This window comes from Ruegeria sp. HKCCA5491 (assembly GCF_013034565.1).
In the GTDB taxonomy this organism is placed as follows: Bacteria; Pseudomonadota; Alphaproteobacteria; order Rhodobacterales; family Rhodobacteraceae; genus Ruegeria.
Window position 1 is genome coordinate 1 of sequence record NZ_WQGG01000003.1, and the last position, 224833, is coordinate 224833.

The following is a 224833-nucleotide window of genomic DNA, read 5'->3' on the forward strand; positions in this document are numbered from 1 at the left end:
AAACCCTCTCTTATCAAATCGACCTAAAATGTCCCATTGGCGCTGACGTCAGACAGTCTCCAGACACACTGCCGACCGGACGCCTATGGATCCCAACTCTATAGCGATCCTCGCACCACCCGAGCTGAAACAAACCTTAAAACCCCTATCAACCCAAATTTCTTAAACAAACGACGCTTTATTGATCTGTTTGACTTACGCTGAATTAGAAAAAGAGAGTTAGTGTAGGCGGAATAGTCACCAGCCTGAATGGATTGAAAAATATATAACCGTTTGGCGCTGTTATTTCTGCATGATTCAAAAGAAGCGCCTTGAAAGGCGGCACGCTGGCAAACCTCATGAAATGCTGAAAATAATCCCTTTTTTTCTTCCTCGGACAGTTGAGCCTCAATAATTTGCGAATGTCGAACTAACCAAGATTGAAAATAGCCAAGAGCCTTCTTGTCGTTTTTCTTTTTCAATTCCTCAACAATGGCAAGCGAGTGCGGAAGAAAAGAAGTGTATCTATTTCCCGATTCTGCTGTCGTCTGCCCATATCGATTAACGCGGTGAAGGTACCCGGTTTGTGGCACCAAAACGGCTGATTTTGCATTGGTACACACATTCCAATGGAACGGATAATCTTCATTGAAGTGATCTACCTCGGGGAATTTCAAACCTTTTTTTCTTAGAAAATCTGATTTGTAGATTTTCCGCCAAGGTTCTGGAGACAAAGCTAGCGCTTTTCTCGGGTCAATTGTTCGTTCCCGCCCTTTGTACGCAGACCAAACGTCGAAATCGTAGGCAGGGTTCTTCTCAAGCGTTTCCGCATCTATACTCTCATATGAGGAGATTGAAAAATCGGCGTCCGATTGCTTCAATGCAGAAAGCTGTTTTGAAAAGTACCCACGCTGGACCCAATCATCACTGTCCAGAAAGGCCACAAAATCCTTCTTCGCTCTTTGCAAACCAATATTCGAAGGAATTCCAGCGCCACCAGGAGTATTAACCGAAAGTTTTATCAAAGTGATTTTGTCATTTTGCTGCGATAACTTTTCGACTACTGCCGCGGTGCTGTCAGTAGAAGCATCGTCCACCACAATGATTTCATAATCTTCGACACCTTCGTTGACAACACTACGGATCGCAAGCTCGATCCATTTTTCGGTATTAAATGACGGAATAATTACGGACAGAGACATCTTACCGAACCAAAATCTCTTCTGCGAGCAGCGCGCTTGTCATTGCATTTCCATGAGAAAGGCCCAAGTGATCTACAAATGTCTTTTCGAGTTCGCACGTTTGAGAAAGTTTCAATATATTGAATTTTGATTTGTAGAACGACAGACAGGACCTAAAACGGTTCCTGAGATACGTTTTCTCAAAAACCGCCCCTCCCCTGTCGTTTTGGACGATAACCTGCACTGCGAAAACCAGAAAATTTAAGATATCACTGTAACGAACCTCTTCCTGGCGAAATGCAACATCATGGAATGAGGAAACGATGTCAAAGTCCACATCCAATCCCAGGATGCTTGAAATGTTTAGCTTAATTTCCTTATCCACTTTTATCTGACCTGCCCGCTTATCGTTGTGACTGACACCGGCCTCATTGTAGTTATAAGTAAGCAGGTCCTGATCTACTCCAATAGCTGGTCTATTGCTTTCGATTACGAGCTTTGAGAAAAAATCATAGTCTGCACACGGCACCATACTAGGCGCAAATTCAATCTTCGTCTGGGCAAGGCAGCTTGTTCTGACTACAGCCGTGGGGGTCGGAATCGGGTTGTGGAACAAGCAGTCAACTTTTACTTTGCTCGGCTCCTCTGACACCCGCCAACGACCTCCTGTTAACGCAACTCTGCAAGACGCACCGCAAATGTCCAGGGACGGATCTCTGTCCAGGATATCAATTTGGGTGCTAAGCCTGTCTTTGCGACAAACATCATCAGCGTCCATAAAAGCGATGTAGTCGTACCCTTGCTCGATTGCATTCCTGTTCATCCGGTTTCTGGTTTCAGCAGGGCCCTTGTTTCTATCGTTTTTGAAGGGGCGAACTCTTGGGTCTTCAAAAGAAGATGCAATCTCGAAACTTTCGTCCGTAGATCCGTCGTCACAAAGGAATAGATCAAAGTCCTCGTAAGTTTGCGCGAGAATGGATTGGACACTGTTTTTGAGCCACGGCTCGGCATTAAAGACAGGCATGCACACAGCCACCCGACGCTTCCGCTCACTTGCCATATCTTTAGCTCCTGCCACTCATATAAGGCCTTATTTTTCTAACACAAATGATCGGGATTGCTGTCAATCAGCAATCAGACTATTTCGCTGACAATCTGCATTCGGCCCTCCTTCAATATTGTTTAACTGGTTGGTGCGCAATGGCCTGTCAGCCAACTCGAAGCTGCAAAGCGAGAAGAAAAAGTTGCTAGAAACACCTGCCGTTAGTTTTGAACAGGACAGCCGGGACTATATTGGGTTGAGTTACGGCACAGGTATCATCGTGCAATCACTCACACTTATCGTAATACACCTTGCGTTCAACTTGCGAAGGGCCCAAGCTGGCAAGCTGCGAGGGGCACCGCTGACAAACAAAGTAAGATAATTTACCGCTCTGTAGCGTCAAGAGCCTTACCTAAAACAGGGACTTCCCTCCGTCAGTGATACCCTAAGCTTGCCCGGCTTTTCAAACATTGACAATGTGTCACGAGCGTTGGATTAAAAGTACGTCCTAACGGACGTTGAAAAGAAACATACACACTGAGCATCAGGACCTCCAAATACACGCTTCAACAGGCAAGCTAAACAGAAAAATTCAGCCACTGGCGTGGGAGAGCAGAGAAACAAATATGGATATTGTCGAATACTTCCGAGGGAAGCGCATAGTCATTACAGGAGGCGTTGGGTCCGTAGGGCGAGAAATCTTTGCCTGCCTAATTGAACTTGAACCCGAGCTGATCCGCGTAATCGACAACAACGAAAGCGCGTTGTTTGAAATGGAAATCGAATACCGAGGCAATAAGGGTGTCGAGTTCTACCATTGCGACATCACCGACGAACGAGAAATGAGTCGCACGTTCTCTGACATGGACCTGTGCTTTCATTGCGCCGCCCTCAAGCATGTTCCGTCCTGCGAACGAAGCCCGTTCTCGGCGATCAACGTGAATATCCAGGGTTCGGAAGTTGTGGGTCGGGTCGCCATTGCCCAGGGATTGGAGAAAGTGATTTTCACGTCCTCGGATAAAGCCGTAAATCCGACCAACGTGATGGGTACATCCAAGCTGATGGGAGAGCGCCTGTTCACTGCCATGAACTTCCTTCGTTCCAAAAAGACGAAAACGGTCTTTGCCTGCACAAGGTTTGGCAATGTTTTGGGTTCACGTGGTTCGGTTGTTCCGCTGTTTGCTCAACAAATTGAAAATGGTAGGCCTGTTACAATCACTGATGAGCGAATGACTCGTTTCGTGATGACAATGAGAGAAGCCGCAGATCTGGTGATCGAAAGCATGATGTTGGCGCGAGGCGGAGAGATCTTCATTACGAAAATGCCCGTGTTGAAGATTGTTGATCTGGCGCGGGTAATGATCGCTCGGCTCGCCCCTCTCGCCAACGTGTCGCCATCTAGTGTGGAAACTAAAATAACAGGGTCTCGACCTGGAGAGAAACTTTGGGAAGAACTTTCTACAGATGAGGAAAGCAATCGGCTCCTTGAGAGTGAGAAATTTCTTATCGTGCTTCCATCCGGACATACTTCTGAGCAGCGCCAAGAGTACAAGTATGATTGGATCACAACACAGCCAAGTACTATCATCTATCATTCGGATCGGTCTGAACTAATGTCGGATTCTGAAATTGATGACATGTTGCTGCGCGAAGGTGTTCTTCCGAACAGGTTGAGAAACCGAGCGCTCGAAAACCTCTAACACATTTCAACTCAACTATTTCGGGAGGATCCTTCCATGCGTGTTCTTGTTCTTGGCGGTGACGGCTACATTGGTTGGCCAACAGCGATGAAGCTATCGGCGGCAGGTCACGAGGTGATGGCCGTAGACAATTACCTGCGTCGTCGCCTCATGATGGAAATTAACACTCCGGCCTTGTTTGATGTGCCAAATCTGCAAGAGCGGGCAAGGCTGTGGAGCGAGAAATCTGGCAAGAACGTTTCAGTCCGCATCGGCGATCTGGACAACTGGGATTTTATCTCATCAGTTTTCGAAGAGTTTCGCCCGGATTCTATTATCCATTACGCAGAACAGCCTTCTGCTCCGTACTCGATGCTGGATCGCGCTGCGGCGCGCCTAACGCTTGATAACAATCTTGGCGCGACCTTCAACGTAATTCACGCAATGAACGAGTATACTCCGAATGCCCACTTGGTAAAGCTGGGGACCATGGGCGAATACGGCACGCCGAACATAGACATCGAGGAAGGGTGGATCGAAATCGAGCATAAAGGGCGCAAGGGAACCTTCCTGTTCCCGCGTGCTGCTGGCTCTTTTTACCACACGACCAAGGTGCTCGATACAGACATGCTATGGTTCTACGTGCGGGTATGGGACCTAAGGGTAACTGACCTCATGCAAGGCCCTGTCTACGGTGTTGCTACCGAAGAAAATGATAATGATGATGCTCTTTATTCCTTCCTGAACTATGATGAGGTCTTTGGCACTGTTCTGAACCGCTTCATGGTTCAAGCGGTGGCTGGGTATCCTTTGACAGTTTATGGGGCCGGAGGCCAAACGCGCGGCTATTTGCACCTCAAAGATGCACTTCAATGTGTACAGCTGGCTGTGGAAAATCCGGCTGATAAAGGCGAGTTGCGGGTCTTTAACCAGTTCGTGGAAACTTTTTCAGTTAACGATCTTGCATCACGCGTACGGGCGTCTGGGAAACGCTTGGGGTTGGATGTGGAAATTCGCAACCTGGAAAACCCTCGCAAGGAAATGGAGGATCATTATTACAATCCTGCGCATACAGGGCTGCTTGATCTGGGCCTCAAGCCCAACATCCTGACAGACGACGTCATGGACGAGATGATGCAACTTACTGCGCGTTACAAAGATCGGATTGTAGAGGAGCAAATCTTTCGGGGCGTTAAATGGAAGAAGTAGATTGGCTGGATGGCGATCGTGTGTAGCTGATCAGCTTTGTTGGAGCCAAGTAGCAAAAGCCGGACCGCGTGATTGCGAACTATCTCACCACAATAATAGAATTGGATAGCGACGAAGGTTGGGAGTGCCGCGCTCCCAAACCCCTACAAAACCGGCTAAGTCACGTCGATGACGGACGCTACTTGGAAGTTTTGGCTAAGTGACGTTCTTAGAATTGTTACGTCGCGCTTCTCTTTTTAAAGCAAAGAAAACTATTAACGGAATGCTTATCGGCGCTGTCAGAATAACGTAGGGAATTGCAAGAATGACAGAAACTTTCTTATACTTTGAGATCTTTTTCAGTTTTTGATCGTTCTGCTGGCGAAGGATTTTAATGTCTTCTTTAAGTTTGTTTTGACCTTTTTCTTTCCTCAAACGATGCTTAGCTTCACGGTCTTCCAAGTCTTGTATCTTGATATAAAAGCGTCGTTCTATTTTTTCCTCAAGCGAATCCCGTTCCAGGGTAAGATTGTCTATCGCCTTTGCGAGTGAATCTCGTTCCAAAGTAAGCTCGTCCATTGCCTTTGCGAGTGAATCTCGTTTCAAAGTAAGTTCGTCAATTGCCTCTTGGTTTACAAGTTGTTGCGTGCTTACTTCCCGAACACGGTGTTCAAGAATTTCTAGGTTTTCATTCATTTCCGGTGTTTCCTTTTCAGAAGTTTTTGCCATGCAAGTAAGCAAGCCCAGACGCATTTCCTGCTCAACGTCTAGGGAATTCATAGGAACGTCAGGGTTTAGTCGGAAAATTTCGTCTGCTAGGCAAGTCATCACTCTGAAAAACTCTGGCGAATTCCGATCCACAAGGTCGGCCAATCTGCATCTTTTCTTAAGGGTAAGTGCATCCACCGCCTCTTCCACCTCTGACAACGCGGTCAAGTCAGCAGACCGGCTATGATCTAGGGAAGGGGTGAAAGCGTCCTCGGCTTCGCTTCGGCAAGAAGTTTTGTTCTGACCAATAAGATCCGCGAGAAGGTCGATCTGCCCTTTGGCGTCAACTGCCCACGCCTCGTAGGGGATTAGAATAGTGTGATCTGGTGCATCACGCAAAATATAGTAAACGCGTTGAAGATAGCTTTTCCGAGCCTGATGCTTTGAGAAATTGTAGCTTCGCATGAGTGATTCCAGCGTTTTGGCCGCACCTCTGGTCGCCCACACATAGTGTGACGTGACCCGTGCTTCGGTCGCCGCCAGATCACACATTGGCAGATACTCCGACATGACTGGAATTTTGGCCAAAAATCCCATGCACTCGGAGGTTGCAGACCTTTGCAGCAGATAGTCTCTGAGTTCACATCGAGCGTGCTGCGTAGCGGGGTGCTGTTCCCAATTTTTTGGGCGAAAGCCTTTCTTGTGACCAAGGGCGGTCTTTAAGTCATTTATTTGATCGCGTAACTGGATTGATTCACCAGTCCCGCGCAAGTTGTTCGCGCTAGCTGGTACTGGATCTTCCGGCATTTTTACCCCCAGCTCCGAGAGGGCCTGGGTTGTTAGAGAAGTACCGCTCCGACCGGTGCCAATAACAAAAACCACTTGTGATGACATACTCGCCTCCCAGGGCGCTACAATTCAAAGACGCGCCACCGCAAATGGACGACCAATCTAGCAACATATTCTGTGAACGTAACCGTTTGAAAGACCGAAAAGGGGTTAGAAACCATGTTATCAAGCCTTTTCTTCAAGACGGTCGAACAAGTTGCCGCCGCAGAGAACTTCAACTTGCAGGTCTTTCGCCATCCAAGTGTGCTTTTTAACGTCGGCGTCCCGATAGACGACCATTGAAGTGGAGTCTCCTGAAAATACCCGAACGCCGGCTTTAATCAGCCCACCGATCCATTCTGAGTCGTTGGAGTTTCTGTATTTCATAGAAAAACGGGAAGAGACCCGTGCCTTGTCTGCTGAAAGTGTTGCTCCAGACACGTGTCCGCGCATCGACTGCAGGCGAAAGCAACGGTCAAAAACGATACTACGGGCAAACGTTTGACCTTCTCCGTCGAAGTAGAAATACGCTGATTGTCGTCCAACGACTTCGGACTGAGTCGAGCGAAAATAGGCTACCGTCTCTTCAATGTAGGTTGCACTGTAGAAATCGTCATCGTCCATTTTTACCCAATAGCGACCGGAAGAATATTCTATTCCCCGGTTGAGGCACTCTCCGATATTTGCAGCTTCGGGCATGGCAAAGAGTTGCTCATTTTCATTCATCTCGGGCAAGTCTTCTGGGATACTCGTCGAGTTAAAAATCAGAATAAGCTCTTTGTTCGGCCAAGTTTGTTTCCGAAATGTTTCCAAACACTGTTTCAGAAGATGTGGTCGTTTGGTCACCAGAATAGAACTGACGAGCGGAGTGTCGAAACCTTCCGGGAACGGATCCTGGCCGAGCAGCGCCCCGCGTTCCTCGCTGTTCCATACGTGATTTCGTACTATGTCCCGCATCAACCCTCGCCAACGCCGCTCACGTTCCCACTCGCAACTGTAACGCCCCAGCAGTTCCATGAAATCGAGCGGTCCAAAGATCTTGTCGAGGCTGGTCAGTAGCGCGGAGTCAGACCTCGGTTCGCCGAACAGAACCGGAATCGCACCAGATGCGATCGCGTCGATGGCAAGAGATTCAAGCATCGAGTCTGCCCGTACACTTTCGGCTGGCAGGAGTACGACACCGGACGCTTGGAGCATCTGGCGCTGCATTGCCCGATTGTGCTCTCCAACAACCTTCAGGTAGCGCCCCCCAAGTCGCGTGTCCAGCGCGCCGCGGGTAAAGCCATAGTGGAACTCAGCGAGAGCTGTCTCGCCGGGCAGAGGTGCTGCGATCAGGTCGGCGAAGTCCGATTTTTGAAATGCATCCGAAGCAGCCGGGCAGAGAATACGTCCGGGATCACGCCGGTACAAACTCGCCAACGTACACGCAGCTGGTTCGGTGGCGCGGCGAACCCTAACGAAAGGCGCGCCCAGAGCCTCCCAGTCTTCATTTGATCCAGATTCCACAACTACTTTGTCGACGGCAGATGCGCATTCGGTCCAAACGCCCGCCGCTTCAGGATAGGTTGTAACCCAAAGGTGTACAGGAACATCAGCTGCTTTTGCCGCCGCCAGAAACGCCGCGCCTCGTTCAGGCAAAGCGCCGTCCAAACTTGAAAACGCTAAGGCCCAATCAGTTTCATCGTTGCCCGGTTCGCTACTTGATGAGGTTTCCACAATAATTAAATCTAGGTTAAGGTACGTCAGTTGTTCGACGTAGCTCGCTTCTCGCAGCCAGAAGACCTTAGACACTCCAAAAAGACGCTCATAGCCTCTTCCTGATCCAATGAACCCAATTCTACTAAGATTTGTAACCTCACTGCGAAGGTGTTTCATCCGTAGTTCAAAATCACTCTGTTCGCTGGTCTCACTAAATCGCAGGAAAAAATCCTTCCAAGCTTCATTGGGCATATACTTTGACTTTAGGGCACTGATCTGGGCCTGAGGTGAATTTACGATCAGGGCAGCCGTATCTCTTTCCAAGAGAAAATTAGTCTTCAATTGCCCGAGCCTCTCCGGGAATCTCTCTTGTGCGAATTCGAGCGCGCGGTCGGCATCATTTGATGACCAAAGCACCCCTGAGGCAGATAAATGGGAGCGTCTCAGTACAATCTCTTTAGCCAGCGGATGTAATTCCATACGCACGGCGTCAGAGGGTGCCAAAATGATACGTGTCGCAAGTGCGGCCGTGTAGACATCGTCACCAAAGTCGCCTGCGGGCAGCGTTTCAATTTGAAGTGGATCACCACCCAACTGGCCAGATTGTTTGCAAGTTGCGTCGTGACCAACTCGACAACCAAACCGGTCAAAAAACCTAAGTTCAACAGCCGATGTAGTAAGCTTGCCTTCGTTTTCGCCATCCGTTCTTTGCACAGCTAGTTTGATTTCGTAAATCTGCCCTGGAACGACATCAAAAACAGCAACGTATTCGAGCGGTGCTTGGTCTATGTTCATCGGAATTCTTTCGTTAATTTCCGCGAGGGACGCGGCAAGGCCTCACTAAGTCGGTACATCCTATTTGTTTTGCCCTGGAGATTAAAGCGGACTGTCTTTGCCCTCACTGGTTGGTCGGAGTTACTCTTCACGTGCTGGTAAGCTCAGCTGCTCCTACGTAAATCAAGTGACTCGTGGTACCGAGCACACAGGTGTTTCTCGTTGACGACTTGGTTGTGAGTCAGGTGGCCACCAATGGAAGCTGTAGATGCCGTGTCGGAAAAGCCAGAGTTTCGCGTGCGTCCGCGTTCTGCGTCACACCGCTCTTGTCTAGCCCCTATGTTCTGAGCCATTTCGGACTAGTGTTTCGGGGACTGGTGGGCGCATGTTGAGGGCCTGATGGGGTCGGGTGTGGTTGTATTGCCTGAGCCAGCAATTGATCACGATCTTCGCCTGCTTGGTCGTTGTGAACCATTCGGAATTGAGAACCTCACGGCGGAGTGTTCCATTGAACCCCTCGTTGTATCCGTTCTCCCAGGGAGAGCCCGGGTAGATCAGGATCAGGTTCACACCGACCTTCTCGAGCCAAATTTGGGTTGCCAGTGAACAGAACTCTGGGCCGTTATCGCTTCGAACGAAATGCAGAATTTAGTCTGACACTATCTAGATTAGTCTGCAAACTCAGAAGTAACGACTTTTGGCTCGGGGTGATTAAAACAGAAGCTTTTTAACGCTTCTTGCTTCTCAGGATGGCGTAGGAGCTTTTGCAGAGTGGTAACCATTTCCGCTCTGTTGTGAGCGGCGTAATCAAGATAGCTTTCATCCAGCCATGGCTTATCGTTGCCAAAATGATAGGTCAAGTTGACGTTTTGTAACATGAGCATTCTTTTTGATGTTGTCACCATGTTGTAAAGGAGAGGGCGCGCAACGCCACCTATTCCCAGACACGAATTGCTTTTTTGGTAGGATTGATAGTGAGACTTTCGAAAAATAAAACAGTCAAAACCTCCGTGGAGCTTACCAATTTCTGCGGCAACGAGCGCTTGCGGGGCAGAAGTTTGATTATCGCATAGCGTCATTCGGTTTACTGTAACGGCGTCAAAACCGGCGAGGATTAGCTGTCGTATGGCACCATAAAAGTGCTCTTTTAAACAGATGTCAGCGTTTGTGTAGATAACATAGTCATTTGCACCAGCGTATTCTGAGCCTCGGTCCAAGATGTCAAACAATAAAGGAAAGGTTCGTTCGATTTCAAACTTTCCGAAGTCTCTAATGTCTCTTTCCAGAAATGCGCTCTGAACAAAGCCATTCGGTAATATATCTACATCTTCGGGAGAACCAACTTGCACCAATTTGGTCTCTCCAAAACCTGATTTACTACTTTCGGCGGCTACGAGCATACTTTTTGCCGTCGCTTCCTGCGTGAAGTCCAAATTACCGTTGACGGAAAAAAAGTTAACAACATGAACCAATCTAACGGGCTTGTTGGGCACTTCCGGCTCGCCAAAAAATTCGTACAGTTCGCCCAATTGTTGGTTGCGACGTTGGCATAATACGTTTTTTGACAACCATTGAGGGGCGGCGGGTTTTTGGTGTGGCGAGGGTTTGGTAGGTGTGGCGGTCAAATCAAATCCCTTTTGTCAAACTTGAAGAATGGGAACCTTGCGTAACACTATGTATTCTGACCGAACATTCCAGAAATTTTCCCGCCCAGAAAAGTGTTTGAACATACCCGTTTTAAGGACCATTGGAAGATTTCCTGTTGGCGAAGAAAGGTTTTTTTGGCGCATTCATGCAGCCGAAGACATTGCAAGACCTAGAGCGACGTCCGTTGATGCCCAAGCTAATACTCAAAAGTTTAATTTAACTTAGAAGTTTAACGTTTCTTTGGGGGGACAAACGAAAACACTGCCCTAGGGTTCCAGTTAATTTCGGACCAATATTTTTTGTGTACATAGATAACGTCGTTCCGCAGGTGTTTTGCCTGACGATACCCAAATTCATCAAGAAGAATACAAAGCTCTGGTGTTGGACGTTCAATCGCAAGACACCGAATTCGGTACTTTTCTAAGTCCAGCCCCTGTATAGCCATCAGTTCGGCGCCTTCAATATCAAGCGAGAGAAAATCGATCTCCGTAGGAGCATTGTAGGCATCTAACTCGTCACTCAAAGTCGTTGTTTCTACGTGAATAATCTCGGCGTTTTCAAGCTCTTTGCCGCGAACAGATGGATTATTGTCAGTCTCCTTTGAGACAATCCCTCCAAGCATACCGTTGTCGATCCGAAATTGCACAAGTTCGCCGGATCGTCGTGATACAGCCTTTTTTACAATCGGAGATCGTCGCTCTTTCTCAATTGTCGGCCAGTAGTTTGGATTGGGTTCAAATAACAACCCCTTCCATCCTAGCCACAATTCCAGAAAATACGTGTTGTTTATGTGGACACCATCTGCACAAGCAAGATCTACAAAATACCGATTTCTAGGGAGCCCGTTGTTTTCGTAGTCAAAAACATAATTCACGAGAAAATCCACTTGCGCCTTCTGATCGCCGAAAGTCAACCTGCGATTAACTTCCAAGACTTCCCCTAACTTCTCCATTCTGGACTTGGTGGGCTGTTTTTGGACCATACTATTAACGGGTGATTTCCGATTTTTGGCGTGATCCGGAGATGCTGCAGGGGTAGTCATTGCCTCCCGAACCTGGCAGCTCTTAGCCTGCACAGTCTTTTCAAATAGAAGTTCCTTAATTTTTTTTCGTATTCCCATCTTAACTTCTTTTCTATGTAGTCAAATTTTTGACTTACCGAGGCAAAACTTTGATGCGTGACCAAGAGAACTACGAAATGAGAGCGGGTATACTTGCATCTTTTAGTGTTCAGACGCGGTTTCGAAACCATAATCAAAACGTCTTCAGTCAACCTGGTATAGCTCCTCCACCAATTCTCGTTCTTTTGTGCCATAGTATTTTGAATAGTGTTCAGTTACTGATGCGTTTGCATTGAGGTGCAGTGCTTGTGACCGTTTTTCTATCAAACCAAATTCTAGTGCGACACTTTGAACTTTTGCGAAGTCGCTGGAAAAATTCTCTAGCCGTCCGAGAAAGTCCAACCTCTTGGGTACATAAAGAGATTGGGGTTGCCAATGGTGGTTTTTATGCTGGCCGCAGAACTTTAGGAACGAAAAAAAGTCGGCCGTTTCGTCGCCGCCCATGGATCGCAGTTGCCTTTTGCGGCCCGGTACATTGGTGAACATTTTCCAGTTGGATAGAGCCCTCGCAAACGGATTTCGAACGAAAGAGAACCTGAATGTGCGAGTCAAAGCTAAGACAGGGGGTTTTCTCAGGCTCATGCTTTCATCAGGGCCAAAAAACGCGCGTCTAATGGAACTTGACGCACACTTAGGCACATCGAAATAAACTAGCGGTGGGTTAACGTACCTAAAGGTATAGTTCCCTTTACCGCCTGCGCTTGGGCAGCCGCAAGTTGGGCATTCGCAGTTGATCTTCCAAGAAGTTATGAGGTTATGAAGCACCCTATTTGCTTTCTGACATGTAGCGAATATTTCAACCATATTGATGATCGGCGGTTAGAGCGCAAACTGCCATAATATTTTTGACATTTTTCAGTGCTCTCTTCTTTGAGTTCCGATACTAATGCGTCGATTATTCCCATTGCACCTGCAATCATAATTGCGGCTCCATCGGACTCCTATGAGGGTTTGACATCCTCGCCCGTACCCGGTCCGTATATTCGCCCCCGCGATATTGTGCCTCCATACGTTACGATTTCGATACGTGGTTGGCCCGATTTGACTGGTCCCGTTTGATTGTTAGTGCCTGAGTGCTCTCTGGTCTATCGGGAGAATGGTTTTTGGCGGGAGAAGAACTCTTATTATTGACCGAGCACTTTCAAAATGACGAATGACGACGGCGCTCGAGTTTCGGATGTTTTTCCCATTATAACCTTGCGGTTTCCTGATTCTCCAGAAATCGACGAAATTTTGTTCGTTTCTACTTTTAAAAAGGTTTTTGCACCGACTTAAGGTTACTTAGAAATGGCAAACAGGCTGCGCCGTACTCACCTTTGTAAGTGCGCCGACCTTTGGCTGACGTGCCTAAACTTGCCCCGTTGCTTCCACAGTGCTTCCAGTTGTGCGGTGGTCCTATACGCAGAAGGCGCCTCTTGTGGCGCTAAGTGCTTGATATCCGGCTAAGAGTTTTGGTTGCGGGGAGAGGCTTTTCACCTTTGGCCCGGCGCGTTGCGCGTTCGTCGGGTGATCGATCTGCTGGATGGATCACTCTTCCTCCTCACCCTTTAGGTTATGAGGCTGGCCCGGTTTGATTGTTACGCAAACAGTCCGGTGGACTGTTTGTAGATCGAACGGTCTGGTTTGGAATATTGGTTGCGGGAGCAGGATTTGAACCTGCGACCTTCAGGTTATGAGCCTGACGAGCTACCGGGCTGCTCCATCCCGCGACACTTTGGTTTGGTCTACCGCCTATTGGGCTATTTGAGACCGGGTAGTGTTCTGGTGATCGTTTAGAGAGAATTGGGCTTTTACTAGGTTTGGCGGTGACCTACTCTCCCGGGGCTTAAGCCCAAGTACCATTGGCGCGGCAGTGCTTAACTTCCGGGTTCGGGATGGGACCGGGTGTTTCACTTGCGCTATGACCACCAAACCGAGGAAAAGCCCATGTCGACTTTCTTGCTGTGCAAGAAAGCGACAGGTGGCAGGCAGCGTCTTTTGCTTGCAAAAGGCGCGTTGCCACTCGGTTGTGTTTTCAATCAACACCGTCGCTCTTTTTGCTTTTGCAAAAAAGCGACGAAGTTATCCATGTTCAAGGTGTGTATGCTTTGGTCTTGTCTTTCCATTACTGGATCAAATCAAGCCTATCGGGCGATTAGTACCGGTCAACTGAACGCATTACTGCGCTTACATCTCCGGCCTATTGACGTGGTGGTCTTCCACGGCCCTCAGGGAGACCTTGTTTTGAGGGGGGCTTCCCGCTTAGATGCCTTCAGCGGTTATCCTGTCCGATCATAGCTACCCAGCACTGCCGTTGGCACGACAACTGGTCCACCAGTGGATCGTTCACCCCGGTCCTCTCGTACTAGGGGCAACTCCTCTCAAGTCTCCTACACCCACGGCAGATAGGGACCGAACTGTCTCACGACGTTCTAAACCCAGCTCACGTACCTCTTTAAACGGCGAACAGCCGTACCCTTGGGACCTGCTCCAGCCCCAGGATGAGATGAGCCGACATCGAGGTGCCAAACACTGCCGTCGATATGGACTCTTGGGCAGTATCAGCCTGTTATCCCCGGCGTACCTTTTATCCGTTGAGCGATGGCCCTTCCACTCGGGACCACCGGATCACTATGGCCGTCTTTCGACTCTGCTCGACTTGTCAGTCTCGCAGTCAGGCTGGCTTCTGCCATTGCACTCAACGAGCGATTTCCGACCGCTCTGAGCCAACCTTCGCGCGCCTCCGTTACGCTTTAGGAGGCGACCGCCCCAGTCAAACTACCCGCCACGCAGGGTCCCGGATCCGGATAACGGACCGCGGTTAGACATCAAGAGTGCGAAGGGTGGTATCTCAAGGGAGGCTCCACAAGAACTTGCGTTCCTGCTTCAAAGCCTACCACCTATCCTGCACATCACAATCCTGATGCCAGTGCGAAGCTGTAGTAAAGGTGCACGGGGTCTTTCCGTCTAACCGCGGGAAGCCTGCATCTTGACAGGCAATTCAATTTCGCTGAGTCGATGTTGGAGACAGCGGGGAAGTCGTTACGCCATTCGTGCAGGTCGGAACTTACCCGACAAGGAATTTCGCTACCTTAGGACCGTTATAGTTACGGCCGCCGTTTACCTGGGCTTCAATTCAAGGCTCTCACCTCTCCTTTTAACCTTCAGGCACCGGGCAGGCGTCAGACCCTATACGTCGTCTTGCGACTTCGCAGAGCCCTGTGTTTTTAATAAACAGTCGCCACCCCCTGGTTTGTGCCCCCAGCCCCTAGTTGCCTAGGAACCGGGCCTCCTTCTCGCGAACTTACGGAGGTATTTTGCCGAGTTCCTTCAACATCGTTCTCTCAAGCGCCTTGGTATGCTCTACCAGTCCACCTGTGTCGGTTTAGGGTACGGTCTGATGGAGGGCTATTTCCAGGAACTGCTCAGCAGCCCAACCAATCCGATAAGGCTGAACTACATCCGCAATCCGTCACATCCTCCTGGCCTAGGAATATTAACCTAGTTCCCATCGCCTACGCCTTTCGGCCTCGGCTTAGGGGCCGGCTTACCCTGCTCAGATTAGCTTTAAGCAGGAACCCTTGGACTTTCGGCGAGAGTGTCTCTCACACTCTTTGTCGCTACTCATGTCATCATTCTCACTAGTGATCTCTCCACCGGATCCCTCACAGGCCGGCTTCATCGAAAGATCCTCGCCTCCAATATCCCCGAAGGGATCAAGGAGGCATGGATCTATGTCACACTACGCTCTGCTACCGATGCTTACGCATCCCTAGACTTCGGCTCATGGCTTGAGCCCCGTTACATCTTCGCCGCAGGACAACTTATTTAGACCAGTGAGCTGTTACGCTATCTTTAAAGGATGGCTGCTTCTAAGCCAACCTCCTGGTTGTTTTGGTCGTCCCACCTGCTTTCCCACTTAGCCATGAATTGGGGGCCTTAGTCGTAGGTCAGGGTTGTTTCCCTCTCCACTACGGACGTTAGCATCCGCAGTGTGTCTGCCATCTAGTACTCCCGGGTATTCGGAGTTTGGTTAGGATCAGTAAGCCTGTGGGGCCCCATTACCCATCCAGTGCTCTACCCCCCGGGGTATTCGGATGACGCTCTACCTAAATAGATTTCGCAGAGAACCAGCTATCTCCGAGTTTGATTGGCCTTTCACCCCTAGGCACAGCTCATCCCGATCCTTTTCAACGGATGTGGGTTCGGTCCTCCAGTAAGTGTTACCTTACCTTCAACCTGGCCATGCCTAGATCACTCGGTTTCGGGTCTGATCCCACGAACTCATGCGCCCTATTAAGACTCGCTTTCGCTACGCCTACACCTAACGGCTTAAGCTTGCTCGTGAGACCAAGTCGATGACCCATTATACAAAAGGTACGCCGTCAGCTCGCAAGGAGCCTCCGACTGATTGTAGGCGTTCGGTTTCAGGTACTGTTTCACTCCCCTCGTCGGGGTGCTTTTCACCTTTCCCTCACGGTACTGGTTCGCTATCGGTCAGCAAGGAGTACTTAGCCTTCGAAGGTGGTCCTCCGATCTTCAGACAGAATTTCACGTGTTCCGCCCTACTTAATACGTCCATCAAAGCTTCCTATACGGGGCTGTCACCCGCTATGGCCACGCTTCCCAACGTGTTCTAGTCACTCATCTGGCTCGGCTGGTCCCCGTTCGCTCGCCGCTACTAGGGGAGTATCAATTGATTTCCTTTCCTCCGGGTACTTAGATGTTTCAGTTCCCCGGGTTTGCTCTTAAAACCCTATGTATTCAGGTCTTAAGTACTTGGTTAAGCAACATATTGATTAGCAAAACTAACAATATGAAGCTTTCAAGTGGGTTGCCCCATTCAGAAATCCATGGATCAAAGCTTATTCTCAGCTCCCCATGGCTTATCGCAGAGTATCACGTCTTTCATCGCCTCTTGCTGCCAAGGCATTCACCAAACGCCCTTCTCGCGCTTGATTTGATCCAGAAAGAGAAAGACACGACCTTATTTGTCCTACCGCCTATTCGGCTACTTGAGGACATGAACTCTTCCGGCCTTCGGCCTTCACAGTTCGGGGGGTCGGATCGATCACGATCATCCAGCTGGTAACTAAAGATGATCTTTCTTCTGAACCAAAAGCATACTTTCCCGCCTTCCATCCTGGAACCCGCGCTGCCGATGTCGGTCGGCCCCACGCAGAGGATAGAAGACAATGCATGATCGTCAGATCATGCGGGTTAGTGTACTTGACTTGGACAACTCTGTTCGTTTCAGCCGCGATAGTCGTGGACAGGCGAGGAAACACCCGTGTCACAACCCACCCCTCCGAAGAGGAGAACGACTGAGATCTACGCCACACTCGGCGCGATCAAACAGTGTTGATTGATTTCTCTCTATACGATGTCAATGCTTCCGAAGAAGCGACGTCCGATTGGACGGCTAAACACTCAAAACAGTGCTTAACGGTCAAATCGAAGGAAAGTGGTGGGTCGAGGAGGACTTGAACCTCCGACCTCACGCTTATCAGGCGTGCGCTCTAACCACCTGAGCTACCGACCCACTTTATACGGGGCCGACTGCAGAAGTGGTGGAGCCTAGGAGGATCGAACTCCTGACCTCCTGAATGCAAATCAGGCGCTCTCCCAGCTGAGCTAAGGCCCCTTGCCGGACCTCACGCCTATTCGCAAGATCCTGATTTTCTGAAGAGATATGAGGACGGCTCGGTCCATGAGTTTGATCAACTTTGTTTGTTGATCTTCTGCTAAGTGTTCCACGTTGAAGGCAAGCCTATCAAATCTAGGAACATCCTTAGAAAGGAGGTGATCCAGCCGCAGGTTCCCCTACGGCTACCTTGTTACGACTTCACCCCAGTCGCTGATCCTACCGTGGTCCGCTGCCCCCAAAAAGGTTAGCGCACGGCCGTCGGGTAGAACCAACTCCCATGGTGTGACGGGCGGTGTGTACAAGGCCCGGGAACGTATTCACCGCGTCATGCTGTTACGCGATTACTAGCGATTCCGACTTCATGGGGTCGAGTTGCAGACCCCAATCCGAACTGAGACAGTTTTTTGGGATTAACCCATTGTCACTGCCATTGTAGCACGTGTGTAGCCCAACCCGTAAGGGCCATGAGGACTTGACGTCATCCACACCTTCCTCCCGCTTATCACGGGCAGTTTCCCTAGAGTGCCCAGCCGAACTGCTGGCAACTAAGGATGTGGGTTGCGCTCGTTGCCGGACTTAACCGAACATCTCACGACACGAGCTGACGACAGCCATGCAGCACCTGTCACCGAGTCACCGAAGTGAAAGATCCATCTCTGGACCGGTCCCGGGATGTCAAGGGTTGGTAAGGTTCTGCGCGTTGCTTCGAATTAAACCACATGCTCCACCGCTTGTGCGGGCCCCCGTCAATTCCTTTGAGTTTTAATCTTGCGACCGTACTCCCCAGGCGGAATGCTTAATCCGTTAGGTGTGTCACCGAATAGCATGCTACCCGACGACTGGCATTCATCGTTTACGGTGTGGACTACCAGGGTATCTAATCCTGTTTGCTCCCCACACTTTCGCACCTCAGCGTCAGTATCGAGCCAGTGAGCCGCCTTCGCCACTGGTGTTCCTCCGAATATCTACGAATTTCACCTCTACACTCGGAATTCCACTCACCTCTCTCGAACTCTAGACCGATAGTTTTGGAGGCAGTTCCGGGGTTGAGCCCCGGGATTTCACCCCCAACTTTCCGATCCGCCTACGTGCGCTTTACGCCCAGTAATTCCGAACAACGCTAACCCCCTCCGTATTACCGCGGCTGCTGGCACGGAGTTAGCCGGGGTTTCTTTACCTGCTACCGTCATTATCTTCACAGGCGAAAGAGCTTTACGACCCTAAGGCCTTCATCACTCACGCGGCATGGCTGGATCAGGGTTGCCCCCATTGTCCAAGATTCCCCACTGCTGCCTCCCGTAGGAGTCTGGGCCGTGTCTCAGTCCCAGTGTTGCTGATCATCCTCTAAAACCAGCTATAGATCGTAGGCTTGGTAGGCCATTACCCCACCAACTACCTAATCTAACGCGGGCTAATCCAAATCCGATAAATCTTTCCCCCGAAGGGCGTATAAGGTATTACTCACCGTTTCCAGTGGCTATTCCTTAGATCTGGGCATATTCCCACGCGTTACTAACCCGTCCGCCGCTCGCCCGAAGGCGCGCTCGACTTGCATGTGTTAGGCCTGCCGCCAGCGTTCGTTCTGAGCCAGGATCAAACTCTCAAGTTGAAAGCACATTGCTGCGCTATCCTTGACGTTCGAACCTCTGCACATCTTTGATTGCGATACCGCCTATTCGGCTACTTGAGCGCGATTAGGCAATCCCCCTACCCGGCTAGGCAGGGTGCAACCAAAAGTCATCTGTTTGTGTGCTTCTGGTTTCATCAGAAACCGAAAGCCGTACAAACAGTGAAGCTGACACTGGTCATCGGGATCATTAAGTGTGCTACCGCCTATTCGGCTACTTGAGCACTAACCCCTACCAGCGCGATATACAGACATTCAATCCGTCGAAAACGAACCAAACCGCCCACATATCTCTTCAGTTATCCATCAATGTCAAAGAACATAACACCAAGAGCCAAAAACCAGACCGTTGCGCCAATCCCTCAGCGCGCCCGCCTAACTCAATCCCTCAAGATGCCCACCGTCTCTCCGATGCGTCTCAACTGTCTCTCCAGCCCGTCCGACCGTCTCTCCGATCCGTCAGCACCGCCTCAGCAGCGCCGGTGAAGGGGGTTCTAAGGTTTACCCCACAAAGCCGCAAGTGGAAAATTGCATATAGCGCGTTTTTTTTGCAATTCAGTTTTTTATATTTCAATAACAATAACTTACATTACATCCATCTAGATGACTTCACACCTATTTACGATTATTGAATGAAGTACCAAGCAATCGCCACACCGCAGCACCCAAGTTCACCCTATATATAGTGAGATTTACTACTCCACCCACAACGCTGAAACGAGTCGGCCTTCCTGTTTTGAATCACGCCAGACCCAGAATCAGAGGTTCGACACTCAGCTTTGAGTAAAATGCCCGGCAACAATGGCCAGAGGCTTGCGCAATCCAACTGAATGCGGTCAGGTCGACCGAAAAGGAACGCCTTAGATTTTCACGTCATGATATCGTCAGACTCATACCCCTTTCCAAGAATTCAACCCGTCGGCTTTGACGGTCTGCTTGTTTCATTTGCGGATACCATGGCGGAGTCATCAAACCGTGCGGCGCTGGCCTTTAGAAATGCTTTGGACCTGGCCCAATGGCACGGCGTTATTGAAACGTCCGCTTCGCTAGCCTCGGCCTATGTCCGCTTTGATCCCGACCAACTCCCTCACGCGGAAATCCGATCCCGTGTTTCCGAGTTACTTGGGCAGCAAAACTGGTTTGACGCCCCGATGCCCTCGGGCCGCAAATATTGGCGCGTCCCCACTGTCTATGGAGGGGACCTCGCGCCGCAACTGAACGAAGCGGCTGCCGCAACCGGGCTGACGCCGGATGAAGCAGTTCGACGGCTCAGCGACTCGCGCGTGCGTGTTTTGACGATCGGATTTGCGCCCGGGCAACCTTACCTTGGGCCTCTGGGGCCCGAGTTCAATATACCACGTCTGCAAGAGCTGACCCCTATGGTGCCCGAAGGGGCGTTAGTTCTGGCCATCTCACAGTTTGTGCTGTTCTCGGGGCCGACGCCAACCGGCTGGCGGCATGTTGGGCAAACCGCGTTTCGCTGCTTTCGGCCCGAGACCCCAAACAGTTTTGCCCTGACGCCCGGTGATGAGATGCAGTTCTATTCTGTTACTCAGGAGGACCTGGAAAATATTCGCGCGAACGACTTTGATGGTTCAGGCGGTGCGACGTATCAGGAAATCGGGTCGTGAGCCTTTCCGTTCTGCGCATAGGGCCTGCTTGTACAGTGCAGGATCTGGGGCGTACCGGTTACTTGGATCAGGGTCTGTCCCGCTCGGGGGCTGCAGACATACTGGCCTTGCACGAAGGGGCCGCCTTGCTGGGCCAAGCGCCTGCATTGGCGGCTTTGGAAATGGCAGGCTTGGGCGGTGAATTCGAAGCGACCGAACGCACACGCATTGCGCTGACCGGCGCGCCGATGCAGGCGAGCGTCGACGGAAACCCAGTCATTTGGAATGCGTCGCATGAATTAGATGCGGGACAGCGATTGACCATCGGCGCGGCAATATGTGGGACCTATGGGTACTTGCATATCGGCGGCGGAATTGACGGCGACATGTTCCTTGGCTCTCGGTCTGCCCACCTAACGGCCAAGATCGGGCGGACTGTACAAGCTGGTGACCGCTTGTCTGCCGGGGCCGGTTCAGGCGCTGTCGGGTTGAAACTGCAGCCAGACGACCGATTTTCAGGCGGGGTACTGCGGGTCGTCGCCAGCTTTCAAACCCCTTTGTTTGACCAAGATACTCTGGACCGGTTTGCCAATACGCAGTTCCAACGCGGTGGCCGGGCCAACCGAATGGGAATGCAGCTTGAAAGCGCCGGAGAAGGATTTACCGCCAAGGGGCAGCTCAACATCCTGTCCGAGGTCATAACACCCGGCGACATCCAGATGACTGGCACCGGAAATCCGTTCATCCTGCTGCCGGAGTGCCAGACCACCGGAGGGTATCCGCGCATTGCAACCGTCCTTCCGTGCGATCTGCCGCGCGCGGCGCAAACGCCCGCTGGCGGACAGCTGAGGTTCCAGTTCGTCACCATGGATGAAGCCGTCGCCCTGCACGCGGCTTTCCAAGGCGATCTGTCGCGCCTGCCCACTCAGGTTGAACCTCTGATCCGCGACCCACATGACATCCCTGACCTGTTGTCTTACCAATTGGTCGGCGGAATGATCTCTGCCACAGACTAAGGAGTTTTGCCGATGCCCAGCGTTGATCTGAATGCAGATATGGGAGAGAGCTTTGGCCCATGGAACATGGGTGATGATGCAAGCCTGCTCAAAATCATCACCTCGGCCAACATCGCTTGCGGCTTTCACGCCGGTGATCCGGACGTAATGGCGCAGACGATGATACAGGCGGCAGAAAACAATGTTGGTATTGGCGCGCATCCGGGGTTTCCCGACCTTCAGGGATTTGGTCGCCGCAACATGAAAATCCCACATGACAGCCTGCGCAATCTGGTCCGGTATCAGCTGGGCGCAGCCATAGGGGTTGCCAAGGCCGTTGGCACTAAGGTCCGGCACCTCAAGCTGCACGGTGCACTGGCCAATATGTGTTCGGTTGACATCGACATGGCGCGGGCTTGCTATCAGGGTGCCCTGGATGTGGACCCGGACGTTATCATCATGGTTTTGGCCGTGACCAAACAGGAAGACGCCGTGCGCGAACTGAATTGCAAATGGGTCGGAGAGATTTTTGCAGACCGCGCCTATAACGACGACGGAACTCTGGTCGACCGCGGCAAACCCGGCGCGGTCATCCATGACCCCGAACTGGCCGGTCCGCGCATAGTGAATATGGTTCAGGAAGGGGCCATCATTACCGAATCCGGCAAACGACTGCAAACGTCGATCGACACCATCTGTCTGCACGGTGACGGGCCAACTGCTGTGCAGATTGCCCGCTCGGTTCGGGAAAACCTGATTGCGGGCGGCGTTGACGTGACAAAATTTATCCGTTGATCAGGTTGGCGCAACTCGGCCACCCCATGTCGTGACTGTTGCCCGGTACGGCCCCAGGCCCTAGCATGTGCGTAACTGTATGATCTGAGTACCACAAATTCCGGGAACGATCCGCGCCGATCGAGCGGCGCAACGGCAAGGAGCGCGCTTAATGTCTTTTGATTTGATGTCTTACGAACCCCGCGGCGACAAGAAGAACTCGGACTTCTTCAACGAATATCTGCCTATGATTTACGAGCGCCGCTCAAGCTCGGGTATCGCAGATCAGGTCGGGTCGATGCGGGCCATTGTACTTCAGGTGGAACCGGATGCGCTGTTCGACACGCTGGTCGAACTCTACGTGATGACCCCCTATCGCCACACGGCCAGTTATCTTGGGCGAACGCACAAGTTTTCGGTTCTGCATTCTCATGCAGATTACCCCGCGCTAGTCGTCATGGCTCCTCTCAGCCCGACATTCGAGGACTTCATTCCCCGTATCAACCGCATGTACCCGTTGGCCCGCAGCACGCCCCAGACCCGGTATGTCGGAGAGGTATTCGCGGCCTCCGACCTGAAGACGCTGACCAAAACGCTGGAAGATCAAAACATAAGATTTGAATATAGTGGCGATACCGAGAACCCGTTTTACACGCTGGACGGTTTCCGTTTCACGACGCCATCGGATTTCACCTGCAATCGGGTCGGCTATTCCACGCTGGATTTCAACGACACGGACAGCCTTGGCCTGGGGGACCGTGTCTTGCTCAGCGACGCGGAACAAACCCGCCTGGATCAGGCAGCCGGTTTTGGGTCAGACAGCAAGATTGCACCTCTGATGTTGGGGATCGACCACCTTGCCACGCGGGTATTGGCCGGAGAGCGTGAGGATGCGATCCTCGAGTTTCTCACGATGGTGCCCTACTATTTCTGGGGTGCGTACAACATCTTTGACATGAATTCGTCCACCAATGTGAACCGCAATCCGAATGTCGACGATGACAAGAAATCGCCTGCCAAGGTATTCACGGCGAACAACACGCCCTCATTCGTGAATTCCTTTGCCAAGTTACCGATGCCCACCGAAGACTTCGTGCGCAACTTTGGCCGCCGCCTGCACCATATGGCCGTCGAGATACAGGATGGAGACCACGGCGCTGGTGAAAAGAACGTCGATTTCGTCGTGAACACCCTCAAAGACAAGGGTGTGCCTTTCCTGGCGCATGTAGTTGGCGAATGCAAAGACGACCCAAACCTGAAACAGATTTTCTCAAAACACTCCAAGCACACTCTGCTGATCACCGAGTATATTGAGCGCTGCCATCACTATGACGGCTTCTTCACCAAGGATAACGTCGCCGCGCTGACTGCCGCCGCCGGTCAGGATGAACAATATCAGCACGGCCACGTCTTCGACTAAGAAAAAGGGCTGCGAGTGTTTTCGCAGCCCATGTTCAGTCTGAAGATTGCATGTCGGGTCTTATGACGGCCCAATCATGAAACACGTCACGTTCCGTGCCTGAAGCCTGCGACAGGCCAAATCAGCCTGTTCGCGGGTCATGCCCTGAAACGTCGCATCAAAGCCGCGCGCGCTTTGGTTCACTTTGCGCAGCGTTCCTTCCAGAGTGGTCATTTCCGAAAGGGCTGTTTTCAACAGCACCTTTTCGGCCTCATATCGTGTTGTGTAGCGCCCGACATTCACACCCCAGAGGTGCCCACCCGAGGTGGACAAGCGCGTGACGATCTCCTGCTCGGGCTCGGGCTGTTCGATCGGGCCTGTGGAAGCAAGGACAAGATCTTCGGGACGGGCCGCCGGGCGGGTCGTATCCTCGGACGGGGTTTGTATATCTGCGGCGGCAATGGCTGCCGCAATCCCGTTCTGAATGCGCGTGCCGTTCTTCGCCGCGGTCGCCGCGACCGTACCGGCCACCTGAACGGCGGCCCCCGGTCCGGGGCGCAGTACCGGTCGTAAACTGGTGGTCGGCGCGCCGACCAACCGCGCCACTTGTACATTCAGACCCGCATTTCCTGCATATACAGGACGCGACGGTTTGCGAATGGGTGCGCGCGACGGTGCGCGGCGGAAACCCATGTCCAGCAGTTCTGCCACTTTGGCATTTCGCGACGCGCCGGATTTACCGCCGAATACCGTGGCAATGATCCGTTCGTCTTTGCGTTTGGCCGAGGCGACAAGGTTAAAGCCTGCTGCCCGCGTGTATCCGGTCTTGATCCCATCTGCTCCCCGATAAGCGGCCAGTAACCGACGGTTCGTGTTCGGCACCGTCTTGATCCCGGCATGGGTTGATTGACGCGAAAACAGGTTATAATACTGCGGGTAATCATACAGCAGATGCCGGCCCAGCGTGGTCATGTCCCGCGCGGTCGACAGGTGACCCGATTCCGTCAATCCATGAGCGTTCTTGAATGTCGTGCGGCTCATGCCCATGGCTTTGGCAGTCCGGGTCATGCGGCGGGCAAATGCTGCCTCGGACCCGCTGATGGCGATGCCGATTGCCGTGGCCGCGTCATTGGCCGATTTAACGGCAGCGGCGCGGATCAGATACCGGAACGCGATCGTCTGACCCGTGCGAAGACCCAGTTTCGAGGGGGGTTCGGACGACGCTTTCTTGGTGATGCGAACTGGGGTGTCCAGCTCGATCTCACCGTTTCGCACGGCCTCAAACGCGATATAGAGCGTCATCATCTTGGTCAGCGATGCGGGGTGAAGCCGGGTGTCGGCGTTGCGCGAATGAAGCACCTCACCGGTGCGCGCGTCGATCACCATGGCCGCATAGGGCGCCGCCAATGACTGGAGTGGTGCAAAAGCAAGCAACCACACGAATGCTATAAGAATAAAGCCCATCCGGGCCGGAACTGTCCGCCGAACCTGCACGATCTTTGCCTCTGTCTACCTCGCGCTGCCGGGTTTTCCCGGTCAGCAAATCAATTATTTTATTATTCTTCAGGCTAACACAGAGACCCCATGAAATAAACCGTAAGCTGACAAATTCGTCGCTTTGTCGGCCACGATAGAAACACCATATGTTGCCCCACCTGGGCCCCAAACCACTAAATCCGGGACACCCAAGAATACAGCCCTTGTAATCGCTCTGTTTTTCCCGAACTGAGACCTATCGGCAACATCATCCAAGTGCCTGAACAAACCCTGTCAGCTCTCCCAGGTGTTGCAACTCTTTGAAGCGCGGATTGCCCAATGGTGTTTCTGCCTTTTCGATCTCCCAGACCAGTCCATGCGGAACATATACACCCCAACACCCTGCCTGAATCGGGGCGACCACGTCGGATCGCATCGAGTTCCCTACCATCATCGCCCGCTTGGGCCCCTCGCAATATCTGTGGAAAATCTCTCGGTAGGTCTCCGGGGTTTTCTCCGAGACAATCTCGACTTCATCGAACAGCTCACCCAAGCCTGACTGGGCAAGCTTGCGTTCCTGATCGATCAGATCACCCTTGGTGATCAACACGACCTTATGTGTCGCGGCCACGCCCTCGATCGCTTCGCGTGCATGGGGAAGCAACTCAATCGGATGGGCCATCATGTCCTGCCCTGCTTCGATCAACTGCCGAATGACTGACGCGGGAACGCGGTCTTCGGTTACTTCGATGGCGGTTTCGATCATCGACAGGGTGAAGCCCTTGATTCCGTATCCATAGTGTCGAATGTTGCGCTTTTCAGCTTCCAGCAAACGCTCCAGCAGGTGGTCGCGCTCGGCATGATCGGCAAGCAATTCCGCAAAATGGCTCTGCGTCAGTTGGAAGAACCGCTCATTGTGCCACAATGTATCATCCGCATCGAACCCGATTGTGGTCAGCTTATTTTCCATTGCAAATGCGTCCTGCTGGCTCTTTTCTCTGACCCCTTAGACGTTATATAACCGCACAGATAAACCGAAGCCTGAGTCGGACAGCCGTGTGATGCTTATTGACCAATGGATGATGTCTGACAATTCCGACGACGATTCTGACTCGTCGGTTCTGGTCCAGACACGCCCCAAGACCAAGCGCCCGCCGCTGTATAAAGTCCTGCTTCTGAACGATGACTACACCCCGATGGAGTTCGTCGTTCATGTGCTTGAACGGTTCTTTGGAATGACACACGCCGAAGCGTTCGAAATCATGCTGACCGTCCACAAAAAGGGCGTTGCCGTGGTAGGTGTATTCAGTCACGAGATTGCGGAAACCAAGGTCGGGCAGGTTATGGATTTTGCCCGTCGGCACCAGCATCCTCTGCAATGCACCATGGAACGCGAAGAGTAACGCCAGCGGCGGCTCTAATCGGATTTGCCCATGTCCCCTCGCCTTGATCTTGCCCTGCAAAGCGGCCTTGTTCTGTCTCAACCGCTGACAGTCATCGGGCCGACACCGGCAAATGATCTGTCATCTTTGTCGCGCGACACGCAGGTCGTTCAGCCCTTCAAACCGTTCCACGACCATTTTGCAGACCAGGGGTTTGCCGTAACGCCGCAGTCTCAGGACCCGTGTCAGGATGCGATCGTGATCCTGCCTCGCGCCAAGGCATTGGCCCGCAGCCATGTGCAGCAAGCCTCCGCACGCGCAAGCGGGGTGATCGTTGTGGACGGCGCCAAAACCGATGGCGTGGACAGTCTGCTGAAAGAGATCCGCAAGCGCACAGATGTTGAGGGGCCAATTTCCAAGGCGCATGGTAAAATCTTCTGGTTCCGCGCTGCGCCTGATGCGTTTGACGACTGGGCCGCGCCACAAACCCAAATGGCGGACGGATATCAAACCGCTCCCGGCGTTTTTTCGGCAGATGGAGTCGATCCGGCGTCAACGCTGCTTGTGAATACGCTGCCGGACAAGATCGGAGCGCGGGTTGCTGATCTGGGGGCGGGTTGGGGATTTCTCTCAGCGTCGCTGATCCAAAAGGCGGGTTTGCGCCATCTGCACCTGGTCGAAGCCGACAATATCGCCCTGACCTGTGCGCAGGCGAATATCACCGATGAACGCGCGCTTTTCCACTGGGCCGATGCTGTAAAGTGGAAGGCGCCCGACGCGCTGGACACCGTCGTCATGAATCCGCCCTTCCACACGTCACGCAGCGCCGAGCCGGAATTGGGCCAAGGATTCATCAAGTCCGCCGCCCGCAATCTGCCCAAACATGGGGACCTGTGGATGGTCGCCAACCGCCACCTGCCATACGAAGCAACTTTGACTGAAAGTTTTGCGCGCGTTGAAGAAGTGTCCGGCGACGCACGTTTCAAAGTGTTCCATGCCTCTCGCCCTCGAAGGTGATCCCGGTTAACCTCCGCCTCAACTCAGGAGATTTGCATGTCCTTTTCCATCGCTGGCAAAACAGCAATCGTGACCGGCAGCGCCAACGGTGTCGGTTTGGCCATCGGTCGTCACTTTGCGGATGCGGGTGCCAATGTCATGTTTGCCGATATGGACGAAAAGCGTCTGGCCGATGAACTGGGCGAACAGGCCGATGACAGCAACATTCGCTTCTTTGCGGGTGATCTGCGGGAAAAGCTAACGATCGCCAATCTGCTTTCGGCCACCATAGACGCGTTTGATCAGGTGGATATTCTAATCAACGGGGCACGGCAGGTGATTCCTTCCGACCCTCTGGATACTGACGATGACTCGGTGCGGACTCTTCTGAACCAGAATCTGATGCCCGCTTTGCGGCTTAGTCAGGTTGTCGCCAAACGGATGATTAAACAGGCGGGTGACAACGGAAACCCCGCAGGGTCGATCATCAACCTGTCGTCGATTGCCGCCCGACGCACGCATCCGGATTTGATGGCCTATTCGGTTTCAACCGCCGCGCTGGATCAGATGACCCGGTCCCTGGCCGTGGCGCTGGCCCCGAGCCGCATCCGTGTCAACTCGATCGCACTGGGATCGGTGATGAGTGCTTCGCTGCAATCTACCCTGAAAGAGAACCGGGATTTCCGGGATGACATCGAAAAACACACACCTCTGTCCCGTATCGCAGCCCCGACCGAACTGACGGAGACTGCTCAGTTCCTTGCCTCGGACGCCGCCGGTTTCATCACCGGCCAAATTCTGACCATTGACGGTGGCCGCACCCTGCTGGACCCCGTCGCAGCCCCGGCGCACTAATCCAATGTTCGAAAAAGAAAAATCAACGGCCTCAGCCTGGTTCCGACACCTGCGTGATGACATCGTCGCGGCGTTTGAAGCGCTGGAAGATAGCCACGACACCGGCCCGCTCTCGGACGCCGAACCGGGTAGGTTTGAGGTCAAGGAAACGAAACGCCAGGCTGACGACGGTACGGATGCAGGTGGCGGCTTGATGTCCGCCATGCGCGGAGGCCGTGTGTTTGAAAAGGTCGGCGTCAACATCTCGACCGTTTACGGCACACTGGGTGAACGCGCGCAACAGGCCATGGCCGCTCGCAAAGGCATTCCCGGCATGACGGAAGACCCGCGTTTCTGGGCTTCGGGCATCTCATTGGTCGCGCATATGCAGAACCCGCATGTACCGGCTGTCCACATGAACACGCGTATGTTCTGGACACCGCATGCTTGGTGGTTCGGCGGTGGGTCCGACCTGAACCCCTGCATCGAGTATGATGAAGACACGGCCCATTTTCACGCCACCCAAAAGGCCCATCTGGACCCGCATGGGCCAGGGCACTATCCACGGCTTAAAGACTGGGCAGATGAGTATTTCTATATCCCGCACCGCAAACGCGCCCGTGGCGTCGGAGGCATATTCATGGATGACTACTGCACCGGCGACTGGTCAGCGGATTTTTCGCTGACGCAAGACATCGGCAAGGCGTTCCTCCCTGCCTTTGCGCCACTGGTCGAAAAGCGCCGGGTCCAGGATTTTGGTGCGGCAGATAAGGACGCCCAGCTTGTGCACCGTGGCCTCTATGCAGAATATAACCTTGTATATGACCGTGGCACCAAGTTCGGGCTGGAAACCGGCCATGACCCCGATGCCGTTCTCATGAGCTTGCCGCCGCTGGCGAAATGGGTCTGATCAGCGATCAGAACCCGAAATCCATGAAGTTGTCATAGCAATACCCCTGCGCGGATCCGGCGGACATGTTTTCACCGACGCGCTTGACCGTGACCGAGTAACCCGGAGTGGTATCGACCCCGTCGGGCGGGGTCAGCGAGAATTGCACGGTCCTCGTCTGTTTCTCGTAGGCCCGGGTGATGTAGATGCGCTGGGAGGCCTTGGTTCTGAGGGTGCGAATGGCAAAGTCGCCAATACCACACCAATACGCAACCGGCGCCGAAGAACCGGTAGTGGAAACTTGGTAAATACCGTTCTTCAGGGGTGTAACCGTGGTTCTGAACGCCGGATACGCGCCGATCCCGAAACCGACTGCCTGCGCGAGTCCCGGCAGGGCAATCAACAAAGCCAAAAATGGCAGCTTCCAATTTCGCATAACAAAAATCCCGTGAAAAACCTGACCAGAACCATAGCAAACAAAGAGACCGAGTAAAGAATCCCGATCACAACGCAAGAAGGGCCGGTGGCCTAATAATTGCCCAGACGCCCGCCTACATCCTGCGGGGCCAGCGCGACGGTTTTGATCACCGCATAACAAACCCGACCGGGCTCCAGCCCCAAGGATGCGACCGAGCGGCGGGTAATCCTTGCCAGAACCGACCCAGCCTTGGTTTTTATGGAAACAATTGCGCCCGGCCCGTCACCTGCCCGGATCGTCTCAACCGTACCCTCAAGCATGTTCAAAGCAGAAAGCCCCTCGGGGCGTTTGCTGGACAGGATGACCTCTTGGGCCGGAATGCGGATACGCAGACTGGCTCCGATCTGATGAGGGATAAGCGGTAGAAACAGACTGGTGCCACCTGCATCCAGTTCGGTCAGCCCGTCTTCATGGTGCTTGGCCACGCGGACCTGCAGCACCGCACCGACGGATCTGACACCTGCTGGCGCAACCGACGGGTCGGCCAACACCTCGGACGCGGGACCATGGCGTACGGCTTTGCCGTCTTGCAAAGCCACCACCGAAGTGGCAAGGCGCGCGACCTCGGCCGCCGAATGTGTGACATAAAGGATCGGTACGGACACTTCATCGCGAAGCCGCTCGAAATACGGAAGAATTTCAGACTTGCGCGCATCGTCCAGCGCGGCCAAAGGCTCATCTGCCAGGATCAGACGCGGGCTGGCCAGCAATGCGCGGCCAATCGCAACACGTTGCTTTTCACCGCCCGAAAGACCCGCTGGTCTGCGATCCAGAAGATGCCCGACCCCCAGCATTTCGATTACCTTCTCCGGGCTTTCCTTACGGGTCCTTCTGGGCGCAAACCATCGCCCGAAGAATAGGTTCTGACGAACTGTGAGATGCGGAAACAGGCGCCCTTCCTGAAAGATATAGCCAAGCCGTCGTTTATGCGGCGGCAGCCACAGGCCACGCTCGGTGTCGAACAACTCCCAATCATCGATCGCGACGCGACCTGCCGACGGGCGCAACAAACCCGCGACCGCATTTACCACCGTGGTTTTACCCGCCCCGGATCGCCCGAATAACACCGTCACCCCGGGCGGGGCCTCAAAGCTAATGTCCAGACTGATGTCCGGCAGGTCGTGTTGCAGGCGTACAGAAAGACTCATGATCCGGCCACCCGTGCAGCGACCCGACGCCCTATGAATTCTGACAACAGCAAAGCGCCCATCGCGATCACGATCGAGATCACGACCAACCTTGTCGCGGCAGCTTCACCCCCCGGCACTTGCAGGAATGCGTAAACGGCCGAGGGCAGGGTCTGGGTCTGACCCGGAATGTTCGAGACGAACGTGATGGTCGCCCCGAATTCCCCCATCGCTTTGGCAAAGGCCAGTATCGCCCCGGCGATCACGCCCGGCAGGATCATCGGCAACGTTACCGTAGCAAAAACCAGCGGGCGCGACGCACCCAGTGTAGCCCCTGCCTGTTCAAGTTTGGGGTCCACAGCCTCGATAGACAGCCGGATCGCCCGAACCATTAACGGAAACGCCATGATCCCAGCGGCCAGCGCTGCTCCGGTCCAGCGAAAGGCCACAACGATACCGAATTCCGCCAACAGCCTGCCCAAAGGCCCCTGAATGCCAAAAGTAATGAGCAACAGATACCCTGTGACGACTGGCGGCAGGATCAATGGCAGATGCACCAGCCCGTTCAGAACCTGCCGACCTGGAAACCGCCAGCGGGCCAAGGCATAGGCAACAAAGATGCCAAAAGGCAGGGTGACCAGCGTGGCCCAGAAGGACACACGCAAGGATAGCTTCAGCGCCTCAAGCTCTTCCGGCCCTAGCCATCCCATGCGTTATCCACCCGGCAGGGCAAACCCCTGCTCTGCAAACACAAGGCGCGCCGCTTCCGAGTTGAGATGGGCAAGAAAAGCTTTGGCCCCGGCGGATGGTGGCAAGATCGCTGCCGCAGGGTAAATGATCGGCGGATGCAGGTCCGGTGAAAAGGTCGCAACGACTTGGACACGATCTTCAACCTTGGCGTCGGACCGGTAGACAATTCCCAAAGGCGCCGCCCCGGTTGCAACCAGCGCAAGCGCGGCTCGGACATTGTCGGTTTGCGCGACCTGATTTTGAACGCGGCTCCATTGACCCAGGCTTTGCAGCGCCGCTTTGCCATAGATCCCAGCGGGCACAGCATCCACCAGCGCCATAGCCAGATGCCCCCCATCCAGTGCGGCCTGCAGATCGACTTCCGGCCTCATTTCGCCGATTGTGATTGCGTCACCACCAGCAATCAGGACAAGCCCGTTCCCCAAGAGATCGACACGAGAGGCCTCATCTATCAATCCCTGTTCCTGCAGGACATCCATCCAGTCCGCGTTGGCGGAAATGAATAAATCCGCGGGGGCACCAAGCTGTATCTGCCGGGCCAAAACGGACGATGCTGCGTACGAGATGGTAACCTCCTGTCCGGATTGCTGTTCAAACGCGGGCGCGATCTCATCCAGCGCGGTTTTGAGGCTGGCGGCGGCAAATACCAATACGCCTTCCGCTTCCGCCCGCAGCGGACCCTGCAGCGACCCCACCAGAACGAGGGCCGCAATCAATACGCGGCGGGCACGTGACAGGAGCATATCCTTTTCGTTGGCATCGTTTCAGTCCCTTCGGGGATATCTGAGGCAACCGGGGGCACGCAAGCGCCTTTGCGGAACGCAGCCGCATATCAGGCAGATATTGAAAGAAAAATGCACAGCATCGCCATTTCCGTCAGTTGGTTTGCGACCAATGTCGCAAACGATATTGATCCAGACCCTTCACAGATGGATGCTGCAATCAACTCAGGAACAGGACGTCCACCATGCTGCACACTTCACCCGGTCTGATCGACGCCATTCGTTCACGCTTTGCCCATGTCGATGCCTGTCCCTTTCAAGGCCCCCGCATTTTTTTCGAGAACGCAGGCGGGGCTCTTACGCTGAACTCGGTCGTTGAAACCTCGGCCAAATTCGCCGCAATCCCTGACAATCAGGGACGAGACAACATAGCCAGCCATGCGCTTGTGGGCATCATCAACACCGCCAAGGCCGATTTGTCAGTATTCATGAACGCCTCGACAGGGCAATTCTTTGTCGGTGAAAGCGGAACTGAGTTGTTGTTCCGAATGATCCGAACGGCCTGTGTCAACGCACCCAAGGGCAGCAAAGTGATCGGCAGCTCGATCGAACACCCCGCAAGCCGTAGCGCCGCACGACGCTGGGCCGCGATTGCGGGGTTGGACTACGTCAACGTGCAGCATGATGACGAAACGGGTTTGGTCACAGCCGAAGATTACCGCGCAGCCCTGACGCCGGATGTGCGCGTCGCAACGATCGTTCACGCGTCGCCCGTTACCGGCATGGGCATGGACGTCGCGGCCATCGCGCGGGCTATACGTGACATCTCACCCGACTGTTTTATCATCGTCGATGGCATTCAACACGCGGCGCATGGGCAGTTGGACATCAACAGCTACCGCGTCGATGGCTATGCGATTTCGCCTTACAAAGTGTTTTCTCGCCACGGCTACGGAATTGCATGGATTTCAGACCGTTTGACCGCCCTGCCCCATGATCAATTGATCGACGCCCCATCAGAGGGGTGGGAGTTCGGCACCCGCGACACCGGGTCTTACGCAACGATGTCCGATGTTGTGGCCTATTTTGACTGGCTGGGGGCTCAGGTCTCGGAAGAATCAGATCGACGCGCCCGGATTGAGGCTGCGGGTCGCGCCATTCACGCCTATGAAACCCACCTGACCGACGCGATGATCAACGGCACCGGCAACCTGCCCGGCCTGCGAGATATGGATCACATCACGATTCTGGCCGGTGCGGATAATCCTGCGCGGGAAGGGCTGGTCTCAATCGTAGTGCGCGACACACCCTCCGCCCAAGTCGTGACGCGACTGAATCAGGAAGGTATCCGTACCCACATCAGAAAGGCCGACCACTATAGCGGCAATGTACTGACACCACTGGGCTTAAGCGACTGTATCCGCATCTCGCTCTGCCACTACAATACCGAACAGGAAGTGGCGCAGTTGCTGACCGTTTTGAACGAGATGGCGGACTGATCCGAAATCTGAGAAAGAAATTATGCAAGACCCTCTTGCACCCGCGCGCTGGCTTGGCTACATGCACCGTCACGGGTGATTAGCTCAGTTGGTAGAGCGCTTCGTTTACACCGAAGATGTCGGGAGTTCGAGTCTCTCATCACCCACCATCACATTTTCCCCTTATTTACTGACACTTGCGGGCCAATTTCCCCCCTTTCAGGTATGGTCCGCACATACTGTGCGGGTTTTTGTACTAAAACTGTGGGTCAAACATCCAAGGCCATCCGTGCCTGAGCAACCACATCAACCGTTTCAAGTTGAGCGTATTTAATTGTTTGAGAAATGTTCGAATGCCCTAGAAGGATCGAAACTTGTTGGATCGAAAGCCCACGCTGAACCATCCGGCTTGCGTATGTATCCCGAAGGCTATGCACTGTCGCCCTACCCCGTGTCGCCACAACCCGTTCTGACTTGTTACAATGGGTTCGGATCACTTCACGCAACACCTTGATAGCCCATTCCATGTTCTGGAAAGGCTGATCCTGACTAAGCAAACTCTGAAACAAGTCATGGACCCGTTGCGAGATTGGAACCAATGAGACCGTATCCGTTTTTGTTCGGTAAACTTCTATTTCCCTTCTTGTCAGGTCAACGCACTCCCATTCCAAATTGACCGCTTCCATCAACCGAAGACCAGTATCAAGAAGCACCATACAAAGGGCTTCCGCCTTCCGACCAGTGATTGTCTCATTCTTAGCGAGAACGTCAAAGATGATCGGTTCTTCACGCTCGGAAAGATGCCGTGTCTTAGTGAAGCCTTTGATGCTGGGTTACTTCAGCTTGGGACAGTTGTACCGATGCTCAAGCTTGTTGAAGGCACGGCGGATCGCCCGAATGTCGCCCTTCAGAGTGTTCTCCTTTCGACCCTGTTGCCGGCGAAAATCCAGAAAGTCTTCAAGCATGTCCTGCGTGAAGTCAGATGCGTTCATGCCCGGTGAAGGAACGTATTCGTATAGGATGTTGTAGGACGCCCTGTAGATGCGTCTGGACTGCTCTTTGTACAGGCCAACCAAAGCCTGTTCAAAACAATTCTCAAGGCTAATCTCAGGCAGATCGCCAAACTGAAGTCGATCAAGAGCTTCTTGGTAGGCTTTCTGCATCACTGCCTTTGCCCCCTTTTTGTCATTGGACAACCGCTTTGTTGAACCTCGGAATTGCTTCCCATCAACGGTGAACGAATACCACCAGAATGAAGAACCATTGCGTTTATACAGTTTCATGAGTTGGTCTTTCTTGCGCTGGGCGTACAAAAAAAGCCGCTCGGAATATCCAAAGCGGCTCGTACGACGATTGCTTTTTTAAGTGATCTGATTGAGGTGGTGAGGTGTCAGGACAGCGAGGTCACGACTCGATAGACTGACCTTTCGGAGATGTTCAGGTGTTTGGCTATCGCCCGTTTGCTAAGCCCTTTTGAAAGCAATTGTTCAATGTCCGGAGCTTTTGCTCTCGCAGTGGGTTTCCTGCCCTTATACCTGCCCTCTGCCTTCGCCTTAGCGATGCCTTCCCGTTGACGTTCCAGCATCATTTCCCTTTCAAATTGGGCAACTGACCCAAGAACATTGAGCATCAGCTTCCCCGTGGCATTGGAGGTGTCCAAGCCTAGGTTCAACACCCGAAGGCCGACATTCCTTGCGTCTAGGTCGTCCACAATTTCCCCGAGATGCTTCACAGACCGGGCCAGACGATCCAATTTGGTCACAACCAGAATGTCGTCCTCCCGGCAGAACTCCAGAGCGGCGTTGAGGGTCTCTCTGGGAGCCACAGAACTTATCTGTTCCTCGTACACCTTCTCGCATCCAACGCCCCTCAGTGACTCTCTCTGAGCCTCTAGGGATGCTTTCTGTTCCAGTGTCGAGGTACGTGCATATCCGATCATCATGCGATGGTCTCCTTGTCTGCCAATGATGTTTAGGAATTTGCGGCAGGGTTTCTGCCAAAAGCCGAAACCGACTCCATAGACAGACATTTGCGCCACGCTCTGAGGCTGACACATGGGCATGGTTTATCGGCAGAGGCCAGCAAGCCTTATTGCGCTGGGCCGTTGGCCAGACAGAATTCATTTCAGAATGAAGAGGGGCGGAGGGTTCGGAAAGCGACTTCAAAAATCGGGGGTTATAAGCGTTGTTATTGTTGTTATTTTGTAACCGAACACCTCAAAACATATCGGCTGGAATACTAACAACAATGTTCGAATGTCCCCATTGAGCCCAAACCACCGGGTGCTGGGAACCACATGTATGCCTGAAAACTATCCAAACGACGAAGTTCTTGTTACCGATTGGCCAAAAGCCTCATCAAAGAACACGCCCTCTGAACTGGAAAAATTGACATGCAAACTGAAAATGAAACCAGCAAGGGAAGTGTATTCGAAGCCACCACCTTCGAGGGGAAAGTTTCCTACGGGAACTTTGAAGAACCAGTATCCTTCGTTGCGCATGCCGGTGAGGATTGTCGGCTAGTAGTTGATCCACTCACAGTGTCAGCAAAAACATATGTCGCCTTGAGTAAAGCAATGGGGGAACCCGGTAGTACCGCTGAACCCGTCACGCTTTCAGGCGAGAGCAGCGATGGCATCAGTTTTGTTTCTCCGCACATGGAAATTCGTGGAGCTGGCCCAGGTACAGACGGCCATCAGATACGGCTTGGAACAGGCGAGGCGTCGATATCAATTCCGCGCAAAAATGATTCAAAGCGTCCTGATTTTGGCGTGAAATTGCTGCTCCGAGGTTTCAAGAGTTTCCGGACTAGTCCGGTGGAGGCAAAGCTTGGAACGGTTTACGTACAGAGCGCAAATAAGGTCGCTTCGGCTGACGAGGTGAGTGGAGCAATCATCGTAACGTCCAATGACGATCAACCCAATGAAAGTTGGTATCAGGATGCCGAGGCTCTTGCGGAATTCGTTTGGAGGGGTCTTCAGTTTGGGCATGGCGGACGGCTACACGTACCGTTGATCCAAATTTTTCGCGCACAGGAGGAAATCGCCACATTCTACAACGGGTCTGGCCGACACGCCCATTTGCCCGCTATTCACTTCTTGGACCAGTCAGACTTTATTGCCGCACTGGTCGCACGCTTTGAAAGCGATGATCCGTTTCCAGACGAAGTGTGGCAGACGGTTGGTTGGCTAAACAACGACTCGTCTGTTGACGAAGTGCGCTATCAGACGCTTATGACCGCGGTCGAAACGATCCTTCATAGTCTGGTTCCGGATGCCTCATCCACATTGATACCGAAAACAAAATTCAAACCTATCCGAGAATCTTTCATCCAAGCTTTAGCCGAATTCGGCCTCGGCCAAGAAGAAACAGACGTTCTTGTGAATAATATCAAGGGAATTAACCGTGCTCCAATGTCTCGGAAGCTCAACGCTGTGATTAAAAAGTACAACTTGCCGGCGAATGTTTTTGACGAAGGCCTGATTCGACGGCTGAACAAGCAGCGAAATTCCATAACCCATCAAGGGAAAGCATTGGATGGTGAAAGCCTTTGGGATTGCATCCTCTACGCCCGAGAATTGATTGCACTGATTGTCTTTGCAGAACTTCGCTACAAGGGCCGCTACCAAAGCTATGCCGAAGGCTACAAACAAAGAACAGTGGAATAGAGTGCATCATAGATTTTGAAATCGAACCTTCTGGCGAAGTTCTCAGCGACAGCCTTGCCGCTGCGCCTGCCACGTGAGCCCGCTTCAACGAGGGTTCCCCAGCGTCACAGATGGAAGTCTCCAACTCGAACCCTATTCAAAAGAGTCAATTATCTTTCCACTCCAGTTTTCTGAAGAAAAACTGCCTGTGTTTTTCATTTCATCAAGGAGTGGCCTAAAGTTTTGACCCGCCCAATTCTTCGGGTTGGTAACGTCAATCTTACTGCCCTTCATTCCGGCAGCGAGGATTACGCTTGGTCCTGTATACCCGAACGCTACATCGGAGCCGGTCTTTGCAAGGTCTTGAATTAGATGCCCATCGTCTGTTTTTATTCCCGCGTATTCAGATGTACCAATTATCTCATTGTACGCTGCAGCAACGTCATCCATTCTGCCTTCAAACCAATACAATTCAGCAGCCTTAAATTTAGCTGATGCTCTAGCCTCGGCGGGCAAGCCACTTACACTACCAACAAAGCGCCAATTGTCAGCAGAAGGATTGTTTTTGGCGAAGTGGTAAACCTCCCAAGGGTCATCAAACGAGCCCTTCAATGTTTCTTTGAATGCACTTGAGTTTGTCATGTATCCGGAAACCATCACTTGCTGATCCAGCACTTTACCGAACAGACTTGATAGATTGGCAGTATACTCATCGACTTCAAACAACCCGTCTGCTGAGACCATTTCTATCAGTAAGGGATAGTCAGGCTGGATTGGCGACGGATTGCCTTCTTCCATAGCCATATCCAAGCGAGTAATTTCGTCTGACAAGCTGCCGGGTTTAGGTATGACACTCGGGTTTGGCGTATGATTCCAAGCAAAATCAAAGTGGGACAACGAGTTTACAATCTCGCGGAGAGCACTAGACGTTAGCACACCCAAATGATCAGCATTCGAGCTTCTAGTCCTTCCCACTACACGATCAAAGTTTTTGTCTAAGTTTGACGAAAATGTTGCGACCTGAAATGGAACAGTTCGGTCCCCATCTTGGTTGATGGTATAAAGATACAACAGGTAACCGGATACAGGGTCGCGAAACTTTAATCTTTCGCGTAGGTTTTCGTCTTCGGCGTTAGTGACCCAAATCTCTGAAATAGTCGACTCCATACCAACTGAGCGCTCATCAGAAATTCTGCCAGCCAAGTATACGACGCGGTCATTCAAATCTTCTGGAATTGTAAAGTTTGCCAATTTGCAGGCGATAGCTTCCGCAGCCATTAGTTTTTCAGACAGATAGACCCTAGGATCGCCAATTTCTTCAGGAAATTCTTCCACTAATTCCCGAATTCTGTCCAGCACACCAAACGACTCTAAGAACGCGACACTATAGGGGTCGAAGGCGTCAGCTTGTGTAGCAAATTCTTTCAAATAGAAGAGACGTATGCGGGCAGGTCCAACTTTCATCTGCTGTTCGGTATAACAAGGTCCATCAAGCCCTTGAGCGGTTCCAAAAGGTAACAGCTCATAGATACTGTCAAACGACTAACCATACTTGTTTACGGCACTAAGCACCATTGCATCGATTGCCTCAATTCCGAACAAATCAGTACCATCGATTAGAGACAGTAGAGACTTAGGAGAACCGGTATGAGGGGTAGCTGCAAAAATAACGGCACCGATTTTCACTTTCTCTCCATTGTCACAGGGTTCTTTGTATCGATCCATCAGCCAGTGCTTTACAACAAGACCACCCATGCTGTGTGCAATCAAAATAATTGACTGCTTTGAGTCTTTGGACACTTCGCAAAGGAAGTCTCCAAGTTTTCTTGCACTTAGTACGTTCGAGGCTCGCCAATCGTAGCTAAAGGGGTGGAAGTACTCTCTGGAACCGGGATCACTCGCCTGCTCAGAAAAAAATCGCCCATAGGCTATCTCTTTCACTCTTCTGTCAAAAGCGCTGAGAGATGTGAGGACATTGGTTTCAACGTGTTGATTTTCATTATAAAAAACTCTTCTGCAAAAAAATTGGTGCTTCCCCAGATATTTTTTCCATCTACTGTTAAGCTTGACCCCATTATCCCTGGGACAAACACTACTTTGTTTTTACTTCCAGGTAAGCTGAAGCCGTTTCCCCGAACGGCGTCAATTGCCTGCGCAGATGCAGTTTCGCTGAATGAGCTAAAAGACAAAATTATAGCGATTAACCCAAGCAATTTTCTATACATGACAACCTCAAACAAAGATCAGTCCGCAACAATGAAATCATTTTGACACTGTGATCAAAGGTTGTCGAGGCTTTAGCCGACTACCGAACTGGTAGAGTCAAAATGCTCAGTTTTGGTATAGGTGCAACGATGTGGAACGACATATCAGGCTTCCACCAGAACTTCATTTTGAGTCGAACTACTCGGAACCTTTAGAATAATTTTTGCCCAAGCGTGTTTCTAATCAAGGATTTCCGTAAGCGCCTTTTACTGCTCGGGATTCGCCGTTTCGTACCACCAACTGATCTCTTGTGCTTGCGCCGGCAGCACCACCGCCAATCCCAGCACTGCCGCGGCGGCAAGCATCGTTGTGTTCTGCATGGTTGTTCCTCCCTCTTCAGTCGCGATCAATGCGCGACTGTGCAGCTACGGTTTTATGTCGAGGCACGCTCGACAATGGTAAATTCGACTTCCTTTGAGACCCCCGGGCCACTGCGCTCGCTATTGATGCGCGACATTAGACACTCGGCCGCGCGCCGACCAAGCTCAGCCTGCGGCTGCGCAACTGTTGTCAATGATGGATAGGCAAGGGCCGCGACAGGGATGTCGTCGAAACCCATGACGGCGACGTCACCCGGCACCGAAAAACCTGCGGTATGCAGCGCGTGCAGGGCGCCAATGGCCATGTAGTCGTTGACTGCAAAGATCACGCGCGGACGCTCTGCGCCAGCAATAAGGGCCTGCGTTGCGGCGAACCCACCCTCTTCGTTAAGCGAGTGCGCTTCTATAGTCTTAACGTCACATCCACGATTGCCAGCTTCGCAAAGAAAACCGGCGACACGTGTTGCGCTCGGCTCTCCCGGGCCAGAAATGATTGCCAGCGGGCCATAGCCCTTTTCAATCAAGAATTTGGCCGCAGCGGCAGACGCCGCTTTGTTATCAACAAAAACATTGTCAACTGGAAGCGCGCCGCCGGATTTCTCAGAAATCTCAATTCGCGAAATTGCGATGCCTGAATCCAGAAGTGGCTCAAGGTCTGGCACACGAAGATTAAAAAACGCACCGACGACACCGTCTACACGACCCGATTGCGCCCAATCAATAAATCTTCGCTCTCGGTCCGGTGCGCCTTCGCTGTCATAAATGATGATATCGTGATTGCTCTCTTCAACCACCTTGCGAACCCCGCGTACCAACGCCGGGTAGAAAGGGTTGGTCAGGTCGGGAACGACGCAGCCAATAGTATGCGTACGCCCGCTCTTTAGTGCCTGGGCGAAACGGTTTGCACGGTAACCAAGCACTCTTGCCGCCTCTTCGACGGCCTGAATTGTATCCACTGAAAGCGTCGCCCGCCCCTGTGGACTAAGCGCCAAAGAGACCGTTGCTTGCGAAACCTTCGCCAATTCCGCCACTTGTTTCTGTGTTGCTGCCACGCTTTCGAATCTCTATTTATACATATCAGTAAATATTTATACGTATTAGTCAAGAATTGATACGAATAACTCGCGCGAAGCCCCGCCATGCGGTTGGGCTGCCAGTTGGGAAAGTCTTACGCGATTGGCACTTATTTCTGCGTTGCGCGAAAACGGAAAAGATACCTTCAACACAGGAGGCACGGGCCGGTCCCTTACCCTCTGAGGCAATAAGGGTCGCAGCTTAATTCCCACCGCAAATTGCCAGCCCACGGGATTTATTTGGCGATCTGTGATAGAGTGTCGTCCAGTTTATGGGTACCAGGATGTTACAATGTTTGAATACGGAATAGCGACGGACACTTTTACGGGCTCGGGTTCACGAAGTGGCGGCAGTAGCACAAACCTGTCTTATTGGGTCGGATATTTCGAACAAAACCCCGAAATATTAATTGCCTCGATTGTCGGAATTTTGCTGATCGCAAGGTACATTTTGGCCCGATAATATATGCTCGGCACAACAGACGGACATACGCAGGCTGACCGTTTTCAGTGGCTTTTCAGAGGGTGCTAAAAATGGCGATCCCGGAAGGACTCGAACCCTCAACCTGCTGATTAGAAGTCAGCTGCTCTATCCAGTTGAGCTACGGGACCGCTGCGCCCTTCTTGCGGTTTTTATGACCGGGGTTCAAGAGCCAAGCGCATGAAGGCGCTGTTCGGATCCTCTTTGTAGCCAAAGATTGGCCCGCAATAGGAATAACCTAACGACTCATAGAGTTTTCGCGCCGCGTCATATTCAGGAAGAATGTCTGCTCCGGTCTCCAGAACTAACGCAGTCACGCCCTCGGCCCGAGCGATTTCTGCCAAACGGGTCATCATAATGCGCGCCAGTCCCCGCCCCCGTGCCTCTGCCAGGACATGAACAGATTTGACTTCGGCCGTCCCATCCGGAAGCTCCTTTAACGCACCGCAGCCTACGGCCTGACCCCCGTCATACATCGCCCAAAACCGAGTACCCGGCCCTGCCAGCCCTTCGGCATCCATCGTGTGATTGCTTTCAGCAGGACCTGCTGTTTTGCTGTGGGCAAAATGAGCCTGAACCACCGGACGCAGCGCCGTTGAAGTCGGGTCGGCCAGCCGAATGTCGATCACTCAGTGTGTCCAGGGAGTGCGCCGGTCGGTGGCAAAATTCTCACCATAGCCGCGCGATCGCAGGTTTGCTTTACGCTTGTGCGGCTCGCTGACCTGCGCGTCGATGCCGTTATCCTTGGCATAGTCCAACGCCTCTTCTTTGGTGTCGAACTTCAAACGCACCTGTGTCTGCGTGTCACTGGATGACGTCCAACCCATCAGCGGATCAACCTCACGCGCGGATGCCGGAGCGTACTCCAGTACCCACTTGCGGGTCTTGGCCATTCCCGAAGTCATTGCATTCCTTGCAGGCTGGTAAATCCGTGCGCGCATGTCGCCTCTCCGTACTCGCTTGGCTGAGGACGTTTATGCGTCAGAGCGCGCTCCGGGACAAGGTGGCAATTGTCGCGCCCATTCCCCTGCCTCTGATGACAACTATTGTCATCAGATTGGGCTAGAAAGAGCTGAGGTGCAGACGGAAAAAACGCAACGCTTTGCCCAGAGCGCAACCGGGACATCACCGCCGAAACACTCAGCCCGGCCTCAAGCCGCGTAATGAGACTAGAATCTGGATCAGGTCTTGCAGTTGGACAAAATAAGAACAAATGTAAGGACCTGATCCGGAGCCCGCCCATGCCTTATGCCCATTCCGACAAGACCCAACTGACCGCCGAAGACGTCCGCGCGCGCCTGAAACTGGAAGGCGGCAAACAGTTCGTTATGCACACTGAATTCAATGCGGCAGGGGACCAACCCACAGCCATCAAAGAGCTGGCGGGCGGCGTTATGGACGGCGAGCGCGATCAGGTTCTGCTGGGCGCGACCGGAACGGGCAAGACCTTCACCATGGCCAAGGTGATCGAGGAAACCCAGCGCCCCGCCATCATCCTGGCGCCCAACAAGACGCTGGCCGCTCAGCTATATGGGGAATTCAAGGGATTCTTCCCGGAAAACTCGGTCGAGTATTTCGTCAGTTACTATGATTACTACCAGCCCGAGGCCTACGTGCCGCGCAGCGACACCTATATCGAGAAAGAATCGCAGATCAACGAACAGATCGACCGGATGCGCCACTCGGCCACCCGCGCGCTGCTGGAACGCGATGACGTTATCATCGTGGCCTCGGTTTCTTGTATCTACGGCATCGGTTCAGTCGAGACCTATGGGGCAATGACGCAGGATCTGAAAGTCGGCCACGAGTATGACCAGCGTCAGGTGATGGCTGACTTGGTCGCCCAGCAATACCGCCGCAATGACCAGGCGTTTCAGCGTGGGTCCTTTCGGGTACGAGGCGACTCGCTAGAGATTTGGCCTGCTCATCTTGAGGACCGTGCGTGGAAACTGTCGTTCTTCGGCGAGGAATTGGAACAGATCACCGAGTTTGATCCCCTGACCGGCGAACGCGCTGCAACGATGGAACAGGTGCGGGTCTATGCAAACTCGCACTACGTGACGCCGAAACCAACGATGCAACAGGCGATCATCGGCATCAAAAAGGAACTCCGCATCCGGCTGGACCAACTGGTGGGCGAAGGCAAATTGCTCGAAGCTCAACGTCTGGAACAGCGCACCAATTTCGACCTGGAAATGCTCGAAGCCACCGGCGTCTGCAACGGGATCGAGAACTATTCGCGCTACCTGACCGGTCGCGCGCCGGGCGAGCCGCCCCCGACCCTATTCGAATTCATCCCCGACAACGCCATCGTCTTCGCCGACGAATCCCACGTCTCGGTCCCGCAGATCGGTGGCATGTACCGGGGCGACTATCGCCGCAAATTCACGCTGGCCGAACACGGGTTCCGCCTGCCGTCCTGCATGGATAACCGCCCCCTCAAGTTCGAGGAATGGGACGCCATGCGCCCGCAATCCGTCTTTGTCTCGGCCACCCCGGCTAAGTGGGAGATCGAACAGACCGGCGGTGTCTTCACCGAACAGGTGATCCGCCCCACCGGCCTCTTGGACCCCGAGGTCGAAATCCGCCCCGTCTCCATGCAGGTGGACGACCTGCTGGACGAGGTCCGCAAAGTCGCCGCCAACGGCTTTCGCACACTGGTCACCACGCTGACCAAACGCATGGCCGAGGACCTGACCGAATACCTGCACGAACAGGGCATCAAGGTGCGCTACATGCACTCGGACATCGACACGCTGGAACGCATCGAAATCCTGCGCGACCTGCGGCTGGGGGCGTTCGACGTGCTTGTCGGCATCAACCTGCTGCGCGAGGGGCTAGACATCCCCGAATGCGGGCTGGTCGCCATTCTGGACGCCGACAAAGAGGGCTTCCTGCGCTCGGAAACCTCGCTGATCCAGACCATAGGCCGTGCCGCGCGCAACGCCGACGGACGGGTGATCATGTATGCCGACAAGATCACCGGCTCCATGGAGCGCGCCTTGGGCGAAACCAACCGCCGCCGCGCCAAACAGCTCGCCTATAATCAGGAACACGGTATCACCCCCGAGACGGTGAAGAAAAACGTCGAGGATGTTTTGGCCGGGCTTTATGACGGCGACGTGGACATGAACCGCGTCACCGCCACCATCGACAAACCGATTCACGGCGCCAACCTCGAGGCCCATCTGGACGGGTTGCGTGAGCAAATGCGCAAAGCCGCCGAGAACCTGGAATTCGAAGAGGCCGCCAATATCCGGGACGAGATCAAACGTCTGGAAGCCGTCGATCTCGCCGTCGCCGACGACCCCATGGCACGTCAGTGGGCGGTCGAGAAGGCGTCCGAAGACGCAGTGAAATCGCGGGGGAGGTCAACGGCTGGTCGACCGGGGCAACGAGGTGGGAATGTGAAGCGACGGAAGCGTTAAACTGTTAACAACGCAACTCAAAGTCGCAGCACTTGGCGTTGTTTGTTTCAACCGCCTTGCCTAACCGCAGTCTGTGGCTAGGTTCAAGGTATGCGAGCCATTCTGATATCACTGATCCTTAGCACGCCTGCCTATGCGTGGGATGCAACAGTTGGTCCAATTTGCACGCTTTCGCACGAGACCGGCGCGGCGAAAATATTTCTCACATACGATCCATCGAAACCACTTTATTCAATCACCGTGACCCAAACGAACTCTGTTTGGAAACAGGCCCCTTGGTTTGCAATGCGTTTTGAAGGCTCGTCCCCGATCGAGATTGCTACATCGCGCCATGTTCTATCCGACGGCGCAACTTCTTTGACCGTCACGAATACGGGTTTCGGAAACGTGCTTGATGGGTTGGAGTACAACCGCATAGCCTACGCATTCACGCAGGATCATGTGGCCACATTCTCGCTGGACGGCGCTGCTGACCCCGTGCGGGTTTTTCGTGAATGTGCTGGAGCGCACCTATCTTAAAGCGTCCGGAACGCAACCATTCCTGACATAGTTCTCATTGCGTTTTCACAGCAATATGAATTAAGAGAGTAAGCCTCGAACGGTCTGAACCCGAGCGAGTGTTCCTCGCTCAGGTCAGTGTTCAGCCCTTATCCCAGTGGGCAACCACATCATACCCAACAGGCGTTGGCGGGCCTTCCATAAATTCGGCGAATTGGCCCCACAGCTCTGCCACTTTCGGGGCATTCGCGTTCGAGGTCGCCTCGCTCTCGACCACGGAGATCACATAGCCCGAGCCGTCTTCATTCATCACATTCGTAAAGCTATGCATGCCGGGCATGCCCATGATTTCTGACTTCAACGCGTTCATTTTCGCCGTCGCGGCCTCGCGTGTGCCTGGCTTCATTTTGAATTGAGTAATACGTGCAAACATGACTTTCCTCCCTCGTCTGGCGAAATTGCCGTAGGGCGCGACCAAAACGATCCCGCCGCGCGTAAGGTAGCATGGCGGCGTCAAATCCCGTATTGATACTTGTGGATTCAGAGTGTTTTCAACCGCGCGCCGTACCCGAGTATGCAGCCTAACACTCCAAGGTTGCAGCCCAGCGCGTAGAGCCGAAATGTTGCAGGACTGCCGCGCAGCTTAAACCCCCAACTCCGCCCGCGCCTTCTTAGTCAGTTTCGTCACCACAAGATCATAAGAGGTCACGATATGCTCGCACAGGGAGGCATCGCTCATCCCGCGTGCCTCGTAGACCTGAAGCCACTTCATCCCGCGCGAGGCCAGATAGGGCGCGGGGCGGATGCCGGGTTGATCACTTAGCACCTCAAAGGCCAGATCGGTGGCTTTGAAAGTAAAGGCGTCGCGCCCCTCGTTCCAGCCACAGATCGCAAACACCTTGCCGCCCACTTTCCACACATCCGCATTGCCCCATTGCACAACATGGGTGGTCGCCGTGAGGCCCGCGCAAAAAGCGTTGAAGTCGTCTCGTGTCATGTCAGAACCTTAGGGCCGAAGGAATTTTGCATTTCCAACCGCGCGACCAGCGGGGTCCGGTTGTGCTGTCTGCGGGTCCTGGGGCGGTGCCGCCTGCAATTGCGGGTCACATGCAATTCCGTCGCCATCGGGGTCATTGCGCCGGTGATAGCCCGGCAACCCTTCAAAGAACGGTCCGGGTATGATGGCTTCGGCCGCTGGGCAACCAGCCATAGCGATGAGGTGAAACAGGGCTTCCTCCCGGCCGAATTCAGAGGTCCGCGTATAAACGGTTACCGCGATTGCCGCAGTCGTCACCGGCAGCATCAAAATCATGATCGCAATGCGCACGGGCGACAACGCGCGTCGTCGCACGGTATCGGCGCGCATGCGACGGGCCGGTGTATTCGGGTCTGTAAACAACTGTCGCGGGTGGGGGTCACGGGGCGGCATAGCTTATGATACATCGAATTTGCGGCGAATCCGAGGCCCCCTCGCCGATACTTCAAATTAGGTGGATTCGTTCTGTGGCACGTCATACCAAGTTCCCGCGGCCATAGATGTCGCAAAACCTGACGCACCCTGCCAAAGGCGCAAGAATTGACATGTCGAACACCGATCCATTCCGCCCTGTTGACGAAACGGCCCGTCAGTTGGCCCGCGATCTTATTGCCAGAGCAACCTATGGCGCTCTGGCGGTTTTGCGGCCAGATATGCCGGCTCCGTCAGTGTCGCGTATCGCTATTGCCGCAGACGAAGACGGAACGCCGTTTACCCTGATCTCGACACTGGCGGATCATACCCGTGCGTTGCAGGCCAACCCCGTTTGCGCAGTTTTACTGGGTGCACCGGGACCAACCGGAGACCCTTTGACCCATCCGCGGCTTACGCTGCACGCCAATGCGGTATTTGTTGCGCGTGGTACGGATGAACATGATCGCCTGCGCGCGCATTACCTAAAGCTGCGGCCCAAGTCGAAGCTCTATGTTGATTTTACCGATTTCGGCTTTGTGCGGTTTCGCATTTCAGACGGTCTGCTGAACGGCGGGTTCGGCAAGGCTTGGCGCCTTGCCCCATCGGACATATGGCCCGATCACCGCACCACGTGAACCGCGCAGGCTGCGTGGCGTACAACGTGATTCGCCGTTGAACCAAGTAGCAAGTCCTGCATTCCTGGTCGGTGGGAGGCCATGATTATCAGATCGGGCTTATGCTCTTCGGCCCAGTCAAGAATGGTCCGCCCTGAATGCCCTTCGACCAATACACCATTGGCATTTGGCAGCTTCGCGGCCAGATCGTCCAATTCCGACTGCAGGGCCTTTCGTGCCTCGGCCAAATATTCGGGCGGCATGTATGAGATCGCATAACTGGGAATATGCTCGACCACATGCAGCAGGGTCACCTGCGCATCCGGCGTCGCCAGCACCTCGGCCAGTTTCAGGGGGCCGGATATATCCCGTTCTGCATCAAACGAAATCGGGACAAGAATATTGTGATACATGGTGCGCACCTCCGTTCAATTTACGATAAAGATGCGTCGCAACAGAACGTGCTGCTTTGATTTAAGTCACGATCCGCCAAATGTTTCGGCGACATCATACATAACCGGCTCAAAGCTTCTGCACAATTCGTTGATCTTCCGGTTGCGCTCCCGCATTTCCGGGGTGCGCAGCATGGCCAGAAAATCCTCGCGACGCGCCCATTGCGAGTAATTGGCGATTCTGGTCTGCGCGTCATTCACATGCAAACCCGCAGCAACAAAACCAGGTTGTTTCGAGATGAAGTCCGCATAGGCGTCGGTCAAAGCCTCCAGCAGATCGTGACAGGTACCCGGGGTCATTTCAAAAGTGGTAATGACAGTCTGGACGCTTGCGTTCTTTGCAATCTTCGGCATCTGGATTCTCCCTTTTCCAATTGAACTTAACATAGGTTTCGGAAAGATCGCGGGTTTCCTTTGGCTTTTGCCCAAAGCTGCAATCATTGAAAATCAATACATCCTAACGATCCGTTAACCATGCTAACGGATGCTGCGCGAATGTGGCGGTTTGTTTCCCTTCTTCTGCTTATGTTGTCGGCTTCCCCCGCGTTGCCCGGCCCGTGGCTTCGCGAGAAGGACAGCGCCTTTACCGCCGCATCTGTCACGGCTTTCAAAGATGGGGACTATGGTTATGACTATAAGTCCGCGCTGTACGCTGAGTGGGGGTACAAAGATAACCTCACCCTTGGATTCGACTTTGAGGAAAACCGAGACCTTTACGGCCACGCAACCGTATTTGCGCGCCTGCCCTTGGCCAGCTTGGGCGAAAAGGGAAGGTTCGCGGCGGAATTTGGCGTGGGCGTGCACCACCGCCATAAGGGGGCGTGGGCATTGTACAAGGCAACTTTGTCCTACGGCAAAGGCTTTCAGACCGGCTGGGGCAATGGGTGGGTCGCGGTCGATACCACGTTGGAATACCGAACCCACAATGCCCTGATCCGAAAACTAGATCTGACTGCAGGCCTTAAATCGCGACGCTGGGTTGACCCTTTGCTGCAGGTCGAAACCGCATATCGTTCCGGCGACGACCTATATTGGCGGGTGCGTCCGTCGGTCATGGTCAGCAATCCTGACAGTCCCACAACGTGGGTGCTGGGATTTGAACGCAATGATGCCCGTGATAACACAGGCATCAAAGTTGCGATCTGGGGAGAGTTCTGAGTGCACCGCGAACCACATCTCGCTTGATTCGCGGTCCAGATCAGGGTCCGGGCGCCTCAATTGAATCAGAACACAAAGACCGCTTCTTCGCGATAGCAGACGTTTTAACAAAACTAAGTCAACGACTGAGTTGCGGACAAAGCTGCCTTTCGTGTCGATGTTGTCAATCACAGCAAACAGACCCATTCCGGACGTTGACCGCCACCCGGGGTGCTGGAATGAAGCCAGAAAGGGCATCAAAATGCGCTTGAATTGCGACTTTTTACTCCCTCGGCTTTGGATGTTTGCTAGCAACCAACTGACAATTCTCTCTTACGCTGCGCGTCTCTGATCAAAGCTGCAAGTCGATAGAAGCCATGAGCCATCTTGGTGTATGGTATAAGCAGGAAGAACGTCAGAACCGATCCAAGGTGGATGGCAAGCAGCGCGGGCATCAGAGCAGTTGAACCGAGGACGTAAAGGATCAGCCCGCTCAGCCCGACAAATCCGAGCAACAGGACAAACCCGATTTCGCCGCCCCATGCGGACGGGTCACCAAGCTCGCGATCAGATTTTTGCTTGAGAAAAACCATAGCTCCGCAACCCACTGTCAGCAGAATACCGCCTGAAACCCCAAAGAGTTTTGGCAGGGACCAGAACCCGTAGGGCGCGTGTAACCCGAACCCATAGTGCATAATCGTCGCCACCGAGGTCGAGGCAAAGCACAGCAGGAAGCCGTACATGATGGCGTGGTGAATGTGGCGTCGGCCCTGACTGAACCGGTCTTCGTCCTCGAAGTTGCAACCCTCGCCGTGGCCTGCGGCCAAGTCCTGCATCTTGCCGGCGCGTTTGAACGCAGCAGTCAGATCAGACAATTGGATGGGTTTGCCACCGACCTCCGCCCAATAGCGCCTCAGGCTGATAGCCAAGCTAAAGAGTGGCAACAAGAATGCGGGCGCAAATATTGCAACCATCGCATTGTGGGACAGGACGGCATAGAACCCATCGCCTCCGCTGGATCCAATAGCGCGAATTGCCCAGAACAGCAGAGCAAAACCGATGATGAGGGCCAGCGCGATCGCGCCACCGTGCGTATGGAACCGCCGCGCCAGAGGTTGCGGCCAGGCGAAGCTTTCCCAACTGTCCCGCCGCACTTCGGCCAGAGCTTTCGGCAGGTTCAGATCGAACTCGTGCGGCGCCGTGTACTGACACGCATAGTAGCAACCTCGACAGTTGTGGCACAAATTAGCCAGTTGCGTGATGTCTCCATCCGAGAACGCGCGTTCCGCGTGCAGCGACGGGAAGACTGAGCAGTAGCCCTCGCAGTAACGGCAGGCGTTGCATATCTCAGCCTGACGGCGAGCTTCTTGAATAAGATCAGTTTGCATAGGTTGCAGCCTCACGTCCTGCGATGCGTCCAAAAACGGTCCCGATGGTCATGCCGAAACCGGCCAGATACCCCTGCCCAAGGATCGAACCCGCCATCGTCTCGCCCGCGGCCCACAGGTTTTTTATCTTGCAGTTTGGCGTCGAACACTGTGCCGTATCGTCGACCTTTAGCCCCAGATAGGTGAAGGTCACGCCAGTACGCAGCGAGTAGCCATAGAAGGGCGGATCGGTGATCGGACGAGCCCAGTTGGTTTTGGGTGGCGTCAGACCCGAGGTTGTGACCCCGTCCAACTCGGTTGGATGAAATCCGCTGGTGTCGCCGCAAGCTTCGTTGAATTCACTAACGGTTTCCTTCAACTTGTCGGCGGGTAGGTCCATCATGCCAGCCAGTTCTTCCAAGGTGTCCGCCTTTAGCGGAGGGAACACCGAGGGCATGAACAGGTTCAGCGACTTCGCATCGATGATCACATAGCCCACCTGATCCGGCTGCGCGGCGACCAGACGCCCCCAAATCGCATAGCGTTTGGGCCAGACGTCTTCGCCCTCGTCATAAAACCGTTCGGCATTTTTGTTCACGACGATCGAAAACGGCACGCAATCCAAACGAGTGACGATACCGCCGTCAAACTTCGGCGCGCGCCCGTCGATGGCAACGGCGTGACACTGGGTCGGGTCTCCAACGCTTTCGACGCTTTGATCCAGCAGATCAGCCAGCACAACCCCCCGGTTGTAGGGCGTCCCCCGGATCAGGAAGTTCTTTGCTGGCTCGCCCCATGCACGGGTGAGCCAATCCGTGTCAGCCTGAAACCCGCCCGAGGCAACGATGACGGCCTTGGGCGTGATGCGATGAGACTGGCCTTCATAGATGTAGTCGACCCATTCAATCTGGTCGCCGTTCAGCTCCAGATGCGTCACGGCAGCTTCGTAAAGAACATCCACCCCCAAAGCTGCCGCTGTGCGGTAGTAGGCGTTCACCAGAGACTTCCCGCCCCCCATAAAAAACGCGTTGGTCCGCGCCAGTGACAGTGTTCCGGACAGAGAGGGTTGGAACCGCACGCCGTGTTCTTCCATCCAGGGCAGACACTCTTCCGAGGTGCGGATCGCGAGGCGGGCAAGATGTTCGTCGGTTTTGCCGCCAGTGACCTTGAGCAGATCTTCAAGATACTCATCTTCACTGTATTCTTCGATCAGCGGACCCAAAGGTGCACCATGCATACAACGAAAATTGCGTGTATGGCGGGAGTTTCCACCACGATAGGGTTTGGGTGCCGTCTCGAGGATCAGAACACGGGCGCCTGCCTCGGCAGCAGTCATCGCGGCGCACAGAGCAGCATTCCCGCCGCCGATCACCGCGATATCATAAGCTTCCTTTTGGGTTGCCATTTCCTGTCTACCTACTGATTTTCGTCGGTTGTCCGGTCGCGTTCTTGCAACGCCCGAATACGCATCCGTTGTGCGGCCTGAATATGCGCGCGCATTTCTGTTTCAGCCACCGCGCCATCGCGGTTCTTTAAGGCGGCCATGACGCGCTTATGCTCTTCCACTGCAGTCTCTGCTCGGTCACCGTCCAACAATTGCGATGGCCCAAGGATCAACAGCGCTTTTTGCAAAGACAACATAGACTTGGCAAGAAACCGATTCTTTGCCGCATCCAAAAGTGTGGCGTGAAAAATCCGGTTGATCCGAGCCGCTTCCGAGCCGGTACCAGCCTCGGCCAAGCGATCATTCAAAACGCCCAACTCATCCAATTCGACATCCGACGCCGCACGCGCGGCTAAACGGGCCGCAGTTCCCTCGAGTACCGCGCGCATCTCATAAAGCTCCATTACTTCGGCGTAATCGAGACTGCGTACGGTTGCGCCCTGCCGTGGCACATGAGTTACTAGCCCGTCGGTCTCCAACTGCCGGATAGCTTCGCGCACAGGGGTGCGACTGACGCCTAATCGTTCTGACAACTCAATCTCGCGTAGGCGTTCACCAGGCTTAAGTGTGCCATCCCGAATCTCATCCAGCAGGTGTTGATACGCTGAATTGCCTTGTGGGCCTGGCTGTAAGGGGTCGTCTTGAATGGTCATCGAGCGCTCACTTGTCTTCTTGCGTCCAGTTGTATACATTTGGATACGTTGTGAGTCAATGTTATCGAAAGCCGCGCCTTGCCCACCCAAAACAAAACACCCTCTTTCCTGACAAAGCGGGCCGTAACACTGGTCCTTGCGCTACTGGGCACCGGAGTATTTTGGGCGTTGAACCTGCCGCTGCCCTTTCTATTCGGCCCAATGAGCGCGTGTCTGATCGCCGCCCTAGCGCATGCCCCTATGGAAGGTTTTGGTCAGATATCGGTTGCAGCGCGCACCATACTCGGCGTTGCAGTTGGGGCTTCGATTACCCCTGCCCTTTTTGTCGAATTGCCGAAGATGGCCGCGTCTATAGCACTGGTCCCGTTCTTCATCCTGCTGATCGCGCTGGTAGGCGTGCCATTCTTTCGCAAGATTTGGGGTTTTGACTCTACGACCGCGTTTTACGCTGCCATGCCAGGCGGATTGCAGGACATGATCATCTTTGGCGGCGAAGCAGGCGCCAACCCGCGTACACTTTCCCTGATCCACGGTACGCGCGTGCTGATCATCGTAACGCTGGCCCCCCTGTTTCTGACAGTTTTCTACGATGCCCAGCTCACCAACCCAATCGGAGAGCCAGCGCGTGACCTCCCAATGCATGAACTGGCGTTGATGGTGCTGGCCGCCCTCATAGGCTGGAAAGGCGGAGAGCGGATCGGCCTGTTCGGGGCATCTATCCTTGGCCCAATGATACTGACAGCGGCTCTGTCACTGGGGGACTTCATTCATACTCGTCCACCGCGCGAGGCCATCCTTGCAGCGCAATTCTTTATTGGTTGCGGGATCGGCGTGAAGTTCGTGGGCGTCACATGGGTCGAACTCCGCCGAGTGGTTGCAGCGGGCTTCGCCTATGTCATCGTCCTTGCGATCCTCGCAGCCGCTTTCACCGCCGTTGTCACTACGTTGGGCTTCGGCCAGCCGGTCGAGGCTTTTCTAGCCTTTGCTCCTGGCGGACAGGCCGAGATGACAGTGCTGGCCATCGTTTCGGGCGCGGATCTGGGCTTTGTGATCACCCACCATCTGACAAGGATCGTGATGGTTATCATCGGCGCGCCCATAGCGGCCAATCTTATCCTGCGCTGGTCCAAACCTCGGGGTTGATCATGTGAATAGGGGCACCTTCAGCATAGGCATTCACCTGATCGAAAATATCTGCGAATTGCAGGTCGAATTCGTCCTCAGTCACAAAACCTATATGTGGTGTCGCAATCAGGTTTGGGTGCGATAGCAAGGGGTCATTCGGGTCGGTGAGCGGCTCGGTATCGAAGACATCAATTGCGGCCTTCCCCGGGAGACCGGCGTTCAGCGCGTCCAACAAAGCACTCGGAGCGATCAGCCCGGCGCGGGAGGTGTTCACAAACATCGCGCCCGGTTGCATCTGCGAAAAATCTGACGCTGTGATGATACCGTTCGTGTTGGGCTTCAGGCGGACGTGGACTGAGACAACATCGCTGTTGGCAAAGAACGCTTCGCGGCTTGTGGCAATCTGCACGCCGTCGGCCTGCGCGCGTGCCCGGCCTTCATCCGAAGACCACCAAACCACATTCATCCCGAATGCCTCGGCGTAGCCAGCAACGGCGCGGGCGATACGGCCATATCCATACAGTCCCAACTGCCGCCCTCTCAGGGTCTTGCCAACTCCGGCCTGCCAACGCCCCGTTTTGACCGAAGCCATCTGCGCAGGCAAGTCGCGCATCCCGGCCATGATCAGTGCCCATGTCAGTTCGGCTGCGGCATATGAGGGTGTCCCACCATGCATGTTCGAACACAGCAGCACTCCGTTATCCGAGCATGCCTGCACATCGACATGCGGATACACGCTGCGCTGACTGATCAATTTCAGGTTTGGAAGTTTTTCAATCAAATCCCGGGTGATCTTGGTGCGCTCGCGAAACAAAACCAGCGCCTCAGCCTCCTGCAAGCGTTCGGCCAATTCGCCGGTATCCTCGACATGATCTGTCCAGACCTTCACTTGATGGTCGGACAGTTTTCCGAAACAGGGAAGGCCCTGCAGTGTATCAAACCAATCGTCTAGAATGTGAACTTTCATCGACTTTCTACACCCTGCCTTTTGTTCAGTTTTCTTGGCGTCGGCACAAAATGAAGTTTGTCGAGTGCTTCAAGCGCATTGCGAACCCGTTCGCGTTGATCCAACAGATGGTTGAATTGCTCATCGCAACCGGCAATCGGTGTTGGGTATTCCGCGATATCCTTCCGCAGAGCCGACTGCGCCAGCCTGAGTTCCTGACGCGCGATATCAAGGCATTCCGAATAGTCGTCCATCGTGATATCCTCATTATGTATACCATTGTATACCAAATGAGAGTTCCCACTTCAACTACCGTTCCACGCGGATTCCGGCACATAAACATGCCCATCCGCCAATTTACGCGCAGTCCTCACCAAACCGGCAGAAATTACGTTGAACTCCCCATCATTCGAGAAGTCCACCAGAACGTCGATCTTGCCTGAGGCATGCTCCAACACAACTTCAGCCGGGCTTGAATCCGGGCGATCAAGCAACCCGTCTGCGACGGTTCCGGGCGTCAACGCGCAAGATGCCATGCATTGCGCGCCCGTAACGGCCATTGTCGGGTGAGTTTTCCATGGCATGAAATACCGAACCGCAAGGGTTCCACCTTCTCTGGCGGGTGCTATCAGGCCGAATTTGGGAGTTACCGATTTCGAGACGTCGCCCATACCCATCAGTTCTCCGGCTTCGATCCGCACGGCCTCCATCCGATCAAAAAAAGCACGGTTAGCATCCAGCTCTTCGGCGCTTTCATATCCTGTCAGTCCGAAATCCGCTGCCCGGGCTATGACCATCGGCATGGCGACATCCATGCAAGTCAGCTCGATCCCCTGTACTGTATCGCGCAAATTTCCGGCGGGTAGAAATGCACCAGTTGCCGAACCCACAACGCCCATGAAACTCAGTTGCACCGGTGCAGAATGGCCAGGGACTCCGGCGATTTCCACATCGCCCTGGTACACCAACTCACCGCCCGGGGTCTGAACTTTGGCTATGACACGAGCGCCTGTATTGACAGCGCGAATACGGATTTCGGTTTCATCGCCGTTGGGCTGGAACAATCCCATTTCGATCGCAGCTGGACCAACTCCTGAGAGGATATTTCCACAGGTGGGTTTGAAATCGACCAGCTTCTCATCAACAGAAACCTGCGCGAAGAAATAGTCGATATCGGCCCATTCGTCCTCGCTGACTGAAAGCATCGCCACTTTGGTCGTCACTGCGTTACCACCACCGATCCCGTCGATATTGAGCGCTTGTCCAGCCCCGATGGCAGCGACCAGAACATCGGCCAAAGTGTCCAGGTCTTCGGGCAGATCAGAGCGCCGAAAATAAGGCCCTCGGGAAGTGCCGCCGCGCATAAAAACATATGGGATTGCTGTCTGGCTCATTGCGAACCCTCCTTTACAAACCGTTGAAATTTCGGATTTCAGCGCTGCCCGACCCACCAGATTGGCGGGCCGGGAAACCGTGGAGCGCCTACTTGAGCGGCCATGGCAGGTTCACCATGTCTTGCAGCAGGCCTGGCGGGAAATCCCGGTTCAGGGCACCAGCCATGAAGCACATGAAACCGATGCCGCAGGCCGTCAGGAGCAACGTCATCTGCCAACTGGACCCGGCGCGAATGCGGAAGAATGCGATTAGGAACCCGATCAGGGCTAGGATGAACCCCACAACCCAAGTGGCCGCGATCAAACCTGCAAACCAAGCGAGCGTTGACCAAAGTCCATGCGGCGCGCTTGCATCCTCACCGGCAAGTTCTTTGTCTGCAAAGATCGCATCGCCCTCGGGTCGCCGCATCATCTGGATCAACAGAATGACACAGCAGAACAGCGACACGCTGCCGATCACCAGCGGGATGATCTTATCGGTCATGTTGTAGTCAGGGATCATGTTGGCATTGACCAGCGCCACAATCAGATAGGCCATGATCACCAACAAAAATATCAGCGGCGCGCGCTTGCTGCCGGATTTGACCTCACCTTCTGCCATGATCATCTTAGCTTGGCGAATGCCCAGAATGACCGAAACCACGGTAACCACGATCAGCACGATAACGATCGGACTGAAGACATATTCCATCCCCTCACCAAAGCTTTTGCGGAAGCGGAAAGAGGCAATCTGGAACGCCTGGTTGGTGAACTTCTCAACCGGGTTCGACAGCACGAACCCAATCAGAAAGGCCGGGCGCGACCAGTCGAAACGGCGCAGGAAAATTCCGATCAGGCCGATGACGAACAGGGCCAGCAGGTCTTCGAAGTTCTGACCGGACTGGAATGCCGCGAAGCTGATCAGCATGAACAGAAACGGCGCCAGATAGGTGAAACGGATTGTCGTCAGCTTGGCTATCCCACCCGAGGCCGCGATGCATAAGACTGTGCCCACCACGTTGGCGAGAGCCAGCAACCAGACAATCGAATAGGTGATGTCGAGATTATCCTTGAGCATGCTAGGACCGACCTCGATATCGCCGGATCCCAACAGTGCGACGGCGCCGATAAAGATCGCCATTGAACCCGAGCCGGGGATGCCAAACAGGAGCGTTGGGACGAGCCCCCCGCCCTCCTTGGCATTGTTCGAGCTTTCCGGCCCGATGACGCCTCGCACTTCGCCCTTTCCGAAGTTGCTTTTGTCTTTGGTCGATTGAACCGAATGGCCATAAGCGATCCAGTCAACAACCGAGCCACCAAGGCCGGGGATGACACCGACAACCACGCCAATGATTGAACAGCGGACTGACAACCAAATGTTTGCAGCCCAGTCTTTGACGCCATCAAGCCAGCCCGCGCCCAGTGAGGCGCCCTTAGCAATGGATCGGTCTTGACGCAGCAGCGAGACGATTTCCGGCACCGCAAAAATACCCAAGCCAACGATGACCAACTTCAAACCATCGGTCAGGTAGGGAATGTCATAAGTCGCCATACGCAGCGAACCGCCTGCGTCCGCCTCGCCAATCGTACCGACCATCAAACCCAGCCCTGCGGCCGCAACACCCTTCAGTGGGATACGTCCGGCTAAGATAGCGACCATCGACAAGCCAAGAATGGTGATCATCAGCATCTCGGGCAGACCAAATGCCAGAACGATGGGCCGCGCGACCAGGATGAACATGGTCAAAAAAGTTGCGCCGACCAAACCGCCGAAAAGCGATGAAGCAAAGGCCGCTGACAATGCCCGCGCGGCTTCGCCTTTCTTCGCCATCGGGAAACCATCCAACACCGTAGCCTGAGAGGCAGAGCTACCGGGGATACCCATAAGAACTGATGCGAAGGTGTCAGAGGTCGGCACAACGGCGACCATCCCGATCATCAACGCCAATCCAAGGATCGGGTCCATGCCAAACATGAAAGGCAGCAATAGGGACAGACCAGCAATACCGCCAAGCCCCGGGAAAACCCCTACGGCCAGTCCCATAACGACACCGAGAACAAGGTACCCCAGAACAATAGGTTGCAGGATCAGACCCCACGCGTCACTGAGCGCAGGAAGAGCGGTGGCGAAAACCTCCATAGCGGCCGCCTTTCATAAATTGTCTTGTGTTTAGAAAAGCGCGCGCCCGACATTGGGGCGCGCGCAGTGGTGTTAGAGTTTAGTTTAGCTCGACACCATAGGCTTCTTTGAGCCAGTTCAGAACGTAGGCTTTGGCGTTGCCGTCGACGTTTGTCGCGGTTTGCAATGCCGCTTTAGAGCCGTCACCTACGAAAACCGGGTATTTGCCCACGCGCTTCGAGGAGATGTCGGCAAAGTCGCCCCGCTCAGTCACAGCTTGGAACGCTGCTGTGTATGCGTCGACCACTTCCTGAGGTGTATCACCCGGCAGGAACGCCAGTTTCTGAACCGGGAAACCGGCTACAAAGAATGCTTTCCACGCATCCCATGCCTCACCGCTGGTTTCACAACCATCGGTGGCCTCACATACTTCCTTAAATGTCGGGATATCTGGGAATGTCGGGTCACGGACGATATTACCATCCGCATCCAGCGCCCCCCAGGTCATCATCGGCACGGCCTGACCGGATTCAACCAACGGGGCCGATCCACCCAGATAGCCGGACGAGGTCTGATAATCGATGTTGGCTTCACCGCGCTCGAACATCAGACGACCATCGCCACGGCCTTTGATGCCAAAAACAGGCTCAACACTCATGCCCAGCATTTGCCATGCCAGCAGCGGCACAAGGTCAAGGCGTGTCGCGCCCTGCGAGCCGTAAATGAAGTTTGTGTCTTTCAGCGCGTTCGCGGAACCATCAAACTTTGCTCCGTCTTCGGCGTTAAGATAGGCAACACCACCTGTTCCCGACGCCATAACCGGGATCCAGTCGTTGTATTCATAGCGCACGCGGGGATCGCTCAGCAGATATGGGAATTGAGTTGAACCGGAGGTGCCAAAAAGCAGCGTGCCGTCATCATGGCTCTGCTCTTGGAACCAGTTTGCGCCTTTGGTTGAACCAGCGCCCGGCATAAATTTCACAACAACAGTGGGTTGCCCCGGCAGGGCTTCGGACAGAAGTGGCGCAAAGAAGTTGGCCCATTTGGCGGAGCCACCCGTTTCCGAGAACGGGATGACCCATTCAATGGTCTTGCCCGAGAAATCGACCTCGGCAGCGGCAGGCGCGGCGATACCGGCGGCGGCGATCAGCCCCACGACGGCGCGACGGGTGAAGTTGGAAATGGTCATTGGTTCCTCCCTGTTGACCAGACAACCACGCTAGCGCCCTCTGCGCCACCGTGATCGCAAATAGAACTGTGGGGTTGATTCCCCCTCCCATCTGGCAATCATGGAGCGCCAACCTTGCGCGAAACTTGCAGGAGCCCGAATGCGGATCGTCATAATCGAGGATAACGCGACCCTCGCCAACGCTATTGCGTATCGTCTGCGTGACCGCGGTCATGCGGCAGAAGTGCTTGCAGACGGCAACGAGGCTGACTTGTATCTTGCGCAAGAGGGGGCCGACTTGGTTGTTCTGGATATCAATTTGCCCGGACAATCAGGGCTGGAGATCCTGAAATCTCTTCGCAATCGTGGCGATGGCGTACCGGTGATCTTGCTTACGGCACGTGCCGAAACAAGCGACCGGGTTTCCGGGTTGGATATGGGTGCAGATGATTATCTGGTTAAGCCGTTCGAAATGGACGAGTTGGAAGCACGCATCCGGGCGCTTTCTCGACGCAAAGAACTCGAATTCGGAGCAAAAGAGAGCATCGGCGGTTTGGAATTCGACCGCGCCGCACGTCAGGTTAGCGTGCATGGCGAAGTTATGGATATACCTCGGCGGGAAATCGCGGTGCTTGAATGCCTGTTGGAGCGCAGGGGCAGAATCGTTCCCAAAAGCCAGCTTACAGATTACGTCTATGGCGTGGGTGCCGATGTCGAGGCCTCGGCAGTTGAGCCTCATGTATCTCGGCTGAGAAAACGTCTTCAAGATCTCGGTATCGGAATTAAAACAGCCCGTGGTCTCGGGTATCTGCTTGAGGTGCAGAAGTGATCAATCACGGCTCACTCAGGTTAAGACTGTTCATTCTTATCCTAACCCCCTTGATACTAATCGCCGCTCTGCTTGGTCTTTGGCGCTTTATAATTGCGCAGAAAACGGCTCAGGAATTGTTCGACGACAGCCTGTTATCTGCTGGTCTCGCAATATCGCGAGATGTTGCGATTTCAGGCGGTGACGCGCTGTCACCAACTACACGCAGCATGATCCGTGATGCGTCAGGCGGAGAGATTTTTTACCACGTAACGGGACCCGGCGGCATCTATGTGACAGGCTATGCCTACCCTCCGGCAGCCACCCACTCGTCTGCTGAAGAGGCGTACAAGCCGCAGTTTTTCGAAGCACTTTACCGCAAAAAACCGGTCCGCGTTCTTAAGATGACGGAACGAGTGACGATAGAAAATCTAGTCGGAGATGCGACAGTTACAGTCTGGCAGCGTATGTCGGATCGCAACGCTTTCGCGAATGAACTGTCAATCCGCGCAGGAATTCTCATGGGAATTCTGCTAGCCACCCTCGCCATTGTGGTATGGTTCGGCGTCGCTCGTGGACTGAGGCCTTTGCTGGATTTGCAGGACGCAATTGACCTGCGTTCACCAGATGACCTCAGTGAGATTAAGCGCCCTGTCCCGATCGAAGTTCAGGGTGTTGTTAGAACCCTGAACCGGCTTTTTGGTCAGGTGGAAAAAAGCATCAACGCCCATCAAGTTTTTATTTCCGAAGCAGCACATCAGCTGCGAAACCCGGCCGCGGCTGTTCAGTCGATGGCCGAAGCTCTGCAGGACGCGAAAACGGATGACGACCGAGAAAAACGTATCTCAGAGCTTGTGGCGGCTGCGAAAAACTCAGCGACGGTGGCGGAACAGCTGTTATCACTTGAAAGGCTCAGGCAGCCTACGCACCAAGACCAAATGGATAAAATTGACTTCCGCTCGGTCGTGGAAGAGGCCTGCGCGGAGATGGGAGTTCAAATACTAGCAAAGGGTATCGAGTTCGATGTCACGATTCCGGAGACGGCGGTCCCGGTAATCGGTGACCGGGTCTTTCTGATTGAGGCTCTAAAGAACCTGTTGGACAACGCAGTCAAACACGGTGGCATAATGTTGAGCCAAATTTCAGTGGTGCTGCGGTGTGACGGCAAATACGTCAACCTAACTGTGACCGATGATGGTTCTGGCCTTTCGCCAAACCAAAGCGAAGCGGCATTCAATCGGTTTTCTCAATTGCAGCATTCCGGGGGCAGCGGATTGGGGTTGTCCATCGTCTCTGCGGTTGCGGAGCGTCACGGAGGAATGATCGAAATCAACCAAGTCGAAAGAGGAGCGAGCATTACGCTTGAGCTTCCCATAGTCCTGTAAGCTCTTTCAAATTTCACTCGGAACCCAAAACCAGTCTAAGTCAAAGCGAGTTTCTGCGATTGCTGCTAAAGCCAGGTTTACGCCCTGAGCGACGAACGCAGCTCTCAAAATCTGTACTCGGGGTCCGGCCTAATATTCACAGGCCATCCTCGGCACTCCGGGGGTTTTCAGAACCACCTCTCGCCCCACACGTTCCCCACACACGAAGTATCCGCAGGTGCTGCAAACCCCGTAGAGATGGGGTTTCGAGCGATATGCCCGAACCCCCTGTTAATCGAAAAGGAATTAATCGCCCGTCACGCCTCCGTAACGGAGGCGTTGCATCAGGCGGACGGGTCGGAATTTCCAAGCAATTGGACGCCGTTGATCTTCCACCCGCTTTCAAGCTGGATCATTTGATAATCAAGGATATGGGCACGCCCATCCCCATCGACGATCATCACCTTCTGCCACAAAGCTCCGGCCACTTCGCGCAGCTCCAGAAACCTTACTTCGGACGGTCGCCAGACCATCGGATAGCCATTTCGCACCATCGCCCCGAAATTCTCGGGCGTGCGAAATATGTTCTGAATATTCGGGCTGGCAAAGGTAAAGGCGGTGACGAAATCATCCACTTTGAACGCTTGTATCTGGGCCGCGATATTGGCCTCGATCTCGGCATCCTGAGCGGCACCGCCCGACGCCAGCCCGACGCTGAAGGCTATAGCAAGAATAATACGGCGCATGGGGCCACCTCCTGATCCAAGAGTAGCCCCATGCGGTATTAGGTCAAATCAGACCAGTTCTCCGGCCAGCGCCTTGTCGATCAAGGCAATCGTTTCCGGCACGCCATACAGCGCGATAAATCCACCAAAACGCGGCCCTTGAGAGGCCCCCAAGAGGACTTCGTACAGGGCGGTAAACCATCCCCGCAGAGGGTCGAACCGATCCCGCCCGATGGCATAGACCACGGATTGCAACGCCTCATCTTCGATCGGACCGTCATAGTCTGCAAGCGCGGCTTTAAGCGCTTCCAACGCCTCGCGCTCTTGATCTGTAGGTGCACGATGTTGGCGGGTTGGCTTGACGAAATCGTTGAAGTAGCGAACCGCAAAACCTGCCGCCTGATCAAGGTCAGGATGCGTTTCGGCCGTGGCTTCAGGCGCGTAGCGATGGATAAAGCCCCACAACGCCTCTTTGTCCTCGGCGCCGGACACAGACGCAAGATTCAACAACATCGCAAACGACACCATCAGCGTTGATTCAGGAACGTCGCCGCCGTGGATATGCCAAACGGGGTTGTTCAACTGCGCCTTCGATTCTTGCCCCGGATAGGCCCGCAACTGCTGGTGATACTCATCCACCGCTTTGGGAATAACATCAAAATACAGACGCTTGGCCGTCTTGGGCTTTTGGTACATGAAATACGAAAGGCTTTCGGGCGCGGCGTAGGTCAGCCACTCCTCCATCGACAAGCCGTTGCCTTTCGATTTCGAGATCTTCTGCCCCTGCTCATCATTGAACAACTCATAGTTCAGCGACTCGGGCGGCTGTTTGCCCAGCGCCCGGCAGATTTTCGACGACTGCGTGACCGAGTCGATCAGGTCCTTGCCCGACATCTCATAGTCCACGCCCAGCGCGGCCCAACGCATCGCCCAATCCGGCTTCCACTGCATCTTGACGTTGCCACCAGTGACCGGGATTTCGACCTTTTCACCGTCGGGCTCCTGATAGACGATCGTCCCCTTGGCCACGTTACGCTCTAGCGTGGGAACCTGCAGAACGTGACCGGTTTTCGGGCTGATCGGCAGGAAGCAGGAATAGGTCTCGCGCCGCTCGGCCCCAAGGGTCGGCAGCATAATTTCCTGAATCTTCTCGAACCGGTCCAAGGCCGTCAGAAGCATCTCATCAAACTTGCCGCTGGTATAGTAATCGGTGGCCGAAGCGAATTCATACTGGAACCCGAAGCTATCCAGAAAGTCACACAGCATCGCGTTGTTGTGTTGCGCGAACCCTTCATGCGTCCCAAACGGATCGCGCACTTTGGTCAGCGGCAAGTGCAGGTCTTCTTTCAACTCTTCCTGCATTGGTACGTTGGTCGGCACTTTGCGGAAACCATCCATATCGTCCGAGAAACAAATCAGCTTGGTGGGAATATCGCTGATCTGCTCAAACGCGTGACGCACCATCGAAGTCCGGGCAACCTCGCCAAATGTTCCGATATGCGGCAGGCCCGACGGTCCATACCCTGTCTGGAACAGTACATACCCCTTTTCCGGAGCGCCCTTCTGATAGCGTTTGAGCACCCGGCGCGCCTCTTCGAAAGGCCAGGCCTTGGACGACATCGCGGTTTCACGCAGTTCAGACATTATTCGACAAGCTCCATCGGGAAAAACAGTGCCGGTCACCGCACGCAACCGACCGGCCCCTCCTATTGTGCCGGTGCAGCATGAGTCAATAAAGGCTGGGGTTTTTCCTGACGGGAAAGCCTGGAAACGCGGGATCACTCGGTCAGTTGATCCAGTTTAGCCGCCCAAATGAAATCATTCTCGCTGAGCCCGCCAATTTCGTGCGTCGTCAATTTGACATCTACATACCCCCAGCCAAACGCGATATCCGGATGGTGGCCCTGTTGATCCGCAAGCCACGCACAAAGATTGGCCAAATACGTTGCCTTGGCAAACCCCTTGAACGCATAGTGGCGGCTCAGCGTTTTTGCGTCTGCGCCCAGTTTCCAGTCAGCGGCAAGCTCAGCCATATGCGTATTGGCCTCATCAGCCGTCAAAGGTGGGATTCCTCCAGAACAGGGCACACAGGTCCGGTCTGATAGGCTGCACGTCTCTCCAGATAGGGTCATTTTCATTCACTCCGCTGCAGTTACTTTTTCCGGAAATTTGTTCGGCAGCAGCCCAAGGGTCTGCGCTTGCCGTACATCAGCCAACAGGTCTCGGTCGGCGGCCTCAAACAGGTTTTCGGGCGAGTTTAGCACGAAATAGCCCATTTGATGCATGTCGATCCGATAAGGGGTACGCAGGATCGTAAGAACGTCGAACGGATCCCGGTCAGGTATGTCGCTTTCCACGGCATAGACCAACTCTGTCGGCGACGAGGCAAGACCCGATCCAAGCGCCTTGATCTGGCCGTTTTGACGGCGCAAACCAAATTCGATCGAGAACCAGTAAAGGCGGATCAGCCACGAATAGTCCTTTGCACCGGCCTGAACACCGGCCTTGCCAATCGCATGGCTAAAGGCGGCGAAGCGCGGATCACTCAGCAAGGGAGTATGGCCAAAGATCTCATGAAAAATATCGGGCTCTTCGATGTAATCAAAATCCACGCGCGAGCGGATAAAGGATGCGGCTGGGAAAACGCGGTCGGCCAACATACCAAAAAAGGTTTTGAACCCAATCAGGGCAGGCACCGGCTGCACCCGCCAACCGGTAAGGTCCAAAAGCCGCTCTGAGATTGCGGCGCAAGAAGGTACGGACGTTTTCGGCATATCCAGACGAGCCAACCCGTCCAGGTAATCCTGAGCCATATAACGTTTAACATTTGCCTCTTGAGCTGCGTAGAGATCGGCCCAAACGGCGTCCTCTTCCGGCGAATAGGCAATATGTCCGCGCGCATCGGCGACTTTGGCGACGTATTTGGTCGACTTCGGCATCACGTTTCCTCCTCAAGAGAATTTTAGCTACGTCGAACGGGAGATTTGGTTTGGATTCATCCGGAAATTTCGATATTTTGGCAGATACATGTCGAAAAAATGAAAAATATGACACGAAATCTTCAAACCGCCGATATCGCCATTCTGCAAGAGCTTCAGGCCGATGGTCGTTTGTCCATGCAGGAGCTTTCTGACCGAACAGGATTATCCGCGTCACAATGCTGGCGGCGCGTGCGCGATCTAGAGGCCGTCGGTATTATCGCGGGCTATACGGCTCAGATACGCGCCAAGTCCGTTGGGCTGAACGCAATCGCCTATGTCCATGTAGCCCTGCGCGAACATCAGGAAGACAGCATCAACGCCTTCCTGCGCCTGATCGAAACCGAACCGCAAATTGTCGAGTGCGCCTCAATTACCGGGGATCACGACTTTATCCTCAAGGTCTATGCCAAAACCCCCGAAGAGCTTGAGCATTTCATCATGCAACGCCTTTTAAAATCCGGTTTGGTTCGCGACACGCGCAGCAATTTTGTGCTGCGCCAGACAAAAACACGCGGGCCTTTGCCCATTCTCTAACAGCGGCAAAGCAAAATCCGTTGAACCTGCCCGCCAGCCCTCCTATCGTGCGGATGCAGAAAGCCTAATCAGGACGACACCATGACCGATCAAGTACCTCATCCTATGTCCCCCCAAGATTGCCTTGTCGCGATCATGGTTGCGATCTCTGCCTCTGACGAAACCATACGCACTGCTGAACTGGTCAAAATCGAAGGCGCGGTGAACATGCTGCCGGTCTTTGCCAAATACGACATCGACCGGACACGGCGTGTTTCGCAAATCGTATTTGACCTGTTCGAACAAGAAGACGGGCTGGATGCGCTTTTCGGTCTGATCCGGGACAACTTGCCCGAACGTCTGCACGAAACGGCCTATGCTCTGGCTTGCGATGTTGCCGCGGCTGATGGATCTCTTGCGGAAACCGAGCTGCGCCTGTTGGAAGAAATCCGGTACGAATTGAACATCGACAGGCTGCACGCCGCCGCAATCGAACGGGGCGCACGGGCGCGTCACACTACCTGATTTCAACCGCCGTTCAGGGTTCCCCAACGCTCGATCAAGGCGCGCTGTAATCTGCGAGAACGACTGTTCCAACTGCGCGCGCCCTGCGGACGCTCGCGCTGGGCCCGTGGGATCGTGGCCCGATGATCAACATCAGCCGTGAAGATGGCGAACGCCAGCTCGGACCCATCCGGCGTCGTGATGAACCCGCCCAACCCGGACACAAAATTCAACGTCCCGGTTTTGGCGTCTACCTTGATTGGGTGGTCCTTGACTGGGCGCCCCTGGCTGTCTGCCAAAGTGAACTTTTTCAACAAGGGCCGAAGGGCACCGGTTTTTTGTGCTTCGATCAGCGCCTTGACCAAATCTTCGGGGGCGACACGGGACGCATCACCAAGGCCCGAGTGATCAACCATGGCGATCCCGTTTACGCCATATGTCTCGGCAGCCCAGCGATTCATCTCTGCGGCTGAGTCCGGTAAGGTCTGAAGGTCTGCGCCCCGTGCTTTCGACGCTGTCATTCCAACCAATTCAGCGGTCAAGTTGGTCGAATACTTCAGCATCCCACGAAGAATACCGTCAAGCGGATCACTTAAATGAACAACCAGGTCCGTACCCTGAGGCATCTCGCGCGTGACCTGAACGCGGTCCAGTACGATCCCATTAGACCGGGCCAGTGTTCGGAATACATCACCCGCGTAAAGGGCGGGCTTGCGAACAGGTAACCAACGCGCCCCCCCATTGCCCAGTGCGGCCTTAGCGACAGTCCAGCGATCCTGCCGCGCGCTTGGCTCATAGGTATAGATCGGAGTCTTGCGCCCCTCGACCCGCATAGTCGCCATATCGACCGCTGGATTATACCGCGCGCTTCGTGCGTCCATCGCAATGTCGTAGTCCGTCCCCTCGCGCTTCCATTCAAAATTTACCCGGTTGAAGTTAAGAGATATTCCACTGACGGCCGGGCTATAACCCAAGTGATCCGGCTGACCGGGGTCAATGCTGAACACGTAGGGCAAGGCTCCGTCATACACCTTGAACGCGCCGCGCACTTCGATTACACCCGCCTCACGCAGATTAGCCGCCATCGTCGCCAGCGCATCAGTGTCCAACAGCGGATCACCACCGCCAACAAGAACCAAATCGCCTTTCAGGACACCATTTTCAACCGGCCCGTCCGCAACCAGTTTTGTTTCGAACCGATAGTCAGGACCCAACACATCCAATGCATAAAGGGCCGTCAAAGCTTTGCCCACGCTGGCCGGGGGCAAACCCAGATTACCGCCAACCGCTTCCAACTCGGCCCCGGTTTCCACATCGGCAACGGCAAAGGCAACTTCACCTTTCAGACCGGCTGCTTTGATCAGGCGCTCGGCCCCGTTGGGCTGCGCTCCGCGAAGCTGCGGTCTCAGCGATACTTTGGGCGGACTACCGAAGGCCGCAACGGGGACAAAGGCGGCGCCAAGCCCTCCTAAAAACTTACGACGTGAAAAACGATCAGCCATGGGTCAATTAAAATCCCAGAGATCACAGGCGCACAACCGGTCACAGATCATTATGCGCCCTCTGGGGCTATTCGGGCAACACCTCATTCGCCCAAGCGCCCCGAGACCGCAGATCGGTTGAACTGACATGGACCATCGGCACGTTCACGAAACACCACGCCGGGGCCTCAGCCCGCCCAAGCAAATGCCGAGCCTGCCCGTCGATCCGATACTTGGAATAAATCCGCGCCGCAGGCGACATTCGGGCAGATATCCGGTCACCCGGGCGCGCGACAACGCCAACGGGCACACTGTCCATGATCAACCGCCAATCTTTCCACCGATGGAACTGAGCCAGATTATCAGCCCCCATCAACCATACGAACCGGACCCCAGGATAAAGCTTCTGCAATTTCATCAGGGTATCTGATGTCGCCCGCGTACCAGTAAGGGTCTCGATACCCGTAACCGCAACGCGAGGGTGCTGCATAACTTCACCCGCAGCCGCAAGCCGGCGCTCCAACGGTGCGGGCCCTTGATCTTTCAACGGGTTTCCCGGCGTCACCAGCCACCAGACCTGATCCAAACCAAAGGCTTTCATCGCTTCAAGCGTCACATGCACGTGTCCCTGATGTGGTGGATCAAATGACCCGCCAAACAGCCCAACGACCCGCCCGGGTCGCGCAAATGGAATATCGTGTCGAAACATCCCTTGCTGTTGTTCAGAACTGTGGCAGCTTGTCAATCAACAGGTTTCACTGCATCCCCCAGCTTGACCCGCCCGGGCCGGACCACTTCTGCACACCAACCGCCGTGTCCACGCACGGCAGAGTATCCGCCCTTGCCCAGCGCCTCTTCCATCCGGCTGCACGGCGCACAGATCACGGTAAAGCGCAAGATGGCCTCGCCCACCTGCACCTCACGCCCCTTGAGCGCGGCCAGATTGATCCCCGAAACCACCAGATTGCGCCGCAGGATTTTCGGCGTAACCGGCCCGCGCCCCAAATACGAGCCAATCGCGGCCAGATGTTCCTGCAGAATTAGCGTGACCGCCCGCTTGCCCGCGCGACTGCGATCACCTGAAAGCCCTTCGTCAGAAATAAAGACTTCATTTTTCTGAATCATTTCTGAACGGCGATCAGGGCGCAATCCGATCCATTCGATCCGGCCGGGAATTGCCCAACCCGCAATTAATTCCGCCAATCCGCTCAATACACAGCCCTCGGTCGCTCCTGTTCATTTACCCCGCGACATTTCCAAATGAAATTCACAAAGTCACCAGCTTGCCCCGCCCGCCTTGCTTGGATATCTAGCGGTCTAACCTGATTTCCCCGACCCAGAGGACGCGACATGGCCGCCTATCAATATGTCTACCACATGCAGGGTGTCTCCAAGACCTATCCCGGTGGCAAGAAGTGCTTTGAAAACATCCACCTCAGTTTTCTGCCCGGCGTAAAAATCGGTGTCGTCGGCGTCAACGGCGCGGGTAAATCGACGCTGATGAAAATCATGGCCGGCCTCGATACGGACTTTACTGGCGAGGCTTGGGCCGCCGAGGGTGCAAAGGTCGGTTACCTGCCGCAGGAGCCACAGCTCGATGAATCGCTGTCCGTGCGTGAAAACGTCATGCTGGGTGTAGCCGCGAAAAAGGCCAAGGTTGACCGGTTTAACGAGATCGCCATGGAGATCGCCGAGAATTACTCGGACGAGCTGATGGAGGAAATGACCACCCTGCAGGACGCGATCGACGCGGAAAACCTCTGGGACCTCGACAGCCAGATCGACGTCTCGATGGAGGCGCTGCGCTGCCCGCCGGACGATGCCAATATTGCCAACCTCTCGGGCGGTGAGAAGCGCCGCGTGGCGCTCTGCAAACTGCTGCTGGAAGCACCCGACATGCTGCTGCTGGACGAACCGACCAACCACCTGGACGCCGAGACCATCGCCTGGCTGCAACAGCACCTGATCGACTACAAGGGCACCATCCTGATCGTCACCCACGACCGCTATTTCCTGGATGACATCACCGGCTGGATCCTCGAACTCGACCGCGGCCGCGGCATTCCCTACGAAGGCAACTACTCTGCATGGCTGGAACAAAAAGCCAAACGGCTGGAGCAGGAAGCCCGCGAGGACAAGTCCAAGCAGAAGACGCTCCAACGGGAACTGGAATGGATGCGTCAGGGCCAAAAGGCCCGTCAAGCCAAGTCCAAGGCCCGGATCAACGCCTATAACGAGCTCGCCGAGCAGTCCGAACGCGAAAAGCTGACCCGCGCCCAGATCGTCATCCCCAACGGCCAGCGCCTTGGCGGCAAGGTGATTGAGGTCGAAGGTCTGTCGAAACACATGGGCGACAAGCAACTGATCGAAGGGCTGGACTTCGCCCTGCCTCCCGGCGGCATTGTCGGCGTCATCGGCCCCAACGGTGCCGGTAAATCGACCCTTTTCAAGATGCTGACCGGTCAGGAACAGCCCGACAGCGGCACCATCACGCTGGGCGACACGGTCGAGCTGTCCTATGTCGACCAATCCCGCGACGACCTTGCCGACAACGATACGGTGTGGGAGGCGATCACCGGCGGGGCCGAGATCATCCAACTGGGCGACGCGCAGGTCAATTCCCGCGCCTATTGCTCGTCCTTCAACTTCAAGGGCGGCGACCAGCAAAAAAAGGTTTCTCTTCTATCCGGCGGTGAGCGCAACCGCGTCCACATGGCCCGCCTGCTGAAAGAGGGCGGCAACGTCCTGCTGCTCGACGAACCGACCAACGATCTGGACGTCGAAACCCTGCGCGCACTGGAAGATGCCTTGGTCGATTTCGCCGGTTGCGCCGTGGTCATCAGCCACGACCGCTTTTTCCTCGACCGGATTTGCACGCATATTCTGGCGTTTGAAGGCGACGCGCATGTTGAGTGGTTCGAGGGCAACTTCGAGGACTACGAAGAGGACAAAAAGCGCCGTCTGGGACCGGACGCGCTGGAACCCAAGCGGTTGAAGCATAAGAAGTTTGCTAGATAATCGGGCGCTCCATTAAAACCCAACCACAAATAAGGGTCGACCAATCTTGGTCGACCCTTTTTTAGTCAAATGAGAATGTAGTTATGATTTTCGCGGGTTGAGTGGATTTATCAAAGCGATCTGCGGGCAGTAACTTACGGTCGATTAATCCGGGTAAAGCCTTGTCAATTTGGCCAAGATGTTTTGGCTTTATACGATTTTTCTTACAGGCGCCTTTTTCATTCCAGAGGCGGTAGGAAATGCCACTGGAAATCGCCGCAGCGATGACTCTTGGTGCTATAGGATTGGCGGTGACCGTTCCTTTGTCCTCCAGGCCTTTTATTGCTTCAACCGCAATCCGCACACTTTCTTTGAATGTCACGCTCTCCATCTTTTGCTCTTCTGCGGTCGCGTCATTGTCATTCAAGCATTTACGAGCGACAAAAAGCCAATCATGGAGCATATAAGCCGGCGCGTAACCCCACGGTGAAAACCCTTTCAGCGCTTGGGCGGCTTTGGGAATTGATCCGCCATCGGTGTACATGATTTGCGGCCGAATCTCGGGAACCGTAGCACGGGGATCATGGCGCTCCATACGCAAAGGGTCTTTGTTCGGCACGAAAACGAAGGTACCGTCGCCTGATCCTCTTTGGGTTTCATCGACCCACAGAAGAGTTAGGGAACCTTTAATTTCACCTGCCGCGATGTCATCGTAGTTCACATGCGTGCAAGCTGACGTAACAAATAGAATTGTCGACAAATACCTAAACAACCTGCTCTCCAATCACGTTTTGATTTCCACCTAGCAAACAGTGAGGCCGCTAATTTTTGTCAGGAAAAATACTGTGGAATGTTAATACCAGAGCTCCAACCATCATTAAGCTTTTTCTGAACAAACCAAACTCGACGAGTTTTTCGACGTACTCAGAAATCATACACCCTTGCCACACGCCCACCCCAATGCCATATCCAAAGGGCTTACGTTTTTCTATTTCGACCTACTGTCTCCTTCTACGGCGCTCAGTCACTCGATCCAGACCGACGACGCCAGGCTGCCGCATCCACGTGGGCAGCACTAAACAGGAGACACGGATATGCCTGCAGGCACCGTTAAATGGTTCAACACCACCAAAGGCTACGGCTTTATCGCACCCGAAGATGGCGGCAAAGACATCTTTGTGCACATCTCGGCCGTCGAACGCTCGGGCCTCACCGGTCTGGCCGACAACCAAAAAGTCACGTACGAACTGCGCTCGGGTCGTGACGGCCGCGAAAGCGCTGACAATATCGAACTGGCGTAAGCCGTTCCAAGGGCAGGGATAATCCCCTGCCCTTTTTCTTTTTCGACTTGTTTTTTCGACCGGCGGCACCACGACGATACTGTGTCCGCAGGAATACATCACTTTTCGGTTACTCTGTCCCGGTGATTGACCGGATCGGATATCATTCAACATTATTGTTATGATTTCCGTGTTAATTTGAAGAGAACCACCATGTTCACACGTCGCACATTCGTTACCACAGCCGCAGCCACCTGCTTGATCCCCGGAATGGCCACGGCAAAGCAAAAAGCCGTCGAATACGATCCCACGCCGCAATATGTGCGGATCAAGAAAGAATTTCTGCCGGGCCAGTTGTTGGTGGTTCCGCGCTCTTTCTACCTCTACTACGTCACCGAACCGCGCAAGGCCATTCGCTATGGCTGCGGTGTCGGCAAGGCCGGGCTGGAATTCACCGGAACCGCTACGATCGACGTCAAGAAAGAATGGCCCACCTGGCGGCCGACCGAAGAGATGATTGAACGGGAACCAAGGACATATGCCCGCTTCAAGGACAACGACTATGTCCAACCGGGTGGGGGCGACAATCCATTGGGTGCCCGCGCTCTTTATCTGTTCCAGAACGGAGTCGACACCTATTTCCGAATTCACGGAACGACGCAGCCGCAGACGATCGGAACAGCGGCCTCGAACGGGTGCATCAGAATGCTGAACGCGCACGTCATCGACCTGTACGAGCGTGTTCCGGTCGGAACCGTTGTGACGGTGGTCTGATCAGTCGTTGATCTGGTTCACCAAGTCCAGAACACTTGGGCCGATCGCCTCGACAATCAGAGAAACACCCTTGGCGTTCGGGTGGATGCCGTCGGGCTGGAGGTAAGCGCGGATGGCATTCGGATCGCCCTCTGCCACCAATCCCGCGAAAAAATCCGGAGCGTATCCGGTCTGAAACTGTGCGGCCAGATCGGGGTAAATTGCGTCAAATTCTGACTTATATGCCGCGCCGTAATTTCCCGGCGCTTGCATGCCGACCAGCAGGACCTCGACCATTGCGGCGTCCGTGGCCTGCAAGATCGCTTCGAGGTTAGAGCGTGACACGGCCGGGTCGATCCCCCGCAACAGGTCATTCCCACCCAATGCGACGATCATTCCGTCCACCTCGGGCGTCAGGGTCCAACCGACACGCGACGCCCCACCCGCAGTGGTATCGCCGGACACTCCGGCGTTAATCAGCCGCACGTCGGCCCCTTTGTCCCGAAGCCAGCTTGAAAGCTGCGGAACAAATCCCTCCTGTTCGGGTAACCCATAGCCTTGGGTCAACGAGTCGCCCAAAGCCGCGATCACAACGGTTTCGGCTGTGACCGCAAAGCCGCAGCACGCAAACGCGCCCGACATCAAAGCCTTGCGCAAAATCCCAACCGCTCCATATCCCAATTGACCGCCTCCGATTGGATTGACCTATGACATCACCAGTACTCTCGCTTCAAAATGCTGCTTTGTCGCTGGATGGCAATGCCGGTCGGGTGGATATTCTGCACGACATCAATTTATCGGTAAACAAGGGGGAAACGCTGGGTCTGGTTGGCCCGTCCGGGTCGGGCAAGTCGTCATTGCTGATGCTGATGGGCGGGTTGGAGCAGGCAACAGGCGGCAGGATTACCGTGCTGGATCACGATCTGACCGACATGGACGAAGACGCACTGGCCCGTTTCAGGCGCAGCGCGATGGGTGTTGTTTTCCAGAACTTCCACCTCATCCCCTCTATGACGGCCTTAGAGAACGTCGCCACGCCGTTGGAACTGGCCGGACATCGCGATGCCTTCTCGCGGGCAGAAACGGAACTAGAGGCCGTCGGGCTGGCGCATCGTCGGGATCACTACCCCGCGCAACTATCGGGCGGTGAGCAACAGCGCGTCGCCCTTGCACGCGCCGTCGCGCCGCGCCCTCAGATATTGCTGGCCGACGAACCCACCGGAAATCTGGATGAAGCAAACGGTACTGCGATTGTTGACTTGCTGCTCGACCTACGGGATCGACATGGCGCCACCCTCATACTGGTCACACACAGCCACAGTTTGGCCCATAAATGTGACCGGGTGATCCGGTTGCGCGACGGGCGCATAACCGAAGACACGCAGCAAGAGGCCGCAGAATGAGCCTGCGCCTTGCCGCGCGTTTGGCGCGTCGCGAACTGCGCGGTGGGCTGCGGGGGTTTCAAGTATTCCTCGCTTGTCTGGCGTTAGGGGTCGCGGCAATCGCCGCAGTCGGATCCGTTCGCCACGCCATCCAGACTGGACTGTCCAAAGAAGGCGCGTCCCTTTTGGGTGGCGATGCCCAGTTGGAGTTCACCTACCGCTTTGCCAATGACGACGAACGCGCCTGGATGCAGAATACGGCAGAAGCTCTGTCCGAAGTCGTAGATTTCCGCTCAATGGCCGTTGTCCGGTTGAACGGCAAAACGCAACGCGCCCTGACACAGGTGAAATCTATTGATGACGCCTATCCGCTTTTGGGGTCGCCCGTGTTGGAACCCGAGATGCCGCTCTCTGTCGCGATGGATGGGCAAGGGGCGCTGCCCGGTGCCGTCATGGATCGAATTCTGATCGACAGGTTAGATTTGTCGACAGGCGACCAGGTTACGCTTGGAACTCAGGACTTTGTATTGATGGCAGCCCTGCTGCATGAGCCGGACGGGGCCGCAGATGGGTTTGGGTTGGGGCCGCGAACGATGGTCCGCACAAAGGATCTTCAGTCGTCTGGACTGCTGGCACCGGGAACGCTGTTTTCAACAAAATACCGGTTGGAGCTGCCGCAAGACGCTGATCTCGGAACGCTATCGGCAAGTGCACAGACGTTCTTTGACGGAACTGGCATGCGCTGGACCGACGCACGAAACGGAGCACCGGGAATTTCCGAATTCGTCGCCCGACTAAGCGCCTTTCTGGTTTTGGTCGGGTTGTCCGGTCTGGCAGTCGGCGGCATCGGTGTTTCCGCCGCAGTGCGCGCTTATCTCGCCCAGAAAACCGAAACAATCGCAACCCTACGGACATTGGGCGCAGATAAAGCAACCATCTTTCAAACCTATATGATCCAGATCGGTATCCTGTCCGGCATTGGCATCGTGATGGGCCTGATATTGGGCGGAGTTGCGCCTCTGGTCTTGGCGCCTTTGATCGAAGCCCGCCTGCCTGTACCCGCTGTTTTTTCACTTTACCCGCAGCCCTTGGCAGAGGCCGCGCTCTACGGGCTTTTGACTGCCTTTTTATTCACACTTTGGCCACTGGCCCGAACAGAAGAAGTCCGCGCCGCAACCTTGTTTCGCGATGCCCTGACCTCGGCAAGGGTTCTGCCCCGCCCAGTGTATGTGATTGCGACTGGCATTGGTCTGGTGCTGCTGATTTCAGCCGCAGCGTGGTTCAGCGGGTCCGCGCGCCTGACGCTGTGGACCAGCGGAGGGTTGATTGCCGCGCTACTTCTTTTGTCGCTTTCTGCACTGGGTATCCGTAGGCTTTCACGCCTCGCGGCGAAACCGGCCCGTGGTCGCCCCGCCCTACGCTGGGCGCTGGCCGCGATTTCCAACCCCCGCGAAGGCGCAGCTTCGGTCGTGTTGTCCTTGGGATTGGGTCTTTCTGTATTGGCGGCAGTCGGACAAATCGACGGGACATTGCGCAATGCAATCTCAGGAAACCTGCCGGACGTGGCACCATCCTACTTTTTCGTCGACATTCAGAAAGACCAGATGCCCGGCTTTTCTGACCGATTGTCAAAAGATTCAGCCGTCACCCGCGTAGAGAGCGCACCGATGCTGCGGGGCATCATCACCCAGATCAACGGACGCCCGGCGCGGGACACAGCTGGTGATCATTGGGTTCTGGATGGCGATCGCGGCGTGACGTATTCGGCGCTGCCCCCAAAAAACACACGGATTACCGCAGGCCAATGGTGGCCAGAAGATTACTCGGGCGGCCCCCAAGTCAGCTTTGCAGCCGAAGAAGCCGAGGAAATGGGCCTAAAGCTCGGTGATGAACTGACGGTCAACATTCTGGGGCGTGATATTACGGCCAAATTAACCTCACTGCGTGAAGTAGATTTCTCGACCGCAGGAATAGGTTTCATCATGTCCATGAACCCGTCAGCCCTTGCCGGTGCACCGCATAGTTTCATCGCCACCGTCTATGCCGAAGAACAGGCCGAAGCCGCCATTCTGCGCGATCTGGCCGGGCAGTTTCCAAATATCACCGCGATCCGCGTGCGCGATGCGATCGACCGAGTGTCGGGCCTCTTGGCAGGTCTGGCGGCGGCAACGTCTTACGGGGCAGGTGTTTCGCTACTGACAGGCTTTTTGGTGTTGATCGGCGCAGCCGCCGCAGGCGAACTCGCCCGCAGGTATGAGGCCGCAATCCTTAAGACACTGGGCGCCGACAGACGCCGCATTTTGCTGAGCTTTGCCCTGCGCGCAGTACTTCTGGGGGCTGCGGCAGGCTCCGTCGCATTGCTGGCCGGTGTTCTGGGGGGATGGGCCGTGGCGACATTCATCTTTGACGCGGATTTTACCGTTATTTGGCCTTCGGCCATCGGCATCGTACTGGCCGGTATCTTCGTGACCCTGGGCGCGGGCCTTGTCTTTGCCCTGCGCCCCCTTGCGGTGCGCCCGGCCCGCATACTGCGAGCCAGCGATTAAACTTACCTTGCACAGGCCACCGGTTGCAGAATTTTCAACAACTGGTCGTTGTCACACACCAGCGCGTCCAAAGTGATCTCATCCAGCGAGGCATAGAATACTTCGGCCGCATCCTGCAGCGCCATTCGCAACCGGCAGGCATCTGTCAACGGACAGGTATTATCAGCATCCGCAAAACACTCTGCCAGCGGCAGGTTGCCCTCCACATGGCGGAAAACCGACCCGATACGGACCTGATCGGCCGGACGCGCAAGCGCCAGACCACCGTTCCGCCCGCGTTGCGTGCTGAGATAATTCAGTTGACTAAGTTGATTGATCACCTGCGCCAGATGGTTTTCCGAGATATTGCAGGCTTCGGCGATCTCGGACTTGGTCACCAACCTGTCTTGATGCGCCGCACAATACATCAACAGGCGCACTGCTATGTTCGTCCTTTTGGTGATGCGCATGATGGCCTCCCAAATTTCAAGATGGGATCTTATTGCATGTCTGGCAAAAAGGCGGTTTGACATACATCAATTGCCCCAGCAGAATACAGGAAAACATGGCAGATCCCTATTTCTTTGGCTACGGCAGCCTCGTGAACCTCGCCACCCACGACTTTCCCGATCCCCGCCCCGCCCGGCTAAAGGGGTGGCGACGCGCATGGAAGCATACGGACCTGCGACCAGTCGCTTTTCTGACTGCGGTTCCGGACGCAGACTCTGAAATCGATGGCATGATCGCCCATGTTCCCAAAAACGATTGGGCCGCACTGGATGAACGGGAATGGGCCTACGACCGCGTACCCGCGACGCATTCCATCTCGCATCCCCTGACCCACGATGTTGAGATCGCCGTATATGCCGTTCCGCATGAACGGCACGGCGAGCCGACGGACCAACACCCGCTATTGCTCAGCTATATTGACGTCGTCGTTCAGGGGTATCTGCGCGCCTTTGGCGAAGAAGGGGCCGAACGTTTCTTTACCACCACTGACGGGTGGGACGCGCCGATCCTGAACGATCGGGTCGAACCACGTTACCCGCGCCACCAACAGCTCAAACCCGACGAAACGCGCTTTGTCGACGACCGCCTACAGCATCTCTCTGCAACCATCGTTAACGCCCAATAAAAAAGCCGAGGTCAAACCCCGGCCCTTCTTCTGTTCAAAAATACTTCCGTCGGAGACACGCGCCACAAGGCGCGTTCATCACCCCCGCGCGCGGATCACTTGCAGCAATGGCAACAAGGCGGCCATCTCGGGACCCCGTTCCATACCCGTCAGCGCCTTGCGCAAGGGCATGAACAGACCTTTGCCTTTGCGGCCTGTGGCCTCCTTCACGGCGCTCGTCCATTGGCCCCAGGTTTCCCCATCGAACGGACCTTCGGGCAGCAGCACAACAGCCTCGGCGATGAACTCACGGTCTTCGTCAGCGATCAATGGCTCGGCCCCATCGCGGCACAGCTCCCACCAGCCTTTCAGGTCGGCCAGCGTGGTGATGTTCTCGCGTGCCATGGCCCAGAAGGGTTCAGCCAGTTCCGTCGGAACACCAGCGTCCGCCACGGCGTCGGCAACATCCGCCAGCGGCAAAGACTGTAGGTGCTTTGCAGTCAGAGGGAACAGGTCCTGCACGTCGAACTTGGTCGGGGCCGCACCGAAACGGCCAATATCAAACCCGTCAATCAGTTCGGCCATGTCCGAGCGCAATTCGACCGGATCGGACGAGCCCAGACGCGCCATCAGGCTCAACAGAGCCATCGGCTGCACACCCTGTTCGCGCAGATCGCGCAGCGCCAGCGTGCCCAGACGTTTCGACAGCGCCTCACCCTGAGGGCCGGTCAACAGCGAATGGTGCGCAAAGCGCGGGCATGTGCCGCCCAGCGCCTCAATGATCTGAATCTGCGTCGCGGTGTTGGTCACGTGATCCGAGCCACGCACCACGTCCGTCACACCCATCTCAGTGTCATCAACAACCGACGCAATTGTGTAAAGAACCTGCCCGTCGCCGCGGATCAGCACTGGGTCAGAAACCGATGCCGCATCAATCGAGATGTCGCCCAGAATGCCGTCATTCCACTCGATCCGCTGGTGATCAAGCTTGAAGCGCCAGACGCCGTTGCCACGCTCGGCGCGCAGGGCCTCTTTTTCAGCATCGCTAAGGTTCAACGCCGCGCGGTCATAGACCGGAGGCTTGCCCATATTCAGTTGTTTCTTGCGCTTCAGATCCAGCTCGGTCGGGGTCTCGAACGCCTCATAGAACCGGCCCATCTCACGCAGCTTGTCGGCGGCCTCGGCATAGCGGTCCAGCCTGTCAGACTGACGCTCAGCCCGGTCCCAATGCAGGCCCAGCCACTCCAGATCCTGTTTGATCGCGTCGACATATTCTTCCTTCGAACGCTCGGGGTCGGTGTCGTCGATGCGCAAGATGAACGTGCCGCCAGCCTTGCGGGCGATCAGATAGTTCATCAGTGCGGTGCGCAGGTTGCCCACATGGATGTAACCGGTGGGCGACGGGGCGAAACGGGTGGTTGTCATAGGTGTCTCCTGTTGGCGCGGCTCTTGTCACAGGATGGGCGTTTTGTCCAGCCACGGCCCCGTTCACGGTAACTTCAAGTGGCAAGTTGATATCGACGACCTATCTTTCACCTGCTGGGATACACAGGGAGATCAAAAATGACCGTTAAACTTACCCGCCGGGCCGCTCTGGGCGCTGCGGCTGCTTTGCCGTTTGCATCAGCGGCAACCCCGCTTCTGGCTGCGGGAACTGAAACCAAGGCCAACTCGACCATCGCCAAATCCTTTCAACTAGGTGATTTTACCGTCACAACCCTGCTGGATGGCAGTCTGCCCCGCGATGGCGCCAAGGAAATCTTTGGCGGAGGCGCCTCGGATGAGGATTTCGCCAAGGTCTCGGCCGATAATTTCATCTCACCCGACGTAGCACAGTTCTTCTTCACCCCGACGCTTGTCAATACAGGGTCCGAGCTGGTTCTGTTCGACACAGGGCTGGGCCAAGGCGGCATTCAGGCCGCGCTGGCGGATGCGGGGGTGTCTACAGATCAGATCGACGTCGTTGTGATCACCCATATGCACCCCGACCATATCGGCGGCATGACCACAAACGATGCGCCCACCTTTGCAAATGCGCGCTTCGTGACCGCATCGCCGGAATATGATTTCTGGGCCGCGCAAGACGCCGGGAACCGCGTTGGCGATCTGGTGGCCGCCAAAGTCACCCCGCAGGCCGAGAAAATGTCGTTCCTCGAGGACGGTGGCGAGGTCACCTCGGGCATTACCGCCGTGGCTGCATATGGACATACACCGGGCCACACGGTCTATCATCTGGAAAGCAACGGCCAGCGTCTGGTGCTGACCGCTGATCTGGCCAACCATTATGTCTGGTCTTTCGCGCATCCGGAATGGGAGGTCCGTTTTGACATGGACAAAGCCGCAGCGACGCAGTCACGGCGCAACGTGCTGGGAATGCTGGCCGCAGACAAAGTACCGATGATCGGGTATCACATGCCCTTCCCGTCAGCAGGGTTTGTCGAAACCCGCGGCGACGGATTCCGCTTTGTCCCGGTCAGCTATCAGATGATGGGCTAACCCCTAATATCCAGGATCCGGCCGCACCTTCGAGCCGTCTGTAAACCGAGACAGACGAAACGCGGCCGGGTCCACGCATGGGGCGGCTCCGGTCACAAGATCGGCCATAAACCGCCCTGCCCCGGGCCCGATACCGAACCCGTGGCCCGAAAATCCCGTGGCGATGAACATTCCGGGCATCTCGTCGACGCTCGACATGACCGGAATTGCATCTGGGGTCACATCAATCATGCCCGCCCAGCTTTGAACAATCTCTGCCTGCTTCAATGCAGGTACGCTTTTGCTGGCCCGTGACCAAACCTGTCTCAGAACTTTGCGTGACGGTTCCGGGTCCAGAACGCGGCAATGTTCAAACGGCGTGACATCCGTGGGCAGCCACCTCCGGCCCTGTTGTGCCTCAGCCGCCCATCGTTTGGAAAAGCGGAACCGCAGCGACCGCCACTCTTGCCTGTAGGCCGGCAGAAATCGCCGCGCCAACCTAAAACTGTCAGGAACGATATCGACCGTGTTTTCGTGCCCCGAGGCAATGGAATAGCCCCCGTCCGCGCGTTTTCTTATGGCAAAGTCATCAGACCACAATGCCGTTTCAGGTCCGTCAGCGGGCGAAGTGCGCAGCACCGTGTTCAACACCTTGAGTTGCGGCAAGTCGATCCCCGCATTTCCAGCAAAAAGACGCGACCAGGCACCGCCGGCCAGCACGACCTGTGTGCAGGCCACACGCCCCCTTTCGGTGAAGACACCTGCGACGCGACCGCCTTGCACATCCACGCTGCGTACCGCGCAGTTGGTCATCACCGAGGCACCTCGGTCGCGCGCAGCTTCGGCCATGGCAGGCGCGGCCCATTGCGGCTCGGCACGGCCGTCCTGCGGCATATGCAAGGCCCACTCCAACTCTGTGGAACACCCCGGCAAAAGCTCTTTCAGGTCTGCCCCGGACACCATTCTTGCACCTGTCTGCAGCCCGTCTACATGGGTCAGCCAGCGCTCTAGGTTGTTGCGGTCGCGGGGGCCCGATGCACCAAACAAAATTCCCGAGCGGACAAAACCTGTTCTTCGACCGGTCCTACGGTCCAGGTCATCCCACAGACGCTGAGATTCGATCATCAGCGGAATTTCCCGGGGATCCCGCAGCCCTAATCGAACCCACCCCCAATTACGAGAGCTCTGTTCGCCAGCGATATGACCCTTTTCGCAAAGCAACACCGACAAGCCGCGTTCTGACAGCTCCAAAGCGGTAGCACAGCCGATGATCCCGCCCCCGATGACAACGACGTCCACGGCTTTGGGTAAGCTCAGATCAGGTTCGACAGGAATAGGTTTCGGGCCGGGCATTTACCGCTCATTATTCATTGCTCCGACAGCAATGAATGCCCTTCAATCGTGCCGAAGCAATACGACCGAAGTCGAGTTTGACACTATTTTGATGATATGTGGCCGCTGCGCACGCTTCGCTTCTAGTCGCGACCGAAACGTTCAGGCAGCGCCGACCAATTCAGCCCATTTCTGGCGCAGGGCAGACGTGAAACCGATGACCGTTTCCGAGGGATCGTCAACCTTTTCGTCTTCGGCGTCCAACTCTGCGGTTTCAGTGGGCCGCGCGAATTCGGGTTGGACCGCCCGAAAAGAGGTCTCCTCGCTCAGGAGGTCGGCTATGACAGTGTCAATCTTCGCCTCGTCCAGCGTTTGCCCTTCGGATTCCATCGACTTCCACGGCAAAGGCGAGTGGAGAGGTTTATCGTATTCCTCACGCATAATCGTACCAGACCATTACAACCAAAACCCATATCAGTGTTCCGCATTTGGCCAGATAGCTGTCAAAGGCTCGTGGCCCAGTGCAATGCGTCACACCCGCCCCACATGAGGCGATAATTCAACAAAACTATGGCGAAAAGATGTCAGATCATCAAGCAGCCACCCCTGCTCCCAAGGGAAGCGGCCACAAACCCATGGGATTTGGAAACAGTTCGATGAATGGGGGTAGTTTGTATCCGAAAATAGACGTTTTGCGGCCCGCGATACCTTTAGGATCGGTCGCGCCAGCGGTTCACAATTGGGTATCTGCGATCCAACCAAAAGGCACGGCTGGTCAAACGTGTCCCCGGCGCGGACTGAAAGCGTTTGTATTCGCTGACATAGATCAGATGCTCGACCCGGCGCGCCACGTCGCCATCGAAACCAGCCGCGACGCAATCCGCAATAGACCCCTCCTGATCCACCAGAATATCCAAAATCGCGTCCAAAACAGGATAATCCGGCAAACTATCGCTATCTTTCTGATCCTCGCGCAGTTCCGCACTTGGGGGTTTGTCAATCACGGAAGGCCGGATCACCTCGCCCGATGGACCGGACATCCAGTCACGGTGATTGGCGTTGCGCCAGCGGCACGTCTCGAACACACGCGTTTTGTACAGGTCCTTGATGGGGTTATAGCCCCCATTCATGTCGCCGTAGATCGTGGCATACCCAACGGCAACTTCGGACTTGTTGCCAGTGGTCAGCAGCATCTCGCCAAATTTGTTCGAGATCGCCATCAACAGCAACCCGCGCAACCGGGATTGGATGTTCTCTTCCGTCAGGTCCGCATCTCGACCAGCAAATAGCGGCGTCAGCGTTTCTGTCACCGCAGCCCGGCTGTCCGAGATAGGGACAAAGTCATAGTGAACACCCAGCGCCTTGGCGACGGCCTCGGCATCATCCAATGACTCCTGGCTGGTATATTCCGACGGCAACATCACACAGCGGACATTCTCGGCTCCAATCGCGTCCACGGCGATTGCCGCAACAAGGGCCGAGTCGACGCCCCCCGACAATCCCAACAGCGCTTTCGGGAAGCCTGTTTTTCTCATATAGTCACGCAACGATTGAACCATCGCGCGATAGTCCTGCTCCCATTCATCCGGCTGCGGCGCAACGTCAGCGGGCGCGATCCGCCACCCCTCATCACCACGCTCAAGATCAACATGGCGCAGGGCTTCGTCAAAGACCGGCATTCTGAAGGCAAGTGTGCCGTCAGGGTTCAGGCCAAATGTGCCACCGTCAAAAACCTGATCATCCTGTCCACCGACCATATTGAGATAGATCAGCGGCAAGCCCGTTTCGACAACCCGCGCAACCATATGATTCAGGCGCACATCGTACTTGTTGCGAAAATATGGGGAACCATTCGGAACAAGCAGAAATTCGGCACCTGTTTCCTCGAGCGTTTCGGCAACATCCGGGTGCCAACTGTCTTCACAGATAGGGCTGCCTATTCGCGTATTGCCGACAGAATAAGGGCCGCCTAGCGGGCCTGAGTCATACAACCGGACTTCGTCAAATACTGTCTCGTTGGGCAGGTGGTGCTTCAGCACCTTGCTGCCAATCTTGCCATTCTTGAGGATCAGGTAGGCGTTATGAAGGTTTTCATCCTCGACCCAAGGCCCACCGATGGCCATTGCCGGTCCGTCAGCGCATTTGGCAGCCAGTTCTTCGATTGCAGCCATGGCAGCCCGATGAAACGCAGGCTTCATCACCAGATCCTGCGTATTGTAACCGGTAATGAACATCTCAGGCAGCGCAACCATGTCGGCCCCGGCCTCGCGCGCGTCTTCCCATGCGGCGATAGCCTTGGCGGCGTTGCCGTTAATATCCCCCACAATAGGGTTGAGTTGCGCCAGAGTGATGCGGAATCGGTCGGCCATGCTGCCCTCTTGCCCTCGTCTGTTCTAATGCCATTTAACAGATCGCACCGCGAGGAAAAGACAAATGCGGCAAAAGCCGTTGCCCTGCCCCCATCGGTATCTTAGTTTTGCGCAAAAGGACGATAACCGGGCAGGCTGAACAACCATGAACGCATTCCGCACTTCGATTGCCGCAACTGCGATGGCCTTGATGACACTGTCCGCCTCCGCGCAGGATGGTCAGGTGATTGTCGCGGATGACGAAGTTGGCGGTGTTTACGAAGGCACTTTCCTGAATGGTTTGCGCCACGGCACCGGAACCTATCGCCTGCCAAATGGATTCGAATATTCCGGCGAATGGGCCGAGGGCGAGATTCAGGGCAAAGGTGTTGCGCGATATGTGAATGGCTCGGTCTATGAAGGCATGTTTGCGAAAGGCCAGCCGGAAGGTCAGGGAAAGATTATCTATCTCGACGGCGGCAGCTATGTGGGCGCGTGGGCTAACGGATCAATCAACGGCGACGGCATTGCGACTTATGCAAATGGTGTGATCTACGAGGGCGCATTCAAAGACGCGCGTTATCACGGCAAGGGTGTTCTGACTGACCCAAGCGGTTACGTATATGACGGCGATTGGGTGGACGGAACCAAACAGGGCAAGGCAAAGATCACGTCGGCACAGGGCAGCGTGTATGAGGGGGACGTCCAGAACGGCCAACGCCACGGTCAGGGCACGCTGACCATTCCCGATGGCATGACATATACAGGCGCATGGACCGAAGATCGCATGACCGGTAAGGGGCGTTTGCTTCAGGCGAACGGCGACCTCTACGAGGGTGATCTTGTGGATGGCCAGCGTCAGGGCAAGGGCAAGGCAACCTATGCCAATGGCGCGACGTACGACGGCGATTACCTTGACGACCGGCGCCACGGAAAAGGGCGTTTTCTGGGAACAGACGGGTTCGAATACAACGGTGACTGGGCGGACGGGCAGATCCAAGGGTTTGGCGAACTGACCTACCCCGACGGCTCGACCTACGTGGGTGACTTCAGCGCGGACCTGCCGCATGGCAAAGGGATGCATACGTATTCCGATGGAATCATCTACGAAGGCGACTGGATTGCCGGTGTGTTTGAAGGAACCGGCAAGGCAACCTATCCAAATGGCGCTGTCTATTCCGGACAGTTCAAAAATGGTCTCAGTCACGGGACGGGTGTTCTGACATTTGCCAACGGATACCGGTACGAGGGCGACTGGGCAGAAGGCGCGCGGCAGGGAAAAGGAAAAGCCAGCTTTCCTGACGGAACCGTGTATGACGGCGAGTTTTCTGACGGAAAACGCCACGGACAGGGCACCATCACAACACCGCGCGGCTTCACCTATACCGGTGGATGGGTCGATGGCAAAATAAGCGGCACCGGGGTCGCAACCTATGCCACGGGGGATGTGTACGAAGGTGGATTTCTGGACAACAAGCGCCACGGTGACGGCACCATACGCTACGCCAATGGTCAGGAAGAATCCGGTGTCTGGGAAAACGGAGTGCTTCCAGAAGAAAACGTGGCAGAGCCTGCAGTAACACCTTCGACAGAGACCCCCGAAGAGGACACCCCCACGGCTGACTGAGCATCGCTCACCACGGCACGGTCTCACCTTTCCAATCAAAAAATCCGCCTGTCTGGGCCGGAGTAAGACGGTCTATAACGCCCAGCAAATTCTTGGCGGCCTCTTCTGGCGCGACAGTTGGATGGCGTCCGGAATATTTTTGGGTAAAGCTGGTGCGAACTGTCCCTGGATGCAAGGCGACGCAAATGGATTGCGGATGCGTGCGCGCCAATTCTATCGCCGCTGTGCGCACGATCTGGTTCAAGGCAGCCTTGGCTGCGCGATAGCTGATCCACCCACCCAAACGGTTATCGCCGATCGACCCGACGCGGGCAGACAGGATCGCGACGACGCATTGCCTGTCGCGCGGCAACAACTTATGTGCGTGCCCAAGTACCAGCGCCGGCCCGACCGCGTTGAGTGCGAATTGATCCATCATGACAGGTGCCGAGATTGACTTGATCGTCTTTTCTGGCTCGGCCCCGTTCACCTCCAGCGCGCCAGTGGCGATCAAGATCATGTCAAACGGGCCATTCTGCTTATCCAACCCCCGATCCACGCTTTCAGGGTCTGTCACGTCAAAACCATCAGACGACCGGGACAAGCCCGTCGCCAATACACCGCGCTGTCGCAATCCTTGGCACAAAGCGCTACCAATTCCGCCTGATGCACCGATGACAAGAGCTGACTTCATCATCAGTGACCTAGCTGCCAGGTCGCATGGATCAACCGGGTCGAAAATGAAAACCTTCTGACGGCTATACGCAAATTCCTTCTTTTCATTCCCGGCATGGGTTGTATAACCTCAATCCTATGATCAACCGCGCAGATATCCTTGTTGCCGACACCGCCACCCGCGGTGCGTCACTGCGTGGCCTACTGATCCTAATCCGCCTCTGAGCGTGCCATCCGGCGCGCCCGCTCAGAGGAGGACGCCCGCGCGCCATAGGCTTTAGGACAGAAGAAGAAAGAGATTCCCATGACCAACGTGACCGACCAAGACCGCGTCTTGATCTTTGACACCACTTTGCGCGACGGCGAACAAAGCCCCGGCGCGACCATGACCCACAACGAAAAGCTGGAGATTGCCGAGCTGTTGGACGAAATGGGTGTCGACATCATCGAGGCCGGTTTTCCGATCGCCTCCGAAGGTGACTTCAAAGCTGTCAGCGAGATCGCCGAGCGGTCGAAAAACAGCCGCATCTGTGGTCTGGCCCGCGCCAATTTCGCAGACATTGACCGCTGCTGGGAGGCGGTGAAACACGCCGAGAAGAACCGGATTCACACCTTCATCGGCACCTCGCCCCTGCATCGCGCCATACCGAACCTGACCATGGACGAGATGGCCGACAAGATCCACGAAACGGTTAGCCATGCCCGCAACCTGTGCGAAAATGTGCAATGGTCGCCGATGGACGCGACGCGGACGGAATGGGATTACCTCTGCCGCGTGATTGAAATTGCGATCAAGGCCGGGGCCACCACGATCAACATCCCCGATACCGTGGGCTATACTGCTCCGGTCGAAAGCGCGGATCTGATCAAGCGCCTGATTGATACGGTTCCGGGCGCGGACGAGGTAGTTTTTGCCACCCACTGCCACAATGACCTTGGTATGGCGACCGCGAACTCGCTGGCTGCTGTCGCAGGCGGGGCGCGTCAGATCGAATGTACCATCAACGGTTTGGGTGAACGCGCGGGCAACACCGCGCTTGAAGAGGTCGTGATGGCCCTGCGGACCCGCAATGACATCATGCCTTGGACCACGGGCATCGACACCACAAAGATCATGCATATCTCGCGCCGCGTGGCGACCGTGTCGGGCTTCAACGTGCAGTTCAATAAAGCCATCGTCGGCAAGAACGCCTTCGCGCATGAAAGCGGCATCCATCAGGATGGCATGCTGAAAAACCGCGAAAACTTCGAGATCATGCGCCCCGAGGATATCGGCCTCTCCGGCACCTCTCTGCCTTTGGGCAAACACTCGGGCCGCGCCGCGCTGCGCGACAAGCTCGAGACGTTGGGATTTGATGTCGGTGACAACCAGCTCAAGGACATCTTCGTGCGGTTCAAGGATCTGGCCGACCGTAAGAAAGAGGTGTTCGACGACGACCTCATCGCGCTGATGACCATGGATGAGCATGACGACTACCTCCAACTGGTGTCCATGAAAGTCACATGTGGCACCGGGGGTCAGGCGGAATCGACGGTCGAGCTGGAAATGGACGGCAAGGACATCATCGCGACGGAACATGGCGACGGACCGGTGGACGCGACCTTCAAGGCGATCCGGTCGATCTATCCCAACAAGGCGCATTTGCAACTGTACCAGGTTCACGCGGTAACCGAAGGCACCGACGCGCAGGCCACTGTGTCCGTGCGGCTGGAAGAAGACGGCATGATCGCAACGGGGCAATCGGCGAATACCGACACAGTCGTTGCATCCGCCAAGGCGTATATCCACGCACTGAACCGGTTGATCATGCGACGTGAAAAGGCAGGCCCCGGCGCGGACGCCCGCGAGATCAGCTACAAGGATCTGACATAAACCGGACGGCCCGCACAAGCGGGCCGTTTTTCGTTTGGCGCGTCAGGCCAAACCGGCTTTTTCCAAGCCACGAACGAAATGGTGCAGATCGTCTTCCTTGGAATAGTGCAGGGTTGCGACGATATCCTCGATGCTGATGTCTGGTTGCGCGGCCTCGACTGCCTCGGCATGTTCGCGCGCTTCGGCATCATTTCCAAGCCAGGCATGACAAGCCGCAACATAGGCGTTTTGGACCATGTCCAAAGACGGCAAACGTCCGAAATCATCTAGCGCCTGATGATAGTTTTTGGCGCAGAACCGCGCCTTTCCCAGATGGCTCCAGAACCGGGCGGGGTGATGCGGGTTCAGGCGCATGGCTTTCTGTATCCATTCCGCCCCCTCGTCGGGTCGGCCTGACCAGGTCAACAACTCTCCCATCTGGACAACGACAAGATCGTAATTGGGATTCAGAGACAACGCTCTTTCCTGATGGTACCGCGCACGCCCAAGATTGTTTCGCAAGATCTCTACCGCCGCCATCAGGCGATGCACGTCAGCGTCGTTGTCATCCAGCGATGCTGCCTTAAGTATGGCCTCTTCGCATTCGGCCAGCATCGCTTCGCGGTCGTCACACCAGCCGTACCCCCAGGCCTGTCCACGGATACAACCGCTCCAGGCATGGGCATGCGCATAATCCGGATCCAGTTTGATTGCCCGGTCGATCATTTCGGTCGCTTCGACATTCGCTTGGCGCGTGCTGCGATGGTGCAGCACCTTGGCCGCCAAGACGCATTCATACGCTGCGAAACTGGAGGGTGTCTTGCGCGTCAGACCCTCTTGCTGCGATGCTTCGATCCGCCCCGGCAAGGTGGCGACCACAGCGGAAATCACTTCGTCCTGAATCGCAAATATGTCGTCCAGATCGCGGTCGTATTTCTCGGCCCAGACGTGCCCGTCATTATCGCTGTCGATAAGCTGAACGGTGACCCGCACCCGGTTTCCGGCCTTTCGCACACTGCCCTCGACAATGTACTGCGCCCCCAGTTTTTCACCGACCTCCCGCACATTCACGGCCTGTCCCTTATAGACAAAACTGGAATTTCGAGAGATTACGAACAACTCGTGCCTTCGGCTAAGTTCGGTCAGCAGGTCCTCGGTCAGACCATCTGCAAAGAACTCCTGCTCGGTGTCGCCGCTCATGTTGGCGAAAGGCAAAACCGCGATCGAAGGCTTTACGACCTTGGTGTCTGCTTCTTCTATCGGCTCGACGTCGTCAGAAGGTCTATCCAACTCGACACGATAAGCATGGACGGGTTGAGACAGGTTCTTTAGTTCGAGATTGCCCAAGTCCTGATATTGAAATTCAAGTCGACCAGACACCTGATCATGCACTGTGCCCGAAATCACCACACCTCCGGCATGGGCTGACTGCTCCAACCGGGCGGCAATGTTTACGCCGCTGCCAAAGATATCGCCGTCTTCGAAAATGATCTCATCAAGATTGATGCCAATCCGGAACTGTATGCGTTGATCCCTTGGGACATCTGCATTCCGCCGCAGCATCCGGTTCTGAACCTCGACCGCGCAGGTAACCGCATCGCTGGCGCTGGAAAACTCGACCAGCATCCCGTCGCCGGTGGTCTTGATGATCGTGCCCCTGTTCTTGTCGATGGCCGGATCAATCAGTTCTATTCGGTGCGTGCGCAACCGCGCCAGCGTGCCTTGTTCATCGTTCTCCATCAAACGGCTGTACCCGACCATGTCGGCAGCCAGAACCGTAGCAAGTCGGCGATCCATGGCACCCCTCCTCGCCCGAATTCTAGGGCCGAAAACCCCATTGTCATAAGGAATTTTCAAAAAACACCCTGTGCGTGTATAGGGTGGAGGTCAATGCGACCGACGCATGTATTCAGGCGTCTTAAAGCCCGGCAAAGAGTGAATCCAGCCGACGGGTTTCCTCATTGAACCCAAACGGGGCGTTCACAACGAACATTCCGGAACCGATCATGCGGTGCCCTTCGCGCGCGGCCGGAAACCGGACTTCATGACATTCGGCTTTCGGCAGGTTCTGTTTTACCAGCGCCTCAACCATCGCTTTGTGCCGCCCGTCGGACAGGATCGGATACCACAACGCAATCACCCCAACGTTCCACTTGCGGTGCAGCTTGGAAATGATCCCAGGCAAGCGATCGTACTCCGATTTCACCTCATAGCTTGGGTCGATCAACAGCAGCCCTCGGCGTGGTGTCGGTGGCAGCAACGACTGCGCCAGTTCGTAGCCATCCTGCTGGTAGATCTTTGCCCCGTAGGCAGACATCGTCATCGACAGTGCCGCGTATTCCTGCGGGTGCAACTCGGCAAAGTGCAAACTGTCCTGTTCGCGCAGCAGGCTGGCAGCGATCAGGGGCGAACCGGCATAGCTGTTCTCACCATGACGCGCCCGAACAATACTTAGCGCCATTGACAAGGGATGATCCGCGCTGAACCACCCTTCGCGCCGCGCCCGTTCGATTCCAGCGGCGGCCTCGCCCGTCCGCACGGCCTCGGCTGCATCCAACTGATACAAGCCACGGCCCGAATGCGTCTCGAGATAGGTCAGAGGCTTGTCCTTGCGGGTCAGATATTTCAGCATCCATGCCAACAAAGCGTGCTTTTGCACATCAGCCAGATTTCCAGCGTGGTAAATATGTTGATATGAGAGCATGTTGCCTTCTAAAGTCCCTCTCAATAAGGCGGAAAGGTGCTGATTGACGCGGAATCAGCCCTTTTACCGGGCGAGATGGCACCCTATAAGACATCCGTCCCGGAACCGTCGAGTCGCGGGCAGTAGAAATTCTGACGAACGGGATCAGTGAACACATGGGAATCTTTGGCAATCTGGGCGGCTTGTTCACAGCGGACATGGCCATTGACCTTGGGACAGCGAACACGCTGGTTTATGTCAAAGGGCGCGGTGTGATCCTGTCGGAACCCTCAGTGGTTGCCTATCACGTCAAGGACGGTGTCAAAAAGGTTCTGGCCGTGGGTGAGGACGCCAAGCTGATGCTGGGCCGGACACCGGGGTCCATCGAAGCGATCCGCCCGATGCGCGAAGGTGTCATCGCGGATTTCGACACCGCCGAAGAGATGATCAAGCACTTCATCCGCAAAGTGCACAAACGCTCGACCTTCTCTAAGCCCAAGATCATTGTCTGCGTGCCCCATGGTGCGACACCCGTTGAAAAACGCGCGATCCGACAGTCGGTTCTGTCCGCAGGCGCGCGCCGCGCAGGCCTGATTGCCGAACCGATTGCAGCCGCCATTGGTGCCGGGATGCCGATCACTGATCCAACCGGCAACATGGTCGTCGACATCGGCGGCGGTACTACAGAGGTTGCGGTCCTGTCGCTGGGCGACATCGTCTACGCGCGATCGGTCCGCGTGGGTGGCGACCGCATGGATGAGGCGATCATCTCGTACCTGCGCCGCCAGCAGAACCTGTTGGTCGGTGAATCCACCGCTGAGCGGATCAAGACCACCATCGGCACCGCCCGCATGCCCGACGATGGCCGCGGCCAGTCGATGCATATCCGGGGCCGCGACTTGTTGAACGGCGTGCCGAAAGAAATCGAGATCAGTCAGGCGCAGGTTGCCGAAGCGCTGTCAGAACCCGTCCAGCAGATTTGCGAGGCGGTGATGACCGCGCTGGAAACCACGCCGCCCGATCTGGCCGCGGATATCGTGGACCGGGGTGTCATGCTGACCGGCGGCGGCGCGCTACTGGGCGATCTGGACCTTGCGCTGCGCGAACAGACCGGTTTGGCCGTGTCGATTGCCGATGAAAGCCTGAACTGTGTGGCTTTGGGCACCGGCAAGGCGCTGGAATATGAAAAACAACTGCGCCACGCGATTGACTACGAAAGCTAAGGCGCGCACCCTTTTGGGGTGAAAACTCGGGCAAGAGCAGCACGGGAAGGTAACCTGTGGCAAAGGACCGATCACAGCGCGACGAATACACACCCCCCTTACGCCGCCTGCTGCTGGGGATCGTGGTTCTGTGTCTGCTGGGCATCTTTCTGGTCTGGCGCATTGACAGTCCGCGGGTGGAGCGGTTCCGCGCACAGGTCGTAGACACCGTCGTACCCTCGATGGATTGGGCCATGGTTCCGGTCACGGCCGTCGTAAACCTTGTACGTGATTTTCAAAGCTATCAGCGCCTGAGCGAGCAAAATCAGGAATTGCGCAGCGAACTGCGCCTGATGCGCGCGTGGAAAGAAGCGGCCCTTCAGCTTGAACAGGAAAACGCCCGCCTTCTTGACCTCAACAATGTGCGGCTTGATCCGCGCCTGACCTATATCACGGGCGTCGTAATGGCGGATAGCGGCTCGCCCTTCCGTCAGTCGGTCTTGCTGAATGTGGGCGAGCGTGACGGGATTATGGACGGCTGGGCCACGATGGATGGGATCGGCGTGGTGGGGCGCATCTCGGGCGTTGGCCCGGACACGGCGCGGGTGATCCTGATGACCGATGCCTCCAGCGCGATACCCGCAACGATTCAACCTTCTGGCCAGACCGCACTGATCGCGGGGGATAACACGCCTTCTCCGGCGGTCGAGTTTCTTGAAAACCGCGAACTGGTACGTCCCGGTGACCGGGTTGTCACATCGGGCGATGGCGGCGTTTTCCCGGGTGGTTTGTTGATAGGCCAGATCACGGCTGACCCCGGTGGGCGCCTGCGGGTCCGTTTGTCTGCTGATTTCGAAAGGCTCGAGTTTCTGCGGGTCCTACGGTTCCATTCTGCGCCTCCGATTGAGGATTCCGGCGATATCGTCGGGCCAAGACGACCCGAAGCCGCCAAAGCACCTGCAGAGGCTGGCGATGGATAGGCAGGTCTCGCAGCTTTGGACCAAGCGGGCGCTGTACCTGTTTCTGGCCTTTCTGATCATGTTTCTGCACCTTTTGCCGCTGGACACACAACCGGGGCGCTTGCCGTTTCCCGACCTGCTGATGGCCTTGACCTTCGCTTGGGTCTTACGGCGGCCTGAATACGTTCCAATCCCTTTGATCGCGATCGTGATGCTGCTGGCGGACCTGTTGTTGCAACGTCCTCCGGGATTGCTGGCTGCGCTTGTTGTTCTGGGGTCAGCCTATTTGCGCGGGGCCGCGCCCGGTATGCGCGATGCCGGATTTTTTGCCGAATGGACAACCGCAGCCGTCGCGATCACGGCTGTTTTTGTACTGAACCGCATAATTCTTGCTATTCTAACCGTGCAACAAGCGGCATTGGGGCCGATGGTGATACAAGTGGTTCTGACAATTGCAGTTTATCCGGTGATCGTTCTGCTCAGCCAAAGCGGATTCGGCGTTCGACGCGCCTCGGCGGTGGATTCTGCTGCAGCGGGGCTTCGGTCATGAAACAGCGCAAGACCAAATCGCAGGGGCTTGCCTATAAACGCCTGCCGCGCCGCGCGGTGGTATTGGGCGGCTTGCAGGCGGCCTTCATCGGCGGGTTGGCGGCCCGAATGCGGTTCATGCAGGTGGATCAGGCGGACGAGTACCGCCTGCTGGCGGAAGAGAACCGCATCAATATCCGACTTATCCCCCCAACACGCGGACGGATCTACGACCGTAACGGACAAATTATAGGACAGAACTCGCCATCCTATCGGATCGTGATGGTCCGAGAGGATGCGGGCGATGTCGATGCTGTTATCTCCAAGCTGTCCGATCTGATCCCATTGACCGATGACGAAATCGAACGCGCCAAGACTGAGATGCGCCGGTCCGCCCCGTTCCTTCCGGTAACGCTGGCGGATCAGGTGACGTGGGAAGATATTTCAAAGGTCGCGGTCAACGCCCCTGCCCTGCCCGGTGTCACCCCCGAAGTTGGCATGACCCGCCAATACCCAAGATACGAAGACTTTGCGCATGTCGTTGGGTATGTCGGCCCGGTCAGCGACTACGACCTCAGCCAGATCGAGGATCCCGAGCCGGTTCTTCGTATTCCCCGTTTCCAAATCGGCAAGGTCGGTCTGGAAGCCAAACAGGAAGGCACCTTGCGCGGCAAAGCAGGCGCCAAACGGGTCGAGGTCAACGCCACAGGCCGCGTGATGCGCGAATTGGACAGGCAAGTGGGTGAGGCCGGTGCCGATCTTCAGCTATCCGTGGACGCAGACCTGCAGCAATACGCACAGGCACGTTTGGCAGGGGAAAGTGCCGCAGCCGTTGTAATTGATTGCGAAACCGGGGACATACGCGCCATCAGCTCTGCCCCCAGTTTCGACCCAAACCTGTTCGTGCGCGGCATTTCTGTCGCGGATTATCGGACGCTGACTCAGGACAACTACCGCCCGCTGGCCAACAAGACGGTGCAGGGCACTTACCCGCCCGGCTCGACTTTCAAGATGATCACCGCAATGGCCGCGCTTGAGGCCGGGGTAATCGGCCCATCCAACACCGTGTATTGTCCCGGCCACCTGAAAGTCGGCAGCCGCAGGTTCCACTGCTGGAAGCGCGGCGGCCATCGCACCGTCGATCTGGAAACATCGCTCAAACGCAGTTGCGATGTTTACTACTATGACGTGGCTTTGCGAACCGGTATCGACCGGATCTCGGACATGGCGCGCATCTTCGGACTGGGCGTGAAACACGACATACCGATGTCCGCCGTTGCCGCAGGGCTTGCACCGAACCAGGAATGGAAACAGCGCGTGCACGGTCAGGATTGGCTAGTGGGCGACACGGCGAATGCCTCGATCGGTCAGGGGTTCATGCTGGCGTCACCATTGCAGCTAGCGGTCATGACGGCGCGGATCGCCACAGGGCGTGCTGTCTCGCCGCGTTTGGTACGGTCAGTGAACGGTGTCGAAGAACCCTCGGGCGCGGGTGAACCTTTGGCGGTGAACCCAAACAACCTTGAACAGGTGCGCAAGGCGATGTTCTCGGTCTCGAACGACCGGCGTGGAACGGCCTATCGCAGCCGGATTATCGCTGATGAGTTCCGCATGGCGGGCAAAACCGGAACCAGTCAGGTGCGCAACATCACCAAGGCTGAGCGGGCTGCTGGTGTTATCCGCAACGAAGACTTGCCATGGGAACGCCGTGACCACGCGCTGTTCGTCAGCTTTGCGCCGTATGACAACCCAAAATATGCCGTCGCTGTTGTCGTGGAACACGGCGGCGGGGGCTCCAAGGCGGCGGCGCCGGTTGCGCGGGATATCATGCTGCAGGCCCTTTACAACGGCACACCGCCACTGGAAGCCTACCCGGTCGCCGACCGCGACCGCATCAAGGAACAGCAAAAACGGCTTGAGGGCGATCGCCGCCCCAAAGCGCGTCCGTCCGAAAAGGACCGCGCATGAGCTATCTTGAATACGCCGTCAAATCCACTCCGTCAGGGTTTCGCAAGTTTCTGTTTATGAACTGGCCCCTCACCCTGTTGCTGATCAGCACGGCCAGCGCCGGGTTCCTGATGCTGTATTCGGTGGCCGGAGGGTCTTGGACCCCCTGGGCAGAACCTCAGATGGAGCGGTTCGGCCTTGGCCTAGCGGTCATGTTCATCGTGGCGCTTGTGCCGATCTGGTTCTGGCGCAACATGTCAGTGGTGGCTTATCTGGGCTCGATCGCTTTGCTGGTATTCGTGGAGCTGTTCGGCACTGTCGGAATGGGCGCACAGCGTTGGATTGATCTTGGGTTCATGCGGCTGCAACCATCCGAAGTCATGAAAGTGACGTTGGTGATGCTGCTGGCATCGTATTATGACTGGTTGCCATCGCACAAAACATCGCGTCCGATCTGGGTCATCATTCCCGTCATCCTGATCTTAATTCCCACGTTCATGGTGCTACGCCAACCGGATCTTGGCACCTCGATCCTGCTGCTCGCGGCCGGGGGTGGATTGATGTTTCTTGCGGGTGTCCACTGGGCCTATTTCGCTGCAGTGATCGCTGCGGGTGTCGGCCTGATTGCCACCGTGTTCAACAGCCGTGGAACAGAATGGCAGCTTCTGAAAGACTATCAATTCCGCCGCATCGACACGTTTCTCGACCCGTCTACCGATCCGCTGGGTGCGGGGTACCATATCACGCAGTCGAAAATCGCACTGGGGTCTGGGGGGTGGAACGGGCGCGGATTCATGCAGGGCACACAATCGCGGCTGAACTTTCTGCCTGAAAAACACACCGACTTCATCTTTACCACGCTGGCCGAAGAGTTCGGTTTTGTTGGTGGCATCACACTGCTGACCCTGTACGGACTGATCCTGATCTTCTGCATGGTCACGGCGCTGTCGACGAAGGACAGGTTTTCTTCGCTGGTGACACTCGGGATTGCGTTGAACTTCTTCCTGTTTTTTGCCGTGAACATGTCGATGGTCATGGGCCTTGCCCCGGTCGTGGGTGTGCCCCTGCCAATGGTCAGCTATGGCGGATCGGCTATGCTGGTTCTGATGGCAGCCTTTGGCATTGTCCAAAGCGCCCATATCCACCGTCCCCGGTGATCGGAAAGGCCCCCAATGTCCGTGAACGTCCTGTTTTCCGCCCGCCCCGAGCTTTGGCCGGTATATCAGCCGCTGTTGTCAAAGTACCTGACCGAAGCCGGATTGAACTTCCGTCTGTCAACTAACATCGAGCCGGATCAGGTGGACTATATCGTCTACGCCCCAGATGGCGGGCTTCTGGACTTCGCGCCATATACACGCCTGAAGGCCGTGCTGAGCCTTTGGGCCGGGGTCGAAAAGATCGCGGGCAACGAAACCCTGACCGTTCCTCTGGCGCGGATGGTAGATCACGGCCTGACGCAGGGCATGACAGAATGGGTGGTGGGGCATGTTCTGCGCTATCACCTTGGGATGGATCAGCACATTTCTGTTCAGGATGGCGTATGGGCACCGGACGCCCCGCCATTGGCGCCTGAGCGACGGGTTTGCATCCTGGGTCTTGGAGCATTGGGTGATGCCGCCGCGCGCGCCCTGGCCACGCTTGGTTTCGAAGTCACGGGCTGGAGCCGCACCGCCAAGGATATTCCGGGGGTAAGGTGTCTGCATGGTGACGCGGGGCTGCGTACCGCCCTGTCACAAGCTGAAATTGTCGTGCTGCTCTTGCCGGATACGCCTGTGACCGCAAATACACTGAACGCCGAAACGCTGGCCCTGCTGCCGAAAGGCGCATGCGTTATCAATCCCGGCCGGGGGCCATTGATTGACGATGACGCGATGTTGTCAGCCCTGAACTCCGGCCAGATCGGGCACGCGACGCTGGATGTATTTCGGGTGGAACCCCTGCCCGGCGATCATCCCTATTGGGCGCACCCCAAAGTGACGGTCACGCCCCACATCGCATCGGAAACCCGCCCTGCCACGGCCGCGCAGGTCATTTGCGACAACATCGTCCGAGGTGAAGCCGGGCAACCCCTGCTGCACGTCGTGAACCGCAATCTGGGATACTGATCAGGCCGAGATCAGGCCACGGCCTTTCAACAACGCCTCTACCCCCGGCAACCGGCCCCGGAAGGCCAGATACAGGTCTTCGGCCTCGCGCGAGCCACCGGTGGACAGGATATTTTCCTCCAGCGCCTTGGCGCGGTCGGGATCGAAGGCTCCTCCGGCTTCTTCGAAGGCGGCGAAGGCGTCGGCATCCATGACCTCGGACCACATATAGCTGTAATAGCCCGCGCTATAGCCATCGCCCGCAAACACATGGGCGAAATGCGGGGTGGCGTGGCGCATCCCGATGGCCGGGGGCATCCCCAGACCCTCTAGCACCTGCGCCTGTGTCGCGATCGGATCGGCGGGGGCCGCGCCGTCGTGGAATTCCAGATCGACCAGCGCCGAGGCGACATATTCGACCGTCTGAAACCCCTGATCGAAATTGGCGGCCTTCAGCACCTTGTCCAGCATGTCCTGCGGCATCGGCGCGCCGGTATTAGCATGGGTGGCAAACTCGGCCAGAACCTCGGGGACTTCCAGCCAGTGTTCATAAAGCTGGCTGGGCAGTTCCACGAAATCGCGCGCCACAGATGTACCCGAGATACTTTCATAGGTCACATCCGACAGCATCTGGTGCAGCGCATGACCGAATTCATGAAACAGTGTCCGCGCATCATCATAGGACAGCAACGCCGGATCGCCTTTGGCGAAGTTGCAGACATTGATCACGACCGGAGCCTGCACCGTGGGGAATTTGGCCTGAGACCGCATCGCGCTGCACCACGCGCCGGATCGCTTGGACCCGCGCGCGAAGTAATCCCCGATGAACACCGCGACATGCTGGCCGTTGCGCGTGACCTCCCACGCGCGGCAATCGGGGTGGTACAAAGGCACATCCAGCGGCGCGAATTCCAACCCGAACAGACGGTTGGCGCAGGCAAAAGCGGCCTCGATCATCCGGTCCAATTGCAGGTAAGGCTTCAACGCGGCCTCATCCAGATCATGCTCGGCCTTGCGACGTTTCTCGGCATAGTAGCGCCAGTCCCACGCGGCCAGAGGGCCATTGACACCATCTGCCTGCATCATCTGCGTCAAGATTGCGGCATCCGCATCGGCTCGGGCCTTGGCCGGTTCCCAGACCTGCACCAACAGATCACGCACCTTGTCTGGTGTGCGGGCCATCTCGGTTTCCAACTTGTAGGCGGCGAAATTGGCATAGCCCAGCAACTTGGCGCGTTCTTCGCGCAGGGCGAGGATTTCGGCGGCGATCTCGCGATTGTCCGTCTCGCCCCCGTTCGCGCCACGCGCGGTCCACGCCTTGTACGCCACCTCGCGCAGATCGCGGCGGGGCGAGAATTGCAGGAACGGCACGATGATTGAGCGCGACAGGGTCACAACCGGGCCGTCTGCGCCCTTTTCCTGCCCGGCGGCGCGGGCCGTATCCACGACGAAATCGGGCAGACCTTCCAGATCATCCTCGGACAGAGGCATGAACCACTCACGCTCATCCGCCAGCAGGTTCTGGGTAAAGGATGTACCCAGCGAGGCCAGCCGCGCCTTGATCGCCTGCATCCGCGCGTCTGCATCCCCAGTCAGCGCCGCACCCGCGCGCACGAACCCGCGATGGGTCAGCATCAGCACCCGAGACTGTTCGTCCGTCAGGCTCAGATCGTCCTTCCGCGCCCACAGGTCGGCCAACCGCTGAAACAGCGCCTTGTTCGACGAAATGCCCGAGAAATGCGCCGCCAGTTTGGGCGAGAAGTCTCGCTGCAACTCTTCACGCATCGGGTTGCTATCGGCCCCGGCCACGGTGAAGAACACCGACAGGACCTTGTCCAACTGCTCACCTGCGGCCTCAAGCGCTTCGACCGTGTTGGCGAAGGTGGGCGCGTCGGGGTTGTCCGCGATGGCATCGATCTGCGCGTTGTGGACCTTTAGGGCGGTGTCCAGCGCGGGGGAAAAATCGCTATCGGCAATCGTGTCAAACGGTGCGATTTCAAACGGTGTGGTCCAGTCGGACAGGATCGGGTTGGTCATGAAACTCTCCTTTGATCGCAACCTAGGAGCGCAGGGCAGGATGATCCAGCGCGCGCGCTCACTTACCGCAAATCGGACAATCGGCGCGGCGTGACAGAGTGATCTTGCGGCTTTCCCCATAAAGCGCGTCATAGATCAGCATCTCGCCGCGCAGCGCCTGCCCAGCCCCGGTGATCACCTTGATCGCCTCGACCGCCATCATCGAGCCCACAACGCCGGGCAGAGGGCCGATCACGCCTGCCTCAGCACAAGAAGGGGCCAGACCGGGGGCCGGGGCCTCGGGGAAAATGCACTGATAGCAAGGCGCGCCGTGGGCAGGGTCAAAGACACTCAGTTGTCCTTCCCATTGCGACAACGCGCCCGAGATCAGCGGTTTTCCCAACGCAACGGCGGTGCGGTTGGCCAGATAGCGGGTGTCGAAATTATCCGTTCCGTCGAGGATCAGATCAAAATCAGCGAACAGGTCTGCTGCGATCTCGTCAGTCAGGCGGCGGTGATAGGGAAGCACGGTCACGTTGGGGTTCTGCGCTTTCATGGCCTGCTGGGCCGAGAACACCTTGGGCATCCCGATATCCGCATCCCGATGGATCACTTGCCGTTGCAGGTTGGCATTTTCGACCTCATCATCGTCGATCACGCCGATGGTCCCTACCCCGGCAGCAGCCAGATATTGCAGCGCGGGCGCGCCCAGACCACCGGCACCAATCACCAGCACGCGGGCCTGTTTCATCTTTTTCTGACCCGGGCCACCCAGTTCCCGCAACACGATATGGCGGGCATAACGTTCCAGTTCGGTTTCAGAGAATTGGTCGGATGGCATGGCGGGCTCCTGCGTGGCGGGCGTCGCGCGGTTGCGTAACGCTTTCAGCACCCTTCCATAAACCAGAACCAGAACCGCGAAACCACCCAGTATAAGCCACATGGCAGCGGACCCGCCAGTTGCCGCACGCAGGGGGTGGCCGTCGGGCAGCACCAATTGGGCTGTTATTACGCCCAACAGCAACACCGCGACCGAAGCCAGACGCGCCGTACGGGACACTCCGGCAAGATAGCCGATACCCCACAACCCAGCGGCCAGAATGAGGACCAACAGCATCAGCCGCGCCCGGTTGACCCGAAACCGCCAGCCCCGCGCGCGGTGTCGCTGAGTGTATCGGCGGCCTCAAAAGTGGCCTGCACAACGGGGGCCACGATCAGTTGGGCGATGCGTTCCCCATGCGTGATCTCGAACGCCTCCTGTCCGGCATTGAGAACGATCACCCCCAACGGACCGCGATAGTCGCTGTCGATCGTGCCCGGCGTGTTTGGGAGCGTAATGCCATGTTTCAGCGCAAGCCCGGACCGCGGGCGCACCTGCACTTCGAAACCCTGAGGGATTTCGATCCGCAACCCGGTTGGAATTAGCGCCCGTTCGCCGGGCTGCAAGGTGACTGACGCACCGTCCGGCATATTAGCCCGAACATCCGCACCGGCCGCACCGGCGGTTTCATAAGAGGGCAAGGGCACCGAGGGGTCCGCTCCGTCCTCGCGGATCACACGAATTGCAACCATCTGAGTTCCTTTTGCCTAGCCGTTCAAGGCATCCGCGATTTTGTCGGCCAGCCGCTTGGCCACGGCGTCCTTGCCCATACGGGGCCATTCTTCCGAACCCTGATCCGAGATCAGGACGACCGCATTTTCCGAGCCCCCCATGATCCCCGTCGCCGGGCTGACGTCATTGGCAACGATCCAATCACACCCCTTGCGTTTGCGTTTGGCCGTCGCGTGTTCAACCACGTTGTCCGTTTCGGCGGCAAAACCAACAACCAACGGGGGGCGTCCGTCGTTCATCTGCGCGACCCTTTTCAGAATGTCCGGGTTCTCGGCAAACTCCAGTGCAGGAAGACCGTCACGGGTTTTCTTCAGCTTCCGGTCCGAGGCGCTGGCCACGCGCCAGTCCGCCACAGCAGCAGCAAAAACTCCGGCGTCCACGGGCAGCGCGGCGTCCACAGCGTCAGACATCTGCTGGGCAGTCTCCACAGGCACAACCTGCACCCCGTCCGGGGCTGGCACATCGGCGGGTCCGGTCACAAAGATCACCTCTGCACCCAAAGCAGCCAGCGCACGCGCCACCGCAGCGCCCTGCGCACCCGAAGACCGGTTGGCAATATACCGAACCGGATCAATCGGCTCATGCGTTGGGCCAGAAGTTACAAGAATGCGTTTCCCCAAAAGCGGGCCATCACCAAGCTGGGCCTCGATCGCGGCAACGATTTCCAAAGGCTCGGACATGCGACCGGGGCCATATTCCCCACACGCCATGTCGCCTTCATTCGGACCGACAAAACCGACCCCATCAGATTTCAACGTCTGCAGATTGCGCTGTGTCGCGGGATGATCCCACATGCGCACGTTCATGGCCGGGGCGCACAAAACCGGCGTGTCGGTCGCCATCAACAGGGTCGAGGCCAGATCATTGGCCAGCCCGCCCGCCATTTTCCCCATCAAATCCGCCGTGGCTGGCGCAACAACAATCAGGTTCGCCGACCGGGACAATTGGATATGCCCCATCTCAGCCTCATCCGTCAGATCAAACAGATCGCGATACACCTTTTCCCCGGCAAGCGCGGAAACAGACAGGGGTGTCACGAATTCTTCAGCCGCACGCGTCAGAACAGGCGTTACAGACGCGCCGCGTTCCTTCAACCGTCGGATCAGATCCAACGATTTATAGGCCGCGATCCCTCCGCCGATGATCAGCAGAATGCGTTTCGATGCCAGCATGTTGTGCCCTTCCCATTCCGGTCGGCCCCGACATTAGGCAAGGCCGCCGAACAGTTCCAGCGGTTAATTCTGGGTCTCAAATGCAAGGCAGGGGTCTTCCCGTTCGACCGAAGGGCTGTCAATCACCGCGTCGAATTCACCTTCGATGCTGCCGTCCTCGGACTGTCCCAGAACGAATACTTTCAACCCCGGGCGCAAGCGAGACAAAAAGGTCGGGACTCCCCAATCCTTGCGCGCATGGCCATTTCCCGTGATCACAGCAACCGGGCCACCCGTTTCATCCGTTGCACGCAGAATCGACCGTGTAAGAACGGCATCGCGTAGCCGCTGAATGGCAACCATTTGCGGCAATGCGCTTTCGGGAATGGCATCGCAATGCGCGGCAAGCTGATCGGCCTCGCGCGCCATCTGCTCGGCGGTCGACAAGGGGATCGTCAGACCATATCGCGCCGCATCCGCGCCCAATGCGGTCGCGGCCCCCCGCTCCATCGCGGCGCGGGCAGCGGCGCGTGGAACCATCGCGCCATAGACCGGCGCATCTGTTGCCTGAAAAACGGGGTAATACATGCTCAATGGTGGCCAGCCGGACTCGGCCCACCGCAATATTCGCGACAATTCCTCGGGGTTGGAGGCCGCTTTCTGGGCAAGTCGCTGCGCCCCCTCCTCGGTCACCATTTCCCATACCACGGCCGAGGGCCACACGATCTTCAATGCTTCGGTCTGCACCATGTGGTGTTGGGGATTGTCATGGATTTCACCCAGAATAACCACGTCCGCCGACCGCATCGCGGCCGCAACGTCGTCTGGAATATGTTGATCAGCCCGGCCCTGACTGACCGTAACCATCAATGCACACAGCAGAATCGCAATCTGTTTCATGCGATGAAGTGTTGCACCTCGCGGGATTGCGCTTCAAGGTTCTTGCGCATTTTCACGAATGCCGCCGCTTCCAACTGGCGCACGCGTTCCTTGGACAGGCCAAGCTCCTGCCCCAGACTTTCAAGCGTCCGCGCAGGTTCGCGCAGCTTGCGCTCACGAACAATGAACCGCTCACGCTCGTTGAGCGCCTTCATCGCGGTCACAAGCCATTCCCGCAACTGTTCGGTGTCGTGAGTGTTTTCGACTGTCTCAGCAGCCTGTTCGCGCTCGTCCTCCAACGCATCAATCCACTCGCGCCCGTCTTCATCGGCAGACTGCACGGCGTTCAACGAGAAATCGGAACCGGACAACCGCCCCTCCATCATCTCGACGTCGCGCAGCGGCACGCCAATCTCGGCGGCAATCATCTGATGCAACTGGTGACGATCCAATTGCATTCCTTCTGTCGCGGCTTCCCGCTCCAGCCGTGCCTGGACACGGCGCATATTGAAGAACAGCGATTTTTGTGAGGAGGTCGAGCCCGTCCGAACCATCGACCAGTTCCGCATCACATAGTCCTGAATGCTGGCCTTGATCCACCATACTGCATAGGTGGAAAAGCGCACGCCGCGATCCGGGTCGAACTTGTCGGCGGCCTTCATAAGACCAAGCCCCGCCTCCTGGATCAGGTCATTCATGGGCGCACCGTATCGTTTAAACTTGGCCGCCATCGAAATCGCCAGCCGCATATAGGCCGTGATCAACCGATGCAGAGCTTGCTCGTCACGTTGGTCGCGCCATGCATACGCAAGTTTCAATTCAGTTTCCGCGTCCAGCAATTCCGCCTTCATTGCCTGTCGCGACATTGAAAAATCGTTTGAATTGTCCAGTGCCATGGAAATCTCCCCTTTTCACAGGCGCAGCACGGCCTTGCTTTGCCGACTTATGGTCGATACGCAGAACAAAACCGGGTGGATCACATGGAAGGTAAGAATAGTGTATCCGGATTTAACCTTTGTGATAGGGGGCGCGGCCTCAGGCAAATCTGGCTTTGCCGAACAACTTGTTGTTTCATCAGGTAAAAACCGCACTTACCTTGCCACATCACAAGTGTTTGATGATGAGATGCGCCTAAAGATTGATCGCCATATCGCGCAACGCGGCCCGGATTGGTCAACGATCGAGGCACCGCTGGACCTTGAACCAGCCTTATCAGCTCTGACACCGAACGATGTGTGCCTGATCGACTGCGCGACCATGTGGCTGACCAACCATATGCTGGCCGAAAACGACCTGGTGCAAGCCCAGACCACGCTGTTGAAGGCCCTCGCAGACTGCAAGGCCCCGGTCGTTATTGTTTCCAACGAATTGGGTCAGGGCATCGTACCCGAAAACGCCCTGTCCCGCCGCTTTCGCGAGGCGCAGGGGCGGTTGAATATTGCGCTGGCGGCTCAGGCAGAACTGGTAGTTCAGGTTCAGGTCGGTCTGCCGCTGGTTCTGAAAGGACAGCTACCATGACTCGCCTGCATCTTGTCCGCCATGGCCCGACTCATGCCAAAACCATGGTCGGTTGGTCCGACTTGCCTGCTGACCTCAGCGATACGGCCGCTGTGGCGCGACTGCATGACCATTTACCGCCCGAGTCACTGGTGATTTCCTCGGACCTGTCCCGCGCGGTCGATACGGCATCGGCCATACAAGGCGCGCGCGCGCGCTTGCCCCATCACCCCGACCTGCGGGAAATCAATTTCGGCACGTGGGAGTTGCGCGGATTCAAAGATATCGAGGCCGACGACCCCGAGCTGGCCTTTGCCTACTGGGACAACCCAGGCGACGTGCGCCCGCCCGAAGGTGAAAGCTGGAATGAGGTCCGGGCGCGCGTGGATACCGTTGTTGACGCGTTGATCACACAGCACACCGGGCAAGACCTGGTCGTTGTTGCGCATTTCGGGGTCATTCTAACCCAGGTACAACGCGCATTGGATGTCACCGCTCGAGAGGCGTTTAGCCACAAGATCGACAACCTGTCAGTCACAGAGCTGACCCATCACGGCGACGGGTGGTCTGTTGGGCGGATCAATCACCTTCCGTGATCTATACCCGCACAAATCACTGATTTACGGATAGGTTTTCACGCGCCATCCTGCGGTCATGACCTATGATCTGTTTATTGGGGACCGCCTGTTTTCCAGTTGGTCCATGCGCGGCTGGTTGATGCTGGAAAAGTTCGACCTGCCGTATCGAACGCATATGATCGGCCTTTATTCAGGCACAATGGCCGAAGATATGAAGCCACTTGCGCCAGCGCGCCTTGTACCTGCCCTGCGCCTGCCGGAAGGTACTGTTGTGGGAGAAAGCCTCGCCATGGCCGAAACGCTGGCCGAGCGGCACCCCGCGGCCGGACTATGGCCCAAAGACCCGTCAGCCCGTGCAACGGCGCGGTGGTTGTGCGCCGAAATGGTGGCCGGGTTCTCGGCGTTGCGCGGGGAATGCCCGATGCAGCTCAAACAGTGTTGGCAGGGGTACAAGCCGTCGTCAGAAACTCTGAACGATCTGGAACGGATCGAAACGCTCTGGCATCACGCGCGCGACGTGTCCGGTTCGACGAGCGGTCCGTTGTTCGGCACCTATTCTTTGGCGGATGTATTCTATACGCCGGTTGCAGCGCGCATCGTCGGGTACGGGCTGCCCGTGTCCGATGCCAATCGGCAGTATTGTCTGGACCTTCTTTCTGACCCAACCGTCCGGCAATGGCGCGCGATGGGGCTGACCGTGAATTATACGCCATTTCCCTATCCACAGGATCTTTCATCACGCCCTTGGCCTGTTGGTGGGCGCACTGATGCAAGAGCCGTTTCCGGAACCAATTCAATCAACAGCGCCTGCCCTTACTCTGGCAAACCGGTCACTCATGTTCTTGAGTTGAACGAACGGCTTTGGGGTTTCTGTAATGCGTTCTGCCGCGACAAAACTGTTGCAGACCCTGAAGCTTGGCCAAAATTCACCGCGATGGTAGCCGGCGTTAACGATTCCTAAACTGCCCGCGTGTCAGCAACGACCTGTTAACCAAAAAGGTCGTTCATGGTCGCCCGCTCACATACCGTCGCTTTCCAAGGGGTCGAGGCCCGCCCCGTCGAGGTGCAATGCGCTGTCTCGCCGGGCCTGCCCGCTTTTTCCATCGTCGGCCTGCCCGACAAGGCCGTGTCCGAGGCCCGCGACCGCGTCCGTAGCGCGCTCAGTTCCATGGCAATCGCGCTACCGTCGAAACGTATCACCATCAACCTGTCACCTGCCGACCTGCCGAAAGAGGGCAGCCATTTCGACCTGCCCATCGCCATGGCGCTGCTGTCTGCGCTCGAGATCATCCCCCCCGACGCCGCCGAAGACCGAGCACTGCTCTGCCCCAAAGCCTCCAGCGCCGAGGCCGCATGGGTCGACGCCACGCAGGTCATAGGGGCCGGATCGTTGGGGGATGTGGTGCGACATTTCTCAGGCCAGGCTCCGTTATCCGCCGCCCAACCCGGCGAGGTCAGCCTTGCACCCAGCGCCCGCGACCTGCGGGATGTGAAAGGACAGGAACGAGCCAAACGCGCGCTCGAGATCGCCGCCGCCGGGCGACATCACCTGATCATGATCGGCACGCCGGGGTCGGGGAAATCCATGCTGGCCGCACGTTTGCCCGGAAATCTGCCGCCGCTGACCCCGGCCGAGGCGCTGGAAACCTCGATGATCCAATCGCTTTGCGGCTTGCTGGACGAAGGCGGCATCAGCCGCACCCGTCCGTTTCGGGAACCGCACCACACCGCTTCGATGGCTGCAATCGTTGGCGGTGGAAAAGGCGCGAAACCGGGGGAAATTTCTCTGGCCCACAACGGTGTGCTGTTCATGGACGAATTCCCGGAATTCCCGCGCACAGTTCTGGAAACCCTGCGCCAACCGATCGAGACAGGCGAGGTCATGGTCGCCCGGGCCAATGCGCATGTGAAGTATCCCTGTCGTTTTATGCTGGTGGCCGCCGCCAACCCTTGCAAATGCGGTTATCTGACGGACCCCGCCCGCGCCTGTTCCCGCGCGCCGTTCTGTGGCGAGGATTATTTGGGCCGCATTTCGGGCCCACTGATGGATAGGTTTGATCTGCGCCTCGAAGTGCCGCCAGTCGGTTTTACCGATCTTGATCTGCCCCCATCCGGCGACAGTTCGGCCACTGTTGCCGCGCGCGTGGAATAGGCACGTGCTGTTCAGGCGCAGAGGTTCGAGGGCACATCGACCCGACAGAACGCGGATGTGGAAGGTGCCATTCTGGAAGAAATCGCAGCGCCAGACGCCGAAGGCAAAGAATTGCTGTTGAAGGCCGCTGAACGGTTTGGCCTATCCGCGCGCGCCTTTCACCGTATTTTGCGGGTGGCGCGCACGATTGCGGATCTGGACGGGGCACCGGATGTAAAACGGCCCCATGCGGCTGAGGCGCTGAGCTTTCGCGTCAGCGCACAAGCCGCGTCTTAGACCTTGGCCTCAATTGCCTGCCAGATTTTTTCAGCGATGTTGACGCCGTCAAACCGCTCCAGCTCCTGAATGCCGGTGGGCGAGGTCACGTTGATCTCGGTCAGGTAATCGCCGATCACGTCGATCCCAACAAAAATCTGGCCCTTTTCCTTCAGTAACGGCCCAATCGCGGCGCAAATTTCAAGATCGCGCTCGGACAGGCCGATCTTTTCAGGACGCCCGCCGACATGCATGTTTGACCGGGTTTCGCCTGCCGCTGGTACACGGTTGATCGCGCCAACCGGTTCTCCATCCACCAAAATGACACGCTTGTCGCCATTGCTGACGTCAGGCAGGAACTTCTGAACAATCAGCGGCTCGCGCGAGAACCCGGTGAACAGTTCATGCAGCGACGTCAGATTGCGATCATTTGCATCCAACCGGAACACGCCCGCGCCACCGTTGCCGTAAAGTGGTTTTAGGATGATATCATCGTGCTTTTCCTTGAACGCCTTAATCGTCTGCAAATCCCGCGCGATGGTTGTGGGCGGGGTCAGGTCCGGGAAGTCCAGCACCAGCAGCTTTTCGGGATAGTTCCGCACCCAGAACGGATCGTTGACCACCAGCGTCTGCCCTTTGAGGCGATCCAGCAAATGCGTCGACGTGATGTAATGCATGTCGAACGGAGGGTCTTGCCGCAGCCAGACAACATCAAACTCGGCCAGATCAACCTCACGCTCGGGGCCCAGCTCGGCCGGGTTCCCGGCAATCCGCTGCACCGTCATGTCCTGACCGCGCGCCGTTATGCGACCTTCCTGATAGGCCAGTTGATCCGGCCCATAGAAAAACAGGGAATGGCCGCGCTTCTGTGCTTCTTCCGCAAGGCGGAAGGAACTGTCGGCATTGATATCCACGGCCCCGATCGGGTCCATCTGAAAGGCGATTTTCATGGCGTGTCCCTCAGTTTCACGCCAGATACATGGCCCAGCGCGCCCAAGGGTTCAATGGGTGTCAGTCCTGACCAAAGGCGTTTTCAATAATTTGAACAGCGCCCGAGGCATCCACCAGCGCCGCGTCGAACCGAACATTAGTGAGTTGACCACCCGGTTCATTCTCCAGAAATTGCGCGGCAGAGGCGCAAATGCGGCTCATCTGTCGGTGATTGATCCGAGCGGCAGCCATTTCAAAGCTTTGGCTTTTCTTGACCTCGACAAAAACCAGCCCTTTGGCGTCTCGGGCGATCAGGTCGATTTCCCCGCCCGCGCCACGCCAACGATGATGCAGGATGGTGAATCCGCGACGCTCGTAATCTGTCGCCACTCGCAATTCCGCAGCCTGCCCCGCGTGAAAAGACACAGAGCTTTGCACGGATCGCCTGGACATTTCATCCCTTTCCCAGCTTCAATGCCTTCTGGTAGATCGGTCGGCGCGGCAACTTGTACATTTCAGATACAAGGTCAGCGGCATCGCGCACCGAATGCGTCTCCAAGGCACGTTTCAATGCCTCTTCTACGTCGGATTCGTTAACGGTTTCCGAATGCCCGCGATCCACCAGCAGAACAATTTCGCCTTTGACGGTTTGCCCCGCGATCTCGGTTGCAAGCGTGCCCAGCGTGCCGCGCCGAACCTCTTCGAATTTCTTAGTCAACTCGCGACACATTGCGGCCTGCCTATCCCCTCCCAGAACATGTGCCAGATCCGCCAAAGATGCGGCCACACGTTTTGGCGATTCGTAGAACACCAGCGTTCCGGGCACATCCCTCAGCGCTTCGATCCGTGTTCGGCGTGCACCCGACGCGTTCGGCAGAAACCCTGCGAAAAAGAACGCGTCTGTCGGCAGGCCTGCAAGGGTCAGGGCCATCAACGCAGCAGACGGACCCGGTGCACAAGTCACCATATGGCCGGCCTCAGCCGCCTGATTTCCCAGATCATAACCCGGATCGGCGATCAGCGGCATCCCGGCCTCGGACGCATAGACCACCGACTGACCGGCCTGCAGCGCGTCCAGTATCTTCCCCCGCGCACCTGCGCCGCTGTGATCGTGGTAGGCCAGTATCCGACGCCCGTCCAACGGAACTCCGTGGATCTCCATCAGCCGCCGCAGACTGCGCGTGTCCTCGGCCGCGATCATGTCTGCCGAAGCCAGCAGATCCAACGCCCTGAGCGTAATATCGCGCGCCGTTCCGATCGGAGTGGCAACAAAATACAGGCCGGCGCCCAATCTGACTTTTTGGTGATTCAAAGCTGGACCCTCACAGCGTGACGTTTATTATCGCGGCATAACAGACTTGCGGTACTCCAAGCCGCCGGGACAGGGAGTTTTCATTTAGATGTTTATCCATTGCAAGCCCGTTCGCAAACTGGCGAAAACCGCCGCCGTGCTGGCAACTGCCGCATTTCTGGCTGCCTGTGAGACAGGTAATCTGGGTGGTGGACCATCAATCAATACCTCCGCGCCTGTTCCTGTTGCCCTTCTGGTGCCCGCAGGTTCACCCCAGTCTGGTGACGCAGCATTGGCACGCAGCCTTGAAAACGCCGCGCGCCTTGCAATGGCTGACCTGCAAAACGTGACGATTGATCTGCGGGTCTACGATACACAAGGCAGTTCCAACACCGCCGCCGAGGTCGCACAGCGCGCTGTGGCAGACGGGGCGAAAATCATCCTTGGCCCCGTTTACGCGCAGGCGGCAAACTCTGCCGGGCTTGCTGTCCTAAACAATAACGTCAACGTGCTGTCTTTCTCGAACAATACCAGCATCGCGGGTGGAAATGTCTTTGTTCTGGGCCCGACGTTCCAGAATACGGCCAATCGCCTTGTGAACTTCGCCGGTACGCAGGGAAAAACCGGTGCCGTGATCGTCCACAGCAATGACGCCGCAGGTCAGCTTGGCCAGTCGGCGATCGCCAATGCGCTAAGCAGCAGCCGGGTTAACAACGCCGGTACGGTCGCATATGACCGCTCACAGCAAGGTGTCATCAACTCGGTACCCACGATCAAGGCCACGGTCGATGCGTCAGGCGCCGATTCCATCTTTTTGACCGCAACCACAGCGGGGGCATTGCCGCTGTATTCGCAATTGCTGCCCGAAGCTGGTGTTTCGCCTGCAACGACGCAGTTTATGGGTCTGACGCGCTGGGACATCCCCGCCCAGACGCTTGAGCTGCCGGGCGTGCAAGGCGGGTGGTTTGCGCTGCCCGATCCATCCAAGGCACAAGCCTATCGCCAGCGCTACAACAATACCTATGGCGAAGCGCCGCATCCGATCAGCGGCCTGGCCTATGACGGCATCGCGGCGATCGCTGCGTTGGTCAGCCAAGGTAAGTCGAATGCGCTGACAGCGTCGGCACTAACACAAAATGCCGGTTTCCAAGGTGTTGGCGGAATTTTCCGCCTACGCTCGGACGGTACGAACGAACGCGGTCTGGCTGTCGCCACGATCCAGAATAAACAGGTAGTAGTGATTGACTCCGCCCCACAAAGCTTCTCTGGCGCTGGCTTCTGATCGGCCCGCGCTGACCCTCGTTCCGCGCGGCGAACTGATATGCCCGGCTGATGACATATTCGACAGTAACTCTGTTATGGCGCAACTGTCGGAAGCCTTCAAAAAGACATCGGAAAACGCCGCACGGCGCAATGAAACCGTGCGAATACTGCGCGATGCCCAAAAAGCCGGACGTCAGGCCATTGCCGACGCATTTGCCAAACGTCCCTTCGATGCGCGTCCGCTCACCCGTTCTTATACCTACCTGACCGACGGTCTGGTCTGCACTGCCATGCAAGTGGCAAGCCTGGACCTGCATCCGCTGGCCACCCCGACGCAGGGTGAAAAGATTGCCGTACTGGCGGTGGGGGGATATGGGCGCGGTGAAATGGCCCCGGCATCAGACGTCGATCTTCTGTTCCTGACTCCCTACAAGATTACCGCCTGGGCCGAGAGCGTGATCGAGTCCATGCTCTATATCCTCTGGGACCTGCGGCTAAAGGTCGGGCACTCCTCACGCACCATCAAAGACTGCCTGCGGCTTGGCGGCGACGATTTCACGATTCGTACCGCGATGCTGGAACAGCGTTATCTGGCAGGTGACGAAACGCTTGCCGGCGATCTGACAAAACGGCTGCGCGAAGATCTATTCAAGGGCACCGAGCGTGCCTTCATCGAAGCCAAACTACAGGAACGTGACGAGCGACACATAAAGCAAGGCCAGCGCTACATGGTCGAGCCCAACGTGAAAGAAGGTAAAGGCGGGCTTCGGGATCTTCAGTCTTTGTATTGGATCGCCAAATACATCTACGGCGTACAGGATGTGGCCGAGTTGGTGCCCCTTGGTCTGTTCACGCCGGACGAATTCGCCACCTTTGTTCAGGCCGAGGATTTTCTGTGGGCAGTGCGTTCCCACCTGCATCTGGTGACGGGACGGGCCACTGAACAACTGACCTTCGATCTGCAGGTCGAAGTGGCCGATCGCATGGGGTACGAAGACAGGGCCGGACGCCGCGGCGTAGAAGTGTTCATGCAGCGCTATTTCCGCGAGGCCACGAAAGTCGGGGAACTGACGCGTATTTTCCTGACCAAACTGGAAGCAAGCCACATGAAAGGTGCGGCTTTGCTTGAACGTATTCTGCGTCGTCGCCCCCGGGTCAAACCCGGCTTTCGCGTCGTTCACGGTCGACTGAACGTCGCCGACCCGGATCAGTTCCTTGTCGACAAGCTGAACATGCTGCGCCTCTTTGAAGAGGGGTTGCGCACCGGAATGTTGATCCATCCCGACGCGATGCGACTGGTTACCGCGAACTTGCATCTGATCGACGAGGACATGCGCGAAAACAAGGAAGCCCAGCGCATTTTCCTTGATCTGATGCTGAAGCACGGAAACCCTGAACGGGCCTTGCGCCGAATGAACGAACTGGGGGTTCTGTCTGCTTTCCTGCCGGAATTCGAACACATCGTCGCAATGATGCAGTTCAACATGTATCACAGCTATACGGTGGATGAGCACACCATCCAGTGCATCGTAAACCTTGCCCAGATCGAGCGCGGTGAGTTGGTGGAATCCCTACCGCTGGCCTCGTCAATCCTGAAAGAGGGCATTAATCGCAAGGTCCTGTATGTGGCGCTGCTGTTGCATGACATTGCCAAGGGACGGCCCGAAGATCATTCTATCCTTGGCGCGCAGATTGCCCGCAAGGTCGCGCCCCGTTTGGGGCTGAACAAGAAGGATGCGGAAACCGTCGAATGGTTGGTGCGGTATCACCTGTTGATGTCCGACATGGCGCAAAAGCGCGATATTTCGGACCCGCGCACGGTAAGGGATTTTGCCAAGGCCGTGAAAACGGTTAAGCGGCTGGACCTGCTGACGGTTCTTACAGTCTGCGATATCCGCGGTGTGGGGCCGGATACCTGGAACAACTGGAAAGCAACTCTGCTGCGGGCCCTGCACGCCGAAACAAAGCGCGCACTTGAGACAGGAATGGAAGACCTTAACCGTGCCAATCGCGGTGCGGGTGCCAAGAAAGCGTTGCGCGCGAAACTGGCCGAATGGTCAAAGGGTGACCTGAAGACGGAAACTGCTCGGCACTATGACCCCTATTGGCAAGGTCTGCACCTTTCAACGCATGTCGAGTTCGCCGAGATGCTTAGGGACCTTGATCGCAACGGGGATTCAGGTGGGATGGAAATCCGCCTGCACCCGGACGAGGATCGTGATGCAACGCGTGCCTGTTTTGCCATGGGCGACCACCCGGGTATCTTTGCGCGAATTGCGGGGGCGCTGGCCTTGGTCGGAGCAAACGTGGTCGATGCACGCAGCTATACCACCAAGGACGGATATGTGACCGACGCGTTCTGGATTCAGGATGCCGAGGGACGCCCGTTCGAGTCCAGCCGACTGCCACGCCTGACGCAGATGATCCACAAAACGCTTAAGGGTGAAGTGGTCGCGCGCGATGCCCTGAAAACCCGCGACAAGATCAAGAAGCGTGAGCGCGCATTTAACGTGCCCACCCATATCATCTTCGACAATGACGGGTCCGAGATTTACACAATCATCGAAGTGGATACGCGCGACCGCCCCGGCCTACTGTATGATCTGGCCCGCACGCTGGCCGCCGCCAATGTCTATGTGGCAAACGCCGTGATCGCGACCTATGGCGAGCAGGTGGTCGATACCTTCTATGTCAAAGACATGTTCGGGCTGAAATACCACTCGGAAGGCAAACAGCGCACACTGGAGGCCAAGCTGCGCAAAGCCATCACCGAGGGCGCTAAGCGCGCAGCCTCATGAAGCAGATCCGGCTGTTTTCGGGCCTGTTCACGGTCGGGTTCTGGACCCTCACCAGTCGGATATTGGGATTTCTGCGTGAAATTCTGCTTACGGCCTATATCGGGCCGGGGCCAGTGATGGACGCGTTTGTCGCCGCATTTCGCCTGCCAAACATGTTCCGCCGATTTTTCGCCGAAGGTGCATTCAACGCCGCGTTTGTGCCGATGTTCTCGAAACGACTGGAGGGCGAAGAGGACGCGCAGGGCTTTGCACAGGATGCCTTCAACCTGCTTGCGGCGGCGGTGCTGGCACTGGTCGGGCTTGCAATGGTTTTCATGCCCGCTCTGGTCTGGGTAACGGCCGAAGGGTTTTACGGCGATGAACGGTTCGATCTGGCGGTCGACTACGGCTATGTGCTGTTCCCATACATCCTTTTCATGTCATTGGCCGCGTTGTTTTCGGGCGTTTTGAACGCTACAGGCCGGTTTGCGGCTGCTGCGGCCGCGCCGGTTCTTTTAAATGTCTTTGCCTGTGCCGCCCTGATCGCCGGGGCCACGTCCGGCGGGGAAGTGATCCGCTGGCTAATCGCCGTAATCCCGCTGGCCGGTATTGCGCAACTGGCGTTGGTCTGGGTCGCGACCGAGCGTGCCGGATTCCGCATTCGCCCCGGGCTACCAAAACTCAGCCCCGAGATGCGGCGGATGGTGCGCATCGCTGTTCCTGCGGCGCTCGCCATGGGGGTGACGCAGGTCAACCTTGTGGTGGGACAGCTTGTGGCGTCCAAGACGGAAAAGGCCGTTAGTTGGCTATTTGCAGCCGACCGCCTGTACCAGTTGCCCTTGGGCGTCGTCGGCATCGCTGTTGGCATTGTCCTGCTGCCTGACCTGTCACGACGCCTACGCGCCGATGACAAGGACGGCGCACGCAACGCGTTCTCGCGCGCGGGAGAGTTCACGCTGCTGCTGACGATCCCGTCGACCGTGGCTTTCGTGATCATTCCGAATCCGTTGGTTTCAGTCCTGTTTGAACGCGGTCAATTTAGCGCCGAAGACACGGCGGCGACGGCCCTTGCCGTCGCGATTTACGGAATTGGGCTGCCCGCCTTCATGCTGCAAAAGCTGCTGCAACCTTTGTTCTTTGCGCGCGAGGACACGCGGTCTCCCTTTCACTATGCGGTGGTCGCCATGATCATCAACGCTGGGCTGGCCTTTGGGCTGTATCCGGTGGTGGGATGGATTGCGCCTGCGATCGCGGCCTCGGTCGCAGGCTGGGCCATGGTCGGGCTGCTGATTATCGGGGCACGGCGCATGGGGGAAGAAGCCCGGTTTGACGACCGTTTCAAACATCGTGCGTGGCGCATCATGGCTGCGTCTGCCGGGATGGGCGTTGTGCTTTTCGCCGCCATTCACCTGATTGGCTGGGCGTTTCACGTACCCGGCTGGCGGTATCTTGCATTGATGCTGCTGATCTTGGTTGCCGCCGTCACGTATTTCTTTCTTGGTCACCTAATGGGCGCTTTCAAGGTGTCTGAGTTCAAGACAGCTTTGCGCCGGTCGTGATCAATCCCGCCGTATACGCCCCACGATCCGCGCCCAGCCACCCGGAGCCAGAAAGAACGACAGGCCAAAGCCGGTGGCAAACCCACCCAGATCAGCGACCCAATCCAGCGTTCCGCCAAATAGAAGGCCGAACAGCAACTGAATGCCCATCAACACCGCAATCAGGCTGAAGGCGCGCGACTGGTTCTCTCCGACCAGCGACAGCTTTCGCCACAAAATCCACGTGAACGCTCCAATCAGGCCGTAGACCGGGGGGAATCCTCCGACCAGCGGATATTGCGGATCAAGCGGCACGGCATAGATCAGTGCGCCGCCGATACCGGACAGCACAAAGATTACCAGCATCTGCACGCTGCCAAACACTTCGGCCACCATCTTTCCCATGGCCAACACAAAGACACAGACAAAGACGGCCTGGGTGAAATTGGCCGACACGAACGGATAGGTCACGAAACGGATCAGATGTTCGAAAGGCCACCGGCCATTCTCAACCATCCAGTCAAAGATTTCGGGCGAAAACGAATACTGCTGCAACGCGTCCAGCCGCCAGCCGATAGCAGACGGCCCTCCGACCAGCCCGCGTGAGCCCAGCATAAAGATCAGCTCGATCCCGAAGATGAACAGAACCAACGCCACCACAACGGGCGGCAGGGGGTTCACGGCTGGCGTATAATGCTCACTGCTCATTGGGCTGGCCTTTCGCGGCTGTTGACGTCCCTTGACCTCATGGGTAAGCGACGGGGGCTGATTTTTCCAGACGGGAGTTCCCTTCGATGACCGAAACCCAGTTCACACCGCGTGTGTTTTCCGGCATCCAGCCTTCGGGAAACCTGCACCTTGGTAACTATCTGGGTGCGCTCAAGCGTTTTGTGGATATGCAGGGCGAAGATTACGAGACCATCTATTGCATGGTCGACCTGCACGCGATCACCGTCTGGCAAGACCCCGCCCGTCTGCGTGAAAAAACCCGCGAGGTTTGCGCCGGTTTCATCGCCGCCGGGCTGGACCCCGAGAAATCTATCCTGTTCAACCAAAGTCAAGTGCCCGAGCACACGCAACTGGCGTGGATTTTCAACTGTATCGCTCGCATGGGCTGGATGCAGCGGATGACGCAGTTCAAGGACAAGGCGGGCAAGAACGCACAGAACGCTTCGCTTGGCCTGTTTGCTTATCCGGCGCTGATGGCGGCGGACATTCTGACTTACCACGCAACGCACGTGCCAGTGGGTGAGGATCAAAAGCAGCATCTGGAGCTGACCCGCGACATCGCGATCAAGTTCAACCATGACTATGGTGTCGAGTTCTTCCCAGTGACCGAGCCCGTGATCGGTGGCCCCGCGCCGCGCGTGATGAACCTGCGGGACGGGTCGCGTAAGATGTCGTCATCGGACCCGTCGGACATGACGCGGATCAACATGACTGATGACGCTGACGCCATTGCCAAGAAAATCCGCAAGGCCAAGACGGACCCGGATGCCCTGCCCTCAGAAGTTGAAGGCCTGTCGGAAAGACCCGAAGCGCGCAATCTGGTGAATATCTACGCGGCCCTCAGCGACCAAACCGCCGAGCAGGTTCTGGCCGAGGTTGGCGGCAAGCAGTTCGGAGAATTCAAGCCCATGCTGGCGGAATTGGCTGTGTCGAAACTGGCCCCGATCTCGTCCGAGATGGCGCGACTGATGGGTGAAGAGGCCGAGATTGATCGCATTTTGGCCAATGGCGCGGAAAAAGCACGCGCGATTGCCGCCCCGATCCTGCAGCAGACCTACGACATCGTGGGCATGGTCGGCGCAAAACAGGGCTGATTGCGCTGGACGTTGCCGTTGCGTCTTCCTAGGTTTGCCGCAAAGCTTGGGAGGGCGTCATGGCAGTCGGCAAAAACATCCGTACCTATTTCGAAGGTCAATGGCATGACGGGGACGCGCCGATCATGCGTGCGGCTGATCACGGTGCATGGCTGGGATCGTCAGTCTTTGACGGGGCGCGGTATTTCGATGGGCTGGCACCCGACCTTAAGGCCCATTGCGCCCGCGTGAACCGCTCGGCCGAGGCGCTGATGCTGACACCGACAGTGACGACAGATCAGATGGTCGAGATCGTGCGCGAAGGTCTTGAAAGCTATGCGCACGACTCTGCCGTTTATATCCGCCCGATGTACTGGGGCATCGACGGGGACGCGACCGCGATTGTGCCGCAGGAAAACAGCACCGGCTTTGCCATCTGTCTGGAAGAAATTCCGATGGCACCTGACACCGCCTCGGCCACGCTGGGATACACGCGCTTCCGCCGTCCGATTCTGGAATCAGCCGTTGTGAACGCCAAGGCGGGCTGCCTTTACCCGAACAATGCGCGGATGCTGCAAGAGGTCCGGTCCAAGGGCTTTGCAAATGCCCTGGTGGCTGACGCTCTTGGGCATGTAGCTGAAACCGCTACTGCTAATATCTTCATGGTTCGTGACGGCGAGGTCTTCACCCCCACCCCCAACGGCACTTTCCTTGCCGGTATCACGCGCGCGCGCCACATCGAAAACCTGCGTGCCGATGGTGTGACCGTGCACGAATCCGTCCTGACCTTTGATGATTTCCATAAGGCTGATGAAGTCTTCATGACCGGCAACATGAGCAAGATCACCCCGGTCACGGCGCTGGAGGATACGCAATATCAGGTCGGGCCCATCGCCCGACGTGCGCGCGAGCTGTATTGGGATTGGGCGGCCAGCACGCGTTAGGCATCGGTTGCCAGCGCGCATCAGGTCGGGCATGATCGCCCGAAATGAATGAGGAAACCCATGCGTAAGTTCCTGGTCGTATTGGATGACAGCCGCGAATGCCTGAACGCGATGCGGTTTGCAGCGATGCGTGCGGCCCATACGGGCGGCGGTGTGACGATCCTATCGGTCATTCCCCCTGATGAATTCAACCATTGGATCGGTGTGGCCGAAGTGATGCGCGAGGAAGCCCGCGAACGTATCCACGCCCATTACGAGGTATTCGCGAAGTGGATGCGCGACAAACAGGGTGTCGACCCGGAACTGGCCATTCGCGAAGGCGAACCGGTGGCGCAGATCATAGAACATGTACAGTCCGACCCCGAGATCGGCGTGCTGGTGCTGGGCGCTGGTGTCGAAAAGAAAGGCCCCGGGCCATTGGTAACTCAACTCACCAAGAATTCTGGCAGCATGCCCATTCCGATCACGATTGTTCCCGGCGATCTAAGCAAGGAAAAGCTGGAAGAAATCACCTGAGGCCTAACCATGCCGCATAGCATTCAGTTCTGGTTCGAATACGCTTCGACCTATTCTTACCTCAGTGCGATGCGTGTCGAGGACGTCGCGACCAGCCACGGGGTCACTGTCGAATGGCAGCCTTTTCTGCTGGGGCCAATTTTCGCGTCGCAGGGTTGGGATAATTCTCCGTTCAACCTGTACCCGGCCAAGGGCCGCTACATGTGGCGCGACATGGAACGACTGACGGCGCAGCGAAACTTGCCCTTCCAAAAACCCAATCCATTTCCACAAAACGGCTTGAAGGCGGCGCGGCTTACGTTGGCCATCGAAGATCACGCGCAAAGAGCCGCGTTCAGCCGCGCAGTTTATTCGGCAGAGTTTGCAAACGGGCAAAACATCGCGGACGACGCTGTATTGCGCGCATGCCTTGCCGAAGCCGGATTATCGCAGGACCTGCTTGACAAGACGCAGGACCCCGCGGTCAAGGCCGCGCTTATAACACAGACAAAAACAGCGCAGGATAATGGGCTGTTTGGTGCCCCCAGCTTTCTGGTGGGCGGGGAACTGTTTTGGGGGGATGATCGGTTGGAGGATGCGGTCAGGTTTGCCACCACAATTTAGAACGGTTCCAAATCTTGACTTCCTGCGCGCGGACCCGCATATCATGAGCAACGAAAACGGAGCCGCGCCATGTTCATCCAGACCGAATCCACGCCGAACCCTGCAACGCTGAAATTCCTGCCCGGCCAAACCGTGCTGGAGGTTGGCACCGCAGACTTTCCAACAGCGGAAGCGGCAGAAAAATCGCCTCTGGCGAGCCGTATCTTTACCGTTGATGGCGTGACTGGCGTTTTCTTTGGCAACGATTTCGTGACCGTCACCAAATCGGCTGACGTGCAGTGGGACCATATCAAACCGGCCATTCTTGGCACGGTCATGCAGCACTATCAATCCGGCCAACCGGTCATGGTGTCGGACGCGACCACAGCTTCTGGCCATGCAGAACACACCGGTGAAGATGCTGAGGTTGTGAACCAGATAAAAGACCTTCTGGACAGCCGCGTTCGGCCTGCCGTGGCGCAAGATGGGGGCGACATTACCTTCCACGGATTTGACCGGGGCGTGGTCTATCTGCACATGCAGGGTGCCTGCGCGGGCTGCCCTTCCTCGACCCTGACGTTAAAAATGGGGATCGAGAACCTTCTGCGCCACTACATTCCCGAAGTGACCGAGGTTCGCCCAGTTGCCGTCTGAACCGGTTATTCTGGCTTTCGACACATCGGCCGCGCATTGCGCGGCCGCTTTGTTGCAGGGCGACCACATTGTCACGTCAAAGGTCGAAGCCATGACCCGCGGTCAGGCCGAACGCCTTATGCCATTACTGGAAGAGGTTCTTGCAGAAGCTGGGCGCACATGGGGTGATCTGTCCGCGATTGGCGTCGGGATCGGGCCGGGCAATTTCACTGGTATTCGGATTTCAGTTTCCGCTGCGCGCGGATTGGCCCTTGGTCTTGGGGTTCCTGCAGTTGGTGTGTCGGGCTTCGAGGCACTATGTGCGGATTTTCAGGACAGAATTCCGGCAATCCGCGCGCCGCGAGAACAGGTATATATCTCGACCCCGGAAACCGGTCCCACAATACAAACTCTGGAATCCGCAGAATCACTTGGCCCGCTGGTCTTCAATGATGACGCCGATCAACAGGTCCGGGCCATCGCACGCATCGCGACGCATCGGTGGCGAACTGTGACTGAACCTCCGGCACCTCTTTACATAAGGTCGGCCGATGCCGCCCCTTCACGGGACGTTCCACCGGCATTGCTGGACGAATGACACCGGAAGAGCTGGCCGAAACTCATGCGGCGGCGTTCACGCAATCCCGCCCGTGGACGGCTGCCGAATTTGCCGATCTGCTGTCAAACCGGTTCACGCATGTCGTTGGAAATTCAAAATCTTTCGCTCTGTTTCAGGTGATCGCGGACGAAGCGGAATTGATCACCATTGCAACGCACCCCACACTTCAGCGTCAGGGGCTGGCAAAACTGCGTATGAACGAATGGCACACCAAAGCCAAAAATTTAGGCGCATCCCGTTCGTTTCTGGAAGTGGCCAAGAACAACTCTCCTGCGATCGCTCTTTATGAGCAGATCGGATACCGCCCCTGCGGGTTGCGCAAAGGGTATTACCAGCAGGAAAACAATAATAAAATTGATGCCGTTGTCATGGAATTCACCCTGACCCGACATCAGGCAGCGAATTAATTCGACCAGATGGTCAAAAATCTGTTGACCACGGCTGTTGCAAACGTCCTTAATTCCCGCCATCACAAGAGTTATGCTCGCTCATAGTGGGTAAACGGGGCTATTTTGGCTCCGACCGACAATAACAAACGGGAGTATGAAATGAGCCTGATGAAATCCTTGATGGGCGCTGCCGCCGCCGTCGCTCTGACTGCGGGTGCCGCATTGGCCGAACCGGCCCTGATCTTTGACCTGGGTGGCAAGTTCGACAAGTCGTTCAACGAAGCCGCACATAACGGCGCACAGCGTTGGGCCAACAAGACCGGCGGCACATACCGCGAGATTGAGCTTCAGTCCGAAGCGCAGCGCGAACAGGCCCTGCGCCGCTTTGCCGAAGCAGGCGCGAACCCGATCATCACCATGGGCTTTGCGATGGCCGACCCGCTTGCCGCCGTTGCAGGTGACTATCCGGACACCAAGTTCGTCGCTGTTGACGTGAACTGGCTGGATGCACCGAATATTCGTCAGGTCAGCTTTGCCGAGCATGAAGGCTCTTATCTGGTTGGCATGATGGCGGCCATGGCGTCTGAATCCGGGACTGTTGGTTTCATCGGTGGCATGGATATCCCGCTGATCCGTCACTTTGGCTGCGGCTACGCGCAAGGTGCCAAGGCAGTGAATCCTGATATCGAAGTGGTTGCCAACATGACCGGCACCACCCCTGCCGCATGGAACGACCCGGTGAAGGGCTCGGAACTGACCAAGGCGCAGATCAGCCAGGGTGCTGACGTGATCTATGCAGCCGCAGGCGGCACCGGCGTGGGTGTTCTGCAAACCGCTGCCGACGAAGGCATCCTGTCGATCGGCGTTGACAGCAACCAGAACCACCTGCACCCGGGCAAGGTTCTAACTTCGATGCTGAAACGTGTGGACGTTGCGGTTTATGACGCAATGACCGCAGGCGAAAACGTCGAAACCGGCGTGTTCACCATGGGTCTTGCCGAAGACGGTGTTGGCGTTGCCATGGACGACAACAACAAGGAACTGGTCTCGGCACAGATGGCCGATGCTGTCGAAGCCGCGCGCAAGGGCATCATTGATGGCGACATCAATGTGGTTGCGTACTACGAGAACGACACCTGCCCGGCACTGCAGTTCTGATATCGCGCGAGGCGGGGGCTGACCTCCGCCTTGCACCCATTTTGCCGCGTTGTGCATCGCGGTCGTTCGGCAACCCAAGGACAAGACATGACCGTCCCCGCCATTGAGCTCAAAGGGATTTCCAAAGCCTTTGGGCCGGTTCAGGCCAATAAAGACATCTCGATCAGCGTTGCCCCCGGTACGATCCATGGGATCATCGGTGAAAACGGTGCGGGCAAATCCACGCTGATGAGCATCCTCTACGGCTTTTACAAAGCCGATAAGGGCGAGATCTGGATCAACGGTACCAAAACCGACATCCCAGACAGTCAGGCAGCGATCGCAGCCGGCATCGGGATGGTGTTCCAGCATTTCAAGCTGGTGGAAAACTTCACCGTTCTGGAAAACATCGTTCTGGGCGCCGAAGACGGCGGGCTGTTGGCCCCGTCGCTGTCAAAGGCGCGTAAGGAACTGAAAGCGCTTGAAGAAGAGTATGAACTATTCGTGGACCCTGACAAACGCATCGACGAGATCGGTGTGGGGATGCAGCAGCGTGTGGAAATCCTTAAGGCGCTGTATCGTCGGGCTGAAATTCTGATCCTGGATGAGCCTACGGGTGTGTTGACGCCGGCCGAAGCGGATCAATTGTTCCGCATTCTGGACCGCCTGCGTGCCGAGGGTAAAACCATTATCCTGATCACCCACAAGCTGCGCGAGATTATGGAGGCCACAGACACCGTTTCCGTGATGCGGCGCGGCCAGATGACGGCAACCGTCAAAACGGCCGAGACCAACCCACAGGAACTGGCCGAGCTGATGGTGGGCCGCAAGGTCCTGTTGCAGGTCGACAAGGTGCCCGCTCAACCGGGCAAACCCATTCTGGAAATCGAAAACCTGCGGGTCGTCGATGAGGCCGGTGTCGAACGCGTCAAGGGCATTGACCTGACCGTACGCGCAGGCGAGATCGTGGGCATCGCGGGTGTCGCCGGAAATGGCCAGTCCGAGTTGCTGGAGGTATTGGGCGGAATGCGCCCCGGCCTTGGTTCGATCAAGCTGAATGGCTCTCCTCTGGCGCTGAGTGGTGCTGGATCGGACGGGCAGGCCCGGCGCGCCCAACACATCGCCCATGTGCCCGAGGACCGTCAGCGCGAAGGTCTGATCATGGACTTCCACGCGTGGGAAAACGTGGCGTTCGGCTATCACCGGGACCCGGCGTATAAGCGCGGCATCTTCATGGATAACGCCGCCCTGCGCGCAGACACCGAGCGTAAGATCGAAAAATTTGACGTCCGGCCGCCAGATGGGTGGCTGGCCGCCAAGAATTTTTCGGGTGGTAACCAGCAAAAGATCGTCGTGGCACGCGAAATCGAGCGCAACCCCGACCTGTTGCTGGTCGGTCAGCCCACGCGCGGCGTGGATATCGGCGCGATCGAGTTCATTCACAAACAGATTGTCGCCCTGCGTGATCAAGGAAAAGCAATCCTGCTGGTTTCTGTCGAACTGGAAGAGATATTCTCGCTGTCCGACCGGATCGCTGTGATGTTCGACGGACATATCATGGGTGAGCGTCTGCCCCATGAAACGGACGAAAAAGAACTGGGCCTGCTGATGGCCGGTGTTGCGGGAGAGGCCGCGTAATATGGATAAAATGCCCAAATGGGCCGACGTCATCCTGATCCCGCTGATCAGTCTGATATTGGCCGCAATCCTGTCGGCGCTGGTCATCCTCGCCATCGGAGAAAACCCTCTCGAGGCTGTAAACCTGATGGTCACCGGCGCGCTGGGGTCCACCTATGGCTGGGGCTACACCCTGTATTACGCGACCAACTTCATGTTCACCGGGTTGGCGGTGGCTGTCGCCTTTCACGCCCGGATGTTCAATATCGGCGGCGAAGGACAGGCCATGTTGGGCGGGCTGGGTGTTGCCATGGTCTGTCTGTATATTGACTGGCCACATTGGAGCATCGCGTTGCTGGCCGCATGTGTCGGCTCGGCGCTGTTTGGCGCGATGTGGGCTGCAATTCCGGCCTATCTGCAGGCAAAGCGTGGCAGCCATATCGTGATCACCACGATCATGTTCAATTTCATAGCCGCTGCGTTTCTGAACTATATGCTGGTCAACGTGATGCGTCCGCAGGGCTCGCAAGACCCCGCGACGGCACGCTTCCCCGAAACTGTGCATCTTCCGACGTTCCAGTCGATGTTCTCGACCGCCGAGAATGCCCTGTTCCGCGGCGCGCCTGCGAATATCTCGTTCTTTGTGGCTTTGCTGGCCTGTGTCGTGGTCTGGGCGCTGATCTGGCGCACTCGGCTGGGATACGAAATCCGCGCCTACGGCCATTCCGAAACCGGTGCTGTTTATGCCGGGATTTCACCCGTGCGTATCACCATCATCGCGATGCTGATTTCGGGCGCGCTGGCCGGCATGATGGCCATCAACAACGTAATGGGCGAGGCTGAACGGCTGGTTCTGAACTCGACCGAGGGCGCAGGCTTCATCGGGATCGCTGTGGCTCTGATGGGTCGATCTCATCCGTTTGGCGTGTTCCTTGCCGCGCTCCTGTTCGGCTTTCTGTATCAGGGCGGCGCGGAACTGGCGTTGTGGACCTCGATCCCGCGTGAGCTGATTGTGGTCATTCAGGCCCTTGTGATCCTGTTCACCGGAGCACTGGACAACATGGTTCGGGTGCCGCTTGAAAAGCTGTTCCTCAGCCTGCGGAAAGGAGCACAGTGATGGAGTTCTTTGTAACGCTCATCCAGGTCCTTGATTCCACCATCCGTCTGGCGACTCCCTTGCTGCTGGCATGTCTGGCAGGGCTTTATTCAGAGCGGGCGGGTATTTTTGACATCGGTCTGGAAGGCAAGATGCTGATGGCGGCCTTCTTCTCGGCTGCGGTGGCTGCTGTGACCGGTTCGGTCTGGCTGGGCCTTCTGGCAGGTATCGGGGCTTCGCTGATCCTGTCGGCGCTGCACGGCGTGGCATCTATCACGTTCCGGGGCAATCAGCTTATTTCGGGGGTCGCCATCAACTTTCTGGCGTCGGGGCTGACTGTCCTAATCGCTCAAAGCTGGTTTCAGCAGGGCGGCCGCACCCCGTCGCTGTTTGGCGGCGGCCGTTTTGAGCCGATCAATTTCCCCTTCGCAGACGCCCTGAGCGGCGTTCCCATTATCGGACCTATCTATTCCGAATTGCTGTCGGGGCACTCCATTCTTGTCTACGTGGCGTTCCTGTTGGTTCCTGCGACATGGTGGATTCTGTATCGCACCCGCTTTGGCCTGCGCCTGCGCGCTGTGGGTGAAAATCCTGCAGCGGTGGATACGGCCGGCGTTTCCGTTGTTGGCCTTCGGTTCGCAGCCGTCGCGATCTGCGGCGTTTTGTGTGGTATTGCCGGAGCGTATCTGGCCACCGCCCTACAGGCCGGGTTCGTCAAAGAGATGACAGCCGGGCGCGGCTTTATCGCACTGGCTGCGTTGATCTTTGCAAAATGGCGCCCGTGGCACGCGATGTGGGCCTGCCTGTTGTTCGGCCTGCTGCAGGCCGTGGCGTTGCGGTTCCAGAATATCGACCTTGGCGGTGTTGTCATTCCGGTTCAGGTCATGGACGCCCTGCCCTATATCCTGACCGTAGTCATTCTGGCCGGGTTTGTGGGCAAAGCAATCCCACCGCGCGCAGGTGGCGAGCCTTATGTGAAAGAGCGCTGATAAGTCCAGATATGGACATGTTTCAGTCCTGTTCGCTGCAGAGCGGCATGCAGAGTTGATTTTGCATGCCGCAAAGGTTCTAAAGAGGTATGCGCGTGTTTCCTGTGATATCCGACCTCGAACAAAGACCCACCGGGGATCCGGGCGCACTGGAACACAATTGGGAAGCGGCGGCATCTCAATTCCCTTTGCTCAACCCGGGTGTTTTGATCGGACGGATCACAGCCGGGTCGCCAAGCTTTTTCACTGCCTCCGAACGCGCTAATGCGCAACCACGTCACTTTTTGCCGGACCGTATCGCAGCGTGCGATGCATCCAGCCTCAACCGTTAAATAGTCATGCAGATTTATCTACCAATCGCCGAAGTCTCTGTGAACGCCTTTCTGTTGCTGGGGCTGGGCGGGATGGTTGGCATCCTGTCGGGCATGTTTGGTGTCGGCGGCGGCTTTCTAATGACGCCGCTGTTGTTTTTTATCGGTATTCCCCCGGCCGTGGCCGTGGCGACCGAAGCCAACCAGATCGTCGCCTCTTCGTTTTCCGGCGTTCTGGCGCATTTCCGACGACGAACTGTCGACTTCAAAATGGGCACGGTCCTTCTGACAGGGGGGTTGATCGGTGCGGCGCTTGGGGTAGTCGTCTTTAACTATCTCAAAAGTCTGGGCCAGGTCGATCTGCTGGTAACGCTGTGCTATGTCGTCTTTCTTGGGGTCGTGGGCAGCCTGATGTTCGTCGAGAGCCTGAACGCATTGCGCAAATCAAAGAAGGGCGGCGGTGCCCCTGCCCCCCGGCGGCAGCGCGGCTGGGTTCACGCGATGCCGTTCAAGATGCGTTTCCGCACCTCGGGCCTGTATATCTCGGTCATCCCGCCTATGCTGGTCGGCCTTTGCGTCGGCGTTCTGTCCGCGATCATGGGAGTTGGCGGCGGATTTATCATGGTTCCTGCAATGATCTATCTGCTGGGGATGCCCACAAAGGTCGTTGTCGGAACTTCGCTATTCCAGATCATCTTTGTGACTGGCTTTACCACAATGCTACATGCGACCACCAACTATACGGTGGATATCGTACTGGCCGTCCTGCTTTTGGTCGGCGGGGTTGTCGGCGCGCAGATCGGAACAGTGATCGGATCACGGATGCCCGCGGAACAGTTGCGCGTACTTCTGGCGGCGTTGGTTTTGGTTGTTTGCGGCAAACTGGCCCTGGACTTGCTGATCGAACCCTCCGAGCTTTACTCGCTTGGCACGGAAGGGGGGCACTGATCATGCTGAAACGCTTGATCCTGCTTTTTGCGTTATGCGTCACCCCTGCCCTTGCCGAGGATGAGCAGGTCGTGCTTGGCCTTAGTCATGACCGCGTGGCCATCACTGCCACATTCGATGGTTCTGAAATCCTGATCTTTGGCGCGGTCAAGCGTGAAACTCCCATCCCCTCGGGCCCACCGCTGGAGGTCATTGTGGCCGTTGCTGGCCCCTCGAGCCCTGTCATGGTTAGACGCAAGGAACGCAAGCTGGGGATTTGGGTAAATACCGACAGCGTCCTGGTGGACCTTGCGCCCAGCTTTTATGCCGTTGCGACCAGTTCACCGCTGGATGACATTCTGTCGGATACCGAGGATCTGCGGTACAGAATTTCAATTGAACGCGCCATCCGTTCCGTTGGTGCAGCGATGCATATCCGAAGCGCACAGGACTTTGCCGATGCCGTCGTCCGCATTCGCGAAGATGAAGGGCTTTACTCGATCCGTGAAGATACAGTGGCCGTGGACGAACAAACCCTGTTTCGAACCTCGATCGCCATGCCCGCCGACTTGACCGAAGGCGACTATACCGCGCGCATTTTCCTTACCCGGGACGGCAGCGTGATTTCACAGTTCGAAACCACGATCGACGTTCGCAAAGTCGGTCTGGAGCGGTTCCTTTACAACATGTCCCGTCAGCAACCGGTTTGGTACGGGCTGATGTCTCTGGTAATAGCCATTGCTGCGGGCTGGGGCGCGTCAACCGCTTTCCGTTTACTGCGCGAGAACTAAAGGCTACCCGCGACCGATATAGGGCATGGTTGTCGCCATCACGGTCATGAACTGGACATTGGCCTCAGCCGGCAAGGACGCCATGTGAAGCACGGACTGGGCCGCATCCTTAACCGCCATGGTTGGATCGGGCTGCTCACCCGCCGCAATCGCATTGTCGACCAATCCCTGAACCATCTGCGTCCGCGCGTTGCCGATATCAATCTGGCCGCAGGCAATCCCGAAGTCGCGCCCATCCAAGGACAGACTACGGGTCAAACCGGTGATTGCATGTTTCGTCGCTGAATAGTGGACCGAGTTCGGGCGCGGCACATGCGCTGCAATCGAACCGTTATTGATGATCCGCCCACCCTGCGGGGATTGGTGCCGCATGATCCGAAACGCTTCGCGTGCTGACAGGAACATCCCATTCAGGTTGACGTTAACGCTTTGGTACCAATCCTCCAGCGCGATTTCGTCAATCGTGCCGCCGGGTGCAAAAATTCCCGCGTTGTTGAACAGCACATCCAATCGTCCGGCCTTGTCCAGAAAGCTGTTGAACGCGCCCGAGACCGCCTCGGGCTCTGTCACATCCGCCGGCAAGGGAACAGCGTTAGATCGGCCACTGGACATCGCCGCCAAAGTGTCCGCGCTGCGCGCCAAAAGCCCAACGGTCCATCCCTCATCCAGAAAAAGCTCGGCCGTCGCGCGCCCAATGCCCGCGCTGGCCCCAGTGACTATGATCGTCTTCATGTTTCTTCTGCCTCCAACGTCAGCGAGGCCGCCGGATGCGCACGCAGATCATCCACCAGCAGCGGGTGGGTGGGTTTGGCCAAGCGGTTGCGCACTACCCAGATCAACCTCTCTTGCGCGCGGGTGATGGCCACATAGGCCAACCGCTTCCACAACGGCTGCCCGGCCTCTGTCCGGCCCATCCGGGCGGCTGCATAAATGTCCGGGGCAAAGACCTGAACCGTGTCCCACTGCGACCCCTGCGCCTTGTGGATCGTCACGGCGGCCCCATGCAGAAAGGTTGCGCCCATTCGCGCGGCATAGGGGATAAAGGGCTCTTCCTCATCCGGCATCTCAATTTTCACAATCGACGCAGCGCTGACCTGCGGGTCTTCGGCCCCCATGACGTGCAACCGGGAAAACCCCGGTTTACGTCCCGGCCCCAGATAGATGACCTGAGCACCCTTGATCAGCCCGCGCGCCTCAAGGTCCAGACGCTTTTTGCGATGTTTCAAGGGCAGCTCAATCCCATCGCAAATCAACGGCTCACCCTCCAACAACTCGGTGTCGGGGGCGCCGTGGACGTGCCGGAACGCCTGAATCAGACGGATACGCGTCGCATTGCGCCAGACGAGAACGGGGCTGCGAGCCATCAGATCAACTTCGACTCTTTGTCCCCAGACTACACGCTCATCCTTTTGGGCGGTCTGTTCGACCAGCCGTTCGAAATCTTCGAAACCCATCTGCGGGTCTGCCAGCGCATGAGCGAGGTCCAGAATAGGGTTATCCGCAGTCTGTCTGTGTACCCGGTGCAAAATCTGCTTACGTGGCTCGGGCAATGCGTCAAACACCATGCTGCCGGATTGATTGACCGGGGCCAACTGGGCGGGGTCGCCAAAAAGCAACAGCGTTGGGAAAATCTCTTGCAAATCCTCGAACTGGCGATCATCCAGCATCGAGGCCTCGTCCACGAACCCGATATCAAGAGGTTCATCCCGACGTTTCCAACCCGTTATGAAATCGGACCCGCGCAACCCCGCGGCTGCCAAAGCGCCGGGGATGGATTTGTTGTTCTGGTAGAACGCAGCCGCGCGGTCCAGCGCTTCGTCCGTCAGCCCTTCGATCTCGGGCTGCTCATCGTTGCCCGCCAGCCATTCGGCGATGCGTTCGTATTCCGGGTCATATACTGGCGTATAAAGGATACGATGGATCGTTGTCGCGGGCACCCCGCGCAGGCGCAACACACTTGCTGCCTTGTTGGTCGGCGCAAGGATGGCCAAGCTGCGCTTTTCGCGGGCCTTGCGGCTTTCGAAATCGCCCGAGACAACCTGAACGCCCGTTTCTGCAAGGGCCTTGTAAAGCTCGGCCAGCAAAAGGGTCTTCCCGGATCCCGCCTTACCGATAACCGCCATGACACCGGATTTCCCGTTGCCCGGAAGCTTCAGCAGGGCGTCGTCATCCAGATCAACTCCGGCGGATTTGAGCATCTCGGCAATGCTGTCATAGGCGGCGGCCTGATCATCAGAGAAGGTCACGGGGGGCAAAGACATGGCGCGACCCTACAGGGCCACGCCAGCTATCACCAGATACGGAATTACGTTTTCGCGTGCTTCAGGCTGACAAGGAAAATCGGTGTTGCCGCCCGGTCCCGAACGCGGTCTTGAACCACAGCCGAGACAATTCCCGCGGGATACCCGCGCGCTCTGCAACCCGATAGCAGTCTTCAGCCGAATAGGGCCAAAGCCCCACGGAAATCTGGTCACGGCCTTTACCTTCGGAGCCTAAAACGTTCGGCGATGACCCGATAAGGCGATAGATCCGAATCATCCGCGCATCAAAAACACCCGCGATGTGAGTCAGGCCGAACCCTTCCATGATTTCACCCCCGCTCAACATGATTGCCCCAGCGGTATGAGGGCTAGCCGTGCGAGACAGGCAAAAGCGAGTCACCTCCCAGATCACGGGGCTGTTGATCGGCTCACCCCCTGTCAGATGTCCGAAAACCTCATTCACCATGACGCGGCCCGTTGTCGGCAGAACCCGCATGGACCCGCCATGGCTGCCGTCCTCCTCCTCCCAGATGACATAGAGCGGGTTCAGATCATCGTATTGATCCCGCTCCTCTCCGTTTTCATTGACGTAAACATCCCAGCCCAGCAGGGTTTTGAACTGATCCGCGCGATCGCGGAACATTCCGTCGGCCAGCTTCGGAAACTTGTGCAATTCATCTGCGAACAAATAGCGCAACATGACTTTTTCCCCTTGTCGTCCTGTGCAGGAACGAAGGGGGGTACAAAGTCGTAGTTAATTTCCCGTTCGAGGAGCGCCCGACCGTTAAACCACTATTAATCCTCGGCTGAGTGCGGTGGCGATGGCGTGGGTGGTGTTCTGCGCCCCAAGCTTGGCACGGGCGCTTTCGATGTAAACACGTAGCGTATGCTCTGAGATTGACAGGGAATGGGCCACCTGCGCCCGGTTATAGCCCAACGCCAGCAATGTCATGGCATCCACTTCTCTTGGAGACAGCCCGCGGGTCGCGTCCGGCTGCCTGTCACTTTCAAACTCCAGCGCCTTGCGATTGAAAAAATGAGCAATCAGGATCAATTCGCGCCCATGGGTTTCCATGAAGCTTTTCCAGGTGTCATCCTCACAAGAGTGATTTACCGTAAACAGGGCGAATTGCCCGTTCGGGACACGGATCGGGATTGAATAACCCTGATTACCTACCCCATGTTCCAGTGCATCTTTATAGAAGTTTTTTGCGACCTTTCTCGACCAATCCAATGTCTTCCAGTCAACAGGATGGAATCTTTGGAAACACCCCAAAATCACAGGGTCAATTCGGTGGTAGTTTTTCTCTCGGTATCTTTCGGCCCACCGATCAGGATACGTAGTATAGCCGTATTGATCACCGGCCCCGTCAACCCAATGGTAAATGATATGTTCGATCTGCAGCCTGTCGCGAAGCCGAACGGCGACATCGCCAAGTTCGTCAAGCGTGCTGGTGTTTTCCAAGTCCTCCAGAACTTGACTCAAATCGAGTTGTATTCCCATCCGCGGGTGCCCGTGCCTCGTTGCTTGCGGACGCAATCTCGGCTGTGGCGATCAGTTTGGTGTCATCCAACTGTTCGGCAAGCGCGGTCAGACCGTTCTCAACCGCAAAGGCGTTGAGGTCCGACAGAACGTCCAGTATCCACTCATTTCTCGCCATCTAGGGTCGCTCCGAAAGGGTTAACGAAAGGTTAACACAACTATAGCATGCGGGATGTTTTTTGCCCTATTCACCGGTTTCTACTCCCCCAAAATAGGGGGCAACGCTTCGGTAACTTATTGAAACAAAAAGATATGGATGAAATAGAAAACGCCCGCGAACCGAAACATCGATTCGCGGGCGAAACTATTTAGGATTCAGCCGGTTTAGCTGCGTGCGTCCAGAACCTCTTCCAGTGTACGCATTCCTGTCCGCGGCGCCTGAACCAGAACCGACATGTTGCCTGGCTTGTGCTCGTTCCGCATCATCTTCATGTGCGCTTCGGGCAGTTCATTCCACGAGAACACTTCGGACATGCACGGATCCAGACGACGCTCGACCATCAACTGGTTTGCGGCTGACGCCTGTTTCAGGTGAGCAAAGTGCGAACCTTGCAGACGCTTCTGGTGCATCCACATGTAACGCACATCGAAGGTCAGGTTATAGCCGGTGGTCCCGGCGCAGATCACAACCATGCCGCCCTTTTTCACCACGAAGGTCGACACCGGGAATGTGCTTTCACCGGGGTGTTCGAAGACCATGTCGACGTTCACACCCTTGCCGGTGATGTCCCAGATCGCCTTGCCGAATTTGCGGGCTTCTTTGAACCACTCGGCATATTCCGGTGTGTTCACCGTGGGCAGTTGACCCCAGCAGTTGAAATCCTTGCGGTTCAGAACGCCCTTGGCACCAAGGCCCATCACAAAGTCACGCTTACTTTCGTCCGAGATCACACCGATCGCGTTTGCACCAGCGGTGTTGATCAACTGGATAGCATATGACCCCAGACCGCCCGAAGCACCCCAGACCAGTACGTTCTGGCCGGGCTTCAGGTCATGCGGCTCGTGTCCGAACAGCATCCGGTAAGCAGTTGCCAACGTCAGCGTGTAACAGGCGCTTTCTTCCCAGGTCAGGTGCTTGGGGCGCGGCATCAACTGCTGTGCCTGCACGTTGGTGAACTGAGCAAACGATCCGTCGGGCGTCTCATAGCCCCAAATCCGCTGGCTGTCCGAATACATCGGATCACCACCGTTACACGCTTCGTCGTCACCATCATCCTGGTTGCAGTGGATCACGACCTCGTCGCCCACTTTCCAGCGCTTAACCTTGTCACCGACGGCCCACACGATGCCCGATGCATCGGAACCCGCGATATGGAAAGGCTGGCCGTGGCCGTCAAACGGGCTGATCGGCTTACCCAGCGACGCCCAGACGCCGTTATAGTTCACACCGGCGGCCATAACCAGAACCAGCACCTCGTGGCTGTCCAGCTTGGGAACATCGACCACTTCAAGCTGCATTGCCGTGTCCGGCTCACCATGGCGTTCTTTGCGGATCGCCCATGCATACATTTTCTTTGGAACAAATCCCATCGGAGGGATTTCGCCCATCTCATAGAGGTCTTTTTCCGGCGCGTCGTAGGACGCGATACCGCTTTCGGTGTCCAGAGCCATGTTGGCCTCCTATTATTTCAACCCTTCGCCGCGATGCAGAATCGCAGCATTAACAGATGAGATATTGGGCATTGAGCAACATTGCAATAGAATTTGCACCTATTTTGTAATTTTATGACCCAGCAGATGCAGAAATTTACTTTGCTTCCGCAGCATTCATGCCTTCGACATCTATGGGCGCGGACGCCGCGTAATAGCTCAACAGGTCAACCCTTTGGCCGGATTGAGATATTTTCCCGTCCACCTGTTTCAGAATCCGCCGCTGCACGAGTTGATCCAAAGCCTGTGTGATTGCTGTGTCCTCGGGGCCTACCAAAGTTCCGTCACGTCGCATGAGTTCAGACACGAAGATACGCACGTCATCTTCCAGCAATTCCCCGCGTTCTTGAATCAGTTTGCAGATGGCAGGCAAGGGAACCAAAGGAATCGCGTCGCGGATTTGGCCCATCAAGGCGCGGGCAAGATCTGTCATGACATCCCGGTCGTGATCTGATCGGAAGTCCTGCAAAGAAATTGGCTGACCATACCGGACCGAGGCCAAGCCAAATCGCGTGTATCGCCCGATCAGCTTTCGCCCAATCTGTTTCATGATCCAACCGGTGATCACCCCGATCCGGGCGCGAAAGCGCCGATCACTTCCGAGGGCCGCTTTGGTCAGGATCGTATCCTCCAACACCCGGTCATAATTCAGAGCCACTGGAACAAAGACGACGTCTTGCCCGTCTGGGCTGGTGCCATCCAGAATATATTTCAAAAGCCCCAGCTTCGGACGCCCCAATGCTCCGGTCAGGCTTAGCCCCCCCTCTGGGAACATGGCCTGTGTCACCCCGGCTTCGGTTGCATGTCGCACGTAGCAGGCCAGCACCTGACGATAGAGTTCACTGCCCGATCTGCGCCGAATAAAATAAGCCCCCATCGCCCGAATCAACCGGCTAAGAGGCCAGACCCGCGCCCACTCACCGACGGCATATGACAGTGCAGAGTGCTGAGCCGCTAGGTAGGTCACCAGAACATAGTCCATATTGCTTCGGTGATTCATCACGAACACAACGGTCGCGTCTGGATCAATGTTCTTGATGGCCTCTTCGTCCTGATAGCTAAGGCGCACATCATAGAATGCGTTGCTCAGCATCCGCGCCAATCTGATCGCAAAGCTGAAATAGGCAACTGCGGAAAAGGATGGCACGATCTCACGCGCATATTTTCGCGCCTGCTCGAACGCGACCGCCTCGGGGACACCTGTTTCGCGTGAATGATCCTGCACCGCCTGCCCCACCTGAGGATCGTAGATCAGGCGCTGAATCATGTCATGACGTTCAGCCAGCTTGAACGGTTGGATCGGTCGTTGAAGCCGTTCGTTCAGGCGTTTGACCGCGCGCTCCAGTCGACGTCGAAAGAACCACCTCACCGATGGGAACAGGAAATGCGATGCCAACGTGACCGCGGCAAACACCAGGATCAGCAAAAAAAGCCAAAGCGGAAGCTCAACGGTCTGAGTCATGCGCGCACCCTGCCAGCAAACGTTGCGTCCTACAATCAGAACAAGCCAGAATGCCGCGTCGCAGCGAATTGACATATCCCGAAAATTGCGCTTTAGAACCCATGGACGTAATTTTCTTACCCACCCGAGATACGAGGCACGTTATGACGCAGACGCAGAAAGATCGCCCCTGGCTCATCCGAACCTATGCCGGTCATTCCACCGCCAAGGCATCAAACGCACTGTATCGTGGGAACCTTGCCAAGGGTCAGACCGGGCTTTCTGTGGCCTTCGATCTGCCGACGCAAACCGGTTACGACAGCGACCATACCCTGGCACGCGGCGAGGTTGGCAAGGTGGGTGTGCCGATCAGCCATCTGGGCGACATGCGGGTTCTGTTCGACCAGATTCCGCTGGAACAGATGAACACCTCGATGACCATCAACGCGACCGCTCCTTGGTTGCTGGCGCTGTATATTGCAGTCGCCGAAGAACAGGGCGCGGATGTCTCGAAACTGCAAGGGACCGTTCAGAACGACCTGATCAAGGAATACCTGAGCCGCGGCACTTATGTATGCCCGCCCAAGCCCTCGCTCAAGATGATCGCGGATGTGGCCGAGTATTGCTATTCCAATGTGCCAAAATGGAACCCGATGAATGTGTGTTCCTATCACCTGCAAGAAGCGGGCGCGACACCTGAACAAGAGCTGGCCTATGCGTTGGCAACCGCAATCGCCGTTCTGGACGAATTGCGCCCGCGCGTACCGGCCGAGGATTTCCCGGCGCTCTGTGGTCGGATTTCGTTCTTCGTGAACGCAGGCATCCGGTTTGTGACCGAGATGTGTAAGATGCGCGCCTTTGTTGACCTGTGGGATGAGATTCTGCAGGACCGCTACGGCGTCGAAAATCCAAAGTTCCGCCGCTTCCGGTATGGCGTGCAGGTGAACTCTTTGGGTCTGACGGAGCAGCAGCCTGAAAACAACGTCTATCGTATTCTGATCGAGATGCTGGCTGTGACCCTGTCCAAGAAAGCCCGTGCCCGTGCCGTGCAATTGCCTGCGTGGAACGAGGCATTGGGCCTGCCCCGCCCGTGGGATCAGCAATGGTCCATGCGGATGCAGCAGATTCTGGCCTATGAAACCGACCTACTGGAATATGCCGACCTGTTCGAAGGCAATCCCGCCGTGGATGCCAAGGTCGAAGAGTTGAAAGAAGGGGCGCGCGCCGAACTGGCCAACCTGGATTCGATGGGCGGCGCGGTCGCGTCGATCGAATACATGAAGTCCCGCCTCGTCGATTCGAACGCCGAACGCCTGAACCGGATTGAGCGGAACGAAACCGTTGTGGTCGGTGTGAACAAATGGACTGACGGCGAAGCTTCGCCCCTTCAGACCGAGGATGGCGGCATCATGGTTGTCGATCCGGCGGTCGAACAGGAGCAGATCGACCGCCTGAACGAATGGCGCACTCAACGTGACGAGGCGGCAGTAACCGCGGCACTGGCTGCACTCCGCAACGCGGCACAGACGGGCGCCAACGTCATGGAGCCGTCGATTGCCGCAGCAAAAGCAGGTGTAACCACAGGTGAGTGGGCGGAAGAAATGCGCAAGGTCTACGGCACCTATCGCGGCCCGACAGGGGTTTCAGGGTCTGTGTCCAACAAGACCGAGGGGCTGGACGACCTGCGTGCCGCCGTTGACGCGGTTAGTGATCAATTGGGGCGCCGCCTGAAGTTCCTAGTTGGTAAACCCGGGCTGGACGGCCATTCCAACGGGGCCGAACAAATCGCCTTCCGGGCACGCGATTGCGGCATGGATATCAGCTATGAAGGTATTCGCCTGACACCCGAGGAAATCGTGGCTGCTGCATCAGAAGACAAGGCACACGTCATTGGATTGTCGATCTTGTCTGGCAGCCACATCCCGTTAGTTCAGGACGTCATGACCCGACTGCAAGAGGCTGGTCTGACGGATATCCCTGTTGTCGTCGGCGGGATCATTCCTGATGAAGATGCAGCAAAACTGAAAACTATGGGCGTCGCGAAAATCTACACGCCAAAGAATTTCGAGCTGAATACGATAATGGGCGACATTATCACTCTGGCTGATCCGCAGAATTTGGCAGCAGAATAGCCGACCCTCTCGTTTCTTTTATCGGCATGCCTATTCCCTTTGGTAAAGGGGATAGGTAAAACCCATGCCTGCACTTAAAGTGAGCCTTAAGGGAGGCTGCCCATTCGGGCATGGCATGGAGAATAATAATGACAATTGATCTCGAGGTTATGTCGCGCAAGGAGCTAATTAAACTGCGTGATAAAATCGAAAAGGCGCTTAAAAAGGCGGAAATACGGGAACGGCAAGAAGCATTGAAAGCCGCTGAACAGGCCGCTGCTCAATACGGGTTCTCTTTGTCTGAATTGGCTGCAGACGGCGCTGGGTCGGGAAAAGGGTTTAAGGCCAAGGCCAAGTACCGCAACCCCGCAGACCCCTCACAAACCTGGTCTGGTCGGGGACGCAAGCCGCAATGGATACACGACGCGCTTAAGTCTGGTGCAAGTATCTCGGATCTGGAAATCTGATTGGAATAAAAAACAAATGACGATTCATATTGGCGCTGAAAAAGGCGAAATCGCAGAAACTGTTTTATTGCCGGGTGATCCCTATCGGGCAAAATGGGCGGCGGAAACATTTTTGGATGACGCGAAACAAGTCAATAATGTGCGCGGCATGCTGGGATTTACCGGAACCTGGAAAGGAAACCCCGTTTCCATTCAAGGTAGCGGAATGGGAATGCCGTCATTGTCGATCTACGCGAACGAATTAATTCGCGACTTTGGCGCAAAAACGCTGATCCGGATCGGATCGTGTGGGGGAATGCAAGATAGTGTCAATGTCCGCGATGTCATTCTGGCAATGACTTCGACAACACTAAGCACCCCGTCGCGTGGCATCATGAAGGAACTCAACTTTGCGCCTTGCGCGGATTGGGGTCTGCTGCAAGCAGCAGCTCAAGCGGCCGAGGCCAGCGGCACTCCGACCCACATCGGGGGAATCTACTCCTCGGACGTGTTCTATGATGAACGGCCCGACCTGAACGAACAGATGGTCCGTCACGGAGTTCTTGGCGTCGAAATGGAAGCAGCCGAGCTTTACATTCTGGCCGCACGGCACAAGTGCCGGGCTCTGGCCGTTCTGACCGTATCCGATCACCTGCTAACCGGTGAGGCTCTGCCCGCATCCGAACGGGAAAGCAGCTTTGGCGACATGGTTGAAATCGCTCTGCGTGCGGCATTCCCAAATGCCGCCTAAACAGGACGGGACGATCAGAGTATCCTTTTGAGATTACTTCCTTAGGCAGGTTTTAGGGCTATCAGCCCCAACCTGTTGCGCCCCGCAATAGGCGCAAATCCAGACACCCTCCTTACGGTGCTGACGCCAGCGGCAGTCACGTGTCAAAGACGATGTTCGTGACCGCCAGATGAAATACGCAAAAACGCCAGCGGCCAGCAAAAGCAATAGAATGGGCATGCTTATGCATTACCCATTCCTTTAATGCGTTCAAGCGGCGTTCGCATATTCGAACAAGTCTGGTTCATGGGTGTCAGACGCAACAGGTTCCGGCGTGTAATAGGCCCAAGCCTGTTCCAGCGCCTCAAGCGCTTCGTCTGCTTTGGTTTTTAGGTTTTGATCCTGCATCGGAGCGATCCCTTTTACAGTTGAATCACTCCTCCCTGCGCACAAGATAGTGCCGAGCAGGGAAGGCTGCATCGCATTGTTTTGCAACCTCGCCATGCGCTTGCCGCAATGCGGCAAGCACTGATTTTGCGCGCACCTTAAACTGCGCGTTCGACCATCATCTTCTTGATCTCGGCAATCGCCTTGGCCGGGTTCAGACCTTTAGGGCAGGTCTTGGCGCAGTTCATGATCGTGTGGCAGCGGTACAGCTTGAACGGATCTTCCAGCTCATCCAAACGCTCACCGGTCGCCTCATCACGGCTGTCGATGATCCAGCGATAGGCATGCAGCAATGCTGCGGGGCCAAGGTAACGGTCGCCGTTCCACCAGTAGCTGGGGCATGAGGTCGAGCAACTTGCGCACATCACGCACTCATACAGACCATCCAGCTTTTTGCGGTCTTCGATGGACTGCTTCCATTCTTTCGCGGGCCGGTTGGTCTTGGTTTCCAGCCACGGCATGATGGACGCGTGTTGCGCATAGAAATGGGTCAGATCGGGGATCAGGTCCTTGACAACCGGCATATGCGGCAGCGGATAGATTTTCACGTCGCCCTTGATCTCATCCATGCCATAGATACAGGCCAGCGTGTTGATCCCGTCGATATTCATCGCGCACGACCCGCAAATCCCTTCGCGGCAGGACCGGCGGAAGGTCAGCGTGGGATCAATCTCGTTCTTGATCTTGATCAGCGCGTCCAGAACCATCGGGCCGCAGCTATCCATATCAACGAAATACGTATCAACACGCGGGTTCTGTCCGTCATCCGGGTTCCAGCGGTAAATCTGGAACTTGCGCACATTGGTTGCGCCTTCGGGCTTTGGCCATGTCTTACCGGTGGTGATCCGGGAATTCTTGGGGAGGGTCAGTTGTACCATAAGTTCCTCTCCTTAGAACGTCCGCGCCTTGGGCGCGATTTTCTTCAGGCTGATGCCGCCTTCATCCTCGGTGGTCAGAGGATCGACGATAACGGGGCGATAGCTGAGTTCGACCTTATTTCCTTCAACCCGGCTGACCGTGTGAACGCGCCAGTTTTCGTCGTCACGCTCGGTGAAGTCCTCATGCGCGTGGGCACCGCGGGATTCCTTGCGCGCCTCGGCCCCAACAATAGTGGCAAGCGCGCTTGGCATCAGGTTGGTGAGTTCCAGCGTTTCCATCAGATCGCTGTTCCAAACCAACGAGCGGTCGGTAACTTTAAGGTCATCCATCTTGGCGGCAATCGCCGTCATCTTCTCGACGCCTTCGGCCATTGTCTTGGCGGTCCGGAACACGGCTGCGTCGGCCTGCATGGTTTTCTGCATCTCAAGCCGCAGGTCAGCCGTTGGGATAGACCCGCTAGCGTTGCGAACGGCATCAAACCGGTCAAATGCCTTATCGACCGAAGCTTGGTTCAGCACCGGGTTCGGCGCGTCGGCATCGACAACCTTACCCGCCCGGATCGCAGCCGCGCGACCAAACACCACGAGGTCGATCAGCGAGTTGGACCCCAGACGGTTCGCACCGTGGACCGAGGCACATCCGGCCTCACCCACCGCCATCAGGCCCGGAACAACTGCGGTCGGATCATCGGCGGTCGGGTTCAGAACTTCGCCCCAATAGTTCGTCGGGATACCGCCCATGTTGTAGTGGACGGTCGGCAGAACCGGGATCGGCTCTTTGGTGACATCAACACCGGCAAAGACGCGCGCGGATTCCGAAATCCCCGGCAGTCGTTCAGCCAACGCTTCGGCGGGAAGGTGGCTGAGGTTCAGGTGAATGTGATCGCCATTGTCGCCATGGCCGCGACCCTCGCGGATCTCCATCGTCATCGAACGGCTGACATAATCGCGTGGCGCAAGGTCTTTGTATTGGGGCGCGTAACGCTCCATGAACCGTTCGCCTTCTGAGTTGGTCAGATAACCACCTTCGCCCCGTGCACCTTCGGTGATCAAACAGCCCGAGCCGTAGATGCCAGTCGGGTGGAACTGCACGAATTCCATATCCTGCAGGGCCAGGCCCGCACGTGCCACCATACCGCCACCGTCACCGGTGCAGGTATGGGCCGATGTTGCGCTGAAATAGGCGCGGCCATAGCCGCCAGTTGCCAGCACCACCATCTTGGCGTTGAAGACATGCATCGTGCCATCGTCCAGCTTCCAGCAGACGACGCCCTGACATTGCCCGTCATCGGACATCACAAGGTCGATGGCGAAATACTCAATATAGAACTCGGCATTGTTCTTCAGCGACTGACCGTACAGCGTGTGCAGGATCGCGTGACCGGTCCGGTCTGCGGCGGCACAGGTCCGCTGCACGGCGGGGCCTTCGCCGAATTCCGTAGTATGGCCACCGAACGGGCGCTGATAAATCTTGCCCTCTTCGGTGCGGCTGAATGGAACGCCGTAATGTTCCAGTTCGTACACCGCCTTTGGTGCCTCACGCGCCAAATATTCCATCGCGTCGGTGTCACCCAACCAGTCCGAGCCCTTGACGGTGTCATACATGTGCCACTGCCAATGGTCTGGTCCCATGTTCGACAGGGACGCAGCAATACCGCCCTGCGCCGCAACCGTGTGCGAGCGGGTCGGGAAAACCTTGGTGACACAAGCCGTGCGCAGGCCCTGCTCGGCCATGCCCAGAGTGGCGCGCAAACCGGCGCCGCCGGCGCCGACAACAACCACGTCATAGTCGTGTGTTTCGTATTCGTATGCAGCTGTCATTTGTTTTTATCCCTACCGCGCCTTAAAGCGCCAGCTTCACAAGGGCAAAAAGCCCCGCAGCAATCAAAGTGTATCCAAAAGCTGCAACTGCCATCAGGCTCAGCTTTTCTGCGACGCCGTGCACATAGTCCTCAATCGCCACCTGTGCCTCGCGGACCAGGTGAATAATAACGACGACCAGCGTCAGCCCAGTTATGATCGCCGGGAACGGACGGCTGTAATAGGCAAGAACCTCTTCGTAGGTTCCGCCCAGCCCGTTCGCGAAAGTGAACACAAATAGTGGAACAAGGAAAACCAGTGCCGTCGAACTGGCCATCATTTGCCAGTGATGATGTGTCCCCTGCCGGCCTGCACCTGTGCCCTGCGCACGTTTACGGTCTGTCAGATAACTCATGGTGTCCCCCTTAGACCGCAATCGCTGTTATGAACGAAAGAACGGTGGCCAGCACCAACATGCCGATCCCCAGCTTTTCCGAGATGTTGACGTCCACGCAATACCCCAGATCCCAGATCACGTGGCGCAACCGCCCGAGCATGTGATAAAAAATCGCCCAGGTCGCGCCAAACATGACCAGATCGCCCAACCAGCTTCTCATCAAGCTATCAATAAAGTTGAACGCGGACTCTGACGTTGCGGCTGCCAGCAGCCACCACACAACGAAGAATGACATCGCCAAGGCTGCGATTCCGGTGATCCGCACCAGAATAGAGGTCGCTGAGGTCAACTGCGGGCGATAAATCGTAAGATGTGGTGAAAGAGGGCGATTGCCCCGATTTACATCGGCCATGTCGGATTGGCTCCTTTTCGGTTGCTTCCGAAGGTTTTACTGTTTTTTGCAAGTCTGTCACGCGCTGCAACTGCAAAAAAGCTCATATTTGGCGCAAAATGGTGGATATTTTGAAATTGTGATCACACAAAATAATGACGTGATCACAAATGAAATCACAGCTTTCAGATGTTAGCGCCTTCACCTCCGAATCTGACCCAAAGCTATTCCAGCCCGGCGGTTTGCTGTGTCACTTCGCGCAGCAGTTTCTTACGAATTCGTTCGGGGTAATCTTCGAAACCGGCGGCAGAAACGACGAATGCGCCTTCGCCAACAATAACATTCTCAAAGAAATATGCGGTCAGGTCCGGTTCGGTTTCCTCGATGGCAATCGCGTTCACAGTCACGCCCCGGCTGCGCAAAACGCCATGAATTTCCGTCGGTTCAACCCCTTCGTTTGAAATTCCGTCGCCCGAGATGTCAATCAAGTGCCTTTTGCATTCAGAAACCGTATTGAAACTGGTTAGGGTCATTTCCAGTGCTTCGCCTATCGCCGTTGAGAAGTTGCGCCACACACGCGGGTCCGATGCCACTTGTCCAGCAAAGGCGTCCAGCGTTTCGAAACTGTCAATTCGCGTCCATGGTATCGTCACTTTCTGACGCGATGCGCCAGTCCACTGCACCAGCATTAGGCGCGCGTCACCGCGCACCAATGCCTCGGACACAATGGGGTCGCGCAACCCGGCCGCAAGGCCGTCCATCTGGATACGGTACTCGGTGGAATCAACAGACCCCGAAACGTCCACAGCCAAAGCCAAGGCCAGATCACAAGCCAAAGCAGGCGGAGTCAGGCAGACACAAACAGCAATCGAGCGAAACACGAGCATGACCGCAGCCTAGCACGTTTGGGAAAGGCTGCGATCACATGAATGTGGGCGGCCCGATCAGACGGGCATCAGGGCCCAATAGTCCAGATCAAGCAGGATGTTTGGCATGTACCGACCATCTTCGTTCTTAAGCTCAAAAGGCTCCCCACCTTTGGTCGCCACCAATCGCAAACGGATCGCCCCAACTCCGGGAACATCTGTCTCGGCCTTGTCCAGAACCTCGGACCACGCCTTGATCGTATCGCCAGCGAAGCACGGGTTGGCATGTGCACCGCCGTTCAGGCCAACCACCATCTGTGCATTGGCTAAACCGTTGAACGACAGCGTCCGCGCCATCGAGATCACGTGTCCGCCATAGATCAACCGCCCTTCGGGTCGAAAGGTCAGGTCGAAATGCACCTTGGCAGTGTTCTGCCACAGACGCGTGGCCAGCATATGCTCGGCCTCTTCCACGGTCACACCATCCACGTGGTCAATCTTTTCGCCGATCTCATAATCGCCCCAGCGATGCGCCTCACCCGCTAGGGCGAAATCGTAGTTCGAGAAATCCAATCCCTGCGGGATGACCAGATCGCCCGGTTCCAGCGCCTTTTTCAGTTGCGGCACAACCGCTTCGGGCGCTGGGGTGGACAGGTCCGATTTGCGCACCATCACCCAGCGGACATATTCCATGACCGCCTCGTGGCGCTGGTTCAGACCACGGGTGCGCACGTAAACCACCCCGGTCTTGCCATTCGAGTTCTGCTTAACCCCGATTACCTCGGATTCCGACCGCAGCGTGTCACCGGGATAGACCGGCTTCAGCCAGCGCCCCTCGGCATAACCCAGATTGGCCACCGCGTTCAGCGAGACATCCGGCACAGTCTTGCCAAACACCACGTGAAACGCCGCCATGTCGTCCAACGGGCTTTGCGGCAGGCCCGAGGCCCGGGCGAACTCATCCGAGGAATACAGCGCATGGCGCGCCGGATACAGCGCGTGATACAAAGCACGTTCGCCATCGGTCACGGTGCGCGGTACCGCATGGTGCAGCACCTGCCCGACGGAATAATCCTCGAAAAAGCGGCCCGGATTGGTTTTTGCCATTATTGCTGTCCCAGTTTCATGTCAGAGGAGTAATCTGCCGCGACCTCTTTGGTCACAGCCTGCGCGCAGCGCATCACGTTATTTGCTGCGTCAAAGGCATAGGACGGGTCGCCATACAGCTCCCAGCCTTTGGCCAGCGCGTCGGACACTTTGTGGCAAAAGGCCGAGGTGTCCTCTTCCGTCAGCAGACGATAAAGTTTTGCCATCCTCAGCCCCTTATGATCCGAACGGCGACGGGCCAACCAACCCGTGAATATAGCCGATCACGCCCAGCAGCACGATTGAGGCCACAAAGAACATCGCATCCTTGCCATAGGTGCCGGGCTCACCAGGGGTCCAGTCGGGTTCGGCCCGGTTGATCATAACCACCTCGACCAACGCCCACAGGAACAGCCCGCCAAACAGGATGATCGAGGCTAGATCGCCATTGACCAGCAAATGCGCAAATGCCCAAGCGCGGAAGCCTGCCAGTTGCGGGTGGCGCATCTTGTTCAGCAGACGGCCTTTTTTCCCAGCGGGGCTCATCATGAAGATGGCGATCAACACCAACAGATTGTTGATGTGAACCATGAAAGTCGGCGGTGCCCAGACATAGATGAAATCGGTCATGCGATAGCCGAAGATCATCAGCAAAATCGCCGCCACCAGCGCCAGAGCTACCGCGCCTTTACCACCATTGCCCATGGCCGCGCGCCGCGCGGGCGCGACGCGTTTGAACAGATGTGCGGCCCACCAAAGCGCCACACCAAGGATCAGAAGAACAAAGCCCATGCTGGCTTACCCCGCTTGCAAAGCTGAAATCGCCTCTGCTTTTGCCAGAATTTCGCGGGCGGTTGCAACGTGCAGGTTTTCCACGATCTTGCCATCCACGACAGCAACGCCCTGCCCTTGTGCTTCGACCTCTTCAAAGGCGGCAATCTGACGTTGCGCCAGGTCAATTTCGGCGTCAGACGGGGCGAAGGCCGCGTTCGTTATCTCGACCTGAGCGGGGTGGATCAGGGTCTTGCCGTCAAAGCCCATGTCACGGCCCTGCGTGCATTCTGCGGCCAGACCTTCGTCATCCTTGAAAGCGTTATAGACGCCATCCACGATGATCAGCCCCTCGGCCTTGGCGGCCAGCAGACACAGGCCCAGCGACGTCATCAGCGGCAGGCGGTCGGGGCGGAACCGGGTCTGCAATTCCTTGGCCAGGTCGTTGGTTCCCATAACAAAGCCCGCCATCAGCGGATGCGCGGCGATCTCGGCGGCGTTCAGCATTCCGCGCGGGGTCTCCATCATCGCCCAGATCGGGATATCGCCAGTGATCGCGGCCAGCGCGTCCACATCAGCGGCCGAGTTCACCTTGGGCAGCAGAACCACATCGGCGTCCATGTCCCGCACGGCCTCGGCATCGGCGCGGCCCCATTCGGTGTCCAGTCCGTTGATCCGCACAATCTTAACCCGCGCGCCATATCCACCCGCGGCCAAAGCGGCCTTGAGCGTTTCCCGCGCGTTGTCTTTTTCGTCGGCGGCGACGGCATCTTCCAGATCAAAGATAATCGCGTCGACCGGCAAGGTGCGCGCCTTGTCCAGCGCCCGATCTTTCGAGCCGGGGATATACAGAACAGAACGATAGGGGCGCTGACGGGGGTCCATTGGCCTCTCCCTTGTGAAATAAAGTTGCGCGGAATGGGGCATTTTTTGTCGGAAAGTTCAAGGACAAAATCGCCGCGTTGCAGCATTCGCGACGCAACGTGCGTCGGTTTAACCAGATTTCGGCACGTCACTTGCACCCTTTTGGACAGATGGAATCGAAAGGGTGCAAGGATGCAGAATACGCTGTTCAAGATGACGATGGGGCTGGGCATCATGGTTCTGGCCGCCGTTCAGGTGCAGGCACAGACCTGCGCGCCCCGCGAGGAGATCATAAAGCGACTGGCTGAAACCTATGGCGAGACCCGACAGGGTATTGGCATCGCGCGACAAGGTGCGGTGATGGAGGTCTATGCCTCGACCGCAAGCGGTAGTTGGACGATCACGGTGACGTTGCCGGACGGGACGACCTGCCTAATCGCGTCCGGTCAGTCCTATGAGGACATGGACGAGGCACTGCCGCCCAACGTCTAAGTCAGTGCATCCCAGATCAGCTTGCTACCCGTCAGAGTCAGCAGGACATAGGCGATGCCAAAGAATAAGCGTTCGGAAATCATAAAATGTGCCCGGACACCCAACCATGCGCCAAGAATGGCAAAGGGGGCCAGCAGCAAGTCCGCCAGCGCCGTATGCCACGTAAACAGGCCCAGATAAGCGAAGGGCACGAATTTCACCGCGTTGATGACCCAGAAGACCAGCACGGTGCTGGCCTGAAACTCGGTCTTCGTCAGGCGTTGCGACAGCAGGTACACGGCGGCAGGCGGACCGCCAGCATGGCTGACAAAACTGGTGAACCCGGCCACCAACCCTGCAAACAGCCCGGCCGACGGCGGCAGACGGTTGGCAAAACCACGAATCCAGCCCCTGCTTTGCGCCACATGCCAAATCACGAACCCGACCGAGATCCCTCCGATCAGCAGGCGAAGCAAGTCGTCGTCGGTGGCACGATAGAGCCACGCGCCCAGCGCGACACCCGGCACAGCCCCCAGAATCAACAGGCGCGAATCCGGCCAGCTCCACCGTTTCCAATAGGGTTTCAGGGTGGCAACGTCGATCACCATCAGAATCGGCAACATCAACGCCAGCGCCTGTCCGGGCGTCAGGATCAACGCCAGAATCGACGAGGACGCAAAGGCCACACCCGACCCGAACCCTCCCTTGGAAATGCCTGCAAAGATCACGGCAGGGATAGCCACGGCAAAGAACATCAAGTCCAGTTCGAACATTCAGCATTCCAGAAAAGCAAGAATTCACGCCCCTTGGACGCTAGGAAAATCGGTATGCGGTTGTATGCCACGCAGCAGAACACTTGCACAAATCCGTTTTACCGACTAGCACAACCGCGATTTCAAAACCCATCGGAGATATTCCAAATGGCCAGACCCAAGATCGCGCTGATCGGCGCAGGTCAGATCGGCGGCACGCTCGCCCACCTCGCTGCAATGAAAGAACTGGGTGATGTCGTCCTGTTTGACATCGCCGAAGGCACACCGGAAGGCAAGGCGCTGGACATCGCTGAATCCGGCCCCTCCGAAGGGTTCGACGCCAAGCTGAAAGGCACCCAGTCCTACGAGGACATCGCTGGCGCCGACGTCTGCATCGTCACCGCCGGTGTTCCCCGCAAACCGGGCATGAGCCGCGATGACCTGCTGGGCATCAACCTGAAAGTCATGAAATCCGTGGGTGAAGGCATCGCCGCCAATGCGCCCGATGCGTTCGTCATCTGCATCACCAACCCATTGGACGCGATGGTCTGGGCGCTGCGCGAATTCTCGGGCCTGCCCCACAACAAGGTCTGCGGCATGGCAGGCGTTCTGGACTCGGGCCGTTTTGCGCATTTCCTGTCGGAAGAGTTCAACGTGTCCATGCGCGACGTCACAGCATTTGTTCTGGGCGGCCACGGCGACACGATGGTTCCGTCGGTGCGCTATTCGACCGTTGCTGGTATCCCGCTGCCCGATCTGGTTGAAATGGGCTGGACCACACAAGAGAAACTGGACGCCATCGTTCAGCGTACCCGTGACGGTGGCGCCGAAATCGTTGGCCTGCTGAAAACCGGCTCGGCCTTCTATGCTCCGGCAACATCGGCGATCGAAATGGCCGAAGCCTACCTGAAAGACCAGAAGCGCGTCCTGCCCTGTGCCGCCTATTGCAACGGCGAACTGGGCGTTGACGGCATGTATGTAGGCGTCCCCACCGTGATCGGCGCGGGCGGCATCGAGCGTGTTGTCGACATCAAACTCAACGAAGAAGAGCAAGCCGGTTTCGATAACTCGGTCAACGCTGTGAAGGGCCTGATCGAGGCATGTAAGGGCATCGACAGCTCTCTGGCCTAATTTCGGCCGTTTCGACATTCCAAACCGGCCCACAAGTTGGGCCGGTTTTCTTTTGTACTGGCCTCTTGATCCGCAATACTTGCGGGAAGAGTATTAGCGCAAACACCTCAAACACCCTTTTTGAATGTGTTTTCAAAGGCGCGAAACGATTTATCGAATCATAAATTTAACTTCCGTCATTTTGTGATCACACCCCAAAAAAGTGTGATCACAAACAGTAAAAATCTCTGTGAAAAAGGGCTTTGAAAACAAAAAAACCTTTAAATTTACCCTTCGGACATTTCTATAACGAAGTAATCGTAGTCAAACGGGACAGTTTCGATGAACATTCACGAATATCAGGCCAAGGCTCTTCTTCGCAGCTATGGCGCTCCGGTCTCTGAAGGTCGCGCGGTTCTGCGCGCCGAGGAAGCCAAAACCGCAGCCGGTGAACTGGACGGCCCCTTGTGGGTTGTAAAGGCCCAAATCCACGCGGGTGGCCGCGGCAAGGGCTCGTTCAAAGAGGCTGACGCCGGTGAAAAAGGCGGTGTCCGTCTGACCAAGTCGGTGGAAGAAGCCGCCGAAGAAGCCAAAAAGATGCTGGGCCGCACGCTGGTCACACATCAGACTGGCCCCGCAGGCAAGCAGGTCAATCGCATCTATATCGAGGCTGGTTCCGGCATCGAACGCGAACTGTATCTGGCCCTGCTGGTGGATCGCCAGACCAGCCGCATCTCGTTCGTATGCTCGACCGAAGGCGGCATGGACATCGAAGAAGTGGCCGAGTCCACGCCTGAGAAAATCCTGTCCTTCTCGGTGGACCCTGTGACCGGCTATCAGGCTTACCACGGCCGCCGCATCGCCTTTTCGCTGGGTCTGGAAGGCGCGCAGGTCAAGCAATGCGTCAAGCTGATGGGTCAGCTGTACCAGGCCTTCGTCGAGAAGGACATGGAGATGCTGGAGATCAACCCTCTGATCGTCTCGGATAGCGGCGACCTGAAGGTACTGGACGCCAAGCTGGGCTTTGACGGCAACGCGGTTTACCGCCACCCCGACATCGCCGAGCTGCGCGACGAGACCGAGGAAGACCCCAAGGAACTCGAAGCCTCCAAATACGATCTGAACTACATCGCCTTGGATGGTGAGATCGGCTGCATGGTCAACGGTGCCGGGCTTGCGATGGCGACCATGGACATCATCAAGCTGTATGGGGCTGAGCCTGCCAACTTCCTCGACGTGGGCGGCGGTGCGACCAAAGAGAAAGTCACTGAGGCGTTCAAGATCATCACCTCGGACCCGAACGTCAAAGGCATTCTGGTCAACATCTTCGGCGGCATCATGCGCTGTGACGTCATCGCCGAAGGCGTTGTCGCAGCGGTGAAAGAGGTCGGCCTGAAGGTTCCGCTGGTCGTGCGTCTGGAAGGCACGAATGTCGAGAAAGGCAAAGAGATCATCAACACCTCTGGTCTGGACGTGATCGCCGCGGACAACCTGAAAGACGGTGCCGAGAAGATCGTGAAGGCGGTAAAAGGCTGATTGCCATCCCGTAAGGCGGGCTTCAGCCCGCCTTTCCCAAGATTTTGGCGGGCCAAAACCCGCCCTACAAAGGAGAACGCCAGATGGCAGTCCTCATCGACGAAAATACCAAAGTGATCTGTCAGGGCTTTACCGGTTCGCAGGGCACATTCCACAGCGAACAGGCCATTGCTTATGGCACCAAGATGGTCGGCGGTGTAACCCCCGGCAAAGGCGGGATGACCCATCTTGACCTGCCCGTGTTTAACTCGGTCCACGAGGCCAAGCATGTGACCGAAGCCAACGCCAGCGTGATCTATGTGCCGCCGCCTTTCGCGGCTGACTCGATCCTCGAAGCGATTGATGCCGAGATGGAGGTGATCGTCTGCATCACCGAAGGCATCCCGGTTCTGGACATGATGAAGGTAAAGCGGGCGCTGGAAGGCTCGAAATCGCGCCTAATCGGCCCGAACTGCCCCGGTGTCATTACGCCCGACGCCTGCAAAATCGGCATCATGCCTGGCCACATCCACAAGCGCGGCTCGGTCGGCGTTGTGTCGCGTTCGGGCACCCTGACCTATGAGGCCGTCAAGCAGACCACCGATGTGGGTCTGGGCCAATCCACCTGTGTGGGCATCGGTGGCGACCCGATCAAAGGCACCGAGCATATCGACGTGCTGGAATGGTTCCTGGCGGACGACGAAACCCACTCGATCATCATGATCGGTGAGATCGGTGGCTCGGCCGAAGAAGAAGCCGCGCAGTTCCTGGCGGATGAGGCCAAGAAGGGCCGCAAAAAGCCGGTTGCTGGTTTCATCGCAGGCCGCACAGCCCCTCCGGGCCGCCGTATGGGCCACGCGGGCGCGATCGTCGCCGGCGGCAAAGGCGGAGCCGAGGACAAGATCGAAGCCATGCGCTCGGCCGGTATCGTTGTGGCAGAAAGCCCCGCGACGCTGGGTGAGGCCGTGCTGGAAGCGATTGGTTAAAGCGGCGGCTTAGCCGTCTACTTTGGGAGGAACGGAAAACATGACCTTTGGTGAGGCTGTCAAAACGTGTTTCTCAAAGTTCTTAACATTCTCGGGCCGCGCCTCGCGGCCCGAGTACTGGTTCTTTTTCCTGTTTATCGTGATCTGGAATATCATCGCCGGGATTATTGACTGGCAGTTTTTCACTCAGGTCACCACGACGGAAACGGGCACGACGAAATCCGTCACCGCCACATCAAGCCAACCGGTACAGTCAATCGTCGGCGCAATCGTCTTTTTCCCGCATCTCGCGGTCGCATGGCGCCGGATGCATGACACCGGGCGCAGCGGGCTTTATGCGCTGCTGCCGATCCTGCTGATCCTCGGAGCCGCTGCAATTCTGATTTTCGGAATTGGTCTGGCGTCCAGTTTCCAGCACGGTGGCAATCTGGACATCCTGTTTACCCGCGCCACTTTGCTGGTCGTCATTCCGACGCTGCTGGTTCTGGTGGTGTCGCCTCTCCTGGTGCTGTGGTGGCTGACCCGCCCCAGTCAGCCAGGCACAAATCAATACGGTCCCAACCCATATGAGGTAACCCAATGACCGAACACTCGCCCAACTCTGCCTTTCATGCCTCAAGCTTTATGCAAGGGCATAATGCCGAATATCTGGAGCAGCTTTATGCTCAGTACACAAAGGACCCCGGCGCGGTAGACGCGGCCTGGGCCGAGTTTTTCAAGGCCATGGGCGACGCGACGCCGGACGTCCAGAAAGAAGCCGAAGGGCCATCATGGGCGCGAACCGACTGGCCGCCGATGCCAGCGGATGATCTGACCGGGGCGCTCACTGGGGAATGGGCCGAGATTGACGCCAAGGCGGCGGGAAAAAAGATCAAGGACAAGGCGGCAGACAAAGGCGTTGAGGTCAGCGACGACCAGATCAAGCGCGCCGTTCTGGACAGTCTGCGGGCGCTGATGCTGATCCGGGCCTATCGCATCCGGGGCCATCTGGCCGCCAATCTGGATCCGCTGGGGATGCGGGCGGCCAGCACCCATCCTGAACTGGACCCCAAGACTTATGGGTTCACCGAGGCCGACATGGACCGGCCGATCTTTATCGACAACGTGCTGGGTCTGCAGATGGCCTCGATGCGGCAGATCGTAGATATCGTGAAGCGGACCTATTGCGGCACCTTCGCGCTGCAATACATGCATATCTCCGACCCTGAACAGGCCGCGTGGCTGAAGGAACGGATCGAAGGATACGGCAAGGAAATCGCGTTTACCAAGGAAGGCCGCAAGGCGATCCTGAACAAGATGGTCGAGGCCGAGGGCTTCGAGAAATTCCTGCACGTCAAATACATGGGCACCAAACGGTTCGGTCTGGACGGGGGTGAGGCCCTGATCCCCGCGATGGAGCAGATCATCAAGCGTGGCGGTGCCTTGGGCGTCAAGGAAATCGTCATCGGAATGCCGCACCGTGGCCGTCTGAACATTCTGGCCAACGTGATGCGCAAACCCTATCGCGCGATCTTCAACGAGTTTCAGGGCGGCAGCTTCAAGCCCGAGGACGTGGATGGCTCGGGCGATGTGAAATACCATCTCGGTGCTTCTAGCGACCGTGAATTTGACGGCAACAGCGTGCACCTGTCGCTGACCGCCAACCCTAGCCATCTTGAGGCAGTGAACCCGGTGGTTCTAGGCAAGGTCCGCGCCAAGCAGGATCAGTTCAAGGACGCCGAGCGTACCTCCGTGATGGGCATCCTGCTGCACGGCGACGCAGCTTTTGCCGGTCAGGGTGTTGTTGCCGAAGGGTTTGGCCTGTCTGGTCTGCGCGGTCACAAGACCGGCGGCACCATGCATATCGTGGTAAACAACCAGATCGGCTTTACCACCGCGCCGCATTTCAGCCGCTCCAGCCCATATCCGACGGATATCGCGCTGATGGTTGAGGCACCTATCTTCCACGTGAACGGCGACGACCCCGAGGCTGTGGTTCACGCCGCCAAGGTCGCCACTGAATTCCGCCAGAAGTTCCTCAAGGACGTGGTCATCGACATCTTCTGCTATCGCCGGTTTGGTCACAACGAGGGCGATGAGCCCATGTTCACTAACCCGATCATGTATAAGAAGATCAAAACGCATAAGACCACGCTGTCGCTGTACACCGAGCGTCTGGTCAAAGATGGCCTGATCCCCGAGGGCGAGATCGAGGACATGAAGGCCGCGTTCCAGGCTCATCTGAATGATGAGTTCGAGGCCGGAAAAGACTACAAACCCAACAAGGCCGATTGGTTGGACGGGCGCTGGTCGCACCTGGACAAGAACAAGGAAGAATATGTGCGTGGCGACACTGCGATCACGCCCGAGACAATGGCCGAGATCGGAAATGCGCTGACCCATGCGCCTGCGGATATCGCCGTTCACAAGACGGTGTCGCGCCTGCTCGATCACAAGAAGCAGATGTTCGACAACGGCAAAGGTTTTGATTGGGCAACGGGTGAAGCGCTGGCCTTCGGGTCCCTGCTGACCGAAGGCTATCCGGTGCGTCTGTCCGGCCAGGACGCGACGCGCGGCACATTCAGCCAGCGCCACTCTGGCTTTGTGCATCAGGAGACCGAGGAACGGTATTACCCGCTGAACAATATCCGCGCCGGCCAGTCGCAGTATGAAGTGATCGACTCGATGCTGTCCGAATACGCGGTGCTGGGCTTTGAATATGGCTATTCGCTGGCCGAACCCAACGCCCTGACCCTGTGGGAGGCGCAGTTCGGCGATTTTGCCAACGGCGCGCAGATCATGTTCGACCAATTCATCAGCTCGGGTGAATCGAAATGGCTGCGTATGTCCGGGTTGGTGACGCTGCTACCGCACGGGTTCGAAGGGCAAGGCCCGGAACACTCGTCCGCCCGGCTTGAACGGTTCCTGCAGATGTGCGGTCAGGACAACTGGATCGTGGCGAACTGTACGACGCCCGCGAACTATTTCCACATCCTGCGCCGACAATTGCACAGGACATTCCGCAAACCGCTGATCCTGGTAACGCCCAAGTCGCTGCTGCGTCACAAGCTGGCCGTCAGCACGGCCGAGGATTTCACCACCGGGTCCAGCTTCCACCGGGTGCTGTGGGATGACGCGCAGCAGGGAAATTCCGACACCAAACTGGTCGCAGACAAAAAGATCAAGCGGGTCGTTCTGTGTTCTGGCAAGGTCTACTATGACCTGCTGGAAGAGCGCGACGCGCGCGGTATCGACGATGTCTATTTGTTGCGGATCGAACAATACTATCCCTTCCCCGCGCACTCACTGATCAACGAGCTTGAGCGATTCAAAGGGGCCGAGATGGTCTGGTGTCAGGAAGAACCCAAGAACCAAGGGGCCTGGACCTTTATCGAGCCGAATATCGAATGGGTCCTAACCCGGATCGGTGCCAAGCATACACGGCCACGCTATGTCGGCCGCGCGACGTCGGCCTCGCCCGCAACGGGTCTGGCCAGCCAACACAAAGCCCAACAAGAAGCGCTGGTGAACGAAGCGCTGAGCATTGAAGGAAAATAAGCAATGTCCATTGAAGTTCGTGTTCCCACGCTGGGCGAGTCGGTCACCGAGGCCACGGTCGCAACCTGGTTCAAAAAACCGGGCGACGCAGTGGCTGTGGATGAGATGCTGTGCGAGTTGGAGACCGACAAAGTCACCGTCGAAGTCCCTTCGCCTGCCGCTGGTGTGATGGGTGAGATTGTTGCAGCCGAAGGCGAAACCGTAGGCGTTGACGCTTTGCTGGCGACGATCGCAGCCGGAGAAGGCGCCGCCCCGGCTCCGGCGGCGGCCCCAAGCCCTGCGCCTGCCGCCGCACCCGCAGCGTCTGGCGGAAGCGTGGACGTGATGGTTCCTACGCTGGGCGAATCCGTCACCGAAGCGACTGTGTCCACTTGGTTCAAACAGGTCGGCGACAGCGTCGCGCAAGACGAAATGCTGTGTGAGCTTGAAACTGATAAGGTCTCGGTCGAGGTTCCCGCCCCGACGGCTGGCGTATTGGCCGAGATCGTAGCGCCCGAAGGCACCACCGTCGACGCAACGGCAAAGCTGGCCGTGATTTCCGGCGCAGCGGCAGGTGCAGCCCCGGCACCGTCAGCACCGGCAGCGGCACCTGCCGCGGGTACCGGCGATGGCGGTGGCAAGGATGTCGCGAACGCACCGTCCGCTGAAAAAGCTATGGCCGAAGCAGGACTGTCTGCAGATCAGGTCACCGGATCCGGGCGCGATGGCCGCATCATGAAAGAGGACGTCGCAAACGCTGTTGCAGCGGCCGCTACGGCACCAGCACCTGCGGCGGCTGCCCCCGCCCCTGCTTCCCCTGCCCCACGCGCGCCGGTTGCCGCAGAGGATGCCGGGCGCGAAGAGCGTGTGCGCATGACCCGTCTGCGCCAGACCATCGCCAAGCGCCTGAAAGACGCGCAGAACACGGCCGCGATCCTGACCACCTATAACGAGGTGGACATGACCGAAGTGATGGCCCTGCGCAGCCAGTACAAAGACCAGTTCGAGAAAAAGCATGGCGTCCGTTTGGGCTTTATGTCCTTCTTCACCAAAGCCTGCTGTCACGCTTTGAAAGAAGTACCTGAGGTGAACGCCGAGATCGACGGAACGGATATTGTCTATAAGAACTTCGTCCACATGGGCGTGGCTGCGGGAACTCCGCAGGGTCTGGTGGTTCCGGTCATCCGCGACGCGGACAGCATGTCCTTTGCCGAAATCGAAAAGGCGATCGCAGAAAAAGGCAGACGTGCCCGTGACGGCAAGCTGTCCATGGCCGAGATGCAGGGCGGCACCTTCACCATCTCGAATGGCGGTGTCTATGGCTCGCTGATGTCTTCGCCGATCCTGAACCCGCCGCAATCGGGCATTCTGGGTATGCACAAGATTCAGGACCGCCCCATGGTGATCAACGGTGAGATCAAGATTCGCCCGATGATGTATCTGGCCCTGTCCTATGATCACCGGATCGTTGACGGCAAAGGCGCGGTGACGTTCCTTGTCCGCGTAAAAGAAGCGCTGGAAGACCCACGCCGCTTGCTGATGGATCTGTAATCATGGCGACTCATGTACTTTGGGAGGCTGACGTGGCGGACTTTGATGTCTGGCTGAAAGTCTTCCGCGAAGACCAAAAAATGCGAGAGGCCGCGGGAATCCGCGACCTCCACATCTGGAAAGACCCAGATCAGAAAGACCACGCAGTTGCGTTGTTCGAAATCACGGATCTGGAGCGCGCTCAGGACTTTATTGAATCTGAGGAACTGGCCATGCATCACGAGCGTGGCGGAGTTGCCCATATCAAAACAAAAATTCTGACACCGGTCTGACTATTGCCGGGTGCGCCATCCCATGATGGCCACCCGATTTAAATTTAACTCCTCAGGTTCTAGGAGAATAAAATGGCAAACTATGATGTCATCGTTATTGGCGCCGGCCCCGGCGGCTATGTCTGCGCGATCCGCTGCGCCCAGTTGGGTCTGAAGACCGCTGTCGTTGAAGGGCGTGAAACGTTGGGCGGCACCTGCCTGAACGTAGGCTGCATCCCATCGAAGGCATTGTTGCACGCATCGCACCAGCTTCATGAGGCCGAGCATAACTTTGCCAAGATGGGCCTGAAGGGCAAAAGCCCCTCGGTCGATTGGAAGCAGATGCAGGCCTATAAGGACGAGGTGATCGACGGTAACACCAAGGGCATCGAGTTTCTGTTCAAGAAGAACAAGATCGACTGGCTTAAGGGCTGGGGCTCAATCCCTGCCGCAGGTCAGGTCAAGGTGGGCGATGAGGTCCACGAGGCCAAGAACATCATCATCGCCTCAGGGTCCGAGCCGTCCTCGCTGCCGGGTGTCGAGGTGGACGAGAAAATCGTCGTGACTTCGACCGGTGCGTTGTCGCTGGGCAAAATCCCGAAAAAGATGGTTGTGATCGGCGCGGGCGTGATTGGGCTGGAGTTGGGCTCGGTCTATCAGCGTCTAGGCGCCGAGGTGACTGTGATCGAATTCCTCAACGAGATCACGCCGGGTATGGACCCCGAGGTACAAAAGACGTTCCAGCGGATTCTCAAGAAGCAGGGCCTGAAGTTCGTCATGGGCGCCGCCGTGCAAAAGACCGAAGCCACCAAGACCAAGGCCAAGGTCACCTACAAGCTGCGCAAAGATGACAGCGAGCACGTGATCGACGCCGACACCGTGCTGGTCGCCACCGGGCGCAAGCCGTTCTCGGATGGTCTGGGACTGGATGCTCTGGGCGTCGAGATGACGCCGCGCGGCCAGATCAAGGTTGGCAGTGATTGGCAGACCAACGTGCCCGGCATCTATGCCATCGGTGACGTGACCGAAGGCCCTATGCTGGCCCACAAGGCCGAAGATGAAGGCATGGCCGCCGCCGAGCAGGTCGCAGGCAAGCACGGCCATGTGAACTACGGCGTTATTCCCGGTGTGATCTACACTTGGCCCGAGGTCGCAAATGTCGGCGAAACCGAAGCCACGCTGAAAGAGGCGGGTCGCGCCTATAAGGTCGGCAAGTTCATGTTCATGGGCAATGGACGCGCCAAGGCGAACTTTGCCGCCGACGGTTTCGTCAAGATTCTGGCCGACAAGGAAACCGACCGCATTCTGGGCGCACATATCATTGGCCCCGCTGCAGGTGACCTGATCCACGAAGTCTGCGTCGCGATGGAGTTCGGTGCGTCGGCTGAAGACCTGGCCCTGACTTGCCACGCCCACCCGACCTACTCGGAAGCCGTGCGCGAGGCTTCGCTGGCCTGCGGGGACGGCCCAATCCATAGCTGACCTTTCAGCACTCAAAACATCAAAGGCGGGCCAAAGTGTCCGCCTTTTTTATTCCGCGACTCTGCCTTAGTTTTGCTCTCGCTTAGGTTGATCAACACCTTGTGACCGCTGGGCGCGTCCCTGCGGCTGGGATCGAACAAATTTTTTTGAGGCTGAAATGAGATTTCTTTCATTTTGCGCTGCGGCGCTGATTATCGCGTTATTTTTCGGAAAAGAGGCACAGGCGGGGCGCGCGGGTGACGTCTGGGGTACATCCGAGCAGATGACCCTGATTACCCCTACGGATATTGAAGACAACAACGGTCAAAATCTGTCGTTGTGCCATCTGACCAAGAAAACGCACATCATGTTCGCCGGGGTTTGGCGCAGCTCTATCGGCTATGTGATGGCGCCGAATAAATGCGACAGCGACAGTTATTACAACATGCCCGCAGACAGGCTGGAGCTTGGGAAAGCACTGGGAGACTTTCCTTCGGACTTGCCAGCGCAACCCAAAATGTCGCGTGCGGACATGGTGTCCGGCTTTTGGGGCTTGGGCGCAATCGCCGTTCTTCTTATTTTGGCCGGAGCAAAAAAGGCGGGGCAATCCAAGCGCACGAAAGAACGCTATGCGGAAATGGGCACAGCAAATCCCGCAGCGTTGCAGGCAATGGATGCGATGTGTCACGCTGCAAAAGCGGACGGCTCGCTTGATGCGGCGGAAATTTCAACGATGGCCAACATCGCCCAGCAGATGACGGGTGAAACCTTTGATGAATCCCGTATTCGCCGCATATACAATATGGCCGAGGCCAAACCAACGGATGCGCAATTTGCAGCCTTTGGCCGTGGGCTGACTGCCGATCAGAAACGCATGGTCATGCAAGCCACGCTGATGATCGTGGGCGCAGATGGCGATCTGGACAAGGCTGAAACAGTGTTTATTCACAAACTGGCCAAGGGTCTCGGCATCAGCGTGGACGAGGTCAAGGCGATGTTCCAGAACATGACCGCTCAACCCGCCTGATCTGCGGATTTACCACATCGTTTTCGCGGCTCGTGCTTGCCATTCCTGATCATAGCGCGCGCCGCCCTCTTCTCCGCTTGAGGCCTCAGCTAGAATTTCGCCGATAGTGGGAAGGTTGGCGCTTTCGTCACCGCTGTTCCAGGTGCGCGCCCGGATAAGCGCGCGGGCGCATTGTGTGTAGACCTCGGCGATGTCGACAACGATCACCGTCGCTGGACGTTTGCCGTTTTTCTCAAACCGCCCTGTCAGAGCCTTGTCTGCCGTCAGTCGGGCCGTGCCATTCACACGTACGACATTGTTTGACCCCGGCACCATGAACATCAGGGAAACGCGCGGGTCGCGCACGATGTTGCGCAGGCTGTCCAGCCGGTTGTTGCCCCGCCAGTCGGGCATCGCCAGCGTTTTGTCATCCAGTTCCAGAACCACGGGCCCGTCATCTCCGCGCGGGCTGCCATCCACACCTTCCGGACCGACTGTGCTGAGGACGCACAAGCGCGACGCCATGATCCATTTTCGGTACAAAGGGGTCATCCGGTCCGCCACTTTGCGTAGGGATGGCGCACCTGGCGTACCATAGAGGCTTTCGAGCGTTTCTATGTCCTCAATGAACTCCATCTGGATCAAACCCCACTTCCCGCATCAACGCATCTGAACGCGTTTCGATTGCCTCTTCCAGTCGGGTCAGAAACGCCTCCCGCTCGACACCCGGCTCGATCGGGTCCAGGAAATCGACAATCGCCAGACCGGGTTTTCGCATCACCCCGGTCCGAGGCCAGAAAACTCCGGCGTTAGTAGCCGCCGGAACACAGGCAAAACCCAACCCTTCGTATAGCACTGCGGCACCAACCTTATAGGGTTTCCGCGCGCCGGGGGCGACACGCGTGCCTTGCGGATAGATGACCAACTGACCCGGCTCGGCAAACTCTGTCGCGACGTCCTTTACCATCTTGGCCACCGCTACGCCTTTCTTGCCGCGATTCACCGGGATACACCCAAGCCGACGAGCGTAAAGACCAATCATCGGAGTCCATAGCAATTCCCGCTTCATGATGAACTTTCCATGCGGGACCGCGTGGAAGATTATCATGATATCCAGAAACGACTGGTGTTTGGCCCCGATTACCACTTCATCCACGGGCACCGTGCCGCGAACTTCGAAGCGAATACCAACCATCCAACGTGCCAGCCATAGGGTTGTGCGGGCGTACAGCTTGCAGGCCTGCAACGCGCCTTTCTTGGCAAACAGGGCGTAAGGCGCAAAGACAATGCCCAGAACCAACATCCAAGCGTAAATCACGATCATGAAAATCAACGATCGAATCCACTGTATCGCATCAGCCATCACGAAAGCTCCGTCAATTTGCGGGTTGCCGCGGTCCAAGTGGCCAGAAACGCAACTGCGGCTCCCATAAGGGGGATAAGTAACGGCAGAAACCAACCCAGCCCCTGAAACCCGAGGCCGGTCAGGAACCCACCCTCATCCGAGGCTTCGGGCAGCAGCAAGACCCCTGTCATCCCAAGCACAACGCCGACCAAGGCACCAAAGAACGCGCGATACGTGAACCGACGCACGAAAGCATTTGCGATGAACCTGTCGCGCGCGCCCACAAGCCGCAGAACTTCGATAATCTGCGCATTGGCCGCAAGTGACGCGTTTGCAGCCAATGTGATCATGGCCGCCGTCGCAACACCGATCAGCAGGATTGAAATCCACCCCAGCCGTCGCAGCGACGTCGCCGCATCGACCAGTGGCTCGCGCCAACGGGTATGGTCATCCAGCACAGCGCCCGGCACCTCGGCCCCAAGCCGCAAGCGAAGGCCGATTACATCCAGCCCTGGCGCGCCCTCGATAATCTCGATCAGTTGCGGGACGGGCAGCGTATCCAATGGCAGGTCCGGGCCGAACCACGGAGACAGCAGGGCCAATTGCTCATCCGATGTCAAAGCCCGCGCAGATGCAACTCCGGGCGTTTGCGACAGCACCGTCAACGCGGCCTCGGTCTGCGCGGCAAGCTGATCGGACGGGGCATTGATGCGCAACGTAGCGGCCCCTGCCAGCTCGGTCGCCCAACGGTCCGCCAGTCGCCCCGATGCCAGTGACAGGGCCAGTGCAAACACCGCAAGGAAAGCCATCGCGCCTGAGACAAACACTGTAAGCTGCGCCGTATACCCCGTTGGGGGAACAACGCGATCAGCCCGCTTGTCCCGTTTCAGCAGATTGCGAATGGTACCCTCGCTCATAGATCTGCTCCGGCCAGTTGGACCTGTCGTTGCGAGATGCGCAACACACGCGCCTGAACCTGGCTTTTGGCCGCCCGGATGAGGCTAAGGTCATGGGTGGCGATCAAAACAGTTTTTCCCATCTTGTTCAGCTCCACCAATAGACGCAGCAGACGCTGGGACATCTCCCAATCGACGTTCCCGGTGGGCTCGTCCGCCAGCACGACATCCGGCGACAGGATCACTGCCCGGGCCAGGGCTGCGCGTTGACGCTCACCACCGGACAGTTCGGGCGGAACCGCGTCTTGCCGCGTGCCAAGCCCGACCCAGTTCAACAACTCGGTCAAGTCCTGCTGCTGCGCAGATTCGGCACGGCCCGACACCATCAGCGGCAGGGCCACGTTCTCGGCCAATGTCATGTGATCCAAAAACCGGCAATCCTGATGCACGACTCCGATCCGGCGGCGCAGCAACGCCATTTGATCGCGGTCCAGCGTGGCAACATCTTGCTCAAATGCCTTAAGCTGGCCTGAGGTCGGCAACAGCGCCCCATAGCAGAGTTTCAAAAGGGTCGTCTTACCCGCCCCCGACGGCCCGGTCAGAAAATGGAACGAACCCGGGTTCAACTGTAGGGAAACATCGCTCAGCAATGCCCCTCCACCATAGGTATAGCTGACGTTTTCCAGCTCGATCACAGGCGCCCCCCGGTTATTCTGTTGTTCTTCTTGCCCGAGCATGGTGACGGTTTCAATGCCTGCACCGGGTCGAATTGGTGACACTTGCGGCGTGAAACCGAAAACACTCTTTGCTGTCAGGTCTTAACGGAATATCATTCCTGAAAAAACTATCATCAGGTCAATACTATGGCCGGGAGGCAGCATGCGTCTTACTTGTCCGAATTGCGGTGCCCAATACGAGGTGCCAGACGAGGTTATCCCTTCAGAGGGGCGTGACGTTCAATGCTCCAACTGCGAAAAAACATGGTTCCAAAGCAAAAAACCAGAACCCGTGGCCACGCCCGAACCAGCGAAACCCGAAACCGGCACGACTGAGAAAACCCCGGCAGAACCTGCGCTGGAACCACCGCAAAAACCTGCAGCGGACGCGGAACCGGATACCCCAACGGCCGAGGACAAACCGTCCGAGGACTCAGCGTCGGGCAACGTTGATCCTGCCGTAGCGAACATCCTGAAAGAGGAAGCCGCGCGTGAGGCTGACCTGCGCGCGAAAGAAGCTGAAACTCTGGAAACGCAGCCCGATTTGGCGCTAGACGCGCCTCCAGAGCCTGAGCCAGAGCAGGCAATCAAGGACCTGACGGCAAGGGAAACGGCCGAGGATGCCGGTCAGAAAGACGCGCTTCCCGATGTCGACGCAATCAATTCCTCGCTGCGTAGCGAAGAACCCGCACCCAAGAAAAAAAAGAAAAAGAAAAAAGAGGTGGAACTGGTACCGCGCAAGTCTGGCGGTGGGTTCCGGCGTGGTTTCCTGCTGATGATCATCATTGGCGTTATCCTGTTCCTGATCTACGGCAACGCACAACGCATTTCCGAGGCCGTACCGCAGGCTGATCCTGTCCTTGATGGCTATGTGACACTTGTCGATCAGGCACGCGTTTGGCTTGAGGCGCAGACCGGAGCCGGCACACCGCAGAACTGACCTGTCGCGTTAGAACCGCTCCAGCAGTCGCTTGAGATATTCCAGTTCAATCTCAGGCCGGTCCGATTCTCCGGTCCGGCGGCGGATTTCGTCCAGCAATTCCCGTGCCCGGCGATAGACATCTTCGCCCTGCAGCAGGTTGTCATCGGTTGAAATCGACCCTGCTGCACCCGGGCTACGACCCAGAGGATCGCGATTGTTGGCCTGCATGTCGCCTTCCTGCGCGCCTTGACCGGGCTGGTTCTGCTGGTTCTGGGCTAACGCCTCACCCAGTGAACGCATACCTTCGCGCAGGGCTTCCATCGCCTCGGACTGGCGATCAATCGCCTCGGCCAGATCGTCACCGCGCAGCGCTTGCTCGGCCTCGTCCATGGCGCGGCCCGCACGACCCAGCGCGTCGCGGGCAGATTCGCCCTCGGGCGTTCCAGCGCCGGGCAAGTTCTGTTGCTGCCGACCAAGCTCATCGCGCAAGGCTTGCTGGCGATCGGCCAGCGATCCCTGACCCTGCTGACCTTCTCCGGCCTGATCCGAACCCTGACCCTGACCACCTTGGCCTTCGTGGCTTTCGCCGCGGCCCTGACCCCCATTTCGGCCTTCATTGCCCTGATTTTCACCAGCTTGCGCGCCGGGATTGAACTGTTCCTGCAAATCGCGGAAAGCCTGATCGCTCAGCCCCTGCTGTTCGCGCAGCGTCTCGGCCAGACCTTCCATCGCCTGCTGGCCTTCGGACTGCTGGCCCTGACCCTGACCTTGCGTGATGCGCATGTTTTCCATCATCTGCTGGAACTCTTCCAACGCCTGCTGCGCCTCGGCCATACGGCCCTGTTCCATCAGTTCCTGAATACGGTCCATCATGCGCTGCAGGTCGTCCTGCGTCATTTGCATGGTTTCGCCGTTCTGACCTTGCTGACCTTCCTCACCGCCATTTTCCTGCGCCAACCGCTGAAGCTGCCGCATATAATCCTGCGTAGCCTCGCGCAGTTCTTGCATCAACTCGGCGATTTCTTCATCGGTTGCGCCGTTCTGCATCGCCTCGGTCAGGCGTTCCTGCGCGCGACGCATCCGTTCCAACGCATCCGCCAGCGTTCCTTCCTCGATCAGAACCGCCAGATCCCACAGGGACTGAGCAATCTCAGCCTGCTGTTTCGGTTTCAGGCCGTATTCGGTGAATGTCTCAAGCCGCCGAAGCGTCACGCGCAACCGCAGATAGGCCGTATCCGATCGGAACACGTCTTCGGGCAAATGAGACACTGCCCGCAAAAGCTGCGCAACGCGCGTGGCGTTCTCGCGTGTCCATAGCAGATCGCGCCGCTGTTCGATTATCGCCGCCGCCAAGGGATCGAAAAAACGACGGGCAGGCAGCGCCGTCATATACGGCTCGGACTGCGTTTCCTGATCTGCGGCATCGCGCGCGGTCAGAGTGATTTTGACAGGCAGATGCGCCCAGGGGTGTTCCGAGAAATCCTCGATAAAGTCCTCGATAAAGTCGGTGCGATCCCCTGTAATCGGCATCGGCAATTCAACGGAAATTACATCGCGTGGTTCTGGCTCAAGCGTCAGACCATAACGGCGGTCAACAGAGGCAAGGTCGAGTTCGATGGTGGCCGAACCGGATTGAACGCCATAGTCATCACCAGCCGCAAAGGGCAGCTTCATCTGCCCTCCAGCTTCGGCCTCGGCTATATCCGCAACGGCAATCTGGGGCGGCGCGTCCGCTATGATATCCAGCGTCCAATCTCGTCCAGAAGGACCATCAATCCTCAATAGCCCGGACCGGTCAGCAACAAATTCCTGCTCGGGCGCGGTTGCAGCTTCGGTCCCCAGCGGAGTGGTTGTTTCGGTAAGGCTGTGCGCACCGACCTCGCCATAAAAGCGAAGCGTTACCCGGCTGCCCTGCGGGATCGACAGCGTTGGGTCGGATTGATCGGCCAGATAGAGCGTCGGTAGGCCGGTGTATCTTGGCGGCTCTACCCAGCCTTCCCAACTTGGCCCCTGCCCTGCCATCGCGGCCCCCGGTGTCATCTCGGCCACCGATCCGATGCGCCAGAACGACCCGAACAAGGCAGCGATCACCAAGGCCAGCAGCGCCGAATAGCGCAGGGCATAGGGGTCGCGATCCGCAAGGCGCAAGTTTGGCTTGACCGGCTCGGCCTGTGCCGCACGCTGGGCCATCCGGTTTTGGTGCGCGCGCCACAAAGCGACAGAGTCCGCATCCATCGCGCCAATTGCCTGACTGTCCATAAGCGCCTGAATAGGTCGGCCCGGAAGGGTCTCATCCAGACGCATCAACGCTTCGGCCCGGGACGGAAGATGGAATCGCCTTGCCCCCAAAGCCAGCGCAGCCAAAAGACCCAGCACCGAAAGTGATCCGACGATCCAGACGGTTTCAACCGTCACAAGATCTTGCAGGCCCAGCATTAACGCGGCCAAAATCACCATAAGTACAGAAAAAAACGGCCAAAAAGCACGCCATACTCGCTCGGCCAGCATCCCTGCATGCGTCAGCAGCAGGGACAGTCTTGGGATCGGCAAGGTCGGTCTTGTGCGCAAGGCGGGCCTCCGTCAACGGGCCCGCGCGCCTATCGCGTCAAAGCCACTCTGGTATGGTATCGCGGTTTATCATTTCGTCAAAGCTTGGGCGTTCACGAATTACGGCGAATTGATCGCCATGCACCAGAACTTCGGGGATCAGAGGGCGCGTATTGTATTCGCTGGCCATCACCGCACCATAGGCCCCGGCGCTGCGGAAGGCGACCAGATCGCCCGGCGCAAGCGGCGGCATGCTGCGCTGTTTGGCGAATGTATCGCCGGTTTCGCACACGGGGCCCACGATGTCATAGAGTTGCTGTTCCACCCCCGGCGCGGGTTCATTCACGGCGACGATATCGTGATGCGCCTCGTACATTGCGGGGCGGATCAGGTCGTTCATGGCCCCGTCGAGGATCAGGAAATCACGGCCTTCACCCGATTTCACGTAGATTACTTTGCTGACCATCAGCCCCGCATTGCCCGCAATCAGGCGGCCGGGCTCGATCTCGATCTCGCACCCCAGATGGCCCAGCGTTTTCTGGATCAGCGCGCCATATTCCACCGGCAGCGGCGGCGCATCATTCACGCGAGTATAGGGGATACCCAAGCCTCCGCCCAGATCCAGACGACGGATATTGTGACCTTCGGCGCGCAGCTGCTCGGTCAACTCGGCGACTTTGGTATAGGCTAGCTCGAACGGTTCCAGCTCGGTCAGCTGCGAGCCGATATGAACATCGATGCCGATCACCTCCAACCCCGGCAGGCTGGCTGCTTGGGCATAAACCTCGGACGCGCGGGCGATCGGGATGCCGAACTTGTTTTCCGACTTGCCGGTGGCGATCTTGGCGTGGGTCTTGGCGTCCACATCCGGGTTCACCCGCACGGTGATCGGTGCCACAACGCTCAGTTCCAGCGCAATCGCGTTGATCACTTCCATTTCAGGTTCGGATTCCACGTTGAACTGGCGGATACCGCCGGTCAGCGCCGTGCGAATCTCATCCGCCGTTTTGCCAACACCCGAGAATACGATCTTGTCGCCTGGCACGCCTGCGGCCTTGGCCCGCAGATACTCCCCGCCCGAGACCACATCCATCCCCGCGCCCGCCTGCGCCAGCGTCTTCAGGATCGCCTGATTGCTGGCCGCTTTCATCGCATAGCAGACAAGGTGGTCCATGCCGTCCAGCGCATCATCAAACAGCTTGAAATGCCGCAGCAGGGTCGCTGTGGAATAGACATAGAAAGGGGTTCCGACGCTCGCGGCGATTTCGGAGATTGGGACATCCTCGGCGAAAAGCGCGCCGTCGCGATATAGAAAGTGATCCATACCCGCGCGCTTAGACCAAAAAGGGCGCGCGGATCAATGGATTCTGCGCGCGCCCTTGCGTTGCATTAGTTGGATGTTGAAACGCCGACCCGTCCGTAGCCGGAAATCTTGATCCCTGACCCGCCCGAGTTGGTCTCGGGCTCTGGGCGCGGGTTGTACGAAGGATCACACGCCGCCAGAACGGCAAGCGACAGGATCAGGCCAATAGTTTTCATTCGTGTCTCTTCGGAGTTAAGGCGCCAAAGCGCCAGTTACCGGGTGCAAATGGGCGCGGAGCCAGAGAATTGCAATCTTCGTTCGTCAGCGGCCCAGGTAAATTCCCAACCCGCCGCGTTGCAGACCAATTCCGCCACCCACATGCGTGCCGCTGCTGCCGACGCCGATATTGGCGTTCATCGTCGGTTGAATCGGCTCGCCGTCCGCGCCGCACCCGACCAGTACCGCTCCGAGCGAGACCAAAAGCAAAACTCGCATGATCTGCATTACACCAACGCCTTCCACCGCTTGATCTGGGCACGCACCTGATCCGGGGCTGTGCCGCCGTAGGACTGACGCGAGTTTACCGAGTTTTCGACGGTAAGAACAGAATAGACATCCTCGGTGATATCCGCGTGAACCGATTGCATGTCTTCCAGCGTCAGGTCAGGCAAATCGCAGCCCTTGCTTTCGGCCATCGCGACCAACGAACCGGTGACGTGGTGCGCGTCGCGGAATGGCAGGCCCAGCACCCGCACCAGCCAATCGGCCAGATCGGTCGCGGTCGAGAACCCAGACCCCGCCGCAGCCGCCAGACTGTCGCGGTTGGCGGTCATGTCCTTGACCATCCCCTCCATCGCAGCCAGCGCCAGCATCCAGTTGTCGGCGGCGTCAAAGACCTGTTCCTTGTCTTCCTGCATGTCCTTGGAATAGGCCAGCGGCAGACCCTTCATCACCATCATCAGCGCGGTGTTCGCGCCGTAGATACGGCCAACTTTGGCGCGGATCAGCTCGGCCGCATCGGGGTTTTTCTTTTGCGGCATGATCGACGAGCCGGTCGAGAACCGATCCGACAGCGTGACAAATCGGAACTGGGCCGAAGACCAGATCACCAGCTCTTCGGCAAAGCGCGAAAGATGGACGGCGCAAATCGAAGCCGTCGACAGGAATTCCAACGCAAAGTCACGATCGCTGACCGCATCTAGCGAGTTCGCGGCGGGGCGGTCAAAGCCCAGCGCCTGCGCGGTCATGTCCCGATCAATTGGGAAGGACGTTCCGGCCAGCGCTGCAGCACCCAAGGGGGATTCGTTCATCCGTGCGCGCGCATCTCGCACACGCGACAGGTCACGGCCAAACATCTCGACATAGGCCATCATGTGATGGCCCCAAGTGACTGGTTGCGCCGTTTGCAGATGGGTGAAACCGGGCATGACCCAATCAGCCCCGGCCTCGGCCTGTGTCAGCAGCGCGCGGATCAGGGCCAGCAGGCCGGTTTCGGCGGCATCAAACTGATCGCGGACCCAGAGTTTGAAATCCGTCGCGACCTGATCGTTTCGCGAACGCCCTGTGTGCAAACGGCCTGCGGGTTCTCCGATCACCTCTTTCAGGCGCGCTTCGACATTCATGTGGATGTCTTCCAGCGCGGTTGAAAACTGAAACGAACCGGACTGAATTTCTGACAAGACTGTGAGCAGCCCTTCCCGAATGGCCTGCGCATCACTATCACTTATGACGCCTGTGGCAGCCAGCATGGCGGCATGGGCGCGCGAGCCTGCGATGTCTTGGGCTGCCATCCGCTGATCGAACCCGATCGAGGCATTGATTGCCTCCATGATCGCGTCTGGACCGGCGGCAAAGCGGCCGCCCCACATCTGGTTCGAGGATTGATCGGTCATGTAAGAAAACCCGGAGTTGATATGCGCCTATTTCGTCTGATCCCCCTTTATATGGCCCTTGCGCTGGGTGCAAATGCGGCTTTGGCTGCGGATGTCGAATCTCTGAAGCCGCTCCGTGACGGCACGCTGAAACGGCTGATCCTGCACAAAGAACCCAAACCTCATGAGTTGGTCGAATTCCAGCTTGAAGATGACGGCGGCACCGCAACGCTGGCGGATTACAATGGCAAGTATGTTCTGGTGAACTTCTGGGCCACGTGGTGCGCCCCTTGCCGTAAGGAAATGCCCCAGATTGCTGAACTGCAGGAAGAGTTCGGCGGCGACAAGTTCGAGGTTGTCACCCTGGCCACAGGCCGCAACTCGGCCGCCGGGATCAAGAAGTTCTTCGAGGAAAACGGCATCGATAACTTGCCCCGCCATCAGGATGCGGGCTCGGCTGTTGCGCGTGAGTTCGGTGTGATTGCCTTACCGATTACCGTGATCCTGGATCCCAATGGCGACGAGATCGCCCGGCTTATCGGAGATGCCGAGTGGAATTCAGACAGCGCGAAAGCGATTATCGCGGCTCTGGTGGGTGCGGAAAGCTAGGCCCAACGCACCAAACTCCATTCTGTGCTAAACTAAGACCGGCCCCAACGGGCCGGTTTTCGTTTGTAACCTGCAGAAAGGGAGACGGCGATGAAACCGGTAGTCTTACTGATTGGCCGTTTGCCAAATGTGATCGGTGATGTTGCGCAGCAATTGGACCATATGCCCATTCAATGGCTCGGCGCGCATGATCAGGACGAAGTCAGGCGGCAACTGGATGCCGAACCGCAGATTGCCTGCGCCATAATTGGAGCAGGGCTGGACGACAAAATACGTGGCGAACTGGTTGGAATAATTGCGTCACGCAGGCCGGATATCTGTATCCACCTCAAAGATCGGGCCTCCGGTCCCGAAGGGTTGGTCCCGTTCGTCAGACGCGTTGTTCAACACGAAGTCTTGACCGACGCCCCGGCAAGCTGACGCGACGCCACCTTTGACAGTTTCCGCCGGGATTTGCACTCTGCCCGTCGGGAGGAAGGCTATGCCGCTTGAATTACTGCTGGTTCTGGTGGTTGGAGGAATCGCCGGGATCACGTTGATGATGCATCTCTCGGGCAAATCCCGTGTGCGTACTCTGACGCCGGAAAGCGCGCGGTCGGAATGGCTGCGCCATGTGCCGGATGATGACATCATAGATGTGACAGTGGCCCATGATGGCCATAGCGCGCTGATCCGCACCCCTTCTGGTAGCGGGCTGGTGTGGTCCTTTGGCGCAGACACTGTGGCCCGTCATTTGCTGGACTTTGACTGGATGGACCATCCGGACGGATTTGAAGTCTTTTTCCACGAATTCGGCACACCCAAAGTCCTTGTCCGCCTAGACGAATTCGAACGCCAGCACTGGCAACTTCTGTTGGAGCCTGCATGACCGATCAAGTTACATTTCCAGACGCCGTGCAATGGGCCATTCCCTTTTTCATTGCCGCCATTCTGGCCGAATTCATATGGATCGCCGTGAAAGGCAAAGGGGGCCGGTACGAGACCCGGGATTCTGTCACTTCGTTGATCATGGGGGCCGGCAATATCGCCTCGGATCTCATGGTGGGGTTCTTGATATGGGCCGGGTTCATGTGGCTTTGGCAAATCACTCCGCTGAATCTGGGCACGTCGATCCCGGTGATTATCCTGTGCTTCGTGCTGGATGATCTCCGGTATTACTGGGTGCACCGTTTCGGTCATCGCATCCGCTGGGTCTGGGCCAGCCATGTGAACCACCACAGTTCGCAGCACTACAACCTGACAACGGCGTTGCGACAGACCTGGACCTATTCATTCACCTTCATGATGGTCGTTCGTTCACCATTGATCCTGCTGGGGTTCCACCCTGCAATGGTGCTGTTCTGCGGCGGTGTGAACCTCGTCTACCAGTTCTGGATTCACACTGAAGCCATAAAGAAAATGCCCCGCTGGTTCGAGGCCGTAATGAACACCCCTAGCCATCACCGCGCCCACCATGGCCGCAACGCACGCTATCTCGATTGCAACTATGCGGGCACCTTCATCATCTGGGACAAACTGTTTGGCACCTTCGTCCCCGAGCAGGAAGACGACAAAGTCGATTATGGTCTGGTTCACAACATCGGCACGTTCAACCCTTTGCGGGTCGCCTTCCATGAATGGGTCGGTATCTGGCGTGACGCCACGCAACCGGGGCTGACAGTGCGGCAGCGGCTTGCCTATTGCTTCGCGCCTCCGGGCTACAGCCACGACGGAAGCCGCGACAACTCGGAACAGATCAAAGCCAAGCACATTGCCCGCCATCCCGAAGATCGCGGGTCGCCCGGATTTGAACAATTCGAAACAGAAATGCCCAATTCGCAGGCAAAGCGCGTCTGACGCCTCCACCCAACTTATGTCTGATCTTGAAATGTGATGCGCGCAATCCATATCAACGGGATACGCGAAACACACAGCAGGAGGCAGGACATGACCCGATTTATGACCGCATCGACCATATTGGGTCTGACTGGTTTGCTGGTTGCAATGTTCGCCGCGTTAAGCGGAGCGTTGCCCCTGTTGATTGCAATTGGGTTTTCCATGTTGGCGCTTGGCTTTACCGGAGCCGTAATCGGGGCCGCTGCGTCTCTGGGGCGAGCTTGGGAAGCGGCACGATAACGCTGACGCACGGATCATTCCCACCCACCGTTAACTGCAAATTCACGAGTATGCCTTGAAATCGAAACCTGACCTATGGCGGCAGGGATTGGCAGACTCATGCAGGACAAAACACTGGCAGACATGCCCGAGGGGGCGGAAAACCCCCTGAATGCGGCCGTCACTTCGCGCGATGCGACGGCGGTACAAATGGCCTCCGAAGCGATAAAGCACAAACAATGCAAACTGGCTTTCCAACCCGTTATACAGGCCAGCCCTCCGCACGGCGTCGCATTTTATGAGGCGTTCATCAGGGTTCTGGACGAAACAGGCCGGGTGATCCCTGCGCGTGAATTCATGCCGCAACTGGAAAAGACTTCAATCGGTCGTGAAGTGGACTGCGTCGCGCTTGAGATGGGATTGCGCACGCTGGCCCGGAATCCCGACATCCGAATGTCGATTAACATGTCCGCACGTTCGATCGGGTATGGGCGATGGTCCCGCGTGATGGAACGGTTTCTCAAGAAGGACGTTAGCATAGGTGAGCGCTTGATTTTGGAAATTTCGGAAAGCTCGGCCATGACCTTGCCTGATCTTGTGGTCGACTTCATGGACCGTATGCAGCCTCGGGGGGTTGCGTTTGCACTGGATGATTTTGGCGCCAGCAATTTCAGCTTTCGTCATTTCCGCGAGTTCCTGTTCGATGCGGCCAAAATAGATGGCCAATTTGTCCGCGGCATCAGCACCAACCCTGACAATCAGGCACTGGTGCGCGCCCTGATCGCCGTCGCGCGTGAGTTTGAAATTCTGGTCACCGCCGAATCGGTAGAAACCAGAGAAGACGCGGAATTCCTTATCGCTAACGGCGTTGACTGCCTTCAGGGTTTTTTGTTCGGCTCGCCTTCGATCAAGTCTCCGTGGAAGGCGGAAAAAACACCTAAAACAGCAAGTTAACCGGGAACAATCCGCCCAAACCCCGCCTGAGACAAGCTGACCATTGCTGCAACTGCAGCATTGCGCTATTCCAAGTGCAGTTGGAGCGGGGGATCACGAGGCGCTCTTTCTGTCAGGGGCCACCCCTGCGACCTGCGCCGTCATGTTTCCCACAGAACCTTGATGGTAAAGGATTGTCTTAATGACCAACGTAGTAATTGCATCCGCAGCACGCACAGGCGTCGGCAGCTTCGGCGGATCATTCGCCAACACCCCTGCCCATGACCTCGGCACGGCAGTTCTTGAGGCCGTGGTTGAGCGTGCCGGAATCGAAAAAGGCGAAGTCAGTGAAACCATCATGGGTCAGGTACTGACCGCCGCGCAGGGTCAGAACCCCGCGCGTCAGGCGCATATCAACGCCGGTCTACCCAAAGAAAGCGCCGCCTGGGGCATCAACCAAGTCTGCGGTTCGGGCCTGCGGGCGGTTGCGCTGGGCGCGCAACACATCCAGTTGGGCGATGCGGATATCGTCGCCGCCGGTGGCCAGGAAAACATGACCCTGTCCCCCCACGCCGCTGCGCTGCGAGCTGGTCACAAGATGGGCGACATGAAATACATCGACACCATGATTCGCGATGGTCTGTGGGATGCGTTCAACGGCTACCACATGGGTCAGACCGCTGAAAACGTGGCCGAGAAATGGCAGATCAGCCGCGATGCGCAGGACGAATTCGCAGTCGCCAGCCAGAACAAAGCCGAGGCCGCGCAAAAAGCCGGCAAGTTCGCTGACGAGATCACGCCCTTTACCATCAAGACCCGCAAGGGCGACATCGTGATGGACAGCGACGAATACATCCGCCAAGGCGCAACGATGGAGGCGATGGCCAAGCTGCGCCCCGCGTTCACCAAGGACGGCTCGGTCACGGCGGCGAATGCGTCCGGTCTGAATGACGGTGCGGCGGCGACCCTGCTGATGTCGGCCGAGAATGCGGAAAAACGCGGGATTGAGCCTCTGGCCCGCATCGCATCTTATGCCACCGCGGGTCTGGACCCGTCGATCATGGGCGTCGGCCCGATCTATGCATCGCGCAAGGCGCTGGAAAAAGCCGGCTGGTCGGTTGACGATCTGGATCTGGTCGAGGCCAACGAAGCCTTCGCCGCACAGGCCTGCGCCGTCAACAAGGACATGGGCTGGGACCCGTCGATCGTGAATGTGAATGGTGGCGCGATTGCCATCGGCCACCCGATCGGTGCCTCGGGCTGCCGGGTTCTGAACACGCTTCTGTTCGAAATGAAGCGCCGCGACGCGAAAAAGGGTCTCGCGACCCTCTGCATCGGCGGCGGCATGGGCGTCGCCCTGTGTGTGGAGCGCGACTAAGTGGCTTGAAACCCGAATACAAAGGGGCGTCCGGTGGGCGCCCTTTTTTGTTACACTGGGGCCTGCCCCACAGATGCGACGATATTACCGTGCGGAACTTCAAAATTCAGAGCGAAATAATATTGCGCAAGATCACCTCTCAAAGTAACAGCATTACCAAGACAATATGAATTGGAGGAGTCCTAAATGGCACGTACAGCACTCGTCACCGGCGGTTCCCGCGGCATCGGCGCAGCAATTTCCAAGGCGCTCAAGGCTGAAGGATACAATGTTGCAGCCACCTATGCCGGCAATGACGAAGCCGCAGCAAAATTCACCGAGGAAACCGGCATCGCCACGTACAAATGGAATGTTGCCGACTATGACGAGTCCAAGGCTGGGATCGAAAAGGTCGAGGCCGAGGTCGGCCCGATCGACATCGTGGTCGCCAACGCAGGCATCACCCGCGATGCGCCGTTCCACAAGATGACCCCGGAACAGTGGCATCAGGTAATCGACACCAACCTGACAGGTGTGTTCAACACCGTGCACCCGGTCTGGCCTGGAATGCGCGAGCGCAAGTTCGGCCGCATCATCGTCATCAGCTCGATCAACGGTCAGAAAGGCCAGTTCGCGCAAGTGAACTATGCCGCGACCAAGGCAGGCGATCTGGGCATCGTGAAATCCCTCGCGCAAGAAGGCGCGCGCGCAGGCATCACCGCAAACGCGATCTGCCCCGGCTACATCGCAACCGAGATGGTCATGGCGGTCCCTGAAAAAGTACGTGATTCCATCGTTGCGCAAATCCCGGCTGGTCGCCTGGGTGAGCCCGAGGAAATCGCACGCTGCGTTGCGTTCCTGGCGTCGGACGATTCTCAATTTATCAACGGCTCGACCATTTCGGCCAACGGTGCACAGTTTTTCGTCTAATCCGAACACAGAAACAAAAAACGGGCCGGTCTCTTTAGACCGGCCCTTCTTTTATCCCGTAAGGACGCGCGCGCTGCGTTCAGCGGGAACCAAAAAGCCAGTTCATGGCCTGCTTAAGCATCTTACCGCGTTCAGCATGGGCCCGCTGAAAGGCGCGGGCGGCTGCGGGGTTTGTTGTCATCTCGATCATGGCAGACATCCTTTCAGTTCAGCTTTGTTTGACTTGAGCTGAATATGCGCCTTATCAATGTTGGCGACAAACGAGCTTTCTGCGAACTTCAGTTAAGAATTTCTTATGCTATGAGCGACTACCTTCCCCCTCTGACCGCGTTGCGCGCCTTTGATGCCGCCGCGCGCCATATGTCCTTTGCGAAAGCCGCCGAAGAACTGCATGTCACTCCTGCGGCCCTGTCCTTTCAGATCAAATCACTTGAGGAACATCTGGGCCGCCCTTTGTTTCGCCGCCTAAACCGAGCCGTCGAACTGACCGAGGCTGGGCGCGCACTGGCACCCGGCGCGGCCGAGGGCTTTGCCGCTTTACAGGCCGCCTGGCAGGCGGCCCGAAGGCAGGGAAACGATACCAGCCTGACCGTGACCGCAGGCCCGGCTTTGACCGCCAAGTGGCTTGCCCCGCGCCTTTATGAATTTGCGCGGGCGCATCCTGAGATTGACCTCAAATTCTCGGCCACCTTGCGCAATATGGATCTGGAGCGTGACGACGTAGATGTGGCAATCCGGTTTGGCTATGGCGATGACGAGGGATTATATTCCCTGCCCGTGCGCAAAGAATGGCTGACGCCAGTCATGACACCTGAAATGGCCGAACGGTATGCAACGCCCGACAGCCTGAAAGACGCCCCCCTGATTTTTGACGACTCGATTGCGTTTCTCCAACCGCCCAGTGACTGGCCCACATGGTTTCGGGCGGTCGGCGTAAATTATGCGCCCACACATGGCGCGCATTTTTCGAATGCAGACCACGCGATCGACGCAGCGGTTGCGGGGGTTGGGGTTGTGCTTGGTCGCCGCGCGATGATCATCAAAGACCTGACCGAAGGGCGCTTGGTCGCACCGTTCAAGACGGCCATCGAAACGCGGGGGCGGTTTCGTTTTTTGTGCCTCCCGGGGGCAGAGAACCGCCCCCAAATCGCCGCCTTCCGGGATTGGTTCATGGACGAGATTGAAAAAACCGCGCATATCTCGGATGAATTCGAAATCATTCCGGTGTAAGAGGTCCCTGCCCTATGACAAGAACCCGTGCGACAGGGATCGGATTTACCGCGGTCCTGCTGTGGTCTTTGCTTGCCTTGTTCACGGTAGGATCTGCGCCCACACCGCCATTGCAGCTAAACGCTATATGTTTCTCAATCGGCGGCACGCTTGGATTAATCTGGACCTGGGCCAACGGTGGCCTGTCTCAGCTTCGAAACGTGCGCTGGACAACCTACCTGTTCGGAACGATCGGGCTATTTGGCTACCACGCGCTGTATTTCTCGGCCTTGCGCATGGCACCTGCGGCCGAGGCTGGCTTAATCGCATATCTCTGGCCCTTGCTGATTGTCCTCTTTTCAGGGCTGTTGCCCGGCGAGAACCTACGACTGGGGCATCTGTTCGGTGCCTGTCTGGGGTTCGCCGGGGCCGCTGTGATCATTGCCGGGGGCGGAAGTGCAGGATTCCAATCGGATCACCTGCCGGGATACGCCCTGGCCCTGTTATGCGCGCTGACATGGTCCGGCTATTCGGTATTGTCCCGGCGCTTGGGCGACACGCCGACAAGCTCAGTCGCCGTGTTCTGCGTTGCTACGGCCATAGCGTCCGCTTTACTGCATCTGGCCGTTGAAGAGACCGTGTGGCCGGACACAGCGACAAGCTGGGTTTCCGTGCTGGCCTTGGGTCTGGGGCCGGTGGGACTGGCGTTTTATGTCTGGGATATAGGGGTTAAACAAGGCGACATTCAGATTCTGGGAACGGCGTCCTACGCGGCACCCTTGTTGTCTACGCTTATTTTGGTTGTGGCCGGGATCGCGGCCCCCTCGTGGGGATTGGCGATCGCGGCCGTTTTAATTACGAGCGGCGCGACCATCGCGGCCCGCGCCAGTATGAGCAGTTAACTGGACAGGCGCTCGATCTCTTCTTTCAGTTTCAGCTTCTGTTTCTTGAGTTGAGCGATATGGAGATCATCGATACCTGGCGAGCGTTGGGCTTGTTCTACTTCGAGACCGAGAGTTTCGTGCTTTTTCTTCAGTTCCGTCAGATGTGCGCTCACGCTCATGGCGATACTCCTTTGTTGGTGTCTCAGGTTTACGTATGAAGTTGATCACATCGTTTCCAGCCTGTCACGCTGCAGACGCACAGAATCTGTAATAAATCCGACAAGTTCGGCTGGTTAATGCCTATCGGTCCGGGAAACAGGCCAGCGCTGCGCCATCGCGCAACACCGAAGATACGTGCGGCGTATAGCTTTCCCCGTCTTTTTCGTGGCGCTCTCCTGCGTGCAAAATCAGGGGTGCATGCAGTTGGAAAGCTGCGCGCCCCCCCTTTTTTGCCCGCAAAATCACCAGCTCGGTCTTGCGCCCGGACCGGGCTGACAGCGGCACAACTTCGATTGATCCCAGCCGCCCAGAACACGAGGTCAGCATTTCCGGCAACCGATCCGCCTTTTGGATCATGTGTAGGGAACCCTTCGGCGCAAGGCGTTTGGCTGCAGCGTCAAACCAAAGGTCCAGCGGTGTATCTCCGCCCAATGCGACGCTTCGTCCCTGATCCACGGACGGGCTATGCGCCCCGACACGGTAATAGGGCGGATTGGCGATCACATGATCAAACTGACGCTGTTTCAGGTCCGACGGCATGGCCGTCAGGTCCGCTTGAATAACTTCCAGCCGTGCGGCGTTTTCAACAGCGTTCCGACGAGCCAGATCAGCATATGGCGCTTGTAATTCCACCCCGACAGCCTGCAACCCCGGCACACGTGCCATCAGCGACAGCACCGCTGCCCCAGCCCCGCAGCCCAACTCCAGCACGCTTTGGCCCTGTTTTGCCGGAACACAAGCGGCCAGCAGGATCGGGTCCACCCCGGCGCGGTATCCGCCACGAGGTTGCCACAGGCGCACACGGCCACCCAAAAAGTCATTCAGGGTCAGGTCATCATCGTCAAACAGGGTCATCGGCCCAACGGAATTTCATTGTCACGCATCACGCGCTCGGCCCGCGTCAGGTCATCGGCCCGGACCATCAGGCGGCGCGGGAAAATTCCTATGCCACCTTCGAGGATGCTCATATTTACGTCCATCTGAAAGCAGTCTATATCCTCGCCTTCAAGAAGGGCGGATGCAAACGCCAGGATCGTTGGATCGGTGCTGCGCAAAAGTTCTTTCATGGGGATGGATGTAAGGGCAAGGTGCGGCAGAAGTCGAGCCTTGTATCAGGAGTGTGATGACGATCAGCACGGTCTCAAAACCGCATGAGCGGCTGGCGGAAATTCTCGCGGGTGAAATGGACGCAGTAAATGAACTGATCCGAACCCGCATGGCGTCCGAGCACGCCCCGCGTATCCCGGAAGTAACGGCGCATCTGGTCGAGGCGGGCGGCAAGCGTTTGCGCCCGATTCTGACCCTGGCCGCAGCGCAACTGTTTGGCTATCAGGGCAGCCACCATGTACGGCTGGCAGCGACTGTTGAATTCATCCATACCGCCACTTTGCTGCACGACGATGTTGTGGACGAAAGCGGCCAGCGGCGTGGGCGCCCCACGGCAAACCTTTTGTGGGACAACAAATCCAGCGTTTTGGTGGGCGACTACCTGTTCTCGCGCAGCTTTCAGTTGATGGTCGAGACAGGATCGCTGCGCGTGCTAGATATCCTGGCAAACGCATCAGCGACGATTGCCGAAGGTGAAGTCCTGCAAATGACAGCGGCCACCGATCTGGGCACCAACGAAGCGATCTACTTGCAGGTTGTACGGGGCAAAACGGCGGCATTGTTCTCAGCCGCGACCGAAGTCGGCGGTGTCATCGCCGGTGCAGCAGAAGAGCAGGTTCAAGCCCTGTATGACTATGGTGATGCGCTGGGGATCGCCTTTCAGATCGCGGATGACCTGTTGGATTATCAGGGCGACAGCACTGCGACCGGCAAAAACGTCGGTGACGATTTCCGCGAACGCAAACTGACCTTGCCCGTAATCAAGGCCGTCGCGCAAGCAACCCCAGAAGAACACGCATTCTGGGAGCGTACGATTGGCCGTGGCCGTCAGGAAGACGGTGATCTGGACCACGCGCTTGGGTTGATGGCCAAATACGGCACGCTGGACGCCACGCGCTCGGATGCGCTGGGATGGGCGAATAAGGCCAAAGCGTCGCTCGACATTCTACCCGACCATGAAATTCGCACGCTGCTGCGCGATTTGGCGGATTATGTGGTGTCTCGCCTCAATTGAGCTGAACCGCGCGACACCACCAGTCGGGATAGGCTGCGCCAATCTCGTAGGCTGCGTAATGGGCCGCCTTCATACTGGGGTAGAGCGCAAAGCACGTCGACCCTGACCCTGACATCCGAACAAGCAGAGCCTCCTTGGTGGCGGCAAGTTCATCCAGAACCCGACCAACCTCGGGTGCAAGCTCCTTGGTCGGGCCTTCAAGATCGTTTCGTTGATCGCGCAACCATGTGGCACAGTCCTCAGCGGCGGCAAAGATCGGTATATCATCCGGCATGGGGTCGTTGTTGCGGCTATCCAGTGCAGAGAAGACGGCCCCTGTGGGAACCTCAACGCCCGGATTGACCAAAAGGGCTGGCATTTGTGGCAAAACAACCGGTGTCAGCCCATCGCCAATGCCGCGCATTCGGCTGGCCTGCGCGGCCATGCAGACGGGGATATCCGCGCCAAGTGACAAAGCGATCTCATCTGGAATGCTGCCGCCCTGATCGCCAACCATGCGCAAAGTGGCCGCGGCATCGGACGATCCCCCACCGATCCCGCCACCGTGCGGCAGCACTTTGTTCAGGTCGATATGCCCTGCCCAACCTGCGGCTTTGGCCGCTTTCCAAACCAGATTACGGTCATCCGCAGGAACGCCTGCCGCATGCTCACCTGTAACCGTGATCGACAGGTGATCTCCGCGCGTGAAGCGCAGCGTGTCACCCACATCCGCAAATACCACCAGTGAATCCAGCAGGTGATACCCGTCGGCCCGTCGACCGGTCACATGCAGAGTCAGGTTGATCTTGGCGGGCGCGAAAGCCTCAGCCTTCATTTGCGACCTTCAATGGGTCTGCACCTTCTTCGGCCAGAACTGCATCCAGCCCGATCTCAAGCTTGCGGCGAATTCTGTCCGGGTCGGCTTCGCCGTCCGTGTCATCGGGGTCGATGAAGGATAAGGCGCGTTTCCATTGGAACTCGGCCTCGCGCGCGCGTCCGACCGCCCAATAGACATCCCCCAAATGGTCGTTCACCACGGGATCGACCGGCATCAGCTCAACCGCGCGCTCCATATGCTCAACCGCTTCGTCATAGCGTCCGAGACGGAACAGAACCCAACCCAAGCTATCCACAATGTAGCCGCTGTCAGGCCGCGCGGTGACAGCGCGTTCGATCATGTTCAATGCTTCGTCCAGCTTCTCGCGCCGCTCAACCAGCGAATACCCCAGATAGTTCAACACCTGCGGCTGATCCGGGTTCAGTTCCAGCGCCTGCCGGAAATCGGCCTCGGCCTGATCCCAGTTCTTGAGCCGCTCGTGCGAGATGCCGCGCGCGTAATACAGGAACCAGTTTCCCCCGACACCGCCTTCAATCAGTTCGATGGCCTTGTCATAGGTTTCCACCGCATCAGCATAGTTCTCCTGCCGTCGCTGAAGATCGGCCAACGCAACATGAACGCTGGGCAGGTTCGGACTTTGGGTGGCAAGGGTCTGCAAGACTTCGGCGGCCGCATCGGTTTTACCTGCGCGGCCAAGCACCTCGGCGCGGCCCAACTCGGCTGCGTGATAATCGCTGCTTTCGGCAGGCACTTTGCGATATGCCTCAACTGCCAGATCATATTGCTCGAGCTCGTCCAGCAACTCAGCGCTCAGCAAAATTGCGTCAACGTGGTCAGGCCGTAAGAAAGCTGCGGTTTGTGCGTAAAGCAGAACGTAGTTCTCCGCCGCCTCGGTGCTGAGCGCAGCCCCCACGGAAAAGAACACTTCTGCCATGCCGTCCTGCGCCGTTCGCACATGCGTGAAGGGCAGGGTTTCTTCCGCTGTCAGGCGCGCCTCATAGCTTTCGATGGATGGGTCGCTGCCAGCGGCAAACACGTCATCCAGAAAGGCCAGCGCATCCTGGTTGCGATCAAGCTGTGACAGCACCTCAACCCGTGCCAGTGCCGCACGGCGCGTGAATTTAGCAACCGCCCCTTCGTCGGCTGCAAAAATCGCTTCGGCCCCTTCGAAATCCCCGACCGAGGCCAATGCCAGCGCCTTGTGGTAAAGCGCGAATTCCCGCAACCCTTCCTGTGTCGCCACCTGATCGAACTGATCCATCGCTTTGGTCATGGACCCCTGACCAATGTGGGCCCATCCCAACATCAAACCGTCGACCAACGGTCCGACGCCCTGCGTTTCGGGATCAAGCGCCAACAGTTCGTCCAGCTTGTCATCCGCAACAAGGTTAGCGGCGATAACCATCCGAGCCGCCTGACTGGGAAGGTCCATTTCAACAACTGTGCGGGCCACAGGCTGAGCGCGCTGCAACTCGCCCAGCGACAGCCTGGCAACGACGACGCTTTCCAGCAGCTTGTGGTTTTCGGGGTCAGCGCGCAGGGCCTGAGCAAAGTAACGCTCGGCTGCGGTATAATCGTTCTGGAAAATCGCCTGACGCCCGGCCAAATATGGCCCGGACCCGGTATCCGAAAAAGCCGGAAACGTGACTGACGAAGAAAGCAGCGCAACTAGCGCTGCGCGACGGAGGAGGGAAGCCACCAAAATCCTGCCTTGCTATTGTTTACTGACCAACAAGCTAGGACTTTGGCAGGTAAGAGGCAATGGCAGAGCCTTCACGACCCTGCCAGTGCCCGTCTTTTCGCTTACATGTTGGGATAGTTCGGCCCGTCACCGCCCTGTGGCGTGGTCCAGGTGATGTTCTGGCTGGGATCCTTGATATCGCAGGTCTTGCAGTGAACACAGTTCTGGAAGTTGATGACGAATCGCGGTCCGTTCTCATCCTCGACCATCTCGTACACGCCTGCCGGGCAATAGCGTTGCGCCGGTTCGTCGAACTTGGGCAGGTTGACATTGACCGGAATCGCTGGATCGGACAGCCGCAGGTGGCAGGGCTGACTTTCCTCGTGATTGGTCATTGCAAACGAAACATTGGTCAAACGGTCGAACGACAGCACGCCATCGGGTTTGGGATAGTCGATGGGCGTGTGCTTGCTGGCCTCTTCGGTTGCTTCGGCATCGTTCTTGCCGTGACCCAAAGTGCCAAACAGCGAAAAGCCCAGCGTGTTGGTCCACATGTCCAGACCACCAAAGGCAAGAGACGCCGTCAGGCCCCATTTCGACCACATCGGTTTGACGTTGCGCACCTTCTTCAGGTCGCTGCCGATGGCACCGTCGCGCACGTCGGCCTCGTAAACAGTCAGCTCATCGCCCGCACGGTCGGCCTTGATCGCGTCAAACGCGGCCTCGGCTGCGGCTTTACCCGACAGCATCGCATTGTGGTTACCTTTGATGCGCGGCACGTTGACCATACCCGCCGAACAGCCCAGAAGCGCCACGCCCGGCGCGACCAGTTTCGGCATCGACTGATAGCCGCCCTCGGTGATCGCACGCGCACCATAAGCCACGCGCTTGCCGCCTTTCAGCAACTCGGCTACCATCGGGTGATGCTTGAAACGCTGGAATTCCATGTAGGGATACAGGTGCGGGTTCTTGTAGTTCAAGTGGACCACAAAACCGACGTAGACCTGATTGTTTTCCAGGTGATAGATGAACGACCCGCCGCCTGCGTTGCTGCCCAGGGGCCAGCCCATCGTGTGCGTGACCGAGCCTTCCTTGTGCTTGGCCGGGTCGATCTCCCAGATTTCTTTCATGCCGACGCCGTATTTCTGCGGCTCTTTCCCGGCTTGCAGATCGTACTTGGCGATGACTTCCTTGGACAGCGACCCGCGCACGCCTTCCGACAGGAAGACGTATTTGCCGTGCAGTTCCATCCCCGGCTCGGTGTTGGGGCCATATGAGCCGTCGGCCTCGAGACCAAAGACACCGGCAACCACGCCTTTGACTTCGCCATTCTCGCCGTAAACCAGCTCGGAACACGCCATGCCGGGGAAGATTTCCACGCCCAGCTCTTCGGCCTGTTCAGCCATCCAGCGGCAGACATTGCCCATCGACACAATGTAATTGCCGTGGTTGTTCATCAGTGGCGGCATCGGCCAGTTGGGGATGCGGATCTGTCCCGCCTCACCCAGCATATAGAAGTTGTCCTCTTCGACCGGCGTTTTCAGCGGCGCGCCTTTTTCTTTCCAGTCTGGGATCAGCGCATCAAGGCCACACGGGTCAAGAACCGCACCCGATAGGATATGCGCGCCCACTTCCGAGCCCTTTTCCAGAACCACAACGTTCAGGTCCGCATCCAACTGTTTCAGACGGATGGCCGCCGACAGGCCCGCGGGGCCTGCACCCACGATCACCACATCGTATTCCATCGCTTCGCGTTCAATCTCGGCCATCGCGGGCTCCTTAGCTAACTTTCCGAATTGGCGCTTTCACTGCGTGGTCTGCGCAATTTTGTTTCACGGGTGATTACATGGTCACAAAGACCTTGGTCAATCAAAACACGGCGTAACATTGCTGCAATGCGGCAGTTATGCCTCGGGAGAGTCCCCCATCAGATACCTGGGACCGCTACCATAGGACTTGGCACGGTCATCCGGGTTGTAAAGCGCGCATTTCGGCAGGCTCAGGCACCCGCAACCAATACAGCCGTCCAGATTGTCGCGCAGTCGTGTCAGTGTCTCGATTCGCTGATCCAGATGGGTCCGCAACCCGACACTGATTTTCTGCCAATCCTTTGGGGTCGGGGTCCGATTGCCCGGCAAGCCTGACAACACTTCACGGATTTCGGGCAAGGTCAGGCCGAACTGTTGTGCGATCATGACAAAGCTCAGCCGACGAATATCGGCGCGTTGATACCTTCGCTGCCCGCCCGCATTCCGCCAAGGCGCGATCAGGCCCTGCGCCTCGTAATATCGAATGGCCGAAACTGCCAACCCCGTACGCCGTGCAAGAGCGCCAATTGCAAGCCCCTCAGATAACGCCATTTTACCCTCATAAATATCTTGACCTAAAGTTAGGTTTAGAAATTACGGTGAGTCGGGACAAGCTTCAAACTTAAAAAGGAGTTCCCATGATGGCGACGCTTGAACACACAAACTTCACGGTCCGCGACCCTCAGGCTTCGGCCAAGTGGATGCACGATGTCTTTGGCTGGAAAACCCGCTGGGAAGGACCGGCGATCGCGGGCGGATATACGGTCCACGTGGGCAGCTCGCACACCTATCTGGCACTTTACGCACCCAGCGATCCCAAACCATCAGGCGAAAGCAGCTATGACATCATTGGCGGGCTTAATCATGTTGGTGTTCTGGTCGAAGATATCGACGAAACCGAAGCCCGGGTTGTCAAAGCCGGGTTCACGCCAAAGTCGCACGCGGACTACGAACCCGGTAAACGGTTCTACTTTGATGACGAAAACGGCATAGAATTCGAAGTCATTAGCTACGACTAGGCTGTAATCCGCAGGTTGGGCGGCTTCGCCCCCTTGCATTTCCCGCGCCATTTGGGTCAGGTATTTGACGACCCATCAATTCGCCCCGACGCTTGTCTCATGCGGCGGGGCGAAACAATTTTATGCGTGGACGAAAAGAACATGGAAAAAATTCCGATGACGCCCGCGGGCAATGCCGCGCTCGAGGCGGAACTGAAAAACCTCAAGTCGGTCGAGCGCCCGGCGATCATCGAAGCCATCGCCACGGCCCGCGAGCTTGGCGATCTGAAGGAAAACGCCGAATACCATTCGGCCCGTGAAAAGCAGGGCTTTATCGAAGGCCGCATCAAAGAGCTGGAAAGCATCCTGTCGCTGGCAGATGTGATAGACCCTGCCAAGTTGTCGGGCGCGATCAAGTTCGGTGCAAAGGTCACGCTTGTCGACGAAGACACGGATGAGGAAAAGACCTGGCAGATCGTGGGTGAGTATGAGGCCAATATTGAAAACGGCCTGCTCAACATCAAATCCCCCATCGCCCGCGCCCTGATCGGCAAGGACGAGGGGGACAGCGTCGAAGTCCGCACCCCCGGCGGTGTGCGCTCTTATGAGATTTTGAACATAGAATACGCCTGACCGGAGCGGTAACCATGTCCGAGCCCACGCCAGAGCAGGAAGACGAGCGGCCGACCGCACTGGGCATATATGACAAGCCTGCAACGCCGTCAGTGACCGAAATCGAGGTTGTCGCGATCGCGCTCAGTGTGATCTGGCTGATCGTGTCGGTCGTGTTTCTGGTCCTGCCCGGCAAGGTGGAAGGCGGCAGCTTTGTCGTCACCTTGCTGGCCGTCTTCATGCCCGTCGCGATGATCTGGGTTGCGGCCACGTCGATGCGTGCCAGCCGGGTCATGCGCGAAGAAAGCGCCCGGCTGCAAACCGCCATTGACGCGATCCGGCAGGCTTACGTGATGCAGCAACAGCGCGCCGCCAGCGGGTATGAACCCGCCGTTACCAAGAAACTGGATGAAATCGCTCAGACCGCGAAAAAGACCGAAAGCGCACTGGCAACCTTTTCGACCCAGCGCACCGAACCCGCGCGTAGCACAATCAACAGTGGGACAGGGGACCAAACTTCGCTGGAGCTGGGCACGCAGGCCGACGAGATTGCCCCGCGGCTGAGCACGGATGTCTTTATTCGCGCGCTGAATTTTCCCGAGACACAGGAGGACACCGAAGGCTTCGACGCGCTGCGGCTGGCCCTGAAGGATCGAAAAACGGCGCAGTTGGTGCAGGCGTCACAGGATGTTCTGACCCTGCTCAGTCAGGAAGGCATCTATATGGACGACCTGCGCCCCGACATGGCGCGACCAGAAGTCTGGCGACAGTTCGCCCAAGGCGCGCGCGGTCGCGCCGTTGCGGCATTGGGCGGAATTCGAGACCGATCGTCCCTTGCACTGACAGCTGCACGCATGAAGCAGGACCCGATTTTTCGGGACGCGGCACATCATTTCCTGCGCCGGTTCGATCACATGATTGTCGAGTTTGAACCGGATGCCAGCGATGCCGATCTGACCGCGCTTGGTGATACGAGAACCGCGCGGGCTTTCATGCTTTTGGGGCGTGTGGCCGGTACGTTCGACTAAAGCCCGAAACTGCCATAGGGAATAAACCGCACCATGTCGCCCGGCTGAATGTGGCGGGCACCGTCCTCGATCTCGACCAGACCCTCCGCCCAGCTCAGCCCGCTGATCCGACCGGACCCTTCCGAGGCAAAGACTTCGACTCGGCCCCCGCGAACACGGCCGCGCAGATATTCACGTCGTCCGGGTTTCTTGTGTTTTTCAAACGCGGCAGGAAGATCAAAGCCCTGCGGCGTCGACCAGCCCTCGCCCGCCAAAAGACCAAGCGCTGGCCGTGCAAAAATCAGCGTGCAGACCAGCGCCGCCACGGGATTACCCGGCAAGCCGAAAACAGGGGTTTCCTTCCACATCCCAAGCGCCAGAGGGCGCCCCGGCTTCAATGCAATCCGCCATTCCTGCATTGCACCGGCCTGTTTTAACAAGGCTGACACGTGATCTTCATCCCCCGCCGATGCCCCGCCGCTTGTCAGGATTACATCCGACTGCCCGGCTGCAAGATCCAACCTGTCCTTTAGGATCGCACGAACATCGGGGACACGCCCCAGATCAACCGCTTCGAATCCCATTTTCCCGATCATCGACAAAAGCATCGGGCGGTTGGCGTCGAAAATCTGACCCGGCCCAGCGATGTCGCCGGCTTCAATCAGCTCATCGCCTGTCGACAGAACGGCAACGCGCAACTTGCGGCGGACCGGCACCTCGGCAATCCCTATCGCCGAAAGAAGCGCAAGATCTGCCGGGGTCAACCGTCGCCCGGCGTCCAAAACAGTATCGCCTTCGTTCACGTCCTCTCCGGCGCGGCGGGCGTTTGCGCCTTTCCTGAGCGGGCCGTGAAAGGCGATATGGCCATCCTTGACGGTGACGTCTTCCTCGAGAACGACAGTGTCCACGCCCTCGGGCAAGGCGGCGCCCGTCAAAACCCGTAGGGCATGGCCCGAGGCCACCCGCCCCTCAAAGGGCATCCCTGCCGCTGCACGTCCATCTTGCAGGGGCATCACCTGCGGCCCTTCCGGGGCAGCGCCAGAAAACCCATACCCATCCACGGCGGAATTCGGCTGCGGCGGGTTTGAACGCAGCGCCTGAATATCTTCAGCCAGAATTCGCCCCTCGGAGTCCGAGACCGGAGTCGTCTCAGACCCGGTCACACCTGTCAGCCTGTCCTGTAACAGAGCCAGGGCATCATCCACCGGCGTCCAGCTCACCCCGGCGGGCAGCGCAAAACAATCGTTGCTCAATGGGGGCGGTGCGATGTTCGGTTTGCTCATAACCCGACTTCCTGCAGGATAAAATCTGCGATGGCCTTTGTGTCGTTCAGGTCGAAAACGGGCACATTCAGGTCCATCAGTGTATCGCTGGCCACGGCGCGGATCGTGTCATTCTCCTCCGCCAACAAGCTATTACCGGGCTCGGCCCTGAAAGCTTCGATCTTGGGATGGGCTTCACGTTTGAAACCTTCGATCAGAACCAGATCAACCGGAGTCAGTCGGGCCAGAAGGCTTTTCAAGGACGGCTCGGGCGCTCCGCGCAATTCCTGCATGATGGCGATCCGTTGGCCCGAAGCCAGCAAAACCTCATTGGCCCCGGCGGTACGATGGCGATAGCTGTCGGTGCCCTTCTGATCGACATCTACACTGTGATGCGCGTGTTTGACGGTGGACACGGAAAATCCGCGCCCGCTGATTTCCGCCACCAGACGTTCCATCAACCCGGTTTTGCCTGCGTTCTTCCAGCCGGTGACGCCATAAACTCTCATGCCTGCGCCAACAATTTCTGCGCCCGGTCCAGATCATCCGGCGTGTTGACGTTGAAGAAAGGATCAAACGGATCAACAGGAAACAGCGCCTCGCGCCCCGCATGTTGATCCGTCCACAGGACGACTTTGCGCAAACCACCCTGCAAAGCCGCGCGCAGGTCGTCACGCAACGCCACGGGCCACAGTCCGAATGTCGGATGCCGGTTGATCTTTTTCCCACCCCCGGATTTCAAGGCCTCATCCCCTGTGCGCGGCGTGGTTGCAAGAACCAGCGGGTTGGCCTGCCCTTCTGCTGCCTCGGTCAGGCGCATAACCAGATCGCGCGGAAAGAACGGCGTATCGGCGGCGGCGGTAACGATACATTCAGCATCCTGTTCAGCCGCCCAGTCGAGCCCGGCCAAAACGCCCGCGAGCGGGCCTGCAAACCCTTCGATCGTGTCGGGAACAATCGGCAGGTCGTACCCACCAAACCGGGTCGGATCGCCATTCGCGTTCAGCGCCAGATCAGCCACCTGCGGGCGCAACCGGCCAATCACGTGGTCCAGCAGGCTTTTGTCGCCAATTTTCAGCAGGCCCTTGTCTCCACCCCCTATCCGGGTGGCCAGACCGCCTGCAAGGATAACGCCGAAAGGTTTGTTCATTCCTGTACCTGATTGGGATCAGTCGCTTACAACCTTGTAAATCGAACTCAGTTCAATTGGAACGCGGTCGGATAAAGGTTGTGCAATACAAATAACCACATAATCAACGTTCCCACCGACAAAAACGACGTTGCGGAAACGATGTGCGCGGCCAGTTGCGGTTCCTGATCATAGTGCTTGGCAAGCAGAAAGATGTTCTTGGCGGTCGGAACCGCCGCTGAAACCGTTGCGGCGATTGTCCAAAGTGGGTCCAGACCAATCAGATGCGCCGCCAGAAGCACCAGCCCGGGCGCAGCGATCAGCTTGACCAGTGTCAGAAGCAGGATCAAAGGCCCCGTTTGAATAATCGTCCGCACGCTGGTCGTGAAGCCGATTGCGAACAGCGCAACCGCGGCCAAAGCTTGGCTCAGAAGTTCAAGGTAATCGGATACCGAATCCGAAAACCCGATCCCGGTGAAGGAATACGCGACCCCCAGCAATGTGGCCGCGATGATCGGATTTTTCAGCACGTTCAGGAAAATCCTGTAGATTGGTGTCTTGGCGCTGGCCTTATGTCCAGCCGAGCTTTCCAACACGGTCGTCATGACCAAAAGCATCAAGGCGACAACCAGATTCGCCAACACAGCCGGTAGCGCACCCTTGGCTCCGAAAATCGCGTGTAGAACGGGCAACGCAACTAAAGCCGTGTTCGAGGCAACCCCGGCAAAGGCCGCGACGGTGGCAGAACCGGTCTCAAATCCCGTGAAACTTTTCAAACCTGCGAAAAGCAGCACAAACAAAAGCAGCAACGTCCCGCCGTAAGACAGATAGAACCCATAATTAAGAAGATTTTGGAACTCTTCCTGCCCGATCAGATAGAACATGATGGCCGGGATCAGGACATAAACCGCAAACTGGACCAGCGCGTCAGACGTGTCCTGGCCCAAAAGGTTCGTCCAGGAAAATACGTATCCGGTCAGGATTACCGCGAAAACCGGCGCGATAAGATTAATCAGCTCCATGTTGCCATCAGGCGGGAATTCACCTGCACTCCTGTTTGCTATACCCCATACTAGGGCATATCTGTCGGAATTCGCAGTATTATTTATAAAGTGCCATTTCTAGCCCAGTGCGCTTTTCCGTTTGTGCTTTTTCTCTTCAATCGGAACGGTTGCCGGATCCACGTCCCGCACGAGCCGATCTTCGCCTGCCAGACACACGAAACGCTGCCCGCGCATCCGACCGATCAGCGTCAACCCAACCTCGCGCGCGATCTCAACGCCCCAGGCCGTGAAACCCGAACGGGATGCCAGAACAGGAATACCCATCATGGCCGTCTTGATCACCATTTCCGAGGTCAAACGACCTGTGGTGTACAGGATCTTGTCCTCTGCCGCTTCGCCCTCGGACAGCATCCAACCGGCGATCTTGTCGACCGCGTTGTGCCGACCCACGTCCTCCATATAAACCAACGGGCGGTTTTCCCGGCACAACACCGTGCCATGGATCGCACCCGCCTCAAGATAGAGCGAGGGTGTGCGGTTGATCTTGGCCGCCAGATCATAAAGCCACGATGTGCGCACGGTGACCTGAGGCAAGCGCACGTCTTCGAGACCCTCCATCATATCCCCAAAGACGGTTCCAACGGCGCAGCCACTGGTACGGGTCTTTTTCTTGAGCTTATCCTCATAAGACGTCTCGCGCGCCGTGCGGACAACGACGATTTCCAGATCTTCATCGTAATCGACACGGGTAATCTGGTCGTCAGGCAGCAGCATGCCCTGATTGCGTAGAAAACCCAGCGCCAGATATTCGGGGTAATCGCCAATGGTCATGGCGGTCACGATTTCCTGTGAGTTCAGGAAAATCGTCAGCGGACGTTCTTCCACCACTGAAATCTGGCTGGCCTCGCCATTCTGATCCACACCTTCGACGGCACGTGTCAGGCGGGCCGCCCTGGGGTCGGGAGCGATGATGTAGTCTGACAGGTTCTGTTCCGTGGCCAATTGCAACCCTTTCCCAAGACCGCTACTGCTGCGATCAACACCATAGGATTTAGCCATGGCAGACACCACATCCAAGTCATACTTCTGGAAAGGGTTTCGGGACGGGACCCCGTTTATCTTTGTTGCGATCCCGTTCGGCACACTGTTCGGCGTGTTTGCGACCGAAGCAGGCTTGAACATCGTCCAGACGATGGCTTTCACCTCAACCGTTTTTGCCGGGGCCGCCCAGTTTGCCGCCCTGCAACTGCTGCAAGATCAGACCCCGACCGCGATCATTCTGGTATCCGCCTTGGCGGTGAACCTGCGCATGGCGATGTACTCGGCCTCATTGACGCCGTTTCTGGGCGCGGCCCCGATGTGGCAGCGTGCTTGCGCGGCCTATCTAACTGTCGACCAATCCTATGCCAGTTCGATCGTTCAGTTCGAGAAAGAGCCAAACATGACCGTCCCGCAACGGATGGCCTATTTCGTCGGCTCGGTCACGCCGATCACACCTCTTTGGATACTGGCAACCTACCTCGGCGCGGTTCTAGGTACGCGTATTCCGGAAAGTTGGGCACTGGATTTTGCCCTGCCGATCACATTTCTGGCGATGATCGGCCCAATGATGCGCACCCTGCCTCATGTGGCGGCGGCACTTGTTGCGATCATTGTGTCCCTGCTGACGGTGGCGATTCCGTTCAATCTGGGCCTGCTGATCGCCGGGTGCGCCGGCATGATCGCAGGCGCGCAGGCCGAATTGATGGCCGAACGCAGAAAGGCCGCCGCATGACACAGCCTGATCCTGTCACTATCTGGACCATCATCATCGGGCTTGCCATCGGCAGCTATGCCCTGCGCTTTGTCTTTATCGGCCTGGTCGGAGATCGCCCGATGCCGCCATGGTTGCTGCGCCATCTGCGCTATACGGCCGTGGCAATTATTCCTGCGCTGATCGCGCCGTTGGTCGTCTGGCCCACGGCAACAGGCGGTCAACCCGACGCACCGCGCATGGCAGCGGCGGCTGTGGCCATAACTGTCGGACTATTCACCAAGAACGTGATCGCGGCCATCTTCAGCGGGGCCGCAACGCTTTTCGGGCTGCTCTACCTATTGGGCTGAGTCAGCCTCCAACTGGTTCAGTTGCTCATTATTAAAGGCGAGACCGGTTTGAAGATCGGCGTCGTCGTTTTCCCGGTATTCAGCGGTTTGAACACCCGGTAGCTGGGCAAACTGGTCCGACAACTTAACGGGATAGAACGTGGTTTCGATCTGCTCGAACCCCGGCACTTGCTGCAGCAACTGGGCGGTCGAATTGGCACAGAATGCACCTGCAACCGGCCCCGATTGCTTGGCAAGCTGCAGGGCAATCTCGGCCTGTTGGGGGGTCACTTCGACAGTTTGAATGCGCGCATAATGCGTTTCGCGCGCGTGGCTGCTGCGATAAGCGCGTTCCACATTCGGGGTAATGCCGTACAGGACGTCGTCCTTGATCGGCACCACATCCGCCCTGAATGATCCGGCGGGGTCAAAGATCACCCTTTCGCTGCCGCTGATCATCAGCGACGTATGGGCACCTGAACCCGTCCGGGTGCTGATCATTGTATAAAGGGTCAGGCTCGACGGCCCCGGATCGCGATAGGACCGCGCCGAAATTTCAGCCAAATCCGCCTGCGGACGCTGTGACCCAGCGCAACCCACAACTGTCACAGCCAGCAGGCAGGCAATCAAAACCCTGATCACGGCCAACCCCGTTTTTCGGATTTAAGCGGCAAAAACCGCCAGGAAAAGGCAGAGGAAGGCGATGGCAACCACACACCATGTGGTCGCTTTGATGAACCCGTTGAAGGTTTTGGTTTGGACGGTGATGTCCATTTCGCCGTGCTTGTGTTCAGCCATGATTGTCAGAATCCCAATTCGCGTGTTTGAGATGTTGGATAATCGAAAATCCCGGGCCTGTCACCACGTCATTCGCGCGCAGGGGTCAGGGGTGGAAACACCGAACATCCCGGATAGCCGAACCCCCAGCGCCACGGAAGCCCGGAACACGGAGCTCCGCCAAATCGGACGGCTGCGTGCATTGCTTCGGCGGTCACGGAGTGCGCTAGGCGGATCTGATCCGGCGTCATGTCATAGCGCTGTGCGTAGCCATCGGCGTGGTCTTCTCCGTGCTGTTTGACACAGGCGCGCAAGGCGCTGTCCGCTGCCACGCGGGCCGCGAAACTGTCATCGGCCGCAAGCGCGCCACCGGCATTGTGATAGGCGCGGTCATGGGTGACGCAGCATCCCTCCCACGGCGGGTGGGCTTCGTAGAGCGCGCTGAACTTGGGAAATGTATCCGCAACAAAACGCCAGCTTGCCGACAGGCCGCCCGAACAGCCATCTGTTTCAAACGGCGTCAAGGCGGCCTCGTCCAATTGCGCGACCAAGGCGCGATGCGCGGGCATTTCGATGCTGCGCAGGACATCCTGCGAATGCGCAGGTGATGCGATCAGCCCCACCGCAAAAATCAGGTTACGGGCTGTCATCTCGCATCGCCTCTGTGTCTATTGACAGACCAAACGCGTTGGCCAGCCACAGCACCAACCGCTCACCCGGCCCCATTTCGGCACGTGCGCGCAGAACTTCGTTTGCCATAGCGGGGCGGTCTGTGATCAGCCCGTCCACGCCCATCGACGCCATCGCAGACATCTGCAGCGGATCATTGACCGTCCAGACATAGATGTCCTTGCCCGCCGCCTGAACCGAACGCACCAGCCCCGGCGTGGCCATCGCAGCATTTACAGCGACAAAATCCCCTTCAAGCCCTGACAGATCACCGATTGCGGTGGCCGCAAGAACCCCGGCGCGCCAGTCCGGGCGCAATTTCTTCATCTTTTGCACGGCCGGATACTTCAGCGACATCGTGGCGATGTCGTCCTGCATATCGAGTTCCTCGACCAAGGCCGCCACGCGGTTTTCCAGATCAACGTCGTGACCATAGTATTTCAATTCGATGATGACCTTGGACTTGCCCTTGGCCGCCGCCAGCACGTCGCGCAGGGTCGGGGTGCGTTCTTCCGCGTATTCGGGGTCAAACCAACTGCCGACGTCGATCTCGGCCACCTCTTCCATGGTCACATCCCAAACCTTGGTGGGGACGCCCGCCAGTTTCATGAAATCGCTGTCATGAGCAACGATCACCACATCATCCGCAGTTTCCTGCACGTCGATCTCGACCCAGTCGGCGCCGTCCTCGATCGCCTTCAGGACAGCCGCCATCGTGTTTTCCGGCCGCAAGGCAGCGGCCCCGCGGTGGCCAATGACCTCGGCCCGGTCGGGGGCCTGTACCTGTTCCAACAGATGCTGACCAAACCACAGACCGATCAGCACCGCGACCACAGCGCCGCCGACTGCGGTGAACAACGGCACCCGCAGGCTGCCGGGTTCGGGGTGTGGAGGCTCATCCGTCCTGATTTCAAAGAACCTGTCCAGAACCACGGCCAATGCGCCCAGCGCGGTCGCTGCCAAAACCAGCCCCGCCAGCGACCATAACCCGGCAATCAAAAGGCTGTAGGTCAATGCCAGGCGCAGGTTTGAGCTGTCCTGAAGTGGCACGATGGCGAACAGCACCCCGGCAACCCATGCAATCAGCGTCGCAATCAGCAGCCGCACTATCAGCCACACCGCAAGTTCGATCTTTAGCCGCCCCCGTTTCCCTTCCATCCTTTCGGTGCTGAGGGCGAAGGTCTCAGCCGGGCGCACCTGTTCGAACAGAACCAGATGCAGCGACAGCGCCCATCCCGACAATCTACGGATCAGAACCCAGGCCATGACCAGCAAAACAGCCCCGATCAGAACCACGGCCAACCAAAAAGAGGGCGGTTTGAAAGTCAGGTAATAGTTGATGTCATATTCCGTCAGTGTCCACCAAGCGATCAGGGCAGACACCGCAGCGAAGGGCAAAACCAACAGCAAGACCCGCAGAACAAACCGCACCGCGAAGCCAAACAGCGCTGGAAGGCTCGACAAAATCAGGCCGATGGCAGCGCTTCCTGCGCGCCATGGGTCAGATTCCCCCATCCGCAGCGATCCCGTCATGACAGAAAATACGAACACTTCGGCCAGCAGAAACAGGCTCAGAACGGCGACAGCGACCAAAAAACCGGCCGGAGATAGGACAAAGGCCGCGATGTCCTGATCCGTCAGCGCCGTCTGGCTGGACAGTGAAACTGCAAGGTTCGCGGCAATCGCCAGCCCCGGTGTGATAAGCGCGATCAAAAGCAGACGCACCACGAAATAGATCGGAACAAACACGCGGCGGCGCGCCCATGCGCCTTTGTAGGCATTTGTAACGGCTGAGAAACTTGTCACCTGACGCCCCCCTGAATGATCCCTTCATTCAAGGCCGCGCCGTCACGAATTGCAAGTCAGGCGATCAGCTTTCTTCCAGATTAGCCGCCAGCCGGAACCCGATGCGATTTGCGGGTTTGTCTTCGACCGATTTCGGCAGGGCGCGCAGCATCACGTTCAATTGGCTCACATGCTGCACAAGCTGGGTTCGCGCACCAGTCGCGTCCGAACCGTAGAAAGTGATGACATCGGGGTCAAAATACCCCATCCCTTCGATCCGCATTACACCCGCATCGCCGCCGGTAAAGCCCATCGCGATCTCGTGGTCGCTGTCCAATGTCTGCTCAAAGTTCTGGATGTACAGGATCAGACGCTCATAGGCCCATTGCGCAGGGCTTTTGGTTTCTACGGGCGTCTTCAACGGGTCGGGCAGGTCTTTTGCACCGGATTTCGCATCGGGGTTGGAATGAACCTCGTAACATCGGGGAAGGGCCGCGGATTCTGCTGCCTCGGCCGAGGTTTCGATCTTGTCCATACCTTTACCCTTTGCGCTGAAACTCCCACGCCCCGTCCGCGCGGAGCGTCCGGGTGACAGCACCAATGTGGTAAAGATGGTTGAGATGTGCAACCGACTCAACCAAAGCCAGCCCGTACTCACCCTCGGAAATCTTGCGTTTGAACAGCGGAAGGAAACAGTCGGCGGCGGTTCTGGGCGTGTCCAGATAGTCGCGCAGGCGATCCAGTGCACTGTGGTGGTTTTCGATCAACTGCTTCATCCGTAGTGGCAAACCGGTAAATGGCAGCTTATGCCCACCCAGCGCCAGTTGGTCAGGCCGGGCCAGACCTTGCAGACGCTCGCACGCCTCCAGCCATTCAGCGACCGGGTCCGCCATCGGTTCGGTGACAAAGACGCCAAGGTTGGGACTGATCGAACTGAGAATCTGATCACCCGTAATCACCAGATTGTCGTCGCGGCTCCAGAATGTGGCATGTTCGGGTGCGTGGCCATTGCCCATATGCACGACCCAGTCGCGACCACCCATGCGGATCACGCCATCCTGCTTGATCCGGGTAAAGCCCAACGGCATCGGATAAACCGTGTCGCAATAGTTAAAGGGCCGCTCGGTCAAGCGCTTGGCCAGAATGTCCGGCGCCATGCCGGCGCTGCGATAGTAGTCCAGCGTTTCCTGCGGCCAGTTTTCCTGCACATCCAGCGTCAGCATTCGCGCGAACAACCACGCCGTGCGGGTCGTGATCAGTTCCGCGTCGTGTTCGGATTGAAACCAACCTGCATTGCCGATGTGATCCGGATGATGGTGGGTGACCACCACGCGTTTGACCGGCTTACCCGCCAAGGGGCCAGCCATCAGGGTTTCCCAGATGGCACGGGTCTTATTCGACGAGAATCCGGTGTCGATCAGCGTCCATCCATCACCGTCATCCAACGCATAGACATTGACATGATCCAGCGCCATGGGCAGCGGTAACCGCATCCACAGAATACCTTCGGCGACCTCGATCGCTTGGCCCGTAGCCGGAGGCTCGGGCCATGGATAGCGGATCGCCAAAGAGGTATCGCCGTCCATCAGGCTGCCAGCTCGTCCGCGCTGAGGGCATAGACATCGTCCGCGCCGTTCTGCGCCTGCGCCAGAAGACCCGCGAATTCAGGCAGCAGCGCATTTACATAGTAGCGCGCCAGCTTAAAGCGGGGGCCTTCCGGTTCCGCCAGAGCCGCCTTGAGGTGATAATGCCCACCCAAAACACGCGCGAAGGCGTGCAGATAAGGCACCGCACCTGCGAAACGGGTATTCATGTCGGTCTGCGACACAAGCCATTCGGTAGCTTCACGCAGGCTCTCGGTGGCTTCCCAGACAGGTCCGGCCAATTCGGGCATAGTCGCGCGCGCTTTTTCTGCGTGATCTTCGATTTCGTCCAGAAGGCGGCTGGCCGCTTCGCCACCATCCATCATCTTGCGGGCAACAAGGTCCATGGCCTGAATGCCGTTGGTGCCTTCGTAGATCGCAGTCACACGGACGTCGCGGTAAAACTGTGCAGCTCCGGTTTCTTCGATGAAGCCCATGCCGCCATGCACCTGAACACCGGTTTCCGAGACACGCATACCGGTTTCGGTGCCGAACGCCTTGCAGATCGGGGTCAGCAATGCCGCACGCGCGCTCCATTCCGCGTCGCCAGTGGCATCGGCCATGTCGATCGCAGCCGCATTTGCCAGCATGATCGAGCGCGCAGCAAAAGTGTCGGCCCGCATCGCCATCAACATCCGGCGCACATCCGCGTGGTCGATAATGGTCCCGGACGGTGTCTTGCCCTGTTTCCGTTCCAAAGCGTATTGCACCGCGTGCTGATAGGCACCTTCCGCAGCACCCACTCCCTGACCGCCAACGCCCAGGCGCGCGTTGTTCATCATGGTGAACATCGCGGCCATGCCGCCATGTTCCTTGCCCACAAGCCAGCCCTTGGCGCCGTCATACTGCATTACACAGGTCGGCGACCCATGCAGGCCCATCTTGTGTTCCAGCGAAACCACTTTCAGGTCATTGGCCACACCGGGGTTTCCACTCTCGTCCGGCAGGTATTTTGGCACCAGAAACAATGAGATACCTTTTGTGCCCGGCACTCCATCGGGCAAACGCGCCAGAACCAGATGGCAGACGTTTTCGGCAAAATCGTTGTCACCCCACGAGATATAGATCTTCTGACCTGACACCGCATATGTGCCGTCGCCATTGGGTTCCGCTTTTGAAGTCAGCGCGCCAACGTCCGATCCGGCCTGCGGTTCGGTCAGGTTCATGGTGCCCGACCATTCGCCTGCGATCATCTTGGGCAGGTACAACTCTTTCAACTCATCACTGGCGTGATGTTCCAGCGCCTCGATCTGGCCCTGTGTCATCAAAGGGGCCAGTTGCAGTGACAGACAAGTGGCAGCCATCATTTCGTTTACTGCTGTGGTCAAAGTCATCGGCAGGCCCATGCCACCATATTCGGGGTCCGCGCTCATCCCGATCCAACCGCCTTCGGCAATCGCTTTCCAGCCGTCCGCATAGCCCGGCGAGGTGCGCAGCACGCCGTTTTCCAGACGCGCGGGTTCCAGATCACCGGGGCGTTGAAGCGGTGCCATAATCTCTTCGCACATCTTCCCGGCTTCGGTCAGGATGGCGCTGACTACGTCCTCGCTGGCTTCCGCGAATTTTTCAGTCGCAGCGATCTGGTCAAACCCGATCGCGTTTCGTAGCAAAAATTCATAATCAGCGATTGGCGCGCGGTACGGCATGTCTTCCCTCGGAGTTGTTTCGTTCGGTTTAGTATGGCGGGGTTGGAAATTCCACCGCCGACCTATATGCATATGGGTTTGAACGATTACGTAGCTTTACCAATGTTACACGCAATCAAAACGCAGCGTCACCGCCAATGAGTCCTAACGGCACACGGGAATATACCGCGACCCCCAGCGGAATAGCGCAGGCTGCGGACCTGTTACGGCAGGGGCTGTTGGTCGCCTTTCCGACCGAAACGGTTTACGGGCTCGGCGGAGATGCCCGAAATGGCGAGGCCGTGGCCAGCATTTACGCCGCCAAGGGACGCCCCAGTTTCAACCCGTTGATCGCGCATGTTGCGTCTGTCGAAGCCGCTCAACGCTTTGTTGAATGGTCCGATCTGGCGGAAAAGCTGGCGCGAGCTTTTTGGCCCGGTCCGCTAACATTGGTGCTGCCCTTGCGCCCAGACCACGGCATCTCTTCTCTGGTGACCGCCGGGTTGGACACGCTGGCCGTGCGCGTTCCAGCGCATCCCACGGCACGCGCGCTGCTGGGTGCGTTTGACGGGCCAGTTGCGGCGCCTTCGGCCAACCCTTCGGGTCAGATCAGCCCGACCACGGCCGATCACGTGCGGGCCGGGCTGGACGGTCGCATCGCCGCCATTCTGGACGACGGGCCCTGTGGTGTGGGATTGGAATCCACCATCGTCGGGTTGGCTGGCGCCCCGGCCCTGCTCCGCCCCGGCGGAGTGGCGCTGGAACAGATCGAATCCGTTCTGAACACTAAACTGCATCTCCACCTGCCGGGGGACCCGTTATCCGCGCCGGGGCAATTGCAGTCGCATTACGCCCCGGACGCACCTGTTCGGCTAAACGCCTGCGAAACGCAGGGCGACGAAGTTCTGCTGGGTTTTGGGTCGGTCGAATGCGATTCGAATCTGTCGCCGGACGGAAACCTGACCGAGGCAGCGGCCAATCTGTTTGCCGCGCTGCACAGCCTTAACGAGACAGGCCGGCCCATTGCGGTATCGCCGATCCCGGATCACGGTTTGGGTGTGGCTATCAATGACCGGCTCCGCCGTGCAGCCGCCCCGCGCGATAGCTGATCAGGCGCGCCCGGCGCTGGCCGACAAAGTCAGCGGGTCCACACCCAGCGTTGCAAGTGTAGCTTCCCATTTCTCATCATCAGGAACGTCGAACACAAGCCGCGACGACGCCTCGGTCGTCAGCCAACCGTTTTGGGCGATCTCATCCTCAAGCTGCCCCGGCCCCCAACCAGAATAGCCCAGCGCCAGCGTGGAATTCAAAGGCCCCTTCCCCGAGGCAAGATCTTCAAGCACGTCCAAAGTGGCGGTCATGCTGAAATCGTCCGAGATTTTCATCGAATGCAGGTTCGCGTCGTAATCCGAACTGTGCAGCACAAATCCACGGGACATTTCGACCGGACCTCCGAAATGGACCAGACGCTCGCCTATGATCGGGATCTCGCAGGCGATATTTAGCTGTTCAAGCAGGGCTTTGATCCGCAGGTCCGACGGTTTGTTCACAATCAGCCCCATGGCACCGTCTTCCCCGTGGCTGCACATATAGACCACCGAATGATCAAAGCGCGGATCCCCCATGCCGGGCATGGCAATCAACAGTTTTCCGGTCAGGTCCATAAGATGCCATCTCTTGCTGAGTACCTTTCAACAATGGCCTTGGGGGGGTTGGATTGGCAAGGGATCAACGCAGATTTCCGCGGATTTCATTCTGGTGACCGGAACGTGACTTGGATTCTGGCCCAACTCCGCGCATGTATTGGGTATGAAAGTAAACGGGACATTACCTGCGGTCGCATTGACCCTGAGCTTTTTGACATCCGGGCCAGCTTTGGCTCAGGTCACAGGGTCGGTGGTCGAACTGGACGTGCTGGATGGGGGTCGCACCGCGCAGGGCACCTATCTGGGGGCTATGCGTGTGACTTTGCAGGAAGGTTGGAAAACCTACTGGCGCGCGCCCGGAGATGCCGGAATTCCGCCTCAGTTTAACTGGAGCGGCTCGGACAATGTGGGCGATATATCCTTTACATGGCCCGCGCCCTCGGTCTTCGATCAGAACGGTTTGAAATCTATCGGATACCAGGATCAACTGGTTCTTCCCGTTGAAATCACACCGAAGAATGCCGCCAAACCCGTTCGCTTGCGGGGAACAATGGATTTGGGCGTCTGCAAGGATGTGTGCATCCCCGAGCAGTTGGGCTTTGATCACACGCTGAATGCTGATGCAGGCCGCAATCCCGCGATCGCCGCCGCGCTTGCACAGCGCCCGTTTTCCGCGAAAGAGGCGCGCGTGGCGCACACCAGTTGCCGTCTGACACCCACGTCGGACGGAATGCAGATCGAAGCCCGCGTCACCATGCCCTCGGCCGGAGGGCGTGAGATCGCCGTGATCGAACCCGGCAACCCGATGCTGTGGGCCTCGCCCCCGGAAACGGAACGACAGGGTGACACGCTGGTTGCCACGTCTGAGGTGATCAGCGAATCCGGCGGTGCCTTTGCGCTGGACCGATCCGAGATTCGGATTACCGTTTTAGGCGCAAGCCACGCGGTTGATATTCAGGGGTGCAGCGCAGGCTGACAGGCATGACGCAAACTCCCAAAATCGGCGCATTGGCCGTCGTCGTCCATAACGAACAGGTTCTGTTGGTCCAGCGCAGCAAACAGCCCGACGCGGGGCTTTGGGGTTTTCCCGGCGGCCACGTAGAATGGGGCGAAACTGTTCTTGAGGCCGCGCAACGGGAATTGCGCGAAGAAACCTCGGTCATTGCCGAGCCTTTGCGATATCTGGATAATCTGGACCTTCTTCGCCGGGACGCGCAAGGCGCAGTGCTGTCACATTACCTGCTGGTCGGTGTCGCCTGTGCATACCGCTCAGGAACCCCTATTGCCGCAGACGACGCGCAGGATGCGCGCTGGTTTCCTTTGGATCAAATCCGTCGCGGCGAGCTGGCCATGAGCGACCGAGTGCCAGATTTGCTGGAAACCGCGATTAGGCTGGCCGCCCTTTCAGACGTACATACAGCAGGCTGGACAATGTGACGGAAAGCAGAAGGATCAGCACCGCCCCGGCAAAGAAGGCGCCAAGCCCCATCTGCAATACAGCGAGTCCATCCTCACCGGCATAAAGTCCCGACAGCGGTCCAAACGGTATGCCGGTCACGGCTGGCAGAACCATCGTCACGCCAAGCCACAGCAACATGACCAGCCCCGTCACAGCCAGCGCACCGCGCACGACACGGTCCGGTGCCCGCAGCCCCCTGCGCATGGCTGTCATTGGGCGCGACAGGTCATTTAGAATGGCCAGCAGCGCAGGAACCAGCAGCAGAACCAGCAGCATCCCGAAGGCCAGCCCGTAGACCAGAGTAATAACCGTCGGCTTGAGGAATTGCGCCTGTTGCGACCCTTCATACAAAAGCGGCGTGAGTCCCAGAACAGTAGTCAGCGTCGTCAGCATCACCGGCCGCAAACGGTCTGCCGTTCCTTCAATGATCGAAGGCACAAGCCCACGCTCTTGCCGGTAAGCATCGATGGTCGTCACCAGAACAATCGAGTCGTTGATGATGATCCCAGTCATCCCCAACAACCCCACTACTGTGAACATGCTCAGCGGCACGTCCCAGACGTAGTGCCCCCAAATCGTTCCGACCAAGCCAAACGGTATGATCGCCATAACGACCAGAGGTCGCGTCCAACTGGCGAAGACCCAGGCCAAAACCAGATAAATCCCCGTCAGGCACAAAATCAGACCAGTCCGCGCCTCGGACAGGAATTCATCCTCCTGTTCACTCAGGCCTGCCATCGTCCATTCGACCTGACGCTCCGAGGCGATACCGGGCAAAATCTCTTCCTGCATCGCGCGGGCGATTTCGGCGGCCCGGGCGGGGTCATCCTCGGAAATGTCGCCATAGACCGAGACCACCCGCAAGCCGTTCTCGCGCCGCACGGTCGAGAACCCGGACTTTCGCTGTACGGACACGATATCGGCCAAGGGTACATAAACGCCGTCTGGCGTGCGCATCAGCGTTCGCTCAAGGAAGTCGGCGGTCAGTTCCCCCTCGGGAAGTTCCACGCGAATCTCGGCGCTTCGGGGACCATCGGGGAAGGTGGCGGCCTCAATACCGTTCAACCGGTCGCGCAGAACCCGACCCAGCGTTTCGATCCGGAAACCCAGCGCCTGCCCCTGCGCTGTGAGATCCAGAATGAACTCTTCCTTGTCATATGCCAGATTATCTTCAAGGGCCGAGACTTCGGGGTATTTCGAAAGTTCGGATTGCAGATCTTCAGACGCGGATTTGAGCGTATTTACGTCCGCGCCATAAAGCTGAACGTCAATCGCATCACCACCCGGACCGGACCGCCAGCCCCGGAAGCTGAGGATTTCCACCTTGGGATGGCGCGGAACAAAGTCCTGTAGCTCGCCCACAAATTCAAAGCTGGAATAAGGGCGCAGATCGGCGTCGATCAATTCAATCGAAATCCCGCCCAACAGGTCCGAATCCTTGCCATCCGCTGCCGACAAACCGCGCCCTGCTGTGCCGCCCACTTCGGCTAGCACGTATTCGATGGGATTGCGCCCATGGCGTTCTTCGTAAATCTCGCCCAGTTCTTCGGCTGCGCGTTGGACCTGCTGCATCATTGCCAGCGTGTCGGCGCGGGTCGCGCCCTCGACCATGATGAAATTGCCTGTGATCGAGCCGCGCTCGGGCGCGTTGAAGAACCGCCAGTTCACGTCGCCCCGAATGAAAAGCGCGATCTGGCTGGCCAGAAATACGATCATGACCGCAACGACGACATACCGCGCCCAGATTGCCCATGCGATCAAGGGCCGGAACAAAGTGTCCCGGACCCAACGGAACCCCCGATTTACCACCCGGTTAGGCAAGTCATACCAATGTTCCTTGGCCGAATGCGCGATTGCGTGGGCCATGTGGTTGGGCAGGATCAGAAAACACTCGATAAGCGAGGCGATCAGGACCGCGATGACAGTAAAGGGTATGTCGCGGATCAGCTCTCCGAACCGCCCGCCAATGGCAGTTAACCCGAAAAAGGCGATCACAGTTGTCAGGGTCGCGGCAAAGACAGGCATCGCCATGCGCCGCGCGGCGCGTTCGGCAGCGATCATGGGGGCCTCGCCCAGCCTTCGCGCCCGGAAATCCGCGTGTTCGCCAACAACAATCGCGTCATCGACAACGATGCCAAGCGTAATGATCAAGCCAAACAACGAGACCATGTTGATCGAAAGCCCGCCTATATACATGAAGGCGATGGCCGCAGACATGGCCACCGGAATACCCGCCGCAACCCAAAAGGCGATGCGCGCGTTCAGAAACAGGAACAGCAGGCAAACGACAAGCCCTAGCCCAACAAGCCCGTTGTCGATCAGAATATCCAGACGGTTGGTAATCGCCTGCGCTCGTGTGCGGATCAACTCAACCGTCACGCCTTCGGGCAGGCTAGCCTGCATCTCGGCAACCACATCTTCGACGGTATGCTGAATTTCAATGGCATCCCCGAGGTTCGAGCGGTCGACCCGCACGGACATGGCCGGGTTATCACCCACGTAATAACTGCGGTTCCGGTTGACGCCCTCCACCCGGATCACGGCGACATCGCCAATCAGAAGTTTTGAGCCGTCCTCGAAATTGCGGAGCGGAATGCCTTCGATTTCCTCTGGCGTCCGCTTTTCGGTGCCGGTCCGAATGCGCGCATTGGCTCCGGTAACATCACCTGCTGGATTCGCCGTTACTTCGGCAGCGATGGCCGAGGCGATCTCGGACAGGGTGATATCATTTGCGATAAGCTGCGCTGTCGGAACTTCGACCACGATACGAGGGGCCGCAAGGCCACGGATCGTCGTCCGCGTGACACCCACGGCGAACAGGCGGTTGATCAACTCATCGGTGAACTTGGCCAGATTGTCAGGCGCGACAGGTCCTGTGACCACCACATCCGTAACTCGGTCGCGCCACCCGCCGCGGCGTATAGTCGGTTCGTCGGCGTCTTCCGGCAGGTTGGTCACACCGTCGACGGCGGTTCTGACATCCTCCACTGCGCGGGACATGTCCCAGTTGGGCTCAAACTCCATCCGAATACTTGCCCGCCCCTCGCGCGAGGTGGTTTCGGTACTGGCCACCCCCTCGACCGCCAACAGCGCAGGTTCAAGAAGCTGAACGATGCCATTGTCCACGTCTTCGGGACCGGCACCGTCCCACGCGACGTTCACATCGACGCGCTCAAGAATGACATCGGGAAAAAACTGCGCGCGCATGTTCGGGATGGCCGCTGCCCCCAGAACAAGCATGACAAGCAGCAAAAGATTGGCGACCGTCCTGTGCCGGGTAAAGTAGCTGAGAACGCCGCCTGCCGCACCGGGTATGTCGCGCATCATCGGGCCTTACCCCCCTGCCCGATTTTCCAGACGCCGCACAAGTGACGCCGGCACTTTCGCCTCACGCAACTGCCCCAGAACGCGGTCCTTCACAGCATCCGGCATTCGATCACTGGCTTCGACCTGCGCCACCAACCGCGCGCGTTGTTCTTCGGTCAGCTCGACCATATCGGCCAATGCGCCTGCGTTGGCCTCGGCTCGCAGGGGTCGCACCCGGACACCCGCCCCCAGCAGGGGCGTTCTGCCGACCACAACCTCTCGGCCTTCCAGACCCTCACCGCGCAACAAGACCTCATCCCCCTGACGACGAACAAGCTGCACAGGCAGCGACTCAAGCCTATCCCCCTCGCCCAGCACCAAAACCGTGCCGACCGCATCCAGAACGGACGAGGGCAGGCGCACGACGTTGTCCAACGGTTGTTCCTCAACAGTGACCGTCACGAAATCGCCGGGCTTGAACCCGGATGCATCGTCCAGACGGGCATAGATCAACCGCCCGGTCTGCCCTTCGCCCGCCGAACCGCTGTCGCGGCTGATGCGCCCTTGCGCCATCAGGTCGGTGCCTGTGACCTCGAGCGACACTGTGACAGGCGCGTTGATCAACCCGCCCTGCGCATCCAGCAGGCGTACATATTGCGCAGTCGATACACGGAACGCCACCTCCAGCGCATTCGGATCGACCAGTTCAGCCAGCTTTTCATTGGCGGACACCAAGCGCCCTTCGACCAGCGTCACATCTGTCAGCGTACCGCCAAACCGCGCCTTTACTGTCATGTCATCCAGATCGCGCTCGGCGGCCTCCAGCGCGATACGCGCCCGCGCCAGCAGGGTGGTCGCCTGATCCACGCGCGATTCCGCCTGCGCCAGTGCAATCCGCCGCGCCAGAACCGACTGTTGAGCGGATGCCTCGGCCAGTTCAGCCTCTTCCACGGCGGCCGGGGTTCCGACGCCCCGCGTCTGCAAGTCTTTCTGACGCTGCAAGGCACGACCGCGCAGGCCTGCCTGCGCCTCGGCCGAATTCAACTCGTCCTGCGCCAGCAGCAAAGACCGCTCGGCATCGCGTTCTTCGAACTGAGCGTCCAGAAGATCGGATTTCGCACGATCCAGTGCAGATTGCGCATCGGCGGGGTCAAGCTCGACCAACACTTCGCCTTGTGTCACCACACCGCCATCTTCGAAGTCTTCGGACAGCGAAATCACCCGCCCGCCCAAAGCCGCGCGTAGTTCCAGCCGCCTGCGGCTTTGCACTTCGCCGAAGGCCTCCAGATAGGGGATGACAGTCGTAAGCTCGGCTGGCTGGACGGAAACGGCAAACACACGCTCTCGCGCCTGCGGAGCCTCATCGTCGCGTGTCAGCACATCCTGAACAGCACCCGAAATCATTTGGACAGCCACAAACAGCAGGGCCAGCGTCACAGACGCCAGGAACACACCGACAAGGCTCTGCCGTAGAAATCGCATTCACTTTTACCCCGGTTGCATCAGGCTGCCATTTGCAAAAGGTAGCCGGGCTGTCGAAATTGCCAAGCTACAAAGCACGTTAAACGCTTAAACGTGTGAACAGTTTACTTCCGTCGCAGATGTTCGTCCAATCTGGGCATTATTTCCACGAAATTGCAGGGCCGGTGTCGGTAATCGAACTGTTTTTTCAAAATGCCGTCCCACGCATCCTTGCACGCGCCGGGGCTGCCGGGCAGCGCAAACAGATAGGTTCCTCCGGCCACGCCGCCGGTTGCGCGGGATTGCACCGCCGAAGTGCCGATTTTCTCCATCGACACTATGGTGAAAACGGTGCTAAACGCGTCGATTTCTTTCTCATAGACGTCGCGATGCGCCTCGACTGTTACATCGCGCCCGGTCAGTCCGGTACCACCGGTCGAAATCACGACGTCGATTTCCGGGTCCGCGACCCAATTCCGCAACTGCGCAGCAATCTCGGCACGCTCATCCCGGATGATCTTGCGGTCCGCGACTGTATGGCCAGCCCGTTCGATCCTGTCGACAAGCGTCTGGCCCGAGCGATCTTCCTCCAGCGCGCGCGTATCCGATACGGTCAAAACAGCGATCCGGACGGGGATGAAATCCAAGGTTTCGTCAATGCGCGACATTTAGCGTCAGGCCCTTTCCATGATGGCAAGTCGAATGGCAAGGGCCGTGAAAATACCGCCCGTCACCCATCCCATGATACGAGAGGCGCGCGGGTTCGAGATCAGCACTCGCCCCGCACCGCCTGCGAAAACCCCAACCAGCCCATTCACCACGAATCCGCCCAGCGCGATGATCACGCCCAAGATCAGGAATTGCGGCAGGATCGGACCGATGGCCGGGTTCACAAATTGCGGGATAAAGGCCAGCACGAACAGAATGACCTTGGGATTGGTCAGGTTCACAACCAGCCCGTCCCGAAACGCGTATCGCGTTGGTTTGGCGGGTTTGTCATCCGAAACCGCCCCGTAGCGGATTGCACCCCAGGCCAGATACATCAGATAGGCCACGCCCATCCAGCGGATCACGTCGAACAACCACGGCAGGGTAGACACGGCAGCACCCAAGCCAAGCCCTGCCAGCAACACGTGAACCATCAGCCCCGCGGAAACCCCCGCGCTGGCGATCAGTGCAGGTTTCGCACCAGATCGCAGCCCCTGTCCGAAACAGAACATCATGTCGGCCCCCGGCGTAAAATTCAGCGCCATAGCCGCCGGTATGAATGCCAGCAACGTCACCGTTTCGATCATGAGGTCACCTCGAACCAGTTCACTTTAGGACCAAGATTGGCGATCTGCGTGCGTCCGATGGCGCCACGATAGCCCCAACTATCATGGATATGGCCGTGCAAAGAGTATTGCGGCTGCAGGCGTTCTATCGCATCGCGCACGGCAACCGACCCTACCGCATCGCCCATTGACGTCGTATCGCCATACCCTTTGGGCGGGGAATGCGTGATCAGGACATCGGCGGCGTCGCAACGCTCCAGCAACTCGGCGGCTTCCGATTCCGACAAGTCACAGGACCACTCACCAAACGGCGTGGCAGGAACACCATATCCAAGGCCAAACAGACGCAGACCATCCACAGTCATCCCCGACCCGTGTAGAACGTGGACACCCTCGGGCGCGGCACCCGTCAATTCGGCCGCGCTTTCGGCGTTTCCAGGGATCAGGACAAGAGGGGCGGAAATCTCTGACAGCATCGCCATCGCCTCATCCAAACCCTGTCGCATGTTGCAGTAATCACCCGCGCCGATCACCAGATCAGCCTCGGCGCTGGCCACGGCAATCTCGGCCGCGCGGTTGCGTGCCATATGCAGGTCTGAGAAAGCGAGAACTCGCATCACTTACCCTCCAGCCAGGCTTTCAGCTCCAGCAAGTCTGCCCATGCCTGCCGTTTCAACTGTGGCTGACGCAGCAGGTCTTCGGGCCGCAGCATCGGGATCACCGGCAGGTCAAACCCCTGATCCCACTTACCGCGCAGCCGGGTGATCCCGCGCCTGCCCAACACAGCCTGAGAACTGATGTTGCCCATGACCACCAGAACATCCGGCTTGGCCAGCGCTACGTGTCGCTCCAGAAACGGCTGCATCATACCGATTTCCTGAGGGTTCGGGTCCCGGTTCTGGGGCGGGCGCCAGGGAAGAACATTGGTGATATAGACGTTTTTGGACCGGTCCAGATCTATCGCGGCCAGCATCCGGTCCAGCAACTGACCCGCTCGACCTACGAAAGGCTTGCCCGCGCGGTCTTCTTCGCGGCCCGGCGCTTCGCCGACGATCATCACCCGCGCACCCGGTGTGCCATCGGCAAAGACCAATTGGCGCGCCCCGCGTTTGAGTTCACAATGCTCGAACGCATCCATCGTGCTGCGCAACTGATCCAACGTCCCTGCGCCGGCGGCTGCCGCCTTTGCCACGGCAACCGGATCCACCTGTTTCGGCTTTTCGGGCGCGGCTTGGGCTGCTGCAGGCTTTTTGGCCTTGGGCGCGGTATCGGGCAGCGCATAGCGATCCACCGGAACATCCCCGGTCGCTTCTGTTGCGCCCAGTTCGACCTGCCATTCCAGCAAAGCCCGCGCCGTGTGATAGTCCAAAGCCGATTCCATAACCCTCAATCTAACCACCTTTTGACCAAGGGAAAGCGAATAGCACTTGATCGGATGGCCCGTCCCGCTCAGCATTGTCTCATTCATGTTGGTCCTATTACGATTCCTTGCCATTGCACTGTTGCTGATCCCCCTCGGCGACCCCGGTTTCGCGCAGCTTCAAAACCGAGGCGGTCTGTATGACAGGAACACCTTTCCAAACCGGGGCGGCATCTATGAGCGGAACAATCAGTGCCCCGGTGGTCAGTTCAAATGCGGTGCGCGCTGCTGTTCCGGCGGGCAAAGATGCAGTTTCGACGGCCACTGTATTCCGATGGGCGGCACCTATTGCGGGGGTGGGCGCACATGTGGCCCGTTCGAGCGGTGCGTCGCAGGCGGCAGATGCGCACCACGAGGGGTAAACAAGTGCCGGTCGCGCCTTGACTGCCCCGGCGGCAGCTTTTGCAATACGCGGGGTGAGTGCGAACGGACCACGCCCGATCTTCAACCGCTCCCTTCCTTAAAATGCGATGACGGACGGACCTGCGATTCGGGCTCCGCTTGCCTGCCCGGCGGTGGATGCTCGCGCCCGGGCTGGTTTTTCTGCGAAAAAACCGGGTCGCAATGCCGTCCCGGGTTCAAGTGTTCCAAGAATCAGGGCTGTGTCCCGGTCAAGGCGGTGGACTGCGGCTATGGCAAATGGTGCAAACCCGGTGAACAGTGTCTGCCCGACGGCGGGTGCGAGAAACTGCCCGAAGGGTCCGATCCGTAGGTTGCCTTGCCTCGCGCAGCTTCTTATAAGCGGCTCGATTGTCAGACAGGAGCCCGCCCATGCGTTTCGCCCATCGTCACCTTCTTGGCATCGAGCATCTGTCGCAATCCGATATTACCGCCATTCTTGATCTGGCCGAAAAATACGTCGATCTGAATCGTCAGCCAGCCAAGCGTTCAGACGTGCTGTCAGGGCTGACCCAGATCAACATGTTCTTTGAAAATTCGACCCGCACACAGGCCAGCTTTGAAATCGCGGGAAAGCGATTGGGCGCGGATGTGATGAACATGGCGATGCAGGCCAGCTCGATCAAAAAGGGCGAAACGCTGATCGACACGGCGATGACCCTGAACGCGATGCACCCCGATCTTCTGGTGGTGCGGCACCCCCATTCCGGCGCGGTCGATCTGCTGGCACAAAAGGTTAATTGCGCCGTGCTGAACGCAGGCGACGGGCGCCACGAACACCCCACGCAAGCTTTACTGGACGCGCTGACAATTCGCCGCGCCAAGGGTCGGCTGCACCGGCTGAACATTGCAATCTGCGGGGACGTGGCCCATTCGCGCGTGGCCCGGTCGAACTTGATCTTGCTGGGCAAGATGGAAAACCGCATCCGGCTGATCGGACCGCCGACTCTGGTGCCCGGTCAATTCGCTGACTTCGGTGCTGAAATCTATGACGACATGAACGAGGGGCTGAACGACGTGGACGTCGTCATGATGCTGCGCCTTCAAAAGGAACGGATGGACGGCGGCTTCATCCCTTCGGAACGCGAATACTATCACCGCTACGGGCTGGACGCCGCGAAACTGGCGCAGGCCAAGCCAGACGCCATCGTCATGCATCCCGGCCCGATGAATCGCGGCGTGGAAATCGACGGCACTTTGGCCGACGACATCAACCGCTCGGTCATTCAGGAGCAGGTCGAGATGGGCGTCGCCGTCCGCATGGCCGCGATGGAGCTGCTTGCCCGCAACCAGCGTGAGGCCGCATGAGCGATCTGACCGTTGCCCCCCATGAACACGGCGTGATCCGCCTGTTCACGCTGGGCATGCGCCCGGAAGAGGCGAAGTTTCTGCGCGAACCGGGCGCTGCGGATCAGGTTCTGGGGGTTGCGGGTCTGGTCCCGAATCAAATCGACATTTTCCCGGTCGCCGACCTCGAAGACCTGGGGCTTTATGGATATCTCAACGAGGGGTGCGGGGTAACGGAAGATCAGTTGAACCGCACAGATCTTGAGGCGGTTGACGGCTGGGTCATGGCCGTTCGCAGCGCAGCTTTCGGTGGAAACGCCGCCGAATTGCACCCCGATCCAAGGCTGCACCTCATCGGCCTTTATACGGAAGAAGCAACCAATTGGTCCGGCGGTGCCATTGCATCTGAAAGCGCCAAGCCGTTCTCGGCCCCGCAGGCAGCTTCGGCTGACGACACGCCACGCCGTGTCGGGTCCGCTGTCTTGGGACTTGTGATCCTGTTGTTGATCGGGGGTGTTCTTTGGCTGATTCTGTGACCTTCACCGCCGACAAAAGCGCCTATATCCGCACCAACACATGGCTGGCCGCCTTTGCCATGGCGGGTGCAATGGTCGTGCTTTGGCTGGTCGGAAATCCTTACATCTGGACCGGAGCGCCTGCGGGCCTGGCCGCGGTTGGCGTCCGCGCATGGTATCTGGCCTCGGAAGAACTGACCAACACGTGGCAGATGTCCAAGACCGCCCTGACAGGTCCCGGCCCACGCAACGTACCGCTGAACCAGATCGAGGTGGTCAATATCATGGGCAGCTTCGTTCAAATCGTCACCAAGGGCGGCGACAAGCACCTGATCAAGTATCAGGCCAACCCCGCCGCCACCAAAGCCGCAATCGAAAGGGCCATGGCATGACCGACGATTGGTGGCGCGAGAAAGTACCAGAGACAGAAAAGATCCTGTGGCACGGGCAACCTTACCAGGGGTACTTTCCGCCCCGGTACGGATGGATCTACAAAGCAGCCATTGTTCTGTTCGTCTCCGTTTGGGCTGGAAGCCCATGGATCATCGACACCGCTGAGGATTTTTGGAAACTCCTGATCGCTACGTTAACTTGTCCTTTTGCCGTCTACGCGGATCGCTTTGTTCGAGCAAATCGCGTTTATGTTGTAACATCTCAAAATGCTTGGCAGTTGAACCGGCATAACAAATCAAAAAAGCTGAAAGTCGACCGGTTTCTGGACTTTTATGCCAGCCAACAGGCAGTGTCATTCGCTCGGCACCCCTTTTTCTCATTTGACCACCTGCCCGACCCTGACGCTGCCATGACAGCCCTGACCAAAGTTCGAGAGGCCAAGACATGACCGACCAATTGTTCACCAACGCCCGCCTGATCGACCCCGAGGCCGGGACGGACTTGCTGGGCTGGCTGCACGTCTCCGACGGCCGGATTACCGCGCGCGGCGAAGGGGCGGCCCCATCCACCGACGCGCAGGTGATCGACTGCGGAGGGCATCGCCTTGCCCCCGGCATCGTCGATATCGGCGTCAAGGTTTGCGAGCCGGGCGAGCGGCACAAGGAAAGCTATAGATCCGCAGGTCTGGCCGCCGCTGCGGGGGGCGTGACCACAATCGTCACCCGGCCCGACACTCTGCCCGCCGTTGACACACCCGAAACGCTGGAATTCGCCACCCGCCGCGCACAGGCGGATGCTCCGGTGAACGTCATGCCTATGGCCGCCCTGACCAAAAGGCGCGAGGGGCGCGAGATGACCGAGATCGGGTTCCTGCAAGACGCGGGTGCCGTGGCCTTTACCGATTGCGACCACGTGATCGCCAATACCAAGGTGTTTTCCCGCGCGCTGACCTATGCGAAATCCTGCGGCGCGCTGGTGATTGCCCATCCACAGGAACCGGGCCTCAGCGCAGGGGCCGCCGTCACCAGCGGCAAGTTCGCCGCCCTGCGCGGCTTGCCCGCCGTTTCCCCCATGGCCGAGCGGATGGGGCTGGACCGCGACATTGCCTTGCTTGAGATGACCGGCGCCGCCTATCACGCCGACCAGATCACCACCGCCCGCGCCCTGCCCGCGCTGGAGCGCGCCAAGCGAAACGGGCTGGATATCACCGCAGGCACTTCGATCCACCACCTGACGCTGAATGAACTGGACGTGGCCGACTATCGCACCTTCTTCAAGGTCAAGCCGCCGCTGCGGTCCGAGGACGACCGGCAGGCCGTGATCGAGGCAGTGCGGACCGGGCTGATCGACACGATCAGTTCGATGCACACCCCGCAGGACGAGGAAAGCAAACGCCTGCCTTTTGAAGAAGCCGCATCCGGCGCTGTGGCGTTGGAAACGCTGCTGCCTGCCGCGCTGCGTCTGTATCATAGCGAACAACTTGACCTGCCGACCCTGTTCCGCGCCATGTCCCTGAATCCGGCCAAACGGCTGGGGCTGGAATCCGGCCGCCTGGCACCGGGCGCGCCTGCTGATCTGGTTCTGTTCGACCCGGATGTCCCATTTGTGCTGGACCGGTTCAGCTTGCGATCAAAGTCGCAGAACACACCGTTTGACGGCCAGCGGATGCAGGGTAAGGTCACCGCAACCTATGTCGCGGGACAAGAAGTTTACCGGAGACCCTGATGCCACCATTTGACAGTTCCATGACCCAATTACTGCTGTGGGCTGTGTTTGGATACCTGATCGGGTCCATCCCGTTCGGGATGATCATTGCCAAGGTCATGGGCTTGGGCAACTTGCGCAATATCGGGTCTGGCAATATCGGCGCAACGAATGTGCTGCGCACCGGCAACAAATCGGCAGCCGCCCTGACGCTGCTGTTAGACGCGGCCAAGGGCGCAGTTTCAGTCCTGATCGCACGAGCGATGGCCGGCGAAGATGCGGCTCAGGTCGCGGCGCTGGCGGCCTTTCTGGGGCACTGTTTTCCAATCTGGCTGGGATTCAAGGGCGGCAAAGGGGTTGCCACCTTTCTGGGGATTTGGCTGGCCCTGGACTGGCGCGTTGGCGTGGCGTGTTGCCTGACATGGTTGGTGGCGGCTGCGATCTGGAGGATTTCGTCGCTGGGCGCACTTGCGGCGGCGGCGCTTTCGACCATTTGGGTCATGATCCTGACGGACACCACTACATTCGTTCTCGGAGCGATCCTCACCTTGCTGGTCTATTGGCGGCATAGCGCAAATGTTGCGCGTATACGTGCCGGAACAGAACCCAAAATCGGGCAGCCTTGACCGCGACACAGCCCTTTCTACAGGCATTTTTTGCCCTACCCGCTGGAACATCAACGGGGCGGTTCAAAGGCAATCCCTATGTCCTGACCCGAACCGAGCTGGCCGGGGGCAAATCCCAAAAACTTGTCGCCCATCAATTAGGTGGGCCGGACTATATAAGCCTGAACCTTTATCTCACGAAAAACAGTGGCGCCTTGCTGCGCCCATGTGAGATGTCGGTGCAAAAAGTCACTGATTTTGTTTTTTGTTTTCAGCCGGATTATTAGGCATCGCCCTATTTTCATGCCTGAAATCCAATTATTACAGCGCCCTCACATTTCATTGTTTTGAACGTGATGCCAAGGCCGCCCATTTCGGGGTCGTGACGGCCAATTCCCGACCGCACTGAACAAAATCTCGAGAGTTGACCGGACACAATTTGCGCGTCGTCCGGTGGCTCAATTCACGAAAGGTGAAAACCATGAACAAGATCAAATCCCTCATCGGCGGCGTTGCGCTGTCCGTCGCAGTCGCAAGCACAGCTCTGGCCGCTGGTGTTGAACTGAACGCAAGCTCGACTGGTCTGGCGTTGCAGGGCTATGACCCGGTTGCCTATTTCACCGTTGGCGAAGCGACCAAAGGCGACTACCGCATCACCGCGCTGCACAACGACGCGCTGTACCGTTTTGCATCGGAAGAAAACAAAGTCGCGTTTGAAGAAAACCCCGAAGCGTACCTGCCTGCATATGGCGGCTACTGTGCGTTCGGCACCGCAATGGGCTTCAAGTTTGACGGCGACCCGAACTACTGGAAAATCGTTGACAACAAGCTGTACCTGAACCTGTCGTCTGACATTCAGGAACGCTGGGAAGGCGACATCCCGGGCTTTAACAAAGCCGCAGACGCCAACTGGAAAGACATCGCAAGCAAAACTCCGGCCGAACTGCAAGCGCAGTAAGCCAACCCTTGCGAAGAAAAGACCGGCGGCAGGAATGCCGCCGGTTTTCTTTTTTGACGACGGTTGCCGTTTACAATTCCAGCACCGTGCTGCCTGTGGTCTGGCGCGCTTCAAGCGCGCGATGGGCGTCCGCGACTTGTTCCAGCGGGAAACGCTGATCTATGTGTATCTTGACCTCATTGCCCGCCACCTTGCCGAACAAGCGCCGAGCCATGGCCTGACAAACAGCGTGATCGGCAATATGGGTGAACAAGGTCGGCCGGGTGATTTGAAGCGACCCCTTCTTGCCCAGAATTCCGATATCCATCAGCGGCACGGGACCCGACGCATTCCCGAACGAAATCATCATCCCCAGCGGCCTAAGGCAGTCCAGCGACCCGTTGAACGTATCGGCCCCGATCGAGTCCATCACCACATCCACGCCTTTGCCACCCGTAATCTCGGCGACGCGTTCCGCAAAGTTTTCGGTCCGGTAATTGATGCAATGGGTGGCACCGTTGAACTGCGCCAGACTGCATTTCTCATCCGTGCCTGCGGTTCCAATCAGCTTGATGCCTTCGGACTTGGCCCATTGGCAGGCAATCAGGCCCACACCCCCGGCTGCCGCATGGAACAGAACGGTGTCTCCGCGTTTCAGCGGCGTCGTGCGATGGAACAGATATTCAACTGTCATGCCCTTGAGCATCATTGCCGCCGCCGTGTCGAACGAGATTTCATCAGGCAGGGGACAGACCTGAGCCGCAGGCATGACACGCGCTTCGCAATAGGCGCCCGCTGGGGCCGCGGCATAGGCGGCACGTTGGCCGGGCTCCAGATGGGTCACACCGTCGCCAACGGCTTCGATTATCCCTGCGGCCTCCATACCCAGAGCGTGCGGCAACTCCATCTGGTACAGTCCGGTGCGCTGGTACACGTCGATGAAATTCAATCCGCAGGCGTGATGGCGAATGCGTACTTCTCCGGGTCCCGGTTCACCAAGGGGGCGGTCTTCGATCTTGAGAACCTCAGGGCCGCCGTGTTCGTGAATAACGACGGTTCGTGCCGTTTGATGCATGCTGAACCTCCTGTTGTCTGCCGCCAAGCTAACACGCCTGCGACACATAACAATCGGCACAATACTGCGAGCAACCGCCAAAACGGAAAAAATTGTGTTATACTGGTGCCTAAGCGTTGCCGGCTGGTCCGGCCAAAGGCAACTGTCGCCGGATCATCTCTGCTGCGTTCAAATGCAAACCGGAGGGGATGACGATGGCCAAGACTATTGGAAATCCGATCAGCTGGGCAGCCCGCAATATTGGTGCGACCGGTGATCATATCGCAGAAAGCGTGACCCGTATCGGCAGTTCGGACACGCAGCAATTACCGCGGGTTCAGACTCTGACCCTGAGCGACCTCTGGGCCTGTCTGCGCGCGGGTTCGGAAGATTTTGTGGAAACCCGAGCAGACGCGATTTTCGTCGTGCTGATCTATCCGATCGCAGGACTTTTGATGTTCGGGTTCGGGCTGAACAGGAACATGGTTCCTTTGCTGGCCCCGCTGATCGCAGGGTTCGCCCTTGTCGGACCAGTGGCTGCCGTGGGCCTTTATGAAATCAGCCGCAAACGCGAACAGGGGGCCGAAGCCCATTGGCTGGACGCGTTCGGCGTTTTCCGCTCTCCCTCATTCGGGGCGATACTAGCGCTGGGTTTCTACCTGGTCATGTTGCTGCTGATTTGGCTGATGGTTGCGCAAAGCATTTATGTCCAAACCCTGGGACCCGATTTGCCAACGTCCCTTGGGGCATTCCTGACCGAAGTCTTCACGACCCGCGAAGGCTGGACCATGATCCTAATTGGCAATGCAATCGGGTTCCTGTTTGCCCTAATCGCATTGGCCATCAGTGTGGTCAGCTTCCCATTGCTCTTGGATCGCAAGGTCGGTGTGCCGGTGGCCGTCGTAACATCGGTACGGGTGTTGCGACATAACCCGGGGGTTATTCTGACATGGGGACTTATCGTTGCCGCCTCATTGATTCTGGGCGCAATTCCGATGCTGCTGGGGCTGATTGTGATCATTCCGGTTCTGGGCCACGCCACATGGCATCTGTATCGCCGTGCCGTGGCCTGAACCGTTCGGCTGGCGCTTAGCCGACCTTCAGAACGATCTTGCCAATGTGGCCTGAGCTTTCCATTCTGGCGTGCGCCGCCGCTGCATCGGCCAGCTCGAATTCGCTGTCCATCACAGGTGCCACTTTCCCGGCGTCAAGCAGAGGCCAGACGGCCTCGCGCAGGTCCTGCGCGATCTTCGCCTTGGCCAGATCGGATTGCGGACGCAAGGTGCTGCCGGTCAGGGTCAGACGTTTCACCATCATCATGGCAAAGTTCAATTCGACCACCGGCCCCTGCAGAAAGGCGATCTGAACCAATCGCCCGTCCTCGGCCAAGGCTTTCACGTTGCGCGGGATGTAGTCGCCGCCCACCATATCAAGGATCAGGTTCGCGCCGCCTTCGGCGCGCATCGCTGCCACGAAATCCTCATCGCGATAATTGATCGCCTTTTCCGCGCCCAGCTTTTCGCAGGCCGCGCATTTTTCAGCCGACCCGGCGGTTGCAAAAACCCGCGCGCCAAACGCATTCGCCAACTGGATCGCCGTTGTACCGATTCCGCTGGAGCCGCCATGGATCAAAATCCGCTCGCCAGCTTTCAGACCGCCGCGCGTAAACACGTTTGACCAGACCGTAAAGAAGGTTTCGGGCAGGCACGCGGCCTCTTTCAGGCCCATGCCTGCGGGCACCGGCAAGCAATGCGCGGCGGGTGTGGCCACGTATTCAGCATAGCCACCCCCCGGCAAAAGCGCGCAGACATTGTCGCCCACGGACACCCCTTCGACACCGGCTCCGACGGCTACGATTTCACCAGAAGCCTCAAGCCCCGGCAGATCACTGGCACCCGGGGGCGGATCATAAGCCCCCGCCCGTTGCAGCGCGTCGGGGCGGTTCACACCCGCGTAAGCCACTTTCAGGACAACCTGACCGGCTTGTGCCTCGGGCACCGGGCGTTCAACCAATTGCAGAACATTCGGGCCGCCGGGCTTGGTAATTTCAACGGCGCGCATCGTTTGGGTCATGGGCAAATCTCCTATGCCCAATGCCTAACAGCCAAATAACGAAAGGCCCAGACGCTTACTTGCGTGGGTTCAGCATTCCCGGCAGATCAGCTTTCATTTTCATCGGAGCCTTCACTTGACCCGCCAGCCAGTTCGGAACTGCAAGAAACGGCTTGAACAAAGGGTTCCCGTTCACCTGCGCCTTGATCTTTTCGAACTGCATGACATTGTCGATGCGGCGGTCCAAAAACTCCCACGATTTTTGATGGTTCGGCGAATCGTCCCCCAGCCAGAACAACACGGTTGAGGAATAGACCCCAGACAGCGTCGCGCGCTTGGTGTACCAGTTCACGTCGTCAGACGTATCGCCCAGCGTATCCCAGATCAGATCGCAGGTCTGCCACATTGCTTTGGCCCCGTCGGCCGCGTGCATCGGCAGTGAAAAAAGTGTCACGCCCCGGCGCACCAGTTCTTTGTCCTCAACCGCTTCAAGGCGGAACCGGACGGCCGCGGCGATGCGGTCGCGGAACTTCAGATCGCTTAAATTCTCGGATTTCAGGCGCTCCACCATCGCAGCGTCCCCCCGCGCGTGAAACGCTAGCGCCAGGTCGACCGCACCACGGGGGCAGATGGCGCGCGCCAGCGCGTCGTCCATATCGCAATCGGCTATGGCCATTCGAAAGCTGGTTTCAGACCAGCCGTCAAAGGGCACATGGGCCAGCATCGCGTCCAATAGCTGGGTTTTGGCGTCTTCATAAGTGGTGGTCATGGCGGTACTCCGGGTTCTTGCACCAGTACTAGACAAGTTAGGGACGCTTTGCTATACGGCCATTTCCTGCAATTTCCTTGCAACTCTATCTAGAAAGGTGGTGACAACCACATGCAGGTTAGTGTTCGCGACAATAACGTCGATCAGGCGCTTCGTGCCCTGAAGAAAAAGCTGCAGCGCGAAGGCGTGTTCCGTGAAATGAAGCTTAAGCAACATTTCGAGAAACCGTCCGAGAAAAAAGCGCGCGAGAAAGCTGAAGCGATCCGCCGTGCCCGTAAACTGGCACGCAAGAAAGCCCAGCGCGAAGGTTTGCTCTAAGCACCTGACGCTCGTCCAGCTTTGGATGACACTATTTGACGACCCCCGAGGCCACGCCCGGGGGTTTGTCGTTTCAAGGCCAAAGAAAAACGCCCCCGAAACATCAGGGGCGTCAGAATCAATAGATTTTCGGAACGTGCAACTCATCCGGCAGGATGCGGCGTTCATATTCCGGGTTGTACTTACGATCCGGCAGATTGACCTTTTCCTGCGGTACGTCCGTATAGGGGATCTTGGTCAGCAGGTGTTCGATACAGTTCAGCCGCTCGCGTTTTTTGTCGTTGCCTTCGACGATATACCACGGTGCCTCGGGAATATTGGTGCGGAACAACATATCCTCCTTGGCCTTGGTGTAAGCTTCCCAGCGGATGCGGGATTCCAGATCCATCGGAGACAGCTTCCACTGCTTCATCGGGTCGTGGATGCGCATAAGGAATCGCAACTGCTGTTCCTCATCCGTGATCGAGAACCAGTATTTCAGCAAGATAATCCCCGAGCGCACTAGCATCCGTTCAAATTCGGGAACGTCCTGAAAGAACTGTCCGACCTGATCCTCGCTGGCAAAGCCCATGACCCGCTCGACGCCCGCGCGGTTGTACCATGACCGGTCGAACAGAACGATTTCACCGGCCGCAGGCAGATGCGGAACGTAGCGCTGAAAATACCACTGGCTTTGTTCCCGGCGGCTTGGCGCTGGCAAAGCCACAACCCGCGCGACCCGAGGGTTCAGTCGCTGGGTGATCCGCTTGATCACCCCCCCTTTTCCTGCGCTGTCGCGGCCTTCGAACAGAATACAGACCTTGGCCCCGGTATGCTGCACCCAGTCCTGAACCTTGATCAATTCGGCCTGAAGGCGCAGCAGGTTGCGGAAATAGACTTTGCGGTCCAGCATCTCGGGGTGCTGATCCTTGTAAATCTTGCGGATCTCCATCGACAGCATTGGCTCGCTAAATTCGATCTCGAAATCTTCGTCCAGCGTGTCTTCCAACTCGGCTTCCAGCCAGTCTTTGGGGGCATCGTTGTTTTCGTAAGCCAAGGTCTGTTCCTTATCTCATATCGGGCTCGGACCGTACCGGGCGAGTGTAAACGCCTGATGTCATCAGAAAAATTGATGAAGGCCCTTTTCCTAAGCTTAACCGCACTGGGCCGCAAGGTCACTGCGACACGAGAAAACGCGTAAGTCAGCACTGGCGACAAAGGATGCACACGCCGTGTACACGCGGCAAAAATACCGCATAGCCAAATGGTTGGCACCGCTGCCCCGCACGTTATCTTGCCTTATTCAACCGCGTGAGCGCATCTGTACCTGAAGCAAACCCGCGAGAGTCCCGTGACACATTTTGCATCTTTGCTACCCGCAATTTGGCCCTGGCTGATACTCATGACTGCGCAGATCGTCGCGGTCGCTGGCAAGAGGATGCTCTGCCTTGCTTTGCTCGCCCTGTTTGGCGCGGCCGCTCTTACAACCGGGTTGATCACCCCAATCGCGCTTTGCATTGCGCTTGCGGGTCTTGTTGGCGCGGCCATTATACCTCGGTTATCCGGGTATTCTGCAGGTTTTGGACATACCGCAATGATCTTGTGGGCCGTTGCCTTGGGTGCGCATCTGGTCCCTGGCTTCCACAACCTGCTGGTTCTTGATCAGGTCCAATCGGGACCAGACAGCACGGCGTTCAGCATGTACTTGAACCTGGACAAACCCCTGGTTCTTTTCGCCGTTCTTCTGGCCTGGCCCAACGTGAACACCCCAATCGCTCAGGTTCGCCGTCGCCCCTTGTTCGTTGGCCTAATACTCTTGCCTCTGCTGTTCGCAACTGGCCTTGCAACCGGGGCCGTACGGCCCGAGATCGGCCTGCCCGAGTGGTGGCTGTTGTTCGCACTCGCAAACCTGCTGCTAACCTGCCTGACGGAAGAGGCTTTCTTTCGCGGCTATCTGCAATCCATGATTTCTTCAAAACTTGGGGCAGCCTTGGGAATTGCCGCCGCGAGCGTTCTGTTCGGTCTGGTGCACTGGCCGGGTGGATTGGCGCTGGTCGCGTTCGCTTCGATCCTCGGGGCGGCTTGCGGGCTTGGCTATTATGCAACCGGTCGGCTTTGGGTGCCCACGCTGATGCACTTTGCGTTTAACGCGGTGCATCTGGCCTTTTTCACCTATCCCGGCCCTGTCTGAATTACACTGGCAAAGCCGTGGTCTTGAACACCGTCCGCAGCGCGAAAGAGCTTTGCATCTGCGCCACGCCCGGCAGTCGCGACAAGTACTGACGGTGAATGCGAGCGAAATCTTCAGTATTTTCAGCCACGACCTTCAGAACATAGTCCGCCGTTCCCGCCATCAGATGACACTCAAGAACATCCGGAATCCGTGCAACGGCCTTCTCGAATGCATCCAGAACCTCTTCGGCCTGACCCTGCAGCGTGATCTCGACAAATACGGTCGTCGGCACCTTCATCATGCGCGCATCGAGCAAGGCAACATAGTCCCGGATATACCCTTCTGACTCGAGTCGCTGCACGCGACGATGACAGGCCGAGGGCGACAGGTTGGCCTGCTCGGACAACTCGGCATTGGACATCCTGCCATTTCTTTGCAACGCGGCAAGAATCTTTCGATCTGTCGTATCAAGGCTCATGAGCGCAATCCTTTTGCAGGTAGACGCTATTTTATCGAAGAATCTTCGGAAGAAAAGCACAGTGGCAGGCAGAGTTTCACAGAAATTGCATCCGGCATTGCCTATATTTTAGGCAATTAATAAACGGAGAGGCCAAATGAAAATCGGTTGCCCCAAGGAAATCAAACCGCAAGAGTTCCGCGTCGGCATGACACCCAACGCCGCGCAAGAGGCCATTGCCAGAGGTCACGAGGTGATTATCGAAACCGGGGCCGGACAGGGCTCGGGCTTTGACAATACCGACTACATCGCAGCCGGAGCGACGATCGTCGACACCGCGGCCGAGGTTTTCGCCACGGCAGACATGATCGTCAAAGTGAAAGAACCGCAGGCAGCCGAGCGCAAGATGCTGCGCGAAGGTCAGTTGTTGTTTACCTACCTCCACCTTGCACCCGATCCAGATCAGACGCATGACCTGCTTGCTTCGGGGTGTACGGCCATTGCTTATGAAACCGTAACCGACTCCAGCGGTGGCCTGCCCTTGCTTGCGCCGATGTCCGAAGTCGCGGGTCGCCTTGCGCCGCAAGTCGGCTCATGGACCCTCCAGAAGGCCAACGGTGGCCGCGGGGTGCTGATGGGCGGTGTCCCCGGTGTAGGCCCCGCGAAAGTTGTGGTCATCGGCGGGGGTGTTGTGGGAACGCATGCCGCCCAGATCGCAGCCGGCATGGGCGCAGATGTCACTGTGCTGGACCGCTCTCTGCCGCGCTTGCGCTACCTCGACGACGTGTTCGGGAACAGGTTCAAGAACCAGTACTCGACGGCCGGTGCCACGGCTGAGCTGATTCAAACCGCGGACATGGTCATCGGTGCGGTGCTGATCCCCGGAGCCGCTGCGCCAAAACTGGTTACGCGCGAACAGCTATCCACGATAAAACCCGGCGCGGTTTTGGTTGATGTCGCCATTGACCAGGGTGGTTGTTTTGAGACCTCAAAAGCCACAACCCACGCCGAGCCGATCTACGAGGTCGATGGCATCATGCACTACTGCGTGGCCAATATGCCCGGCGCCGTCGCGCGGACTTCGACCATTGCATTGGGGAACGCGACGATGCCCTTCATGCTGGCGCTAGCCGACAAAGGTTGGAAACAGGCCTGTCAGGACGATCCGCACCTGCTGGCCGGGCTGAATGTTCACGCCGGACAACTGACCTATTATGCGGTCGGTAAGGCGCTGGGTATCGACGTTGTATCGCCCAATGTGGTGATCAAGTCCTGAACCCTCCCGCCCCTGAAAGCGCCCTCTGCCGAGGGCGTTTACAGCGTTGGGCCAAGCGCCGCGCCAAAGGCGCGGCGCCGGACCCAACCGGAGAAGGGCATTTCAATGCCCGACCGACGGGCGGGAGCACTTACGCCTGTTTGTGAATCTCCACCGAATGCGGATATGGAATCGAGACACCCTTGGCGTCGAACGCTTCCTTGATCGCTTTGGTCAACTCGAACTTCACGTCCCAGTAATCGGCATTTGCGCACCACAACCGTGCGGTCAAATCAACCGAGCTGTCGCCCAGATTGGTCACCCGTACCCAGGGTTCGGGATCGCTCAGAATGCGGCTGTCCGCCTGCGCGACACTTAGAATGATCTTCATCGCCCCATCCGCGCTGTCGCCATAGTCGATCCCAAACACCAAATCGACACGCCGGGTATCATGCGCCGAATAGTTCGAGATGATCGACCCCCAGGACTGACCATTGGGGACAATGATCTGTACGTTGTCGGGCGTCACAAGCTCGGTCGTGAATAGGTTCAGGTCTTTCACGGTGCCGGACGTCCCGCCAATGTCGACATACTGACCCAGCTTGTAGGGGCGGAACACCACCAGCATCACTCCGGCGGCAAGATCGCTGAGCGTTCCCTGAAGCGCCAAACCGATCGCAAGCGAAGCAGCACCCAGAATGGCGACGATGCTGGTCGCCTCGATGCCGAAAATGCCCAGCACGGCGACCAGAACCATGGCCAGTATAGCCCATTTCACAAGGCTGGCGACAAAATTCCCAAGCGTCTGATCAATGTTCGGTGTTGCATTGATCCGGCGGCGGACCACGCCGCTGATCGCTCCGGCCACGATCCACCCAAGGATTAGAACAATCAATGCCTTCACAGCGTTCACGATAAGGGGGGCAAACGCACCCACCTGAGTCACGACCTCATCCACGCGCTTCTCCTTTCCGAGTTGTTCCTGACCCGCGCCGGCTGCGCGGGATTGCCGAAGTTTGAGCGATAACGGGGCTTTGGTCTAGGTGTGAGATCCAGACCTTTTCCCCGTTGTTCCAGAATACACAGCCGCTGACCGGCTGCGCACACTCCCACCACTGGAAGGATCGTCCATCCGTGCTTACCTGTTGCAGACCGTCTGAAAGGAACCAACCATGCTGGACACCACCTCACACCCGATTACAGCTCGCTGGCCTGCCAGCAGCCCCGACAAGATCCAACTCTATTCCTATCCTACGCCCAATGGCGTCAAAGTCTCGATCATGCTGGAAGAAACCGGCCTGCCCTATGAGCCGCATCTGGTCACGCTGGCCGACAAGGATGTTAAAAGCCCCGAGTTTCTTTCGCTGAATCCCAACAACAAGATCCCCGCGATCATCGACCCCAATGGTCCGGACGGAGAACCGCTGGCGCTTTTCGAAAGCGGTACGATTCTGCTGTATCTCGCCGAAAAAAGCGGCAAGTTGCTGGGGTCAACGCCGGCCGACAAACATCGTGTCACCCAATGGCTGATGTTTCAGATGGGCGGTCTGGGGCCGATGTTCGGACAGTTGGGCTATTTCCACAAATTCGCCGGAAAAGAGATCGAAGACCCACGCCCCCGCGAAAGGTACATCGCCGAAGCGAAACGGTTGCTGAACGTCCTGGACACACAACTCAGCGGTCAAGACTGGATCGCCGGAGAGTATTCGGTCGCCGACATAGCCATCGTCCCATGGCTGCGCGGTTTGGACTATTATGGCGTCAAAGAAATCGTGGGATGGGACGATTTCGCGAACCTTCAACCCTATGTCGACCGGTTCCTTGCACGGCCCGCCGTTCAGCGCGGCCTGCGCATTCCAGCGACAGAGTAAAACCGGGTAGGGTGAGGTCCCGCCTCACCCCGCACCTTCACTTCAGCCAGGAAGTTTGCCCGTCAAAACGTACCGCAGCACGTCAACAACTTGCGCGGGCTGCTCGGCAACTGCCAGCGCAGCGGCGTCCACCTCTTTCAGGGCGTGCTGGTGATCGGGGCCGTGCAATACGATCAGGGACTTGCCCAAAGCCGCAGCATACCCTGCGTCGAACGCTGCGTTCCACTGCTTGTACTTCTCGCCAAACCGCACCACGACAACGTCAGCATCGGCGATCCCCTTGCGCGTGCGAATAGCGTTAACCATCGCGCCCTTATGGTCATGCCAGTATTTGTTCGACTCGGCACCCAGAATGGCCACTCCGCAATCATCGCTGGCGTCGTGATCCGTCACGGGGCTGTTGAACGTAATATCCAACCCTTTTGCGCCTTCGATGATCTGCTCACGCCAGTCGGTGTGAATCTCTCCGGACAGGTAAACGCTCAGGCTCATGGAACTCTCCTTGCTGGTTGGCGCGACCCTAGTGCGAATTCCTTGGCAACCCAAGGGGTCGCAACGTCATAGGTTCGGCAAAAAAAGCGCGCCCGAAGGCGCGCCCTGAACTTCGATTGCAGACCGGCTTAACCGCGCAGCGTTCCACCGGTCGCCTTGGTAACCTTGGCGATGATCTTCTGGGCGGCCGCCTCGATATCTTCTTCCTTGAGCGTCTTGTCAGTCGGCTGAAGGCGAACAGTAATGGCAAGGGATTTCTTGCCCTCACCGACGCTGCCACCGATGAATTCGTCAAAGACACGCACATCCTCGATCAGTGCCTTGTCCGCACCTGCGGCTGCATTGACCACAGTCAGTGCCTCGACACTTTCGTCTACGACAAAGGCAAAATCCCGCTCGACCGCTTGCAGGTCACGCAGTTCTAATGCCGCTCGGGTCGCGCCGGACTTACGGGGCAGAGGCACCTCATCCGGCCATATCGTAAAGGCCATCGCCGGGCCTTTGATATCCATCGCCTGCAGGATACGCGGGTGCAGTTCACCAAACACACCCAACACCTTTTTCGGACCCAGACAGATTCTACCGTGACGGCCCGGATGCCACCACGCATCGCCATCGCGCAGAATCTGAACCTTGGCGGGCGCACCAATGGCTGCAAGCACAGCCTCGGCATCTGCTTTCACGTCGAACAAGTCGACGGGGCGTGACGCACCATGTACGTCCTTTGGCCCATCGCGGCCGACCAGCAGACCGGAAATCTGAGTTTTCTGATCCCCCGGTTCGCCATCATGGAAGACAGGGCCGACCTCGAACAGGGCCACATCCGCATATCCGCGCGCCTGATTGCGCGCCGCAGCCTGCAACAGACCGGGCA

226 protein-coding genes, 5 tRNA genes, 3 rRNA genes and 1 pseudogene (1 of these 235 cut by a window edge) are annotated in these 224833 nt (G+C 57.2%); 103 read left to right on the forward strand and 132 right to left on the reverse strand.

Translation table 11 applies throughout. The features are described 5' to 3' along the window. Positions 1-98: 98 nt before the first annotated feature. Positions 99-1181 carry a glycosyltransferase family 2 protein gene (locus GOV88_RS05595; RefSeq protein ID WP_171239796.1) on the reverse strand — a complete coding sequence of 361 codons (1083 nt, stop codon included), beginning with the start codon at positions 1179-1181 and terminating at the stop codon, positions 99-101. Between the two features lies 1 nt (position 1182). After that, positions 1183-2220 carry a glycosyltransferase family A protein gene (locus GOV88_RS05600; protein ID WP_171239797.1) on the reverse strand — a complete coding sequence of 346 codons (1038 nt, stop codon included), beginning with the start codon at positions 2218-2220 and terminating at the stop codon, positions 1183-1185. A gap of 608 nt (positions 2221-2828) precedes the next feature. On the opposite strand from GOV88_RS05600, the gene GOV88_RS05605 reads away from it, so the two are divergent. Continuing rightward, positions 2829-3902, forward strand: coding sequence for a polysaccharide biosynthesis protein (locus tag GOV88_RS05605; protein WP_171239798.1), 1074 nt, complete (start codon positions 2829-2831; stop codon positions 3900-3902). A gap of 36 nt (positions 3903-3938) precedes the next feature. Next, positions 3939-5090, forward strand: a complete 1152-nt coding sequence (locus GOV88_RS05610) for an NAD-dependent epimerase/dehydratase family protein (RefSeq protein ID WP_171239799.1) — start codon at positions 3939-3941, stop codon at positions 5088-5090. A gap of 195 nt (positions 5091-5285) precedes the next feature. Here GOV88_RS05610 and GOV88_RS05615 read toward each other — a convergent pair whose 3' ends face one another. From GOV88_RS05615 to GOV88_RS05670, 12 genes are all read right to left on the reverse strand, one after another. Next, positions 5286-6671 (reverse strand): hypothetical protein, encoded by a 1386-nt coding sequence (locus GOV88_RS05615; RefSeq protein ID WP_171239800.1) that lies wholly within the window; start codon positions 6669-6671, stop codon positions 5286-5288. 120 nt (positions 6672-6791) lie between these two features. Further along, positions 6792-9098, reverse strand: a complete 2307-nt coding sequence (locus GOV88_RS05620; protein WP_171239801.1) for a glycosyltransferase family A protein — start codon at positions 9096-9098, stop codon at positions 6792-6794. Positions 9099-9407: 309 nt separating this feature from the next. Then, entirely contained in the window at positions 9408-9647 is a 240-nt protein-coding gene (locus GOV88_RS20725; RefSeq protein WP_171239802.1) for an integrase core domain-containing protein, read from the reverse strand. A gap of 98 nt (positions 9648-9745) precedes the next feature. Further along, a complete protein-coding gene (locus tag GOV88_RS05630; RefSeq protein WP_171239803.1) occupies positions 9746-10702 on the reverse strand; it encodes a hypothetical protein in 957 nt (318 codons plus the stop codon). A gap of 251 nt (positions 10703-10953) precedes the next feature. Beyond that, positions 10954-11844 (reverse strand): FkbM family methyltransferase, encoded by an 891-nt coding sequence (locus GOV88_RS05635; RefSeq protein WP_171239804.1) that lies wholly within the window; start codon positions 11842-11844, stop codon positions 10954-10956. 144 nt (positions 11845-11988) lie between these two features. Next, positions 11989-12648, reverse strand: coding sequence for a sulfotransferase family 2 domain-containing protein (locus GOV88_RS05640; protein WP_254449176.1), 660 nt, complete (start codon positions 12646-12648; stop codon positions 11989-11991). Between the two features lie 828 nt (positions 12649-13476). Then, a tRNA-Met gene (locus tag GOV88_RS05645) sits at positions 13477-13553 on the reverse strand. 88 nt (positions 13554-13641) lie between these two features. Continuing rightward, positions 13642-13756: ribosomal RNA gene (gene rrf / locus GOV88_RS05650) — 5S ribosomal RNA — on the reverse strand. A 201-nt stretch (positions 13757-13957) separates the two neighbouring features. Further along, positions 13958-16784 (reverse strand): 23S ribosomal RNA (locus GOV88_RS05655). Between the two features lie 504 nt (positions 16785-17288). Further along, a tRNA-Ile gene (locus GOV88_RS05660) sits at positions 17289-17365 on the reverse strand. Between the two features lie 26 nt (positions 17366-17391). Next, positions 17392-17467, reverse strand: a tRNA-Ala gene (locus GOV88_RS05665). Positions 17468-17618: 151 nt separating this feature from the next. Continuing rightward, a 16S ribosomal RNA gene (locus GOV88_RS05670) occupies positions 17619-19079 on the reverse strand. Together the 16S, 23S and 5S rRNA genes with 3 tRNA genes alongside form the textbook arrangement of a ribosomal RNA operon. Positions 19080-19972: 893 nt before the next feature. On the opposite strand from GOV88_RS05670, the gene GOV88_RS05675 reads away from it, so the two are divergent. From GOV88_RS05675 to GOV88_RS05690, 4 genes are all read left to right on the forward strand, one after another. Further along, a complete protein-coding gene (locus tag GOV88_RS05675; protein ID WP_171122372.1) occupies positions 19973-20728 on the forward strand; it encodes an allophanate hydrolase subunit 1 in 756 nt (251 codons plus the stop codon). Further along, positions 20725-21723 (forward strand): biotin-dependent carboxyltransferase family protein, encoded by a 999-nt coding sequence (locus GOV88_RS05680; protein WP_171239806.1) that lies wholly within the window; start codon positions 20725-20727, stop codon positions 21721-21723. Before GOV88_RS05675 ends, GOV88_RS05680 begins: the two co-directional genes overlap by 4 nt. 12 nt (positions 21724-21735) lie before the next feature. Beyond that, positions 21736-22497: a LamB/YcsF family protein gene (locus GOV88_RS05685; protein ID WP_171239807.1), complete on the forward strand. Its 762-nt coding sequence runs from the start codon at positions 21736-21738 to the stop codon at positions 22495-22497. Between the two features lie 151 nt (positions 22498-22648). Further along, the gene (locus GOV88_RS05690) at positions 22649-23896 is read left to right on the forward strand and encodes a hypothetical protein (protein WP_171239808.1); all 1248 of its coding nucleotides are present in this window, start codon (positions 22649-22651) and stop codon (positions 23894-23896) included. Positions 23897-23956: 60 nt separating this feature from the next. Here the strand turns inward: GOV88_RS05690 and GOV88_RS05695 are convergent, their stop codons facing one another. Next, a complete protein-coding gene (locus GOV88_RS05695; RefSeq protein ID WP_171124692.1) occupies positions 23957-25339 on the reverse strand; it encodes a D-alanyl-D-alanine carboxypeptidase family protein in 1383 nt (460 codons plus the stop codon). Positions 25340-25619: 280 nt separating this feature from the next. Beyond that, positions 25620-26321 carry an HAD family hydrolase gene (locus GOV88_RS05700; RefSeq protein WP_171239809.1) on the reverse strand — a complete coding sequence of 234 codons (702 nt, stop codon included), beginning with the start codon at positions 26319-26321 and terminating at the stop codon, positions 25620-25622. 91 nt (positions 26322-26412) lie between these two features. Here GOV88_RS05700 and clpS point away from each other — a divergent pair, with 91 nt between their 5' ends. The 4 genes from clpS to hemF are packed head-to-tail and all read left to right on the forward strand — an operon-like array spanning position 26413 to position 29473. Next, a complete protein-coding gene (gene clpS, locus GOV88_RS05705; RefSeq protein WP_171123198.1) occupies positions 26413-26754 on the forward strand; it encodes an ATP-dependent Clp protease adapter ClpS in 342 nt (113 codons plus the stop codon). A 30-nt stretch (positions 26755-26784) separates the two neighbouring features. After that, positions 26785-27750, forward strand: coding sequence for a class I SAM-dependent methyltransferase (locus tag GOV88_RS05710; RefSeq protein ID WP_171239810.1), 966 nt, complete (start codon positions 26785-26787; stop codon positions 27748-27750). Positions 27751-27786: 36 nt separating this feature from the next. Further along, positions 27787-28584 (forward strand): SDR family NAD(P)-dependent oxidoreductase, encoded by a 798-nt coding sequence (locus GOV88_RS05715; protein ID WP_171239811.1) that lies wholly within the window; start codon positions 27787-27789, stop codon positions 28582-28584. Between the two features lie 4 nt (positions 28585-28588). Then, entirely contained in the window at positions 28589-29473 is an 885-nt protein-coding gene (gene hemF, locus GOV88_RS05720; RefSeq protein ID WP_171239812.1) for an oxygen-dependent coproporphyrinogen oxidase, read from the forward strand. A 7-nt stretch (positions 29474-29480) separates the two neighbouring features. Here the strand turns inward: hemF and GOV88_RS05725 are convergent, their stop codons facing one another. The 4 genes from GOV88_RS05725 to modA all read right to left on the reverse strand — a co-directional run bounded on the left by GOV88_RS05725 (position 29481) and on the right by modA (position 32550). Further along, complete coding sequence (locus tag GOV88_RS05725; protein WP_171124629.1) at positions 29481-29888, reverse strand: hypothetical protein; 408 nt, start codon at positions 29886-29888, stop codon at positions 29481-29483. Between the two features lie 92 nt (positions 29889-29980). Continuing rightward, on the reverse strand, positions 29981-31078 hold the full coding sequence (gene modC, locus GOV88_RS05730; protein ID WP_171239813.1) for a molybdenum ABC transporter ATP-binding protein: 1098 nt from the start codon (positions 31076-31078) through the stop codon (positions 29981-29983). Further along, positions 31075-31767, reverse strand: a complete 693-nt coding sequence (gene modB / locus GOV88_RS05735) for a molybdate ABC transporter permease subunit (protein WP_171124625.1) — start codon at positions 31765-31767, stop codon at positions 31075-31077. The genes modC and modB overlap by 4 nt, the downstream gene beginning before the upstream one ends. A 3-nt stretch (positions 31768-31770) precedes the next feature. After that, a complete protein-coding gene (modA, locus tag GOV88_RS05740; protein WP_171239814.1) occupies positions 31771-32550 on the reverse strand; it encodes a molybdate ABC transporter substrate-binding protein in 780 nt (259 codons plus the stop codon). 224 nt (positions 32551-32774) lie between these two features. Between modA and GOV88_RS05745 the strand changes: the two genes are divergently transcribed. Together GOV88_RS05745 and GOV88_RS05750 are read left to right on the forward strand one after the other, a co-directional pair. Beyond that, the gene (locus GOV88_RS05745) at positions 32775-34028 is read left to right on the forward strand and encodes an aminotransferase class V-fold PLP-dependent enzyme (RefSeq protein WP_171239815.1); all 1254 of its coding nucleotides are present in this window, start codon (positions 32775-32777) and stop codon (positions 34026-34028) included. A gap of 73 nt (positions 34029-34101) precedes the next feature. Continuing rightward, a tRNA-Val gene (locus GOV88_RS05750) sits at positions 34102-34177 on the forward strand. A gap of 99 nt (positions 34178-34276) precedes the next feature. Here the strand turns inward: GOV88_RS05750 and GOV88_RS20730 are convergent. From GOV88_RS20730 to GOV88_RS05765, 3 genes are all read right to left on the reverse strand, one after another. Next, positions 34277-34834: a tyrosine-type recombinase/integrase gene (locus GOV88_RS20730; protein WP_371808222.1), complete on the reverse strand. Its 558-nt coding sequence runs from the start codon at positions 34832-34834 to the stop codon at positions 34277-34279. A 6-nt stretch (positions 34835-34840) separates the two neighbouring features. Continuing rightward, a complete protein-coding gene (locus GOV88_RS05760; RefSeq protein ID WP_171239817.1) occupies positions 34841-35290 on the reverse strand; it encodes a phage integrase SAM-like domain-containing protein in 450 nt (149 codons plus the stop codon). A gap of 107 nt (positions 35291-35397) precedes the next feature. Further along, on the reverse strand, positions 35398-35949 hold the full coding sequence (locus GOV88_RS05765) for a recombinase family protein (protein ID WP_171239818.1): 552 nt from the start codon (positions 35947-35949) through the stop codon (positions 35398-35400). Positions 35950-36399: 450 nt separating this feature from the next. Between GOV88_RS05765 and GOV88_RS05770 the strand changes: the two genes are divergently transcribed. Next, positions 36400-37674 carry a HEPN domain-containing protein gene (locus tag GOV88_RS05770; protein ID WP_171239819.1) on the forward strand — a complete coding sequence of 425 codons (1275 nt, stop codon included), beginning with the start codon at positions 36400-36402 and terminating at the stop codon, positions 37672-37674. Between the two features lie 132 nt (positions 37675-37806). Here GOV88_RS05770 and GOV88_RS05775 read toward each other — a convergent pair whose 3' ends face one another. From GOV88_RS05775 to GOV88_RS05805, 7 genes are all read right to left on the reverse strand, one after another. After that, on the reverse strand, positions 37807-39117 hold the full coding sequence (locus GOV88_RS05775; RefSeq protein WP_171239820.1) for a hypothetical protein: 1311 nt from the start codon (positions 39115-39117) through the stop codon (positions 37807-37809). A gap of 78 nt (positions 39118-39195) precedes the next feature. Continuing rightward, on the reverse strand, positions 39196-39594 hold the full coding sequence (locus tag GOV88_RS05780; protein WP_171239821.1) for an alpha/beta hydrolase: 399 nt from the start codon (positions 39592-39594) through the stop codon (positions 39196-39198). Next, on the reverse strand, positions 39591-39878 hold the full coding sequence (locus GOV88_RS05785) for a hypothetical protein (protein ID WP_171239822.1): 288 nt from the start codon (positions 39876-39878) through the stop codon (positions 39591-39593). The genes GOV88_RS05780 and GOV88_RS05785 overlap by 4 nt, the downstream gene beginning before the upstream one ends. Positions 39879-40291: 413 nt before the next feature. After that, the gene (locus tag GOV88_RS05790; RefSeq protein ID WP_171239823.1) at positions 40292-41290 is read right to left on the reverse strand and encodes a LacI family DNA-binding transcriptional regulator; all 999 of its coding nucleotides are present in this window, start codon (positions 41288-41290) and stop codon (positions 40292-40294) included. Positions 41291-41846: 556 nt separating this feature from the next. Beyond that, positions 41847-41923, reverse strand: a tRNA-Arg gene (locus tag GOV88_RS05795). Positions 41924-41944: 21 nt separating this feature from the next. Beyond that, on the reverse strand, positions 41945-42421 hold the full coding sequence (locus GOV88_RS05800) for a GNAT family N-acetyltransferase (protein ID WP_171239824.1): 477 nt from the start codon (positions 42419-42421) through the stop codon (positions 41945-41947). Further along, positions 42422-42733, reverse strand: coding sequence for an ETC complex I subunit (locus GOV88_RS05805; protein ID WP_171122403.1), 312 nt, complete (start codon positions 42731-42733; stop codon positions 42422-42424). It lies immediately after the preceding gene. Between the two features lie 300 nt (positions 42734-43033). Between GOV88_RS05805 and uvrB the strand changes: the two genes are divergently transcribed. Next, entirely contained in the window at positions 43034-45220 is a 2187-nt protein-coding gene (gene uvrB, locus GOV88_RS05810; RefSeq protein WP_171239825.1) for an excinuclease ABC subunit UvrB, read from the forward strand. A 90-nt stretch (positions 45221-45310) separates the two neighbouring features. Then, a complete protein-coding gene (locus GOV88_RS05815) occupies positions 45311-45739 on the forward strand; it encodes a hypothetical protein (RefSeq protein WP_171122407.1) in 429 nt (142 codons plus the stop codon). Between the two features lie 121 nt (positions 45740-45860). Here the strand turns inward: GOV88_RS05815 and GOV88_RS05820 are convergent, their stop codons facing one another. From GOV88_RS05820 to GOV88_RS05830, 3 genes are all read right to left on the reverse strand, one after another. Then, the gene (locus GOV88_RS05820) at positions 45861-46151 is read right to left on the reverse strand and encodes an antibiotic biosynthesis monooxygenase (RefSeq protein ID WP_171122409.1); all 291 of its coding nucleotides are present in this window, start codon (positions 46149-46151) and stop codon (positions 45861-45863) included. Positions 46152-46361: 210 nt separating this feature from the next. Then, complete coding sequence (locus GOV88_RS05825) at positions 46362-46715, reverse strand: MmcQ/YjbR family DNA-binding protein (protein ID WP_171122411.1); 354 nt, start codon at positions 46713-46715, stop codon at positions 46362-46364. Positions 46716-46724: 9 nt separating this feature from the next. Then, entirely contained in the window at positions 46725-47030 is a 306-nt protein-coding gene (locus tag GOV88_RS05830; RefSeq protein WP_371808218.1) for an excalibur calcium-binding domain-containing protein, read from the reverse strand. Between the two features lie 269 nt (positions 47031-47299). On the opposite strand from GOV88_RS05830, the gene GOV88_RS05835 reads away from it, so the two are divergent. Beyond that, complete coding sequence (locus GOV88_RS05835) at positions 47300-47803, forward strand: HugZ family protein (protein ID WP_171239827.1); 504 nt, start codon at positions 47300-47302, stop codon at positions 47801-47803. On the opposite strand, the gene GOV88_RS05840 is transcribed toward GOV88_RS05835, so the two are convergent. Together GOV88_RS05840 and GOV88_RS05845 are read right to left on the reverse strand one after the other, a co-directional pair. Continuing rightward, positions 47788-48195, reverse strand: coding sequence for a universal stress protein (locus GOV88_RS05840; protein WP_171122417.1), 408 nt, complete (start codon positions 48193-48195; stop codon positions 47788-47790). The genes GOV88_RS05835 and GOV88_RS05840 overlap by 16 nt on opposite strands. A gap of 66 nt (positions 48196-48261) precedes the next feature. After that, positions 48262-48588, reverse strand: a complete 327-nt coding sequence (locus tag GOV88_RS05845; RefSeq protein ID WP_171122419.1) for an antibiotic biosynthesis monooxygenase — start codon at positions 48586-48588, stop codon at positions 48262-48264. A 141-nt stretch (positions 48589-48729) separates the two neighbouring features. Between GOV88_RS05845 and GOV88_RS05850 the strand changes: the two genes are divergently transcribed. Beyond that, the gene (locus tag GOV88_RS05850) at positions 48730-49392 is read left to right on the forward strand and encodes a hypothetical protein (RefSeq protein ID WP_171239828.1); all 663 of its coding nucleotides are present in this window, start codon (positions 48730-48732) and stop codon (positions 49390-49392) included. Between the two features lie 287 nt (positions 49393-49679). Here GOV88_RS05850 and tcuB read toward each other — a convergent pair whose 3' ends face one another. From tcuB to GOV88_RS05865, 3 genes are read right to left on the reverse strand one after another with little or no spacing between them, the layout of a single operon-like run. Next, positions 49680-50759 (reverse strand): tricarballylate utilization 4Fe-4S protein TcuB, encoded by a 1080-nt coding sequence (tcuB, locus tag GOV88_RS05855; protein WP_171239829.1) that lies wholly within the window; start codon positions 50757-50759, stop codon positions 49680-49682. After that, entirely contained in the window at positions 50749-52143 is a 1395-nt protein-coding gene (tcuA, locus tag GOV88_RS05860; RefSeq protein ID WP_171239830.1) for an FAD-dependent tricarballylate dehydrogenase TcuA, read from the reverse strand. Before tcuA ends, tcuB begins: the two co-directional genes overlap by 11 nt. An 11-nt stretch (positions 52144-52154) precedes the next feature. Then, entirely contained in the window at positions 52155-52835 is a 681-nt protein-coding gene (locus GOV88_RS05865; protein WP_171239831.1) for a GntR family transcriptional regulator, read from the reverse strand. 78 nt (positions 52836-52913) lie between these two features. Here GOV88_RS05865 and GOV88_RS05870 point away from each other — a divergent pair, with 78 nt between their 5' ends. Next, a complete protein-coding gene (locus GOV88_RS05870; RefSeq protein ID WP_171239832.1) occupies positions 52914-53978 on the forward strand; it encodes an AbrB family transcriptional regulator in 1065 nt (354 codons plus the stop codon). On the opposite strand, the gene GOV88_RS05875 is transcribed toward GOV88_RS05870, so the two are convergent. The 5 genes from GOV88_RS05875 to GOV88_RS05895 form a co-directional block, all read right to left on the reverse strand. Then, entirely contained in the window at positions 53947-54927 is a 981-nt protein-coding gene (locus tag GOV88_RS05875) for a D-2-hydroxyacid dehydrogenase family protein (RefSeq protein ID WP_171239833.1), read from the reverse strand. The two genes, GOV88_RS05870 and GOV88_RS05875, sit on opposite strands and share 32 nt — an antisense overlap. Beyond that, complete coding sequence (locus GOV88_RS05880) at positions 54924-55160, reverse strand: hypothetical protein (protein WP_170390164.1); 237 nt, start codon at positions 55158-55160, stop codon at positions 54924-54926. The genes GOV88_RS05875 and GOV88_RS05880 overlap by 4 nt, the downstream gene beginning before the upstream one ends. Positions 55161-55211: 51 nt before the next feature. After that, positions 55212-56300, reverse strand: coding sequence for a 4-oxalomesaconate tautomerase (locus tag GOV88_RS05885; protein WP_171239834.1), 1089 nt, complete (start codon positions 56298-56300; stop codon positions 55212-55214). An 88-nt stretch (positions 56301-56388) separates the two neighbouring features. After that, complete coding sequence (locus GOV88_RS05890; protein ID WP_171239835.1) at positions 56389-58419, reverse strand: tripartite tricarboxylate transporter permease; 2031 nt, start codon at positions 58417-58419, stop codon at positions 56389-56391. A gap of 79 nt (positions 58420-58498) precedes the next feature. Next, on the reverse strand, positions 58499-59587 hold the full coding sequence (locus GOV88_RS05895; protein ID WP_170390158.1) for a tricarboxylate transporter: 1089 nt from the start codon (positions 59585-59587) through the stop codon (positions 58499-58501). A gap of 139 nt (positions 59588-59726) precedes the next feature. Between GOV88_RS05895 and GOV88_RS05900 the strand changes: the two genes are divergently transcribed. Both GOV88_RS05900 and GOV88_RS05905 read left to right on the forward strand, forming a co-directional pair. Further along, positions 59727-60395: a response regulator transcription factor gene (locus tag GOV88_RS05900; RefSeq protein ID WP_170644855.1), complete on the forward strand. Its 669-nt coding sequence runs from the start codon at positions 59727-59729 to the stop codon at positions 60393-60395. Further along, positions 60392-61759, forward strand: coding sequence for a sensor histidine kinase (locus GOV88_RS05905; RefSeq protein ID WP_371808219.1), 1368 nt, complete (start codon positions 60392-60394; stop codon positions 61757-61759). Before GOV88_RS05900 ends, GOV88_RS05905 begins: the two co-directional genes overlap by 4 nt. A 323-nt stretch (positions 61760-62082) precedes the next feature. On the opposite strand, the gene GOV88_RS05910 is transcribed toward GOV88_RS05905, so the two are convergent. From GOV88_RS05910 to phhA, 4 genes are all read right to left on the reverse strand, one after another. Further along, a complete protein-coding gene (locus GOV88_RS05910) occupies positions 62083-62484 on the reverse strand; it encodes a DUF4864 domain-containing protein (protein ID WP_171239836.1) in 402 nt (133 codons plus the stop codon). Positions 62485-62532: 48 nt separating this feature from the next. Further along, on the reverse strand, positions 62533-64107 hold the full coding sequence (locus GOV88_RS05915; protein ID WP_171239837.1) for a lysine--tRNA ligase: 1575 nt from the start codon (positions 64105-64107) through the stop codon (positions 62533-62535). A gap of 134 nt (positions 64108-64241) precedes the next feature. Continuing rightward, positions 64242-64523: a 4a-hydroxytetrahydrobiopterin dehydratase gene (locus GOV88_RS05920; protein WP_254429142.1), complete on the reverse strand. Its 282-nt coding sequence runs from the start codon at positions 64521-64523 to the stop codon at positions 64242-64244. Between the two features lie 78 nt (positions 64524-64601). After that, complete coding sequence (gene phhA, locus GOV88_RS05925) at positions 64602-65402, reverse strand: phenylalanine 4-monooxygenase (protein ID WP_171239838.1); 801 nt, start codon at positions 65400-65402, stop codon at positions 64602-64604. A gap of 108 nt (positions 65403-65510) precedes the next feature. On the opposite strand from phhA, the gene GOV88_RS05930 reads away from it, so the two are divergent. Together GOV88_RS05930 and GOV88_RS05935 are read left to right on the forward strand one after the other, a co-directional pair. Then, a complete protein-coding gene (locus GOV88_RS05930) occupies positions 65511-65978 on the forward strand; it encodes an Lrp/AsnC family transcriptional regulator (protein ID WP_171211819.1) in 468 nt (155 codons plus the stop codon). A gap of 81 nt (positions 65979-66059) precedes the next feature. Continuing rightward, complete coding sequence (locus GOV88_RS05935; RefSeq protein ID WP_171239839.1) at positions 66060-66482, forward strand: tellurite resistance TerB family protein; 423 nt, start codon at positions 66060-66062, stop codon at positions 66480-66482. 2 nt (positions 66483-66484) lie between these two features. On the opposite strand, the gene dacB is transcribed toward GOV88_RS05935, so the two are convergent. From dacB to GOV88_RS05950, 3 genes are all read right to left on the reverse strand, one after another. After that, complete coding sequence (dacB, locus tag GOV88_RS05940; RefSeq protein WP_171239840.1) at positions 66485-67963, reverse strand: D-alanyl-D-alanine carboxypeptidase/D-alanyl-D-alanine-endopeptidase; 1479 nt, start codon at positions 67961-67963, stop codon at positions 66485-66487. 67 nt (positions 67964-68030) lie between these two features. Further along, positions 68031-68651: a nicotinate-nucleotide adenylyltransferase gene (locus tag GOV88_RS05945; protein WP_171122435.1), complete on the reverse strand. Its 621-nt coding sequence runs from the start codon at positions 68649-68651 to the stop codon at positions 68031-68033. A gap of 32 nt (positions 68652-68683) precedes the next feature. After that, on the reverse strand, positions 68684-69154 hold the full coding sequence (locus tag GOV88_RS05950; protein WP_171239841.1) for an MOSC domain-containing protein: 471 nt from the start codon (positions 69152-69154) through the stop codon (positions 68684-68686). A gap of 138 nt (positions 69155-69292) precedes the next feature. Here GOV88_RS05950 and ettA point away from each other — a divergent pair, with 138 nt between their 5' ends. Continuing rightward, on the forward strand, positions 69293-70960 hold the full coding sequence (ettA, locus tag GOV88_RS05955) for an energy-dependent translational throttle protein EttA (RefSeq protein WP_171122439.1): 1668 nt from the start codon (positions 69293-69295) through the stop codon (positions 70958-70960). A 61-nt stretch (positions 70961-71021) separates the two neighbouring features. Here the strand turns inward: ettA and GOV88_RS05960 are convergent, their stop codons facing one another. Beyond that, positions 71022-71660 (reverse strand): hypothetical protein, encoded by a 639-nt coding sequence (locus tag GOV88_RS05960; protein WP_171211814.1) that lies wholly within the window; start codon positions 71658-71660, stop codon positions 71022-71024. Between the two features lie 373 nt (positions 71661-72033). Between GOV88_RS05960 and GOV88_RS05965 the strand changes: the two genes are divergently transcribed. Both GOV88_RS05965 and GOV88_RS05970 read left to right on the forward strand, forming a co-directional pair. Then, positions 72034-72240, forward strand: a complete 207-nt coding sequence (locus GOV88_RS05965; protein WP_170378838.1) for a cold-shock protein — start codon at positions 72034-72036, stop codon at positions 72238-72240. 192 nt (positions 72241-72432) lie between these two features. Further along, entirely contained in the window at positions 72433-72993 is a 561-nt protein-coding gene (locus GOV88_RS05970; protein WP_171239842.1) for a L,D-transpeptidase, read from the forward strand. On the opposite strand, the gene GOV88_RS05975 is transcribed toward GOV88_RS05970, so the two are convergent. Then, positions 72994-73614, reverse strand: coding sequence for an arylesterase (locus tag GOV88_RS05975; protein WP_171239961.1), 621 nt, complete (start codon positions 73612-73614; stop codon positions 72994-72996). A gap of 65 nt (positions 73615-73679) precedes the next feature. Between GOV88_RS05975 and GOV88_RS05980 the strand changes: the two genes are divergently transcribed. Together GOV88_RS05980 and GOV88_RS05985 are read left to right on the forward strand one after the other, a co-directional pair. Further along, positions 73680-74375 carry an ABC transporter ATP-binding protein gene (locus tag GOV88_RS05980; protein ID WP_171239843.1) on the forward strand — a complete coding sequence of 232 codons (696 nt, stop codon included), beginning with the start codon at positions 73680-73682 and terminating at the stop codon, positions 74373-74375. Beyond that, positions 74372-76900: an ABC transporter permease gene (locus GOV88_RS05985; RefSeq protein ID WP_171239844.1), complete on the forward strand. Its 2529-nt coding sequence runs from the start codon at positions 74372-74374 to the stop codon at positions 76898-76900. The genes GOV88_RS05980 and GOV88_RS05985 overlap by 4 nt, the downstream gene beginning before the upstream one ends. A gap of 2 nt (positions 76901-76902) precedes the next feature. Here the strand turns inward: GOV88_RS05985 and GOV88_RS05990 are convergent, their stop codons facing one another. Next, entirely contained in the window at positions 76903-77349 is a 447-nt protein-coding gene (locus GOV88_RS05990) for an Rrf2 family transcriptional regulator (RefSeq protein WP_171239845.1), read from the reverse strand. Positions 77350-77444: 95 nt separating this feature from the next. Here GOV88_RS05990 and GOV88_RS05995 point away from each other — a divergent pair, with 95 nt between their 5' ends. Beyond that, a complete protein-coding gene (locus GOV88_RS05995; protein ID WP_171122451.1) occupies positions 77445-78014 on the forward strand; it encodes a gamma-glutamylcyclotransferase family protein in 570 nt (189 codons plus the stop codon). A gap of 78 nt (positions 78015-78092) precedes the next feature. On the opposite strand, the gene gltX is transcribed toward GOV88_RS05995, so the two are convergent. Next, on the reverse strand, positions 78093-79418 hold the full coding sequence (gene gltX, locus GOV88_RS06000) for a glutamate--tRNA ligase (protein WP_171239846.1): 1326 nt from the start codon (positions 79416-79418) through the stop codon (positions 78093-78095). A gap of 138 nt (positions 79419-79556) precedes the next feature. Here gltX and GOV88_RS06005 point away from each other — a divergent pair, with 138 nt between their 5' ends. Continuing rightward, positions 79557-80489: an MBL fold metallo-hydrolase gene (locus GOV88_RS06005; RefSeq protein WP_171211810.1), complete on the forward strand. Its 933-nt coding sequence runs from the start codon at positions 79557-79559 to the stop codon at positions 80487-80489. 3 nt (positions 80490-80492) lie between these two features. Here the strand turns inward: GOV88_RS06005 and GOV88_RS06010 are convergent, their stop codons facing one another. The 3 genes from GOV88_RS06010 to GOV88_RS06020 all read right to left on the reverse strand — a co-directional run bounded on the left by GOV88_RS06010 (position 80493) and on the right by GOV88_RS06020 (position 84169). Further along, entirely contained in the window at positions 80493-81821 is a 1329-nt protein-coding gene (locus tag GOV88_RS06010; RefSeq protein WP_171239847.1) for an FAD-binding oxidoreductase, read from the reverse strand. 141 nt (positions 81822-81962) lie between these two features. Continuing rightward, positions 81963-82241 (reverse strand): hypothetical protein, encoded by a 279-nt coding sequence (locus tag GOV88_RS06015; protein ID WP_171122459.1) that lies wholly within the window; start codon positions 82239-82241, stop codon positions 81963-81965. 269 nt (positions 82242-82510) lie between these two features. Continuing rightward, the gene (locus GOV88_RS06020) at positions 82511-84169 is read right to left on the reverse strand and encodes an NAD+ synthase (protein WP_171211808.1); all 1659 of its coding nucleotides are present in this window, start codon (positions 84167-84169) and stop codon (positions 82511-82513) included. Between the two features lie 145 nt (positions 84170-84314). Here GOV88_RS06020 and GOV88_RS06025 point away from each other — a divergent pair, with 145 nt between their 5' ends. Then, a complete protein-coding gene (locus GOV88_RS06025; protein ID WP_171239848.1) occupies positions 84315-85775 on the forward strand; it encodes an MORN repeat-containing protein in 1461 nt (486 codons plus the stop codon). Positions 85776-85782: 7 nt separating this feature from the next. Here the strand turns inward: GOV88_RS06025 and GOV88_RS06030 are convergent, their stop codons facing one another. After that, a complete protein-coding gene (locus GOV88_RS06030; protein ID WP_171239849.1) occupies positions 85783-86448 on the reverse strand; it encodes an SDR family NAD(P)-dependent oxidoreductase in 666 nt (221 codons plus the stop codon). A gap of 285 nt (positions 86449-86733) precedes the next feature. Here GOV88_RS06030 and GOV88_RS06035 point away from each other — a divergent pair, with 285 nt between their 5' ends. Further along, positions 86734-88302, forward strand: a complete 1569-nt coding sequence (locus tag GOV88_RS06035; protein WP_171239850.1) for a 2-isopropylmalate synthase — start codon at positions 86734-86736, stop codon at positions 88300-88302. A 42-nt stretch (positions 88303-88344) separates the two neighbouring features. Here GOV88_RS06035 and GOV88_RS06040 read toward each other — a convergent pair whose 3' ends face one another. After that, a complete protein-coding gene (locus tag GOV88_RS06040; RefSeq protein ID WP_171122470.1) occupies positions 88345-90078 on the reverse strand; it encodes an adenylate/guanylate cyclase domain-containing protein in 1734 nt (577 codons plus the stop codon). Positions 90079-90199: 121 nt separating this feature from the next. Further along, on the reverse strand, positions 90200-90985 hold the full coding sequence (locus tag GOV88_RS06045; RefSeq protein WP_171239851.1) for a 23S rRNA (adenine(2030)-N(6))-methyltransferase RlmJ: 786 nt from the start codon (positions 90983-90985) through the stop codon (positions 90200-90202). Positions 90986-91140: 155 nt separating this feature from the next. On the opposite strand from GOV88_RS06045, the gene GOV88_RS06050 reads away from it, so the two are divergent. From GOV88_RS06050 to GOV88_RS06075, 6 genes are read left to right on the forward strand one after another with little or no spacing between them, the layout of a single operon-like run. Then, a complete protein-coding gene (locus GOV88_RS06050) occupies positions 91141-92187 on the forward strand; it encodes a rod shape-determining protein (protein WP_039523195.1) in 1047 nt (348 codons plus the stop codon). 56 nt (positions 92188-92243) lie between these two features. Continuing rightward, on the forward strand, positions 92244-93146 hold the full coding sequence (gene mreC, locus GOV88_RS06055) for a rod shape-determining protein MreC (protein WP_171239852.1): 903 nt from the start codon (positions 92244-92246) through the stop codon (positions 93144-93146). After that, positions 93139-93675: a rod shape-determining protein MreD gene (locus GOV88_RS06060; protein WP_171239853.1), complete on the forward strand. Its 537-nt coding sequence runs from the start codon at positions 93139-93141 to the stop codon at positions 93673-93675. The genes mreC and GOV88_RS06060 overlap by 8 nt, the downstream gene beginning before the upstream one ends. Then, positions 93672-95621 carry a penicillin-binding protein 2 gene (mrdA, locus tag GOV88_RS06065; protein ID WP_171239854.1) on the forward strand — a complete coding sequence of 650 codons (1950 nt, stop codon included), beginning with the start codon at positions 93672-93674 and terminating at the stop codon, positions 95619-95621. Before GOV88_RS06060 ends, mrdA begins: the two co-directional genes overlap by 4 nt. Next, positions 95618-96757, forward strand: coding sequence for a rod shape-determining protein RodA (gene rodA / locus GOV88_RS06070; protein ID WP_171122480.1), 1140 nt, complete (start codon positions 95618-95620; stop codon positions 96755-96757). The genes mrdA and rodA overlap by 4 nt, the downstream gene beginning before the upstream one ends. Before the next feature lie 15 nt (positions 96758-96772). Next, entirely contained in the window at positions 96773-97705 is a 933-nt protein-coding gene (locus tag GOV88_RS06075; protein ID WP_171239855.1) for a glyoxylate/hydroxypyruvate reductase A, read from the forward strand. Here the strand turns inward: GOV88_RS06075 and GOV88_RS06080 are convergent, their stop codons facing one another. The 6 genes from GOV88_RS06080 to GOV88_RS06105 form a co-directional block, all read right to left on the reverse strand. Then, positions 97706-99721: a M3 family metallopeptidase gene (locus tag GOV88_RS06080; protein WP_171239856.1), complete on the reverse strand. Its 2016-nt coding sequence runs from the start codon at positions 99719-99721 to the stop codon at positions 97706-97708. A 58-nt stretch (positions 99722-99779) separates the two neighbouring features. Continuing rightward, positions 99780-100817 carry a molybdopterin-synthase adenylyltransferase MoeB gene (locus GOV88_RS06085; RefSeq protein ID WP_171124511.1) on the reverse strand — a complete coding sequence of 346 codons (1038 nt, stop codon included), beginning with the start codon at positions 100815-100817 and terminating at the stop codon, positions 99780-99782. After that, positions 100817-101272 carry a dUTP diphosphatase gene (dut, locus tag GOV88_RS06090; RefSeq protein ID WP_171122488.1) on the reverse strand — a complete coding sequence of 152 codons (456 nt, stop codon included), beginning with the start codon at positions 101270-101272 and terminating at the stop codon, positions 100817-100819. Before dut ends, GOV88_RS06085 begins: the two co-directional genes overlap by 1 nt. Before the next feature lie 15 nt (positions 101273-101287). After that, entirely contained in the window at positions 101288-102484 is a 1197-nt protein-coding gene (coaBC, locus tag GOV88_RS06095) for a bifunctional phosphopantothenoylcysteine decarboxylase/phosphopantothenate--cysteine ligase CoaBC (protein WP_171239857.1), read from the reverse strand. 63 nt (positions 102485-102547) lie between these two features. Beyond that, positions 102548-103363, reverse strand: coding sequence for a ChaN family lipoprotein (locus GOV88_RS06100; RefSeq protein WP_171239858.1), 816 nt, complete (start codon positions 103361-103363; stop codon positions 102548-102550). Continuing rightward, positions 103360-104238 carry an RNA polymerase factor sigma-32 gene (locus GOV88_RS06105; RefSeq protein WP_171211795.1) on the reverse strand — a complete coding sequence of 293 codons (879 nt, stop codon included), beginning with the start codon at positions 104236-104238 and terminating at the stop codon, positions 103360-103362. The genes GOV88_RS06100 and GOV88_RS06105 overlap by 4 nt, the downstream gene beginning before the upstream one ends. Positions 104239-104338: 100 nt before the next feature. Here GOV88_RS06105 and cobU point away from each other — a divergent pair, with 100 nt between their 5' ends. The 4 genes and pseudogenes from cobU (at position 104339) to GOV88_RS06125 (ending at position 107845) form a co-directional block, all read left to right on the forward strand. After that, positions 104339-104860 carry a bifunctional adenosylcobinamide kinase/adenosylcobinamide-phosphate guanylyltransferase gene (gene cobU, locus GOV88_RS06110; protein ID WP_371808220.1) on the forward strand — a complete coding sequence of 174 codons (522 nt, stop codon included), beginning with the start codon at positions 104339-104341 and terminating at the stop codon, positions 104858-104860. Continuing rightward, positions 104857-105435, forward strand: coding sequence for a histidine phosphatase family protein (locus tag GOV88_RS06115; protein ID WP_171239859.1), 579 nt, complete (start codon positions 104857-104859; stop codon positions 105433-105435). Before cobU ends, GOV88_RS06115 begins: the two co-directional genes overlap by 4 nt. A gap of 58 nt (positions 105436-105493) precedes the next feature. Further along, positions 105494-106378: a glutathione S-transferase gene (locus GOV88_RS06120; RefSeq protein WP_171239860.1), complete on the forward strand. Its 885-nt coding sequence runs from the start codon at positions 105494-105496 to the stop codon at positions 106376-106378. A 45-nt stretch (positions 106379-106423) separates the two neighbouring features. Continuing rightward, positions 106424-107845 (forward strand): annotated as a pseudogene (locus tag GOV88_RS06125) (YifB family Mg chelatase-like AAA ATPase). Here the strand turns inward: GOV88_RS06125 and gshB are convergent. The 3 genes from gshB to rsmI all read right to left on the reverse strand — a co-directional run bounded on the left by gshB (position 107842) and on the right by rsmI (position 110066). Continuing rightward, complete coding sequence (gshB, locus tag GOV88_RS06130; protein ID WP_171239861.1) at positions 107842-108774, reverse strand: glutathione synthase; 933 nt, start codon at positions 108772-108774, stop codon at positions 107842-107844. The pseudogene GOV88_RS06125 and the gene gshB overlap by 4 nt on opposite strands. A gap of 61 nt (positions 108775-108835) precedes the next feature. Next, a complete protein-coding gene (locus GOV88_RS06135) occupies positions 108836-109207 on the reverse strand; it encodes a YraN family protein (RefSeq protein ID WP_171239862.1) in 372 nt (123 codons plus the stop codon). Position 109208: 1 nt separating this feature from the next. After that, complete coding sequence (rsmI, locus tag GOV88_RS06140; RefSeq protein WP_171239863.1) at positions 109209-110066, reverse strand: 16S rRNA (cytidine(1402)-2'-O)-methyltransferase; 858 nt, start codon at positions 110064-110066, stop codon at positions 109209-109211. Positions 110067-110154: 88 nt separating this feature from the next. Here rsmI and GOV88_RS06145 point away from each other — a divergent pair, with 88 nt between their 5' ends. Genes GOV88_RS06145 through murJ form a run of 3 tightly spaced genes read left to right on the forward strand, consistent with a single transcriptional unit; the run spans position 110155 to position 115644 of the window. Next, positions 110155-111327: a penicillin-binding protein activator gene (locus GOV88_RS06145; RefSeq protein ID WP_171211789.1), complete on the forward strand. Its 1173-nt coding sequence runs from the start codon at positions 110155-110157 to the stop codon at positions 111325-111327. Continuing rightward, positions 111287-114106, forward strand: coding sequence for a [protein-PII] uridylyltransferase (locus tag GOV88_RS06150; protein WP_171239864.1), 2820 nt, complete (start codon positions 111287-111289; stop codon positions 114104-114106). The genes GOV88_RS06145 and GOV88_RS06150 overlap by 41 nt, the downstream gene beginning before the upstream one ends. Next, positions 114103-115644 carry a murein biosynthesis integral membrane protein MurJ gene (gene murJ, locus GOV88_RS06155; RefSeq protein WP_171239865.1) on the forward strand — a complete coding sequence of 514 codons (1542 nt, stop codon included), beginning with the start codon at positions 114103-114105 and terminating at the stop codon, positions 115642-115644. Before GOV88_RS06150 ends, murJ begins: the two co-directional genes overlap by 4 nt. On the opposite strand, the gene GOV88_RS06160 is transcribed toward murJ, so the two are convergent. Further along, positions 115645-116331 carry a rhomboid family intramembrane serine protease gene (locus GOV88_RS06160; RefSeq protein WP_171239866.1) on the reverse strand — a complete coding sequence of 229 codons (687 nt, stop codon included), beginning with the start codon at positions 116329-116331 and terminating at the stop codon, positions 115645-115647. It abuts the gene before it with no gap. An 86-nt stretch (positions 116332-116417) separates the two neighbouring features. On the opposite strand from GOV88_RS06160, the gene trpS reads away from it, so the two are divergent. From trpS to GOV88_RS06225, 13 genes are all read left to right on the forward strand, one after another. Next, positions 116418-117446 (forward strand): tryptophan--tRNA ligase, encoded by a 1029-nt coding sequence (gene trpS / locus GOV88_RS06165; protein WP_171239867.1) that lies wholly within the window; start codon positions 116418-116420, stop codon positions 117444-117446. A 59-nt stretch (positions 117447-117505) separates the two neighbouring features. Further along, complete coding sequence (locus tag GOV88_RS06170; RefSeq protein WP_171239868.1) at positions 117506-118369, forward strand: branched-chain amino acid aminotransferase; 864 nt, start codon at positions 117506-117508, stop codon at positions 118367-118369. A 60-nt stretch (positions 118370-118429) separates the two neighbouring features. Further along, entirely contained in the window at positions 118430-118885 is a 456-nt protein-coding gene (locus GOV88_RS06175; RefSeq protein ID WP_171122517.1) for a universal stress protein, read from the forward strand. A 9-nt stretch (positions 118886-118894) separates the two neighbouring features. Then, positions 118895-119488 carry a 2-hydroxychromene-2-carboxylate isomerase gene (locus tag GOV88_RS06180; RefSeq protein ID WP_171239869.1) on the forward strand — a complete coding sequence of 198 codons (594 nt, stop codon included), beginning with the start codon at positions 118895-118897 and terminating at the stop codon, positions 119486-119488. 69 nt (positions 119489-119557) lie between these two features. After that, the gene (locus GOV88_RS06185; RefSeq protein WP_171239870.1) at positions 119558-120121 is read left to right on the forward strand and encodes a NifU family protein; all 564 of its coding nucleotides are present in this window, start codon (positions 119558-119560) and stop codon (positions 120119-120121) included. Further along, entirely contained in the window at positions 120111-120698 is a 588-nt protein-coding gene (gene tsaB / locus GOV88_RS06190; RefSeq protein ID WP_171239871.1) for a tRNA (adenosine(37)-N6)-threonylcarbamoyltransferase complex dimerization subunit type 1 TsaB, read from the forward strand. The genes GOV88_RS06185 and tsaB overlap by 11 nt, the downstream gene beginning before the upstream one ends. Next, positions 120695-121126: a GNAT family N-acetyltransferase gene (locus tag GOV88_RS06195; RefSeq protein WP_171239872.1), complete on the forward strand. Its 432-nt coding sequence runs from the start codon at positions 120695-120697 to the stop codon at positions 121124-121126. Before tsaB ends, GOV88_RS06195 begins: the two co-directional genes overlap by 4 nt. 141 nt (positions 121127-121267) lie before the next feature. Continuing rightward, positions 121268-122266, forward strand: a complete 999-nt coding sequence (locus tag GOV88_RS06200) for a BMP family protein (protein ID WP_171124465.1) — start codon at positions 121268-121270, stop codon at positions 122264-122266. Between the two features lie 87 nt (positions 122267-122353). Beyond that, positions 122354-123883 (forward strand): ABC transporter ATP-binding protein, encoded by a 1530-nt coding sequence (locus GOV88_RS06205; protein ID WP_171211780.1) that lies wholly within the window; start codon positions 122354-122356, stop codon positions 123881-123883. Position 123884: 1 nt separating this feature from the next. Continuing rightward, a complete protein-coding gene (locus GOV88_RS06210) occupies positions 123885-124979 on the forward strand; it encodes an ABC transporter permease (protein ID WP_171239873.1) in 1095 nt (364 codons plus the stop codon). Next, the gene (locus GOV88_RS06215; protein WP_171122533.1) at positions 124979-125947 is read left to right on the forward strand and encodes an ABC transporter permease; all 969 of its coding nucleotides are present in this window, start codon (positions 124979-124981) and stop codon (positions 125945-125947) included. Before GOV88_RS06210 ends, GOV88_RS06215 begins: the two co-directional genes overlap by 1 nt. Positions 125948-126285: 338 nt before the next feature. Continuing rightward, positions 126286-127206 (forward strand): sulfite exporter TauE/SafE family protein, encoded by a 921-nt coding sequence (locus tag GOV88_RS06220; RefSeq protein ID WP_171124458.1) that lies wholly within the window; start codon positions 126286-126288, stop codon positions 127204-127206. A 2-nt stretch (positions 127207-127208) separates the two neighbouring features. Continuing rightward, a complete protein-coding gene (locus GOV88_RS06225; protein WP_171122536.1) occupies positions 127209-127976 on the forward strand; it encodes a TIGR02186 family protein in 768 nt (255 codons plus the stop codon). Positions 127977-127979: 3 nt separating this feature from the next. Here the strand turns inward: GOV88_RS06225 and GOV88_RS06230 are convergent, their stop codons facing one another. The 7 genes from GOV88_RS06230 to GOV88_RS06260 form a co-directional block, all read right to left on the reverse strand. Continuing rightward, positions 127980-128708 carry an SDR family oxidoreductase gene (locus tag GOV88_RS06230; RefSeq protein ID WP_171239874.1) on the reverse strand — a complete coding sequence of 243 codons (729 nt, stop codon included), beginning with the start codon at positions 128706-128708 and terminating at the stop codon, positions 127980-127982. Further along, positions 128705-130237 carry an ATP-dependent RecD-like DNA helicase gene (locus tag GOV88_RS06235; RefSeq protein WP_171124454.1) on the reverse strand — a complete coding sequence of 511 codons (1533 nt, stop codon included), beginning with the start codon at positions 130235-130237 and terminating at the stop codon, positions 128705-128707. The genes GOV88_RS06230 and GOV88_RS06235 overlap by 4 nt, the downstream gene beginning before the upstream one ends. Before the next feature lie 61 nt (positions 130238-130298). Beyond that, on the reverse strand, positions 130299-130937 hold the full coding sequence (locus GOV88_RS06240; protein ID WP_171239875.1) for an acyl-homoserine-lactone synthase: 639 nt from the start codon (positions 130935-130937) through the stop codon (positions 130299-130301). Positions 130938-131021: 84 nt separating this feature from the next. Next, entirely contained in the window at positions 131022-131741 is a 720-nt protein-coding gene (locus GOV88_RS06245) for a LuxR family transcriptional regulator (RefSeq protein ID WP_171239876.1), read from the reverse strand. Further along, positions 131680-131898 carry a hypothetical protein gene (locus GOV88_RS06250; RefSeq protein ID WP_171239795.1) on the reverse strand — a complete coding sequence of 73 codons (219 nt, stop codon included), beginning with the start codon at positions 131896-131898 and terminating at the stop codon, positions 131680-131682. The genes GOV88_RS06245 and GOV88_RS06250 overlap by 62 nt, the downstream gene beginning before the upstream one ends. Before the next feature lie 206 nt (positions 131899-132104). Then, on the reverse strand, positions 132105-133391 hold the full coding sequence (gene ccrA / locus GOV88_RS06255; RefSeq protein WP_171122546.1) for a crotonyl-CoA carboxylase/reductase: 1287 nt from the start codon (positions 133389-133391) through the stop codon (positions 132105-132107). 136 nt (positions 133392-133527) lie between these two features. Continuing rightward, positions 133528-134892 carry a 1-acyl-sn-glycerol-3-phosphate acyltransferase gene (locus GOV88_RS06260; RefSeq protein WP_171239877.1) on the reverse strand — a complete coding sequence of 455 codons (1365 nt, stop codon included), beginning with the start codon at positions 134890-134892 and terminating at the stop codon, positions 133528-133530. 143 nt (positions 134893-135035) lie between these two features. On the opposite strand from GOV88_RS06260, the gene GOV88_RS06265 reads away from it, so the two are divergent. The 3 genes from GOV88_RS06265 (at position 135036) to deoD (ending at position 138179) form a co-directional block, all read left to right on the forward strand. After that, on the forward strand, positions 135036-137003 hold the full coding sequence (locus GOV88_RS06265; RefSeq protein ID WP_171239878.1) for a protein meaA: 1968 nt from the start codon (positions 135036-135038) through the stop codon (positions 137001-137003). Positions 137004-137131: 128 nt separating this feature from the next. After that, entirely contained in the window at positions 137132-137449 is a 318-nt protein-coding gene (locus tag GOV88_RS06270; RefSeq protein WP_171122552.1) for an H-NS family nucleoid-associated regulatory protein, read from the forward strand. A 16-nt stretch (positions 137450-137465) separates the two neighbouring features. Beyond that, complete coding sequence (gene deoD / locus GOV88_RS06275) at positions 137466-138179, forward strand: purine-nucleoside phosphorylase (RefSeq protein ID WP_171239879.1); 714 nt, start codon at positions 137466-137468, stop codon at positions 138177-138179. A gap of 249 nt (positions 138180-138428) precedes the next feature. Here deoD and GOV88_RS06280 read toward each other — a convergent pair whose 3' ends face one another. The 10 genes from GOV88_RS06280 to GOV88_RS06325 form a co-directional block, all read right to left on the reverse strand. Further along, positions 138429-138566, reverse strand: coding sequence for a hypothetical protein (locus tag GOV88_RS06280; protein WP_171239880.1), 138 nt, complete (start codon positions 138564-138566; stop codon positions 138429-138431). Between the two features lie 137 nt (positions 138567-138703). Continuing rightward, a complete protein-coding gene (locus GOV88_RS06285) occupies positions 138704-139483 on the reverse strand; it encodes a succinate dehydrogenase iron-sulfur subunit (RefSeq protein WP_170414955.1) in 780 nt (259 codons plus the stop codon). A gap of 12 nt (positions 139484-139495) precedes the next feature. Continuing rightward, complete coding sequence (sdhA, locus tag GOV88_RS06290; RefSeq protein WP_171122558.1) at positions 139496-141304, reverse strand: succinate dehydrogenase flavoprotein subunit; 1809 nt, start codon at positions 141302-141304, stop codon at positions 139496-139498. Between the two features lie 22 nt (positions 141305-141326). Continuing rightward, positions 141327-141698: a succinate dehydrogenase, hydrophobic membrane anchor protein gene (gene sdhD / locus GOV88_RS06295; RefSeq protein WP_171122560.1), complete on the reverse strand. Its 372-nt coding sequence runs from the start codon at positions 141696-141698 to the stop codon at positions 141327-141329. A gap of 10 nt (positions 141699-141708) precedes the next feature. Beyond that, positions 141709-142092 carry a succinate dehydrogenase, cytochrome b556 subunit gene (gene sdhC, locus GOV88_RS06300; RefSeq protein WP_171122562.1) on the reverse strand — a complete coding sequence of 128 codons (384 nt, stop codon included), beginning with the start codon at positions 142090-142092 and terminating at the stop codon, positions 141709-141711. 203 nt (positions 142093-142295) lie between these two features. Continuing rightward, the gene (locus GOV88_RS06305) at positions 142296-142958 is read right to left on the reverse strand and encodes a DUF1194 domain-containing protein (protein ID WP_171239881.1); all 663 of its coding nucleotides are present in this window, start codon (positions 142956-142958) and stop codon (positions 142296-142298) included. 57 nt (positions 142959-143015) lie between these two features. Further along, on the reverse strand, positions 143016-144044 hold the full coding sequence (locus tag GOV88_RS06310) for a MaoC family dehydratase (protein ID WP_171239882.1): 1029 nt from the start codon (positions 144042-144044) through the stop codon (positions 143016-143018). Continuing rightward, the gene (locus GOV88_RS06315) at positions 144044-144250 is read right to left on the reverse strand and encodes a DUF1737 domain-containing protein (RefSeq protein WP_171122569.1); all 207 of its coding nucleotides are present in this window, start codon (positions 144248-144250) and stop codon (positions 144044-144046) included. Before GOV88_RS06315 ends, GOV88_RS06310 begins: the two co-directional genes overlap by 1 nt. A gap of 10 nt (positions 144251-144260) precedes the next feature. Then, the gene (locus GOV88_RS06320; RefSeq protein ID WP_171239883.1) at positions 144261-144815 is read right to left on the reverse strand and encodes an NnrU family protein; all 555 of its coding nucleotides are present in this window, start codon (positions 144813-144815) and stop codon (positions 144261-144263) included. A gap of 6 nt (positions 144816-144821) precedes the next feature. Next, the gene (locus GOV88_RS06325) at positions 144822-145679 is read right to left on the reverse strand and encodes a CoA ester lyase (RefSeq protein ID WP_171122573.1); all 858 of its coding nucleotides are present in this window, start codon (positions 145677-145679) and stop codon (positions 144822-144824) included. Positions 145680-145850: 171 nt separating this feature from the next. Between GOV88_RS06325 and GOV88_RS06330 the strand changes: the two genes are divergently transcribed. Further along, complete coding sequence (locus tag GOV88_RS06330; protein WP_171239884.1) at positions 145851-146150, forward strand: hypothetical protein; 300 nt, start codon at positions 145851-145853, stop codon at positions 146148-146150. On the opposite strand, the gene GOV88_RS06335 is transcribed toward GOV88_RS06330, so the two are convergent. After that, positions 146147-146902, reverse strand: a complete 756-nt coding sequence (locus GOV88_RS06335) for a sulfite exporter TauE/SafE family protein (protein ID WP_171239885.1) — start codon at positions 146900-146902, stop codon at positions 146147-146149. The two genes, GOV88_RS06330 and GOV88_RS06335, sit on opposite strands and share 4 nt — an antisense overlap. A gap of 147 nt (positions 146903-147049) precedes the next feature. On the opposite strand from GOV88_RS06335, the gene mdh reads away from it, so the two are divergent. From mdh to GOV88_RS06380, 9 genes are all read left to right on the forward strand, one after another. Next, complete coding sequence (gene mdh, locus GOV88_RS06340; protein ID WP_170353522.1) at positions 147050-148012, forward strand: malate dehydrogenase; 963 nt, start codon at positions 147050-147052, stop codon at positions 148010-148012. 321 nt (positions 148013-148333) lie between these two features. Beyond that, complete coding sequence (gene sucC / locus GOV88_RS06345) at positions 148334-149527, forward strand: ADP-forming succinate--CoA ligase subunit beta (RefSeq protein ID WP_171239886.1); 1194 nt, start codon at positions 148334-148336, stop codon at positions 149525-149527. Positions 149528-149610: 83 nt separating this feature from the next. Continuing rightward, the gene (gene sucD / locus GOV88_RS06350; RefSeq protein WP_170353524.1) at positions 149611-150492 is read left to right on the forward strand and encodes a succinate--CoA ligase subunit alpha; all 882 of its coding nucleotides are present in this window, start codon (positions 149611-149613) and stop codon (positions 150490-150492) included. 40 nt (positions 150493-150532) lie between these two features. Further along, complete coding sequence (locus GOV88_RS06355) at positions 150533-151075, forward strand: DUF805 domain-containing protein (protein WP_171239887.1); 543 nt, start codon at positions 150533-150535, stop codon at positions 151073-151075. Then, positions 151072-154029 carry a 2-oxoglutarate dehydrogenase E1 component gene (locus GOV88_RS06360; protein WP_171239888.1) on the forward strand — a complete coding sequence of 986 codons (2958 nt, stop codon included), beginning with the start codon at positions 151072-151074 and terminating at the stop codon, positions 154027-154029. The genes GOV88_RS06355 and GOV88_RS06360 overlap by 4 nt, the downstream gene beginning before the upstream one ends. Before the next feature lie 3 nt (positions 154030-154032). After that, a complete protein-coding gene (gene odhB, locus GOV88_RS06365) occupies positions 154033-155559 on the forward strand; it encodes a 2-oxoglutarate dehydrogenase complex dihydrolipoyllysine-residue succinyltransferase (RefSeq protein ID WP_171239889.1) in 1527 nt (508 codons plus the stop codon). Positions 155560-155561: 2 nt separating this feature from the next. Continuing rightward, positions 155562-155831 carry a hypothetical protein gene (locus tag GOV88_RS06370; RefSeq protein WP_171122588.1) on the forward strand — a complete coding sequence of 90 codons (270 nt, stop codon included), beginning with the start codon at positions 155562-155564 and terminating at the stop codon, positions 155829-155831. A 72-nt stretch (positions 155832-155903) separates the two neighbouring features. Further along, positions 155904-157292, forward strand: coding sequence for a dihydrolipoyl dehydrogenase (gene lpdA / locus GOV88_RS06375; protein ID WP_171239890.1), 1389 nt, complete (start codon positions 155904-155906; stop codon positions 157290-157292). Between the two features lie 157 nt (positions 157293-157449). Further along, a complete protein-coding gene (locus tag GOV88_RS06380; RefSeq protein ID WP_171239891.1) occupies positions 157450-158298 on the forward strand; it encodes a DUF533 domain-containing protein in 849 nt (282 codons plus the stop codon). A 9-nt stretch (positions 158299-158307) separates the two neighbouring features. On the opposite strand, the gene GOV88_RS06385 is transcribed toward GOV88_RS06380, so the two are convergent. The 4 genes from GOV88_RS06385 to GOV88_RS06400 are packed head-to-tail and all read right to left on the reverse strand — an operon-like array spanning position 158308 to position 161213. Further along, on the reverse strand, positions 158308-158913 hold the full coding sequence (locus GOV88_RS06385; RefSeq protein WP_171239963.1) for a pyridoxamine 5'-phosphate oxidase family protein: 606 nt from the start codon (positions 158911-158913) through the stop codon (positions 158308-158310). Next, the gene (locus GOV88_RS06390; RefSeq protein ID WP_171239892.1) at positions 158900-159640 is read right to left on the reverse strand and encodes a 1-acyl-sn-glycerol-3-phosphate acyltransferase; all 741 of its coding nucleotides are present in this window, start codon (positions 159638-159640) and stop codon (positions 158900-158902) included. The genes GOV88_RS06385 and GOV88_RS06390 overlap by 14 nt, the downstream gene beginning before the upstream one ends. After that, positions 159640-160539 (reverse strand): ABC transporter permease, encoded by a 900-nt coding sequence (locus GOV88_RS06395; RefSeq protein WP_171239893.1) that lies wholly within the window; start codon positions 160537-160539, stop codon positions 159640-159642. Before GOV88_RS06395 ends, GOV88_RS06390 begins: the two co-directional genes overlap by 1 nt. After that, positions 160536-161213, reverse strand: a complete 678-nt coding sequence (locus GOV88_RS06400) for an ATP-binding cassette domain-containing protein (protein ID WP_171211760.1) — start codon at positions 161211-161213, stop codon at positions 160536-160538. The genes GOV88_RS06395 and GOV88_RS06400 overlap by 4 nt, the downstream gene beginning before the upstream one ends. Before the next feature lie 184 nt (positions 161214-161397). Between GOV88_RS06400 and GOV88_RS06405 the strand changes: the two genes are divergently transcribed. Further along, entirely contained in the window at positions 161398-162174 is a 777-nt protein-coding gene (locus GOV88_RS06405; RefSeq protein WP_171239894.1) for a zinc-ribbon domain-containing protein, read from the forward strand. Positions 162175-162183: 9 nt separating this feature from the next. Here the strand turns inward: GOV88_RS06405 and GOV88_RS06410 are convergent, their stop codons facing one another. The 5 genes from GOV88_RS06410 to argH form a co-directional block, all read right to left on the reverse strand. Further along, entirely contained in the window at positions 162184-164724 is a 2541-nt protein-coding gene (locus GOV88_RS06410) for a TIGR02302 family protein (protein ID WP_254449178.1), read from the reverse strand. A 37-nt stretch (positions 164725-164761) separates the two neighbouring features. Then, positions 164762-166027, reverse strand: a complete 1266-nt coding sequence (lysA, locus tag GOV88_RS06415) for a diaminopimelate decarboxylase (RefSeq protein WP_171239895.1) — start codon at positions 166025-166027, stop codon at positions 164762-164764. Between the two features lie 65 nt (positions 166028-166092). Further along, entirely contained in the window at positions 166093-166242 is a 150-nt protein-coding gene (locus GOV88_RS06420) for a hypothetical protein (protein ID WP_171122604.1), read from the reverse strand. A gap of 85 nt (positions 166243-166327) precedes the next feature. Further along, complete coding sequence (locus tag GOV88_RS06425) at positions 166328-166510, reverse strand: argininosuccinate lyase (protein ID WP_171211757.1); 183 nt, start codon at positions 166508-166510, stop codon at positions 166328-166330. Beyond that, positions 166510-167898: an argininosuccinate lyase gene (gene argH, locus GOV88_RS06430; RefSeq protein ID WP_171239896.1), complete on the reverse strand. Its 1389-nt coding sequence runs from the start codon at positions 167896-167898 to the stop codon at positions 166510-166512. The genes GOV88_RS06425 and argH overlap by 1 nt, the downstream gene beginning before the upstream one ends. A 21-nt stretch (positions 167899-167919) precedes the next feature. Between argH and GOV88_RS06435 the strand changes: the two genes are divergently transcribed. The 10 genes from GOV88_RS06435 to GOV88_RS06480 all read left to right on the forward strand — a co-directional run bounded on the left by GOV88_RS06435 (position 167920) and on the right by GOV88_RS06480 (position 175911). Further along, positions 167920-168486, forward strand: coding sequence for a TlpA disulfide reductase family protein (locus GOV88_RS06435; RefSeq protein WP_171211755.1), 567 nt, complete (start codon positions 167920-167922; stop codon positions 168484-168486). Positions 168487-168576: 90 nt separating this feature from the next. Beyond that, positions 168577-168906: a hypothetical protein gene (locus GOV88_RS06440; RefSeq protein ID WP_171239897.1), complete on the forward strand. Its 330-nt coding sequence runs from the start codon at positions 168577-168579 to the stop codon at positions 168904-168906. Between the two features lie 61 nt (positions 168907-168967). Further along, the gene (locus GOV88_RS06445; RefSeq protein WP_171122614.1) at positions 168968-169354 is read left to right on the forward strand and encodes a hypothetical protein; all 387 of its coding nucleotides are present in this window, start codon (positions 168968-168970) and stop codon (positions 169352-169354) included. After that, on the forward strand, positions 169351-170322 hold the full coding sequence (locus tag GOV88_RS06450) for a sterol desaturase family protein (protein ID WP_171122616.1): 972 nt from the start codon (positions 169351-169353) through the stop codon (positions 170320-170322). The genes GOV88_RS06445 and GOV88_RS06450 overlap by 4 nt, the downstream gene beginning before the upstream one ends. Positions 170323-170412: 90 nt before the next feature. Continuing rightward, positions 170413-170601, forward strand: coding sequence for a hypothetical protein (locus GOV88_RS06455; RefSeq protein ID WP_171124402.1), 189 nt, complete (start codon positions 170413-170415; stop codon positions 170599-170601). A 99-nt stretch (positions 170602-170700) separates the two neighbouring features. Further along, positions 170701-171534, forward strand: a complete 834-nt coding sequence (locus GOV88_RS06460; protein ID WP_171239898.1) for an EAL domain-containing protein — start codon at positions 170701-170703, stop codon at positions 171532-171534. A gap of 181 nt (positions 171535-171715) precedes the next feature. Beyond that, a complete protein-coding gene (locus tag GOV88_RS06465; RefSeq protein ID WP_171239899.1) occupies positions 171716-172891 on the forward strand; it encodes an acetyl-CoA C-acetyltransferase in 1176 nt (391 codons plus the stop codon). A 186-nt stretch (positions 172892-173077) separates the two neighbouring features. Then, entirely contained in the window at positions 173078-173800 is a 723-nt protein-coding gene (gene phbB / locus GOV88_RS06470; RefSeq protein WP_171122624.1) for an acetoacetyl-CoA reductase, read from the forward strand. A gap of 300 nt (positions 173801-174100) precedes the next feature. Then, entirely contained in the window at positions 174101-175030 is a 930-nt protein-coding gene (locus GOV88_RS06475; RefSeq protein WP_171239900.1) for a transcriptional regulator GcvA, read from the forward strand. A 14-nt stretch (positions 175031-175044) separates the two neighbouring features. Further along, entirely contained in the window at positions 175045-175911 is an 867-nt protein-coding gene (locus GOV88_RS06480) for a DMT family transporter (RefSeq protein WP_171239901.1), read from the forward strand. Here GOV88_RS06480 and GOV88_RS06485 read toward each other — a convergent pair. The 3 genes from GOV88_RS06485 to GOV88_RS06495 all read right to left on the reverse strand — a co-directional run bounded on the left by GOV88_RS06485 (position 175908) and on the right by GOV88_RS06495 (position 177179). After that, a complete protein-coding gene (locus GOV88_RS06485) occupies positions 175908-176072 on the reverse strand; it encodes a YdcH family protein (RefSeq protein WP_170563647.1) in 165 nt (54 codons plus the stop codon). The genes GOV88_RS06480 and GOV88_RS06485 overlap by 4 nt on opposite strands. 121 nt (positions 176073-176193) lie before the next feature. After that, positions 176194-176967 carry a tRNA1(Val) (adenine(37)-N6)-methyltransferase gene (locus GOV88_RS06490; RefSeq protein ID WP_171239902.1) on the reverse strand — a complete coding sequence of 258 codons (774 nt, stop codon included), beginning with the start codon at positions 176965-176967 and terminating at the stop codon, positions 176194-176196. Next, positions 176964-177179: a DUF2007 domain-containing protein gene (locus GOV88_RS06495; protein ID WP_037316655.1), complete on the reverse strand. Its 216-nt coding sequence runs from the start codon at positions 177177-177179 to the stop codon at positions 176964-176966. Before GOV88_RS06495 ends, GOV88_RS06490 begins: the two co-directional genes overlap by 4 nt. Before the next feature lie 56 nt (positions 177180-177235). On the opposite strand from GOV88_RS06495, the gene GOV88_RS06500 reads away from it, so the two are divergent. Further along, positions 177236-178234: a polyprenyl synthetase family protein gene (locus tag GOV88_RS06500; protein WP_171239903.1), complete on the forward strand. Its 999-nt coding sequence runs from the start codon at positions 177236-177238 to the stop codon at positions 178232-178234. Here GOV88_RS06500 and GOV88_RS06505 read toward each other — a convergent pair. From GOV88_RS06505 to soxR, 4 genes are all read right to left on the reverse strand, one after another. After that, positions 178227-179048, reverse strand: a complete 822-nt coding sequence (locus tag GOV88_RS06505; RefSeq protein WP_171211748.1) for a 4-(cytidine 5'-diphospho)-2-C-methyl-D-erythritol kinase — start codon at positions 179046-179048, stop codon at positions 178227-178229. The genes GOV88_RS06500 and GOV88_RS06505 overlap by 8 nt on opposite strands. Beyond that, positions 179038-180753: a tetratricopeptide repeat protein gene (locus GOV88_RS06510; protein ID WP_174834499.1), complete on the reverse strand. Its 1716-nt coding sequence runs from the start codon at positions 180751-180753 to the stop codon at positions 179038-179040. The genes GOV88_RS06505 and GOV88_RS06510 overlap by 11 nt, the downstream gene beginning before the upstream one ends. Before the next feature lie 101 nt (positions 180754-180854). Then, entirely contained in the window at positions 180855-182501 is a 1647-nt protein-coding gene (locus GOV88_RS06515; protein WP_171211746.1) for an electron transfer flavoprotein-ubiquinone oxidoreductase, read from the reverse strand. A gap of 135 nt (positions 182502-182636) precedes the next feature. Then, positions 182637-183092, reverse strand: a complete 456-nt coding sequence (soxR, locus tag GOV88_RS06520) for a redox-sensitive transcriptional activator SoxR (protein WP_171239905.1) — start codon at positions 183090-183092, stop codon at positions 182637-182639. A gap of 86 nt (positions 183093-183178) precedes the next feature. Between soxR and GOV88_RS06525 the strand changes: the two genes are divergently transcribed. From GOV88_RS06525 to GOV88_RS06535, 3 genes are all read left to right on the forward strand, one after another. After that, on the forward strand, positions 183179-183559 hold the full coding sequence (locus GOV88_RS06525) for a VOC family protein (RefSeq protein ID WP_171239906.1): 381 nt from the start codon (positions 183179-183181) through the stop codon (positions 183557-183559). A gap of 141 nt (positions 183560-183700) precedes the next feature. Beyond that, positions 183701-184171: a transcription elongation factor GreA gene (gene greA, locus GOV88_RS06530; RefSeq protein ID WP_171122645.1), complete on the forward strand. Its 471-nt coding sequence runs from the start codon at positions 183701-183703 to the stop codon at positions 184169-184171. Between the two features lie 14 nt (positions 184172-184185). After that, entirely contained in the window at positions 184186-185178 is a 993-nt protein-coding gene (locus GOV88_RS06535; protein ID WP_171239907.1) for a hypothetical protein, read from the forward strand. Here GOV88_RS06535 and glp read toward each other — a convergent pair. The 5 genes from glp to GOV88_RS06560 form a co-directional block, all read right to left on the reverse strand. Beyond that, a complete protein-coding gene (gene glp / locus GOV88_RS06540) occupies positions 185175-186440 on the reverse strand; it encodes a gephyrin-like molybdotransferase Glp (RefSeq protein WP_171239908.1) in 1266 nt (421 codons plus the stop codon). The genes GOV88_RS06535 and glp overlap by 4 nt on opposite strands. Beyond that, entirely contained in the window at positions 186437-186928 is a 492-nt protein-coding gene (gene mobB / locus GOV88_RS06545) for a molybdopterin-guanine dinucleotide biosynthesis protein B (protein ID WP_171122651.1), read from the reverse strand. Before mobB ends, glp begins: the two co-directional genes overlap by 4 nt. Continuing rightward, positions 186925-187569 (reverse strand): molybdenum cofactor guanylyltransferase MobA, encoded by a 645-nt coding sequence (mobA, locus tag GOV88_RS06550; protein ID WP_171239909.1) that lies wholly within the window; start codon positions 187567-187569, stop codon positions 186925-186927. The genes mobB and mobA overlap by 4 nt, the downstream gene beginning before the upstream one ends. Before the next feature lie 47 nt (positions 187570-187616). Beyond that, on the reverse strand, positions 187617-188570 hold the full coding sequence (locus tag GOV88_RS06555) for an AEC family transporter (RefSeq protein WP_171122655.1): 954 nt from the start codon (positions 188568-188570) through the stop codon (positions 187617-187619). A gap of 99 nt (positions 188571-188669) precedes the next feature. Further along, entirely contained in the window at positions 188670-189611 is a 942-nt protein-coding gene (locus GOV88_RS06560; protein ID WP_254449179.1) for a formate dehydrogenase accessory sulfurtransferase FdhD, read from the reverse strand. On the opposite strand from GOV88_RS06560, the gene GOV88_RS06565 reads away from it, so the two are divergent. Both GOV88_RS06565 and GOV88_RS06570 read left to right on the forward strand, forming a co-directional pair. Next, positions 189610-190326: an AzlC family ABC transporter permease gene (locus GOV88_RS06565; RefSeq protein ID WP_171122657.1), complete on the forward strand. Its 717-nt coding sequence runs from the start codon at positions 189610-189612 to the stop codon at positions 190324-190326. The two genes, GOV88_RS06560 and GOV88_RS06565, sit on opposite strands and share 2 nt — an antisense overlap. Further along, the gene (locus GOV88_RS06570; protein ID WP_171239910.1) at positions 190323-190655 is read left to right on the forward strand and encodes an AzlD domain-containing protein; all 333 of its coding nucleotides are present in this window, start codon (positions 190323-190325) and stop codon (positions 190653-190655) included. The genes GOV88_RS06565 and GOV88_RS06570 overlap by 4 nt, the downstream gene beginning before the upstream one ends. On the opposite strand, the gene GOV88_RS06575 is transcribed toward GOV88_RS06570, so the two are convergent. The 7 genes from GOV88_RS06575 to GOV88_RS06605 form a co-directional block, all read right to left on the reverse strand. Then, positions 190644-191276, reverse strand: coding sequence for a hypothetical protein (locus GOV88_RS06575; protein WP_171239911.1), 633 nt, complete (start codon positions 191274-191276; stop codon positions 190644-190646). The two genes, GOV88_RS06570 and GOV88_RS06575, sit on opposite strands and share 12 nt — an antisense overlap. Positions 191277-191297: 21 nt before the next feature. Next, positions 191298-191432 carry an aa3-type cytochrome c oxidase subunit IV gene (locus GOV88_RS06580; protein WP_171122663.1) on the reverse strand — a complete coding sequence of 45 codons (135 nt, stop codon included), beginning with the start codon at positions 191430-191432 and terminating at the stop codon, positions 191298-191300. A 68-nt stretch (positions 191433-191500) separates the two neighbouring features. Next, positions 191501-192061: a hypothetical protein gene (locus GOV88_RS06585; protein ID WP_171239912.1), complete on the reverse strand. Its 561-nt coding sequence runs from the start codon at positions 192059-192061 to the stop codon at positions 191501-191503. Continuing rightward, on the reverse strand, positions 192048-193886 hold the full coding sequence (locus GOV88_RS06590) for a glycerophosphodiester phosphodiesterase (protein WP_171239913.1): 1839 nt from the start codon (positions 193884-193886) through the stop codon (positions 192048-192050). Before GOV88_RS06590 ends, GOV88_RS06585 begins: the two co-directional genes overlap by 14 nt. A gap of 64 nt (positions 193887-193950) precedes the next feature. Next, positions 193951-194400: a DUF6173 family protein gene (locus tag GOV88_RS06595; protein WP_171122669.1), complete on the reverse strand. Its 450-nt coding sequence runs from the start codon at positions 194398-194400 to the stop codon at positions 193951-193953. Between the two features lie 4 nt (positions 194401-194404). Then, positions 194405-195451, reverse strand: coding sequence for an MBL fold metallo-hydrolase (locus tag GOV88_RS06600; RefSeq protein ID WP_171124364.1), 1047 nt, complete (start codon positions 195449-195451; stop codon positions 194405-194407). Continuing rightward, positions 195451-197154 carry an acyl-CoA dehydrogenase gene (locus GOV88_RS06605; protein WP_171239914.1) on the reverse strand — a complete coding sequence of 568 codons (1704 nt, stop codon included), beginning with the start codon at positions 197152-197154 and terminating at the stop codon, positions 195451-195453. Before GOV88_RS06605 ends, GOV88_RS06600 begins: the two co-directional genes overlap by 1 nt. 137 nt (positions 197155-197291) lie before the next feature. Here GOV88_RS06605 and GOV88_RS06610 point away from each other — a divergent pair, with 137 nt between their 5' ends. Beyond that, positions 197292-198242, forward strand: a complete 951-nt coding sequence (locus GOV88_RS06610) for an L-threonylcarbamoyladenylate synthase (RefSeq protein WP_171239915.1) — start codon at positions 197292-197294, stop codon at positions 198240-198242. Here the strand turns inward: GOV88_RS06610 and GOV88_RS06615 are convergent, their stop codons facing one another. Beyond that, positions 198243-198797, reverse strand: coding sequence for a YqgE/AlgH family protein (locus tag GOV88_RS06615; protein ID WP_171122677.1), 555 nt, complete (start codon positions 198795-198797; stop codon positions 198243-198245). Between the two features lie 145 nt (positions 198798-198942). Here GOV88_RS06615 and GOV88_RS06620 point away from each other — a divergent pair, with 145 nt between their 5' ends. Continuing rightward, positions 198943-199755 carry a protein-disulfide reductase DsbD domain-containing protein gene (locus tag GOV88_RS06620; RefSeq protein ID WP_171239916.1) on the forward strand — a complete coding sequence of 271 codons (813 nt, stop codon included), beginning with the start codon at positions 198943-198945 and terminating at the stop codon, positions 199753-199755. A gap of 5 nt (positions 199756-199760) precedes the next feature. After that, on the forward strand, positions 199761-200216 hold the full coding sequence (locus tag GOV88_RS06625) for an NUDIX hydrolase (protein WP_171239917.1): 456 nt from the start codon (positions 199761-199763) through the stop codon (positions 200214-200216). Here GOV88_RS06625 and GOV88_RS06630 read toward each other — a convergent pair. The 7 genes from GOV88_RS06630 to GOV88_RS06660 form a co-directional block, all read right to left on the reverse strand. Beyond that, on the reverse strand, positions 200167-203565 hold the full coding sequence (locus GOV88_RS06630; protein WP_171122684.1) for an efflux RND transporter permease subunit: 3399 nt from the start codon (positions 203563-203565) through the stop codon (positions 200167-200169). The genes GOV88_RS06625 and GOV88_RS06630 overlap by 50 nt on opposite strands. A 6-nt stretch (positions 203566-203571) precedes the next feature. Then, entirely contained in the window at positions 203572-205026 is a 1455-nt protein-coding gene (locus tag GOV88_RS06635; RefSeq protein ID WP_171239918.1) for an efflux RND transporter periplasmic adaptor subunit, read from the reverse strand. Positions 205027-205130: 104 nt separating this feature from the next. Beyond that, positions 205131-205673: a molybdenum cofactor biosynthesis protein B gene (gene moaB, locus GOV88_RS06640; protein WP_171239919.1), complete on the reverse strand. Its 543-nt coding sequence runs from the start codon at positions 205671-205673 to the stop codon at positions 205131-205133. 6 nt (positions 205674-205679) lie between these two features. Continuing rightward, on the reverse strand, positions 205680-206300 hold the full coding sequence (locus GOV88_RS06645) for a LysE family translocator (protein ID WP_171124346.1): 621 nt from the start codon (positions 206298-206300) through the stop codon (positions 205680-205682). Then, the gene (locus GOV88_RS06650; RefSeq protein ID WP_171239920.1) at positions 206297-206896 is read right to left on the reverse strand and encodes a metallophosphoesterase; all 600 of its coding nucleotides are present in this window, start codon (positions 206894-206896) and stop codon (positions 206297-206299) included. The genes GOV88_RS06645 and GOV88_RS06650 overlap by 4 nt, the downstream gene beginning before the upstream one ends. After that, on the reverse strand, positions 206896-207660 hold the full coding sequence (locus GOV88_RS06655) for a uracil-DNA glycosylase family protein (RefSeq protein ID WP_171239966.1): 765 nt from the start codon (positions 207658-207660) through the stop codon (positions 206896-206898). The genes GOV88_RS06650 and GOV88_RS06655 overlap by 1 nt, the downstream gene beginning before the upstream one ends. A gap of 97 nt (positions 207661-207757) precedes the next feature. Then, positions 207758-208147, reverse strand: a complete 390-nt coding sequence (locus GOV88_RS06660; RefSeq protein WP_171239921.1) for a hypothetical protein — start codon at positions 208145-208147, stop codon at positions 207758-207760. Positions 208148-208470: 323 nt separating this feature from the next. Here GOV88_RS06660 and GOV88_RS06665 point away from each other — a divergent pair, with 323 nt between their 5' ends. From GOV88_RS06665 to GOV88_RS06700, 8 genes are all read left to right on the forward strand, one after another. Next, entirely contained in the window at positions 208471-209406 is a 936-nt protein-coding gene (locus GOV88_RS06665; RefSeq protein WP_171124341.1) for an aspartate carbamoyltransferase catalytic subunit, read from the forward strand. Next, positions 209403-209921 carry a hypothetical protein gene (locus GOV88_RS06670; RefSeq protein WP_171239922.1) on the forward strand — a complete coding sequence of 173 codons (519 nt, stop codon included), beginning with the start codon at positions 209403-209405 and terminating at the stop codon, positions 209919-209921. The genes GOV88_RS06665 and GOV88_RS06670 overlap by 4 nt, the downstream gene beginning before the upstream one ends. After that, positions 209906-210292, forward strand: a complete 387-nt coding sequence (locus GOV88_RS06675; protein ID WP_174834501.1) for a hypothetical protein — start codon at positions 209906-209908, stop codon at positions 210290-210292. The genes GOV88_RS06670 and GOV88_RS06675 overlap by 16 nt, the downstream gene beginning before the upstream one ends. Then, complete coding sequence (locus tag GOV88_RS06680) at positions 210289-210741, forward strand: hypothetical protein (protein WP_171239923.1); 453 nt, start codon at positions 210289-210291, stop codon at positions 210739-210741. Before GOV88_RS06675 ends, GOV88_RS06680 begins: the two co-directional genes overlap by 4 nt. Next, on the forward strand, positions 210738-212018 hold the full coding sequence (gene pyrC / locus GOV88_RS06685; RefSeq protein WP_171239924.1) for a dihydroorotase: 1281 nt from the start codon (positions 210738-210740) through the stop codon (positions 212016-212018). The genes GOV88_RS06680 and pyrC overlap by 4 nt, the downstream gene beginning before the upstream one ends. Then, positions 212018-212623 (forward strand): glycerol-3-phosphate 1-O-acyltransferase PlsY, encoded by a 606-nt coding sequence (gene plsY, locus GOV88_RS06690; RefSeq protein ID WP_171122704.1) that lies wholly within the window; start codon positions 212018-212020, stop codon positions 212621-212623. The genes pyrC and plsY overlap by 1 nt, the downstream gene beginning before the upstream one ends. Continuing rightward, entirely contained in the window at positions 212620-212889 is a 270-nt protein-coding gene (locus tag GOV88_RS06695; RefSeq protein ID WP_171239925.1) for a hypothetical protein, read from the forward strand. The genes plsY and GOV88_RS06695 overlap by 4 nt, the downstream gene beginning before the upstream one ends. Before the next feature lie 194 nt (positions 212890-213083). Next, the gene (locus GOV88_RS06700) at positions 213084-213560 is read left to right on the forward strand and encodes a YHS domain-containing (seleno)protein (RefSeq protein WP_171122705.1); all 477 of its coding nucleotides are present in this window, start codon (positions 213084-213086) and stop codon (positions 213558-213560) included. Positions 213561-213630: 70 nt separating this feature from the next. Here GOV88_RS06700 and GOV88_RS06705 read toward each other — a convergent pair whose 3' ends face one another. Beyond that, on the reverse strand, positions 213631-214614 hold the full coding sequence (locus tag GOV88_RS06705; protein ID WP_171239926.1) for a quinone oxidoreductase: 984 nt from the start codon (positions 214612-214614) through the stop codon (positions 213631-213633). A 194-nt stretch (positions 214615-214808) separates the two neighbouring features. Between GOV88_RS06705 and GOV88_RS06710 the strand changes: the two genes are divergently transcribed. Continuing rightward, a complete protein-coding gene (locus GOV88_RS06710) occupies positions 214809-215666 on the forward strand; it encodes a DUF2189 domain-containing protein (RefSeq protein WP_171122709.1) in 858 nt (285 codons plus the stop codon). Between the two features lie 16 nt (positions 215667-215682). Here the strand turns inward: GOV88_RS06710 and GOV88_RS06715 are convergent, their stop codons facing one another. Next, positions 215683-216666 (reverse strand): NAD(P)H-quinone oxidoreductase, encoded by a 984-nt coding sequence (locus GOV88_RS06715; RefSeq protein ID WP_171239927.1) that lies wholly within the window; start codon positions 216664-216666, stop codon positions 215683-215685. A gap of 55 nt (positions 216667-216721) precedes the next feature. Then, positions 216722-217414 carry a COQ9 family protein gene (locus GOV88_RS06720; RefSeq protein WP_171239928.1) on the reverse strand — a complete coding sequence of 231 codons (693 nt, stop codon included), beginning with the start codon at positions 217412-217414 and terminating at the stop codon, positions 216722-216724. A 111-nt stretch (positions 217415-217525) separates the two neighbouring features. Between GOV88_RS06720 and rpsU the strand changes: the two genes are divergently transcribed. After that, positions 217526-217732, forward strand: coding sequence for a 30S ribosomal protein S21 (gene rpsU / locus GOV88_RS06725; protein WP_005614280.1), 207 nt, complete (start codon positions 217526-217528; stop codon positions 217730-217732). A gap of 118 nt (positions 217733-217850) precedes the next feature. On the opposite strand, the gene ppk2 is transcribed toward rpsU, so the two are convergent. After that, positions 217851-218768, reverse strand: a complete 918-nt coding sequence (gene ppk2 / locus GOV88_RS06730; protein ID WP_171122715.1) for a polyphosphate kinase 2 — start codon at positions 218766-218768, stop codon at positions 217851-217853. A gap of 345 nt (positions 218769-219113) precedes the next feature. Here ppk2 and GOV88_RS06735 point away from each other — a divergent pair, with 345 nt between their 5' ends. Further along, the gene (locus GOV88_RS06735; RefSeq protein ID WP_171239929.1) at positions 219114-219902 is read left to right on the forward strand and encodes a CPBP family intramembrane glutamic endopeptidase; all 789 of its coding nucleotides are present in this window, start codon (positions 219114-219116) and stop codon (positions 219900-219902) included. Between the two features lies 1 nt (position 219903). Here GOV88_RS06735 and GOV88_RS06740 read toward each other — a convergent pair whose 3' ends face one another. After that, a complete protein-coding gene (locus tag GOV88_RS06740) occupies positions 219904-220362 on the reverse strand; it encodes an Lrp/AsnC family transcriptional regulator (RefSeq protein WP_171239930.1) in 459 nt (152 codons plus the stop codon). A 136-nt stretch (positions 220363-220498) separates the two neighbouring features. Here GOV88_RS06740 and ald point away from each other — a divergent pair, with 136 nt between their 5' ends. After that, entirely contained in the window at positions 220499-221617 is a 1119-nt protein-coding gene (ald, locus tag GOV88_RS06745) for an alanine dehydrogenase (protein ID WP_171239931.1), read from the forward strand. 130 nt (positions 221618-221747) lie between these two features. On the opposite strand, the gene GOV88_RS06750 is transcribed toward ald, so the two are convergent. Further along, a complete protein-coding gene (locus GOV88_RS06750; protein ID WP_171239932.1) occupies positions 221748-222554 on the reverse strand; it encodes a mechanosensitive ion channel domain-containing protein in 807 nt (268 codons plus the stop codon). A 214-nt stretch (positions 222555-222768) separates the two neighbouring features. Between GOV88_RS06750 and GOV88_RS06755 the strand changes: the two genes are divergently transcribed. Continuing rightward, positions 222769-223467: a glutathione S-transferase family protein gene (locus tag GOV88_RS06755; protein WP_171239933.1), complete on the forward strand. Its 699-nt coding sequence runs from the start codon at positions 222769-222771 to the stop codon at positions 223465-223467. A gap of 42 nt (positions 223468-223509) precedes the next feature. On the opposite strand, the gene GOV88_RS06760 is transcribed toward GOV88_RS06755, so the two are convergent. Together GOV88_RS06760 and pheT are read right to left on the reverse strand one after the other, a co-directional pair. Next, on the reverse strand, positions 223510-223959 hold the full coding sequence (locus tag GOV88_RS06760; protein WP_171211720.1) for a YtoQ family protein: 450 nt from the start codon (positions 223957-223959) through the stop codon (positions 223510-223512). Positions 223960-224087: 128 nt separating this feature from the next. Further along, positions 224088-224833 carry the 3' portion of a phenylalanine--tRNA ligase subunit beta gene (gene pheT, locus GOV88_RS06765; RefSeq protein ID WP_171239934.1) on the reverse strand. 1651 nt of this gene lie beyond the right edge of the window, so only the last 746 of its 2397 coding nucleotides appear in the window; the start codon falls outside the window, past its right edge; the stop codon is at positions 224088-224090.

Excerpts from the sequence above, each read along its gene's own strand:
- GOV88_RS05945 (WP_171122435.1), bottom strand. The coding sequence starts at position 68,651 with ATGTTTCGACACGATATTCCATTTGCGCGACCCGGGCGGGTCGTTGGG.
- GOV88_RS06265 (WP_171239878.1), top strand. The coding sequence starts at position 135,036 with ATGACGCAGACGCAGAAAGATCGCCCCTGGCTCATCCGAACCTATGCC.
- tcuA (WP_171239830.1), bottom strand. The coding sequence starts at position 52,143 with ATGGCAACCCAAAAGGAAGCTTATGATATCGCGGTGATCGGCGGCGGG.
- GOV88_RS06665 (WP_171124341.1), top strand. The coding sequence starts at position 208,471 with ATGCGTTTCGCCCATCGTCACCTTCTTGGCATCGAGCATCTGTCGCAA.
- GOV88_RS06620 (WP_171239916.1), top strand. The coding sequence starts at position 198,943 with ATGAAAGTAAACGGGACATTACCTGCGGTCGCATTGACCCTGAGCTTT.
- GOV88_RS06505 (WP_171211748.1), bottom strand. The coding sequence starts at position 179,048 with ATGAAGGCTGAGGCTTTCGCGCCCGCCAAGATCAACCTGACTCTGCAT.
- modB (WP_171124625.1), bottom strand. The coding sequence starts at position 31,767 with ATGGGATGGCTAGGGCCGGAAGAGCTTGAGGCGCTGAAGCTATCCTTG.
- GOV88_RS06325 (WP_171122573.1), bottom strand. The coding sequence starts at position 145,679 with ATGGACCCCCGTCAGCGCCCCTATCGTTCTGTTCTGTATATCCCCGGC.
- GOV88_RS06715 (WP_171239927.1), bottom strand. The coding sequence starts at position 216,666 with ATGACCCAAACGATGCGCGCCGTTGAAATTACCAAGCCCGGCGGCCCG.
- GOV88_RS06120 (WP_171239860.1), top strand. The coding sequence starts at position 105,494 with ATGACCTATGATCTGTTTATTGGGGACCGCCTGTTTTCCAGTTGGTCC.
- GOV88_RS06360 (WP_171239888.1), top strand. The coding sequence starts at position 151,072 with ATGACCGAACACTCGCCCAACTCTGCCTTTCATGCCTCAAGCTTTATG.
- GOV88_RS06435 (WP_171211755.1), top strand. The coding sequence starts at position 167,920 with ATGCGCCTATTTCGTCTGATCCCCCTTTATATGGCCCTTGCGCTGGGT.
- GOV88_RS05595 (WP_171239796.1), bottom strand. The coding sequence starts at position 1,181 with ATGTCTCTGTCCGTAATTATTCCGTCATTTAATACCGAAAAATGGATC.
- GOV88_RS06105 (WP_171211795.1), bottom strand. The coding sequence starts at position 104,238 with ATGGCACTGGACAATTCAAACGATTTTTCAATGTCGCGACAGGCAATG.
- GOV88_RS06680 (WP_171239923.1), top strand. The coding sequence starts at position 210,289 with ATGACCGACGATTGGTGGCGCGAGAAAGTACCAGAGACAGAAAAGATC.
- GOV88_RS05820 (WP_171122409.1), bottom strand. The coding sequence starts at position 46,151 with ATGTTTGCACGTATTACTCAATTCAAAATGAAGCCAGGCACACGCGAG.
- GOV88_RS06085 (WP_171124511.1), bottom strand. The coding sequence starts at position 100,817 with ATGCTGTTGGTCCTCATTCTGGCCGCTGGGTTGTGGGGTATCGGCTAT.
- GOV88_RS06045 (WP_171239851.1), bottom strand. The coding sequence starts at position 90,985 with ATGCTCTCATATCAACATATTTACCACGCTGGAAATCTGGCTGATGTG.
- GOV88_RS06565 (WP_171122657.1), top strand. The coding sequence starts at position 189,610 with ATGGCAGACACCACATCCAAGTCATACTTCTGGAAAGGGTTTCGGGAC.
- gshB (WP_171239861.1), bottom strand. The coding sequence starts at position 108,774 with ATGAAAATCGCCTTTCAGATGGACCCGATCGGGGCCGTGGATATCAAT.
- GOV88_RS05965 (WP_170378838.1), top strand. The coding sequence starts at position 72,034 with ATGCCTGCAGGCACCGTTAAATGGTTCAACACCACCAAAGGCTACGGC.
- GOV88_RS05835 (WP_171239827.1), top strand. The coding sequence starts at position 47,300 with ATGTCGAACACCGATCCATTCCGCCCTGTTGACGAAACGGCCCGTCAG.
- GOV88_RS06555 (WP_171122655.1), bottom strand. The coding sequence starts at position 188,570 with ATGGAGCTGATTAATCTTATCGCGCCGGTTTTCGCGGTAATCCTGACC.
- GOV88_RS06525 (WP_171239906.1), top strand. The coding sequence starts at position 183,179 with ATGATGGCGACGCTTGAACACACAAACTTCACGGTCCGCGACCCTCAG.
- uvrB (WP_171239825.1), top strand. The coding sequence starts at position 43,034 with ATGCCTTATGCCCATTCCGACAAGACCCAACTGACCGCCGAAGACGTC.
- GOV88_RS06605 (WP_171239914.1), bottom strand. The coding sequence starts at position 197,154 with ATGCCGTACCGCGCGCCAATCGCTGATTATGAATTTTTGCTACGAAAC.
- GOV88_RS06425 (WP_171211757.1), bottom strand. The coding sequence starts at position 166,510 with ATGCAGATCATGCGAGTTTTGCTTTTGGTCTCGCTCGGAGCGGTACTG.
- GOV88_RS06210 (WP_171239873.1), top strand. The coding sequence starts at position 123,885 with ATGGATAAAATGCCCAAATGGGCCGACGTCATCCTGATCCCGCTGATC.
- GOV88_RS06030 (WP_171239849.1), bottom strand. The coding sequence starts at position 86,448 with ATGAAGTCAGCTCTTGTCATCGGTGCATCAGGCGGAATTGGTAGCGCT.
- GOV88_RS05935 (WP_171239839.1), top strand. The coding sequence starts at position 66,060 with ATGACCGATCAAGTACCTCATCCTATGTCCCCCCAAGATTGCCTTGTC.
- GOV88_RS05930 (WP_171211819.1), top strand. The coding sequence starts at position 65,511 with ATGACACGAAATCTTCAAACCGCCGATATCGCCATTCTGCAAGAGCTT.
- GOV88_RS06735 (WP_171239929.1), top strand. The coding sequence starts at position 219,114 with ATGACTGCGCAGATCGTCGCGGTCGCTGGCAAGAGGATGCTCTGCCTT.
- modA (WP_171239814.1), bottom strand. The coding sequence starts at position 32,550 with ATGCTCCTGTCACGTGCCCGCCGCGTATTGATTGCGGCCCTCGTTCTG.
- GOV88_RS06100 (WP_171239858.1), bottom strand. The coding sequence starts at position 103,363 with ATGAAACAGATTGCGATTCTGCTGTGTGCATTGATGGTTACGGTCAGT.
- lpdA (WP_171239890.1), top strand. The coding sequence starts at position 155,904 with ATGGCAAACTATGATGTCATCGTTATTGGCGCCGGCCCCGGCGGCTAT.
- argH (WP_171239896.1), bottom strand. The coding sequence starts at position 167,898 with ATGACCGATCAATCCTCGAACCAGATGTGGGGCGGCCGCTTTGCCGCC.
- GOV88_RS06235 (WP_171124454.1), bottom strand. The coding sequence starts at position 130,237 with ATGTCTTTGCCCCCCGTGACCTTCTCTGATGATCAGGCCGCCGCCTAT.
- GOV88_RS05805 (WP_171122403.1), bottom strand. The coding sequence starts at position 42,733 with ATGCGCGCACGGATTTACCAGCCTGCAAGGAATGCAATGACTTCGGGA.
- GOV88_RS06635 (WP_171239918.1), bottom strand. The coding sequence starts at position 205,026 with ATGCGATTTCTACGGCAGAGCCTTGTCGGTGTGTTCCTGGCGTCTGTG.
- GOV88_RS05840 (WP_171122417.1), bottom strand. The coding sequence starts at position 48,195 with ATGTATCACAATATTCTTGTCCCGATTTCGTTTGATGCAGAACGGGAT.
- GOV88_RS06270 (WP_171122552.1), top strand. The coding sequence starts at position 137,132 with ATGACAATTGATCTCGAGGTTATGTCGCGCAAGGAGCTAATTAAACTG.
- GOV88_RS06570 (WP_171239910.1), top strand. The coding sequence starts at position 190,323 with ATGACACAGCCTGATCCTGTCACTATCTGGACCATCATCATCGGGCTT.
- GOV88_RS05770 (WP_171239819.1), top strand. The coding sequence starts at position 36,400 with ATGCAAACTGAAAATGAAACCAGCAAGGGAAGTGTATTCGAAGCCACC.
- GOV88_RS06370 (WP_171122588.1), top strand. The coding sequence starts at position 155,562 with ATGGCGACTCATGTACTTTGGGAGGCTGACGTGGCGGACTTTGATGTC.
- GOV88_RS06200 (WP_171124465.1), top strand. The coding sequence starts at position 121,268 with ATGAGCCTGATGAAATCCTTGATGGGCGCTGCCGCCGCCGTCGCTCTG.
- GOV88_RS06230 (WP_171239874.1), bottom strand. The coding sequence starts at position 128,708 with ATGAAGACGATCATAGTCACTGGGGCCAGCGCGGGCATTGGGCGCGCG.
- GOV88_RS06455 (WP_171124402.1), top strand. The coding sequence starts at position 170,413 with ATGACCCGATTTATGACCGCATCGACCATATTGGGTCTGACTGGTTTG.
- GOV88_RS05865 (WP_171239831.1), bottom strand. The coding sequence starts at position 52,835 with ATGACCATTCAAGACGACCCCTTACAGCCAGGCCCACAAGGCAATTCA.
- phbB (WP_171122624.1), top strand. The coding sequence starts at position 173,078 with ATGGCACGTACAGCACTCGTCACCGGCGGTTCCCGCGGCATCGGCGCA.
- sdhD (WP_171122560.1), bottom strand. The coding sequence starts at position 141,698 with ATGAGTTATCTGACAGACCGTAAACGTGCGCAGGGCACAGGTGCAGGC.
- clpS (WP_171123198.1), top strand. The coding sequence starts at position 26,413 with ATGCTTATTGACCAATGGATGATGTCTGACAATTCCGACGACGATTCT.
- GOV88_RS06175 (WP_171122517.1), top strand. The coding sequence starts at position 118,430 with ATGCGTAAGTTCCTGGTCGTATTGGATGACAGCCGCGAATGCCTGAAC.
- dacB (WP_171239840.1), bottom strand. The coding sequence starts at position 67,963 with ATGGCTGATCGTTTTTCACGTCGTAAGTTTTTAGGAGGGCTTGGCGCC.
- GOV88_RS05725 (WP_171124629.1), bottom strand. The coding sequence starts at position 29,888 with ATGCGAAATTGGAAGCTGCCATTTTTGGCTTTGTTGATTGCCCTGCCG.
- GOV88_RS06760 (WP_171211720.1), bottom strand. The coding sequence starts at position 223,959 with ATGAGCCTGAGCGTTTACCTGTCCGGAGAGATTCACACCGACTGGCGT.
- ettA (WP_171122439.1), top strand. The coding sequence starts at position 69,293 with ATGGCCGCCTATCAATATGTCTACCACATGCAGGGTGTCTCCAAGACC.
- GOV88_RS06700 (WP_171122705.1), top strand. The coding sequence starts at position 213,084 with ATGAACAAGATCAAATCCCTCATCGGCGGCGTTGCGCTGTCCGTCGCA.
- GOV88_RS06440 (WP_171239897.1), top strand. The coding sequence starts at position 168,577 with ATGAAACCGGTAGTCTTACTGATTGGCCGTTTGCCAAATGTGATCGGT.
- GOV88_RS06075 (WP_171239855.1), top strand. The coding sequence starts at position 96,773 with ATGTCCGTGAACGTCCTGTTTTCCGCCCGCCCCGAGCTTTGGCCGGTA.
- GOV88_RS06390 (WP_171239892.1), bottom strand. The coding sequence starts at position 159,640 with ATGGCTGATGCGATACAGTGGATTCGATCGTTGATTTTCATGATCGTG.
- GOV88_RS06450 (WP_171122616.1), top strand. The coding sequence starts at position 169,351 with ATGACCGATCAAGTTACATTTCCAGACGCCGTGCAATGGGCCATTCCC.
- GOV88_RS06585 (WP_171239912.1), bottom strand. The coding sequence starts at position 192,061 with ATGACAGCCCGTAACCTGATTTTTGCGGTGGGGCTGATCGCATCACCT.
- GOV88_RS06185 (WP_171239870.1), top strand. The coding sequence starts at position 119,558 with ATGTTCATCCAGACCGAATCCACGCCGAACCCTGCAACGCTGAAATTC.
- GOV88_RS06220 (WP_171124458.1), top strand. The coding sequence starts at position 126,286 with ATGCAGATTTATCTACCAATCGCCGAAGTCTCTGTGAACGCCTTTCTG.
- GOV88_RS05775 (WP_171239820.1), bottom strand. The coding sequence starts at position 39,117 with ATGAAAGTTGGACCTGCCCGCATACGTCTCTTCTATTTGAAAGAATTT.
- pyrC (WP_171239924.1), top strand. The coding sequence starts at position 210,738 with ATGACCGACCAATTGTTCACCAACGCCCGCCTGATCGACCCCGAGGCC.
- soxR (WP_171239905.1), bottom strand. The coding sequence starts at position 183,092 with ATGGCGTTATCTGAGGGGCTTGCAATTGGCGCTCTTGCACGGCGTACG.
- sdhA (WP_171122558.1), bottom strand. The coding sequence starts at position 141,304 with ATGACAGCTGCATACGAATACGAAACACACGACTATGACGTGGTTGTT.
- gltX (WP_171239846.1), bottom strand. The coding sequence starts at position 79,418 with ATGACAACCACCCGTTTCGCCCCGTCGCCCACCGGTTACATCCATGTG.
- mdh (WP_170353522.1), top strand. The coding sequence starts at position 147,050 with ATGGCCAGACCCAAGATCGCGCTGATCGGCGCAGGTCAGATCGGCGGC.
- GOV88_RS05745 (WP_171239815.1), top strand. The coding sequence starts at position 32,775 with ATGCTGCACACTTCACCCGGTCTGATCGACGCCATTCGTTCACGCTTT.
- GOV88_RS06610 (WP_171239915.1), top strand. The coding sequence starts at position 197,292 with ATGAGTCCTAACGGCACACGGGAATATACCGCGACCCCCAGCGGAATA.
- GOV88_RS06655 (WP_171239966.1), bottom strand. The coding sequence starts at position 207,660 with ATGGAATCGGCTTTGGACTATCACACGGCGCGGGCTTTGCTGGAATGG.
- rpsU (WP_005614280.1), top strand. The coding sequence starts at position 217,526 with ATGCAGGTTAGTGTTCGCGACAATAACGTCGATCAGGCGCTTCGTGCC.
- mrdA (WP_171239854.1), top strand. The coding sequence starts at position 93,672 with ATGAAACAGCGCAAGACCAAATCGCAGGGGCTTGCCTATAAACGCCTG.
- GOV88_RS05875 (WP_171239833.1), bottom strand. The coding sequence starts at position 54,927 with ATGAAAGTTCACATTCTAGACGATTGGTTTGATACACTGCAGGGCCTT.
- GOV88_RS06625 (WP_171239917.1), top strand. The coding sequence starts at position 199,761 with ATGACGCAAACTCCCAAAATCGGCGCATTGGCCGTCGTCGTCCATAAC.
- GOV88_RS06535 (WP_171239907.1), top strand. The coding sequence starts at position 184,186 with ATGTCCGAGCCCACGCCAGAGCAGGAAGACGAGCGGCCGACCGCACTG.
- GOV88_RS05985 (WP_171239844.1), top strand. The coding sequence starts at position 74,372 with ATGAGCCTGCGCCTTGCCGCGCGTTTGGCGCGTCGCGAACTGCGCGGT.
- GOV88_RS06330 (WP_171239884.1), top strand. The coding sequence starts at position 145,851 with ATGCAGAATACGCTGTTCAAGATGACGATGGGGCTGGGCATCATGGTT.
- GOV88_RS06420 (WP_171122604.1), bottom strand. The coding sequence starts at position 166,242 with ATGAAAACTATTGGCCTGATCCTGTCGCTTGCCGTTCTGGCGGCGTGT.
- trpS (WP_171239867.1), top strand. The coding sequence starts at position 116,418 with ATGACCGAAACCCAGTTCACACCGCGTGTGTTTTCCGGCATCCAGCCT.
- GOV88_RS05895 (WP_170390158.1), bottom strand. The coding sequence starts at position 59,587 with ATGACCATTTCCAACTTCACCCGTCGCGCCGTCGTGGGGCTGATCGCC.
- GOV88_RS06355 (WP_171239887.1), top strand. The coding sequence starts at position 150,533 with ATGACCTTTGGTGAGGCTGTCAAAACGTGTTTCTCAAAGTTCTTAACA.
- GOV88_RS06240 (WP_171239875.1), bottom strand. The coding sequence starts at position 130,937 with ATGTTGCGCTATTTGTTCGCAGATGAATTGCACAAGTTTCCGAAGCTG.
- GOV88_RS05990 (WP_171239845.1), bottom strand. The coding sequence starts at position 77,349 with ATGCGCATCACCAAAAGGACGAACATAGCAGTGCGCCTGTTGATGTAT.
- GOV88_RS06500 (WP_171239903.1), top strand. The coding sequence starts at position 177,236 with ATGACGATCAGCACGGTCTCAAAACCGCATGAGCGGCTGGCGGAAATT.
- GOV88_RS05605 (WP_171239798.1), top strand. The coding sequence starts at position 2,829 with ATGGATATTGTCGAATACTTCCGAGGGAAGCGCATAGTCATTACAGGA.
- GOV88_RS06040 (WP_171122470.1), bottom strand. The coding sequence starts at position 90,078 with ATGGATCGCCGACTTGCTACGGTTCTGGCTGCCGACATGGTCGGGTAC.
- GOV88_RS06465 (WP_171239899.1), top strand. The coding sequence starts at position 171,716 with ATGACCAACGTAGTAATTGCATCCGCAGCACGCACAGGCGTCGGCAGC.
- GOV88_RS06320 (WP_171239883.1), bottom strand. The coding sequence starts at position 144,815 with ATGGGCTTTGTTCTTCTGATCCTTGGTGTGGCGCTTTGGTGGGCCGCA.
- GOV88_RS06280 (WP_171239880.1), bottom strand. The coding sequence starts at position 138,566 with ATGCAGGATCAAAACCTAAAAACCAAAGCAGACGAAGCGCTTGAGGCG.
- GOV88_RS05695 (WP_171124692.1), bottom strand. The coding sequence starts at position 25,339 with ATGGGCTTTATTCTTATAGCATTCGTGTGGTTGCTTGCTTTTGCACCA.
- modC (WP_171239813.1), bottom strand. The coding sequence starts at position 31,078 with ATGAGTCTTTCTGTACGCCTGCAACACGACCTGCCGGACATCAGTCTG.
- GOV88_RS06015 (WP_171122459.1), bottom strand. The coding sequence starts at position 82,241 with ATGCGTGAGGAATACGATAAACCTCTCCACTCGCCTTTGCCGTGGAAG.
- GOV88_RS05610 (WP_171239799.1), top strand. The coding sequence starts at position 3,939 with ATGCGTGTTCTTGTTCTTGGCGGTGACGGCTACATTGGTTGGCCAACA.
- GOV88_RS06020 (WP_171211808.1), bottom strand. The coding sequence starts at position 84,169 with ATGGCCGACCGATTCCGCATCACTCTGGCGCAACTCAACCCTATTGTG.
- GOV88_RS05845 (WP_171122419.1), bottom strand. The coding sequence starts at position 48,588 with ATGCCGAAGATTGCAAAGAACGCAAGCGTCCAGACTGTCATTACCACT.
- GOV88_RS05620 (WP_171239801.1), bottom strand. The coding sequence starts at position 9,098 with ATGAACATAGACCAAGCACCGCTCGAATACGTTGCTGTTTTTGATGTC.
- GOV88_RS05675 (WP_171122372.1), top strand. The coding sequence starts at position 19,973 with ATGATATCGTCAGACTCATACCCCTTTCCAAGAATTCAACCCGTCGGC.
- GOV88_RS06250 (WP_171239795.1), bottom strand. The coding sequence starts at position 131,898 with ATGGCGAGAAATGAGTGGATACTGGACGTTCTGTCGGACCTCAACGCC.
- GOV88_RS06670 (WP_171239922.1), top strand. The coding sequence starts at position 209,403 with ATGAGCGATCTGACCGTTGCCCCCCATGAACACGGCGTGATCCGCCTG.
- sdhC (WP_171122562.1), bottom strand. The coding sequence starts at position 142,092 with ATGGCCGATGTAAATCGGGGCAATCGCCCTCTTTCACCACATCTTACG.
- GOV88_RS06050 (WP_039523195.1), top strand. The coding sequence starts at position 91,141 with ATGGGAATCTTTGGCAATCTGGGCGGCTTGTTCACAGCGGACATGGCC.
- GOV88_RS06180 (WP_171239869.1), top strand. The coding sequence starts at position 118,895 with ATGCCGCATAGCATTCAGTTCTGGTTCGAATACGCTTCGACCTATTCT.
- GOV88_RS06160 (WP_171239866.1), bottom strand. The coding sequence starts at position 116,331 with ATGAGCAGTGAGCATTATACGCCAGCCGTGAACCCCCTGCCGCCCGTT.
- GOV88_RS05970 (WP_171239842.1), top strand. The coding sequence starts at position 72,433 with ATGTTCACACGTCGCACATTCGTTACCACAGCCGCAGCCACCTGCTTG.
- GOV88_RS05710 (WP_171239810.1), top strand. The coding sequence starts at position 26,785 with ATGTCCCCTCGCCTTGATCTTGCCCTGCAAAGCGGCCTTGTTCTGTCT.
- deoD (WP_171239879.1), top strand. The coding sequence starts at position 137,466 with ATGACGATTCATATTGGCGCTGAAAAAGGCGAAATCGCAGAAACTGTT.
- GOV88_RS06260 (WP_171239877.1), bottom strand. The coding sequence starts at position 134,892 with ATGACTCAGACCGTTGAGCTTCCGCTTTGGCTTTTTTTGCTGATCCTG.
- GOV88_RS06010 (WP_171239847.1), bottom strand. The coding sequence starts at position 81,821 with ATGCCCGGCCCGAAACCTATTCCTGTCGAACCTGATCTGAGCTTACCC.
- GOV88_RS06395 (WP_171239893.1), bottom strand. The coding sequence starts at position 160,539 with ATGAGCGAGGGTACCATTCGCAATCTGCTGAAACGGGACAAGCGGGCT.
- murJ (WP_171239865.1), top strand. The coding sequence starts at position 114,103 with ATGAAGCAGATCCGGCTGTTTTCGGGCCTGTTCACGGTCGGGTTCTGG.
- sucC (WP_171239886.1), top strand. The coding sequence starts at position 148,334 with ATGAACATTCACGAATATCAGGCCAAGGCTCTTCTTCGCAGCTATGGC.
- GOV88_RS06485 (WP_170563647.1), bottom strand. The coding sequence starts at position 176,072 with ATGAGCGTGAGCGCACATCTGACGGAACTGAAGAAAAAGCACGAAACT.
- GOV88_RS05850 (WP_171239828.1), top strand. The coding sequence starts at position 48,730 with ATGTGGCGGTTTGTTTCCCTTCTTCTGCTTATGTTGTCGGCTTCCCCC.
- GOV88_RS06305 (WP_171239881.1), bottom strand. The coding sequence starts at position 142,958 with ATGCTCGTGTTTCGCTCGATTGCTGTTTGTGTCTGCCTGACTCCGCCT.
- GOV88_RS06080 (WP_171239856.1), bottom strand. The coding sequence starts at position 99,721 with ATGACCAACCCGATCCTGTCCGACTGGACCACACCGTTTGAAATCGCA.
- greA (WP_171122645.1), top strand. The coding sequence starts at position 183,701 with ATGGAAAAAATTCCGATGACGCCCGCGGGCAATGCCGCGCTCGAGGCG.
- GOV88_RS06205 (WP_171211780.1), top strand. The coding sequence starts at position 122,354 with ATGACCGTCCCCGCCATTGAGCTCAAAGGGATTTCCAAAGCCTTTGGG.
- GOV88_RS06380 (WP_171239891.1), top strand. The coding sequence starts at position 157,450 with ATGAGATTTCTTTCATTTTGCGCTGCGGCGCTGATTATCGCGTTATTT.
- GOV88_RS06445 (WP_171122614.1), top strand. The coding sequence starts at position 168,968 with ATGCCGCTTGAATTACTGCTGGTTCTGGTGGTTGGAGGAATCGCCGGG.
- GOV88_RS06615 (WP_171122677.1), bottom strand. The coding sequence starts at position 198,797 with ATGGACCTGACCGGAAAACTGTTGATTGCCATGCCCGGCATGGGGGAT.
- GOV88_RS06580 (WP_171122663.1), bottom strand. The coding sequence starts at position 191,432 with ATGGCTGAACACAAGCACGGCGAAATGGACATCACCGTCCAAACCAAA.
- GOV88_RS06495 (WP_037316655.1), bottom strand. The coding sequence starts at position 177,179 with ATGAAAGAACTTTTGCGCAGCACCGATCCAACGATCCTGGCGTTTGCA.
- GOV88_RS06135 (WP_171239862.1), bottom strand. The coding sequence starts at position 109,207 with ATGTCCAGGCGATCCGTGCAAAGCTCTGTGTCTTTTCACGCGGGGCAG.
- GOV88_RS06035 (WP_171239850.1), top strand. The coding sequence starts at position 86,734 with ATGACCAACGTGACCGACCAAGACCGCGTCTTGATCTTTGACACCACT.
- tcuB (WP_171239829.1), bottom strand. The coding sequence starts at position 50,759 with ATGCAAACTGATCTTATTCAAGAAGCTCGCCGTCAGGCTGAGATATGC.
- sucD (WP_170353524.1), top strand. The coding sequence starts at position 149,611 with ATGGCAGTCCTCATCGACGAAAATACCAAAGTGATCTGTCAGGGCTTT.
- GOV88_RS05715 (WP_171239811.1), top strand. The coding sequence starts at position 27,787 with ATGTCCTTTTCCATCGCTGGCAAAACAGCAATCGTGACCGGCAGCGCC.
- GOV88_RS06600 (WP_171124364.1), bottom strand. The coding sequence starts at position 195,451 with ATGGACGGCGATACCTCTTTGGCGATCCGCTATCCATGGCCCGAGCCT.
- rodA (WP_171122480.1), top strand. The coding sequence starts at position 95,618 with ATGAGCTATCTTGAATACGCCGTCAAATCCACTCCGTCAGGGTTTCGC.
- GOV88_RS05900 (WP_170644855.1), top strand. The coding sequence starts at position 59,727 with ATGCGGATCGTCATAATCGAGGATAACGCGACCCTCGCCAACGCTATT.
- GOV88_RS05975 (WP_171239961.1), bottom strand. The coding sequence starts at position 73,614 with ATGTCGGGCGCGTTTGCGTGCTGCGGCTTTGCGGTCACAGCCGAAACC.
- GOV88_RS05685 (WP_171239807.1), top strand. The coding sequence starts at position 21,736 with ATGCCCAGCGTTGATCTGAATGCAGATATGGGAGAGAGCTTTGGCCCA.
- GOV88_RS06475 (WP_171239900.1), top strand. The coding sequence starts at position 174,101 with ATGAGCGACTACCTTCCCCCTCTGACCGCGTTGCGCGCCTTTGATGCC.
- GOV88_RS06645 (WP_171124346.1), bottom strand. The coding sequence starts at position 206,300 with ATGATCGAAACGGTGACGTTGCTGGCATTCATACCGGCGGCTATGGCG.
- GOV88_RS06335 (WP_171239885.1), bottom strand. The coding sequence starts at position 146,902 with ATGTTCGAACTGGACTTGATGTTCTTTGCCGTGGCTATCCCTGCCGTG.
- glp (WP_171239908.1), bottom strand. The coding sequence starts at position 186,440 with ATGAGCAAACCGAACATCGCACCGCCCCCATTGAGCAACGATTGTTTT.
- GOV88_RS05635 (WP_171239804.1), bottom strand. The coding sequence starts at position 11,844 with ATGGGAATACGAAAAAAAATTAAGGAACTTCTATTTGAAAAGACTGTG.
- ald (WP_171239931.1), top strand. The coding sequence starts at position 220,499 with ATGAAAATCGGTTGCCCCAAGGAAATCAAACCGCAAGAGTTCCGCGTC.
- GOV88_RS06310 (WP_171239882.1), bottom strand. The coding sequence starts at position 144,044 with ATGGCAAAAACCAATCCGGGCCGCTTTTTCGAGGATTATTCCGTCGGG.
- GOV88_RS05760 (WP_171239817.1), bottom strand. The coding sequence starts at position 35,290 with ATGAAACTGTATAAACGCAATGGTTCTTCATTCTGGTGGTATTCGTTC.
- GOV88_RS06145 (WP_171211789.1), top strand. The coding sequence starts at position 110,155 with ATGTTTATCCATTGCAAGCCCGTTCGCAAACTGGCGAAAACCGCCGCC.
- GOV88_RS06710 (WP_171122709.1), top strand. The coding sequence starts at position 214,809 with ATGGCCAAGACTATTGGAAATCCGATCAGCTGGGCAGCCCGCAATATT.
- GOV88_RS05915 (WP_171239837.1), bottom strand. The coding sequence starts at position 64,107 with ATGTCTGAACTGCGTGAAACCGCGATGTCGTCCAAGGCCTGGCCTTTC.
- dut (WP_171122488.1), bottom strand. The coding sequence starts at position 101,272 with ATGGTTGCAATTCGTGTGATCCGCGAGGACGGAGCGGACCCCTCGGTG.
- GOV88_RS06515 (WP_171211746.1), bottom strand. The coding sequence starts at position 182,501 with ATGGCCGAGATTGAACGCGAAGCGATGGAATACGATGTGGTGATCGTG.
- GOV88_RS06170 (WP_171239868.1), top strand. The coding sequence starts at position 117,506 with ATGGCAGTCGGCAAAAACATCCGTACCTATTTCGAAGGTCAATGGCAT.
- GOV88_RS05785 (WP_171239822.1), bottom strand. The coding sequence starts at position 39,878 with ATGTATAGAAAATTGCTTGGGTTAATCGCTATAATTTTGTCTTTTAGC.
- GOV88_RS05640 (WP_254449176.1), bottom strand. The coding sequence starts at position 12,648 with ATGGTTGAAATATTCGCTACATGTCAGAAAGCAAATAGGGTGCTTCAT.
- GOV88_RS06560 (WP_254449179.1), bottom strand. The coding sequence starts at position 189,611 with ATGGCTAAATCCTATGGTGTTGATCGCAGCAGTAGCGGTCTTGGGAAA.
- hemF (WP_171239812.1), top strand. The coding sequence starts at position 28,589 with ATGTTCGAAAAAGAAAAATCAACGGCCTCAGCCTGGTTCCGACACCTG.
- GOV88_RS06630 (WP_171122684.1), bottom strand. The coding sequence starts at position 203,565 with ATGATGCGCGACATACCCGGTGCGGCAGGCGGCGTTCTCAGCTACTTT.
- moaB (WP_171239919.1), bottom strand. The coding sequence starts at position 205,673 with ATGTCGCGCATTGACGAAACCTTGGATTTCATCCCCGTCCGGATCGCT.
- GOV88_RS06195 (WP_171239872.1), top strand. The coding sequence starts at position 120,695 with ATGACACCGGAAGAGCTGGCCGAAACTCATGCGGCGGCGTTCACGCAA.
- GOV88_RS05815 (WP_171122407.1), top strand. The coding sequence starts at position 45,311 with ATGCGAGCCATTCTGATATCACTGATCCTTAGCACGCCTGCCTATGCG.
- GOV88_RS06720 (WP_171239928.1), bottom strand. The coding sequence starts at position 217,414 with ATGACCACCACTTATGAAGACGCCAAAACCCAGCTATTGGACGCGATG.
- GOV88_RS06460 (WP_171239898.1), top strand. The coding sequence starts at position 170,701 with ATGCAGGACAAAACACTGGCAGACATGCCCGAGGGGGCGGAAAACCCC.
- GOV88_RS05765 (WP_171239818.1), bottom strand. The coding sequence starts at position 35,949 with ATGATGATCGGATATGCACGTACCTCGACACTGGAACAGAAAGCATCC.
- GOV88_RS06225 (WP_171122536.1), top strand. The coding sequence starts at position 127,209 with ATGCTGAAACGCTTGATCCTGCTTTTTGCGTTATGCGTCACCCCTGCC.
- GOV88_RS05885 (WP_171239834.1), bottom strand. The coding sequence starts at position 56,300 with ATGAGCCAGACAGCAATCCCATATGTTTTTATGCGCGGCGGCACTTCC.
- GOV88_RS05980 (WP_171239843.1), top strand. The coding sequence starts at position 73,680 with ATGACATCACCAGTACTCTCGCTTCAAAATGCTGCTTTGTCGCTGGAT.
- GOV88_RS06245 (WP_171239876.1), bottom strand. The coding sequence starts at position 131,741 with ATGGGAATACAACTCGATTTGAGTCAAGTTCTGGAGGACTTGGAAAAC.
- GOV88_RS06755 (WP_171239933.1), top strand. The coding sequence starts at position 222,769 with ATGCTGGACACCACCTCACACCCGATTACAGCTCGCTGGCCTGCCAGC.
- odhB (WP_171239889.1), top strand. The coding sequence starts at position 154,033 with ATGTCCATTGAAGTTCGTGTTCCCACGCTGGGCGAGTCGGTCACCGAG.
- GOV88_RS06385 (WP_171239963.1), bottom strand. The coding sequence starts at position 158,913 with ATGGAGTTCATTGAGGACATAGAAACGCTCGAAAGCCTCTATGGTACG.
- GOV88_RS06705 (WP_171239926.1), bottom strand. The coding sequence starts at position 214,614 with ATGCATCAAACGGCACGAACCGTCGTTATTCACGAACACGGCGGCCCT.
- GOV88_RS05880 (WP_170390164.1), bottom strand. The coding sequence starts at position 55,160 with ATGGACGACTATTCGGAATGCCTTGATATCGCGCGTCAGGAACTCAGG.
- mobB (WP_171122651.1), bottom strand. The coding sequence starts at position 186,928 with ATGAGAGTTTATGGCGTCACCGGCTGGAAGAACGCAGGCAAAACCGGG.
- GOV88_RS06490 (WP_171239902.1), bottom strand. The coding sequence starts at position 176,967 with ATGACCCTGTTTGACGATGATGACCTGACCCTGAATGACTTTTTGGGT.
- ccrA (WP_171122546.1), bottom strand. The coding sequence starts at position 133,391 with ATGGCTCTGGACACCGAAAGCGGTATCGCGTCCTACGACGCGCCGGAA.
- GOV88_RS05700 (WP_171239809.1), bottom strand. The coding sequence starts at position 26,321 with ATGGAAAATAAGCTGACCACAATCGGGTTCGATGCGGATGATACATTG.
- GOV88_RS06650 (WP_171239920.1), bottom strand. The coding sequence starts at position 206,896 with ATGCGAGTTCTCGCTTTCTCAGACCTGCATATGGCACGCAACCGCGCG.
- GOV88_RS06215 (WP_171122533.1), top strand. The coding sequence starts at position 124,979 with ATGGAGTTCTTTGTAACGCTCATCCAGGTCCTTGATTCCACCATCCGT.
- GOV88_RS06405 (WP_171239894.1), top strand. The coding sequence starts at position 161,398 with ATGCGTCTTACTTGTCCGAATTGCGGTGCCCAATACGAGGTGCCAGAC.
- GOV88_RS05825 (WP_171122411.1), bottom strand. The coding sequence starts at position 46,715 with ATGACACGAGACGACTTCAACGCTTTTTGCGCGGGCCTCACGGCGACC.
- coaBC (WP_171239857.1), bottom strand. The coding sequence starts at position 102,484 with ATGCTGGCATCGAAACGCATTCTGCTGATCATCGGCGGAGGGATCGCG.
- GOV88_RS06060 (WP_171239853.1), top strand. The coding sequence starts at position 93,139 with ATGGATAGGCAGGTCTCGCAGCTTTGGACCAAGCGGGCGCTGTACCTG.
- GOV88_RS05995 (WP_171122451.1), top strand. The coding sequence starts at position 77,445 with ATGGCAGATCCCTATTTCTTTGGCTACGGCAGCCTCGTGAACCTCGCC.
- GOV88_RS05890 (WP_171239835.1), bottom strand. The coding sequence starts at position 58,419 with ATGGAGGTTTTCGCCACCGCTCTTCCTGCGCTCAGTGACGCGTGGGGT.
- GOV88_RS05600 (WP_171239797.1), bottom strand. The coding sequence starts at position 2,220 with ATGGCAAGTGAGCGGAAGCGTCGGGTGGCTGTGTGCATGCCTGTCTTT.
- mobA (WP_171239909.1), bottom strand. The coding sequence starts at position 187,569 with ATGAACAAACCTTTCGGCGTTATCCTTGCAGGCGGTCTGGCCACCCGG.
- GOV88_RS06115 (WP_171239859.1), top strand. The coding sequence starts at position 104,857 with ATGACTCGCCTGCATCTTGTCCGCCATGGCCCGACTCATGCCAAAACC.
- plsY (WP_171122704.1), top strand. The coding sequence starts at position 212,018 with ATGCCACCATTTGACAGTTCCATGACCCAATTACTGCTGTGGGCTGTG.
- GOV88_RS05830 (WP_371808218.1), bottom strand. The coding sequence starts at position 47,030 with ATGATTTTGATGCTGCCGGTGACGACTGCGGCAATCGCGGTAACCGTT.
- GOV88_RS06025 (WP_171239848.1), top strand. The coding sequence starts at position 84,315 with ATGAACGCATTCCGCACTTCGATTGCCGCAACTGCGATGGCCTTGATG.
- GOV88_RS06740 (WP_171239930.1), bottom strand. The coding sequence starts at position 220,362 with ATGAGCCTTGATACGACAGATCGAAAGATTCTTGCCGCGTTGCAAAGA.
- phhA (WP_171239838.1), bottom strand. The coding sequence starts at position 65,402 with ATGCCGAAGTCGACCAAATACGTCGCCAAAGTCGCCGATGCGCGCGGA.
- GOV88_RS06005 (WP_171211810.1), top strand. The coding sequence starts at position 79,557 with ATGACCGTTAAACTTACCCGCCGGGCCGCTCTGGGCGCTGCGGCTGCT.
- lysA (WP_171239895.1), bottom strand. The coding sequence starts at position 166,027 with ATGGATCACTTTCTATATCGCGACGGCGCGCTTTTCGCCGAGGATGTC.
- GOV88_RS05615 (WP_171239800.1), bottom strand. The coding sequence starts at position 6,671 with ATGTCATCACAAGTGGTTTTTGTTATTGGCACCGGTCGGAGCGGTACT.
- GOV88_RS05910 (WP_171239836.1), bottom strand. The coding sequence starts at position 62,484 with ATGCGCCGTATTATTCTTGCTATAGCCTTCAGCGTCGGGCTGGCGTCG.
- GOV88_RS06285 (WP_170414955.1), bottom strand. The coding sequence starts at position 139,483 with ATGGTACAACTGACCCTCCCCAAGAATTCCCGGATCACCACCGGTAAG.
- GOV88_RS06595 (WP_171122669.1), bottom strand. The coding sequence starts at position 194,400 with ATGGACAAGATCGAAACCTCGGCCGAGGCAGCAGAATCCGCGGCCCTT.
- GOV88_RS06315 (WP_171122569.1), bottom strand. The coding sequence starts at position 144,250 with ATGGCAAAACTTTATCGTCTGCTGACGGAAGAGGACACCTCGGCCTTT.
- GOV88_RS05690 (WP_171239808.1), top strand. The coding sequence starts at position 22,649 with ATGTCTTTTGATTTGATGTCTTACGAACCCCGCGGCGACAAGAAGAAC.
- GOV88_RS06480 (WP_171239901.1), top strand. The coding sequence starts at position 175,045 with ATGACAAGAACCCGTGCGACAGGGATCGGATTTACCGCGGTCCTGCTG.